The 223577-nt window shown below is 66.7% G+C and carries 203 protein-coding genes, 4 tRNA genes and 1 pseudogene (2 of these 208 running past the window's edge); 95 read left to right on the top strand and 113 right to left on the bottom strand.

Annotation, left to right across the window (positions count from 1 at the left end; all coding sequences use genetic code 11):
• From ACQY46_RS03695 to ACQY46_RS03650, 10 genes are all read right to left on the bottom strand, one after another.
• A protein-coding gene (locus ACQY46_RS03695; protein ID WP_428698956.1) for a bifunctional folylpolyglutamate synthase/dihydrofolate synthase crosses the window boundary here: on the bottom strand, window positions 1–1207 show its 5' portion. 104 nt of this gene lie to the left of the window's left edge; only the first 1207 of its 1311 coding nucleotides appear in the window; the start codon lies at window positions 1205–1207; its stop codon lies off the left edge, out of view.
• Between the two features lie 265 nt (window positions 1208–1472).
• Complete coding sequence (gene accD, locus ACQY46_RS03690; protein ID WP_428698955.1) at window positions 1473–2456, bottom strand: acetyl-CoA carboxylase, carboxyltransferase subunit beta; 984 nt, start codon at window positions 2454–2456, stop codon at window positions 1473–1475.
• Window positions 2457–2553: 97 nt separating this feature from the next.
• Window positions 2554–3384 carry a tryptophan synthase subunit alpha gene (gene trpA, locus ACQY46_RS03685; protein ID WP_428698954.1) on the bottom strand — a complete coding sequence of 277 codons (831 nt, stop codon included), beginning with the start codon at window positions 3382–3384 and terminating at the stop codon, window positions 2554–2556.
• 204 nt (window positions 3385–3588) lie between these two features.
• Complete coding sequence (locus tag ACQY46_RS03680) at window positions 3589–4752, bottom strand: iron-containing alcohol dehydrogenase (protein WP_428698953.1); 1164 nt, start codon at window positions 4750–4752, stop codon at window positions 3589–3591.
• 50 nt (window positions 4753–4802) lie between these two features.
• Window positions 4803–6191: an aldehyde dehydrogenase family protein gene (locus tag ACQY46_RS03675; protein ID WP_428698952.1), complete on the bottom strand. Its 1389-nt coding sequence runs from the start codon at window positions 6189–6191 to the stop codon at window positions 4803–4805.
• 121 nt (window positions 6192–6312) lie between these two features.
• The gene (locus tag ACQY46_RS03670; RefSeq protein WP_428700404.1) at window positions 6313–7680 is read right to left on the bottom strand and encodes a glutamine synthetase family protein; all 1368 of its coding nucleotides are present in this window, start codon (window positions 7678–7680) and stop codon (window positions 6313–6315) included.
• A gap of 111 nt (window positions 7681–7791) precedes the next feature.
• A complete protein-coding gene (locus ACQY46_RS03665) occupies window positions 7792–8841 on the bottom strand; it encodes a TRAP transporter substrate-binding protein (RefSeq protein ID WP_428698951.1) in 1050 nt (349 codons plus the stop codon).
• A 130-nt stretch (window positions 8842–8971) separates the two neighbouring features.
• A complete protein-coding gene (locus tag ACQY46_RS03660) occupies window positions 8972–10294 on the bottom strand; it encodes a TRAP transporter large permease (protein ID WP_428698950.1) in 1323 nt (440 codons plus the stop codon).
• Window positions 10294–10890, bottom strand: a complete 597-nt coding sequence (locus tag ACQY46_RS03655) for a TRAP transporter small permease subunit (RefSeq protein ID WP_428698949.1) — start codon at window positions 10888–10890, stop codon at window positions 10294–10296. The genes ACQY46_RS03660 and ACQY46_RS03655 overlap by 1 nt, the downstream gene beginning before the upstream one ends.
• Window positions 10891–10892: 2 nt before the next feature.
• Entirely contained in the window at window positions 10893–11699 is an 807-nt protein-coding gene (locus ACQY46_RS03650) for an N-formylglutamate amidohydrolase (RefSeq protein WP_428698948.1), read from the bottom strand.
• 203 nt (window positions 11700–11902) lie between these two features.
• Between ACQY46_RS03650 and ACQY46_RS03645 the strand changes: the two genes are divergently transcribed.
• Window positions 11903–12787 (top strand): MurR/RpiR family transcriptional regulator, encoded by an 885-nt coding sequence (locus ACQY46_RS03645; RefSeq protein ID WP_428698947.1) that lies wholly within the window; start codon window positions 11903–11905, stop codon window positions 12785–12787.
• A 5-nt stretch (window positions 12788–12792) separates the two neighbouring features.
• Here ACQY46_RS03645 and pcaQ read toward each other — a convergent pair whose 3' ends face one another.
• Window positions 12793–13713, bottom strand: coding sequence for a pca operon transcription factor PcaQ (pcaQ, locus tag ACQY46_RS03640; RefSeq protein WP_428698946.1), 921 nt, complete (start codon window positions 13711–13713; stop codon window positions 12793–12795).
• 103 nt (window positions 13714–13816) lie between these two features.
• Here pcaQ and pcaD point away from each other — a divergent pair, with 103 nt between their 5' ends.
• Genes pcaD through ACQY46_RS03615 form a run of 5 tightly spaced genes read left to right on the top strand, consistent with a single transcriptional unit; the run spans window position 13817 to window position 17669 of the window.
• Window positions 13817–14611, top strand: coding sequence for a 3-oxoadipate enol-lactonase (pcaD, locus tag ACQY46_RS03635; protein WP_428698945.1), 795 nt, complete (start codon window positions 13817–13819; stop codon window positions 14609–14611).
• Window positions 14608–15054, top strand: a complete 447-nt coding sequence (gene pcaC, locus ACQY46_RS03630; protein WP_428698944.1) for a 4-carboxymuconolactone decarboxylase — start codon at window positions 14608–14610, stop codon at window positions 15052–15054. The genes pcaD and pcaC overlap by 4 nt, the downstream gene beginning before the upstream one ends.
• Entirely contained in the window at window positions 15044–15763 is a 720-nt protein-coding gene (gene pcaH, locus ACQY46_RS03625) for a protocatechuate 3,4-dioxygenase subunit beta (protein WP_428698943.1), read from the top strand. Before pcaC ends, pcaH begins: the two co-directional genes overlap by 11 nt.
• Window positions 15763–16329, top strand: a complete 567-nt coding sequence (gene pcaG / locus ACQY46_RS03620; RefSeq protein ID WP_428698942.1) for a protocatechuate 3,4-dioxygenase subunit alpha — start codon at window positions 15763–15765, stop codon at window positions 16327–16329. Before pcaH ends, pcaG begins: the two co-directional genes overlap by 1 nt.
• Window positions 16329–17669: a lyase family protein gene (locus ACQY46_RS03615; protein ID WP_428698941.1), complete on the top strand. Its 1341-nt coding sequence runs from the start codon at window positions 16329–16331 to the stop codon at window positions 17667–17669. Before pcaG ends, ACQY46_RS03615 begins: the two co-directional genes overlap by 1 nt.
• A 19-nt stretch (window positions 17670–17688) precedes the next feature.
• Here ACQY46_RS03615 and ACQY46_RS03610 read toward each other — a convergent pair whose 3' ends face one another.
• The 10 genes from ACQY46_RS03610 to ACQY46_RS03565 all read right to left on the bottom strand — a co-directional run bounded on the left by ACQY46_RS03610 (window position 17689) and on the right by ACQY46_RS03565 (window position 30280).
• On the bottom strand, window positions 17689–18633 hold the full coding sequence (locus tag ACQY46_RS03610) for an ABC transporter permease (protein ID WP_428698940.1): 945 nt from the start codon (window positions 18631–18633) through the stop codon (window positions 17689–17691).
• Window positions 18630–19709, bottom strand: a complete 1080-nt coding sequence (locus tag ACQY46_RS03605; protein WP_428698939.1) for an ABC transporter permease — start codon at window positions 19707–19709, stop codon at window positions 18630–18632. The genes ACQY46_RS03610 and ACQY46_RS03605 overlap by 4 nt, the downstream gene beginning before the upstream one ends.
• Window positions 19706–21295 carry an ABC transporter ATP-binding protein gene (locus ACQY46_RS03600; RefSeq protein WP_428698938.1) on the bottom strand — a complete coding sequence of 530 codons (1590 nt, stop codon included), beginning with the start codon at window positions 21293–21295 and terminating at the stop codon, window positions 19706–19708. Before ACQY46_RS03600 ends, ACQY46_RS03605 begins: the two co-directional genes overlap by 4 nt.
• Before the next feature lie 91 nt (window positions 21296–21386).
• Window positions 21387–22391 carry a BMP family protein gene (locus ACQY46_RS03595; protein WP_428698937.1) on the bottom strand — a complete coding sequence of 335 codons (1005 nt, stop codon included), beginning with the start codon at window positions 22389–22391 and terminating at the stop codon, window positions 21387–21389.
• 343 nt (window positions 22392–22734) lie between these two features.
• Complete coding sequence (gene murJ / locus ACQY46_RS03590; RefSeq protein WP_428698936.1) at window positions 22735–24327, bottom strand: murein biosynthesis integral membrane protein MurJ; 1593 nt, start codon at window positions 24325–24327, stop codon at window positions 22735–22737.
• A 52-nt stretch (window positions 24328–24379) separates the two neighbouring features.
• Window positions 24380–27211 (bottom strand): [protein-PII] uridylyltransferase, encoded by a 2832-nt coding sequence (locus ACQY46_RS03585; RefSeq protein ID WP_428698935.1) that lies wholly within the window; start codon window positions 27209–27211, stop codon window positions 24380–24382.
• Between the two features lie 211 nt (window positions 27212–27422).
• Window positions 27423–27794 carry a helix-turn-helix domain-containing protein gene (locus tag ACQY46_RS03580; RefSeq protein ID WP_306030411.1) on the bottom strand — a complete coding sequence of 124 codons (372 nt, stop codon included), beginning with the start codon at window positions 27792–27794 and terminating at the stop codon, window positions 27423–27425.
• Window positions 27791–28381 carry a Smr/MutS family protein gene (locus ACQY46_RS03575; protein ID WP_428698934.1) on the bottom strand — a complete coding sequence of 197 codons (591 nt, stop codon included), beginning with the start codon at window positions 28379–28381 and terminating at the stop codon, window positions 27791–27793. The genes ACQY46_RS03580 and ACQY46_RS03575 overlap by 4 nt, the downstream gene beginning before the upstream one ends.
• Window positions 28378–29478 carry a murein transglycosylase A gene (gene mltA / locus ACQY46_RS03570; RefSeq protein WP_428698933.1) on the bottom strand — a complete coding sequence of 367 codons (1101 nt, stop codon included), beginning with the start codon at window positions 29476–29478 and terminating at the stop codon, window positions 28378–28380. The genes ACQY46_RS03575 and mltA overlap by 4 nt, the downstream gene beginning before the upstream one ends.
• 85 nt (window positions 29479–29563) lie before the next feature.
• Window positions 29564–30280 carry a Tim44/TimA family putative adaptor protein gene (locus ACQY46_RS03565; protein ID WP_428698932.1) on the bottom strand — a complete coding sequence of 239 codons (717 nt, stop codon included), beginning with the start codon at window positions 30278–30280 and terminating at the stop codon, window positions 29564–29566.
• A gap of 324 nt (window positions 30281–30604) precedes the next feature.
• Here ACQY46_RS03565 and ACQY46_RS03560 point away from each other — a divergent pair, with 324 nt between their 5' ends.
• The 4 genes from ACQY46_RS03560 (at window position 30605) to polA (ending at window position 36801) form a co-directional block, all read left to right on the top strand.
• Window positions 30605–31150, top strand: coding sequence for an FxsA family protein (locus ACQY46_RS03560; RefSeq protein WP_428698931.1), 546 nt, complete (start codon window positions 30605–30607; stop codon window positions 31148–31150).
• A 172-nt stretch (window positions 31151–31322) separates the two neighbouring features.
• On the top strand, window positions 31323–32381 hold the full coding sequence (locus ACQY46_RS03555; protein ID WP_428700403.1) for an acyltransferase family protein: 1059 nt from the start codon (window positions 31323–31325) through the stop codon (window positions 32379–32381).
• Window positions 32382–32528: 147 nt separating this feature from the next.
• On the top strand, window positions 32529–33680 hold the full coding sequence (locus tag ACQY46_RS03550; RefSeq protein WP_428698930.1) for a Fic family protein: 1152 nt from the start codon (window positions 32529–32531) through the stop codon (window positions 33678–33680).
• Window positions 33681–33786: 106 nt separating this feature from the next.
• Entirely contained in the window at window positions 33787–36801 is a 3015-nt protein-coding gene (polA, locus tag ACQY46_RS03545) for a DNA polymerase I (protein WP_428698929.1), read from the top strand.
• Between the two features lie 51 nt (window positions 36802–36852).
• Here the strand turns inward: polA and ACQY46_RS03540 are convergent, their stop codons facing one another.
• Entirely contained in the window at window positions 36853–37311 is a 459-nt protein-coding gene (locus tag ACQY46_RS03540) for a MarR family winged helix-turn-helix transcriptional regulator (protein WP_428698928.1), read from the bottom strand.
• 136 nt (window positions 37312–37447) lie between these two features.
• Here ACQY46_RS03540 and hmgA point away from each other — a divergent pair, with 136 nt between their 5' ends.
• From hmgA to ACQY46_RS03505, 7 genes are all read left to right on the top strand, one after another.
• Window positions 37448–38746 (top strand): homogentisate 1,2-dioxygenase, encoded by a 1299-nt coding sequence (gene hmgA / locus ACQY46_RS03535; RefSeq protein WP_428700402.1) that lies wholly within the window; start codon window positions 37448–37450, stop codon window positions 38744–38746.
• Window positions 38747–38751: 5 nt separating this feature from the next.
• Window positions 38752–39762, top strand: coding sequence for a fumarylacetoacetate hydrolase family protein (locus ACQY46_RS03530; RefSeq protein ID WP_428698927.1), 1011 nt, complete (start codon window positions 38752–38754; stop codon window positions 39760–39762).
• Window positions 39755–40297: a hypothetical protein gene (locus ACQY46_RS03525; RefSeq protein ID WP_428698926.1), complete on the top strand. Its 543-nt coding sequence runs from the start codon at window positions 39755–39757 to the stop codon at window positions 40295–40297. Before ACQY46_RS03530 ends, ACQY46_RS03525 begins: the two co-directional genes overlap by 8 nt.
• Window positions 40298–40371: 74 nt before the next feature.
• On the top strand, window positions 40372–41331 hold the full coding sequence (locus tag ACQY46_RS03520) for an MBL fold metallo-hydrolase (protein WP_428698925.1): 960 nt from the start codon (window positions 40372–40374) through the stop codon (window positions 41329–41331).
• A 63-nt stretch (window positions 41332–41394) separates the two neighbouring features.
• A complete protein-coding gene (locus tag ACQY46_RS03515) occupies window positions 41395–43023 on the top strand; it encodes an FAD-dependent oxidoreductase (RefSeq protein WP_428698924.1) in 1629 nt (542 codons plus the stop codon).
• Between the two features lie 10 nt (window positions 43024–43033).
• Window positions 43034–43255, top strand: a complete 222-nt coding sequence (locus ACQY46_RS03510; protein WP_428698923.1) for a DUF2783 domain-containing protein — start codon at window positions 43034–43036, stop codon at window positions 43253–43255.
• A gap of 121 nt (window positions 43256–43376) precedes the next feature.
• A complete protein-coding gene (locus tag ACQY46_RS03505; RefSeq protein ID WP_428700401.1) occupies window positions 43377–43919 on the top strand; it encodes a VOC family protein in 543 nt (180 codons plus the stop codon).
• An 83-nt stretch (window positions 43920–44002) separates the two neighbouring features.
• Here ACQY46_RS03505 and ACQY46_RS03500 read toward each other — a convergent pair whose 3' ends face one another.
• Both ACQY46_RS03500 and ACQY46_RS03495 read right to left on the bottom strand, forming a co-directional pair.
• Entirely contained in the window at window positions 44003–46750 is a 2748-nt protein-coding gene (locus ACQY46_RS03500) for a M10 family metallopeptidase C-terminal domain-containing protein (protein ID WP_428698922.1), read from the bottom strand.
• Between the two features lie 55 nt (window positions 46751–46805).
• A complete protein-coding gene (locus ACQY46_RS03495; RefSeq protein ID WP_428698921.1) occupies window positions 46806–47306 on the bottom strand; it encodes a hypothetical protein in 501 nt (166 codons plus the stop codon).
• 332 nt (window positions 47307–47638) lie between these two features.
• Here ACQY46_RS03495 and ACQY46_RS03490 point away from each other — a divergent pair, with 332 nt between their 5' ends.
• Window positions 47639–48013 (top strand): DUF6152 family protein, encoded by a 375-nt coding sequence (locus ACQY46_RS03490; protein ID WP_428698920.1) that lies wholly within the window; start codon window positions 47639–47641, stop codon window positions 48011–48013.
• A 27-nt stretch (window positions 48014–48040) separates the two neighbouring features.
• A complete protein-coding gene (locus ACQY46_RS03485) occupies window positions 48041–48544 on the top strand; it encodes a DUF2214 domain-containing protein (protein WP_428698919.1) in 504 nt (167 codons plus the stop codon).
• Between the two features lie 34 nt (window positions 48545–48578).
• Here ACQY46_RS03485 and ACQY46_RS03480 read toward each other — a convergent pair whose 3' ends face one another.
• Both ACQY46_RS03480 and ACQY46_RS03475 read right to left on the bottom strand, forming a co-directional pair.
• Window positions 48579–49604 carry an amino acid ABC transporter substrate-binding protein gene (locus ACQY46_RS03480; protein ID WP_428698918.1) on the bottom strand — a complete coding sequence of 342 codons (1026 nt, stop codon included), beginning with the start codon at window positions 49602–49604 and terminating at the stop codon, window positions 48579–48581.
• Between the two features lie 72 nt (window positions 49605–49676).
• Entirely contained in the window at window positions 49677–50657 is a 981-nt protein-coding gene (locus tag ACQY46_RS03475; protein WP_428698917.1) for a N(4)-(beta-N-acetylglucosaminyl)-L-asparaginase, read from the bottom strand.
• A gap of 251 nt (window positions 50658–50908) precedes the next feature.
• Here ACQY46_RS03475 and ACQY46_RS03470 point away from each other — a divergent pair, with 251 nt between their 5' ends.
• Window positions 50909–51610, top strand: a complete 702-nt coding sequence (locus ACQY46_RS03470; protein WP_428698916.1) for a GntR family transcriptional regulator — start codon at window positions 50909–50911, stop codon at window positions 51608–51610.
• A gap of 25 nt (window positions 51611–51635) precedes the next feature.
• Here ACQY46_RS03470 and ACQY46_RS03465 read toward each other — a convergent pair whose 3' ends face one another.
• Window positions 51636–52040, bottom strand: coding sequence for a DoxX family protein (locus ACQY46_RS03465; RefSeq protein WP_428698915.1), 405 nt, complete (start codon window positions 52038–52040; stop codon window positions 51636–51638).
• A gap of 233 nt (window positions 52041–52273) precedes the next feature.
• Between ACQY46_RS03465 and ACQY46_RS03460 the strand changes: the two genes are divergently transcribed.
• Window positions 52274–52816 (top strand): MarR family winged helix-turn-helix transcriptional regulator, encoded by a 543-nt coding sequence (locus tag ACQY46_RS03460; protein ID WP_428698914.1) that lies wholly within the window; start codon window positions 52274–52276, stop codon window positions 52814–52816.
• A gap of 388 nt (window positions 52817–53204) precedes the next feature.
• Window positions 53205–56390: an autotransporter outer membrane beta-barrel domain-containing protein gene (locus ACQY46_RS03455; protein ID WP_428698913.1), complete on the top strand. Its 3186-nt coding sequence runs from the start codon at window positions 53205–53207 to the stop codon at window positions 56388–56390.
• A gap of 196 nt (window positions 56391–56586) precedes the next feature.
• On the opposite strand, the gene ACQY46_RS03450 is transcribed toward ACQY46_RS03455, so the two are convergent.
• The 3 genes from ACQY46_RS03450 to ACQY46_RS03440 form a co-directional block, all read right to left on the bottom strand.
• The gene (locus tag ACQY46_RS03450; RefSeq protein ID WP_428698912.1) at window positions 56587–57579 is read right to left on the bottom strand and encodes an SRPBCC family protein; all 993 of its coding nucleotides are present in this window, start codon (window positions 57577–57579) and stop codon (window positions 56587–56589) included.
• A gap of 199 nt (window positions 57580–57778) precedes the next feature.
• A complete protein-coding gene (locus ACQY46_RS03445) occupies window positions 57779–58108 on the bottom strand; it encodes a DMT family transporter (protein ID WP_428700400.1) in 330 nt (109 codons plus the stop codon).
• A 10-nt stretch (window positions 58109–58118) separates the two neighbouring features.
• A complete protein-coding gene (locus ACQY46_RS03440; RefSeq protein ID WP_428698911.1) occupies window positions 58119–58901 on the bottom strand; it encodes a glutathione S-transferase family protein in 783 nt (260 codons plus the stop codon).
• Window positions 58902–59031: 130 nt separating this feature from the next.
• On the opposite strand from ACQY46_RS03440, the gene ACQY46_RS03435 reads away from it, so the two are divergent.
• Window positions 59032–59946: a LysR family transcriptional regulator gene (locus ACQY46_RS03435; RefSeq protein ID WP_428698910.1), complete on the top strand. Its 915-nt coding sequence runs from the start codon at window positions 59032–59034 to the stop codon at window positions 59944–59946.
• Window positions 59947–60161: 215 nt separating this feature from the next.
• On the opposite strand, the gene ACQY46_RS03430 is transcribed toward ACQY46_RS03435, so the two are convergent.
• Window positions 60162–60518 (bottom strand): winged helix-turn-helix transcriptional regulator, encoded by a 357-nt coding sequence (locus ACQY46_RS03430; protein WP_428698909.1) that lies wholly within the window; start codon window positions 60516–60518, stop codon window positions 60162–60164.
• A 122-nt stretch (window positions 60519–60640) separates the two neighbouring features.
• Between ACQY46_RS03430 and ACQY46_RS03425 the strand changes: the two genes are divergently transcribed.
• Window positions 60641–61528: an NAD(P)-dependent oxidoreductase gene (locus ACQY46_RS03425; protein ID WP_428698908.1), complete on the top strand. Its 888-nt coding sequence runs from the start codon at window positions 60641–60643 to the stop codon at window positions 61526–61528.
• A 77-nt stretch (window positions 61529–61605) separates the two neighbouring features.
• Complete coding sequence (locus tag ACQY46_RS03420) at window positions 61606–61989, top strand: hypothetical protein (RefSeq protein ID WP_428698907.1); 384 nt, start codon at window positions 61606–61608, stop codon at window positions 61987–61989.
• A 517-nt stretch (window positions 61990–62506) separates the two neighbouring features.
• On the opposite strand, the gene ACQY46_RS03415 is transcribed toward ACQY46_RS03420, so the two are convergent.
• Entirely contained in the window at window positions 62507–63241 is a 735-nt protein-coding gene (locus ACQY46_RS03415; RefSeq protein ID WP_428698906.1) for an SDR family oxidoreductase, read from the bottom strand.
• A gap of 105 nt (window positions 63242–63346) precedes the next feature.
• Between ACQY46_RS03415 and ACQY46_RS03410 the strand changes: the two genes are divergently transcribed.
• Window positions 63347–64249, top strand: coding sequence for a LysR family transcriptional regulator (locus tag ACQY46_RS03410; protein WP_428698905.1), 903 nt, complete (start codon window positions 63347–63349; stop codon window positions 64247–64249).
• 156 nt (window positions 64250–64405) lie between these two features.
• Here the strand turns inward: ACQY46_RS03410 and ACQY46_RS03405 are convergent.
• The 4 genes from ACQY46_RS03405 to ACQY46_RS03390 form a co-directional block, all read right to left on the bottom strand.
• Window positions 64406–64482: transfer RNA gene (locus ACQY46_RS03405), tRNA-Arg, on the bottom strand.
• A 187-nt stretch (window positions 64483–64669) separates the two neighbouring features.
• Window positions 64670–65884 (bottom strand): tryptophan synthase subunit beta, encoded by a 1215-nt coding sequence (gene trpB, locus ACQY46_RS03400; protein ID WP_428698904.1) that lies wholly within the window; start codon window positions 65882–65884, stop codon window positions 64670–64672.
• A 54-nt stretch (window positions 65885–65938) separates the two neighbouring features.
• Window positions 65939–66613 (bottom strand): phosphoribosylanthranilate isomerase, encoded by a 675-nt coding sequence (locus ACQY46_RS03395; RefSeq protein ID WP_428698903.1) that lies wholly within the window; start codon window positions 66611–66613, stop codon window positions 65939–65941.
• 14 nt (window positions 66614–66627) lie between these two features.
• Window positions 66628–68910: an NADP-dependent malic enzyme gene (locus ACQY46_RS03390; RefSeq protein WP_428698902.1), complete on the bottom strand. Its 2283-nt coding sequence runs from the start codon at window positions 68908–68910 to the stop codon at window positions 66628–66630.
• 206 nt (window positions 68911–69116) lie between these two features.
• Here ACQY46_RS03390 and mutS point away from each other — a divergent pair, with 206 nt between their 5' ends.
• Window positions 69117–71849, top strand: a complete 2733-nt coding sequence (gene mutS / locus ACQY46_RS03385) for a DNA mismatch repair protein MutS (protein ID WP_428698901.1) — start codon at window positions 69117–69119, stop codon at window positions 71847–71849.
• 41 nt (window positions 71850–71890) lie between these two features.
• On the opposite strand, the gene ACQY46_RS03380 is transcribed toward mutS, so the two are convergent.
• On the bottom strand, window positions 71891–72775 hold the full coding sequence (locus ACQY46_RS03380; RefSeq protein WP_428700399.1) for a methylated-DNA--[protein]-cysteine S-methyltransferase: 885 nt from the start codon (window positions 72773–72775) through the stop codon (window positions 71891–71893).
• A 74-nt stretch (window positions 72776–72849) separates the two neighbouring features.
• Here ACQY46_RS03380 and ACQY46_RS03375 point away from each other — a divergent pair, with 74 nt between their 5' ends.
• A complete protein-coding gene (locus ACQY46_RS03375; protein ID WP_428698900.1) occupies window positions 72850–75144 on the top strand; it encodes a hypothetical protein in 2295 nt (764 codons plus the stop codon).
• A gap of 31 nt (window positions 75145–75175) precedes the next feature.
• Here the strand turns inward: ACQY46_RS03375 and ACQY46_RS03370 are convergent, their stop codons facing one another.
• The gene (locus ACQY46_RS03370) at window positions 75176–75730 is read right to left on the bottom strand and encodes a DUF2244 domain-containing protein (protein ID WP_428698899.1); all 555 of its coding nucleotides are present in this window, start codon (window positions 75728–75730) and stop codon (window positions 75176–75178) included.
• 22 nt (window positions 75731–75752) lie between these two features.
• On the opposite strand from ACQY46_RS03370, the gene nth reads away from it, so the two are divergent.
• Window positions 75753–76505, top strand: coding sequence for an endonuclease III (nth, locus tag ACQY46_RS03365; RefSeq protein WP_428698898.1), 753 nt, complete (start codon window positions 75753–75755; stop codon window positions 76503–76505).
• A 79-nt stretch (window positions 76506–76584) separates the two neighbouring features.
• Here the strand turns inward: nth and irrA are convergent, their stop codons facing one another.
• Window positions 76585–76995 carry an iron response transcriptional regulator IrrA gene (gene irrA / locus ACQY46_RS03360; protein WP_336623176.1) on the bottom strand — a complete coding sequence of 137 codons (411 nt, stop codon included), beginning with the start codon at window positions 76993–76995 and terminating at the stop codon, window positions 76585–76587.
• A 433-nt stretch (window positions 76996–77428) separates the two neighbouring features.
• Here irrA and fabA point away from each other — a divergent pair, with 433 nt between their 5' ends.
• The 3 genes from fabA to fabI all read left to right on the top strand — a co-directional run bounded on the left by fabA (window position 77429) and on the right by fabI (window position 80179).
• On the top strand, window positions 77429–77929 hold the full coding sequence (gene fabA / locus ACQY46_RS03355; RefSeq protein WP_428698897.1) for a 3-hydroxyacyl-[acyl-carrier-protein] dehydratase FabA: 501 nt from the start codon (window positions 77429–77431) through the stop codon (window positions 77927–77929).
• A 185-nt stretch (window positions 77930–78114) separates the two neighbouring features.
• The gene (gene fabB, locus ACQY46_RS03350; RefSeq protein WP_428698896.1) at window positions 78115–79338 is read left to right on the top strand and encodes a beta-ketoacyl-ACP synthase I; all 1224 of its coding nucleotides are present in this window, start codon (window positions 78115–78117) and stop codon (window positions 79336–79338) included.
• Window positions 79339–79348: 10 nt separating this feature from the next.
• Window positions 79349–80179 (top strand): enoyl-ACP reductase FabI, encoded by an 831-nt coding sequence (gene fabI, locus ACQY46_RS03345; protein ID WP_428698895.1) that lies wholly within the window; start codon window positions 79349–79351, stop codon window positions 80177–80179.
• Window positions 80180–80239: 60 nt separating this feature from the next.
• On the opposite strand, the gene ACQY46_RS03340 is transcribed toward fabI, so the two are convergent.
• Complete coding sequence (locus tag ACQY46_RS03340; RefSeq protein WP_428698894.1) at window positions 80240–80806, bottom strand: SH3 domain-containing protein; 567 nt, start codon at window positions 80804–80806, stop codon at window positions 80240–80242.
• 347 nt (window positions 80807–81153) lie between these two features.
• Here ACQY46_RS03340 and ACQY46_RS03335 point away from each other — a divergent pair, with 347 nt between their 5' ends.
• The gene (locus ACQY46_RS03335; RefSeq protein ID WP_428698893.1) at window positions 81154–82140 is read left to right on the top strand and encodes a 2-hydroxyacid dehydrogenase; all 987 of its coding nucleotides are present in this window, start codon (window positions 81154–81156) and stop codon (window positions 82138–82140) included.
• Between the two features lie 23 nt (window positions 82141–82163).
• Here the strand turns inward: ACQY46_RS03335 and dnaQ are convergent, their stop codons facing one another.
• The 5 genes from dnaQ to ACQY46_RS03310 all read right to left on the bottom strand — a co-directional run bounded on the left by dnaQ (window position 82164) and on the right by ACQY46_RS03310 (window position 85977).
• Complete coding sequence (dnaQ, locus tag ACQY46_RS03330; RefSeq protein WP_428700398.1) at window positions 82164–82886, bottom strand: DNA polymerase III subunit epsilon; 723 nt, start codon at window positions 82884–82886, stop codon at window positions 82164–82166.
• Between the two features lie 168 nt (window positions 82887–83054).
• Window positions 83055–83642 carry a dephospho-CoA kinase gene (gene coaE / locus ACQY46_RS03325; RefSeq protein ID WP_428698892.1) on the bottom strand — a complete coding sequence of 196 codons (588 nt, stop codon included), beginning with the start codon at window positions 83640–83642 and terminating at the stop codon, window positions 83055–83057.
• Entirely contained in the window at window positions 83639–84478 is an 840-nt protein-coding gene (locus tag ACQY46_RS03320; RefSeq protein WP_428698891.1) for a shikimate dehydrogenase, read from the bottom strand. Before ACQY46_RS03320 ends, coaE begins: the two co-directional genes overlap by 4 nt.
• On the bottom strand, window positions 84475–85071 hold the full coding sequence (locus ACQY46_RS03315) for a Maf-like protein (RefSeq protein WP_428698890.1): 597 nt from the start codon (window positions 85069–85071) through the stop codon (window positions 84475–84477). Before ACQY46_RS03315 ends, ACQY46_RS03320 begins: the two co-directional genes overlap by 4 nt.
• Window positions 85072–85161: 90 nt before the next feature.
• Complete coding sequence (locus tag ACQY46_RS03310; RefSeq protein WP_428700397.1) at window positions 85162–85977, bottom strand: pyruvate, water dikinase regulatory protein; 816 nt, start codon at window positions 85975–85977, stop codon at window positions 85162–85164.
• Between the two features lie 488 nt (window positions 85978–86465).
• Between ACQY46_RS03310 and hemE the strand changes: the two genes are divergently transcribed.
• The 4 genes from hemE (at window position 86466) to ACQY46_RS03290 (ending at window position 90269) form a co-directional block, all read left to right on the top strand.
• A complete protein-coding gene (gene hemE / locus ACQY46_RS03305; protein ID WP_428698889.1) occupies window positions 86466–87485 on the top strand; it encodes a uroporphyrinogen decarboxylase in 1020 nt (339 codons plus the stop codon).
• Window positions 87486–87492: 7 nt separating this feature from the next.
• Window positions 87493–87918, top strand: a complete 426-nt coding sequence (gene hemJ, locus ACQY46_RS03300; RefSeq protein ID WP_428698888.1) for a protoporphyrinogen oxidase HemJ — start codon at window positions 87493–87495, stop codon at window positions 87916–87918.
• 336 nt (window positions 87919–88254) lie between these two features.
• Entirely contained in the window at window positions 88255–89520 is a 1266-nt protein-coding gene (gene rho, locus ACQY46_RS03295; protein ID WP_428698887.1) for a transcription termination factor Rho, read from the top strand.
• Window positions 89521–89699: 179 nt separating this feature from the next.
• A complete protein-coding gene (locus tag ACQY46_RS03290) occupies window positions 89700–90269 on the top strand; it encodes a GNAT family N-acetyltransferase (protein ID WP_428698886.1) in 570 nt (189 codons plus the stop codon).
• Window positions 90270–90340: 71 nt separating this feature from the next.
• On the opposite strand, the gene ACQY46_RS03285 is transcribed toward ACQY46_RS03290, so the two are convergent.
• On the bottom strand, window positions 90341–92404 hold the full coding sequence (locus ACQY46_RS03285) for a thioredoxin domain-containing protein (protein ID WP_428698885.1): 2064 nt from the start codon (window positions 92402–92404) through the stop codon (window positions 90341–90343).
• A 146-nt stretch (window positions 92405–92550) separates the two neighbouring features.
• On the opposite strand from ACQY46_RS03285, the gene mnmE reads away from it, so the two are divergent.
• From mnmE to ACQY46_RS03260, 5 genes are all read left to right on the top strand, one after another.
• Window positions 92551–93912: a tRNA uridine-5-carboxymethylaminomethyl(34) synthesis GTPase MnmE gene (gene mnmE, locus ACQY46_RS03280; protein WP_428698884.1), complete on the top strand. Its 1362-nt coding sequence runs from the start codon at window positions 92551–92553 to the stop codon at window positions 93910–93912.
• Window positions 93913–94332: 420 nt separating this feature from the next.
• Complete coding sequence (gene mnmG / locus ACQY46_RS03275; protein ID WP_428698883.1) at window positions 94333–96282, top strand: tRNA uridine-5-carboxymethylaminomethyl(34) synthesis enzyme MnmG; 1950 nt, start codon at window positions 94333–94335, stop codon at window positions 96280–96282.
• A complete protein-coding gene (rsmG, locus tag ACQY46_RS03270; RefSeq protein WP_428698882.1) occupies window positions 96279–96956 on the top strand; it encodes a 16S rRNA (guanine(527)-N(7))-methyltransferase RsmG in 678 nt (225 codons plus the stop codon). The genes mnmG and rsmG overlap by 4 nt, the downstream gene beginning before the upstream one ends.
• A gap of 6 nt (window positions 96957–96962) precedes the next feature.
• The gene (locus ACQY46_RS03265; protein WP_428698881.1) at window positions 96963–97790 is read left to right on the top strand and encodes a ParA family protein; all 828 of its coding nucleotides are present in this window, start codon (window positions 96963–96965) and stop codon (window positions 97788–97790) included.
• 120 nt (window positions 97791–97910) lie between these two features.
• Window positions 97911–98807 carry a ParB/RepB/Spo0J family partition protein gene (locus tag ACQY46_RS03260; protein WP_428698880.1) on the top strand — a complete coding sequence of 299 codons (897 nt, stop codon included), beginning with the start codon at window positions 97911–97913 and terminating at the stop codon, window positions 98805–98807.
• 158 nt (window positions 98808–98965) lie between these two features.
• Here the strand turns inward: ACQY46_RS03260 and ACQY46_RS03255 are convergent, their stop codons facing one another.
• Window positions 98966–99538: a sigma-70 family RNA polymerase sigma factor gene (locus ACQY46_RS03255; protein WP_428698879.1), complete on the bottom strand. Its 573-nt coding sequence runs from the start codon at window positions 99536–99538 to the stop codon at window positions 98966–98968.
• Between the two features lie 422 nt (window positions 99539–99960).
• Here ACQY46_RS03255 and ACQY46_RS03250 point away from each other — a divergent pair, with 422 nt between their 5' ends.
• The 3 genes from ACQY46_RS03250 to ACQY46_RS03240 all read left to right on the top strand — a co-directional run bounded on the left by ACQY46_RS03250 (window position 99961) and on the right by ACQY46_RS03240 (window position 102421).
• The gene (locus ACQY46_RS03250) at window positions 99961–100467 is read left to right on the top strand and encodes an invasion associated locus B family protein (protein ID WP_428698878.1); all 507 of its coding nucleotides are present in this window, start codon (window positions 99961–99963) and stop codon (window positions 100465–100467) included.
• Window positions 100468–100719: 252 nt separating this feature from the next.
• Window positions 100720–101943 carry a 23S rRNA (adenine(2503)-C(2))-methyltransferase RlmN gene (gene rlmN / locus ACQY46_RS03245; RefSeq protein ID WP_428698877.1) on the top strand — a complete coding sequence of 408 codons (1224 nt, stop codon included), beginning with the start codon at window positions 100720–100722 and terminating at the stop codon, window positions 101941–101943.
• Window positions 101936–102421, top strand: coding sequence for a translation initiation factor IF-3 (locus ACQY46_RS03240; protein WP_428698876.1), 486 nt, complete (start codon window positions 101936–101938; stop codon window positions 102419–102421). Before rlmN ends, ACQY46_RS03240 begins: the two co-directional genes overlap by 8 nt.
• A gap of 26 nt (window positions 102422–102447) precedes the next feature.
• Here ACQY46_RS03240 and ACQY46_RS03235 read toward each other — a convergent pair whose 3' ends face one another.
• From ACQY46_RS03235 to ACQY46_RS03225, 3 genes are all read right to left on the bottom strand, one after another.
• Window positions 102448–103170 carry a lysophospholipid acyltransferase family protein gene (locus ACQY46_RS03235; protein ID WP_428698875.1) on the bottom strand — a complete coding sequence of 241 codons (723 nt, stop codon included), beginning with the start codon at window positions 103168–103170 and terminating at the stop codon, window positions 102448–102450.
• A 163-nt stretch (window positions 103171–103333) separates the two neighbouring features.
• A complete protein-coding gene (locus tag ACQY46_RS03230) occupies window positions 103334–104035 on the bottom strand; it encodes a YdcF family protein (protein ID WP_428698874.1) in 702 nt (233 codons plus the stop codon).
• 225 nt (window positions 104036–104260) lie between these two features.
• The gene (locus ACQY46_RS03225) at window positions 104261–105118 is read right to left on the bottom strand and encodes a phosphatase PAP2 family protein (RefSeq protein ID WP_428698873.1); all 858 of its coding nucleotides are present in this window, start codon (window positions 105116–105118) and stop codon (window positions 104261–104263) included.
• Between the two features lie 185 nt (window positions 105119–105303).
• Here ACQY46_RS03225 and ACQY46_RS03220 point away from each other — a divergent pair.
• From ACQY46_RS03220 to ACQY46_RS03195, 6 genes and pseudogenes are all read left to right on the top strand, one after another.
• Window positions 105304–105854, top strand: a pseudogene (locus ACQY46_RS03220) (2-hydroxychromene-2-carboxylate isomerase).
• A gap of 52 nt (window positions 105855–105906) precedes the next feature.
• Window positions 105907–106551: a LysE family translocator gene (locus ACQY46_RS03215; protein ID WP_428698872.1), complete on the top strand. Its 645-nt coding sequence runs from the start codon at window positions 105907–105909 to the stop codon at window positions 106549–106551.
• Window positions 106552–106591: 40 nt separating this feature from the next.
• Window positions 106592–107917, top strand: coding sequence for an aspartate aminotransferase family protein (locus ACQY46_RS03210; RefSeq protein WP_428698871.1), 1326 nt, complete (start codon window positions 106592–106594; stop codon window positions 107915–107917).
• A gap of 45 nt (window positions 107918–107962) precedes the next feature.
• Window positions 107963–108835: a hypothetical protein gene (locus ACQY46_RS03205; RefSeq protein ID WP_428698870.1), complete on the top strand. Its 873-nt coding sequence runs from the start codon at window positions 107963–107965 to the stop codon at window positions 108833–108835.
• 56 nt (window positions 108836–108891) lie between these two features.
• On the top strand, window positions 108892–110328 hold the full coding sequence (locus ACQY46_RS03200; protein ID WP_306030347.1) for a M48 family metalloprotease: 1437 nt from the start codon (window positions 108892–108894) through the stop codon (window positions 110326–110328).
• Between the two features lie 90 nt (window positions 110329–110418).
• Window positions 110419–110811, top strand: coding sequence for a GFA family protein (locus ACQY46_RS03195; protein WP_428698869.1), 393 nt, complete (start codon window positions 110419–110421; stop codon window positions 110809–110811).
• A 57-nt stretch (window positions 110812–110868) separates the two neighbouring features.
• On the opposite strand, the gene ACQY46_RS03190 is transcribed toward ACQY46_RS03195, so the two are convergent.
• Together ACQY46_RS03190 and ACQY46_RS03185 are read right to left on the bottom strand one after the other, a co-directional pair.
• The gene (locus ACQY46_RS03190) at window positions 110869–111819 is read right to left on the bottom strand and encodes a glycosyltransferase family 2 protein (RefSeq protein WP_428698868.1); all 951 of its coding nucleotides are present in this window, start codon (window positions 111817–111819) and stop codon (window positions 110869–110871) included.
• A 49-nt stretch (window positions 111820–111868) separates the two neighbouring features.
• A complete protein-coding gene (locus tag ACQY46_RS03185) occupies window positions 111869–112852 on the bottom strand; it encodes an alpha-1,2-fucosyltransferase (RefSeq protein WP_428698867.1) in 984 nt (327 codons plus the stop codon).
• Between the two features lie 123 nt (window positions 112853–112975).
• Between ACQY46_RS03185 and ACQY46_RS03180 the strand changes: the two genes are divergently transcribed.
• Entirely contained in the window at window positions 112976–114070 is a 1095-nt protein-coding gene (locus ACQY46_RS03180; RefSeq protein ID WP_428698866.1) for a YeeE/YedE family protein, read from the top strand.
• A gap of 27 nt (window positions 114071–114097) precedes the next feature.
• Here the strand turns inward: ACQY46_RS03180 and ACQY46_RS03175 are convergent, their stop codons facing one another.
• Window positions 114098–114793: an SDR family oxidoreductase gene (locus ACQY46_RS03175; protein ID WP_428698865.1), complete on the bottom strand. Its 696-nt coding sequence runs from the start codon at window positions 114791–114793 to the stop codon at window positions 114098–114100.
• A gap of 185 nt (window positions 114794–114978) precedes the next feature.
• Between ACQY46_RS03175 and ACQY46_RS03170 the strand changes: the two genes are divergently transcribed.
• Window positions 114979–115398 (top strand): hypothetical protein, encoded by a 420-nt coding sequence (locus tag ACQY46_RS03170; RefSeq protein ID WP_428698864.1) that lies wholly within the window; start codon window positions 114979–114981, stop codon window positions 115396–115398.
• Between the two features lie 38 nt (window positions 115399–115436).
• Here ACQY46_RS03170 and ACQY46_RS03165 read toward each other — a convergent pair whose 3' ends face one another.
• Window positions 115437–115925, bottom strand: coding sequence for a hypothetical protein (locus ACQY46_RS03165; RefSeq protein ID WP_428698863.1), 489 nt, complete (start codon window positions 115923–115925; stop codon window positions 115437–115439).
• Window positions 115926–116125: 200 nt separating this feature from the next.
• Between ACQY46_RS03165 and ACQY46_RS03160 the strand changes: the two genes are divergently transcribed.
• Window positions 116126–116722 (top strand): GNAT family N-acetyltransferase, encoded by a 597-nt coding sequence (locus ACQY46_RS03160; protein WP_428698862.1) that lies wholly within the window; start codon window positions 116126–116128, stop codon window positions 116720–116722.
• Between the two features lie 59 nt (window positions 116723–116781).
• Entirely contained in the window at window positions 116782–117978 is a 1197-nt protein-coding gene (locus ACQY46_RS03155; RefSeq protein ID WP_428698861.1) for an MFS transporter, read from the top strand.
• Between the two features lie 43 nt (window positions 117979–118021).
• Here ACQY46_RS03155 and ggt (ACQY46_RS03150) read toward each other — a convergent pair whose 3' ends face one another.
• Window positions 118022–119785: a gamma-glutamyltransferase gene (gene ggt / locus ACQY46_RS03150; protein ID WP_428698860.1), complete on the bottom strand. Its 1764-nt coding sequence runs from the start codon at window positions 119783–119785 to the stop codon at window positions 118022–118024.
• Window positions 119786–119897: 112 nt separating this feature from the next.
• Here ggt (ACQY46_RS03150) and ACQY46_RS03145 point away from each other — a divergent pair, with 112 nt between their 5' ends.
• On the top strand, window positions 119898–120257 hold the full coding sequence (locus ACQY46_RS03145; protein WP_428698859.1) for a c-type cytochrome: 360 nt from the start codon (window positions 119898–119900) through the stop codon (window positions 120255–120257).
• An 84-nt stretch (window positions 120258–120341) separates the two neighbouring features.
• Here the strand turns inward: ACQY46_RS03145 and ACQY46_RS03140 are convergent, their stop codons facing one another.
• From ACQY46_RS03140 to ACQY46_RS03120, 5 genes are all read right to left on the bottom strand, one after another.
• Window positions 120342–121376: an aspartate-semialdehyde dehydrogenase gene (locus ACQY46_RS03140; protein WP_428698858.1), complete on the bottom strand. Its 1035-nt coding sequence runs from the start codon at window positions 121374–121376 to the stop codon at window positions 120342–120344.
• Between the two features lie 334 nt (window positions 121377–121710).
• Entirely contained in the window at window positions 121711–122805 is a 1095-nt protein-coding gene (locus tag ACQY46_RS03135; RefSeq protein ID WP_428698857.1) for an esterase-like activity of phytase family protein, read from the bottom strand.
• Window positions 122806–122809: 4 nt separating this feature from the next.
• Window positions 122810–124699, bottom strand: coding sequence for a cobaltochelatase subunit CobT (gene cobT, locus ACQY46_RS03130; RefSeq protein ID WP_428698856.1), 1890 nt, complete (start codon window positions 124697–124699; stop codon window positions 122810–122812).
• Between the two features lie 10 nt (window positions 124700–124709).
• Complete coding sequence (cobS, locus tag ACQY46_RS03125; RefSeq protein ID WP_428698855.1) at window positions 124710–125696, bottom strand: cobaltochelatase subunit CobS; 987 nt, start codon at window positions 125694–125696, stop codon at window positions 124710–124712.
• 296 nt (window positions 125697–125992) lie between these two features.
• A complete protein-coding gene (locus ACQY46_RS03120) occupies window positions 125993–126607 on the bottom strand; it encodes a J domain-containing protein (RefSeq protein ID WP_428698854.1) in 615 nt (204 codons plus the stop codon).
• Window positions 126608–126741: 134 nt separating this feature from the next.
• Between ACQY46_RS03120 and ACQY46_RS03115 the strand changes: the two genes are divergently transcribed.
• Entirely contained in the window at window positions 126742–127044 is a 303-nt protein-coding gene (locus tag ACQY46_RS03115) for a BolA family protein (RefSeq protein WP_428698853.1), read from the top strand.
• A gap of 30 nt (window positions 127045–127074) precedes the next feature.
• On the opposite strand, the gene ACQY46_RS03110 is transcribed toward ACQY46_RS03115, so the two are convergent.
• The 3 genes from ACQY46_RS03110 to ACQY46_RS03100 all read right to left on the bottom strand — a co-directional run bounded on the left by ACQY46_RS03110 (window position 127075) and on the right by ACQY46_RS03100 (window position 130370).
• Window positions 127075–128430 (bottom strand): HlyC/CorC family transporter, encoded by a 1356-nt coding sequence (locus tag ACQY46_RS03110; protein ID WP_428698852.1) that lies wholly within the window; start codon window positions 128428–128430, stop codon window positions 127075–127077.
• A gap of 153 nt (window positions 128431–128583) precedes the next feature.
• Window positions 128584–129735, bottom strand: coding sequence for a 3-dehydroquinate synthase (gene aroB, locus ACQY46_RS03105; protein WP_428698851.1), 1152 nt, complete (start codon window positions 129733–129735; stop codon window positions 128584–128586).
• Window positions 129736–129749: 14 nt separating this feature from the next.
• The gene (locus tag ACQY46_RS03100) at window positions 129750–130370 is read right to left on the bottom strand and encodes a shikimate kinase (RefSeq protein WP_428698850.1); all 621 of its coding nucleotides are present in this window, start codon (window positions 130368–130370) and stop codon (window positions 129750–129752) included.
• A gap of 184 nt (window positions 130371–130554) precedes the next feature.
• Between ACQY46_RS03100 and ACQY46_RS03095 the strand changes: the two genes are divergently transcribed.
• Both ACQY46_RS03095 and xerD read left to right on the top strand, forming a co-directional pair.
• Entirely contained in the window at window positions 130555–130698 is a 144-nt protein-coding gene (locus ACQY46_RS03095; RefSeq protein ID WP_428698849.1) for a hypothetical protein, read from the top strand.
• 49 nt (window positions 130699–130747) lie between these two features.
• Window positions 130748–131692 (top strand): site-specific tyrosine recombinase XerD, encoded by a 945-nt coding sequence (gene xerD / locus ACQY46_RS03090; RefSeq protein WP_428698848.1) that lies wholly within the window; start codon window positions 130748–130750, stop codon window positions 131690–131692.
• Window positions 131693–131762: 70 nt separating this feature from the next.
• Here xerD and iaaH read toward each other — a convergent pair whose 3' ends face one another.
• The 3 genes from iaaH to ACQY46_RS03075 form a co-directional block, all read right to left on the bottom strand.
• On the bottom strand, window positions 131763–133244 hold the full coding sequence (gene iaaH / locus ACQY46_RS03085) for an indoleacetamide hydrolase (protein WP_428698847.1): 1482 nt from the start codon (window positions 133242–133244) through the stop codon (window positions 131763–131765).
• 111 nt (window positions 133245–133355) lie between these two features.
• Window positions 133356–134162 carry a response regulator transcription factor gene (locus ACQY46_RS03080; RefSeq protein ID WP_428698846.1) on the bottom strand — a complete coding sequence of 269 codons (807 nt, stop codon included), beginning with the start codon at window positions 134160–134162 and terminating at the stop codon, window positions 133356–133358.
• 73 nt (window positions 134163–134235) lie between these two features.
• Entirely contained in the window at window positions 134236–135288 is a 1053-nt protein-coding gene (locus tag ACQY46_RS03075; RefSeq protein WP_428698845.1) for a MaoC family dehydratase, read from the bottom strand.
• A gap of 267 nt (window positions 135289–135555) precedes the next feature.
• Between ACQY46_RS03075 and ACQY46_RS03070 the strand changes: the two genes are divergently transcribed.
• The 3 genes from ACQY46_RS03070 to ACQY46_RS03060 all read left to right on the top strand — a co-directional run bounded on the left by ACQY46_RS03070 (window position 135556) and on the right by ACQY46_RS03060 (window position 137693).
• Window positions 135556–136245, top strand: coding sequence for a carbonic anhydrase (locus ACQY46_RS03070; protein WP_428698844.1), 690 nt, complete (start codon window positions 135556–135558; stop codon window positions 136243–136245).
• Between the two features lie 136 nt (window positions 136246–136381).
• Window positions 136382–137368, top strand: a complete 987-nt coding sequence (locus ACQY46_RS03065; RefSeq protein WP_428698843.1) for a sodium-dependent bicarbonate transport family permease — start codon at window positions 136382–136384, stop codon at window positions 137366–137368.
• Window positions 137369–137381: 13 nt separating this feature from the next.
• Window positions 137382–137693, top strand: a complete 312-nt coding sequence (locus tag ACQY46_RS03060) for a DUF190 domain-containing protein (RefSeq protein ID WP_306030321.1) — start codon at window positions 137382–137384, stop codon at window positions 137691–137693.
• A gap of 30 nt (window positions 137694–137723) precedes the next feature.
• On the opposite strand, the gene ACQY46_RS03055 is transcribed toward ACQY46_RS03060, so the two are convergent.
• The 8 genes from ACQY46_RS03055 to ACQY46_RS03020 all read right to left on the bottom strand — a co-directional run bounded on the left by ACQY46_RS03055 (window position 137724) and on the right by ACQY46_RS03020 (window position 147255).
• Window positions 137724–138272, bottom strand: a complete 549-nt coding sequence (locus ACQY46_RS03055) for a class I SAM-dependent methyltransferase (protein WP_428698842.1) — start codon at window positions 138270–138272, stop codon at window positions 137724–137726.
• On the bottom strand, window positions 138269–139261 hold the full coding sequence (locus ACQY46_RS03050; RefSeq protein ID WP_428698841.1) for a GDP-L-fucose synthase family protein: 993 nt from the start codon (window positions 139259–139261) through the stop codon (window positions 138269–138271). Before ACQY46_RS03050 ends, ACQY46_RS03055 begins: the two co-directional genes overlap by 4 nt.
• Complete coding sequence (gene gmd, locus ACQY46_RS03045; protein WP_428698840.1) at window positions 139258–140340, bottom strand: GDP-mannose 4,6-dehydratase; 1083 nt, start codon at window positions 140338–140340, stop codon at window positions 139258–139260. Before gmd ends, ACQY46_RS03050 begins: the two co-directional genes overlap by 4 nt.
• 163 nt (window positions 140341–140503) lie before the next feature.
• Window positions 140504–141328, bottom strand: coding sequence for an RNA polymerase factor sigma-32 (locus ACQY46_RS03040; RefSeq protein WP_428700396.1), 825 nt, complete (start codon window positions 141326–141328; stop codon window positions 140504–140506).
• Between the two features lie 427 nt (window positions 141329–141755).
• Window positions 141756–142352 carry a CarD family transcriptional regulator gene (locus tag ACQY46_RS03035; protein ID WP_428698839.1) on the bottom strand — a complete coding sequence of 199 codons (597 nt, stop codon included), beginning with the start codon at window positions 142350–142352 and terminating at the stop codon, window positions 141756–141758.
• A gap of 400 nt (window positions 142353–142752) precedes the next feature.
• Entirely contained in the window at window positions 142753–143091 is a 339-nt protein-coding gene (fdxA, locus tag ACQY46_RS03030; RefSeq protein ID WP_428698838.1) for a ferredoxin FdxA, read from the bottom strand.
• Between the two features lie 281 nt (window positions 143092–143372).
• Window positions 143373–143855 carry an RNA-binding S4 domain-containing protein gene (locus tag ACQY46_RS03025; protein ID WP_428698837.1) on the bottom strand — a complete coding sequence of 161 codons (483 nt, stop codon included), beginning with the start codon at window positions 143853–143855 and terminating at the stop codon, window positions 143373–143375.
• A 58-nt stretch (window positions 143856–143913) separates the two neighbouring features.
• Complete coding sequence (locus tag ACQY46_RS03020) at window positions 143914–147255, bottom strand: helicase-related protein (protein WP_428698836.1); 3342 nt, start codon at window positions 147253–147255, stop codon at window positions 143914–143916.
• Between ACQY46_RS03020 and ACQY46_RS03015 the strand changes: the two genes are divergently transcribed.
• From ACQY46_RS03015 to ACQY46_RS03005, 3 genes are all read left to right on the top strand, one after another.
• Window positions 147255–147383 (top strand): hypothetical protein, encoded by a 129-nt coding sequence (locus tag ACQY46_RS03015; protein WP_428698835.1) that lies wholly within the window; start codon window positions 147255–147257, stop codon window positions 147381–147383. The two genes, ACQY46_RS03020 and ACQY46_RS03015, sit on opposite strands and share 1 nt — an antisense overlap.
• A 671-nt stretch (window positions 147384–148054) precedes the next feature.
• Window positions 148055–151531 carry a pyruvate carboxylase gene (gene pyc / locus ACQY46_RS03010; RefSeq protein WP_428698834.1) on the top strand — a complete coding sequence of 1159 codons (3477 nt, stop codon included), beginning with the start codon at window positions 148055–148057 and terminating at the stop codon, window positions 151529–151531.
• An 8-nt stretch (window positions 151532–151539) separates the two neighbouring features.
• Window positions 151540–152748 carry a winged helix-turn-helix domain-containing protein gene (locus ACQY46_RS03005; protein WP_428698833.1) on the top strand — a complete coding sequence of 403 codons (1209 nt, stop codon included), beginning with the start codon at window positions 151540–151542 and terminating at the stop codon, window positions 152746–152748.
• Between the two features lie 41 nt (window positions 152749–152789).
• Here ACQY46_RS03005 and ACQY46_RS03000 read toward each other — a convergent pair whose 3' ends face one another.
• Window positions 152790–153242: a host attachment protein gene (locus ACQY46_RS03000; RefSeq protein WP_428698832.1), complete on the bottom strand. Its 453-nt coding sequence runs from the start codon at window positions 153240–153242 to the stop codon at window positions 152790–152792.
• Between the two features lie 147 nt (window positions 153243–153389).
• Entirely contained in the window at window positions 153390–153830 is a 441-nt protein-coding gene (locus ACQY46_RS02995; protein WP_428698831.1) for a low molecular weight protein-tyrosine-phosphatase, read from the bottom strand.
• A 141-nt stretch (window positions 153831–153971) separates the two neighbouring features.
• On the opposite strand from ACQY46_RS02995, the gene ACQY46_RS02990 reads away from it, so the two are divergent.
• Window positions 153972–154265: a 4a-hydroxytetrahydrobiopterin dehydratase gene (locus tag ACQY46_RS02990; protein ID WP_428698830.1), complete on the top strand. Its 294-nt coding sequence runs from the start codon at window positions 153972–153974 to the stop codon at window positions 154263–154265.
• A gap of 29 nt (window positions 154266–154294) precedes the next feature.
• On the opposite strand, the gene ACQY46_RS02985 is transcribed toward ACQY46_RS02990, so the two are convergent.
• On the bottom strand, window positions 154295–154531 hold the full coding sequence (locus ACQY46_RS02985) for a sulfurtransferase TusA family protein (protein WP_428698829.1): 237 nt from the start codon (window positions 154529–154531) through the stop codon (window positions 154295–154297).
• A 140-nt stretch (window positions 154532–154671) separates the two neighbouring features.
• Between ACQY46_RS02985 and ACQY46_RS02980 the strand changes: the two genes are divergently transcribed.
• The 6 genes from ACQY46_RS02980 (at window position 154672) to ACQY46_RS02955 (ending at window position 159022) form a co-directional block, all read left to right on the top strand.
• Window positions 154672–155223, top strand: a complete 552-nt coding sequence (locus ACQY46_RS02980) for a DUF924 family protein (RefSeq protein ID WP_428698828.1) — start codon at window positions 154672–154674, stop codon at window positions 155221–155223.
• Window positions 155224–155592: 369 nt separating this feature from the next.
• The gene (locus ACQY46_RS02975; RefSeq protein WP_428698827.1) at window positions 155593–155931 is read left to right on the top strand and encodes a P-II family nitrogen regulator; all 339 of its coding nucleotides are present in this window, start codon (window positions 155593–155595) and stop codon (window positions 155929–155931) included.
• Window positions 155932–155956: 25 nt separating this feature from the next.
• Window positions 155957–157297 (top strand): ammonium transporter, encoded by a 1341-nt coding sequence (locus ACQY46_RS02970; RefSeq protein WP_428698826.1) that lies wholly within the window; start codon window positions 155957–155959, stop codon window positions 157295–157297.
• Window positions 157298–157518: 221 nt separating this feature from the next.
• On the top strand, window positions 157519–157947 hold the full coding sequence (locus ACQY46_RS02965) for a hypothetical protein (protein ID WP_306028736.1): 429 nt from the start codon (window positions 157519–157521) through the stop codon (window positions 157945–157947).
• Window positions 157948–157967: 20 nt separating this feature from the next.
• Complete coding sequence (locus tag ACQY46_RS02960; protein ID WP_428698825.1) at window positions 157968–158495, top strand: GNAT family N-acetyltransferase; 528 nt, start codon at window positions 157968–157970, stop codon at window positions 158493–158495.
• Between the two features lie 191 nt (window positions 158496–158686).
• The gene (locus ACQY46_RS02955) at window positions 158687–159022 is read left to right on the top strand and encodes a hypothetical protein (RefSeq protein ID WP_428698824.1); all 336 of its coding nucleotides are present in this window, start codon (window positions 158687–158689) and stop codon (window positions 159020–159022) included.
• Between the two features lie 95 nt (window positions 159023–159117).
• Here ACQY46_RS02955 and ggt (ACQY46_RS02950) read toward each other — a convergent pair whose 3' ends face one another.
• Window positions 159118–160710: a gamma-glutamyltransferase gene (gene ggt / locus ACQY46_RS02950; protein WP_428698823.1), complete on the bottom strand. Its 1593-nt coding sequence runs from the start codon at window positions 160708–160710 to the stop codon at window positions 159118–159120.
• A 230-nt stretch (window positions 160711–160940) separates the two neighbouring features.
• On the opposite strand from ggt (ACQY46_RS02950), the gene ACQY46_RS02945 reads away from it, so the two are divergent.
• Complete coding sequence (locus ACQY46_RS02945; RefSeq protein ID WP_306028732.1) at window positions 160941–161375, top strand: GlcG/HbpS family heme-binding protein; 435 nt, start codon at window positions 160941–160943, stop codon at window positions 161373–161375.
• 81 nt (window positions 161376–161456) lie between these two features.
• On the opposite strand, the gene phaR is transcribed toward ACQY46_RS02945, so the two are convergent.
• Entirely contained in the window at window positions 161457–162077 is a 621-nt protein-coding gene (phaR, locus tag ACQY46_RS02940; RefSeq protein WP_428698822.1) for a polyhydroxyalkanoate synthesis repressor PhaR, read from the bottom strand.
• A gap of 340 nt (window positions 162078–162417) precedes the next feature.
• Here phaR and ACQY46_RS02935 point away from each other — a divergent pair, with 340 nt between their 5' ends.
• Window positions 162418–163599 (top strand): acetyl-CoA C-acetyltransferase, encoded by a 1182-nt coding sequence (locus tag ACQY46_RS02935; protein ID WP_428698821.1) that lies wholly within the window; start codon window positions 162418–162420, stop codon window positions 163597–163599.
• Window positions 163600–163749: 150 nt separating this feature from the next.
• A complete protein-coding gene (phbB, locus tag ACQY46_RS02930; RefSeq protein ID WP_428698820.1) occupies window positions 163750–164478 on the top strand; it encodes an acetoacetyl-CoA reductase in 729 nt (242 codons plus the stop codon).
• A 274-nt stretch (window positions 164479–164752) separates the two neighbouring features.
• Here the strand turns inward: phbB and rpmF are convergent, their stop codons facing one another.
• Window positions 164753–164938: a 50S ribosomal protein L32 gene (rpmF, locus tag ACQY46_RS02925; RefSeq protein WP_306028727.1), complete on the bottom strand. Its 186-nt coding sequence runs from the start codon at window positions 164936–164938 to the stop codon at window positions 164753–164755.
• 166 nt (window positions 164939–165104) lie between these two features.
• A complete protein-coding gene (mtgA, locus tag ACQY46_RS02920) occupies window positions 165105–165935 on the bottom strand; it encodes a monofunctional biosynthetic peptidoglycan transglycosylase (RefSeq protein ID WP_428698819.1) in 831 nt (276 codons plus the stop codon).
• A gap of 271 nt (window positions 165936–166206) precedes the next feature.
• Here mtgA and ACQY46_RS02915 point away from each other — a divergent pair, with 271 nt between their 5' ends.
• A complete protein-coding gene (locus ACQY46_RS02915) occupies window positions 166207–167058 on the top strand; it encodes a polyprenyl synthetase family protein (protein ID WP_428700395.1) in 852 nt (283 codons plus the stop codon).
• A gap of 6 nt (window positions 167059–167064) precedes the next feature.
• Here ACQY46_RS02915 and ACQY46_RS02910 read toward each other — a convergent pair whose 3' ends face one another.
• The 10 genes from ACQY46_RS02910 to ACQY46_RS02865 form a co-directional block, all read right to left on the bottom strand.
• The gene (locus ACQY46_RS02910; RefSeq protein ID WP_428698818.1) at window positions 167065–167778 is read right to left on the bottom strand and encodes a hypothetical protein; all 714 of its coding nucleotides are present in this window, start codon (window positions 167776–167778) and stop codon (window positions 167065–167067) included.
• Window positions 167779–167794: 16 nt separating this feature from the next.
• Window positions 167795–169015 (bottom strand): argininosuccinate synthase, encoded by a 1221-nt coding sequence (locus ACQY46_RS02905; RefSeq protein WP_428698817.1) that lies wholly within the window; start codon window positions 169013–169015, stop codon window positions 167795–167797.
• Window positions 169016–169183: 168 nt separating this feature from the next.
• Window positions 169184–169630, bottom strand: a complete 447-nt coding sequence (locus ACQY46_RS02900; protein ID WP_428698816.1) for a cupin domain-containing protein — start codon at window positions 169628–169630, stop codon at window positions 169184–169186.
• A 22-nt stretch (window positions 169631–169652) separates the two neighbouring features.
• Complete coding sequence (gene gloB / locus ACQY46_RS02895; RefSeq protein ID WP_428698815.1) at window positions 169653–170444, bottom strand: hydroxyacylglutathione hydrolase; 792 nt, start codon at window positions 170442–170444, stop codon at window positions 169653–169655.
• A 94-nt stretch (window positions 170445–170538) separates the two neighbouring features.
• On the bottom strand, window positions 170539–171582 hold the full coding sequence (locus ACQY46_RS02890) for a LacI family DNA-binding transcriptional regulator (protein WP_428698814.1): 1044 nt from the start codon (window positions 171580–171582) through the stop codon (window positions 170539–170541).
• Complete coding sequence (locus ACQY46_RS02885) at window positions 171579–172352, bottom strand: ABC transporter permease (RefSeq protein WP_428700393.1); 774 nt, start codon at window positions 172350–172352, stop codon at window positions 171579–171581. Before ACQY46_RS02885 ends, ACQY46_RS02890 begins: the two co-directional genes overlap by 4 nt.
• Before the next feature lie 101 nt (window positions 172353–172453).
• On the bottom strand, window positions 172454–173275 hold the full coding sequence (locus ACQY46_RS02880) for an ABC transporter permease (protein ID WP_428698813.1): 822 nt from the start codon (window positions 173273–173275) through the stop codon (window positions 172454–172456).
• A gap of 78 nt (window positions 173276–173353) precedes the next feature.
• A complete protein-coding gene (locus ACQY46_RS02875) occupies window positions 173354–174490 on the bottom strand; it encodes an extracellular solute-binding protein (RefSeq protein ID WP_428698812.1) in 1137 nt (378 codons plus the stop codon).
• 33 nt (window positions 174491–174523) lie between these two features.
• Complete coding sequence (locus tag ACQY46_RS02870) at window positions 174524–175687, bottom strand: ABC transporter ATP-binding protein (protein ID WP_428698811.1); 1164 nt, start codon at window positions 175685–175687, stop codon at window positions 174524–174526.
• Between the two features lie 435 nt (window positions 175688–176122).
• Complete coding sequence (locus tag ACQY46_RS02865) at window positions 176123–176737, bottom strand: TetR/AcrR family transcriptional regulator (protein ID WP_428698810.1); 615 nt, start codon at window positions 176735–176737, stop codon at window positions 176123–176125.
• Window positions 176738–176865: 128 nt separating this feature from the next.
• On the opposite strand from ACQY46_RS02865, the gene ACQY46_RS02860 reads away from it, so the two are divergent.
• Entirely contained in the window at window positions 176866–178332 is a 1467-nt protein-coding gene (locus ACQY46_RS02860; RefSeq protein WP_428698809.1) for an MFS transporter, read from the top strand.
• A 57-nt stretch (window positions 178333–178389) separates the two neighbouring features.
• Here ACQY46_RS02860 and ACQY46_RS02855 read toward each other — a convergent pair.
• Window positions 178390–178466: transfer RNA gene (locus tag ACQY46_RS02855), tRNA-Arg, on the bottom strand.
• A 488-nt stretch (window positions 178467–178954) separates the two neighbouring features.
• On the opposite strand from ACQY46_RS02855, the gene ACQY46_RS02850 reads away from it, so the two are divergent.
• Entirely contained in the window at window positions 178955–182170 is a 3216-nt protein-coding gene (locus tag ACQY46_RS02850) for an EAL domain-containing protein (protein ID WP_428698808.1), read from the top strand.
• 145 nt (window positions 182171–182315) lie between these two features.
• Here the strand turns inward: ACQY46_RS02850 and ACQY46_RS02845 are convergent.
• A tRNA-Gly gene (locus ACQY46_RS02845) sits at window positions 182316–182390 on the bottom strand.
• A 264-nt stretch (window positions 182391–182654) separates the two neighbouring features.
• Here ACQY46_RS02845 and ACQY46_RS02840 point away from each other — a divergent pair.
• The 4 genes from ACQY46_RS02840 (at window position 182655) to ACQY46_RS02825 (ending at window position 185648) form a co-directional block, all read left to right on the top strand.
• A complete protein-coding gene (locus tag ACQY46_RS02840; RefSeq protein ID WP_428698807.1) occupies window positions 182655–183158 on the top strand; it encodes a prolyl-tRNA synthetase associated domain-containing protein in 504 nt (167 codons plus the stop codon).
• A 197-nt stretch (window positions 183159–183355) separates the two neighbouring features.
• Window positions 183356–184417, top strand: coding sequence for a thioredoxin (trxA, locus tag ACQY46_RS02835; protein WP_428698806.1), 1062 nt, complete (start codon window positions 183356–183358; stop codon window positions 184415–184417).
• 170 nt (window positions 184418–184587) lie between these two features.
• Complete coding sequence (locus ACQY46_RS02830) at window positions 184588–185268, top strand: LON peptidase substrate-binding domain-containing protein (RefSeq protein ID WP_428698805.1); 681 nt, start codon at window positions 184588–184590, stop codon at window positions 185266–185268.
• 197 nt (window positions 185269–185465) lie between these two features.
• A complete protein-coding gene (locus tag ACQY46_RS02825) occupies window positions 185466–185648 on the top strand; it encodes a Trm112 family protein (RefSeq protein ID WP_428700392.1) in 183 nt (60 codons plus the stop codon).
• Between the two features lie 97 nt (window positions 185649–185745).
• Here ACQY46_RS02825 and leuB read toward each other — a convergent pair whose 3' ends face one another.
• The 11 genes from leuB to tsaD all read right to left on the bottom strand — a co-directional run bounded on the left by leuB (window position 185746) and on the right by tsaD (window position 195271).
• Window positions 185746–186858, bottom strand: coding sequence for a 3-isopropylmalate dehydrogenase (leuB, locus tag ACQY46_RS02820; protein WP_428698804.1), 1113 nt, complete (start codon window positions 186856–186858; stop codon window positions 185746–185748).
• A 123-nt stretch (window positions 186859–186981) separates the two neighbouring features.
• Complete coding sequence (locus ACQY46_RS02815; RefSeq protein ID WP_428698803.1) at window positions 186982–187944, bottom strand: threonine/serine dehydratase; 963 nt, start codon at window positions 187942–187944, stop codon at window positions 186982–186984.
• Window positions 187945–187986: 42 nt separating this feature from the next.
• Window positions 187987–188769 carry a sulfite exporter TauE/SafE family protein gene (locus ACQY46_RS02810; RefSeq protein ID WP_428698802.1) on the bottom strand — a complete coding sequence of 261 codons (783 nt, stop codon included), beginning with the start codon at window positions 188767–188769 and terminating at the stop codon, window positions 187987–187989.
• Between the two features lie 12 nt (window positions 188770–188781).
• On the bottom strand, window positions 188782–189576 hold the full coding sequence (locus tag ACQY46_RS02805) for an AlbA family DNA-binding domain-containing protein (RefSeq protein ID WP_428698801.1): 795 nt from the start codon (window positions 189574–189576) through the stop codon (window positions 188782–188784).
• Between the two features lie 208 nt (window positions 189577–189784).
• Window positions 189785–190954 (bottom strand): M20 aminoacylase family protein, encoded by a 1170-nt coding sequence (locus tag ACQY46_RS02800; RefSeq protein WP_428698800.1) that lies wholly within the window; start codon window positions 190952–190954, stop codon window positions 189785–189787.
• 154 nt (window positions 190955–191108) lie between these two features.
• Complete coding sequence (locus ACQY46_RS02795) at window positions 191109–191777, bottom strand: class I SAM-dependent methyltransferase (protein ID WP_428698799.1); 669 nt, start codon at window positions 191775–191777, stop codon at window positions 191109–191111.
• Entirely contained in the window at window positions 191774–192196 is a 423-nt protein-coding gene (locus tag ACQY46_RS02790; RefSeq protein ID WP_306028619.1) for an EVE domain-containing protein, read from the bottom strand. Before ACQY46_RS02790 ends, ACQY46_RS02795 begins: the two co-directional genes overlap by 4 nt.
• A gap of 3 nt (window positions 192197–192199) precedes the next feature.
• The gene (locus tag ACQY46_RS02785; protein ID WP_428698798.1) at window positions 192200–192487 is read right to left on the bottom strand and encodes a YciI-like protein; all 288 of its coding nucleotides are present in this window, start codon (window positions 192485–192487) and stop codon (window positions 192200–192202) included.
• A gap of 98 nt (window positions 192488–192585) precedes the next feature.
• Window positions 192586–193602, bottom strand: a complete 1017-nt coding sequence (locus tag ACQY46_RS02780; protein ID WP_428698797.1) for an NAD(P)H-dependent glycerol-3-phosphate dehydrogenase — start codon at window positions 193600–193602, stop codon at window positions 192586–192588.
• The gene (locus ACQY46_RS02775; protein ID WP_428698796.1) at window positions 193599–194120 is read right to left on the bottom strand and encodes an NUDIX hydrolase; all 522 of its coding nucleotides are present in this window, start codon (window positions 194118–194120) and stop codon (window positions 193599–193601) included. Before ACQY46_RS02775 ends, ACQY46_RS02780 begins: the two co-directional genes overlap by 4 nt.
• Entirely contained in the window at window positions 194117–195271 is a 1155-nt protein-coding gene (tsaD, locus tag ACQY46_RS02770) for a tRNA (adenosine(37)-N6)-threonylcarbamoyltransferase complex transferase subunit TsaD (protein WP_428698795.1), read from the bottom strand. Before tsaD ends, ACQY46_RS02775 begins: the two co-directional genes overlap by 4 nt.
• Window positions 195272–195321: 50 nt before the next feature.
• Here tsaD and hemC point away from each other — a divergent pair, with 50 nt between their 5' ends.
• The 5 genes from hemC to ACQY46_RS02745 all read left to right on the top strand — a co-directional run bounded on the left by hemC (window position 195322) and on the right by ACQY46_RS02745 (window position 201527).
• Complete coding sequence (gene hemC, locus ACQY46_RS02765) at window positions 195322–196257, top strand: hydroxymethylbilane synthase (RefSeq protein WP_428698794.1); 936 nt, start codon at window positions 195322–195324, stop codon at window positions 196255–196257.
• A gap of 5 nt (window positions 196258–196262) precedes the next feature.
• A complete protein-coding gene (locus tag ACQY46_RS02760; protein ID WP_428698793.1) occupies window positions 196263–196985 on the top strand; it encodes a uroporphyrinogen-III synthase in 723 nt (240 codons plus the stop codon).
• A gap of 170 nt (window positions 196986–197155) precedes the next feature.
• Window positions 197156–199147 carry a mitofilin family membrane protein gene (locus ACQY46_RS02755; protein ID WP_428698792.1) on the top strand — a complete coding sequence of 664 codons (1992 nt, stop codon included), beginning with the start codon at window positions 197156–197158 and terminating at the stop codon, window positions 199145–199147.
• 95 nt (window positions 199148–199242) lie between these two features.
• Window positions 199243–201174 (top strand): heme biosynthesis HemY N-terminal domain-containing protein, encoded by a 1932-nt coding sequence (locus ACQY46_RS02750; protein ID WP_428698791.1) that lies wholly within the window; start codon window positions 199243–199245, stop codon window positions 201172–201174.
• A 277-nt stretch (window positions 201175–201451) separates the two neighbouring features.
• A tRNA-Thr gene (locus ACQY46_RS02745) sits at window positions 201452–201527 on the top strand.
• A 118-nt stretch (window positions 201528–201645) separates the two neighbouring features.
• On the opposite strand, the gene ACQY46_RS02740 is transcribed toward ACQY46_RS02745, so the two are convergent.
• The gene (locus ACQY46_RS02740) at window positions 201646–203043 is read right to left on the bottom strand and encodes a PLP-dependent aminotransferase family protein (protein ID WP_428698790.1); all 1398 of its coding nucleotides are present in this window, start codon (window positions 203041–203043) and stop codon (window positions 201646–201648) included.
• Window positions 203044–203176: 133 nt separating this feature from the next.
• On the opposite strand from ACQY46_RS02740, the gene ACQY46_RS02735 reads away from it, so the two are divergent.
• The gene (locus ACQY46_RS02735) at window positions 203177–204076 is read left to right on the top strand and encodes a DMT family transporter (RefSeq protein WP_428698789.1); all 900 of its coding nucleotides are present in this window, start codon (window positions 203177–203179) and stop codon (window positions 204074–204076) included.
• A gap of 88 nt (window positions 204077–204164) precedes the next feature.
• On the opposite strand, the gene ACQY46_RS02730 is transcribed toward ACQY46_RS02735, so the two are convergent.
• From ACQY46_RS02730 to ACQY46_RS02705, 6 genes are all read right to left on the bottom strand, one after another.
• A complete protein-coding gene (locus ACQY46_RS02730) occupies window positions 204165–205277 on the bottom strand; it encodes an ABC transporter ATP-binding protein (RefSeq protein ID WP_428698788.1) in 1113 nt (370 codons plus the stop codon).
• Window positions 205277–207004 (bottom strand): ABC transporter permease, encoded by a 1728-nt coding sequence (locus ACQY46_RS02725; protein ID WP_428700391.1) that lies wholly within the window; start codon window positions 207002–207004, stop codon window positions 205277–205279. The genes ACQY46_RS02730 and ACQY46_RS02725 overlap by 1 nt, the downstream gene beginning before the upstream one ends.
• A 141-nt stretch (window positions 207005–207145) precedes the next feature.
• Complete coding sequence (locus tag ACQY46_RS02720; RefSeq protein WP_428698787.1) at window positions 207146–208501, bottom strand: ABC transporter substrate-binding protein; 1356 nt, start codon at window positions 208499–208501, stop codon at window positions 207146–207148.
• Window positions 208502–208676: 175 nt separating this feature from the next.
• Complete coding sequence (locus ACQY46_RS02715; RefSeq protein WP_428698786.1) at window positions 208677–210062, bottom strand: sigma-54-dependent transcriptional regulator; 1386 nt, start codon at window positions 210060–210062, stop codon at window positions 208677–208679.
• Complete coding sequence (locus ACQY46_RS02710; protein ID WP_428698785.1) at window positions 210059–212065, bottom strand: ATP-binding protein; 2007 nt, start codon at window positions 212063–212065, stop codon at window positions 210059–210061. Before ACQY46_RS02710 ends, ACQY46_RS02715 begins: the two co-directional genes overlap by 4 nt.
• Window positions 212062–213441, bottom strand: coding sequence for an ABC transporter substrate-binding protein (locus ACQY46_RS02705; protein ID WP_428698784.1), 1380 nt, complete (start codon window positions 213439–213441; stop codon window positions 212062–212064). Before ACQY46_RS02705 ends, ACQY46_RS02710 begins: the two co-directional genes overlap by 4 nt.
• Window positions 213442–213701: 260 nt before the next feature.
• Between ACQY46_RS02705 and ACQY46_RS02700 the strand changes: the two genes are divergently transcribed.
• On the top strand, window positions 213702–215081 hold the full coding sequence (locus ACQY46_RS02700) for a lipopolysaccharide biosynthesis protein (RefSeq protein WP_428698783.1): 1380 nt from the start codon (window positions 213702–213704) through the stop codon (window positions 215079–215081).
• 278 nt (window positions 215082–215359) lie between these two features.
• The gene (locus ACQY46_RS02695; RefSeq protein ID WP_428698782.1) at window positions 215360–216508 is read left to right on the top strand and encodes a GNAT family N-acetyltransferase; all 1149 of its coding nucleotides are present in this window, start codon (window positions 215360–215362) and stop codon (window positions 216506–216508) included.
• Window positions 216509–216532: 24 nt separating this feature from the next.
• Here the strand turns inward: ACQY46_RS02695 and ACQY46_RS02690 are convergent, their stop codons facing one another.
• The gene (locus tag ACQY46_RS02690; RefSeq protein ID WP_428698781.1) at window positions 216533–217453 is read right to left on the bottom strand and encodes a LysR substrate-binding domain-containing protein; all 921 of its coding nucleotides are present in this window, start codon (window positions 217451–217453) and stop codon (window positions 216533–216535) included.
• 191 nt (window positions 217454–217644) lie between these two features.
• Here ACQY46_RS02690 and ACQY46_RS02685 point away from each other — a divergent pair, with 191 nt between their 5' ends.
• The 5 genes from ACQY46_RS02685 to ACQY46_RS02665 all read left to right on the top strand — a co-directional run bounded on the left by ACQY46_RS02685 (window position 217645) and on the right by ACQY46_RS02665 (window position 223508).
• Window positions 217645–218871, top strand: coding sequence for a urate hydroxylase PuuD (locus tag ACQY46_RS02685; protein ID WP_428698780.1), 1227 nt, complete (start codon window positions 217645–217647; stop codon window positions 218869–218871).
• Window positions 218872–219105: 234 nt separating this feature from the next.
• Window positions 219106–220116: a methyltransferase gene (locus tag ACQY46_RS02680; protein WP_428698779.1), complete on the top strand. Its 1011-nt coding sequence runs from the start codon at window positions 219106–219108 to the stop codon at window positions 220114–220116.
• 138 nt (window positions 220117–220254) lie between these two features.
• The gene (locus tag ACQY46_RS02675) at window positions 220255–221085 is read left to right on the top strand and encodes a MipA/OmpV family protein (RefSeq protein ID WP_428698778.1); all 831 of its coding nucleotides are present in this window, start codon (window positions 220255–220257) and stop codon (window positions 221083–221085) included.
• A gap of 31 nt (window positions 221086–221116) precedes the next feature.
• Window positions 221117–221776 carry a DNA-3-methyladenine glycosylase family protein gene (locus tag ACQY46_RS02670; RefSeq protein ID WP_428698777.1) on the top strand — a complete coding sequence of 220 codons (660 nt, stop codon included), beginning with the start codon at window positions 221117–221119 and terminating at the stop codon, window positions 221774–221776.
• A 157-nt stretch (window positions 221777–221933) separates the two neighbouring features.
• Window positions 221934–223508, top strand: a complete 1575-nt coding sequence (locus ACQY46_RS02665) for an ankyrin repeat domain-containing protein (protein WP_428698776.1) — start codon at window positions 221934–221936, stop codon at window positions 223506–223508.
• A gap of 39 nt (window positions 223509–223547) precedes the next feature.
• Here ACQY46_RS02665 and ACQY46_RS02660 read toward each other — a convergent pair whose 3' ends face one another.
• On the bottom strand, window positions 223548–223577 hold the end of the coding sequence (locus ACQY46_RS02660; protein ID WP_428698775.1) for a YkvA family protein. The gene runs 357 nt beyond the window's last position; only the last 30 of its 387 coding nucleotides appear in the window; the start codon falls outside the window, past its right edge; the stop codon is at window positions 223548–223550.

Raw genomic sequence — 223577 nt, 5'->3', positions numbered from 1 at the left:
GGACATGCTCAAGCGCCGCCACCAGCGAGGCGAAGGCACCGGCCGCAAGCCCCGCCTCGCGCGCCGAGCCGGCCAGGCTCTCCGGATCGCGGCCGGCGTCGGTCGTGGTCAGCGGCACGCAGGCCACCTCGCGGGCAAGGTCCGCGAAGGGGCGGAAGAAGCCGACCGGATCCTTGGTCTTCAGCATCCCCGCAACAAGGTAGAACGGACGCGGGTGCTGCTCCTCGCGCTCGCCCATCACCTCGGCGATGGCGATGGCCGCGCCCGGATTGTGACCGCCGTCCAGCCAGAGCTCGGTGCCCGGCGCGCAGAGCTCAAGCAGCGGGCCCTGGCGGAGCGGCTGCATGCGCCCGGGCCAGTCGACGCCGACAAGGCCGCGCCCGATGGCCTCGGCATCCGGCAGGCGGCCGGCGGCGCGCAGCGAGGCGATCGCCATCGCCGCGTTGACGATCTGGTGACGGCCGAAAAGGCGCGGGTGCGGCAGGTCGAGCAGCCCGCTCTCGTCCTGGTAGACGAGGCGGCCGTTTTCCTCCCACGCGGTGAAATCCTCGCCAAAGACCACGGGGCGGGCGCCGCGCTCGCGGGCGACACGCCCGATCGCCGCCATCGCCTCGTCGGGTTGCGGCGCGATCACCGCCGGGCAGCCGGGCTTGAGGATCCCGGCCTTTTCGACCGCGATCGCTTCAAGGGTTTCGCCGAGATAGCGCTCGTGGTCCATCGACAGGGGGGTGATCGTCGCGGCAAGCGGAGCGTCGACGACATTGGTTGCGTCAAGCCGCCCGCCAAGCCCGACCTCCAGCAGCAGCACGTCGGCCGGCTCCTCGGCAAAGAGCAAGAGCGCCGCTGCCGTGGTGACCTCGAAGAAGGTGATCTCGGCCCCGGCATTGGCCTGTTCGCAGATATCGAGCGCCTCAATCAGCCGCGCATCGGTGACGAGGCGGCCGGCAAGGCGGATGCGCTCGTTGAAGGCGACGAGATGGGGCGAGGTATAGACATGCACCCTGAGGCCGGAAGCCTCCAGGATCGAGCGCATGAAGGCGGTGGTCGAGCCCTTGCCGTTGGTGCCGGCAATATGGATGACCGGCGGCAAGCGGTCCTGCGGCCGGCCGAGCGCCGCAAGCAGGCGCTCCATGCGGCCGAGCGACAGGTCGATCTCGCGCGGATGCAGCGCCAGAAGTCGGTCGAGGATCGCGGTTACCTGGTCCATTCAAATGCCTGTCGCCGTAAACCAACGGACCCATCAGCCCGTGCCGAGCAAGGATCCAGATGCTGATCGACTTCCTGTGCCCGCCAAGGCCCCTCCGTGCAGGGCAGTCGCGCCGGCCACCGCAAGGTGGCTCTCCGCGCCCCGGACGGTTCACATCGTTATGGAGCGTGCCGCATCTTCGCAAGCGCCCCGGGGCCGGCACGGCGCGCGGCGTCGCCCCTGCGACAGGCGGCTGCCGCTTTTGCGGCGCGGCGCGCGGGCCCGCTCAGCTGCCGCGGGACGCAGTCTCCTCGCCGGCGCCGTCGCCCGAGGGCTTTGCCACCGCCTCGGACGCGGGCTTTTCCGCCGCGTCCCCGTCCTGCGGCAGGTCGAGTTCAGCATCGCCCGGCAGCTGCACTTCCGCCTTGGTCAGGATCGAGCAGATCCTGGCAATGGTTTCGGGCAGCTGGTGGCGATGCACGACCATGTCGATCATGCCGTGGTCGAGGAGATACTCGGAGCGCTGGAAGCCTTCGGGCAGCTTCTCGCGGATCGTCTGCTCGATCACCCGGGGACCGGCGAAGCCGATCAGGGCGCCCGGCTCGGCGATATGCACATCGCCCAGCATCGCATAGGACGCCGTGACGCCGCCGGTCGTGGGATTGGTGAAGACGACGATGAAGGGCAGGCCCGCCTCGCGCATCATCTGCACGCCGATGGTGGTGCGCGGCATCTGCATCAGGGACAGGATGCCTTCCTGCATGCGCGCGCCGCCGGAGGCGACAAAGAGAACGAAGGGCGTGCCGCGCTCGACGGCGGTCTCAAGGCCCTTCAGCACCGCCTCGCCGGCGGCCATGCCGAGCGAACCGCCCATGAAGGCGAAGTCCTGCACCGCGGCGGTGACATCCATGCCCCGGAGCTTGCCCGTGGCGACCGTCACGGCGTCGTCGAGACCGGTCTTGGCGCGGGCATCGCGCATCCGGTCCGTGTAGCGCTTCTCGTCGCGGAATTTGAGCGGATCGGCCGTCACTTCCGGCGTCTTCACCTTGTCGAAGGTGCCGCCGTCGAAAAACAGCTCCAGCCGCTTCTTGCCGGAGATGCGCATGTGGTGACCGGAATTGGGCACCACCCACTGGTTGGCTTCAAGGTCGCGGTGGAAGACCATCTCGCCGGTCTCGGGACACTTGATCCAGAGGTTTTCCGGCACGTCCCGCTTCTGCTGAAGCAGGCCGCGGATCTTCGGGCGGACAACGTTGTTGATCCAGTTCAAGGCGAATACCGTCCGTTGTTAGCGTTCATTCAACATCGGGCCGCGTCCGGGCCGCCGCAAGGCCTGATGGCCCGGGCGTCGCGCCGGAACGGTCCCGTCAGGCGCGGGCGCGGGCAACGCCTTCTGCGAGCGCGCGCACCACGGTGGCCACGGCGTCCACAGTGGCGCCGGTGGCGCGGCCCTCGGCATCAAGGCTGCCGCGCACCGCCTCGACAAGCACCGAACCGACAACCACGCCATCGGCGTCGCGGCCGATCACCTCGGCGTCCTCGGCGGTCTTGACGCCGAACCCGACGGCAACCGGCAAGCGCGTATGGCGCTTGATGCGGCGCACGGCATCCGTCACCCGGTCGCGGCTGCCAATGGTGGCGCCGGTCACACCGGTCACCGATACGTAATAGACGAAACCCGAGGTATTGGCGAGCACGGCCGGCAGGCGCTTGTCGTCGGTCGTCGGCGTCGTCAGGCGGATGAAGTTGAGGCCGGCGGCGAGCGCCGGCAGGCAAAGCTCGTCATCGGCTTCCGGCGGCATGTCGACAATGATCAGCCCGTCGACGCCGGCCTCGACCGCGGTCTTCACGAAAACGGCCGGGTCGCGCACGTAGATCGGGTTGTAGTAGCCCATCAGCACGATGGGCGTCTCCGTGTCATGCCGGCGGAAGGCGCGCACCATGTCGAGCGTCTTGTCCATGGTCTGGCCGGCGGCCAGCGCCCGCTGGTTGGCGAGCTGAACCGGAATGCCCTCGGCCATCGGATCGGAAAACGGCATGCCGAGCTCGATCACGTCGGCACCGGCGGCGGGAAGCGCATCGAGGATCGCCTGGGACGTGGCAAGGTCCGGATCGCCGGCGGTCACGAAAGTCACCAGCGCCGGCCGGTTCGCTGCCCTGCATGCCGCAAAGCGGCGGTCGATCCGCATCTCACTCATATTGCCCGGTCCCACCCTGTCGTTCCTGCTAAGTCACCGGCCGCCGCATGGCACGCGCGATCTTCTTCGCGGAAGCCATGTTTCCTGCCTTCCGCGAAAACCAGTGGGGATGTAGGGGGCATACATGCCCCCTGTCAATCGGGCCCCCCTGTCAATCGGGCCCCCCTGTCAATCGGGCCCCCTGTCAATCGGCGAGGCTTCCGCTCAGAGCCTGCCGGACAGCGCGTCGGCGAAGATCGCGCTCGCGCCCTCCAGGGTCAGCTCCAGCGGATTGCCGCCGGCGGTCGGGTCGACGATCGCCATTTCGGCGATCAGCTTCGACTTGGCGCCGTCGACCTTCAGCCCCTCCAGCGTGTGCGGCACGTCAAGCGCCGCGCGCAGGTCGAGCACCACCTTCATGAACCCGTCGAAGCCGCCGGAGATGCCGAGATAGCCGGCGAGCCGGTCGATCTTGCCCTCGATGGCGGAACGGTTGAAGGCCAGCACATAGGGCATGAAGACGGCGTTGGTCATGCCGTGATGGGTGTCGTAGAGGGCGCCGACGGGATGCGACAGCGCATGGATCGCGCCCAGTCCCTTCTGGAAGGCGACCGCGCCCATGGCGGCGGCCGACATCATGTGGCCGCGCGCCACGAGATCGTCCGGCACATCAGCAACGCGCTGCAGGTTCTCCAGCACGAGACGGATGCCTTCCACGGCGATGCCGTCGCCCATCGGGTGATAGAAGGTGGAGGAATAGGCCTCCAGGCAGTGGGCGAGCGCGTCCATGCCGGTGCCGACGGTGAAGTAGCGCGGCATGCCGACGGTCAGTTCCGGGTCGCAGATGACGATGCCGGGCAGCATCTTGGGGTGGAAGATCACCTTCTTGGTGTGGGTCGTCTCGTTGGTGATGACGCCGGCGCGGCCGACCTCCGAACCTGTGCCGGCGGTGGTCGGCACGGCGAGGATCGGGGCGATGCCGTCCGGATCGGCGCGGGTCCACCAGTCGCCGACATCCTCGAAGTCCCACATCGGCCGCGTCTGGCCGGACATGAAGGCAATGACCTTGCCGGCATCGAGACCCGAACCGCCGCCGAAGGCGATGACGCCGTCATGGCCGCCGGAGCGATAGGCGGCAACGCCCGCCTCGACATTGGCGCCGGTCGGGTTCGCCTTGATGTCGCTGAAGATGTCCGGCTCGAGGCCGGCCTGGCGCAGGATCTCCAGCGCGCTGGCGGTCATCGGCAGGCGGGCAAGGCCCGGATCGGTGACGAGCAGCGGGCGCTTCATGCCCAGAAGCGCGGCGGACTTGCCGAGTTCCGCGATGCGGCCGGCGCCGAAGCGGATGGTGGTCGGGTAGTTCCAGTTGGCGGACGGTGTGGTGGTCATGTCCAGAAAGCCTTGAAAGGAGAGGGAGGAAACGACAAGGGCCGCGCGCCTCAGGAATGGGCGCGCAGGTGGTAGGACTTCGGCCGGGTCAGCGACAGGTAGCCGATCTCGGAAAGGGCCGCGCCCTTGCCGGTATCCTTGACGCCGGTCCAGACAAGCGCCGGATCGAGATAGTCGCAGCGGTTCATGAAGACGGTTCCCGTCTCCAGCCGCTCGCCGAGCGCGATGGCGGCATCCTCGTCCGCCGTCCAGATCGAGGCGGTGAGGCCGTAGGGGCTGTCGTTCATCAGGGCCAGCGCCTCCTCGTCGTCGCGCACCTTCATGATGCCGACGACCGGGCCGAAGCTTTCCTCGCGCATCACCGACATCTGGTGATCGACGTCGACAAGCACCTGCGGCATCAGGTAGGGCGTGCCCGGCTTGTCCTCGGGGAACAGTTTCGGATCGACCAGCGCCCTTGCGCCCTTGCGCTGCGCCTCCCCGGTCTGCTCGCGCACCCAGGCGGCAAAGCGGGCCTGGGCCATCGGCCCGAGCGTCGTCGCCTCCTCGAGCGGATTGCCGAGCCTGTAGGCGGAGGCCGCCGCCGCCAGCCCCTCGACCACCGCGTCAAAGTGGTTCTCGTGCACATAGACGCGCTCGACGCCGCAGCAGCACTGGCCCGCGTTGTAGAAGGCACCGTCGGCAAGGTTCTCGACCGCGAAGGCGACATCCGCGTCGGCCCGCACATAGGCCGGGTCCTTGCCGCCGAGCTCCAGGCCGAGCGTTGCAAAGGTGCCGGCCGCCGCCTTCTCGATGGCGCGGCCGCCGGCGACCGAGCCGGTGAAGTTGATGTGGTCGATCCGGCCCGAGGCAAGCAGCGCCTCGGTCTGCCCGTGATTGAGCACGATGTTGCGGAAGACGCCCTTCGGCAGGCCGGCGGCCCTGAAGGCCTTCTCCAGCCGCTCGCCGACCAGCAGCGTCTGCGCGGCGTGCTTGAGGATCACCACATTGCCGGCGATCAGTGCCGGGACGATGGTGTTGATCGCCGTCATGAACGGGTAGTTCCACGGCGCGATGACCATGACGATGCCGACCGGCTCCGGCCTGACGAAGCGGGTGAAGCCGGGACGGTCGGTGTGATGGCGAGGCGCCAGCGCCTCCTCCGCGATCTTGACCATGTAGTCGGTGCGCTCGCGCGTGCCGCCCTTCTCGCCGCCATAGCGCACCGGGCGGCCCATCTGCCAGGCGAGCTCGGGCACGATCTCGTCGTTCATCGCCTCAAGCGCGGCGACGGCGGCAAGCACGGCATCGCAACGCTCGGAGACCGGCGTCGCCGCCCACGCGCCTTGCGCGCTGCGCGCCTCGGCCACGGCCTGGTCGATCGCGGCGGCGGCGGCGACGGGACGCTCGGCATAGAGCGAACCGTCGACCGGGGAAATCAGCTTGATCACATCCGACATGTCACACCTTCCGGGCGGGCCCGCGGATTGCGGCCTGCCTCTCAACGTTTGGGAACCATCTCATAGTCTCCCGGCCGGCGAACCGGCCGGGCTTCAGCGACCCTCTCTGGGGCCGCGGCGATCAGCAGCGCTCGAAGCCGCGGGCGAGCTCGTAATCCGTCACCACGCGGTCGAAATCCTCCTGCTCCCACTCCGCCGCCCGGACATAGTGGTCGACAACCGCGTCGCCAAAGGCCTCGCGCAGCATCTTCGACTTGCGCAGGGTCTCGGTCGCCGCGCGCAGCGAGCGGGGGATCTCCTTCAGCCGGCGCGACTGGTAGAGGTCGCCGGTGACCGGCGCGTCGAGTTCGAGGTTTTCCTCGATGCCGCGCATGCCGGCAGCAAGCTGCACCGCAAGCGCCAGATAGGGATTGAGGTCGGAGCCGCCGATACGGCACTCGACGCGCACGCCCCTGGTGCCCTCGCCGCAGAGCCGGAAGCCGGCGGTGCGGTTGTCGACCGACCAGGCGGTCTTGGTCGGCGCGAACGTGCCCTTCTGGAAGCGCTTGTAGCTGTTGATATAGGGCGCCAGGAACCAGGTGTAGTCCGGCGCATAGCGGATCAGCCCGGCCATGTAGTGATGCATCGTCTGCGACATGCCGTGCGGTGCGTCCTTGTCGAAGAAGGCGCTGGTCCCGTCCTTCAACCACAATGACTGGTGCACATGCGAGGAAGAGCCGACGCGAGCGTGGTGCCATTTGGGCAGGAAGGTCACCGCGTGCCCCTGCTGCCAGGCAATCTCCTTGGTCGCGTGCTTGGCGATGGTGTGATGATCGGCGCAGGCGAGCGGATCGGCATAACGGATGTTGAGCTCCTCCTGACCCGCCTCGGCCTCGCCCTTGGTGTTCTCGACCGGGATGCCGGCGTCGTAGAGATGGTTGCGCAAGGGGCGCATGACCTTCTCTTCCTTGGTGGTCTGGAGGATATGGTAATCCTCGTTGTAGCCGGAAATCGGCTCAAGCTCCCGGAAGCCGGACTTGCGGATCTCGTCGAAGCTGTTCTCGAACATGAAGAATTCGAGCTCGGTCGCCATCATCGCGGTCAGGCCCATGGCCTCGAGCCGGGCGATCTGGCCCTTGAGCAGCGCGCGCGGCGAATGCGGCACGGGATCGTTGTGGTGATGGTCGAGCACGTCGCACAGCACCATCGCGGTGCCTTCCAGCCAGGGCACCCGGCGCAGGGTGGAAAGGTCCGGCTTCATGACGTAGTCGCCATAGCCGCCTGCCCAGCTCGTCGAGGCGTAGCCCTCGACCGTGTACATCTCCAGGTCGGTCGCCAGCAGGTAGTTGCAGCAATGCGTCTCCTCGAAGGAGTGATCGACGAAATTGCGCGCATGAAAGCGCTTGCCCATCAGGCGGCCCTGCATGTCGACGATGCAGGCGAGCACGGTGTCGATCTCGCCATCGGCGACAGCGGCGGAGAGGGCTTCGAAAGTCAGGTTGCCTGCCATTTTGGTCATCGTTCTCATTGCGGCGCGCGGCGCCGGACAGCGGTTTCGGGCATGGGCGCCCCGGGCGTTGCCGTCCGGGGCGCGACTGGACGGTCCCCAAGGGACCGACACTCAGCCGTAGCGGTAGGGCCGGCCGGCTTTCTTCATGTCGGAATTGTACTTCTTGAAGATGTCGACGACCTTCTTCTTGGTCTCGGATTCGGCCGCGATCTCGTCCCAGAAGGTGACCGCCGCATCCTCGACCTGCTGCCACTCGGCATCGGGAATGCTGGTCAGCTCCATCTTCGTTCCGTCGACGCGAAGGCTCGCCTCACCGCCCCAGTACCACCACTGGCGGTAATAATGGGACGCGTCCATGGCCAGCTGCAGCATGGTCTTCAGATGATCGGGCAGCTCGTTCCACTTGTCCATGTTGGCGAAGAACGAACCGGCCCAGGCGCCGGAGATGTTGTTGGTGAGGAAGTAGTTGGTCACGTCGGCCCAGCCGACGGTGTAGTCCTCGGTGATCCCCGACCAGGCAACACCGTCGAGCTCGCCGGTCTGCACAGCGACCTCGATGTCCTCCCAGGGCAGGGTGACCGGCACGACGCCGAACTGGGCGAGGAAGCGGCCGGCGGTCGGGAAGGTGAAGACGCGCTTGCCCTTCAGGTCGGCAAGGCTGCGGATCGGATCCTTGGTGGCGAAATGGCACGGATCCCAGGCGCCGGCCGAGATGTGCTTGACGCCGACCTTGGCGTATTCCTCTTCCCAGATCTCCTTCAGGCCGTACTGGTTGAACAGCACCGGCACATCCAGCGAATAGCGGCTGGCGAAGGGGAAGTAGCCGCCGAAGACGGTCACTTCCGTCGGCGAGGCCATGGAATCGTCATCCGACTGCACCGCGTCGATGGTGCCGCGCTGCATGGCGCGGAACAGTTCGCCCGTCGGCACCAGCTGGTCGGCAAAGAAGAGCTCGATCTCCATCTGGCCGTTGGCGGCCTTGTTGAAGGCATCGATATGCGGCTTGATGACATGCTCGGCCAGCGCCGCGCCGGCATAGGTCTGGAGGCGCCACTTGATCGGCGCCTGGCCGAGAACGGCGGGAGCGGCAAGCGTGGAAGCGCCGGCGGCGGCGACGGTGCCAAGGCCGGCCTTCTTCAGAAAATCGCGTCTGTTGGTCATCTGTCATTCCCCTTGGTTTCAGTCCAGAGATGCGGCCCGCGCCCGTGCTTCTTGGTTTTTGCGGCGCGATCGTTCAAAGCGGTTGCGGTCCTCCTTGTCTCTCGTGTTTCACCAGTACCGGGCGCGCTGCTCAGCGGCCGTAGACATATTCCGGCAGCCACAGCGCGATCTGCGGAAAGACCATGATAAGCGCGAGCGCCAGCACCATCACCATGACGAAGGGCGTGATCGAGCCGTAAATGTCGCGCAGGGTGATCTCGGGCGGCGCCATGGCGCGCATCAGGAACAGGTTGTAGCCGAAGGGCGGCGTCATGTAGGCGATCTGGGTGGTGATCGTGTAGAGCACGCCGTACCAGACGAGATCGAAGCCGAGCGCGGCGACCAGCGGCACATAGAGCGGCGCGACAATCACCAGCATCGCCGTGTCGTCGAGAAAGGTGCCCATCAGCAGGAACGAGATCTGCATCAGGATCAGGATCATCCAGGGGTCGAGGCCGAGCTTCTCGGTGAACAGGCTCTCGATCGCCTTGACCGCGCCGAGCCCGTCGAAGATGGCGCCGAAGCCGAGCGCGGCGAGAATGATCCACATGAACATGCAGGAAATCGCCAGCGTCTGGCGCAGGCAGGTCTCGAACACGGCCCGGTTCATGCGCCGCTTGACGACGGCCGCCAGGAACGCCGTCATGGCGCCGATGGCCGAGCTTTCGACGAGGCTCGTCCAGCCGTTGACGAAGGGCACCATCATCGCCGCGAAAATCACCAGCGGCAGCAGGCCGGCACCGAGCAGGCGGATCTTCTCCGCCATCGGCACGTCGCGCTCCTCGGCGCTGAGCGCCGGGCCGAGCGAGGGGTTCAGCCGGCAACGGATGTAGATGTAGACGACGAACATGGTCGCCATCATCAGCCCTGGCACGACGCCGGCGAGCCAGAGCTGGCCGACAGGGGCGCGGGCGATCATGGCGTAGAGCACCAGAACGACGGAGGGCGGCACCAGGATGCCGAGCGAGGAGCCGGCCTGGATGACACCGGTGACCATCTTCTTGTCGTAGCCGCGGCGCAAGAGCTCGGGCAGGGCGATGGTGGCGCCGATCGCCATGCCGGCGACCGACAGGCCGTTCATCGCCGAGACCAGTACCATCAGGCCGATCGTGCCGATGGCGAGGCCACCGGAGACCGGGCCCATCCAGACGTGGAACATCTTGTAGAGGTCGTCGGCGATCTTCGATTCCGACAGGACATAGCCCATGAAGATGAACATCGGCAGCGTCAGAAGCGGATACCACTTCATCAGCTTCATGGCGGCCGTGAAGGGAACCTCCGACCCGCCCGTGCCCCACAGCGCCAGGGCCGCGACCGCCGCAACGCCGCCGATGGCGCCAAAGACGCGCTGGCCCGTCAGCAGCATCAGCATCATCGAGGCGAACATCAGCAGCGCGATCATCTCGTAGGACATCAGATTTCCTCTCCGCGGATACGCGCGATGTCCTTGATCAGCTCGGAAAGCGCCTGCAGAAGCATCAGGAAGAAGCCGAGGCACATGATCGCCTTGATCGGCCAGAGATAGGGGCGCCACGCCGTCGGGCTGCGTTCGATATAGCCGAGCACCTCGCCCGCCGCGTCCGGCCCGCCGGTGACGAAGGCGACGGCCAGGTCCTTCAGGAAGACGAAGGGCTCGGTGCCGAAATGGCCGAGCGAGTAGGCGGTCGAGCCGATGCCGCCATAAAACAGGACGCCGAGATAGAAGATCAGCACCAGCACGGTGAAAGCATCGAACCAGGCCTTCTTCTTCACGCTCCAGCCGGCATAGAAGAGATCCATGCGCACGTTCGAGCCGAGCTGGATCGAGTAGGGACCGCCGAGAATGTAGTAGGCGACCATCGCGAACTGGGCGACTTCCAGCGTCCAAAGCGAAGGGACGAAGAAGGTCTTGGAGATCGACGACCAGAGAAGGATCGCGACCATGACGAAGACGCCATACATCATCACCCGGCCGAGACGATGGTTGACGGCGTCAACGACGGCAACGTAGTGGCGCAGCACCGCCGGCATCCTCACCCTCCCTCGCCAAGCGCGACCAGCGCCGCCTTGAGCGCGGCGTCGAGCCGCGCGGCCCAAAGGCTCTCGCCGGCGGCGTCCGCGATCTCGTCATTGCGCACCTCGACCATGACACAGGCAAGACCGCGCGCCTCGCCGTGGCGGCCGACCGTGTAATAGACCCCGTCGCCGGGCGCGTAGGGCTGGTTGTCGCCGATATCGGCAATACCCTGGCGCGCCAGATCCGCGATCATCGCATCGGCGACGCGCCGGTCCCGGTTGGACAGGATACCGACCGGCCAGGGCCGGGAGACGCCCTTGTAGACCGGGGTGTAGCTGTGGATCGAGACGACGACGCTCGGCAGCCCCGCGGCGGCGCGCGCGTCGAGCACGGCCCCGATGCGGTCGTGGAACGGCGCATGGGCGAGGGCGACGCGCCTTGCGCGCTCGGTCCCGGGCAGGTCCCGGTTGCCGGGCACCTCGGTCAGCTCGCTGAGCGCGGGGATCAGGTCGGGCGCGGCCGTGTCGCGATTGCAGTCGATGACAAGGCGCGACAGGTCCGGCCAGACGAGCGGCGCATCAAGAAGCCTCGACAGGTGCCGCGACACGCCCAGCGCGCCGGGATCCCAGGCGATATGGGCGCGGCGCGACGCGGCGTCGAGACCGAGATCGCCGAATTCGGCGGGCAGCCGGCTGGAGGCGTGATCGCACAGCAGAACGACGGGGCCGCGACCCTGTGCATTGTCGACGCGCACGACATCCTCGCCCGCCTCGTCGCCGGCGCGTCCCGCAAGCCCGTTCTCGCGTGCCGTGTTCGGCCCCATGTCCCGTCCCCCGAGCCGCGTGCCTTCCGGAGAAATCGCAAGCGCTGTTCGATTTGTTACAAAATTGCGTTGAATTCCTCGTCCTGTATGATTTGATACATAGCGAACTCCAATGTCAATCGGCTTTCAAAACGGCCGCATCGGGTTCGCCGGCGACGGGGCGACCCGGCGGCGGGCTCTTTCGGGGAGGCGGATTGCACGACATGACACGATCCCTTGCGGAGGAGATTCGCGACCGGCTGGCGGAGTGCACGGTCACGGAACGGCGCGCGGCCCTTGCCCTTCTCGCCAATTATCCGGTGCTGGGGCTCGGTACGGTGGCCCAGTTCGCCCGGGCGGCCGGGGTCAGCTCGCCGACGATCCTGCGGTTTGCCACGCGGATGGGCTTTTCCACCTATGCGGCGCTGCAGACCCGCCTGCGAACCGAGCTGGAGGACCAGCTCAAGTCGCCGCTGGCCAAGGTCAAGGACGGGACCCGCGCAGGCGAGCCGGGCATAGGCGCCCTGGCGGAGGCGGCGCGCGCCAATATCGGCGACACGTTCCACCACCTGCCGGCAACCGAACTGGAGGCGGTCGTCTCGCTGCTGTCCGACGAGCGCCGCGACCTCTATCTGCTTGGCGGCCGCTTCACCGATGCCCTCGCCCGCTACATGGCCGCCCATCTGCGCATCCTGCGTCCCGGCGTCGTGCACATGGCCGGCCAGGAAGGCAACTGGCGCGACGCCCTGCTGGACATCGGCCGGCGCGACGTGCTCGTCGTCTTCGACATCCGCCGCTACCAGGCCGATCTCGGCCGCGTGGCCGCCGCCGCATCGCGGCGCGGGGCGACGATCGTGCTGGTCACCGACAGCTGGCTGTCGCCCATCGCCAGCGTCGCCGCGCATGTGCTGCCGGCGCGCATCTCGGTGCCCTCGCCCTGGGATTCCTCCGCCGCGCTGATGGTCATCGCCGAAACGCTGGTCGCCGGCGTCACCGCCCGCGATCCCGAACGCAGCGAACGGCGGATGTCGGCACTCGAGGGCTACCGGGACGATGACGACCCCAAACGCGGCCGGGCCGCCGACAGGGACGACACCCGCGAGACGTGAACCGCTCAGCTGAGGCCGCGCTGCGCGACAGCCTCGCGCATGGCCGACATGAACAGAAGCAGGTCGGGCGTGTGGGTCTCGGCGGCGCGCGTCGAGATGCCGACGGGACCGAGCGTCAGCCTCGTGTCGACGGCAAGGGCGGCAAGCTGCCCCTCGGCGAGATCATTGGCGACGACACCGTTGGAGATGATCCACACCGCGTCGGTGGCGCGGGTGAAGGAACGGCCGAAGGCGTTGGAGACGGTCTCGATACGCTTCGGCAGACGGCCGATGCCATTGGCCACCATCAGCCGCTCGACCAGCGGCCGGATCGCGGCGGCGCGGTTGGGATAAAGGACCGGAAAGGCCGGGAGACGGGCGAGATCGGGATCGCCGAGCAGCGGATGGCCGGGGCGCACGGCAAGCACCACCTGCTCGCTGTAGAGCTGCTGGAAGCTGAGGCCGGTCATCGCATCGGGCTGTCCGAGCCGGCCGATCACCACATGCAGGGCGCCGGTCCTGAGCTGGTCGAGCAGGAGCCCGTTGGGCCCGGTGACGATGTCGAGCGTGGCGCCGCGGCCGCGTTCCAGATAGTGGCCGGCCGCAATCGGAACGATGCTGGCGGCGACACTGGGCAGCGCACCGACCCGCAACAGCCGGTCGGACCCCATCCGCACCTGCTCGATGCCGTCGATCCCCTCGCCAAGAGCTGCGACGGAAAGGCCCGCATAGTGGCGAAAGATCTCCCCTTCCGCGGTCAGCGCCACGCCGGCGCGGCCGCGCTCCATCAGGCCGACGCCAAGCAGGGTCTCCAGCTCCTTCAGCGTCTTGGAAATCGCCGGCTGGGTGACATTGAGCGAATTGGCCGCCTCGGTCAGGCTGCGCAGCCGGGCGATCTCCAGAAACGCCTGCAGATGCCGCAGCTTGATCCCGGACCCGACGCGCATCAAACTCCCTTTCCGGTTATACAAAACCGTCGATTTCTCATTTTACATTACCAATTATCGCGGTCATCCTGAAGCGGCATCAAGGGATCGGGAGACGAAAAGCGTGCAGGCGGTCACACGAAACGGACGCATTCTCAACACGGCGTTCCGGAGGGCCGGGGACGAGGCCGCGCCGGTTCTTGCCTTTTCCAACTCGCTCGGCACCGACTTCCGCATCTGGGACGAGGTGGTGGCACTTTTGCCGGCCGACTGGGGCGTGCTGCGCTACGACACCGCCGGCCACGGCCTGTCGCCGTCGGGCGGCGCGATGAGCATCGACGACCATGCCGGCGACCTGGCCGCGCTGCTCGGCGCGTTCGATATCGGCAAGGCGGTTGTTGTCGGGCTTTCGGTCGGCGGGCTGATCGCCCAGTCGCTCGCCCTCAACTGGCCGGAACGGGTCGCCGGGCTGGTTCTTTCCAACACCGGCATGAAGATCGGCACGGCCGAGATCTGGAACACACGCGCCGACGCGATCCGGGCCGGCGGCATGGAAGCGATCTGCGACGCGACGATGGAGCGCTGGTTCTCGAGCGGCTTCCGAACCACACGGCCGGCGGAGTTGCTGCGCTGGCGCACCATGCTGGCGCACACGCCGGCCGACAGCTACATCGCGCTGGGCGCGGCCATTCGCGACGCCGATTACTCGAACCGGGCGGGCACGATTTCCGCGCCCACCCTTTGCATCGCCGGCAGCGAGGACAGCGCCACCCCTCCGGCAACGCTGCAGGCCCTTGCAAGCGCCATCCCCGGCGCGCACTACGAGGAAATCGCCGGCGTCGGGCACCTGCCTTGCATTGAAGTGCCGGAGCGCACCGCCGGACTGATAGCCGGGTTCATCAGGGAGCATGTGACATGAGCCGTCCCGACGTCCCGGCAGCCGATCCCTTCGGGGCCGATCCCCTGCATGCGGGCATGGCCACGCGCCGCGCGGTGCTCGGCGATGCCCATGTCGACCGGGCCCGCGCGGCGACCGATCCGCTTGACGCGCCGTTCCAGGAGCTGATCACCCGCGGCGCATGGGGCACGGTCTGGTCGCGCGACACGATCAGCCGGCGCGAGCGCTCGATGATCACCGTCGCGCTGCTGGCCGCCCTCGGTCATGACGAGGAACTGGCGATGCATTGCCGCGCGACGGCGCGCACCGGGGCGTCCCGCGACGACATTTGCGAGGCGCTCCTGCATGTGGCCGTCTATGCCGGGGTGCCGGCGGCAAACCGGGCGATCAAGATCGCCAGATCCGTGTTCGCGGAACTGGAAGAGAGCCGCAACGGCTCGGAAGGAGCCTCGCGTGACGACTGACTTCTACCGGCGCGACCGCGCCCAGCACCCGGCGCCCTATGCGCCCGGATACAAGAGCACCGTCCTGCGGGCACCGTTCCGGCCGCTGCACGCGCTGGAGCAGACCGCGCTCGACAAGACGGGCCCCGCGCTCGGCCACGCGCCGCTCGGCCCGCTGGATCATGACCTGATCCGCAACGCGGCGACCACGGGCGACGCGCTCGGCGAGCGCATCTATGTGTTCGGCCGGGTGCTCGACGAAAACGCGCGGCCGGTGCCGAACGCGCTGATCGAGGTGTGGCAGGCCAACGCCGCCGGCCGCTATGCCCATGTGCGCGACGGCTATCTGGCCCCGCTCGATCCGAATTTTTCCGGCTGCGGGCGCTGCGTCAGCGACGCGGACGGGCGCTACCTGTTCCGCACGATCAAGCCCGGCCCCTATCCCTGGCCGAACAACGGCTCCGACTGGCGTCCGGCCCATATTCACCTTTCCATCTTCGGCGAGGCCTTCGCCCAGCGGCTGATCACCCAGCTCTATTTCGAGGGCGACCCGCTGATCCCGCTCTGTCCGATCGTCAATACCATCGCCGACAAGAGCGCTGTCGACCGGCTGGTGGCGCGGCTCGACCTGAGGAACCAGGCACCGTTCGACTGCCTTGCCTACCGGTTCGACATCGTGCTGCGCGGCCGCAGGCAGACCCATTTCGAGAACCATCCGGAGGGGCTTTGATGCGCGACCGCCTGCTTGAAACGCCGTCGCAGACGGCCGGCCCTTACGTTCACATCGGCACCGCGCCGCAATCCATCGGCCGGCCGCCGCTTCTCAACCAACCCGGTCCGGTGATCGAGAGCAATACCGGCGAGGCGATCGTCATCGAGGGAACCGTGCTCGACGGCGCCGGCGCACCGGTGCGCGACGCGATGCTGGAGATCTGGCAGGCGGACGGGCTGGGACGGATCGGCGAGTTCGGTCTTTTCGGCCGGACCGTCGCGGATTTCTCCAGCGGTCTTTTCCGCTTCCAGAGCGTCCGGCCCGGCGCCCATGCGCAAGGACACGCCCCGCATGTGGCGCTGCTGATCTTCGCCCGCGGCATCAACATCCACCTGCATACGCGGATCTATTTCCCGCAGGACCTGGAAGCGATGGAACAGGACAGCGACATGAAGCGGCTGGAGCCGGAAGCGCGCGCGACGCTGATCGCCCGGGAGGCGGGCCGCAACGAGGCCGGCCTGCCGGTCTATCGCTTCGACATCCGCCTGCAGGGTGCCGGCGAAACCGTGTTTTTCGATATCTGATGAGCGACCTGCCACCGAATTCGCCGCTTTACCTGTCGCTGTTCGGCGATACGGAAGTCGCGGGCCTGCTGTCCTCGGCAGCGGAGATCGCCACCATGATCGAGGTCGAGCGGGCCATCGCCCGGGCGCAGGGCGCGGCCGGCGTGATCCCGGCCGAGGCAGCCGCCGCGATCGACAGGGGACTTGCCGGCATGGCGCCGGATCCGGCCGGGCTTGCCGCCGGGACGGCGGCGGCGGGCGTGCCGGTGCCGGCGCTCGTTGCAGAGCTGCGCAAGGGCCTGGAACGGCCGGCGGCGGACTATCTCCACTTCGGCGCGACCTCGCAGGACATTGTCGACACGGCCCTGATGCTGCGCATCGCGCAAGTTCTCGACCTCCTCGACGGACGACTGGCGGTGCTGGTCGCGACGCTTGCCGGACTGGCCAGGGCCCATCGCGCGACGCCGATGGCCGGGCGGACACGCGGCCAGGTGGCGACGCCGATAAGCTTCGGCCTGCGCGCCGCCAACTGGGCCCTGCCGCTGGCACGCTCCCGGGCAAGGCTGCGCCTCCTGCGCCGGGAGGGGCTCCTCGTGCAGCTTGGCGGGGCCTCCGGCGATCTTGCGGCAATGGGAGCGGGCGCCGGCAAGGCGCGGGCGATGGCCGACGCGGTCGCAGCCGAACTCGGGCTCTGCGGCGCGCTGCCCTGGATGGCCGACCGGCAGCCGCTGCGCCGCGTGGCGGGCGAACTTGGCGAGCTGGCGCTGGCACTTGGCAAGGTGGGCGAGGACGTGATCCTTCTGACCCGCTCGGAAGTCGGGGAGTTGCGGCTCGGCGAGGCGGGCGGCTCCTCGACCATGCCGCAAAAGCAGAACCCGGTGCGAGCCGAGGCGATGGTGGCGCTGGCACGTTTCGCCGGCGGTCTTGCCGGCCAGCTGGATGCCGCCGGGCTGCACCGCGAGGAGCGCGACGGGGCGGCCTGGATGGGCGAATGGCTGGTGCTGCCGCAGATGATGGTGGCCGCCGCCGCGGCCACGGCCCATGGCGCGGCGCTTTGCGGCGGGCTTCAGGTGATGGCGGAGGCGATGCTTGCGCGGCTTGCCGGCGACGGCGGGCTGTCGCTGGCCGAGCAGGCGTCCTTCGCGCTGCTACCGCATGTGGGACGCGCCGCGGCGCAGGACCTCGTCAAGCGGGCGGCGGCGCAGACCCGGGAGACCGGCACGCCGATTGCCCTGGCGCTTCAGGGCCTGACCGATGCGCCGCTCGACTTCGCCGCACTGGCCGACCCGGCCGCGGCAACTGCTGCTGCGGCGGCGATGACCGACGAGATGCTGGCCGAGATCGCCGGGCTGCTGACCTGAACGGCCACCAGCTCTCCCCCTATCGCTGGCCCTTGAAATAGGGTTTCAGCATGGCGCGCGGATAATCCGCCTTGCGCGCGACCACGACAAGCGCCGCGATCGACAGGAGGTAGGGCAGCATCAGGAAGACCTGCCCCGGCACGAAGGCGCCGACCTCCGTCTGCAAACGCACCTGGAAGGCGTCGAAGGCGCCGAAAAGCAGCGCGCCGATGAGCGCCTTGCCCGGTCGCCAGGAGGCGAAGACCGTAAGCGCGATGCAGATCCAGCCGCGCCCGTTGACCATGCCGAAGAAGAAGGCGTCGAAGGCCGACATGGTCAGGAACGCCCCGCCCAGCGCCATCAGGGCCGAACCGGCGACGATCGTGCCCATCCGCAGGACGGTGACCGACAGGCCCTGCGCCTCGACGGCCGAGGGGTTGTCGCCGACGGCGCGAATGGCAAGGCCGAGCGGTGTGCGATAGAGCACGAAACCGACGACCACGACCATGGCGAGCGCCAGGTAGGTCAGCGCCGTTTGCTGCGACAGCACCGTGCCGATGAAGGGCAGGTCCGACAGGACCGGAATGTCGAGCGGCTGGAAGGCGGTGATGCGCGGCGGCGAGGTGACGTCGGGAAGCGCGGTGCGATAGGCGTAGTAGCTGAGGCTTGTGGCAAACAGCGTGACACCGATGCCCGAGACATGCTGCGACAGGCCGAGCGGCACGGTAAGAACCGCATGCAGGAGCCCGAAACCCGCTCCCGCAAGGGCCGCGACGACAACCCCGCCCCACAGGCCTGCGCCGAGCCAGGCGGCCATCCAGCCGGCCATGGCGCCGGCGGTGAAGATGCCCTCGATGCCGAGATTGAGCACGCCGGCACGCTCGCATAGCAGCGCGCCGAGAACGCCGAAGATCAATGGCGTGGCGATGCGCAGGGCGGCGGCCCAGAAATTCGGCGAGGCAAGAATGTCGAGGATCTCGATCATGCGCCGGAGCCTCCCTGGGCGCGTGCAACGAACCGGACCCGGTAGCGCACGAAGAGGCCGGAGACGAGCACGGCGATCAGCGACGTTGCCACCACGAGATCGGCCAGATAGTTGGAAACGCCGATGGCGCGGCTCATGGAGTCCGCACCGACGAAGACGCCGGCGATGAACAGCGCCGCCACGACGACGCCGAGCGGCGACAGGCCGGCGAGCATGGCCACGACAATGCCGGCATAGCCGAAGCCGGGCGAGAGATCTGCGGTGAGATAGCCCTTGAGGCCGGCAACCTCGCCGACACCGGCAAGGCCGGCGAGGGCACCGCTCATCATCGCGACGCGCAGGAAGGTGGCCGTGACCGGAATGCCGGCATGGCGCGCGGCGTCCTGGTTCTCGCCGACGGCGCGAATCTCGAAGCCCCAGACGGTGCGCTTCAACAGGACATGGACGACGAGCGCGGCGACAAACGCGATGAGCAGCCCGGCATGGACGCGCATGCGAGCCATCAGCTTGGGCAGGGTCGCCTCCTCCAGCATCGGCTCGGATTGCGGCCAGCCCATGCCCATCGGGTCCTTCATCGGTCCTTCCAGCATCATCTGCACGAAGAGCAGGACAATGAAGTTCAGCAGCAGGGTGGTAACCACCTCGTCGGCGCCGAGCCGCACCTTGAGCAGGGCGGGAACGAGCATCAGGAGCCCGCCGGCCAGCGCCCCGGCAACCACCACCGCCGGCACCATCAGAAGGGGCGGCAGGGCGAGCGCACCGGAGCCGACGGCGACGGCGGCCAGCGCCCCGGCATAGAGCTGGCCCTCGCCGCCGATGTTCCACAGCCGGGCGCGGAAGGCGAGCGCGGCGGCAAGACCGGTCAGCACCAGCGGGGTGGCGCGGGCCAGCAATTCCGAGAAGGCGAAGAGCGAACCGAACGCGCCTTTCGCCATCAGAGCATAGGCATCGAGCACCGGCGCGCCGGCGGCCATGATCGGCAGGGCGGCAAGCGCCAGCGCGGCAATGGCGGCGGCAACCGGGGCACCGAGGCGCAGCAGCGGCGGAACGTTTTCCCGCGGTTCGAAACGGATCATGCGGCCTCGTCCTCACTGACATGGCCGGCCATCATCAGGCCGACACGGGCACGGTCGAGTTCGCCAGCCGGGCGCGGCGCGCTCAGCCGGCCGCGATGGATCACCGCCACCCGGTCCGACAGGGCGAAGAGCTCGTCGAGATCCTCGGAGATGAGAATGACGCCAGCCCCGCGGCCGCGCGCTTCCAGAAGGCGGCGGTGCACGTCGCCAGTGGCGCCGATGTCGAGGCCGCGCGAGGGCTGGGCGGCGAGCACCACGAGCGGTTCGGCATCAAGCGTGCGGGCCAGCACGATCTTCTGGATGTTGCCGCCCGACAGGAGCCGCGCCACCGCATCACCGCCGGGGCAGCGGATGTCATAGGCGGCGATCGCCTTTTTCGCCCGATCGGCGATGGCGGCGAAGTCGAGCAGTCCGAAGCGCTGGTAGCGCGGCGAGCGGATCTCCTCGATGACGAGATTCTCGGCAACGCTCATGGCGCCGACGACGCCGTCGCGGTGGCGGTCCTCGGGGATGCGGGCCAGACCGGCGGCGATCATCGCGCGCGGGTCGCCGGCGGGAATGTCCTTCCCTGCAAGACGCAGGCTGCCGCGCTCGGGCCGCTCGAGGCCGGAGACGAGACGGGCGAGCATCGACTGGCCGTTGCCGGAAACGCCGGCCAGCCCGAGGATCTCGCCGGCATGCAGCGTCAGGGATATGTCATGGACGGCATCGCGTCCGGTGCCGCACGAGACGGCGTCGAGCGTCAGAAGGGCAGGGCCCGGTTCGCGCGGCTCGCGCCGGCTCTGGGTGAGGGCGTGGCCAACCATCAGTTCGGCAAGCTTCTGGCGGTCGCATTCGGCGGTCGGCAGGTCGGCGACCTTGCGGCCAAGGCGGAGCACGGCGACCCTGTCGGAGGCGGCCAGCACCTCGGCAAGCTTGTGGGAGATGAAGACGATGGCGAGGCCGCGCTGCGCGAGTTGGCGAAGCGTCGCGAACAGCGTGTCGGATTCCTGCGGCGTGAGCACTGCGGTCGGCTCGTCGAGGACGAGCACGCGGGCATCGCGGTAGAGCGCCTTGAGGATCTCCACCCGCTGCTTCTCGCCGACGGAGAGCCTCGACACGCGCGTGTCGAGATCGACGAGAAGGCCGGAGCCTTGCATCAGGTCGGCAAGGCGTGCCCGCGCGGCCCGCGCGGCAATCCCGGGCGCCAGCAGCGGGCCGGTGCCAAGCACGATGTTCTCGAAGGCGGTCAGGTTCTCGGCCAGGGTGAAATGCTGGTGCACCATGCCGATGCCGGCGGTGAGCGCTGCATGCGGCGACCCGGGCTCGAGCGGCACGAGCCCCCCACCGGGCTCGAGCGGCACGAGCCCCCCACCCGGAGCGGCGACACGCACGTCCCCCTCGTCGGCGACATAGTGGCCGAAGAGAATGTTCATCAAGGTGGTCTTGCCGGCGCCGTTCTCGCCGAGCAGGGCGACAATCTCGCCCGCATGCAGGTCGAGATCGACCGCCTCGTTGGCGGTCAGGGCGCCGAAACGCTTGGTGATGCCGGTGAGCGAGAGAACGATATCGCCGTCGCTGTCAGGTGCGGGCCGGGCCCTGGACATGGCCACTCCGGTGCGGAAGAAGTCGCGTTGCTGGAAGCTGCGCATCCCGCGCGCCGATGCAGGACCGGCGCGCGGGGACGTCAACCGGAAATCACATGGTCGACTTGGGCTCCGCGTCGTTGACGTTGACGCGGAACAGGCCGTCGAGGATCTCCTTCTCGGTCTCGCGCGCCGCCTTGAGCGCCTCCGGATCGGCGAGCGTCTCGTCGACGACGAAGCTGCCGCCGCCATAGGACATGAAGGAGAACTGACCGTAGTCGGACGGCTCGAACTCATCGCCCGCAACCGCCTCGATCACCCGGTCGATGGTCGGCTCCATGTGCCACAGGGCGCTGGCCAGGATGGTGCCGGGATAGTCGCCGGACGTGTCGATGACGTTGCCGATCGCCAGGATGCCCTTCTCCTTGGCCGCGTCGGAGACGCCGAAACGCTCGGCGTAGAGAATGTCGGCGCCCTTGTCGATCATCGCGAAGGCGGATTCCTTGGCCTTGGGCGGGTCGTACCAGGAGTTGATGAAGGTCACGAGGAACTTGACGTCCGGGTTGACCGACAGCGCGCCCTCCATGAAGGCGTTCATCAGACGGTTGACCTCGGGAATGGCGTAGCCGCCGACCATGCCGATGACATTGGACTTGGTTGCCTTGCCGGCGATCATGCCGGTGAGGTAGCTCGGCTCGTGGATCCAGTTGTCGAAGACGGCGAAGTTCGGCTTGGCCGGACCGAAGGAGGAACCCATCAGAAAGGCGGTGTCGGGATACTCGGCCGCCACGTTGCGCGCCGCCCGCTCGACCGCGAAAGCCTCGCCGACGACGAGGTCCATGCCGGCTTCCGCATATTCGCGCATGACGCGCTCATAGTCGGTATTGGCGACGTTCTCCGAATAGGTGTAGGTGACGTCGCCGCGCGCCTCGGCGGTCTTGAGCGCCTGATGAAGGCGGCCGACCCACTGCTGCTCGACCGGAACCGTGTAGATCGCCGCCACCTTCAGAGGCTTGTCCTTGGCCGCAGCCGGCAGACCGCCGGCAACGAGCGCGAGCGACGCGGCAAGGCCGAGAACGGCGCGGCGCGTCCAGGCAAAATGCTCATTGAATGTCATGTGACTCCCCCTGGCAGGTACGAAGCCGCGCGGTGTTCTCAGCAAGCCGGGCCGAAACCGCCTGGCGGCCAGCCCCGCCCGTGCGCGGGCCTTTGTCCGGAGCACCGGGCCATGAGGGGGGCGAATGCCCACCGCACCCGGTGCAGACCAAATTGGACCATATTCCGGGCACGCCCACAATGCAGGCAGGTGCCGGTTCGGGCGGATTTTTGAACAAATGGACAAAGTTTGATCGTCTGGTCAAAAAATGAGCCGACAAACAGCCGAAGAGCAACGCCCAGGGATTGCAACCGTCAGGCACCGCAGCCTGAAGGCTGTCTCACGACATCCGTCCGCGCGCCTCTCAGTCCTGCCCGCTGGCGGGTGGCGGGCCGGAACGGCCGCGCGCCCGGGCGCGGGCGAGATAGCCCCGCAAGTCGACAGCGCCGGTGACTTGCACAAAGAAGGCGAACAGCGCCATGCCGGTGGCGACCAGCAATCCGAGGGCAGCGAACCGCAGCAGGATGGAGGCGCCAAGGAGCAGGGGCTCGAGCAGGAGCGCGCCGCCGTAAAGGCCCGCGCCCATCAGCGCGCTGGCAAGCGCCAGCAGCGGCAGGCGGCGGCGGGCACCGGCATCGATGCGGAAATGGCCGCGCCGCCAGAGGACGGTACCGAGCAGGCCGGTGTTGACCCAGCCCGCCAGCGAGGTCGCAAGCGCGATGCCGACATGACCGAAGAAGGGCGAGAGCGCCAGCGCGCCGACAACATTGACCAGCATGCCCACCCCTGCGAACCACATCGGCGTCGCCGTGTCCTCGCGGGCGAAGAAGCCGGGAGAAAACACCTTGTTGAGCACGAAGGCCGGCAGGCCGACGGCGAAGGCGACAAGCGCGGCCGTGGTGGCCGCCGTCGCTTCCGCGCCGAACTCGCCGCGCTGGAACAGCACCGAGACGATCGGCTGCGGCACCACCATCAGCGCCACCGTCGCCGGCAAGGTGAGGGCGAGTGCGAATTCCATCGCCCGGTTGAGCGTCCGGTTGGCCTCCCCGTCCGCACCGCTACGCAACGAACGGGCGAGATCCGGCAGCAACACCACGCCGATGGCGATGCCGACGACACCAAGCGGCAACTGGTAGACGCGGTCGGCATAGTAGAGATAGGCGACCGCACCGGCCTGGGCGGAAGCGATCACCGTGCCGACGACGATGTTGATCTGGGTGATGCCGCCGGCAAGGATGCCGGGCACGCCGAGCCGCCACAGGCGGCGCACGCCGGGGGTCAGGCGCGGACGAGGCAGCGACAGCGAAAAGCCCATGTGGCGTACCGCGGCAACCAGCAGACCAAGCTGGGCCAGGCCGGCAACCGCCACACCGCCGGCAAGCACAACGCCAAGGGTGGTCCCCGGCTCCAGGCCCGAGATCCAGATGCCGGCAAGCGCCGCGATCATCACCAGGTTGAGCACCACCGGCGCAAAGGCGGCGGCGGCAAAGCGGCGATAGGTATTGAGAATGCCTGACAGGAAGGCGACCAGCGACATGCACAGGAGATAAGGAAAGGTGATCCGCGAAAGCAGCACGGCGAGGTCGAATTTCTCCGGATCGGCGGAAAAGCCCGGCGCCAGCACATAGACAAGCCCGGCCATGCCGACCATGGCAAGGGCGGTCAACAGCAAAAGCGCCCACAGGAGGGCCGCCAGGATTTCGCCGGCAAAGCGCCGCGCGCCTTCGTCACCGTCCTCTTCCAGCGCCTTGGCGAAAAGCGGCACGAAGGCGGAGTTGAAGGCGCCTTCCGCAAAGAGCCGGCGGAACAGATTGGGCAGGCGAAAGGCAACCACGAAGGCTTCCGCCACCGGTCCGGCGCCGACAAAGGCGGCGATCATCACGTCGCGGCAAAAACCGAGAACGCGACTGGTCATGGTGGCGCCGCCGACGGTGGCGAAATTGCGCAGAAGGCTCATCGAACCATCCAGGATAGCGGGAGACGAGACCGGCCGTGACCGGCGGGCCGGTTCATGCGGCGCCGGAGCGGCGCGGGCGCCGGCGCGCCGGCTCGTCGGTCAGGTCGCCCTCGACCGCCTCGCGCAGGCGGTCGCGGATCGCGCCCTGGCGTCCGATATTGCCGATCTTCTGCCCGGTCAGATCGGTGACGTAGAAGACATCGACCGCCCGCTCTCCGAAGGTGGCAACATGGGCGGAATTGATGTTCAGGTTGAGCGCCGAAATCGCCCGGGTCAGGTCGTAGAGGAGGCCGGGCCGGTCGAGGCCGGAAATCTCGAGAACCGTATAGCGGTTCGACCAGGAATTGTTGACCAGAACCTCCGCCTCCACACGAAATGCCTTCACCCGTCCGCGTGAGGCGGCCTTGCGGGCGACGCTGTCGGGCAGTTGCTCCTGACCGCGCAGCGCCTTCTCGATCAGCCGGCAGACGCGTTCGCCGCGACGGATCTCGTCCTCGTCGCCGGGCAATTCACGCGAGATGAAGATCGTGTCGAGGGCGAACCCGTCCGTCGTGGTGTCGATCTGCGCATCGACGATATTGGCGCCGGCGACGAAACAGGAACCGGCAATGGTGGAGAGCAGGCGCGGATGGTCGGCCGCCAGCACGGTGATCTCCGTCACCTCCTCGAAGGCATGGGTGACGACGCGCGAGGAAAAGCCGGTACCTGAGGCATCCGCGGCACGGATCATTTCGGCATCGGCAATCTTCCGGTCGAGCGGCACACGCAACCAGTAGGCCGGATAGTGACGCTCCAGATAGGCCGCCCGCGTGGCCTCGTCCCAGGAGGGGAGCGCCTCGCCGAGCTCGGTCTTGGCGGCTTCGACACGCAGATTGTGCGGCAGCAGCGAATGGCCGCCGGTCAGCACCGGTTCGCATTCGTAGTAGAGCGTGCGCAGCAGCTGCCCCTTCCAGCCGTTGAAAACGCTGGGCCCGACAGCGCGAATGTCCGCGACGGTGAGGATCAGGAGCAGCTTCAGCCGCTCAAGGCTCTGCACCTTGCGGGCGAAATCCTCGATCGTCTTGCGGTCGGCAAGGTCGCGCGACTGGGCGATGGTGCTCATCTCGAGATGATGTTCGACCAGCCAGGCGACCGTGTCGGTCTCCGACGCGGTCAGGCCGAAGCGCGGACACAGGCGCCGGGCGATCCGCGCACCGGCAATGGAATGGTCCTCAGGCCGACCCTTGGCGATATCGTGCAGGAACATGGCGACGAAGAGGACCCGGCGGTTCTGGATCGTCTTGACGATGTCGGTCGACAGCGGATGGTCCTCTCCCGCCTCGCCGCGCTCGATCTCGCCGAGCACGCCGACGGAGCGGATCAGGTGCTCGTCGACCGTGTAGTGGTGGTACATGGAGAACTGCATCATCGCCACGACCTTGCCGAAATCCGGCACGAAGCGGCCGAGAACCCCGGTCTCGTTCATCTTGCGAAGCACCGTTTCCGGATCGTTGCGCGATGTCAGGACCTGCAGGAACAGCCGGTTCGCCTCGGCGTCCTCGCGCAGCGAGGCGGTGATCAGCTTGAGAGACCGGCGCACCAGTTTCAGCATTTCGGGATGCAGCATGACCGCGTCGCGGTCGGCAATGACGAAGAGGCGGATCAGGTTGACCGGATCCTTTTCGAAAACCGTGTCCGAAGCCGTGTTGAGGCGGCCGCGATCAATGACGAAGTCGGCCGTCCCGGTCGAGACCTTGCGCTTTCGGGCGCGCGCCGCGATGCGGTCGATCAGCTTGGAAAGCGGCTGTGGCGCCTTGGCGTGCTGTTCCTCGAGCGCCGCGCAGAAGATGCGCGTCAGGTCGCCGACATCCTTGGCGACAAGGAAGTAGTGCTTCATGAAGCGCTCGACATCCTTCATGCCGGGATGCTGGGTGTAGCCGAGGCGGATGGCGATCTCCCGCTGCACGTCGAAAGACAGGCGCTCCTCGGCGCGTCCCGTGAGGAAATGCAGGTGACAACGCACCGCCCAGAGGAAATCCTCTCCCTTGCGAAACCGCTGGATGTCGGCACGGCTGAAGACGCCCGCCTTGACGAGGCCGCTGGTCGAACGCACGCGATAGAAGTACTTCGAGATCCAGAACAGCGTGTTGAGGTCGCGCAGCCCCCCCTTGCCTTCCTTGACGTTCGGCTCGACCAGATAGCGCGAGGTGCCCTGCCTGGTGTGACGGGCGTCGCGCTCGGCAAGCTTGGCGGCGATGAATTCCGGCCCGCTGCCGGCCGCCACGCCCTTGTCGAAGCGCTCGATCAGTTCCTCGGTGAGCGCGGCCTCGCCCCAGACGTGGCGCGCCTCGAGAATGGCGGTGCGAATGGTCATGTCGGACCGCGACAGACGCAGGCACTCGTCGATGTTGCGGGTGGCGTGGCCGACCTTGAGACCCAGATCCCAGAGCATGTAGAGCATGTATTCGACGATCTGCTCGCCCCAGGGCGTCTGCTTGTAGGGCAGCAGGAACAGAAGATCGACATCCGAGCCCGGCGCCAGCGTGCCGCGGCCGTAGCCGCCCACGGCGACGATCGACATGCGCTCGCCGGCGGACGGGTTCTTCACCCTGTAGACATGATGGATGGCGAAATCGAAGATGACGCGCAGGATCTCGTCCTGCACGTGGCTGAGACGCTGGGCGCAGAGCGTACCGCCGCCATCGGCGAAGAGCTGCTCCTCGACACGCGTGCGCGCCTCCTGCATGACGGACTTCAGCTCGGCAAGCACCTTTCCGCGGGTCGCCAGGTCGGAGCCGTCGCCGTCGCTGCCCGCAGTCAGCGCGGTCAGCCGGTGTCGCAGCGCGTCCGCATCGATCAGGCCGGCGAAAGGGTCCGATGGCCGGGATGCGTTCCTCAGGGTCATGATACGCGCGCTGTCCTTCTCGCTTCCCGGCCCATCGCCGGTACGCCGCCAGTCCGTCGCCAGTCCGTCGGCAGTCGGGCGCCAATCGCGGCGGCGCGGATCGCAGCGGGTCCGCAACCGCTTCTTCAAGCCGCCGCCCGCGGACCCTACGCCCGCCACCCGCTCCGCTCAAGAGGCAGATCGAGCGCAATACCGTAGCGGCGCCGGCCGGCTAGACGCCGTCGCGGGCCGCGGCCGCGCGGACCTGAAGCAAGAGGTGCGCCAGGCTCTCGCGAGACAGTCCGGAAATCTTGACCGCCAGCACATTGGCAAGCTCCGTCGCCTCCGGATCAAGGCCGCCCGTGTCGATGGAGACCTTCGGATCGGAATATTCGGCAAGCCGCTGCAACTCCTCCGCCTCGTCCCAGATGACGTTGAAAAAGGCGATGATGCGCTGAACCATGAACCATGTCGGCCGGCCACGGCGACCGTGTTCGAGCGCCGAAAGATAGGCTGCCGACACCGACAGGGCCTCCGCCATCTGCGACAGGGTCACGCCGCGTTTCTTGCGCAGCTCCCGGATCTTCGCGCCAAAGGGCGTCATGGCGTCCCCCATCTCCCCGCCCTGCGGATCCTTACGTAGAGCGCGCCGTCGCCACCATGCGTCGCATGGGCCTGCTCATAGCCGACAACAAGCGCGCGAAACTCGGGAAAGGACAGCCATTGCGGCACGACACGCCGCAGGATGCCGCGCCCCTCGGCCGCGGGACTGCCGCCTGCCCCGCCCTTGCCGGTGATGACAAGCACCAGCGTCGCGCCCTGCGACTGCGCGCGCGTCAGAAATCCGCGCAGGCGCACATGTGCCTCCGCCTGGGTCAGTCCATGCAGGTCGATCCGCGCGTCGATGGCGCGGATGCCGCGCGCCACCTTGCGGCGCTGGCGCGGCTCCAGGGGGGAAAGCGGCGGCGCAGAGGGCTTTCGCAAAGCGGTGACGGTGGGGGGAGGCACGGCCAGAGCCGCGGCGGGGCGCTCCTTGCCGGCATCCGGTGCCCCGCCCGGTTCGGAAACAGCCTCACCTTCAGCAGGCGCCCGGCGCGGCCGGACGAGCGGTTCGACATCCGCCGTCACCTGCGCCCAAAGGCGGCGTTCGTCGGGAGAGGGCTGGCGCCCCTTGCGCCGGCCGCTGCTCATCGCGGCGCCCCCGTGCCGGCATCGCGCGGCACCAGGACCACCATGTCGGCCCGGTGCTGGACGCCGCCGGCCAGCGCCCCGGCCTGCGGGCCCGAGCCGAAGAAGATGTCGCCGCGCGCCGCGCCGACGATCGCCGAGCCGGTGTCCTCGGCAACCATCAGCCGGTGAAACGGTGTCGAGGGCCCATCTGCCCCGGCCGGCAGTTCGGCACTGACGAAGACGGGCGTTCCGTAGGCATGAAAGGCCGCGTCGACGGCAAGGCTGCGGCCGGCGACGAGCGGCAGGCCGGCGGCGCCGACAGGCCCGTCACCGGGACCTGTCTCGCTGACCTCGCGAAAAAAGATGTAGGAGCGGTTTCGCCGCAGGACGGCGTCGATCTCTTCCGGATTGCCGGCAAGCCAGCCGCGCAACACATCCATGGTGACGGTGCCGGATTCGGCGAGACCGCGTTCGATCATCACCCGGCCGATGGCCGAATAAGGATGGCCGGTCTTGCCCGCATAGCCGACCCGCATGACGCCGCCCTCCTTCAGGCGGATGCTGGCCGAGCCCTGTACGTGAACGTAGAACGCATCGACCGGATCGGCGAGCCAGACGAGCTCGAGCCCGCGGCCGGACAGCGCACCGTCCATGATCTCGCCCCTGTCCGGCGGCAGGACGAGAGCTCCGTCCGGGCTTCGCATGGCAAAGGGCGCGTCGGAGGGCAGGTGCGCGGGGCGGTTGGTCTCGTCGAGCGCGACCAGGTTTTCCGGCCGGCGCAGCAACGGCGTGGCGTAGAGCGCATCGCGGCGCAGGGCACCGGGATATTCCGGCTCGAAATAGCCGGTGACGAAGCCGTCGGCGAGGACGCGGCGCGGCTCGAACATCGTCTCGAAGAAACGGCGCGCGGCTTCGCCCGACCCGTCCGCCATGGCACGCACACCCGCCTGGCACGTGCGCCGGAGCGCAGCCAAGGAGATGCCGAGCCGGCCAGCCGGCCTGCCCCCCCGTGAGGCTGCCTCATCCCCGCAATGGCGCAGGAACGCGGCGAGCGCGGCGCGATGATCGTCCTGCGCCCAGCCGGGAAGATCGGAAAAGCTCAGCGGTGGCGACAGCATGGCGTTCCCCGCCGAAGCGAAAGCCCAGCCGGGAAGGCTTGCCGCGAGCACCGCGACAAGGACCGCTCGGCGCAGGCCACCCAAGTCACTCGACCGATTCGGTCGCGACCAGTCGCCAGTTGGGATCGCGCGAGGTGGTGTCGCGCGCGAAGGTCCAGATGTCGGTGACGTCGCTGACCGCATTGGGATCGCCATCGACAATGGCGCCGTCACGGTCGCGGGTCGCGGAGATCAGCTCGGACCGGAACCTGACGGTCACCTGGGCCGTCGAGCCTTTCAGCGCCGCCTCGACGATGTCCGCCTTGTCGATGCCGACGAAGGTGGACTCGATGGTCTCGCCGCGCGACTCCCGGTCGGAAATGGCCGCGACGAAGCCTTCGTAGACATCCTTGGACAACAGGTTCTTGAGCGTCTTGCGATCGCCGGCGGCAAACGCGCTGACAATCATCTCATAGGCACCGCGCGCACCCTGCAGGAAGCCCTGCGGGTCGAAGGAGCGGTCCACGGAGAGGATCTGGCGCAAGGCGTCGTTGAGGGCGCTTCCCTCCGGGGCGACCTTGTCGAGCGTCGCGGAACTGGTCGCCGGCGCGGGCCCTGGCTGCGGCGTCCCCTGTCCGGGCAGCGGGATCACATTGTCATCGCCGGGCGTCGCCGGACCGGCGCCATTCTCGCGTTCCTGCGAGGAGTACGGATCGAACGGCGGCCGCTCGTGCCCGGTGCGCCGCCCGAGGACGCTGCGCAGGCGCAGGAAGATCACGACCGCCAGGACCAGGAAGATGATTGTGATGACGTCGTCGAACATATGACTCGTTTCGCATCCGGCCGGTTAAGTAGAGGGCAGCCCGCTCGGACCGCAGGCGACACCGTGCCACGGCGCGGCTGGCCGATCCCGCTCCACAGCGCTGCCACGGAACTGCCCATGGTAGCTTTATGTAAGCCCTCTTGAACCAACATCCAGCCTTGAGCACAAGTGTCCGGCGCGGTTTTCGACCTCCGATCACACATATTGCTCGCATTCGGGTCAATTGTTTCCTACCTGAAGGGTCGCAACCGCACGGTTTCCGGCTCCGCGATGGCCGGGCCGGCGCGACATGTCAATCGCCAGACCCGGTTCCGAACACACGCCATGCCCCTAGGACTGATCCTCCTCCTCGCCCTGATCGGCCTGCCGCTGATCGAGATCGCCGTCTTCGTCGAGGTCGGCTCCGAAATCGGCGCCGTGCCGACGATCCTGCTGACGGTGCTGACGGCGCTCGCCGGCACCGTGATGCTGCGGATGCAGGGCCTGTCGCTGCTGACCCGCATGCGCGCCGAGATGGACCGCGGCGAGGTGCCCGGCGAGGACATCGTCCAGGGCGCGCTGATCGTCGTCGCGAGCTTCCTGCTGCTGGTTCCCGGTTTCGTCACCGACGCTGTCGGCATCGCGCTTTTCATCCCGCCGCTGCGCGCCGTGATCGCCCGGGCCGTGGTGCGCAACGCGCGTGTTACCGTTGTCCGTCCCGGCGGGCCTGGACCGCGGCGCGGCGATGGCGTCGTCGACCTGGACCCGGATGCCTGGTCCGACGTCGCACCTGGCGAGCGCGGCGGCAATGGCGAGACGCCATGGAGGGGTGGCCGCCGCCTGACGGACGGACGAGACCCGCGCGACCCCTCCGACGAGCCGCCTCGCTAGGACGCGGCCCGGCGGCCGGCCAGGCGGGGTCTCCTTCTACACATTCGCGTGTTCGGACAGCCGGTTAACGCCGACTACACCCTCTGGCTGCATACTGCCGCCTTCCGGATGCAGGAAGGGAGCGCGGAAGATGAGCATGGCTGGTGCCACGGACACGGATGACCGGCGGAGCATGACGGCCGACGGCACGGCAATACCGCGGCCGGGGCGGGTCGACTGGGTCGACGCGGCCAAGGGCCTTTGCATCATCTTCGTCGTCATGATGCATTCCACGCTCGGCGTGCAGAACGCAGCCGGTGAAGAGGGATGGCTCGGCCTTGTGGTCGAATTCGCCCGGCCGTTCCGCATGCCCGACTTCTTCATGATCTCCGGCCTCTTCCTGGCGCTGGTGATCGACCGGCCATGGCGGACCTATCTCGACCGCAAGCTGGTGCATTTTGCCTACTTTTATGTGCTCTGGCTGACCATCCAGTTCGCCGTCAAGGCACCGTCGATGGCCGGTGAAGTCGGCTGGACCGGCGTTGCCGGCCAGTATCTGCTTGCCTATGTGCAGCCGTTCGGCACGCTCTGGTTCATCTACATGCTGCCGGTGATGTTCGTGATCACCAAGCTCCTGCATGATCGCGGCGTGCCGTGGCAGGTCGTGCTTGCCGGTGCTGCGCTGCTGCAGATCGCGCCGATCTCGACCGGGTCGGTGCTGATCGACGAATTCTGCTCGCGCTACGTCTATTTCCACGCCGGCTATGTGTTCGCAACGCGCGCTTTCGCCATCGCCGCCTGGACACGGGCCCATGCGACGACCGGCATTCTCGGCCTCATCACTTGGGGCGTCGTCAACGGCGTCCTGGTGTTTTCCGGATTTGCCGACCTGCCGGTTGTCAGTCTCTTGCTCGGCACGGCCGGCGCGCTCGCCGTCATCATCGTGTCCGCGCTGCTGACCCGCGCCGGACTTGCCGGGTGGCTTGCCTATTGCGGGGTCAACTCCATCGTCATCTACCTGGCCTTTTTCTTCCCGATGGCGGCAACCCGCATCATCCTGTTGAAGACCGGGGTGATCGGCGACATCGGCACGATCTCGGCAATCGTCACCGCGGCCGGCGTCCTTGCCCCGCTGGTGCTGCTCTGGCTGATCGCGCGCTTCGATATCGGCTGGTTCCTGTTCCGCCGGCCCGCCTGGGCACGGCTGGAAGCAGGGCCACCGCGCCGACCGCTGCCGCAGGCGGCGGAGTAGGCGGGAAACCAAGTCTCGTACCCCGGCATCGCCAAACATCTACAGATAGAGAGGTGGATGAAATTCTGCTTTAAAGTGACCGGCATGGTTTAAAGCGAACAGGGGCTTCGCTATAATCTCTGGAAACGATTTAAAGTGGGCTTTAACATGGATTTGAGCACGTTCAGCGATCAGGCACCCGGCCATTTCGTCGCCACGTTTGATGGTGCCAAAGCCTATGTCCCTGCTCCCTTGCCACCCGAGCTCGACCTCTCAGACATAACGGCGCCGCTTACAAACGCGGCGGCGGCCCTAGGCGAGCTCAAGGGGGCATGCAGGCGTCTACAGAATCCCGATGTCGTCGTTCGTCCGCTCCAACGCCGCGAAGCGGTGACCTCCTCGGCCATGGAAGGCACCTTCACCTCGGACGACGAGCTTCTTCTGGCCGAAGCAGGACAGGAGGCGCACGGCAACGACTCCACCCGCGAAGTATATAACTATATTCGTGCCCTCAACGCCTCCCTTGACCTGATGCGAGAGCTTCCGCTCAGCCAAAGGGTCCTCAAGACGGCGCATGCAACACTGTTGAGCGGACTGTCGCCGCACCGGGGGTCAAAAAAGCGCCCCGGCGAGTACAAGGCCGATCAAAACTGGATCGGCAATGGCGGGCTATTGATCTCCCAAGCACGCTTCGTGCCGCCTCCACCGCAAGAAACACAAGTCTGCATGAATGCCCTGGAAGCCTATATCAACCGACCCACCGTTGACTTGCCGATCCTGGACCTGGCCCTGACGCACTACCAAATCGAGACAATCCATCCGTTCTCTGACGGAAACGGCCGTGTCGGCCGGATGCTGATCTGCCTTCAGTCTGTCTACTATAACATCCTCGAAATGCCCGTTCTTTACATGAGTTCGGCGCTCGAAGGTGAGAAGGACGATTACATCCGCCTGATGTACAACGTCTCCGCCAATGCAGAATGGAATCCTTGGATCGCGTTCTTCATGGACAAGCTGTCCCAGTCATGCCGCTCAACGATCGAGACCATCGACGGCATCATAGCTTTGCAGGAGGACTATCGCACCCGGGCAGCCGCTTCCATGCGCAGCTCGAACATTGTCACGCTGGTCGACAAGATCTTCGGGAATTACGTCACGACGGTACCCGAAACCGCAACTGCCTTGGGCGTGTCCTATCCCGCGGCCCGGAACATGATCGACAAGCTTGTCGAGATCGGGCTCTTGCGAGAGCTGCCAGGTCAGTATCCAAAGGTGTTTTACGCGCCCGAGATCCTCAGGATCTCGTCCAGCAACGCCTGAGACGCCGCGTGTCGCTAGCAGCCAAATAAGCCAGGCCGGGCAGGCGGCGGAAAATAAGCGGGGCAGGGTGCGACAAGCAGGCTTTTCTCGCGCGCGCATCGCGGGCATGATCCGCGCCATGTCGACGAACAGCCCTTCCAGCCGCCTCACCGCCGACGACCATCTCATCCTGGTCGACGGTTCCACCTTCATCTTCCGCGCCTATCACGCGCTGCCGCCGCTCACCCGCAAGTCGGACGGGCTGCCGGTCGGCGCCGTGTCGGGCTTCTGCAACATGCTGTGGAAGCTGCTGCAGGAAGGGTTGACGCCGGAAAAGGGCGACGAACCGACCCACATGGCGGTGATCTTCGACCATTCGGCGAAGACATTCCGAAACGAGATCTACCCCGAATACAAGGCCCAGCGCCCGGCGCCGCCGGAAGACCTGATCCCGCAGTTCGGCCTGATCCGCGAGGCAACGCGGGCCTTTTGCGTGCATTGCATCGAGCAGGAAGGCTTCGAGGCCGACGACCTGATCGCCACCTATGCCCGATCGGCCGCGGCGAGCGGCGCGCGGGTGACCATCGTGTCCGGCGACAAGGACCTGATGCAGCTCATCGGGCCGCGCGTGGGCATGATCGACACGATGAAGAACAAGGTCTTCGGCGTGGACGAGGTCCACGAGAAGTTCGGCGTCGGTCCCGACAAGGTGATCGAGGTGCAGTCGCTGGCCGGCGACAGTGTCGACAACGTGCCGGGCATTCCGGGCATCGGGCTGAAGACCGCGGCTCTCCTGATCAACGAATTCGGCGACCTGGAGGCGCTGCTCGCCAAGGCCGACACAATCAAGCAGACCAAGCGCCGGGAAAACCTCATCGCCTTCGCCGACCAGGCGCGCATCTCCAGGAAGCTGGTGACGCTGAAGGACGACGTGCCGGTCGAACTGCCGGCCGAGGCGCTCGCCGTCACCGAACTGGACGGATCGCGGACGCTTGCCTTCCTCAAGGCGATGGAATTCACAACGCTGACCCGGCGCATCGCGGAGACGACCGGAACCGATGCCGACACCGTCGAGCCGGCGGCACTCACCATACGCGGATGGCACGAGCCCGACGGCAAGGGCCGGATGATGGCGGGCGCGCCGACGGCAGGTGGTGCGGCAACCGTTGCAGGCGGCGCCACAACGACCCCGACCGCGTCTCCCGCGACGACGGCGACGCCGGCGGGCAGCGGCGGGTGGACGGCGGAGACCGTTGCAGCGGCGGCGGCGGCGGCCGCAACCGCCGTGCCGATCGATGCCTCGACCTACGAGACCGTGCGCGACATCGACCGGCTGAAGGCATGGGTGGCCGAGGCGCGGGAAGCCGGCCACGTGGCAGTCGACACGGAAACGACCTCGCTCGACGCGATGCAGGCCGAACTGGTCGGCGTGTCGCTGGCGACGCGGCCGGGCCATGCCTGCTACATCCCGCTTGCCCATGTGGACGGCGAGGGCGACCTGCTCGGCGGCGGCGGGCTGATCGAGGGGCAGATCCCGCGCAGCGAGGCGATGGCCATCCTGAAGCCGCTGCTGGAAGACCCCGGCGTCCTGAAGATCGCACAGAACCTCAAATACGACTGGCTGGTGCTGAAGCGGCACGACATCGAGGTCGCCCCGTTCGACGACACGATGCTGCTGTCCTACACGCTCGATGCCGGCAAGGGCGGCAACGGCATGGACGCGCTTGCCGAGCGCTGGCTCGGCCACACGCCGATCCCCTTCAAGGAGGTGGCCGGTTCCGGCAAGTCGATGATCACCTTCGACAAGGTGCCGATCGACAAGGCCAGTGCCTACGCGGCGGAGGACGCCGATGTCACTCTGCGCCTGTGGCAGGTGCTGAAGCCACGGCTCGCGGCAGAGCGCAAGGCCACCGTCTACGAGCGGCTGGAACGGCCGATGGTGCCGGTGCTGGCGCGCATGGAAATGCGCGGCATCTCCATCGACCGGCAGATGCTGTCGCGGCTTTCGGGCGACTTCGCGCAGGGCATGGCGGCGCTGGAAAGCGAGATCCACGAACTGGCCGGCGAGAGCTTCAACATCGGTTCCCCGAAGCAGCTCGGCGACATCCTGTTCGGCAAGATGGGCCTGCCCGGCGGCAAGAAGACCAAGACCGGCGCCTGGTCGACCTCGGTCTCGGTGCTCGACGACCTCGCCGCCGAGGGCCACGACCTGCCGGCGCGGATCGTCGACTGGCGCCAGCTCGCCAAGCTGAAGTCCACCTATTCCGATGCGCTGCCCGGCTACGTGAACCCGGAAACGGGCCGCGTCCACACATCCTACGCGCTGGCGGCGACGACGACCGGACGGCTCTCCTCGTCCGAGCCGAACCTGCAGAACATTCCGGTGCGCACCGAAGCGGGGCGCAAGATCCGCAAGGCCTTCATCGCCGACAAGGGCCACAAGCTGGTTTCGGCCGACTACAGCCAGATCGAACTCAGGGTGCTTGCCCACATGGCCGATATCGGCCAGTTGAAACAGGCCTTCGCCGAGGGGCTCGACATTCACGCGATGACGGCGTCGGAGATGTTCGGCGTGCCGATCGAGGGCATGGACCCGATGGTGCGGCGGCGCGCCAAGGCGATCAACTTCGGCATCATCTACGGCATCTCGGCTTTTGGCCTGGCGGCCCAGCTGAGCATCCCGCGCGGCGAGGCGGCGGAGTATATCTCCACCTATTTCAAGCGCTTCCCGGGCATTCGCGACTACATGGAAGAGACCAAGAAATTCGTCCATGCCAACGGCTACGTGACGACGATCTTCGGCCGGCACGCCCACTATCCGGAGGTCAATACCTCCAACCCGAACCACCGCGCCTTCTATGAGCGGGCCGCGATCAATGCGCCGATCCAGGGATCTGCCGCCGACATCCTGCGCCGGGCGATGATCCGCATGGAGGACCGGCTCTCCGCCTCGAAGCTTGCCGCGCGCATGCTGCTGCAGGTGCATGACGAGCTGATCTTCGAGGTGCCGGAGGGCGAGATCGACGCGACGATCGCCCTTGTGCGCGAGGTGATGGAGGGCGCGGCGGAACCGGCGGTGAAACTCACCGTGCCGCTGCATGTGGACGCGCGCGCCGCCGACAACTGGGACGAGGCGCATTGAGGCATTGAAACGGAAGGCTGAGACCCGAGACTGCCTCGGCCTGTCGCGGTCTCAGTCGTCGTCCGCCGCCTCGAGCGAGACGAAGCGGGCTTCCACGGCGGCAAGGCCCGCCTCAAGCGCGGCGGCGGCCTCCCTGCCGATCTCCTCGCGCAGCGCCGCCTGGAAATCGCGCGCCATGGCGGCAAGTTCCGCATAGACCGCCGCGCCCGACGCCGTCAGCTCCAGATGCTCGATCCGCCTGTCGGCGCCATCCGCCCGGCGCGACAGCCAGCCGCGCTTTTCCAGCGCCGCCACCGCCCGGCTCACCTTGGTCTTGTGCATGGTCGAGCGCCGGCCGATCTCCGTCGCGGTCGTATGCCCGAGCTGGCCGAGAATGGCGAAGGTGCGCCATTCCGGCCTGCTGATGCCATAGGCCGCATGATAGCGCGCCGCGAAGCGGCGGCTGACGAGCTCCGAGGCACGCACCAGCCGGTAGGGCAGGAACTCCTCCAGCGGCAACGAAGCTTTCATCCTGGACCCCGGTCAGTGTCGGACTATCGCGAAGAATGACACGTTGATAGCTTCGGATAAAACAGTTACACATGCAACTATCAACTGTCTGGATCAGGAGGGATCGGACGTGACGCTTTCAAACACCCCGGCCTACATGCCGGGCTTCGGCAATGACTTCGAGACGGAGGCGCTGCCCGGCGCCCTGCCGCAAGGGCAGAATTCGCCGCAGCGCGCGCCCTACGGGCTCTATGCCGAGCAGCTGTCCGGCTCGCCCTTCACCGCGCCGCGCGGCACCAACGAGCGCTCCTGGCTCTACCGCATCCGCCCTTCGGTCAAGCATTCCGGCCGCTTCGCCGATCTTTCCCTGCCGCAGTGGAAGAGCGCGCCGAATATCGGCGACCACACGCTGCCGCTCGGGCAGCTGCGCTGGGACCCGGTGCCGGTACCGGCCGAGCCCACCAGCTTCCTTGCCGGCATGCGGACGATGACGACCGCCGGCGACGTGCACACCCAGACCGGCATGGCGACACATGTCTATGTCGCCAATGCCGACATGGCCGACGAGTATTTCTTCAACGCCGATGGCGAGTTGCTGATCGTGCCGCAGGACGGCGGCATCCGGGTCGCGACCGAACTCGGCGTGATGGATGTCGTGCCGAAGGAGATCTGCGTGATCCCGCGCGGCATGATCTTTCGCGTCGAGCTGCTGGACGGCACGGCGCGCGGATATGTCTGCGAGAATTACGGCGCCAAGTTCACGTTGCCGGATCGCGGCCCGATCGGCGCCAATTGCCTGGCCAATCCGCGCGACTTCAAGACGCCGGTCGCCGCCTTCGAGGACAGGGAAGGTCCGTGCCGCCTGATGGTCAAGTGGTGCGGCGGTTTCCATGAGACACAGCTCGAAGCCTCGCCGCTTGACGTGGTTGCCTGGCACGGCAATTACGCGCCCTACAAATACGACCTGATCACCTACTCGCCGGTTGGCGCGATCCTGTTCGATCATCCCGACCCGTCGATCTTCACGGTCCTGACGGCGCCCTCGGGCGAGGAGGGGACGGCCAATATCGACTTCGTCATCTTCCCCGAGCGCTGGATGGTGGCCGAGCATTCCTTCCGCCCGCCCTGGTATCACCGCAACATCATGTCGGAGTTCATGGGCCTGATCTATGGCCGCTACGACGCCAAGGAGGAGGGCTTCGTCCCCGGCGGCATGAGCCTGCACAACATGATGCTCCCGCACGGGCCCGACGCCACCGGTTTCGAGAAGGCCTCGACCAGCGAGCTGAAGCCGGAGAAACTGACCGGCACGATGGCCTTCATGTTCGAGACGCGCTTCCCGCAGCACCTGACCCGCTACGCTGCCGACCTCGATACCCTTCAGGACACTTACCTCGACTGCTGGTCGGAGCTGAAGAAGCGCTTCGATGGCACGATCGACGGCAACTGGGATTAGGTGCAATGAAACTCGCGACACTTCATGACGGCAGCCGCGACGGCAAGCTCGTCCTCGTCAACCGCGCGCTCACCCGCTGCACCGAGGCCGGTCACATCGCGCCGACCCTGCAGGCGGCGCTCGACGACTGGAACAACCTCCTGCCGAAGCTCGCCACGCTCGCCGAAAGCCTCGAACACGACGCGGTGCCGAGCCTTCGCTTCCATGAGCATGACGCGCTCTCGCCGCTGCCGCGCGCCTACCAGTGGGCGGACGGTTCGGCCTATGTCAATCACGTGGAACTGGTGCGAAAGGCGCGCGGCGCGGAGATGCCGGCAAGCTTCTGGACCGATCCGCTGATGTATCAGGGCGGCTCCGACAGCTTTCTCGCCCCGCGTGCGCCGATCCGCATGGCGGACGAAGCCTATGGCATCGACATGGAGGGCGAGATCGCGGTTGTCACCGGCGACGTGCCGATGGGCGCGACCCGCGAGGAAGCGGCGGCCGCGATCCGCCTCGTCATGCTGGTCAATGACGTCTCGCTGCGCGGCCTGATCCCGGCGGAGCTCGGCAAGGGCTTCGGCTTCTTCCAGTCCAAGCCCTCCTCGGCCTTCTCGCCGGTAACTGTGACGCCGGACGAGCTCGGAACCGCCTGGGACGGCGGCAAGCTCCACCTGCCGCTTCATGTCGACCTCAACGGCGCACCCTTCGGCCGCGCCAATGCCGGCATCGACATGACCTTCGACTTCCCGACGCTCATCGCCCATGCGGCGAAGACGCGGCCGCTTGGCGCCGGCACGATCGTCGGGTCGGGCACGGTCTCCAACAAACTCGACGGCGGGCCGGGCAAGCCGGTCACGGAGGGCGGCGTCGGCTATTCCTGCATCGCCGAGATCCGCATGATCGAGACGATCGAGACCGGTGCGGCGAAGACGCCGTTCATGCGCTTTGGCGACACGGTGCGCATCGAGATGCTCGACGCGGCCGGACACTCGATCTTCGGTGCCATCGAGCAGGCGGTCAAAAAGCATGATTAGGCGTCGCCTCGTCCCGATGCGCACCGCGTCACTTCTCGCCGCTGCCGTTCTGTCGGGAGCAACGCCCCTTGCCGCCGCTCCGGCCGACCCGGTGACGGAGGTGATGCAGGTGACCGAGGGCAACTGGGCCGATGACGGCACGCCCTATGAGGAGATCTTCACCGAAGAGCGGCTGCAACGCCTGTTCAGCGCCGACTTCATCGCCCGCTACCGCGCGGCGGCCGCCCTTCCCGGCCATGACGAGAACGCATCGCTGTTTGGCTATGACGTGATCGTCAATGCCCAGGACGGTTGCCCTCTGCAGGGACTGGCGATCAAGGCGGGACGCAGCGCCGCCGGACGCACGCTGGTGACGGCCCGCTTCGTCTCCACCGCCTGTTTCGGCGATGCGCCCGAATTCCGGCAGGTTTCGGAAGTCCGCTTCGAGGTGGTGGAAGAGAGCGGTCGCGATGTCATCGACGACATCCTCACCGGATCGGACGCGGATGGCTACGCGTCACTGAAGGCCGAGCTCGACACCATCGCCAACCAGTAGACGAGAGACCGCCGTACTCACAGGGCGAACGGGTGAACCGTTGCACACGAGCACGGCAAGACAGGAGTGACACCATGGCCAAGGCCTTCGCCTCGCAGGGCGACATGAGCGAAAAGAAGATCTCCTTCACCGAGGTCGGCAAGGACCTGTGGGCGTTCACCGCCGAGGGCGATCCGAACACCGGCGTCATCATCGGCGACGACAGCGTGATGATCGTCGAGGCACAGGCCACCCCGCGACTGGCCGGCAAGGTGATCGAGAAGGTGCGCGAGGTCACCGACAAGCCGATCAGCCATCTGGTGCTGACCCATTACCACGCGGTGCGCGTGCTGGGCGCCGCCGCCTACCGGGCGCCGACGATCATCATGAGCGACAAGGCGCGCTCGATGGTGGCGGAGCGCGGCGCGGAGGACCGGGAATCCGAATTCATGCGCTTCCCGCGCCTGTTTCAGGGCTTCGACAATGTCGCCGACATCCCCCCGCTGACCTGGCCGACCACCACCTTCACCGACAGGATGAGCGTCTTTCTCGGCAAGCGCCGGGTGGACCTGATGTTCCTCGGCCGGGCGCATACCGCCGGTGACATCGTCATCCACGTGCCGGACGAGAACGTCATGTTCACCGGCGACATCGTCGAATACCACTCCGCCTGCTATTGCGGCGACGGTCATTTCCGCGACTGGCCGGCAACGCTGGAGCGCATCCGCGGCTTCGACGTCGACGCCATCGCGCCGGGCCGGGGCGATGCGCTCATTGGCAAGGAAATGGTCAACGCGGCGCTCGATGCCACCGCCGATTTCGTTACCTCGACCTTCCGCCCGGTGGCGCAGGTGGCAACGCGCGGCGGCTCGCTGAAGGAAGCATGGGACGCGGCACGCGCTGCCTGCGATCCGAAGTTCTCCGAATACGCGATCTACGAGCACTGCCTGCCCTTCAACGTGGCGCGCGCCTATGACGAGGCGCAGGGCATCGACACGCCGCGCATCTGGACGGCACAGCGCGACAAGGACATGTGGGACGCGTTGCAGGGGTGAATTCCAGGCCGCCCGGGCGGGCGACAACTCCACGCCCGGCGGCCCCGCATTTCGGGAGGCCGCATGACAAAGATCTTCGAGACCCCGCTCTACCCTTACGTCCGCTCGGCCGACCAGGATGCCGACAGGCCGGCGCGCCATGGCGTCGTCGTGCTCGGCGCCGGACCGGTGGGGCTTGCCACGGCAATCGACCTGGCACAGCAGGGCGTTGCCGTCCTCGTGCTCGACGAGAATGACAAGGTGAGCTGGGGGTCCCGGGCGATCTGCTTTGCCAAGCGGCCGCTGGAGATCCTCGACCGGCTCGGTTGCGGCCAGAAGATGGTCGACAAGGGCGTCGTGTGGAACCTCGGCAAGGTCTTCTTCGACGAGCGCAAGGTCTACGACTTCAACCTGCTGCCCGAGGGCGGGCACAAGCGGCCGGCCTTCATCAACCTGCAGCAATATTATCTGGAGCAGTATCTGGTCGAGCGGGCGCTGGAGATCGGCCACGACACCGGGCTGCTGGAGCTGCGCGGCGGCAACAGGGTCAGCGCGGTGACGCCGCACGAAGGCGGCGTCGAGCTCACCGTGGAAACGCCCGACGGCCCCTACCGGATCGCAGCCGACTGGCTGATCGCCTGCGACGGCGCCGGCTCGCCGACCCGCAGCATGATGGGGCTCGACTTCCAGGGCCGGGTGTTCGAGGACAATTTCCTCATCGCCGACGTCGTCATGAAGGCGGACTTCCCGACCGAACGCTGGTTCTGGTTCGATCCCCCCTTCAACAAAGGTCAGTCGGCGCTGCTGCACCGGCAGCCGGATGACGTCTGGCGCATCGACCTGCAACTCGGCTGGGACATCGACCGGGAAGCGGAGAAGGACCCGGCGCGGGTGCGCGAGAAACTGAAGGCGATGCTGGGCGAGAAAGTCGAGTTCGAGCTCGAATGGGTGTCGATCTATACGTTCCAGTGCCGCCGCATGGAGAAGTTCCGCCACGGCCGGGTGATCTTCGCCGGCGATGCGGCACACCAGGTCTCCCCCTTCGGGGCGCGCGGTGCCAATTCCGGCTTCCAGGACACGGACAATCTTGCCTGGAAGCTGAAGCTTGTGGTCGACGGCAAGGCACCGGAAAGCCTGCTCGACAGCTATGACGAGGAGCGGGTCTTCGCCGCCGACGAGAACATCCTGAACTCGTCGCGCTCGACCGATTTCATCACGCCGAAGAGCCATGCCAGCCGGGTCTTTCGCGACGCGGTGCTGGAACTCGCCGAGCACCACGCCTTCGCCCGGCCGCTGGTCAATTCCGGTCGCCTGTCGCTGCCGGCGATCTATGACGGCTCGCCGCTCAATGGCCCGGACTGCGCGGCGATGCCGGCGCGCACCAGGCCCGGCGCCCCGGCAAGCGACGCGCCGGTCGCGAGCGGCTGGCTGATCGACCGGCTGGGCAATCGCTTCCAGCTTGTCACCATCGACGCGGAGGCCCCGGACGGACTGGTGATCGACGGCATTGAGGTCGAGCGCGTCGCGCTCTCCGCCGCCGACGATCCGAGCGGCGCGCTTCGCGAACGCTATCTGGGCGAGGCGACGAGCGCGGTCTACCTGATGCGTCCCGACCAGCATGTGGCGGCGCGCTGGCCGGCTTACGATGCAGGCGCAGTGGCACAGGCGCTGCACCTCGCCACCGGTCGGTCGCGGGGCGAAGCAGAAGCATGAGGAGCAAACGATGACAGGACCCGCCGGCAACGGCTTGCGGCTTTCCCCCAATATCGCCGATCCGGACGGCTTCTATGCCGAGCTGATCGCGCTGCACGAGGGCCTCACGCGCGAGGACAGCGAGGCGCTGAACGCCCGGCTGGTGCTGGTGCTTGCCAACCATGTCGGTGATCGCGACGTCCTGCACGCCGCTTTTGCCGCCGCCCGCACAAGGGAGACCGCCGGCGGCTGACCTTCCGGTCCGCGCCGTGGCTGAGGGGCCTCGCGCGCGCGGACCGGCGCAGTTCGAACGCGGACGGGGCGTTCCGTTTCAACCACAAACGGGAGTGCCCGGAATGACTGCCCAACCGACGCTGAAGATCGACCGGATCCACCATGTCGCCTATCGCTGCAAGGACGCGAAAGAGACGGTGAACTGGTATGTCGACAACCTGAACATGGGATTCGTGCTGGCGATCGCCGAGGACAGCGTGCCCTCGACCCACGAGCCGGACCCCTATATGCACGTCTTCCTCGACGCGGGGGCAGGCAACGTGCTTGCCTTTTTCGAGCTGCCGACCAAGCCGGAGATGGGCAGGGACCCCAACACGCCGGTCTGGGTGCAGCACATTGCCTTCAAGGTGAAGGACCGCGACACGCTGGTCGCCTACAAGGAAAAGCTGGAGAAAAACGGCATCGAGGTGCTGGGCGTCACCGACCACTCGATCTTCCACTCCATTTATTTCTTCGATCCGAACGGCCATCGCGTCGAACTGGCCTGCCCTGACCCGGCCGAGGAGGAGATGCTGGAAAAGCTCGACGCGGTGAAATGGGACATGCTGGAGGAGTGGTCGAAGACCAAGCGCGCGCCCCGGCACGCGGCCTGGCTGCACGCGAAGGAACTCGGCAAGGCCTGAGGACCAGCCCGCAAAAAAAGAGAACGGCGCGGGATGCCCGCGCCGTTTTTTGTGTAGCAGCCCCTATCGACCAGGATTTCCGATCAGATATGGGCGAAGTCGCCCGGCCCGAGTTCCAGCACGTTCGGGATTGCGGCGAAGTCGAAGTCGGTGTCCAGCTGGCCGTCGAACGGGTCCGCGGGCTTGTCGCCAGCATCGGCATCGAAGAAGAACGGGTCATCGGGCTGATCCGCGCCATCCATGCCGGAATCCGCCATGTCGATGCCGTCGAAGACGAAAGCGTCATCCTCATCGAGTTCCGCCATCTTGACGACGGGCTCCTCGGCCGAGGTCGCCCGGCCTTCATTGAAGCCGTACTGGATGTAATGGATGGTGGCGCCGACCAGATTGTTGCTGAACGCAGGCAGCAAATCCGAGTTTGAAGCCGCGTTGATATAGGCCAGCGGATCGAACGTCGTTGTTCGGCCTTCACCAAATCCATGCATGACGTAATGCCCGGCACCAGCAGACGCGTTCGTGCCCAGGGCCGAAATCAGGTCACCATAGGAAGCGATGTAAGCGAGACCGTCAAAACTGATCGTGCGGCCTTCATTGAAGCCGTATTCAAGAAAGTGCGCGATACCGCCTTCTGCACTAGCTCCGATTCCTGAAATCAGATCAGTATAAGAAGCAATATACTCCAACGCGTTGAACGCATTGCCTGACCGGCCTTCTGCGGCGCCAATTTGGATAAAGTGAGTGGTCGCGCCGTCCAGATTTTGTCCAAATATCGCTCGCAGATCGTCATAGGCACCCAGATACAGGCGTGCGTCAAAACTGCTGGTACGCCCCTCCCCGAAACCGTGATTTATATAGTGACGAACTCCCTCCAATGCGTTTGCACCAAGTATAGATGCAAGATCACTGTTTGAAGCTATATATTCGAGTGCATTGAAAGTAATATGCCGGCCCTCGGCATAGCCACTTTCCACATAGTGCTGAGCACCTCCGCTGGAATTTGCGCCAAAGACACCAATAAGGTCACCATAAGACGCAATATACTCGAGTGCGTTAAAGGTGATCTGCCGGCCCTCGCCATAACCGGTGGTCACATAATGGGACGCAGCCGCGTTGGCGCTGGCGCCGACACTGCCGATGAGGTCCAGGTTCGAGGCAAGGTATCCCCACGCATCGAAGGTGATCTGCCGGCCTTCCGCGATGCCGTAGTTGGCGAAATGCAGGAACAGCTCATGCTGGTTCGTGCCAAGCCCGGTCAGCAGATCCACATGCGAGGCGGCATACATGAGGATCGACCAGTCCGAGGCCGAGACCGCCCCGGAGACCGTGCCGTCGTTGAACTGGACGTTCTCGATGTCGAACAAGACGTCGTTGCCCTGTGAGGTCGCAAAGACGACGGCCTCGGCAAAGCGGTAGGTCCCAGTGATCGACGATTGGGCGGCGTGAATGACGGCCCAATCCGAGCCACCATTGCCGTAGATCAGGTTGTGAGTGCTGTTGCCGTGGATCGTGTCATTGCCCGATCCGCCGATGGCGTTCTCGATGATCGTGCCGCGGGCGATCGACAGGTTGCCGATGAGGCCCCCGACATTGGAGATCGATTCCGGCCGCAAGTCGATCAGCTGGGCGGCCGTCTGGGTGCCGAAATCCAGCGTGTCGAAACCGCCATTGTCGTGGACCGTCAGCGCTATCGGATTGGTCGACGCCGACAGCAGCGTGTCGAGATAACCGCCGGCAGTGGAGTTCTCGCCATAGGTCGTGTTGCCGGTGCGTATCGTCGTGGGCGTGCCGTAGAGGTTCTGGATCGCGACGATGTCGGCGATCATCGGCGTCACGATATAGGCGCGGCTCGCGGTGATCGAGGTGTTCTCGGTCTGGTCAAAATAGGACATGACCGTGGCCTGCCACGAGTCGTTGGCGTAATGGGTGTCCAGGCCATAGGTCGCGGAACTGTTGTAGTTGCCGCCATGACCGAGGCCGAGCGCATGGCCGATTTCGTGGATGTAGGTCTGGAAGGAATAGCTGTCGATCGTCGTGCCGCTGTTGGCTAGCCACGACGTCGAGATATTGACGCGGGATTCGAGGATCGCATTGCCGCTGGTGGTCGAGCTGTTCGAGGCCCCCGATCCATTGTCGTCGAAGAGGATCTCGCCGCCGCTCGTGACGAAATTGAAGGTGATGCCGGTGACGTTGGCCCAGGCAAGCAGCGCATTGGTCGCCAGGAACTGGCCGTCGGCCGTCAACGCGGTGATATTGACATCGATCGCATTGTCGCCGCCCACATTGAAGGAGCGCTGCGAACGGCCGGTATCCGTCCAATAGCCATTCGTCAGGTATTGGGCAATCTGGTCGTTGTTGAAGGTCGAGAGAGGCGTGCGCGCCGTTGCCGTCAGCTGATAGGTGCCGGAACCGGTGTCGTTATACGAGCCCGCCGCGACATAGAACGTCGTCGTCTCGGCCACCTGCAGCCAGAGCGAGGAATTGTAGTTGCCGCCGGACGTATCGATGTCGTCATTGTAGGAAATATAGCTTCCGGAAGAATCATACAGCCGAAGATAGGGGTCGCCGAGAGACACACCGTTCATCGAAATCTGAACGGCGGTACCCCCGGTCACGGTGATCTGCACCCAGTCGCGATCCCCGGCAAAGCCCAGACTACCGGAAAACGTGTCGCCTGCGGACATCGAGTAGGATGTCGACGTGTTGGCCGGCGCATCGCCAGTCTCGGTGATTGCCGCCAGATCCCCCTCCGGCCCGCCCCCCGGTGCGGCACACTCGAAACCGTTGACTTCCTTGGCCACGTCCGGCCCGACCATCGCGCAAAGCTCGCACATAATCCCGCTCTCCCGTCAAATTCGCCAAGTCATCGCCAAGTCCGGCCGCATCCGTTCAAAGCGGCAATGGTGTCACCTTCACAAGCGTTTCAGCCAGATGCTCGGCATCGCTTTCCGTCACATCCCGGTCATTGACCGAGACCTCGATCTCCGGTCCCGCCTGCGGCGCGCCGCCATCCACTCGCCAGACAAGGCGCGCAACCAGGAAGGTCGGCTCGACCCGCAGCCATTCGATATCGACCGCAAGATACGCATCCGCTTCCGCTTCGTCACCCTTTGCAAGGGCGACGGCCCACCTGCGCTCCAGACCGGCCTTGAGCGCGCGGCATGCGGCGCCTCTCCAGTCTTCATTCCCGGCATTGCAGGAAACGACAATCGGTCGAGCCGAGCGTCCCGCCTGGGTCGTCCGCGATCCTGAAACTTCTGCCATTGTCCCCGATCCCGATCTCGATCCCGCGGCTACCAGTTTTCCGGCCGGCAAAGCCACTGCCAGCGAAGGCATCGCCAGTATTGCTGCAAAAGACAACAGGATCACTACCAGACTGCTCAGGATCACCGTCGGACTCGCTGCAATTTCCAATCGTCCCGCAACCGGGACTGCCGAAGCCAAATCTTCTTATATCAACAATCTCACCCTGCCGGACGGCCACAACAACCTCGTGACACTCCCGCTGCGAACCGCCTCCCGGATCCAGGCAAGCTAAGACAAACTGTCACTGGCAAGATCAACGTAACTGCCGGCACAGTCAAGGTTCGGCCTGAAAATCGCGCACCGGATGCCCCCCGGTCACCGCTTGACCGGCACGCCTACCCGCCTAGCTTTCAGGTGGAAGACGTCAACCGCCGGCGACCGATCGCCCCGGCAGGTCGAACAAGAGGATTACCGCCATGGGCCGTTCGCGCGTTCTTACCGGGCTTCTCGCCCTCTTCCTCCTTGCCGCCATCGGCCTTGAAGCCGGCGCCCATCACGGCTGGCGCTGGACGAGCGGCAAGAACATCGAACTGACCGGGATCATACGCGAGGCGCGGCTCGGCAATCCGCACGGGGTGCTGAAGGTCGATGCCGAGGGCGAGACGTGGACGGTGGAGGTCGGCCAGCCCTGGCGCAATACCCGCGCCGGGCTGAACGACGGCGACCTGGCGCCCGGCGTCGAGGCGGTCTTCATTGGCGAGCCGTCGGCCGATATCGGCGACCGGCTGATGAAAGCGGAGCGGATCGTCATCGGCGGGACGACCCACGACCTCTATCCCGGCCGCGACTGACGGCGCCGGACGGGCAGGGCGGGTGCGATGGAAACGCTGACGACATTCCTCGAGACCCTGCCCGTGGCGGAGTGGATGCGCGTCTCGCGCTGGGGCTACGCGCTGGCCAGCACGGCGCATGTCGCCGGCCTGGCGCTGCTGGTCGGCTCGATCCTGCCGCTCGACCTGCGTCTTCTGGGCATCTGGCGACAGGGCGTACCGCTGGCGCCGCTCATTCGGGTGCTGGTGCCCTGCGCGGCATCCGGCCTGGCGCTGGCACTGCCATCGGGCATTCTGCTGTTTCTTGCCGGACCGGCGGACTACGCGGCGACGCCGCTGTTTCTTGCCAAGATGGCGCTCGTCGCGCTCGGCATCGCATCGGCGCTGCTGACGCACGCATTGGCGGCAAGAGGCCGGCAACCCGATGCGGACATGGCAACGACGCTTGCAGGGCTTTCTCCCGGGCGGCTCAGGCTCGCCGGGGCGGTTTCGCTGGTTGCCTGGAGCAGCGCGCTCCTCTGCGGTCGCCTGCTGGCATTCACGGGAGAATGAGGGGCGAGCGGACTGCTCCGCCCGCCCCGGCACATCAGCGGATCGGCGGGGCGAACTGGATGCCGCCCTTCGACCAGAGCGCGTTAACGCCGCGCGGCAGTTGCATCGGGCTTCCGCTGCCCAGATTGCGTTCGAAGGATTCGCCGTAGTTGCCGACATGGCGGACAATGCGGGCGACCCAGTCATTGGTCAGGCCGAGGTTGTTGCCGAACTCGCCCTCGAGCCCGAGAAGCCGGCGGATCTCCGGATTGTCGGTGGAACCGGCGATCTCGTCGACATTGGCGCGCGTGAGGCCAAGCTCCTCCGCATTGACCATCGCGAAAACGGTCCAGCGGACGATGTCGAACCACACGTCATCGCCCTGGCGGACATAGGGGCCAAGCGGCTCCTTCGAGATGACGCCGGGCAGCAGCATGTGCGTGTCCGGCTCGGCCATCTTGAGACGATAGGAGACGAGCTGCGACATGTCCGTCGTCAGCGCGTCGCAACGCCCGCTTTCATAGGCCTTCACCGTGTCGTCGATGCTCTGGAAGGTGACGAGCTGGTAATCCATCCCGTTGACGCGGAAATAGTCGGCAAGGTTCAGCTCGTTGGTGGTGCCCTGCACGGTGCAGATCGAGGCGCCGTTCAGCTCCGCGATCGCCTCGACGCCGAGCGAACGGCGCACCTGGAAGCCCTGGCCGTCATAGTAGTTGACGGCGGTGAAATCGAGACCGATCCCGGCGTCCCGGCCGAGCGTCCAGGTGGTGGTGCGCGGCAGAACGTCAATCTCGCCGGTCTGCAGCGCCACGAGACGGTCCTTGCTCGACAGCGGCACGAAATCCGCCTTTTCCGGATCGTCGAAGATCGCCGCCGCGAGCGCCCGGCAGACGTCCACGTCGAGGCCGGTCCATTTGCCCTTGTCGTCGGCCATGCTGAAACCGGCGATGCCGGTGCTGGTGCCGCAGACCAGCCGTCCGCGTTCCTTGACGATGTCGAGTGTGCCCTTTGCCAGCGCCGCATTTCCAAGCAGCAGCGTTCCCGCCACCGCGACCGCCAGCCTGATGCCAGTCGATGCCATTCCATGTCCTCCGGTTGAGTGTTGTTTTCAGTTTCGCGAAAATGCGGCGCCATCGCCCGTGGAGAGGGAGCGCTAGAGGTTCATCACTTCGTAGCGGCCGTGGGCCGTCGGCTTCGGCGCCGGATCCTCGCTGATGATGACGATCTCCGCCGGCTCGGCACGGGGGGCGGGGTCGCCTTCACGCCAGATCCAGTAGTGGTTCTCCGGCAGCCCGTTGACGGCGACGACCTTGTGATTTCCCCGGGCATCGATGGCGTGAATGGTGACCCGGCCGACAAGACCGCCGACCAGCCGGCGCATGTCCTCGACCGCCTCGTAGACGGCCTCCCCGACGGAAAGTCCCATCTTCATGTAGAGCACGACGGCGCGCGAGGTGCCGGCACGAATGCTCATCTCGCCGACGCCGGTGCAGGCACAGGCACCATGGCGGCTGTCCGCATAGGACCCGGCTCCGATGATCGGGCTGTCGCCCAGCCGGCCGGGATATTTCCAGCCCCAGCCGGAGGTGCTCGTCGCCGCCGCGATGTCGCGGTTGCGGTCCTGACCGAGAAACACGGTGGTGTCGCGGCCAAGCTCAGGGTCGATCGCCTGGCGGCAGAGCTCGCGCATCGGAACATCCGGCCAGTCACGGCGGTCGGCCTCGCTCACCTCGGTCGCGAACCAGCGACGCCAGGCGTTTTCAGCGTGCGGCATCAGGAGTTCGCCGGCCTCGGCCCCGATCTCGGCGGCGAACCGGCGGGCGCCCTCGCCGACCAGCAACTCGTGCGGCAACTGCTCCATGACCTGGCGGGCAACGCTCACCGGGTGGAGAAAGCCGGTGAGGGCCCCAACGGCACCGGTCCGGAAGGTCGTGCCATCCATCACCGAGGCATCGAGCTCCACCGTTCCGAGAAGGTTCGGCCAGCCGCCGCGTCCGACCGTGCGCACGCTCTCGTCCGCCTCGACCAGGCGCAGGCCTGCCTCGAGCGCATCGAGCGCGGACCGGCCGTCGGCCAGCATCCCGGCAGACGCGGGAATGCCGCAGCCGCCCTCATTGTTGGACAGGACGATCATGCTTCAGGCGCTCTCACGTGTTTTTCTATTCTTTGCATATTGTATCCAATTATTCTGTTGGCAATCCAACCCGAGTTTCAACGGCTAGTCAACAGGATTTCCTTCCCGCGAGATGACGCCACGTCGTGCTTCGCCATTTTCAAACGATTATTGGATACAATATTTTCAGGCTGGAAAGGCTGCTATGATCGGCTTGAGACGAGCGGGCATCCCTTGCCCGACGAACACCGGACACGAGACACGATCTGCCGATGACATCCATCACCGCTTCCGAGACCGGCGCGGCCTTGCGCCGCAAGACAACAAGTGCCCAGATCGTCGACCTGCTGCGCGAACGCATTCTGGGCGGCGCCTTGCCCGAGGGGGTGCAGTTACGGCAGGAAAAGTTTGCGGCGGAACTGGGGGTCAGCCGCGTACCCGTGCGCGAGGCGCTGCACCAGTTGGAGGCCGAAGGGCTGGTGACCCTGGTGTCTCACAAGGGGGCCGTGGTCTCCGGCCTCTCCATCGACGACCTGGAGGAGACCTACGAGATCCGCGCACAGCTGGAGGCCTGGCTGCTCGAGCAATCGATGCCGCTTCTGGGCGAGCAGGACTATGCGCGGGCCGAAGCCCTCGTGGCCCGGATGGAGGGCGATCCCCGCGACGAAAGCTGGTCGGAGCTGAACTGGCGCTTCCACGCCGCGCTCTACGCGCCGGCGAACCGGCCGCGCACGCTGGAGCTTGTGCACAAGCTCTACCGCAATGCCTATCGGCACTTTCCCTTGCCGATCCGACTGACCGGCGGCCGCGAGCGGATGAACCGGGAACACCGGATGCTGGTCGACCTGTGCCGGAAGGGCGATGTCGACGGCGCCCGCGAGCACCTGACGACGCATATCCTGCTTGGCGCCCGCACGCTGATTTCCCGACTGAAGGCACTGCGCCAGAAAGAGGCGGCAAAAGACGGAAACTGATCGTCGGGATCGGCCGGGACGGCCCTCAGTTCGCGGCGCTCCGCCGGAAAGGAAACAGGGCCCGCAGGCGCGCGTCCCGCAGCCACAGCCCGCCCCACATGAACAGCCCGAGATAGAGGCTGAACAGAATGTGACTGAAGAGCGGGTTGTCGACGCGGATCTGGGTTGCCATGGCGCCACCCAGAAGCCCGGTCATCAGCACCGCGCCGAACAGGGCTGTCGCCGGCACAAGATAGAGAACCAGGCAGACGAGTTCGATCACGCCGATCATCAGGGCGTGGCGAACCGGCCAGCCCAGATCGCGCAGGGTGTCGCCGGCGACATCCATGCCGGCCAGCTTCGGCGTGATCGACGCGCCGGCCAGAAAGAGCGCGAAAAGCGCGGTCAGCACCCGGCCGCTCCAGAGCATCTGCGAGCCTGTCGTTTTCATCGGGACTTCGCCCCCTTCGTGTCTTCGGCAAGCTTGTCGGCGATGATCGACGTAGAATGTGATGCAGGGCCTTCGACGTCGGCATCCTGCGCCGGTTGCGGCCGTCCAAGTTGCCGGCCTTTCCATGCATCCGCCCCAACCGCCCCGAGAGGCTTGCGGGCAGGCAGGCGATAATTTATCTTTTCATCAAGATAAAGCAACCTGTCTTTTTGCCAGGATAAATGAGGGGCCCGATGCGCAACGATGACGAACCGGACAGGGTCGAGTTCCGTCGGCAGCAATGGACGAGGGAAATGCCAAACCTCGACACGCGCGGCATGGCCGTGCTCGGGCGGGCACGCACCATCACGCTCCGGGTTCGGCCGCAGATCGAGGCGGTCTTCGCCCGCCACGGCCTCGACACCGGCGAATTCGACGTTCTCTCCACCCTGTTGCGCTCCGGGCCGCCCTACCAGTTGCGCCCGACGGAGCTTTTCAATTCCCTGATGATCTCCTCGGGCGGACTGACCGCCCGCCTTGCCCGTCTGCAGAAAGCCGGATTGATCGAGCGTCCGGAAAGCACGTCCGACGGCCGCAGCCTGCCGGTGCGGCTCACCGCCGCGGGTCTCGCGCGGACACGGACGGCGGTGGAGGAGGACATGCGGCTGGAAGCGGAGCTCATCGCCGGCCTTTCGGACGCCGAGTTCACGACACTCGCGGCGCTCCTGCGCAAGCTGGCGAGAGCACTGGAGGAGGGGGAGGAAGACGGCAAGGAAGCACCCGGATCCGGGTCCTAGCGCCTCGCCGGCACGGCCCGCTCGGAGCGGTCGCGGATCACCTGCAGGACGGCGCCATGGACGTCCTTCAGGAAAACCCATCCCCGGAAACCGCCAGAGGCATTCTTCGATCTGGTCGACGAAGGCCTCGTGGCGGAATGCGACAGGTTCAAAGGGCGGGCCGACAGGGGCTGATGAAGATGCCGGGGCGGCCACCCGCCCGGCGTGGCGGACGATATCGCAGACGGAGGTGTCGCACGTCATCGGCGGCTCGCGGTGGTTGTGTTCTATCTCGTTGCAGATTATAGAGAATCTCCCACCTTCGCGCTTGTACTCCCGCCTTGCAATCTGGCATTGGCCCAGACGCCCCCGCCTGAACCTGCCCTCCCCCGAACCTGCCGGAGTCCCCGTGTCCACTTCCCCCCGTCCGCTTTTTCTCGCCCTTTCCACCCTGGCGCTCCTCTCCGCCACGGCTCTTTCGCCAGTTGGCCACCGGGCGCAGGCAGCGGGAACGAACGGCGCGGACGGGACCTCCATCGGCCTCAATGACACGCCATCGATCGCGTCCACGACCACCGGCCTGGACGGCACTGCCACCCTTGCCGGGCAGGCCGGCATCGCGGCGGGCGACAGTTTCGATGTGAATATCGGCGCTACCAACGTGACGATTACCATTCACGCGGGCGATACCCTCACCGACATCGCGAACAAGATCTCCGCCGTTGCCGGCGTGACGGCCAGCGCGACGACCACGGGCACGAACGACGTCCTGACGATCCGCACCGAGACCGTGAACGACGCCTTTCGCCTCCACAACAACAACAATGTTCCCCTCACCGCCATTGGCCTCGGCACCCTGGTTGCCGGCGGGCGCGGCATCGACCCGGTCACCACGCCGGGCGGCAATGGCGGAGACGGCGGGGAAAGCCGCCTTCTCAACCACCCTTTGGTTCCCGTCTATTTCAGCGGCAACGAGATCGGCGGCGATGGTGGCGATGGCGGCACCACCGCCTACAACCTCACGCCCACCGCTGGCGGAAACGGCGGCAATGGCGGCCATGCCGTCCATCTTCGCAACAACAGTTTAGCCCGGCTTTTCGTGGAAAGCGGTGCGACGCTGCAGGGCGGTGACGGCGGCGCGGGTGGCGCTGGCAGCGGCGGCGGGGCGAACGGCGCAAACGGGGCCGGCGGCACCGGCATCCGGCAGGACGCCATTGGCACAGGTGGTGCGTGGATCGTCGTCGAGGGCACCGTCGCCGGCGGGCTTTCCGGCGACGGCACGACCCGGGCGGAGGCGATCCATCTCGTCAATTCCGGGAACAGGCTGACCCTGACGAGCACCTCGTCGCTGATCGGCGACGTCACGCTCGGCACAAGCGACAACACGCTGGAGCTCAGCGGGACCGGGTCGGAAGACGCGAACTTCCGGGGCGTGCAGTTCCTTGAGGCCAATCCCGGCGCGACCTGGACGCTCTCCGGCAATATCGACCCGCTTGGCAGCGCCGTCACGGTCGGCACCAACACCAATTCGACGATCAACGTCACCGGCGTCCTCGACACGACGACCCTTGTCAAGAACGGCGAGGGCACGCTCTATCTCGGCAGCGCCCATTCCTTCACCGGCGGGATCACCGTCACCGGGGGCGTGCTTGCGGGGACGGGAGCAAGCCTTGACGGCGACATCGCCAACTCCGCAAGTGTCATCTTCCGCCAGACGACGGACGGCACCTATTCCGGCAACCTTTCCGGGACGGGGACCATGACCAAGGAAGGCGCCGGCACGCTCGAGCTCACCGGAGCCAACACCTATGGCGGCACCACCACCGTGTCCGGGGGCATCCTGCGCGCGGGCACCGCGAGCGCCTTCGCGCAGAACAGCGCCTATTCCCTCATCGGCGGAACGCTGGACCTCAACGATCACGACCTGACAGCCGCCTCGCTGACAGGGTCGGGCAACGTGGACCTGGGCTCAGCTACGCTGACCCTCGACACGCCGGGAACCGGCACGTTCGCAGGCGTCATCTCCGGAGGAGGGGCGCTGACCAAGACCGGCACGGGCACCGCCATCCTGACGGGAACCAACACCTATGCCGGCGGGACGACGGTCAGTGCCGGCGGGCTTCTCGTGAACGGCGCGATCGGGGATGTCACCGTCGCCGGCGGCGCGGTTCTGGGTGGCTCGGGCACGGTGGGCAACATCACGGCGAGCGGCACCGTCGCAACCGGCAACTCCATCGGCACGCTCAACGTTGCCGGCGACGCGTCCTTCCTTGCAGGCTCGACCTATCAGGTGGAAATCAACGCCGCCGGCCAGTCCGATCTTCTCGCGGTCTCGGGCGCGGTCACCATCGCGGCAAGCGGAACCACGCTCGATATTCTGGGCGCACCGGGAAGTTACCCCTTCCTGCAAAGCTACACCGCCCTGACGGCCGCCGGGGGGATCAACGGCACCTTCGAGACCGTCCGGGACGACCTTCCCGATCTCGACCTGCGCGCCAGCTACACCGGCAACGAACTCGTCCTCTCCTACAACCGCGCCGACCGGGACTTCTCCGCCAAGGAGATCTTCCCGTCCGGCACGGCCGCCGGCCTCAATGCCGCGCTCGGCTTCTCCGGCGCGCTGCGCCAGCGGGGCATGGCCGGCGCGCTCGGCGGCAGCGGCCAGGGGGCCGGGGCGCTCGGCGATCTCGCGCTCGGCTATGTTCCGCGTCGGCAGGCCGCTTCACCCGCCAGCCGTGTCATCCGCCCCGACCACGAGGCCACCTGGGCCATGTGGGGCATGGCGACCGGCAGCCTGACGCGGGTCGGTTCCTCCGGAACATCCGCTGGATGGAACACGAAACTCGCGGGCTTTACCGCCGGCTTCGAACGGGCCGTCGAGACGGACAATCTCAGCGGAACGCTGGGCTTCGCCGGCGGCTTCAGCGGTGGCAACCTGGAAAGCGGCACGGCCAGGGGCGACATGGCAGGCTGGTTCGCCGGCCTCTATGGCGGCCTGAGCGCAGGCGCGCTGTCGCTCTCCGCCTCCGCGGCCGGCGCCTGGCAGACCTATGACTACAGCCGCGCGACCGGCGCCGCCATCGCCACCAGCTCCACCGACGGCTACTCGCTCGCAGGATCGGCGGAAGCCTTCTACGACATGATGGCGGGCACCGCGCACCAGTCCTCGCTCCGCTTCGGCCCGTTCGCCTCGCTCGACGCCGCCCACACCTCGCAGGACGGCTTCATGGAAACCGGCGCCGGCGTGCTGAACCTGACGGTTCAGGGCACGGAAGCGAGCCAGGCTGTTTCCGGACTGGGCTTGCGGCTCGGCCTGAACCGGCCGGTCGGAACGGCGACCTTCTCGCTCGAGGGCAATCTCGGCTGGCAGCATCTCTTCGGCGACACACGCGTGGCGTCCGTATCGAGCATTGCCTTCGCCGGTGTCGATTTCGGTGCCGCCTCCGCCGAACAGGAGCGGGACCGGCTGTCGCTCGGGCTCGGCGCGGCGATGCGGCTGGACACCGGCCTGACGACCCACATCCGCTACCAGGGGCACGTCTCCGGGTCGGGGTCGGAACATTCGGCAAGCGCCGGTCTCACCTACCGCTTCTAGGATCAGGACTGAAGCCTTTCAGGAGCTTGCGACGCTTAACGCCCGTGCAAATTCGCCCGATCCGAAGGACGTTCGATCTGACGGCGATCTGCGGCGTCAAGACTCTCGACCGGGGCGCCAGCCCCGCTCCTCGAGCCTTTCCTGGCATCTCTTGTCATATCAAACGCCATTTTCGTCAATTTAACGGATCCGGGTCCTAGCGCCTCGCCAGCACGGCCCGCTCGGAGCGGTCGCGGATCACCTGCAGGACGGCGCCATGGAAATCCTTCAGGAAAACCCATCCCCAGAAATCGCAATAGGCATTCATCGGAGTGACGATGCGATACTGCGTGGCCAGCGTCAGCCGCGTGCGACCGCCGGGAAGCGGCTCCAGCAGATAGTTGCCGGTCGCCAGTTTCAGGTAGGAGCTGTCGACATCGATATGGGCATCGATTGCGGCCGGAATCGATTCAGGCCCGAAACGGAAATCCCAGGCCAGATAGCTGTTCTCCTCCCAGGCTGTCACGACTTCCTGAAATCGTACACCCTGCGTCCAGCGCAAGTGCCGCACGGCGCCTATGCCGCGCCCCTCCAGGCGGGCGTTCTCCGGGTGCGGGACGCCGACGATCCCGTGACTGAACGTGAAGGGGAGTTCGGACGCCTCCACATTCCTGATCTCGATCGTATTGCGCCACACCGTGTTCACCGGCGCGTCAATCTCGATCACAGTCCTGACCTCGCTCTGCTTTTCCGGGAAAACGAGAGCATGCTCGACGGGCAGGCCCAGCAGAGGCAGCACCATCACGAGACCCGTGGCCGACGGGCGCCGCAGCCGGCGCAGGACCCACAGGGTCGTGGCCGACCCGACGGCGGAACCGGCACCAAGCATCGGCGTGGCGACCACGATGCAGACCGCCCCCTCGCCCATGACCACGGCCGAGAGCACGAGCAGGATAGCGATCACAAACCAGCCATTGCGGATATGACGCCACTCGGTGGCCGTCGCGCGTGGATCGGCGAAAGCGGAAACCACGGCCGCGATACCCATCGGCAGCAGGAAAAGCCCGGTGACGAACGCTACCCCGCCCTCGACGGGTGCGCCCCATATGAGGAGATACAACAAGAGGCCGTAGACAATGGCCGGCAGCATCGAAATGCCAAAGCGGGTGCGAACCGCAACGGGCCCCAGGCCCTTGATGTCATCCGGCATCAGGAATGCCTCTCCCGCAAGGATTTCCAACGGCCCGGTTCCGCGGAGACGGGCTCGGTGCCGCTGGCGAAAGCCAGCCCGAAGAATCGCTTTTACAGAGCTGCGACCCGCGATTGCAAGGCGGGACACCGCCAGGCGGTTCCGGCCGCACGGGCAAGCGGAGCCGGATCATGCGGGAAACAGGGACGCCCCCTTTGCCTTACGCCGGCGCCAGCCGGAGCGCCACAATTCCGGCAAGGACAAGAATCACGCCGACGACACGGAAGGGATTGAGGGTCTCGCCAAACAGCAGGACGCCGAAGAATACGGTTCCGGCCGCACCTATCCCGGTCCAGACGGCATAGGCCGTTCCCACCGGCAACGCCTCCAACGCGCGGCCGAGGAGATAAACGAAGAGACCCAGGAAGACGAGCGAGGCAAGGCTCCAGCCCGGCCGGGTGTAACCCTCGGCATATTTCATGGAAACCGCCCAGGCGACGTCAAGGAAACCGGCAACGACAAGCGCTGTCCAGGCTGTTGTCTGGTTCATCATGCGCACCTCATGCTGCAAGCGTGAGCATGTGGGCATCGTGCCGCGCCAGGAACGCCCGCAGGCGTGCCGGGTAATCCGCATCGACCGCATCGCGCACGCTTTGCCGCGCCGACAGCGCGACACGCCAGGCACGAACAGCCGGCGTCCGGTCGAACACCCCGGTATCCGTGATCCCGTCGAAAACGTCGAAGTAGCGGAAGATCGGCGCAAAGACGGCATCGACCAGGCCAAACGCTTCGCCGGCGAAATAGGGCCCCTGGCCAAGCGTTTCCTCAACCCGCGCGAACCGGCCGACGAGGGCTTTCCTCTTCGTCTCATACGCGGCCGCATCCGATGTGGTCTCAAGCGTCCACAGATCGGCAAGAATGGCGGAGCCGAAATCCATCCAGGCCCGGTGCCGGGCACGTTCCAGCGGGTCGGCCGGATGCAGTTTCACGCCGGCTCCGGTCTCCTCGATATACTCGCAGATGACGTTGCTCTCGAAGAGCACGGCCTCCGGTCCGTCCGGCCGGGGCACCCGCAGGAGCGGCACCTTGCCGAGCGGCGAAAGCGGAGCGAACCAGTCAGGCCTGTCATCGAGGTCGATCATCACCCTCTGGAACGGGATGCCCTTCTCAAGCAGGGCGATCGCGGCGCGCTGCACATAGGGGCAAAGAGGGTGGCTGACGAGCGTCAGCCCGGAAGAGGGCTGTTTCCCCCTCGCAAGACGGCCTGTCGCGACGCCGGCGGACAGGTCGGCAACGGGGCGGGGAGTGTCCGGGTGCGGCCCGGTCGAGTGACGAATTCTCATGTCGAGTGCCTTTCGGAAGCGGAAGGACGTGCATCCCGGCACGATACTTCCGGCTTCCGGGCAATAGAATTTGAGTTTTCGCCAATCGTGTTTGCATGACTGCAAACGCACATGCCGCTATCAATGCCAGATGGACAATTGGAACGACCTCCGTCTGGTGCTTGCAATCGCCCGGGCAAGAGGACTTGCCGGCGCGGCGCTCAGTCTGGGCATCGATCACTCCACGGTCTTTCGGCGCCTGAACGCACTGGAGGGCAGGTTCTGCGTGCGGCTGTTCGAGCGCCTCGCCGGCGGTTGCTACGAGCCGACACCGGCAGGCGCGCTGATGGTGACAACGGCAGAACGGATGGAAGACGAGGCGCTCGCCCTCGACCGGGCACTCACGGGCCGCGACCACCGGCTCACCGGACGCCTCCGCGTCACGTCCTCGGAGACGCTCGCCTACCGGACGCTGACACGGCATCTCGCCAAATTTCGCGATGAGCATCCGGGCATTACCGTCGAACTTGTCATCGAGAACCGCATATTATCGCTGTCGCGACGTGAAGCCGACATCGCCCTGAGGCCGGTGCGGCCGAAGGAAAGCGACCTGTGGGGCCGCAAGCTCTCGGATGTTGCCTGGACACTCTATGGCTCGCCAGCCTATCTCGCCTCCCAGGGAGGGCGTCTTTGCGGCCCTGCCGAGCTTGCCCGTCATTCCGTGATTGGCTGGGAGGAAACCGCAAGGGGCATTCTCGCCGCCGACTGGATCGGTGCGGGCGTGCCCGATGCGGCCGTCGTTTTCCGCACGAACAGCCTCATCAGCCAGCTTGTCGCGACGCGAGCGGGCATCGGCCTCGCCCTGCTGCCATGCTATCTCGGCGATGGCGATCCCGATCTTGTCCGCGCCCTGGAAACACCCTTGCCCGAAATGTCCGGGGAATTGTGGATTGTCACCCATGAGGACCTGAAGGGCACTGCCAGGGTGCGGGCGTTCTTCGATCTCGTCGGCAGCGGCCTCGCAGCGGAACGCGACAGGTTCGAAGGGCGGACCGGCGGGAACTGACGCGGGCGCCAGTGCCAGCCACTCGCGGCTGTAGTCGTCAACCACGGCCAGAACCCGGAAGCGAGGGCCGTCCGTGAACGCGTCCGACACAAAGTCCAAGCTCCATCGCTCGTTTGGTGAGCGGATGCGCCGCGCTTTCCACAGGCGCAAGGGCGATTCGGTGGCGAACATTTCCGTTCCGGGATCGGGGAACCGGACGCAGAGCGCGGCGGGCGTCAGACCGGAGCGCGCGCATCCGACTGAATCGCATGGTCCACCTCACGCCCTGGGAAACGCTCGTGCCAATCGCAGAATGCAGCCGCCGCGCGATTCAGTGCGGCCCCGCGCTCGGTGAGCGAATACACAACTTTGGCCGGAACGTCGTCATGAACCGTACGGTCGACAAGGCCGTGAGCCTCCAGTTCGCGCAGCGTCTGTGCGAGCATCTTTTCGCTGACCGCCGGTATCGACTGCCTTAACCGGCCGAACCGGCGCGGGGCCTTGCCGAGCTCGCACAGAACATCCGGCTTCCACTTGCCTGTCACCGCCTTAAGGGCGGCTGCGAGGCCGCATTCTTCGCTGCTGTCAGTCATCTTTCTCCCTTACCGGTCGGTAACCACTAACCTCTTGGTGCGTATTGTGGACGCCGCGGACTTCACCAAATCTCCACCGACCAATCGGGCGGCGCTCTGCGCCAACAACATGGAGTTTGGCAATGAAACCTTCAATCAGCATCATTGGCACGGGACGAATGGGATCGGCCCTGGCACGGACGTTGCTCCGCGCCGGGTATCCGACCACCGTCTTCAACCGGAGCCGCAGCAAAGCCGAAGCCCTTGCCGGCGACGGCGCGGTGGTGGCCCAGTCGATGGTGGAAGCGGTGTCCGTCTCGGACATCGTCATTGTCAATGTGAGCGTCTATGAAGCCACCGGCGAGCTTTTCAAAGCTGACGAAGCCGACCGGGCTCTTGCCGGCAAGACGGTGATCGAACTGACATCGGGAACGCCCGATGGCGCACGCACAAGCGCGACATGGTTTGGCGAGCAAGGCGCGCGTTTTCTCGACGGAGCGATCCTGGCCAGTCCGGACCTCATCGGAACGCCAACCGGAGCGATCCTCGTATCGGGGCCGCGCCAGACCTTCGAGACGGTGAAAGGCGTGCTGGATGTCCTCAGTGAGAACACGCAGCATGTGGGAGAAGATCCCGGGCTGGCCAACGCGCTCGACAGCGCCGTCCTGGCGTTGATGTGGGGTGCGCTGTTTGGAGCCTTGAACGCCGTTTCCGTCTGCCGGGCCGAAAATATCGCGCTTGCCGAACTTGGCCGTCAGTGGACTGTCACGACGCCGGTCGTTGGCGGCCTCGTCGCCGATCTTATCGCCAGGGCCGATGTCGGCCGATACAAGGCAGACGACGATACGCTCGCATCCGTGTCGCCACACTACGGGGCCTTCCGGCATCTGCTCGAGCTCATGGAAACCCGCAACATCGATAGAAGCATCGTCCTCGGCTACGATGCTATCTTCCAAAGAGCCATCTCGGCGGGTCACCTTCACGATGACTTCTCGTCGCTCTCGCAGTTCATGGAGGCGCCCGCCGGCTGAAATTTGTGGGAGGCAGCTCGAGGTTCTGCCGCCGTCTCAGGAGCATCCGCGGCGACTTTTACCAACCAGTTCCGGACGTGTCGCACGGTTTCAGGATCAACATTCGCCGCGAGTTCGCGTTCGAGCGCATGAATTTGCTTTCGCGCCAGATTGAGACGCCGGCGTCCTTCCTCGGTAATTTCAAGTTGCAGGATACGACCGTGTACCGCATGGGGGCGGCGGGTAATCGCGCCGGCCGTTTGCAGCTTGGCGACGATCGCATTCACCGTCTGCGGCGTCAGCAAGGCCACGCGCGGTTTCAGACAATGGCACCGGACGCTTATGAACGCTTGGCCGGCCTCGGGAAAGCCGTCGATGCCTCCGGTCTGGACAAGGAGTTGACCAAACCGGTGAAGGTGCGGGTCTCGCTGAGGAACGCATGTACGTTCTGCACTGCGCTCCATCAGGGGATGCCCGCTTGATCTGAACCTGGCTGCAGTTTCAGGAGCGTTCCCGCCATTGCTCAAAGTCCTGCATCTCAAAGACAGCGCGAAGCCGAGGCAAACGCCGAAGTAGGTCGCCGTTTCCCGCCAACCCCGATCACGGAAATTGCCGTGACAACGTGGCTGGTCTCATGCTGATACGCCCATAGGTGACGGCACCAGTCTTTGAATTTCATGAAAAATGATTGGCGCACCCGACAGGATTCGAACCTGTGACCTCTGCCTTCGGAGGGCGTCTAGACGGTTTTCGCCGCTGTTTCTATAATCCACTGAAGGATACTTTGGCGTTTGTTTCTTTCTCTTGAATTTAGAACCGCTAGGGCGCGTCCGAAGTAGAACTCAGCCGCTGAGCTGTCCGGAAAATCGGGGCCGGAGGGCTTCGCGCTAAACCGGAAGAAACTCGGGTTGCAGGTCACAGAGCCTGTCGCATCAGTTAATCTACTACACCAAGAGGGGCGTCGATTTATCCCGGATGTTCATTGCCGCAAACGGTTCCTCAGACGAACCTTCCGCCACCGTCTATGTGCAGAACCTCACAATTCATATAACCGTTCGTCAAAAGAAATACGATTGCATGGCCGACCTCTTCTGGTCGTCCGACTCGCCCGACCGGTATTGCGCTAGCTGCCTTACTTAGTACTTCTGCGCGACCTTCGGCCCCAAATGCGTCATACAGAGGCGTATCAACAAACCCTGGAGCAATCACGTTCACACGAAGCGGCTTTAGCTCAAGCGCCAAGGAGCGCGCCAGGGCCTCAATCCCGCGGCAAGCCATTGCCATAAGCGAGGTGCCATTTCCCATCGGACGGTCGGAGAACTGACCTCCCATCAACACAATCGAGCCTGTGTCCTGAATATGCTCCACAGCCGCCTTCACAGCATAAAGCGAACCTGCAACATGTTCGGTCAATTCGATTAGCAACTGTTCCGGATCGGTTTCGGCTAGCAAACCGGCATGAATCCCTCCAGCCGTCAGGACAAGATGGTCGAATTTGCCAATAGCGTGGATTGCTGATTCAATACTCGAGCGATCCGCAACGTCTGCGGCAAATGTTTGCGCTCCTCCCAGCTGCGCGGCGGCCGTCCGGAGCCTTTCTTCGGAGCGGCCGATAATTGTGACCTCAGCTCCTTCACATTTTGCGGCCTTTGCTGCGGCCAAACCAATCCCGGAACTGCCTCCTACAATCACCACACGCTTGCCTCTCAAAGGATAACTGGGTTGCGTAATCATTTGCCGTCCTATTCGCATGTGACAGAAGATGCGAACATCTGATCTATTCCAGCTCGTTATTGAAGCATCTAAAGAAACATATGCCTTATTCAAAAAGGGAATGAGATGGATGCGTTCAGGTCTATGCGGGTATTCACTCGCGTTATCGAATTGAGGAGTTTCTCCGCCGCCGCGCGAGATCTGAACATCGGTCAGCCCACGGTTAGCAAAATGATTGCATCGCTCGAAACCGATTTGGGCGTGAAGCTGCTAAACCGAACAACAAGTCGATTGACGCCGACTGACGAGGGGATGCGATTTTATACACGCAGCAAAGTCATACTTGAGGAGTATGGTGAAGCCGTAGAGGAGGCGCGAGAGCATACCTGTTCGGTTGCAGGGCTGCTGCGGGTTAATGTTCCTGTAGGTCTGGGCGAGCTTAGGCTTAATGCCCTTTTTATGGATTTTCTGGAAACCTACCCGGAGGTTCAAATCGAAGTCCTCTTCAACGATCGGATTGTCGATTTGGTTGAAGAGGGCGTGGATGTTGCCCTGCGTCTTGGTGACAGTTTGCCGCCGGATGCCGTGGCACGGAAGATTGCTGTTTCTCCTCGCGTACTCGTGGCTTCCCCTTCCTACCTAGGCCGCACCTCTTGTATTCGCGAGCCAGGTGACCTAGCAGAAAAAAGCTACATCAAGTTCCTTGGAGCTGGTTACGGAGATACTATCGAACTGACTAACGAAGACCGTCATGTTGCCGTGCGAACGAACGGCCGTTACAAAGTTGGTAATTCACTTGCGCTTCGCGAGAGTTTGCTTCGTGGGCTGGGTTTCGGTTCAGCCCCAGCCTGGCTCGTCCAGGACCTGGTAGATGACGGGTCGCTCAATCGGCTGCTTGCCGGATGGGACATGCATCATCAGGCAATTCACGTGATTTACTCTTCCCGCCGCTATCTTCCCGCGAGAACGAGAGCTCTGGTGCAGTTTCTGACGGAGCGCATCCGGAAACTCCCGGGATGTTCCGCATAAAAGTCATCGCCTATGCAATATTCAATCTTTTAGCGCAGCCGAAAATTCACTTAAGAACCCGCGTTCGACTGCTTCCGTGGTGCTTCCGCGAATTAGATTCAGGGTCACCGAGATCGGATTAACCATTGTTATGTAGTTGAATTTTCGGTAGAAATTTGGCGCACCCGACAGGATTCGAACCTGTGACCTCTGCCTTCGGAGGGCAGCGCTCTATCCAGCTGAGCTACGGGTGCCTGGGGCGAAAAACGCCGTGAGCGGCCGCGCGTTGCGGCACTTGGCGAACGGATAGCCGATCCGCTGCCGCGAGGCAATTGTTTTGTCCCGCCCGCGCCAGGCAGCGGTCCCGACAAGGCGCAGTGCACGCATCTTGTGGAACGGTGATGCCCGGCCTGCCGCCGCCACCGGCCGGGCCGGTCTTTCTCAGAGATCGAAGCCGAGGATCTTGCCGACGGTGAAGACATCCTTGTCGCCGCGCCCGCACAGGTTCATGACGATGACCTGGTCCTTGCCCATGGTCGGAGCAAGCTTCATCACATGGGCCAGCGCATGGGCCGGCTCAAGCGCCGGGATGATGCCCTCGACCCGGGTCAGCAGCTTGAAGGCCTCGAGCGCCTCGTCGTCGGTCGCCGGCACATAGGTGACGCGGCCTGTCTCCTTCAGCCAGGAATGCTCCGGACCGATGCCCGGATAGTCGAGGCCGGCCGAAATCGAGTGCCCCTCGAGGATCTGGCCGTCATCGTCCTGCAGCAGATAGGTGCGGTTGCCGTGCAGCACGCCCGGCTTGCCGGCGCTGAGCGACGCGCAATGCTCCTCGCCGTCCAGCCCGCGACCGCCCGCCTCGACGCCATAAATGGCGACCTGCGGATCGTCGAGGAAGGGATGGAACAGGCCGATGGCATTGGAGCCGCCGCCGACAGCGGCGACGAGCGCGTCCGGCAGGCGGCCTTCCGCCGCCATCACCTGCTCGCGGGTCTCCTTGCCGATCACCGCCTGGAAATCGCGCACCATCTCCGGATAGGGATGGGGGCCGGCAGCCGTGCCGATGAGATAGTAGGTGTCGTCGACATTGGTGACCCAGTCGCGCAGCGCCTCGTTCATCGCGTCCTTGAGCGTGCCGGCACCGGCCGTCACCGGCACGATCTCGGCGCCCAGAAGCTTCATGCGGAACACGTTGGGCTTCTGCCGCTCGACATCGGTCGCGCCCATGTAGACGACGCAGGGCAGGCCGAAGCGGGCGCAGACGGTGGCGGTCGCGACGCCGTGCTGGCCGGCGCCTGTTTCGGCGATGATGCGGGTCTTGCCCATGCGCTTGGCCAGCAGGATCTGGCCAAGGCAGTTGTTGATCTTGTGGCTGCCGGTGTGGTTGAGCTCGTCGCGCTTGAAATAGATCTTCGCGCCGCCCAGTTCCTCCGTCAGCCGCTCGGCGAAATAAAGCGGCGAGGGGCGGCCGGTATAGTGGGCGTTGAGATCGTCGATCTCGGCCTGGTAGGCGGGATCCGCCTTGGCGTCCTTGTAGGCCTGCTCCAGGTCGAGGATCAGCGGCATCAAGGTCTCGGCGACATAGCGGCCGCCGAAAATGCCGAAATGGCCGCGCTCGTCCGGACCGGAGCGGAAAGTGTTGTGCTGGATCGTCATGCGTTCCGTCCCTGTTGCGCGGCCGGGCCGCCCGTGGGCGCGCCGGCCTTGTTCCTATTGCGGCCTGCCGGCCTGATCCGCGATGCCGGCGCGCGCCGCCGCGACAAAGGCCCTGACAAGTTCCGCGTCCTTGACGCCCCGGGCGCTCTCGACGCCAGACGACACGTCGACGTCGCGGACACCGCCGATGCGGATCGCCTCGCCGACCGTCGCCGTGTCGAGCCCACCGGAAAGCATGAGCGGAACGCCAAGGTCAAGGCCCTTGAGGATCCGCCAGTCGAAGCTGACGCCGTTGCCGCCGGGAAGCTCGGCCCCTTTCGGCGGCCTTGCATCGAAGAGCAGCCGGTCGACATGGGGCACATAGGGCGTTGCCGCCGCAAGGTCACCGGCGGATGTCACGCCCAGCGCCTTCATGATGCGGAGGCCGTGGCGCGCCTTCAACTCGGCGCAGCGCTCCGGGCTCTCGTGTCCGTGCAGCTGCAGCCAGTCCGGTCGCACGCCGGCGACAATGGCATCCACAAGTGCATCGTCCGCATCGACGGTGAGCACGACGATTTCCGCCTTGCCCCTTGCCCGCTCTGCAAGGCCGGCCGCCGTCTCCAGCGAAACGTTGCGCGGGCTCTTTGGAAAGAAGACGAGGCCGATCATGTCGGCCCCCGCTTCCAGCGCGGCGCGAAGCGTCTCTTCGGTCGACAGACCGCAGATCTTGACGAGGCCCCGCGCTTCCATGCCTTCCGCCCTTCTCACGTCACGTTGTAGGCGGCGATGGCCGCCATGTTGACGATGTCGCTGTCCTTGGCGCCGATGGGCAGGATCTGCACCGGCTTGTCGAGGCCGACGAGAAGGGGGCCGATCACCGTCGAGCCGCCGAGCTCCTGCAGCATCTTTGTCGAGATCGAGGCCGAGTGGAACGCCGGCATGACCAGCACGTTGGCCGGTCCCGTCAGGCGGCAGAAGGGATAGGCCGCCATCTTGTCCATGTTGAGCGCAACATCGGCGCCCATCTCGCCATCATACTCGAAATCGACGCGCCGCCGGTCGAGGATCTTCACCGCCTCGATGACCTTCTCCGAACGCTCGCCGCGCGGATGGCCAAAGGTGGAATAGGCGAGCATGGCGATCCGCGGCTCGTAGCCGAGGCGGCGGGCGACATGTGCCGCCTCCTCGGCTATGTCGGCGAGTTCCTCGGAGGTCGGCATGTCGATGACGGCCGTGTCGGCGACCAGCACGGTGCGGCCTCGGCACAGGGCCAGCGACACGCCGATGACCCGGTGGCCGGGCTTGGCGTCGACGACGCTGCGCACCGTATCGAGGGCGACCGAATAGTTGCGGGTGAGGCCGGTGACCATGGCGTCGGCATCGCCGCGCGCCACCATGATGGCGCCCCAGTAATTGCGGTCGTTGTTGACGAGCCGCTGGCAGTCGCGCAGCAGGTAGCCGCGCCGCTGCAGCCTTGCATAGAGATACTCGGCGTAGTCGGCATTGCGGGTGGAGAGCCTGGCATTGAGCACCGAGATGCCGCCGCGCTCCAGATCGACGCCGGCAGCAGCCGCGACCTCGCGCACCTCGTCCTCGCGGCCGATCAGGATCGCCTCGCCGAGCCCCTGCGCGACAAAGCTCGCCGCCGCGCGGATCACCGGCTCCTCCTCGCCTTCGGCGAAGACGACGCGCTTGGGCTGCTGGCGCACCTTGGAGAAGATCCGCTGCAATGTGCCGGCAACCGGATCGCGGCGGGCGGAGAGCTGGTGGCGATAGGCCTCCATGTCGACGATCGGCCGGCGGGCGACGCCTGTGTCCATCGCGGCCTGGGCAACCGCCGGGGGGATCGCCGAGATCAGGCGCGGATCGAAGGGCACCGGAATGATATACTCGGGGCCGAATTTCGGCCGGTTGCCGCGATAGGCGGCAGCGACCTCGTCGGGCACCTCCTCGCGGGCAAGCTCGGCAAGCGCCCAGGCGCAGGCGACCTTCATCTCGTCATTGATGGTGGTGGCCTGCACGTCGAGCGCACCGCGGAAGATGTAGGGGAAGCCGAGGACGTTGTTGACCTGGTTGGGATAGTCGGAGCGTCCCGTGGCGACGATGGCGTCGTCGCGCACCGCATGCGCCTCCTCGGGCGTGACCTCCGGATCCGGGTTGGCCATGGCGAAGATGATCGGGTTCGGCGCCATCACCCGCAGCATGTCCTCGGTCAGCGCGCCCTTGACGGACACGCCGAGGAAGACGTCGGCGCCCTTCATCGCTTCGTAGAGGCTGCGCGCGTCCGTCTCCACCGCATGGGCGGATTTCCACTGGTTCATGCCCTCGGTGCGGCCCTTGTAGATGACACCCTTGGTGTCGCACAGGAGCACGTTCTCGTGCGGCACGCCCATCGCCTTGATCAGCTCGATGCAGGCAATGCCGGCCGCGCCCGCACCATTGCAGACGATGCGTGTCGTCGCCAGCTCGCGCCCGGTCAGGTGCAGCGCGTTGATCAGGCCGGCGGCGGCGATGATCGCAGTGCCGTGCTGGTCGTCGTGGAAGACGGGAATGTCCATCAGTTCGCGCAGGCGCTGCTCGATGATGAAACAGTCCGGCGCCTTGATGTCCTCAAGGTTGATACCGCCAAAGGAAGGGCCGAGATAACGGACGGAATTGACGAAGGCGTCGACGTCCTCGGTATCGATCTCCAGGTCGATGGAATCGACGTCGGCGAAGCGCTTGAACAGCACCGCCTTGCCCTCCATCACCGGCTTGGCGGCAAGCGCGCCGAGATTGCCAAGGCCAAGGATCGCCGTGCCGTTGGTGATCACCGCGACGAGATTGCCGCGCGTCGTGTAGTCGAAGGCGCGAGAGGGGTCCTCGGCGATCGCCCGAACGGGAACCGCAACGCCCGGCGAATAGGCAAGCGACAGGTCGCGCTGGGTCGCCATCGGCTTGGTCGGCGTTATCTCCAGCTTGCCGGGCCGGCCCTGCTGGTGGAACTGCAGAGCCTCCTGATCGGTAAAGCTGACATTGCTCTTGCCCGATTTGTCCGTCGTCGGCATTCCACCCCTCCACATCGACCTTGCCGCCGGATCGGCGGACGCAGACCTTATCCCCGGAAAATACCCCGCTCAACCCGCACGAGGGGGCACATCCGGTGAAAGCTCCTATTCCTTCTGCTAAACCACCGGTGCTGCCTGCCAGGGGGAAGCGGTCCCGTCATTTTCGGGTTTTCCGCAAGGGCCGGCCGAACTAGGGTCCAGATTGCATGGCCGACGATATCCAGACCCAAGACACCAGCAGCGCGCCGAAGACGCCCGCGCCGGATCTCGCCGGCATGACGCCGATGATGGCGCAGTATATCGAGATCAAGACGGCCAATCCCGACTGCCTGCTGTTCTACCGCATGGGCGACTTCTACGAGCTGTTCTTCCAGGACGCGGAGGAGGCCTCGCGGGCGCTGGGCATCACGCTGACCAAGCGCGGCAAGCATCTGGGCGAGGACATTCCCATGTGCGGCGTGCCGGTGCATGCCGCCGACGACTACCTGCAGAAGCTCATCTCGCTCGGCTTCCGCGTCGCGGTCTGCGAACAGACCGAGGACCCGGCCGAGGCCAAGAAGCGCGGCTCGAAGTCGGTGGTGCGGCGCGAGGTGGTGCGCCTCGTCACGCCGGGCACGCTGACCGAGGACCGGCTGCTCGAGGCGAGCCGCAACAACTATCTCCTGACGCTGGCGCGCGCCCGCACCGGCTCGCTCGACGGGGACACCGCCTACGGGCTTGCCTGGGTGGATATTTCCACCGGCGCCTTCCGGATCGCGACAAGCGACGCGCGCGGACTGTCCGGCGATCTCGCCCGCATCGACCCGCGCGAGGTGGTCGTCGCCGACACCCTGCTCGAGGACGCGGAGTTGCGCCGGATGATCGAGGAATCCGGCGCGGCGCTGTCGCCCGTGCCTCGCAGCCTCTTCGACAGCGCCACGGCCCCGGAGCGGCTTGCCCGCTACTACGGCGTCGCGACGCCGGAGGCATTCGGCAGCTTCTCCCGGCTCGAGCTGACGGCGGCGGCGGCGGCGGTTGCCTATGTCGAGCGCACGCAATATGGCGAGCGGCCGCCGCTCGACCCGCCCGCGGCGGAAGGCGCCAGCGCGCGCATGCTGATCGATCCGGCGACGCGCGCAAATCTCGAGCTGATGCGCACCCTGTCCGGCGAGCGCGCCGGTTCGCTGCTGTCCGTCATCGACCGCACGGTTTCGGGACCCGGCTCGCGCCTGCTTGCGGCACGGCTCGGCGGGCCGCTGACCGATATCGAGGCAATTCGCCAACGCCAGGACGCCGTCGAGCGGCTTGCCGGGGATACCTATCTGCGCGAGCGGCTGCGCGAGAAGCTGAAATCGGTGCCGGACATGGCCCGCGCCCTGTCGCGCATCGCCATGCAGCGCGGGGGACCGCGCGACCTCGTCGCGCTCGCCAGCGGACTTGCCGCGGCCGGCGAGATTGCGGCGCTGTTTTCCGGAGCGGAGGTGGAAGGCGCGGAACTCGGCGGGGCGCTGTCGGGAATCGCCGCCGCGCCGGCTGAGTTTGCCCGCGAGCTTGCCCTTGCCCTTGTCGACGAGCCGCCGCTGCTGGCCCGCGACGGCGGGTTTGTCGCCGAAGGCTATCTTGCCGATCTCGACGAGTTGCGCCGGCTGCGTGACGACAGCCGCAAGGTGATCGCGCAACTGCAGGGCGGGCTCATCGAGGAGCTCGCGATCCGGGCCCTGAAGATCAAGCACAACAACGTGCTCGGCTGGTTCATCGAAGTGCCGGCCACCCATGCCGACAAGCTGACCGCCGATCCGGCACGCTTCATCCACCGCCAGACCATGGCCGGCGCGATGCGCTTCACCACCACCGAACTGGCCGACCTTGAAAGCCGCATCGCCAATGCCGCCGGACGCTCGCTGGCGCTGGAGAGCGAGGTTTTCCAGCGCCTGTGCGCGGACGCTGTGACGGCCGGCGCGGCCATCAAGGGGGTCGCCGACGGACTTGCGGTGCTCGATGTCGCCGCCGGTCTTGCCCATCTGGCGGAGGAGGAGAACCATTGCCGGCCTCTCGTCGACGACAGCCTTTCATTCGCCATTGACGGCGGCCGCCATCCGGTGGTCGAGGCCGCCTTGAAACGGGAAGGCGGGGGTTTCGTCGCCAACGATGCCGATCTGGGTCCGGGCGAGGGGGACGAAGGCGGCCGGATCTGGCTGATCACCGGCCCCAATATGGCCGGCAAGTCGACCTTCCTGCGCCAGAACGCGCTGATCGCCATCCTTGCCCAGACCGGCGCCTTCGTGCCCGCTGTCTCCGCCCATATCGGCGTGGTCGACCGGCTGTTCTCGCGCGTGGGGGCGGCGGACGATCTTGCCCGGGGGCGGTCGACCTTCATGGTGGAGATGGTCGAGACGGCGGCGATCCTCAATCAGGCGGGACCGCGCTCGCTGGTGATCCTCGACGAGATCGGTCGAGGCACCTCGACCTTCGACGGGCTCTCCATCGCCTGGGCGGCCATCGAGCACCTGCACGAGGTCAACCGCTCGCGCGCGCTCTTCGCCACGCACTATCACGAGCTCACGGCGCTGTCGGCACGGCTCGACCGGCTCGCCAATGCCACTGTCAAGGTGAAGGAATGGCAAGGCGACGTCGTCTTCCTGCACGAGATCGTGGCCGGCGCCGCCGACCGCTCCTACGGCATCCAGGTGGCAAAGCTCGCCGGCCTGCCGGGCGCGGTGATCGAGCGGGCACGCGCGGTGCTGGCGCAACTGGAAGAACAGGACCGCAGGGCGCCGGGCGAACAGCTCATCGACGACCTGCCCCTGTTCGCGGCGCTGGCAGCACCGGCGCGCGTCGCAGCGGCGAAGACGCCCGATCCGGTTCTCGATGCGCTCGACGCACTCGACCCGGACGACCTGACGCCGCGCGCGGCGCTGGAGGCGCTCTATGCGCTCAAGCGGCAGCGCACGGGACACTGAACCGGCAGGAAACCGTCACAGGGGCGGTCACGGAACCGGCCTCAGAGATTTTCCAGAACGGGACCGGCCAGGCCCGCTTCCCAGCCGAGGATGGCACGCTTGCGGGTCAGGCCCCAATGGTAGCCGCAGAGCTTGCCGTTGCTGCCGAGCACCCGGTGGCAGGGCACCACGAAGGACACCGGATTGCGACCGACGGCGCGGCCGACGGCACGCGCTGCGCTCGGCTTGCCGAGGCGTTCGGCAATGGCCTTGTAGGTGGTGGCGCGGCCAAGCGGAATGCGCAGCAGCGTCTCCCAGACGCGGATCTCGAAATCGGTGCCGATCAGCACGACCCGCAGCGGCGTATCCTCTGTCCAGGCATCGGGACTGAAGATCCGCTCGGCCAGCGGCGCGGTGCGCGCAATGTCTTCCGCATAGGCTGCCCGCGGCCAGCGCTCCATCATGTCGTCAAGCGCGGCGCGCTCCTCGCCCGGATCGGCGAAAGCCAGACCGGCAAGGCCATGCTCGGTCGCCATTACCAGCGCCATGCCGAAAGGCGAGGGGTGGAACCCCCAGGAAATCACCGCTCCCTCGCCCTTGGCGCGGTAGATGCCCGGGGTCATCGCCTCGTGGGTGACGAAGAGATCATGCAACCGGGCCGGGCCGGACAGGCCCACCTCGTAGCTGGCATCCAGCACGGTCGCCGACTGGCGCAGCAATGCACGGGCGTGATCGAGCGTGATCGCCTGCAGGAACTGCTTGGGCGTGATCCCCGCCCAGCGCGAAAAGACCCGTTGCAGCTGGATCGGCTCCAGTCCGAGATCCCCGGCCAGCGCCTCCAGGCTTGGCTGGTCGCGCCAACCCTCGGTGATCGTCTGCAACGTGCGCCGCACGGTCTCGTAGTCACGGGCGGCCTCGCGCGGCGAAAGTTCGGCGCGTACGGCCATCGTCGGCGCGGCGATATCCTGCATCACGGTCATCGCGACGGTCTCCTCTTGCAAGCTGTGCGAACGCACCGAACGTGTCGGCCGAACCTGCCTTGAAACCTAGAGCCGGGTGGGGCGGCGTACCACCCGATTTGCGACATGGATCGCAGGCGCGCGACGGCAACCGTTGGTGCGCGCGCCGTCTTGCTTCGGCCAAAAACCCGGGCCACTCTGCCACACACAAGCACATCATCAGGCTGCACGCACGCGAGATGGATACCGACCACATGCAAGACCGCTCCCTGCCGGCCCGCCCGACACGAATTGCGGCCATCCGCGGGGCCGCCGCTTTTGCGAGCACCCTGACACTGGTCGCAACCGTCGCTGTACTGGCATTTTCCACGGGAAGAGCCAGCGCCGACGTCCGTATTGTTTCGCTGAAGAGCGACAATCCGGCGATCGCCATCACCTCGGCGACCAGCGGGGGCGTCGCGCTCAAATCCGTCGGCAAGTCGGACACGAGCCTTTTCGTGGAGGCCGGCGCGGCGGACAAGGACTTTGCCTGCCAGCAGACGCTGGCAATCACGCTGTCCAACGGCCGCTCGCTGTCGCGCGCCTACGACCTTTGCGCGGCGAATTACACGCTGACGGTGGAGACGGCGGCCGCAACCCGCCCGGCACCGCCGAAGGCCGCACCCGCGGAGACGGTCTCCTCTTCGTCCCCCGCCTCTCCCGCACAGGCGAAAAAGACGACCTCCGGCCGCATTGAGCGCAAACTGGTGATGATCCAGACCGATGACGACACCGCGATCCGCGAGGTTTTCATCGATGACAGGCCGGCACAGGTGCGCCGCCGCTCCCAGGCACGCGTCTTCGTCGAGGTCGAGGGCAACGCGAAGAATGACGGGCAGATCGACTGCCGCCGGCCGATGCGGCTCGTGCTCGCCGACGGGCGCATCCTGCAGGACACCGTCGATATTTGCGGGGACTGGAAGGTGACGATGAGCACCAAGGCCGCGGCCAAGCAACAGGCAAGCGGCGGCGGCGTGCGCCGGGCGGTGCCCTCCACCGCCGGCCCCGCAGCCCCGCCGCTTGCCGGCGGCGTCCGCCGGCCGACCACATCGGGCGGCGCGGAAGGATCGGACACATCCGGCAACCTGCGCGGCAGCCGCGACGAGACCGCCCGCACCGACCCGGCGATCCGGACAGGGGAAAGAACCGGCGAAGCGACGGAAGAGCAAACGGAGACGGCCGAAGAAGCCCGCAACCAGGCATCGGCGAACGGCAGTTCCTCCGCTCCGCATGACAGCCTCGCCCTGCCGCTTTTCGACAATCGCGAATGGTATGTTTCTTCGGACCAAGGCGGCAGTTTGAGCCTGATCTACGGCATTCGCGAAACCGACGATCGCGGCTTCCTGGCGACCTGCAGCAGAGGCTCCAACCAGATTGACACGACCCTCCTGCCAGGCGATCTGCGCCTTGCCGAAAATGCCCCCGTGGACGTCGCGCTTTCCGCCCGCGACATCACCCGCCGCTACACAGGGAGCGGATCATCGGCCAACAATGAAAGCGGCCAATCGATGCCGGTGGTGCGGCTCGCCGCCGACGATCCGATCTGGTCGGGCCTGGCGCGCGGCGAAGCGCTGACGGTGGCGCTTCAGGGAAGCTGGCGCTATCGGGTGTCGTTGTCCGGCAGCGCCGGCCCGGTGCGCGCCTTCCAGCAGGCCTGTGCCGCCCCCGCGCCCGCTGTCGCCGACAATCCCGACCTGACACGCGGGCTGCCGGTCGCCGGCGCGGATCCGCAGGGACCGACCTGCGCCGATGAAGGCTTCATCACCTCGGTTCCAAGCGACCTGCCGGCCACCATGATCTTCGAGAACCGCCGGCAGCGCCCGGTCGTCGTGCACTGGATCAATTTCGACGGAATGCGCGAAACCTACGCGAGGGTCCCGCCGGGAAGCCGGATGGTGCAGCAGACCCTGGCCGGCCACCCCTGGCTGGTTTCGACCCCTTCGGGACGCTGCCTTGGCATGTATCTGCCGCGCGGGCGCAGCCGCACGGTCACCATGGCGCCGGGACGGGGCGGTGACGCGCCGGTCGCCGGCGGGCCGATCGCGCCCCCGCCCCCCGCACCTTTCGTCCCGGGCGGCGACCTGGTCGAGCTGTCATACGACTGCGACAGCGGTGCCTACCTGTCCGTCACCATCGACAACGACCGGCAGGTGGCAATCGTGCGCGAGCAAGGCCTCTCGCCGGTAACGCTCGCGGACCGGTCCCGCGGCGGGGTCGATCTTTACTATGCCGATCGCGGATATGTGCTCAGCGGTTCGGGAAATCGCGTCAACTGGCAGCGCCCGGGCTCCGCGCCGCAATATTGCCGGGTCTTCTAGGGCAACGACGCAGGCGGGTCCGACCGTCAGTTCATTCGGCAGGGGCGCCGAGAGGCGGCCCGCCCGACTGCGCGAGCGCAAGCGCCGAACGCAGGGCCCCGGCAAAGCTGGTGCGGTCTTCCGGGTTCAGGAAGCTGCCGATCTCGATGGCCCGGTCGCGCGCCGTCAGCATGATGCGAGTGACCCCCTCGTCCTCTTCCTCGCGCAGATGCAGCCGGGCCCAGAACGGGTTGCAGGTGAAGGACTGCTCGCGGCCGGAGGCGAGCACCTTGCGGATGCGCACTTCGGTGCGCGATACCCGCACCTCCTCGAAGGCGCGCGCCGCCTTGTAGTTCCAGCGAAACGCCAGGAAGACCAGCAGCACATCAAGCCCGAGAAAGCCGAAGACCGGCCACGCGCCAAGCGACAGGAACAAAAGGCCCGTCGACAGGCAGATGCCGCAGACAAACAGCATCAGAACCCGAAAGCCGGCAGGCCCGAGCGAGCGGTAGGGGGTCAGAAGCGCGGCGAAGAACGGCGCGTTCCCGTCGTCGCGGCGGGCGTCGCCGGTCTCGAACGGCTCGGATTTCGGATTGCCGGGCATCATGAGCGAGGATTATAGAGGGGGAATGAGCGAGAACCAGCCGAAATCAGCCACCAGACGCAAGCCCGCCGCCGGCAGGACGACAACCGCCAAGGCCGCGAGCGTGCCGCGCCGGACAGCCCGGCCGCGCTACACCAGGGCCGAGTTCCACGCGATCTTCGCCCGCTTCCACGCCGCCAATCCCGAGCCGAAGGGCGAGCTCCACTATGTGAACCCGTACACGTTGCTGGTCGCGGTGGCGCTGTCGGCGCAAGCCACGGATGTGGGTGTCAACAAGGCGACGCGACCGCTGTTCGAGATTGCCGACACGCCGGAGAAGATGGTGGCGCTCGGCGAGGACAGGCTGCGCGACGCGATCAAGACGATCGGCCTCTACCGGAACAAGGCGAAAAACGTCATCGCCCTGTCGGAGATCCTGATCGACCGGTTCGGCAGCGAAGTGCCGCAGGAGCGCGAGGCGCTGGAAACCCTGCCCGGCGTCGGCCGCAAGACGGCCAATGTGGTGCTCAACATCGCCTTCGGCATGCCGACCATCGCCGTCGATACCCATCTCTTCCGCCTTGGCAACCGCATCGGCGTCGCGCCCGGCAAGACGCCACTGGAGGTGGAGAAGGCGCTGGAGAAGGTGGTCCCGCCGGAATTCCTGCTCCACGCCCATCACTGGCTGATCCTGCATGGCCGCTACATCTGCAAGGCACGCCGGCCCGAATGCGAGAAATGCCTGATCGCGGACCTGTGCAAGAGCCCGGAGAACACGCGGCGCGCGGACGCTGCCTGATTTTCAGGGGAACGGACAGGCCCCGGGAGGGAGGACGCTCGGGCGCAGATCGGCCGGGTGCATGGCCGGGACGGAGGTATCAGTCCTTGCGGCGGAGCCGGATCACCACGTCCACACGCACGATTTCCATGCCTTCAGGCGCTTCCGGCAGACGCGTCATCGAAACGCCCGAGCCGGGAACATCGATGACGCGGTTGTCGCCCTCGATAAAGAAATGGTGATGGTCGTCGGTGTTGGTGTCGAAATAGGTCTTCGTGCCCTCGACGGCGACCTCGCGCAGCAGACCCGCCTCGGTAAACTGGTGCAGCGTGTTGTACACGGTCGCCAGAGACACCGGCACATCCGCGGCCTCGGCCTCCTCGTGCAGAAGCTCGGCCGAGATATGGCGGTTCCCGCGCGAGTACAGCAGTTCGGCAAGCGCAACGCGCTGACGGGTCGGGCGCAAACCGGCCGTTCTCAGCATGTCCTGAACTTCGCGCTGTCGCTGCATCTCTCTCACGTTCGCCTGCTCACCTTGGCTTTTTGAAACTGTACCGCCAACTCAGAGATGGCGGCTCCCGTGCCACCGGTCAATCCCGGTCGCAAACTTCGGCGGCAACACGGCTGCCGGATCGCCTTCTTCGCAGTTTTCTGCCATGAACCGCGCCCTTCATGCAAGTCCTGCGGACCCATCGGGCAAATGTCGAAATACGACCCACTGCAGCGCACCACGAGTATTATGGCAGGAAAGCCTGCGACAAAACACGGTGGAGCGCGCGAATGCAGCGCGAAATCGCATGATTGCAACGACTTCTCGGGCTTTCGGAGCGGAAGGTGCTATGTTAGTAAGCGCGGCAGAACCAGACTCTGAACCGGACCACGGCCGCATGAAGCCATGGCCGGTAGACGGGGCATCTTGAAAAACCTGCGGGAATGGGAAGAACGTGCGGCAATCCAGCTACTCCTACGAAGAATTGCTCACCTGCGGACGCGGCGAGCTGTTTGGCCCCGGAAACGCGCAATTGCCGCTTCCTCCCATGCTCATGTTCGACCGGATCACCGAGATCTCGGATGATGGTGGCGAGCATGGCCTGGGCTGTGTCCGCGCCGAGTTCGACATTCGTTCGGACCTCTGGTTTTTTGCCTGTCATTTCCAGGGCGATCCGGTAATGCCCGGCTGCCTCGGCCTCGACGCCCTGTGGCAGATGACCGGCTTTTTCCTCGGCTGGCTCGGCGAGCCGGGACGTGGCCGCGCCATTTCCACCGGCGAAATCAAGTTCTCGAAGATGGTCACGCCCGACGTGAAGCTGGTCGAGTACGGTGTCGACATCCGCAAACTGCGGCGCGGACGCCTCGTCCTCGGCGTTGCCGACGGATGGTTGAAGGCGGATGGCGAAAAGATCTATCAGGCGAAGGACCTGAAGGTCGGCTTGTTCCAGGCCTGACCGCGGGTGCAACAGTGCTGAACGGGCCGGCGCGTGATCGTCACGATTGATCGCCGGAAGGTTGGCGCCTATGTGGTTGGGACACGGTCCTGCGGATTGCAGGGCAACGCGGCCCCCGGGACGCGAGAGATCTTGAGACCGGAACGACGCCTTCAGCGTCGAGCGAACCTATACGGGAGACCGCGATGAGGCGGGTGGTAATCACCGGACTGGGCATCATTTCGTCGATCGGAAATTCGGCGCAGGAAGTCCTTGAGAGCCTGCGCGAGGGGAAGTCCGGCATTTCCGCGGCCCCCGACTACGTGGAACACGGTTTCCGCAGTCAGGTGCACGGCATGCCGGATATCGACCTGGCTGCCGAGATCGACAAGCGCCAGCTTCGCTTCATGGGCGACGGCGCGGCCTACAACTACCTCGCCATGCAGCAGGCGATCGCCGACAGCGGGCTTGAGGACGGCGACGTCTCAAACCCGCGCACGGGCATCGTCATGGGCTCTGGCGGGCCCTCGACCAAGAACATCTTCCTGGCGCACAAGACGGTGATCGAGAAGGGATCCCCGAAGCGGATGGGCCCGTTCATGGTCACCCGCGGCATGAGCTCTACGAACTCGGCCTGCCTGGCGACGCCCTTCAAGATCAAGGGCATCAACTACTCCATCACCTCGGCCTGCTCGACGTCTGCCCACTGCATCGGCGCCGGCACCGAGCAGATCCAGTGGGGCAAGCAGGACGTGGTCTTCGCCGGCGGCGGCGAGGAGCTCGACTGGACGCTTTCCTGCCTGTTCGACGCGATGGGCGCGATGTCGTCCAAATACAACGACACGCCGACCACGGCCTCGCGCGCCTATGACGTGTCCCGCGACGGTTTCGTGATCGCCGGAGGCGGCGGCGTGGTGGTGCTCGAGGAGCTCGAGCACGCAAAGGCGCGCGGCGCCAAGATCTACGCCGAAGTGACCGGCTATGCGGCCAATTCCGATGGCTACGACATGGTCGCGCCGTCGGGAGAGGGCGGCGAACGCTGCATGCGCCTTGCGATCGAGACGCTGGGCGACCGCAAGGTCAACTATGTCAACACCCACGGCACCTCGACGCCGGTCGGCGATGTCGGCGAGATCCAGGCGATCCGCAGGGTTTTCGGCGACGACCAGCCCGTCGCGTCCTCGACCAAGTCGCTCACCGGCCACAGCCTCGGGGCAACCGGCGTGCACGAGGCGATCTACTGCCTCTTGATGCTGCAAAACGATTTCATCACCGCATCCGCGAACATCACCGAACTCGATCCGGCGCTCAACCCGGACGAGATCGCAATGCAGCGGATCGACAATGCCGGTCTCGACACGGTGCTATCCAACAGTTTCGGTTTCGGGGGCACCAACGCCTCCCTCGCGCTGTCGCGCTATCACGGCTGAGGGGGCCAGAATGTCGGGATTGATGAAAGGCAAGCGCGGCCTTGTCATGGGTGTCGCGAACAACCATTCGATTGCCTGGGGCATCGCCAAGGCACTGGCGGACCAGGGCGCGGACATGGCGTTCACCTACCAGGGCGACGCCTTCGGCCGCCGGGTCAAGCCGCTGGCCGACAGTGTTGGGGCAAAGCTGCTGATCCCGTGCGACGTCGAGGATGTGGCAAGCGTGGACGCGGTTTTCGAGACGCTGAAATCCGAGTGGGGTTCGATCGATTTTCTCGTGCATGCCATCGCCTTTTCCGACAAGTCGGAGCTGCGCGGCCGCTATGCCGACACGACACGCGAGAACTTCACCCGCACCATGCTGATCTCGTGCTTCTCCTTCACGGAGATCGCCAAGCGGGCCGCGGACCTGATGACGGATGGCGGCGCCATGGTGACGCTGACCTATGGCGGCTCCAACCGGGTCATGCCGAACTACAACGTCATGGGCGTGGCCAAGGCGGCGCTTGAATCCTCCGTGCGCTACCTGGCGATGGATTTCGGCTCGCAGAACATCCGCGTCAATGCCATCTCGGCCGGCCCGGTGCGCACGCTCGCCGGCTCAGGCATCTCCGACGCACGGGTGATGTTCAATTACCAGAAGCAGCATTCGCCGCTCGGACGCACCGTGACGATCGACGAGGTGGGCGGCTCCGCCCTTTATCTTCTTTCCGGCCTGTCTTCCGGCGTCACCGGCGAGGTGCATTTCGTCGACAGCGGCTACAGCACGGTGTCGATGCCGCGCCTCGATGCACTCAAGGCACAGGAAGCGCAGACCCGGCAGGTTCACGAAGAAGTCTGACAAGACGGTTCTGTGAAGCGCCAGTCCCTGGGAAAAGGCCGGCCACCTGGGCCGGCTTTTTCATTCGACCGTTTCGTCGGGATAGACGCCGAACAACCGCGTCTGGTCGATCCAGCCGGAAAACCCGCTGCCGCTCACCCGGCACCAGCCCTCGCGGCAGGATCCGACATTGACGAGCACATTGGGTGCGAGTTCCGCGGCCAGCCTTGCATCGGAGCGCGGATCGGCGCGCAGCGGCGTCGTGCCGGCTTTCTCCCAGGGCGTGACGAGCGCCGTGCGGCGCCCGCTCAAGAGCGAATGGAAGACCCAGCCCTCCTCGCCCTGCCAGTCGCGAATGCGTCGCCAGTTCTCGAATTCCTGAACAATTTCAACGGGAAGTCCCGATCGCAGATAGGTCCAGCCGATCCGGTGCTCGAGGGTCGGTCCGACGCGCACGTTGACGCGATCCGACTTGAGGCTGACGAAACGGGGGACGGGGAAACCGCTCGGCCCCATCGTGACGCTCTGGGCAATGACAGGGGAGCCGGTTGCAAACCATGCACCGCCAAGCACAACGGCAATCAGGCACAGGCTGCGGACAAGCCTGCCGCCAGGGCCTGTGTTTCGCGGTGCCGTGCGCATGGTCATTCCAGTCATTTCCCCTTCTCAAGGATCTCGTCGCCTGCGTGCATCGCTGCCGGCACTGCACACCGAAGCCACTTCGGCGACGGCAGACGGCCCGCGGGCGCGCCGCAGCGGCGCCGCTCTTGCCGCCCGTCCGGAAACGCTGCCAGCGAAACCCTGCGAATCGCTCTTTTTCAAGGCAATTCGCGGGCCGGCACCGGATTGCGGGAAATCAATCGGCTCCGATCCCTTGTTTTGAACCGACCATCTGGTAAGGAGAACGGGAGCGTCGAACCGGCTTTTCGGAGACGATGCAGTTTGGGACAAGCAGGGTTAATGAGCCCTCAACAGAGCGCGAAAAGGCGAGGAGCATGCCCAGGAAAAAGCCGCTGGTCGTCGTGACACGCAAGCTGCCGGATGTTGTCGAAACCCGGATGCGCGAGCTGTTCGAAACCCGTCTCAACGAAGCCGACCGGCCATTAAGCCAGGCGGAGCTGGTGGAAGCTGTGAGGACGGCGGATGTTGTCGTCCCGACCGTGACCGACCGGATCGATTCCGCGGTGCTCTCCCAGGCTGGCCCCAATCTCAAGCTGATCGCCAATTTCGGCAATGGCGTCGACAATATCGACGTCATAACGGCCAACAATCGCGGCATCACCGTCACCAACACGCCAGGCGTCCTGACCGAGGACACGGCGGACATGACGATGGCGCTGATCCTCGGCGTGCCGCGACGCATGGCCGAGGGCATCAAGGTGCTGGAGCATGGCGAGTGGGGCGGCTGGTCGCCCACCTGGATGCTCGGCCACCGGATCTGGGGCAAGCGTCTCGGCATCATCGGCATGGGCCGGATCGGCCAGGCGGTGGCGCGCCGGGCCAAGGCTTTCGGCATGTCGATCCACTATCACAACCGGAGACGGGTGGCGGAAACGCTGGAGGAAGCGCTTGAGGCGACCTATTGGGACAGTCTCGACCAGATGCTCGCCCGCATGGACGTGGTCTCGGTTCACTGCCCGCACACACCTGCGACCTATCATCTTCTTTCGGCACGCCGGCTCAAGCTGATGAAGCCGAACGCCTATATCGTCAACACCGCGCGCGGCGAGGTGATCGACGAGGCGGCGCTGATCCGGCAACTCGATGCCGGACATCTGGCCGGCGCCGGTCTCGATGTGTTCGAGCACGAGCCGGCGGTCAATCCCAAGCTCGTCGCCTCCGACAAGGTCGTGCTGCTGCCGCATATGGGTTCGGCAACGGTCGAGGGCCGCATCGACATGGGCGAGAAGGTCATCATCAACATCAAGACCTTCATGGATGGGCACCGTCCGCCGGACCGGGTTCTGCCGTCAATGCTGTGACGGGCGGCGCGTCCCTCGCGCTGTCATTTTCCTTCTGGCGAGGCAAAACGCGCCCACACCGCGTCCTCGCCCATCCCGGCGACGAATTCGTCATGGGCGACGCGTTCCGTCTCCGTCAGCCTTGACGGCAGGGGAGCGGGCCGCGGCCGGGCCGGCTCGCGTCGCATGGTCTCGCGGTCGTCCGCCTGTCGGGATTGCCCCTCCTCGGGCTCCACCGACAGCGCAAGCCCTGCCTGCTTGCCCCCGATCAGCTCGATATAAACCTCGGCGAGGATCTCGGAATCGAGCAGCGCGCCGTGCTTGGTGCGGCGCGAATTGTCGATGCCGTATCGGTTGCACAAGGCATCCAGCGAGGCCGGCGAGCCGGGATGCTTGCGCCTGGCGATCGCCAGCGTATCGAGCACCTGGGCCGGGGAAACCGGCTCCCGGCCGATCCGCCCCAGCTCCATGTTGATGAACCCCATGTCGAACGAGGCGTTGTGGATGACCAGCACCGCATCCCCGACAAAGTCCAGGAACTCCTGTGCGACCTCGGCGAACTTGGGCTTGTCGGCAAGGAACTCCGCCGAAAGCCCGTGCACGTTATAGGCCTCGATCGGCACGTCCCGTTCCGGGTTGAGATAGACGTGATAGGTGCGGCCCGTGGGCACGTGATTGATGAGCTCGACCCCGCCGATCTCCACAAGCCGGTCGCCGTTCCTGGGGTCGAGCCCCGTGGTTTCGGTGTCGAAGGCAATCTCGCGCAGCATCAGGGCTTCATCCCGTTTGGCAACCGAAACGGTCGCGGGCGGCCAAGTGTCCGGGAAGGACACATATAGCCACAAGACGCTCGGTGGATATGCAGAGGAAATGCACTTCTTTTCCCCAGCAAAGGCATGCTGTTGTTCACATGGTGCGGCATCGGCGGAAGCATCTCAGGCGAGAGCGGAAACCGCGCGCAGCACCGATCCCACCATGCGCCGGGCAGGCTCCAGTCCATGCCCGGTGTCGATCAGGAAATGGGCCCGCCGGCGCTTTTCCGCATCCGGCATCTGCTTTGCGAGCAGGGCATCGAGGCGTTCCGCGTCCATGCCCGGGCGGGCGAGCACGCGCTGGCGCTGGATCGCGGGATCCGCAGTCACGACGACCGTTGCCCTGACCCGCTCTTCGCCGCCCGTCTCGAAGAGAAGGGGAATGTCGAGCACGGCGATCCGGGCAGCGCTCTGGCGAGCTGACTTGAGGAAGGCGGCCTCGCTCTTTCGAACCAGCGGATGGACGATCTCCTCCAGGCGGCGCATGGCCTCCGGCCGGCCGATCACCTGCGCGCCGAGTTTCCTGCGGTCGACAACGCCATCGTCCGTACTTCCCGGAAAAGCCGCTTCGATCAGCGGTGCGGCCTCGCCCCGGTACAGGGCGTGAACGGCGGCGTCCGCGTCATATACGGCCGCGCCTGCGTTTGCGAACATCTTCGCGGTGGTCGACTTACCCATGCCGATCGAACCGGTGAGGCCAAGGAGAATCACGGTGCCTTTCCCAGATCGGCAAGGACAAGAGCCCGCAACTCCTCGGTGACCCCGGGCCGCACCCCGAACCAGCGCTCGAAGGCTGGCACGGCCTGATGCATCAGCATGCCGAGGCCGTCGGCCACCGGATTGCCACGGGCGCGGGCACGGGCAAGAAGCGGCGTTTCCAGCGGCACATAGACCAGATCGGTGACAATGGCGCTTTCCGGCAGGTTCCGCAGATCGATCTCGAGCGGCGGCTGACCGCTCATGCCAAGGGACGTGGTGTTGACCAGCATGCCGGTTTTCCCCATGAGTTCCTCAAGATCCTCCCAATGATGGGCAACCGAGTCGGCACCGAAACGGGCTTGCAGGCCTGCGGCCTTTTGATAGGTCCGGTTGACGATTGCCACGGTTTTCACACCACGGGAGAGCAGCGCCCAGACAACGGCGCGCGCCGCGCCTCCGGCACCCAGGACCACGGCATGCGAAACACCATTGTCCCAGCCTGGCAGCGACTGGTCGAGGTTTCCCAGGAAGCCGAGGCCGTCCGTGTTCGCGCCGATCAGCCGGCCAGCCTCGTCAAGCCAAAGCGTATTGGCCGCGCCCATGGCGCGCGCGGCCTCGTCCAGTTCGTCACAGGCCGCCGCCGCCGCTTCCTTGTTGGGAACCGTCACGTTGCAGCCGACAAGACCGCTCCCTCGAAAATCGCGATAGAAGGCCGCGGCCGTATCGGGGGGAACCGCGATTTTCTCGTAGCTTCCGTCAATGCCGTATTCGGCAAGCCAATGGCCGTGAACCAGTGGCGAGCGGGAATGAGCGACCGGAAAACCTGTAATCGCGGCACGGCGCGTCATGTTTCCAGAACTCCCTGGCGGCGAAGTTCGTCCAGAAGCGGCAGGAGCGGCAGCCCCAGAACGGTGAAATAGTCGCCGTCAATGGCATCGAACAGCTGCACGCCGCGGCCCTCGAGTTGATAGGCCCCGACGCTTGCAAGGGCATCGTCTCCGACCGCGGCAAGGTAGCGGCCGACAAATTCCGGACCGAAAGCGCGCATCTTCATCCGTACGGTGCGAACGGCCCGCCAGATCGTCTCGCCATCGCGGGCGATCGCCGCGGCCGAATGCAGCGCATGGCTCTTGCCGGACATCGCAAGCAACTGCCGACGCGCCGCTTCCATGTCATCGGGCTTTGTCAGGCGGGCACCGCCGAACTCCAGCACCTGGTCGGCACCGACGACGAGCACACCCGGGTTGCGCGAACTGGTTTCCTGCGCCTTCGCCTCGGCCAGCACCTTGGCGATGTCTTCCGGCGAGACGCCGCTTTCCAGAAGCGGTGCCTCGATGGCCCGTTCATCGACGCGGGCGGGGTCGATGCGAAACGTCAGTCCCGCGTTTTGCAGGAGCTCGGCCCGGATGCGGCTTCCGCTGGCGAGAACAAGATCGGTCATGGAATGTCCGGCAGGTCTGTTGAAGGATGAGATCGCGATAGCAGGGGTTCGTGCCAATGGCCAGTGGCGACAGGTGAAGTCCGCCCCTCGTCAGGCGCCGCTGACGGCCAGCTCGCTCTTGTGGGTACGGTAGAGCGTCATGATCTCGGCGGCCGTTTCCTCGATGGAACGACGAGTGACGTCAATCAGTGGCCAGCCGTTTTCCGCGCAGATCTTGCGCGTAACGGAGATTTCACGCGCAATCACACGGCGATCGACATAGGTCTCGTTGGCAAAATTTGCCGCACTCAGCGACAGGATGCGGTTCTGGCGAACCTGCTGGATGCGCTCCACAGACGCGATGACCGCGACGATCAGTGCCTTTCGCGATTCCTGAAGCTGCCGGGGCAGCGGGATATCCGGCACGATCGGGATGTTGGCCGCCTTGATGCCCCGGTTGGCGAGATAGATGCAGGTCGGCGTCTTCGAGGTCCGGCTGACGCCAAGCAGCACGACATCTGCCTCGTCGAGGTCGTCCGGGATCTGCCCGTCGTCATGCAGCATGGTGAAATTCAGCGCGTCGATGCGTCGGAAATAGTCCGCATCGAGTGCATGCTGGCCGCCAACGCGGCCGGTCAGCCGCACATTCAGGTAGGACTGGAAGACGGAAAAGACCGGCGAGAGGATATTGACGCAAGGGACACCGGCGGCGCGGCCCGCCTGTTCCAGGCGACTGGCCAGTTCGGCGTCCACAAGCGTGTAGAGGACGATGCCCGGCGCGTGCTCGATCTCGTCGATGACGTGGTCGAGCTGGCGGGTCGAGCGCACCAAAGGATAGACGTGCTCGATCGCCTGAACGTCCTCGTACTGGGCGGTGGCGGCACGCGCCACGGTCATCAGGGTTTCGCCCGTGGAGTCCGAAACCATATGCAGGTGAAAGAAGTTACGGGTTTTTCCCAAGCTGTTATCCCCGCCGCGCGCTCGCCATGTTGATATCAAGGGCAAACCGGGGCCTTTTGCCCTGATCGCTCCGACACCATGCCCGAAGCGCGAAAACAATCAACATTGCTGGCCATCGTGCGAAACGGATCTGGAAGCATCCGGCATTGCGGGGACAATGTGGTTGTTCGGTGACCATCCCCAGATCGTCCCACTCTGCCTTAAAGGTTAACAGATGGTTAACAAAACTGTAACCGACTGTGGCAGCTTCAAAAATCGGGTTATCACCGTAGCCGGGAAATCTCTTGTACCCGATACCCCCTCGACACGGTGGAAGGGAACAGGTCATGTGGAGCAGTGTCGACAACCGATAATCCCGGTTGTCCAACGACAAACAAAAATAACAGAATCCTCATTTCAGGATTCTTTTCTTTTTAAAGGGGGTCTTTGTGACTCAAACGGCTTCGAGACGGGTCATGCGCGTTCTGGCAGGAGAACGGCTGTGGCCGCCCCCTGTCTGGATGATGAGACAGGCCGGCCGCTATCTCCCGGAGTACCGCGCCACCCGTTCAAAAAAGGTTAATTTCCTGGAGTTCTGTTACGATACGGATCTTGCAACGGAAGTGACCCTTCAGCCCATCCGCCGCTATGGCTTCGATGCGGCGATCCTGTTCTCCGACATTTTCGTGGTTCCCGACGCTCTCGGATACCCGGTTCGCTTCGAGGAAGGCCGTGGCCCGGTGCTCGACCCCCTGTCCCGCGAACTCGTGGCGCGGCTCGACCATGAGCGTGCGGTTTCCCATCTCGACCCCGTTATCGCTACCGTATCCCGCTTGCGGGCGGAGCTTCCGGAGGAAACGACGCTGCTGGGCTTCTGCGGAGCTCCGTGGACGGTAGCGTGCTATTCGGTGGCGGGGCATACCACGCAGGATCAGACGGCCGCCCGTATCGGCGCCTATCGCGATCCCGAGCTGATGCAGTCGTTCATCGACCAGCTCGTTCCCGCATCGATCGACTATCTCGTGCGGCAGCTTCAGGCTGGTGCGGACGCCGTCCAGATCTTCGACACCTGGGCCGGCGTGCTCGACGATGCCGGGTTCGCGCGCTGGTCGATCGCTCCGACCAGGGCGATTGTGGAAGGGGTACGGGCCGCGGTTCCCGGAGCGCGGATCATCGGCTTTCCAAAGGCCTCGGCCGCCCGTCTGGAGGACTTCATCGCCGGAACGGGAGTGGATGCGGTCGGTCTCGACTGGACGGTTCCCGCTGCGCTGGCGCGCCGGGTACAGGCACGGGTGCCCGTTCAGGGTAATCTCGATCCGATGCGGCTTGTAGCCGGCGGTCAGGCTCTCCTGGATGGCGTCGACCAGGTCCTTGAGACGCTGGGCGACGGGCCCCTGGTCTTCAATCTTGGACATGGCGTCACGCCGGAGGCGGATCCGGACAATGTCGCGCGCATGATCGAGCGGGTGCGACAGGCGAAAGACCCGAGAGGCTGAGGACGCGATGCTCTATCTTTGGCTGAAGGCGTTTCATATCATCTCGGTCATCGCCTGGATGGCCGGGATGTTCTACCTGCCACGTCTTTTCGTCTATCACGCGGAGACGGAGGCCGGCACGCCGCAGAGCGAAACGTTCAAGGTGATGGAACGGCGCCTGCTCAAGGCGATCATAACACCGGCGATGATTGCGACATGGGTGTTCGGCCTCTGGGTGGCCCATGAGGGCGGCTTCTTCAGCAGTGGTTGGCTTCATGCAAAACTGGCGGTGGTTCTTGCAATGAGCGGGCTGCATGGCTACCTGGCGAAATGCGTGCGTGTTTTTGCCGCGGATGCCAACACGCGGACTTCTCGGCACTACCGGATCGTCAACGAAATACCGACCGCATTCATGGTGATTATTGTCATTCTGGTGGTCTTGAAGCCGTTCTAGGCACGTCATTCATGACTGACCCTGCGTCCGGGCCTTGAATATGTACAAGCCCGGATGCGGGTATTGTTGCAACGGCATGAAGAATGACGCTTGCTCTTGCGAACTTAAAAATGTAAATTCGCTCAACCTCACATCCTGCGGGCATGGTGTCATCACCCGTATCGGTCAGGAAGCCCGGCAGGCGCGACCGCGACGGATACCCAAGGCACCAGGCCGGATTGCAAGATCCGGCTGCCGATCCGCAGAAAATCCCTTTTCTTTCCTTTGATCCGGTTGCCTCAAGCAAACTGCGGGATCGTCTACATCCACCCTCTAGCAGAAGATTACCCCTTGCCCATGCGGGAAATGAAACTCTCAGATCTCAAGATCAAGTCGCCGACCGAACTGCTCGCTTTCGCCGAGGAACATGAGGTCGAGAATGCCAGCACCATGCGCAAGCAGGAGCTGATGTTCGCCATACTCAAACAGCTTGCCGCGCAGGATGTCGACATCATCGGCGAGGGTGTCGTCGAAACGCTGCAGGACGGTTTCGGCTTCCTGCGTTCGCCCGACGCCAACTATCTTCCGGGGCCGGACGACATCTACATCTCACCCTCCCAGATCCGCCGCTTCTCCCTGCGCACCGGCGACACAGTCGAAGGCGAGATCCGCAGTCCCAAGGAAGGTGAGCGGTATTTCGCGCTCCTCAAAGTCAACAAGATCAATTTCGAGGATCCCGATAAGGCGCGCCACAAGGTTCATTTCGACAACCTGACACCGCTCTATCCTGATGAGCGACTGAAAATGGAAGTCGAGAACCCGACGGTCAAGGATCTGTCGTCGCGGGTCATCGACCTGGTTGCGCCGTTGGGCAAAGGCCAGCGCGGACTGATCACGGCGCCGCCGCGCACCGGCAAGACGGTGTTCCTGCAGAACATCGCCAAGGCGATCACCACCAATCACCCCGAGTGCTATCTTATCGTTCTGCTGATCGACGAGCGCCCGGAAGAGGTGACCGACATGCAGCGTACGGTGAACGGCGAGGTCGTTTCCTCGACCTTCGACGAACCGGCGGTGCGCCACGTACAGGTCGCGGAGATGGTCATCGAGAAGGCCAAGCGCCTTGTCGAGCACGGGCGTGATGTCGTCATCCTGCTGGATTCGATCACGCGCCTGGGTCGTGCCTACAACACGGTCGTGCCGTCGTCCGGCAAGGTCCTGACCGGTGGTGTCGACGCCAACGCCCTGCAGCGGCCCAAGCGCTTCTTCGGCGCGGCCCGAAACATCGAGGAAGGCGGTTCGCTGACCATCATCGCGACGGCCCTGATCGATACCGGCAGCCGCATGGACGAGGTCATTTTCGAGGAGTTCAAGGGTACCGGCAACTCCGAGATCATTCTCGACCGCAAGATTTCCGACAAGCGTGTGTTCCCGGCGATCGATATCCAGCGGTCCGGCACCCGCAAGGAAGAGCTGCTGGTCGAGCCGGTGCAGCTCAAGAAGATGTTCGTTCTGCGCCGGATCCTCAATCCGATGGGTACGGTCGATGCCATCGAGTTCCTGCTCGACAAGCTGCGGCAGACCAAATCCAACGACGAGTTCTTCGACAGCATGAACACCTGATAGCCCCGGGAGTGGGTTCCGGCAGTCTGCCGGAACATGTTCCGGACTTCATAGATTCACGTGAAACACCCGCGCCAGAAGATGGTGTGGGTGTTTTGCGTTCGACCTGTCCGACCTGTTTCACGTGAATCAGGTCGATTCGGATCTGCAACGACCAGCGCAGCAGGAGAGGGGTTGAGATGGACATAGAGCTGGAGACGGAGCGGCTGCTGCTGCGGCCATGGCGGGTGAGCGATCTTGCGCCGTTCGCAGCGCTTTGTGCCGACGCGGAGGTGATGCGCTATTTCCCCGCGCCGTTGACCCGCGAAGAGAGCAAGGCCCTGATCGCGCGGGCGATCCGGAAGACCGAGGAAGACGGCTTCTGCTTTCAGCCGGTGGAGGAGAAGGCGAGCGGACGGTTTCTCGGCTTTGTCGGATTGAGCAGGCCTGCCGCGCCTTTGCCCTTCGCACCATGCGTTGAAGTCGGCTGGCGGCTGGCACGCGCGGCCTGGGGGCAGGGGTTCGCGAGCGAGGCCGCAAGGGCATGGCTTCGATTCGGTTACGAAACCCTCGACCTGCAGGAAATCGTGTCCTTCACGGCCTCGCAGAACCAGCCGTCTCAGGCGGTGATGCGGCGAATCGGGATGAACCGCGACATCGCTGCGGACTTCGAGCATCCGCTGCTGGAGGACGGCCATCGGCTTCGCCCGCATGTGCTCTACCGGCTTTCGCGGTGTGCCTGGAGAGATATGCCGGGCTCTCGGATATAGTGCCTGTGTCGCTCCATGATGCGATCGGCCAGGATGACAGATGCGTTTTGACCCCCCCCTTGGAAACAACGCTAGACCCGGCCTGAGGGGCGCAGTGCGTCGAGCGCAGGATCAATGTCCGCAGGATCGGTGATCGGGCTGGAGCATGTGCCTTCCCGGCAGAGATAGAGCGTCGGCTTGCCGTCTTTCACGGCCTTGCCGTGCAAGGGATGGCTTGCGGCCGTCTCCTGCCCGGGCGCGCCCAGGAGACGCAACAGGGCAGGGTCGCCCCGACCCGACAACGCCTTGTCGAACTCTGCCGCTGCTGTGCCATCGGGGCTGACGAGAACAGCAAGAACCGCGTTCTCGCGGGTGTCGATTGCCGAAAGAAGACCGGCGGTACCGAAGGCATTGACGGGAATCTCGCCGGCGAAGGCACTCAGGATCGCGTCGCACCGAACGCGATAGCGGTCATCGCCCGTCAGGTGCCAGAGCCGTGCAAGGGCTTCTGCCGCGATGGCATTAGCGTTCGGCACGGCTTCGTCCAGTGGCGAGTAGGGGCGAAGGATCAGGTCATCGGCGGCAACGGAACTGAGATAGTAGCCACCTCCCTCATGGAGGAAATCCCGCTCAAGGGCATCCGCGAGGTGTTCTGCATCGCGCAGGTAGGCGAGGCTTTCCGACGCTTCGGAAGCCGTTTCCGCCAGGCTGAGGGCCGCTCGCATCATGCAGGCATGATCGCTGGCGAAGCCGGGTCTCGTCAGACGTCCGTCCCGCCAGGCATGGGCGAGCGCGCCGCGGCCGTCGTGCATCGTCTGCATGACGAAGGTGTATGCGGCCACTGCCTGACCTCGCCAGGATTCACGTGAAACACCCTGCAGCTTGCTGAGATGGGCAGCCTGGGCAAGAGCGGCAATGGCATGGCCGTTCCAGTCGGCCAGGATCTTGTCATCCCGGCCCGGCCGCACGCGTGTCTCGCGCGCGGCAAGAAGCCTTGCGCGCAAGGGGGCAAGTTTCTCCTCGTCGGCCGGATCGCGCCCGTCGGCAAGGCGATTGGGGATGCTGGCGCCCTCGAAGTTTCCGTTCGATGTGATGTCGTAGGCGTTGATGAACGCGGCGCCGTCGTCGTGCCCCAGAACAGCGGCCACCTCGTCAGGCGTCCAGACATAGAACTTCCCTTCGACTCCTTCGCTGTCGGCATCGAGGCTGGCGGCGAACGCCTCGCCGTTCAGCATCTCCCTGATCATCCAGTCCACCGTATCGTCGAGTCGCCTCCGAAACATACCGCCAAGGGCAACATCGAGATGATTGAGGGAGATTGCCCGGGAAAGATGGGCGATGTACTGGGCGTTGTCGTAGAGCATTTTTTCGAAATGCGGGACCAGCCAGCGTTCGTCGACGGAGTAGCGGGCAAGGCCGCCGCCGACGTGATCGTAGATCCCGCCATTGCTCATCCGCTCCAGCGTGTGGATGCAGCGGGCGAGCATGTCGGCCTGGCCGGATCGCAGTGCGGCCCGCCAGACAAGGTCCATCACCGGGGCCTGCGGGAATTTCGGCGCACCGCGAATGCCACCATTCTCGGAATCCAGCAGGCCGGCCAGTCGCTCGCCCGCCAGGACTGCCAGGCCCGGATGAAGGATTTCGCCGCTACGAGGCCCCTGGGCAAGGTGATGCATCAGGTTCTTCCGGTTGGTATCGATTCGTCCGCGGTCCGAATGATAAGTGGCGGAGATGGCTTCCAGTACGTCGACGAAACCGGGCCGTCCCCAGCGGGCGGTCTTGGGAAAGTAGGTTCCGCCCCAGAAGGGCTCCGCATCGCTGGTCAGGAACATGGTCAGTGGCCAGCCGCCCTGTTCGCCGAGAGCATGAAGTGCGCTCATGTAGATCTGGTCGATATCCGGCCGCTCCTCGCGATCGACCTTGATGTTGACGAAGAGCCGGTTCATGACCTCGGCGACCTCGTCGTCCTCAAAGCTCTCATGCGCCATGACGTGGCACCAGTGGCAGGCTGCATAGCCGACGGACAGAAGGATCGGCTTGCCTGTTTCCCGCGCCTCGGCGAGGGCTTCGCTTCCCCAGACGCGCCAGGCGACAGGGTTGTCCTTGTGCTGGAGGAGGTAGGGACTGGTGGCGTCGCCAAGGCGGTTGTCGGTCATGGGCCCGTCCGGGTATGAGGGGTCGGTGGCGGTCGCGCCTGTGGCCAGGGAATGGGACTGCTGGTCAATGCTGCGGTGCGCGGGTGCCTGTCTTCGAAGGTAAGGCAGGTGCGGGGCTGCGCCAAGGGCGTGCGGCCCGGTCCCCAATGCGGAACGAGGTGTGCGTGGATACGATCTTTGCGGTTTCCAGTGGTGCTCCTCCGGCGGGGGTGGCGGTTGTTCGCCTGTCCGGGCCGGCCAGCCGATTCGTGCTCGAAACGATCACCGGAGGTCTCCCTGCACCGAGGCAGGCTGTGCTTCGCAATCTGCGCAGGCCCGAAGACGGAAACCTTCTCGATCGTGCGCTGGTGCTCTGGTTTCCGGGGCCGGCCAGCTTCACCGGCGAAGACGTGGCGGAGTTCCACTGTCATGGCGGCCGTGCTGTCGTTGGCGCCGTCCTTGCCGTTCTGGCCGGCATGGCGGGGTGCCGGCCGGCCCTTGCCGGTGAGTTTACGCGGCGGGCCTTCGACAACCAGCGGCTCGACCTTCTCGAGGTGGAAGGCCTGGCGGACCTGGTCGCGGCAGAGACGGAGGCGCAACGTCGTCTTGCCGTCTCGCAGGTCGGCGGCGCGCTGACAGCGCTCTACGATGGCTGGCGCAGCCGGCTGCTGCATATCCGCGCGATGATCGAGGCGGAGCTGGATTTCGCGGATGAGGAGGATGTCCCCGACGACAACTCCTCCGTCGTCTGGGAGGATGCGGCGCGACTGCGTCTCGACATCAGGGCGCATCTTGAGCGCTCTCATGCGGCGGAGCGCCTCCGCGCCGGCCTGCAGGTGGTCCTTCTGGGTCGGCCCAATGCCGGCAAGTCGAGCCTGCTGAATGCCATCGCCCGTCGCGATGTGGCGATCGTCACGGAGGAGGCAGGAACCACGCGCGACGTGATCGAGGTGCACCTGGACCTGCAAGGCTTGCCTCTGACCCTTGTCGATACGGCGGGACTGCGCGAGACATCCGGCATCGTCGAGCGCGAAGGTATCCGGAGGGCGTTGGAGCGGGCAGGCTCCGCCGACCTCGTCCTCTGGCTTTCTGATCCGGAAGACCCTGACGGCGGGCTCTTCGATTCGCTTCCGCAACCATCCGCGCCCATCTGGAGGGTGCTGACAAAGTCGGATCTGGCGGGGGCGAAGCGCGCAAGCCTGCCGGTGTCGCGGACGGAGATGCCTGTCTTCGGCGTCTCGGCCAAAACCGGCGATGGCATGGACACCCTGCTCGCGCAGCTGACCGAGTTCGCGCGGGCGCTGGTCGGAGGCTTCGACGACCCGGTTGCCACGCGTGAACGCCATCGCTGGCATCTGGCCCGCGCCCTGGAAGCGGTGGAGGCATCGCTTGCAGCATCGTCCCTGCCGCTTGAACTGAGGGCCGAGGAGCTGCGACGTGCAGCGGATGAACTGGGCCACATCGCCGGACGTATCGGGGTCGAAGATCTCCTGGACGTCATTTTCGGCGAATTTTGTATCGGAAAGTAAACGAGCGTTTCACGTGAAACACCGGAATCCCGAGGTCGATTCAAAACCGAAATGAAGACTCATCCGTAACAATCGCCGGGCCATGCCTCGTCACCCTGGCATTGCCCCTGCATGAGGATCCCCGCGCGGACGAGTTTGCCGCGGCGGTTGCGGGAGGGGGCGGGGCCGTCGACGCGAACGACGCCTCGTCACGTACGAAGCGCTTTGACCGGGCGGCACCATTTCGCTATCACCGGGTCTGGATTTATCCACAAGAGCCGAGTTGCCCGCCCAATCCCTTTTGGTCGAGGCGGGCCAAGCCTCCTGCGGGGGCGGGGGCAGGGGCTGGCGAGGGATGACCACCGGTTCGGGTTTCCGGTGCGGCCCTGGCGGGTACTTTGACCGTTTGAAGATGCGGGCCGGATGGCAAGAGAAGTGACGATGGCAATGTCTGACGGGATCTCGGGCGTGAGCGGGTTCGGCGCCGGGTTCGATGTGGTGGTGATCGGTGGTGGTCATGCCGGGTGCGAGGCTGCGGCCGCATCCGCGCGCCTGGGTGCCCGGACAGCGCTGGTCACGCATCGCTTCGAGACAATCGGCATCATGTCCTGCAACCCTGCCATCGGGGGGCTGGGCAAGGGACATCTCGTCCGCGAGGTCGATGCGCTCGACGGGTTGATGGGCCGCGTCGCGGACCGTGCGGGCATCCAGTTTCGCCTCCTGAACCGACGCAAGGGGCCGGCCGTTCGCGGACCGCGTGCCCAGGCTGACCGGCGCCTCTACAGGGAGGCGATGCAGGAGGCGATCCGCGAGACCGCGAACCTGACGGTGGTCGAGGGCGAGGCAGCCCGAATTCTCGTCGCGGGCGAACGTATCGCCGGCGTCGCCTTGGCTGACGGCCGTGAGATTGTCTGCGGGGCGGTCGTGCTGACCACCGGCACCTTCCTGCGCGGCGTCATTCATATCGGCGACCGGAAGATACCCGCCGGCCGTGCCGATGAAGCTCCGGCGGAGCAGCTGTCCACCTCGCTTCTGGGCCATGGTTTTGCCCTTGGCCGCCTGAAGACGGGTACGCCGGCACGTCTGGACGGCCGGACCATTCACTGGGCAAGGTTGGAGGAGCAGGTCGGCGATTCGGATCCGGAACCATTTTCGACCCTGACCCGCGCGATCACCACGCCGCAGGTGTCCTGCCATATCACCCGCACGACGGCCCGGACGCATGCGATCATTCGGGAGAACCTGCATCGCTCGGCCATGTATTCCGGCGGGATCGTCGGCCGGGGACCGCGCTACTGCCCGTCCATCGAGGACAAGGTCGTCCGCTTTGGCGATCGCGACAGCCATCAGGTGTTCCTGGAGCCGGAAGGGCTGGACGATCCGACGGTCTATCCCAACGGCATCTCCACATCCCTGCCGGAAGACGTGCAGCTCGCCTTCCTCAGGAGCATCCCGGGACTGGAGGATGTTCAGGTCCTGCGGTCGGGATATGCCATCGAATACGACCATATCGATCCGCGCGAGCTCGACAGGACGCTGGAGACGCGTCGCGTTCGCGGGCTGTATCTCGCGGGCCAGATCAACGGAACCACCGGGTATGAGGAAGCGGCGGCACAGGGGCTCGTTGCCGGGCTGAACGCGGCCCTGCGGGTGGGGGGGAAAGAACCGGTCGTCTTCGGCCGCGACTCCGGCTATCTCGGAGTGATGATCGACGATCTCGTGACCTGCGGCATCAGTGAGCCGTACCGGATGTTCACCTCGCGTGCCGAATACCGCCTGTCCCTGCGTGCCGACAATGCCGATCAGCGGTTGACGCCGCGCGGCATCGCGCTTGGCTGCGTGTCGGCGGAGCGGCAGGCCGCGTTTACCCGCAAATGCGCGGATATCGAGACGACGACTTCCGTCCTGAGAGCGCTTTCGGTGACGCCGGAGGAGGGCCGCCGGGCCGGGCTTCCGATCAATCAGGACGGGGTCCGCCGTTCCGCTTACGAACTTCTTTCCTATCCCGATATCGACCTCGCCAGGCTGGAAGCCGTCTGGCCGGCGGAGATCGGCCGGCTTGATCCGAAGGTGGCGGGGCAGGTGGCGATCGATGCGCTCTATGCCGTCTACCTGAAGCGGCAGGCTTCGGATATCGAGGCACTTCGCCGGGACGAGGCGCTGGCGCTGCCATCCGGTCTCGACTATGCGCAGGTCAAGGGCCTGTCCAACGAAGCGCGGCAGAAGCTAAAGGAAGCCCGGCCGGAGACGCTCGGCCAGGCGGCCCGCATCGAGGGTGTGACACCGGCGGCGCTGACGCTGCTTCTCTCGCACGTCCGCAAGGGTGCCGCCCGCGATGCCGATGGCGGGACGCGCCGCGACAGCGGATCGCCGCGCGAGGCGGTTGCGTGAGCCGTCCCGCGGGAACCGCGGCCGTTGACGGGCCGGAGCTGCTTCACGAAATCTGCCCGGTTTCACGTGAAACAGTCGAGCGCCTGAGCATCTATGTGAATTTGCTGCTGCGCTGGCAGAAGGCACAGAACCTCGTCGCCCCGTCGACCCTGGCCGAGGTCTGGCGCCGGCATGTTGCCGACAGCCTGCAGATCCTGCGGTTGGCGCCGGATGCCCGCGTCTGGGCGGATCTGGGCAGCGGCGCCGGCTTTCCCGGTCTCGTCACCGCGATCGTCCTGTCGGGGCGAGGTGAGGCCGATGCCCGTGTCCATCTGGTGGAGAGCAATCAGCGAAAGGTCGCGTTCCTGCGTGCCGTCATCCGCGAGACAGGCTGTCCGGCAGAGGTGCATGCGGAGCGCATCGAGGATGTCTCGGCTGGTCTGTGCGACCAGGTGCAAGCCGTTTCGGCCCGGGCGCTTGCCGATCTTTCGCAGCTTTGCGCTTATGTCGAACCGTTCTCCGCTGCCGGGGCGCCGGCGATTTTCCACAAAGGAAAAAATTTCCGCGACGAGGTGACGCAAGCGTCTCACGCTTGGGACTTCGATCTGGTACAAACAGTAAGCCTCATCGATCCCGACAGCCGGCTCCTGACGCTCAGGCGTATCCGGCCCCGCGGCGCGACAGGGAAAGGTTAGATCCGGATGAGCATGCTGCCTCAAACTCCCCGCGTCCTGGCGCTGGCAAACCAGAAGGGTGGCGTCGGCAAGACGACGACCGCCATCAACCTTGGAACGGCACTGGCCGCCATTGGCGAGCGGGTCCTGGTCGTCGATCTCGACCCGCAGGGCAACGCCTCGACGGGCCTCGGCATCGATCGGCGGAACCGTGACATTTCCACCTATGACGTCCTGACCGGCGATTGTTCGCTTTCCGAAACGATCCAGGACACCGCGGTGCCGCGGTTGTGGGTCGCGCCGTCGACGATGGACCTGCTGGGTGTCGAGCTCGAGATCGCCGGACGACAGGACCGGGCGCACCGGTTGCGCAAGGCGATCTCCGAACTGGCGGAAGAGGGCCGGCATTCCGGAATGCCGGACTTCAGTTATGTGCTCATCGACTGCCCGCCATCTCTCAACCTTTTGACCATCAACGCACTTTCGGCGTCCCACTCGATTCTCGTACCGCTGCAATGCGAGTTCTTCGCACTTGAAGGTCTCAGCCAGTTGCTCAGCACGGTGGAGCAGGTGAAGGCGGCGCTCAATCCCGAACTGACGATCCATGGCATCGTTCTGACCATGTATGACAGCCGAAACAATCTCTCGGCACAGGTTGTTGCGGATGTGCGAGAAACCATGGGCGATGCGGTCTACGATACGATCATCCCGCGCAACGTGCGGGTGTCGGAAGCGCCGTCCTACGGAAAGCCGGCGCTGCTCTACGACCTGAAGTGTTCCGGCAGCCAGGCCTATCTCAGGCTGGCCTCGGAGATCATCCAGCGGGAACGCTCGCTGCGCGGGGTTGCCGCGTAGGTTTTCTCTCTGGCGGGGGATTCGGCTGCGCAACGATTTGCGGGTACGGGTTGAACGCGCGGTTCAAGAGGCGGTGCGACCGTCCGATCCGGCGGGACGCGACAACGGGTAGAGTGAGACATGGCGGAAGACGACGGCGGAAAGAAGAAGCGGCTCGGACGCGGCCTTGCGGCGCTGATCGGCGAGGTCGGCACCGAGCCGCCCGCGGATCCGCGTCCGCCGCGCGACACGCGGCGAGTGCCGATCGAGTTCCTGACGGCGAACCCGCGTAACCCGCGCAAGAGCTTCACCGAGGCCGATCTCGACGATCTCACCAATTCCGTTCGCGAGAAGGGAATCGTGCAGCCGCTGCTGGTGCGGCCGGTTGCCGACCGTGACAATGCCTATGAGATCATCGCCGGCGAGCGCCGCTGGCGCGCCGCGCAGCGTGCGGGCCTTCACATGGTTCCCGTGGTGGTGCGCGATGTCACCGATCAGGAGGCGCTGGAACTCGCGATCATCGAGAATGTCCAGCGTGCCGATCTCAATCCGATAGAGGAGGGGCTCGGCTACGACCAGCTCGTCCAGGAATTCTCCTACAGCCAGAGCGAACTGGCCAAGGTGATCGGCAAGAGCCGCAGCCATGTCGCCAACACGCTGCGCCTCCTGAAGCTGCCGAACTCGGTGAAGGATTATCTCGCGGAAGGGCTGCTGACCGCCGGCCACGCCCGCGCCCTGATCACGGCCGGGGATCCGGCCGCGCTTGCCGAACTGATCGTCGAGAAGGGCCTCAACGTTCGCGAGGCGGAACGTCTTGCCCAGGACCCGGAAGCGTTGACGCGAAAGCTTCCGAGCAAGGCCGAGAAGCAGGCAAAGGACGCCGATACCAAGGCGCTCGAGAAGCGACTGACCGACACGCTCGGCCTGAAGATCGCCATCGCCCACAAGCAGGAAAAGGGCGCGGGCGAGCTGAAGATCAAGTATGCCTCGCTGGAGCAGCTCGACGAGATCTGCCGTCTGCTGGGCGTTCCCGGCTGATCCGAAATAAAGCGTGTTTTGCCTGCGAGATCGATTCGGGTCCGGTTTGTTCCGGCCGGCCGGCCGCTGCAGCCCGACTGCGGCAATTCGCCCCGGTGTGGCGGGTCCGAAGTCCGCTCAAGGCCCGCCGGGGGCGAGACGACTTCAGACCAGGGCGATCAGTCGATATCGATCGACTCGTCCGCTTCCAGGATGCGTCTCAGCCTGGCAAAGGCAAGACGGATCCGCGACTTGACGGTGCCGAGCGGCAGACCTGTTTCCTCCGCGATCTGGCTGTGCGACAAGCCGGCGAAGAAGGCGCGGCGGATCAGATCCGCTTGTTCCCCGGGCAGGCTCGCCATTGCCTTGCGGACGCGATCCTCGCGCAAGCGCGCGTCAAGTTCGTCATCCGGGTCGTCGGGAGCGGCGGGGCGAAGGCTCGGGTCCTCCTGGTCGACCAGCCCGGAGCGGTCGCGTCGCAAGGCGTCGATGCGGCGGTTGCGGGCGATGCGAAAGAGCCAGGTCGAGGCGGTGGCGCGTTGCGGATCGAAGAGATGCGCCTTGCGCCACAGGGTGATCATCACTTCCTGCGTCAATTCCTCCGCCAGGGCGGGTTCCGATCCGAGCCGGACGAGATAGGCCTTCAGGCGCGGGGCGAAATGATCGAACAGCTCGGCGAACGCCATTCGGTCGCCGGTTTCGGCGACCCTGGCGATCAACGGGGAGAAACGATCCTGCGACGACACGCTCAATTGGCCTCGATCATTGTCCTGCGGCTGGGTACAGATCGCACCCTGTCCTGAATGTCGCCCGAAACTGCAAACCAGACCAGCATGTTGTTCGGTCGATCCACCGCGTGTCCCGTCGGAATACCGGATGCAGGGCGCGCCGTCGACAGGGGAAGTCCGACCTTGCGACCGTCCGGGCGGGGTGCTTTCGTCAAGCCGTGCCCGGCCTGTCGCACGGCATGGCCGGCGCCCGTCACACTCTTGCCCGATTTGTACCGCCAGCGTGCCGGATCAGGTGATCACAAGGGTTTCCACCGTGCAGGCGCGTGCTTTTGCGGAAATCAACCCTTTCGTAACTTGCTAGGCGATAACCTTAAGGCAAGGTGACCAACGCCCGGCAAATTCGACCCAAATCCGAATGGTTAGCAGTAGCGGTTTAGGAGATGATGCAAGCAAGAACGCTTATCCCGGCTCTTCTGGCACTCGTCCTCACGGGCGTGTCGGCTCACGCCCAGACACCGACCCTTGTCGGTCAGCACAATGATTGGGCGACCTATTCCTATGGAGGTTCCAAGGGAAAGGTCTGTTATGCCCTGTCGAAACCCACGAAACTCGCGCCGAGCGATCGCAATCACGGAGATGTCTACTTCTTCATCTCCAACCGGCCCGGCGAGAATGTGAACAATGAGCCCAGCGTCATCGTTGGCTATGCGTTCAAGGAACAGTCTTCCGTTTCCGTCGACGTCGACGGCCAGAAGTTCACCATGTTCACCAAGAACGACGGTGCCTGGATGGCCAACCCGACCGAGGAACGCCAGCTCGTGGCGGCCATGAGGGCCGGCCGGGGGATGGTGGTGACAGGCGTCTCCGCCAGGGGCACGCAAACCACCTATGACTATTCCCTGTCCGGTGTGACGGCAGCGATTTCCGCTGCCGACAAGGCCTGCCAGTAATCCGGGCCGGTGTGTGAGCACCGGCACGGTCTGGCCCCGTCTCCACCTGGAAGCGGAGCTCCCCTTCCCGGGATGCATGGGCTTTGGGGGTCACAAGACCGCCGGCTTGATGTATAAGTTCGACAAACCCAGAAGGCGGCGGCCGATCGGCCCCGCCTTTTGGCATTGGTGCAGGGACATGTCCTGCAGACGGTCCTGCCGGATCCCGACAAGCGGGCCGACGGGGCAGCGACCCGTTTCCTGGATTGAGACATGAGCGAGATCGAGACCATCGCAACCGGGACCACCGCGTCCGCGCCCCCTCTCGCCGCCGCGCCGGCGGACAAGCCGACCCTGGTCGGCATGGACCGCGCCGAGCTCGCCGAGGCACTTGCGGGCATCGGTGTTCCCGAGCGCCAGCAACGCATGCGCGTTGCCCAGCTCTGGCATTGGCTGTATGTGCGCGGGGCTTCTGATTTCTCCGAAATGACGAATATCGCCAAGGACTTGCGAACAGTCCTGGCAGACGCGTTCACGATCCGCCGCCCGGAAATGGTCTCCGAGCAGATTTCCAGCGACGGCACGCGCAAATGGCTGTTCCGCTTCCCGCCGCGCGGCGCCGGACGGCCGGTGGAGATCGAGACCGTCTACATTCCCGAGGAAGGACGCGGCACGCTTTGCGTCTCCTCGCAGGTCGGCTGCACGCTGACTTGCACCTTCTGTCATACGGGCACGCAGCGCCTTGTGCGCAACCTGACGGCGGAGGAGATCCTCTCCCAGATCCTGGTCGCCCGCGACCGGCTTGGCGACTTCCCAAGGGGCGAGACGCCCGAGGGTGCCGCCGTCCCGAGCGAAGGGCGCCTGGTCACCAACATCGTGATGATGGGCATGGGCGAGCCGCTCTATAATTTCGACAATGTGAAAAAGGCGCTCCTGATCGCCTCGGATGGCGATGGCCTGTCGCTGTCGAAGCGGCGCATCACCCTGTCGACCTCCGGCGTGGTGCCGATGATCGAGCGCACCGGCGCCGAGATTTCCTGCATGCTGGCGATTTCCCTGCATGCGGTGCGCGACGAGTTGCGCGATGAACTCGTGCCGATCAACAAGAAGTGGAACATCGCGGCCCTGCTGGATGCCTGCCGCGCCTATCCCGGTCTCAACAATGCCCGGCGCATCACCTTCGAATACGTGATGCTCAAGGGCATCAACGACAGTCTGGCCGATGCGAGGGAACTTGTGCGGCTGCTGAGGGGCATCCCGGCGAAGATCAACCTGATCCCGTTCAACCCCTGGCCCGGCTCTCCTTACGAGTGCTCCGACTGGGAACAGATCGAGGCTTTTGCCGAGGTGGTCAACCGCGCCGGCTATGCGTCGCCGATCCGCACGCCGCGCGGCCGCGATATCTTTGCGGCCTGCGGCCAGCTCAAGTCGGAATCCGAGAAGATGCGCGCCCGGGAACGGGTCGCGCTGGAGACGGCCGCGCCCGCCCATGGATGAGCGGCCGCGCATGGTGGTCGACGGCGGACGCCTGCTAGGCCAGGCGATCCGGGTTGTTCTGGCGCTTGTTGTCGCTTTCCTGTCGGCTGCCTTTTTTCTGGCTTTCGGTTTTCTTCGCGCGATCGAGCCGGGCGCCGATCCCGTCGCTTTCGGCATGACCGTCGGCTGGTCGCTGGTCGGTGCCAGCATCATCGGCGGCTTCGCTTTCACCCCCGCGCTGGTGGCGATCGCGATTTCGGAGGGCTTCGGGTTGCGCGGGATGGTGTTTCACATCCTCGCCGGCGGCCTTATCGGGGCCGGCACGTGGTTCCTCACGGAAGCTGCCGGCTCGGCGGGCGTCGCGCAAGGACTTCCCGCCGGAACGCTTGTCGTGCTGGCCGCGGGATTTGTCGCAGGCTTCGTCTACTGGCTGCTTGCCGGTCGGCAGGCAGGCTGCTGGCGCGTGCCGCGCCAGGACGGTCCGGGATCCGCCGCCTGATTTTCCTGAAAGACTGCCGGGATGGCCTAGAGGGTCATGCCTCGAGCGCTCCAACGCTGCCGGGCGCGTTGCACCGCCGGGGCATCGGGATGCGCCACGGCAGCCTCGCGCAGCAGCCCGTCGGATGCCGTTTCGATCTCGCCAACCAGCTTGTTGTGAAACTCGTCGATCTCGAGGCCGGGAAGAATCGCGGGCAGGAACTCGACGACCACGGTGCCGGGTTGCAGCATCCACCCGCGGCGCGGCCAGTAGACGCCGGCGTTGAGCGCCACGGGCAGGACGGGAGCCGCGAGCGAGCGGTAGAGATGCGAGACGCCGTATTTGTAGTTCGGCGCCTCACCGGCACCTTTCCGTGTGCCTTCCGGAAATATCAGGATCTGCCGCCCTTCGGCGACGGCTTGGCGGGCCTTTTCCGTCATTGCGGCAAGCGCGAGCGACCGTTTGCCGCGGTCAACCGGAATCTGCCGGAACTTGGCAGTGTACCAGCCGAAGATCGGGATGTAGCGCAATTCGCGCTTGAGCACGTAGGTTGGCGAGGTGAACAGCGGCAGAAGGGCGAACGTCTCCCAGGCCGACTGGTGCTTGGCCGCGACGATGCAACCGCCCTGCGGGATGTTGTCGAGGCCGCGATACTCGACGCGCACGCCGACGATCCAGCGCAGCAGAAACAGATTGACCCGGGCCCAGAAGGGCACCAGCGGCCAGCCGAGACGACGAGGCAGTATGAACACCGGCAGCCCGCCGATCATGAGGACCAGCGTCGACAGGTAGAAGAGGCCTTGGAAAAGCAGCGAGCGGACTAGGAGCATCGGTCTCGAGCCGGATGGATGTTGGCACTGTGGCCCGGAGCTTCCGGGTCGGGTGAGAAGGCTTGCATCGGACGAAACCCGATGCGTCGGGCCGCGCGACGGCTCAGGGCTGCGGTTCGCCCATCATCGCGATGCGAAGCCAGGCAAGCATGTACTTGATATGCTCCCGGGCCAGAAGCAGGGTCGTTCGGGGGTCGGTATACCACCTGTCGAACTCCAGGTCCGCCGTCTGCACCGGCACCGGCACGAGGGCGATCCCGTCCATCACGGAGTGCAGCTCGAGCAGCGCGCGGGGCATGTGATAGGCGCTGGTGACGACGAGCAGCCGGTCGAAACCGTTGCGGCGGGCCCATTTCGCCGTTTCCGAGGCATTCTGCAATGTGTTGCTGGCATTGCGGTCGAGATCGACGCAGCAGTCGAAGAGCGTCAGGTCGCTTGCCGTGCTGCTGACGATCTGCTGGGGGGTCGTTTCCGGATGGACACCGGAAATAAGCAGGCGCTCTCCGCGGCCCGAGCCGAGGAGTTCGAGCGCGTGCTTCACACGCTCGCTGCCGCCGGTGAGAACGACGATCGCGTCGGCGCTTGCCGTGTCATCGGTTTCCAGTCCGGTCACGGATGTGGCGAAGCGCAGGAAGCTTCCGGCGTAGAAGCCGATCCCGGCAACCGCGGCAAGCAGCCCGATGACCAGCAGGACGCTGCCCATCGGGGCGCGCGCCGGCCTGGCTGGCTTGTCCTTGGCACGTTCCCGCGACCCGTCGGTGGTCATGACCGGTTCCGTTGCATGCTGGTCGTCTTGCGCGCTCATCGCTCCCGTCGGTCTCGTCGCGCCCGCCAGCGGCGCAGGTCGAAAGGCGGGATCGCCCGGGTGATTCGGTTCCGGTATCCCGCCAACAGCATCTAACGCCCAAGCGGCAGTGGTTTTCCACCCCGGACATGGCCTTGCGGCCGAGAAAGCCGTCCGCGTGCCCTTTGTTGGCAGGACTTCGCGGCGGGATCATGGTTCGCTCGCGCCGGACCTGGCGCATCTTCCTCAGCGCATGGTTTCGAGGAAGCGATGCAGGACCCTGCTGCCGGCCGCGCACGAGGCGGCAACGGCATGGCGCAGGCCGGCGCCTTTTCGCAGGAAGGCGGCACGCCAGGCGGGTGCCTGGCGCTCCACCAGGTCCGTGCTGTAGAGGAGACGATGAACGGCGAGGATGACAAGCAGCGTCAATCCCCAGGCCATCAGCGTGTCCGACAGGAAATGGCCGCCGAAGGCGACCCGGTTGGCGGAAAGAGCGAAGACCAGAGGCAGCACTGCGACGAGCACCGCCTTGCGCCAGGCCACGGGTGCGATGAAGGCAAGCGACACCAGCCAGAAGCTCGACGACGCCTCGCCGGAAACGAAGGAACAATTCGTGTCGCAGTGATCGGTGATGCGCCAGACCGACACATAGGGCGCATCGCCGCCGAAAACGTCGACGGCGTTCGGTCGCGGCCGTCCCCAATTGTTCTTGAACAGCGCGTTGACCACCAGGCCGGGGCCGATCGCCAGTGTCGACAGGAGGAAGAGCGGCGTGCGCAGCCGTAAACCGTCCGGGATGCGGCCGGTCAGGAAGGCGAACAGCAGCACCGCCATGCAGCTGCCCGCGATCAGCTTCACCAGAAAGGGACCCAGTTCGCGCAGCCGCATGAAAAACGGCTGAGATGCCAGCGGAAAGCCTTCGCCCGCGCGGTGAAACAGGCTCGTCGCGGCGAGGTCGATACCTGGAAAAACGGTAAAAAAGACGGATATCACCGCGAGATAGGCAAGGCATGCGATCGCCAGCGGGCCGGGCTCGGCACGGCGCAGTCGCCGTATGAACCGCGAACCTGCCTCGCCGCTTGCGAAATCCTTGTGGTGGGTCACGTCTTGCTGCCGGCTCCTGGTTTCTGCAGATTTCGGGTTATAACCGTGTCCCCCGCTCCTTCCAAGGGCACGGCCTGCGTCACCTCCTGCCGGCCGGGTGATGCGACATCCAGGAGACAGCCGTGAGCCGCCCGGTTCTGCAGTTCTGGTACGAATTCGCCTCGACCTACAGCTATCTCTCCGCGATGCGTGTCGAGATGCTGGCGGATGCGCGCGATGTGGACGTCGTCTGGCGTCCGTTCCTGCTCGGGCCGATATTCGCGAAAGCCGGCTGGCACACGTCGCCGTTCAGCCTGTACCCGGCAAGGACGCATACATGTGGCGCGACATGGAGCGGCTTGCACGGACGCAGGGCCTGCCTTTCGCTCGGCCGGACCCCTTTCCCCAGAACGGCCTGCTCGCCGCGCGCGTGGCGGGTGTGCTTGCCGGCTCGGGCGGTGCGGTCGCGACATTCTCGCGCGGGGTGTACCTGGCGCAGTTCGGCCATGGCCGGCGCATCGACGACGAGGCCGTCCTTGCCCGGATCCTGCGCGAATGCGGTGCCGAGCCTGAAGAGGTCCTGGCAGGGGCAAGGACGGAGAAGGCTAAGAACCGGATGAGAAGCTCTGTCGACGAGGCGCAAGCGCTTGGAATCTTTGGCGCGCCGAGTTTCACCTGTGCAGATGGCGAGCTTTTCTGGGGCAATGATCGCCTGGAAAGCGCCGTCGACCACGCATTGGCAACCGTGATATCATGAGCCTCTGCGTACCGGATGCGATCTGCCCGACATTGCCGAGAGCCTTCCCGCCATGACCTTTCTTCCCGACATTGCGACGCTTGCCGCCTTCACGCTTGCCTGCCTTGTGCTGGTCCTGACGCCCGGGCCGGACATGACCCTGTTTGTCGGCCGTTCCCTGTCACAGGGGCGGGCCGCCGGCATGGCCTCGATGGCGGGGGCCGCCGCCGGCAACGTGATCCACACGATGCTGGCCGCCTTCGGTCTTTCGGCGCTCATTGCGGCCTCGGCGGAAGCCTTCTTCGTGGTGAAGATCGTCGGCGCGCTTTATCTGCTCTGGCTTGCCTTCCAGAGCCTGCGGCACGGCTCGGCCCTGAGTGTTTCGCCGGAACGCGGCGCGGTTCAAAAACCGCTGTCGCGGGTTTTCGCGGCCGGGCTTCTTGTCAACCTGCTCAATCCGAAGATCATCCTGTTTTTCCTGACCTTTCTGCCGCAATTCGTCACCGCGGGCGACCCCGACGCGGCTGGAAAGCTGGTCTTTCTGGGTCTCTACATGGTCGCGTTCTCGCTGCCCTTCTGTGCCGCGATGGTGCTGATGGCGGAAAGCTTTGCGCGGTCGCTGCGCCGGTCGCCGCGCATCATGCGGATGATCGACTGGCTTTTCGCCGGCATCATCGGCGGGTTTGCGGTCAAGATCCTGTTTGCCAGCCGCGCCTGACGCCCTGCCCGCTCCGCATCTCATCCTGGATGAATTCATCATGTCCCACATCTTTCCCCGCCATTCCGCCATGCGACCTCCGCGCGCCGTCGCCGGCGACGGCTGCTACATCATCGACGAGACGGGCAAACGCTACCTCGATGCCTCCGGCGGGGCGGCTGTCTCCTGCCTCGGCCATTCCGACAGGGCCGTCACCGATGCGGTGAAGGCGCAGCTCGACGAGATCGCTTTTGCCCATACCGGCTTCTTCACGAGCGGACCGGCGGAGGAGCTTGCCGACCTGTTGATCGCGCATGCGCCGAAGGGCCTGGAGCGGGTCTATCTCGTGTCGGGCGGGTCGGAGGCGACGGAAGCGGCGATCAAGCTCGCGCGCCAGTTCCATATCGAGAATGGCGAGCCTGCGCGCGCGCGTATCATCGCGCGCCGCCAGAGCTATCACGGCAACACGCTCGGCGCGCTGTCGGCCGGCGGCAACATGTGGCGGCGCGAACCCTTCGCCCCGCTGCTGGTCGACATGTCGCATATCGCCCCCTGCTACGCCTATCGCGGCATGACCGAGGACGAGAGCGAGGAAGATTACGGCCGCCGGGTTGCCGACGAACTGGAGACTGAAATCCTGGCGCAGGGGCCGGAGACGGTTGCCGCCTTCATCGCCGAACCGGTCGTCGGCGCGACGCTCGGCGCGGTTCCCGCCGTCAAAGGCTATTTCGCCCGCATTCGCGAGATCTGCGACCGGTATGGCGTGCTGCTCATTCTGGACGAGGTGATGTGCGGGATGGGTCGCACCGGCCATCTCTTCGCCTGCGAGGCGGACGGTGTCGCGCCGGACATCCTGTGCATCGCCAAGGGACTGGGTGCAGGCTACCAGCCGATCGGGGCAATGCTCGTCAGCGGCCGAATCTATTCGGCGATCGAGACCGGCTCCGGCTTCTTCCAGCATGGTCACACCTATATCGGCCACCCGGCGGCCGCCGCCGCCGGTCTCGCCGTCGTGACCGCACTGACCGGACGGGGTCTGGTCGACCGTTCGAAGGCCATGGGCGAGGTGCTGAAATCCGCGCTTGTCGAGCGTTTCGGCCAGCATCCGCATGTCGGCGACATTCGCGGGCGCGGCCTGTTCCTCGGGCTCGAACTGGTGGAGGACCGGGAAACGAAAGCGCCCTTCTCGCCGGAGCGCCGGCTTCATGCGGTGCTGAAGAAGGCGGCGTTCCAGCGCGGCCTCGTCTGCTATCCGATGGGCGGCACGATCGACGGGCGCTCCGGCGACCATGTCCTGCTGGCCCCGCCCTTCATCATCTCGGACGATCAGGTGGCGGAAATCGTCGAGAAGCTCTCGGGCGCGCTCGACGATGCGCTGGCTGCCTGAGCCGGCGCGACATCTTCCCGCCACCATTTGCGCAATGATGACGGTTTGCTGCCGTTCCCATCCTTTCGCCCGGACATGATGCCGCACCGGTTCGATGACGAGTCTCTTTCCGCCCCCGACGCGTTTGCGCGCGCGGGGGCACTGCGCGTTGTCGTCGCGATGGCGCTCCTGGCCGGCGCCGTTCCGCACGCGGCTGTCGCCGAGACGCCGGACGCCCTGCCCGCAGGCTGCGAGGTCGGTACATTGCCGGCTCGGCAACTCGAGACGCCGCTTGCGGTGGAGGCGGACGATCCGGTGACGGTGCGCGCGGGCGATGGCCGGCTTTACCGGCAGGCGGATCTGGTGGCGGGCGAGGCGACGCCGCCACCGACCCTGCCCGCGGCACTTCGGTTTACCGGTCTTGCACGCGGCCCGGATCGCTGGCGCCGTCATGAAGGGCATCTGGTTGACGCGGCGGGGCACTGGTTGGCCCGGGATCTGATCGGACGCGGCGATGCCATCGTCTCGCCGCGCCTTGCCAACACGGAGTGCCTGCGTGGCCTTTTCGTGCTGGAGGCGCGGGCGCGGGCGCGTCGGATTGGCCTGTGGGCGCGCGAGCGGGTGTGGTCGGCCCATCGGCCGCAGGCGCTGGCCGCGCGCGCCGGCCGGTTCACCCTGGTCTCTGGGCGGGTCCTGTCGATCGGGGAAACCCGTTCCACGCTCTATCTCAATTTCGGTCATCGCTGGAGCCGCGACTTCACGGTGACGGTGCCGACCGATCAAAAGGCGGCATTCTCGGCCGCCGGGCTTGACGTGGCCTCCCTGGACGGGGCAGCTATTCGCGTGCGGGGGGTCGTCGAGTTGTCGGGCGGGCCGAGCATGAAGCTCTTCCACCCCGCGCAGATCGAGCGGCTCGACAAGGATGGCACGCGCCGGTGAACAGACTTCCGTCAACGGTCCGGATTGCAGGGCAAGGCATGGTTTGGAGGCGCGGCATGCGAGCGCTTGCCGCCACGATGGCGCTCGTCTTGCTGTCCGCCTGCCAGTTTTCCGGGTCCTCGCCAATCGAGATCGGAACGCCGGCGCCCGGCAGCCTGCGGCCGGGCCTTTCGTCCGACCTTGGTGCGCGGGAGCATCCGCGTGTCGTTGCGACCTATGGCGGCGTTTACGAGGATCGAGGCGCGGAGCGCGCGGTTGCGCAGGTGGTCGGCCGGCTCGTCGAGGCCTCGGACGATCCCTCGCAGACCTATCGCATCACCATCCTGAACTCGCCGGCGGTGAATGCCTTCGCCCTTCCCGGCGGCTATCTCTACGTGACGCGCGGCCTGCTGGCGCTGGCGACAGATACATCCGAGGTTGCCGCCGTCCTGGCGCACGAGATGGCGCATGTCACCGCAAGCCACGCGATCAAGCGCCAGCAGCGGGCCGAAGCGACGGAGCTTGCCGGACGGGTGCTCGGCAATGTGGTGCGCGACCCCGACCAGGCGCGCGCGGCGATCATTTCCTCGCAGCTCTCCTTTGCCCGCTTCTCGCAGATCCAGGAGCTGGAGGCCGATGCGGTCGGCGTGCGCACACTGTCGCGCGCACGCTACGACCCGTTCGCCGCTGCCCGTTTTCTCAACACGATGGGCCAGTTCGCTGCCTATCAGAGCGCGCAAGGAGCGGCCAAGGGGGCGCCGGATTTCCTGTCGTCGCATCCCACCACGCCCGAACGGGTCCAGACGGCCGTGCGCGCCGCGCGCCAGGCCGGCGCGCCTGGCCTTGGCGAGCGCGATCGGGACGCGTATCTCACCAAGATCGACGGCATGCTCTATGGCGACGATCCGCTGGAAGGCTACATCCGTGGCCGGTCGTTCCTGCACAAGGCGCTGGGCATCAGTTTCACCGCGCCTCCGGGCTTCGTGCTCGAGAACTCGCCCGAGGCCGTGCTTGCCAGCAACCCCAACGGCACCGCGCTGCGCTTCGACGGGGCGGACCTGACCGACTTCGCGTCACTGCGCGCCTACATGACCAGCGGCTGGATCAACGGCCTGATCGCGGACAGCGTCCGCGAGGAAACCGTCAACGGCCTGGCCGCCGTCACCGCCTCGGCCTTCACCGACGGCTGGTCGTTCCGCATTGCTGTCGTGCGCATCGGTCGCACGGGCTATCGCTTCATTTTCGCCTCGCGCGCCGGCGGTGCCGAATTCACGCGCGACTACGAGGCGACGGTACAGAGTTTCCGGCAGTTGACGCCGACCGAGATCGCCCGGCTCCGACCCCTGCGCATCAAGGTGATCCGCGCCGACGAGGGCGACACACCCGAGCGGCTTGCCGTGGGTATGAGTGGCGTCGAGCCGGCCCGCCGGCTGGAGCTCTTTTCGATCCTCAACCAGACCCCGTCGGGCCAGGTCATTCCGGCCGGCACGCCGTTGAAGCTGGTGGTGGATTAGCGCCCCCCCCCCGACATTCCCGCTGCCGCGACGCGCCGTTTTGGCAGGATGCATGGCGGCGGCCCGGACCTTTCGGAAGGAGGCTGGAAAATGGACGAGACCACCGGCGGATGCCTTTGCGGCCAGTTGAGGCTCGTAGCCTCGGGCCGGCCTTACCGGGTCGGCGTGTGTCATTGTCTCGACTGCCGCAAGCATCACGGCGCCCCCTTTCACGCTTCCGCGATTTTTCCCCGGGATGCGGTGGAAATAGAAGGCGAAACAAAGGGCTATCGCGGGCGCTTCTTCTGTCCGAACTGTGGCTCGACGGTCTTCGGCGCAAGCGGCGACGAGGTCGAGGTCAATCTCGGGGCGCTGGACGCGCCCGACCAGTTCACGCCGACCTATGAATTATGGACAGCGCGCCGCGAATCCTGGCTGCCACCGTTTCCGCTTGAGCGGCGCTACGTGCATGACCGCGACACGGACGGCCGCCATGAGGACTAGGGCTTAGCGAGAGCGAGCGGCTACCGGTTTGGGCGCGGCGTGTGCCGGCGTCTGTGCCTATCCCCCGTCGACCTTGCGATAGGGTTGCTGCTGATAGCCTGTCAGATAGGCGAGCGAGCCGAGACCGGAGGCAACCTGCTTGGCGGCCTTGAACGCCTGGCGGCGGCCGCGCTCCGGTGAAACCAGGAAGACGGCGCTCATCGGCAGCTGCAGGATGAGGCCTCCCGCAATGCGGCCGATGCCTTTCAGGAAGCTGCGCAGGGCGGCCTTCGGCTTGCCGGCGCGCTTCTCGTGCAAGCGCGAGATGTTGCCGGCGACGCGGAAGGTGCGGTTGAGCTGCCAGGCAAGCCGCGTGCGGTTGACCGGCACCAGTTCCTCGACGGTTGCCTCGGCTATCCAGACGATGCGCCCGCCCGCATCATGCACGCGGGTGAAGAAATCCGTGTCGCTGCCGCCGGTAAAGCGCATCGATCCGTCGAAATGCAGGCCGAACCCGCCAGCGTCGGCATCGCGAAAGACTTTCGTGTCGACCAGTGTGTTGTGACCTTCCGCCTTGGCAAGCACGGTGCCGGTCGGGCGCTTGTTGACCTGCTTCGGCACCATCCAGGTCGGCGTTTCCGGCGGATATGTGTAGATGACGCGCCCGTAATGCACCTCGGCCGGGTACTGCCGCGTCGCCTCGATCATGGTGGCGAGCCAGCCCGGATGGGCGATCTCGTCATCGTCGATATAGAGAACCCGGTCGAAACCCTCTGCGGCGGCGAAGGTGCCGCAGCGGTCGCGGGCGAAGGGGATGCCGAGTTCCGGCTCGAGCACGTAGTGGATGGTCCAGCCGGTCTGCGCCGCGACGTCCAGGGTGATCGGGCGCGAAACGTCCCTGTCGTGGTTCTCGACGACCACGATCTCGGCCGCAATCCCGTCCGGAACCGCCTGCGCGCACACCGATGCGAGGCAGGCCCGCAACAGCTTCGGCCGTTCCCTTGTGCAGATCGCGATGCAAAGTCTCATGGGCGTGCGGGTCCGGGATGTCTTGCGCTGGCATCGCAGTAGCGGTTTCTCACAGGAGAATCCAGCCGGCGGGAAAGAGTTCGTCGACATATGTGCGGCGCATCTCGTCGCGCGCGAACCACTGGCGCGGAGCGATCACGTGCCGCTCCGGATTGCGACCGAGCCAGGCGCCCCACCAGCTGAAGCTCGAATTGGCGGTTACGTGATGGGCGCAGCGGCTCATCAGGAAGAGGTCCTGCTCGCGGCTCTGGCCATCGACCAGCGTCCGGTTGGGCCAGTCCGCGGTCAGTTCCGCCGCTGCGGCGATGTCATCGGAAAAGACCAGCCAGTTCGCATCCGGAACGAGTTGCCGCATCAGGGCGGCGGCCCGCCGGTAATGCTCCGCCCCGAGCATGCCGTGGATCGAGGTCGTGCGCGCGTTGCTGGCGTAGTCGCCGCGCCGGACATGGAGGGAGATGCTTGCGGGCGCCTCGGCCAGCGCGAGGCGCTGCGGATCGATGGTCGCGGCCACGTGGTCGAGCGAGAACAGCGCGCGGATGTCCTCCCTGCAATCGGCAAAGAATTGTTCCGACTGGAAATAGCCGGCCAGATAGGTTCCCGCTTCGAGCGTCGGAAATGCGTCGGCGTGGCAGAAATCCTTCTGGAACCAGACCGGCCCGGGCCACAGGCGATGCCGCTTCTTGCCCCGGGTCCTGCCCTTCTCACCGGCAAGGCCGAGCAGGCGCGCGCGCAGGCTGTTGGTGTCGGGGCGCCAGATTTCCGGTTCGATGCCGAAAATGTCGAGGCCAAGGGCCGCGTGATCGAAGTTCATTTCCAAAGGGTCGATCAGCAGCGTGGCGCCAAGCCGTCGCGCCAGTGCTTGGCCCGCGGCATACTGGAACATCTGGTTGCCGAGCCCGCCCCAGATGCGCATGCATACAGGCGCGGCTTCCCACGTCCTGCCGGTTTCTGCCTGCTGTGCCTCCACGCGGCGATCGCCCCCAACGGTTTTCAGACCTTCGCCCTTGTTAGTCGGCATCTGGCGCTTGAACAAGCATGCGCTGCATCCGTTGGCCCAGCTTGAGCGAGATCAAGGCGCCGTTCCGGGCAATTTGTATTCATGGTTTTGAATGTTTCGGCCTTGCCGCGCCCACCCGCGCAGCGCGTGGAGGATGCGATGGACCTGACCGGCGTGCTGGATATGCTGGGCGATGCCGAAACCTCGGCGCTTGGCGGGCTGGCCATTGGCGTCGCTTTCGGAGTTTTTGCCGAGCGCAGCCGCTTCTGCCTGCGCGCGGCGGCGGTCGAGTTCGCCCGTGGCGAGATCGGCGGCAAGGTGGCGATCTGGCTGGTCGCCTTCTCCTCGGCCGTGCTTTTCACGCAGCTTCTGGTCGGCAGCGGCCATCTCGACGTCGCCGAGGCGCGTCAGTTCGCTGCCCGCGGCTCACTGTCCGGCGCCATTGTCGGCGGGGCGCTGTTCGGCATCGGCATGGTGCTGGCGCGCGGATGCGCCAGCCGGCTGCTGGTGCTTTCGGCAACCGGCAACCTGCGCGCCCTGCTTGCCGGGCTGATCTTCGCCGTGGCGGCGGAAGCCTCCATCCACGGCATCCTGTCGCCACTGCGCGACCGGATCGCCGGATTGTGGACGATCGGCGGCCGGGAGCAGCTGGACCTTCTCCAGCTTGCGGGCCTGCCGCGGCAGGCGGGTCTCGCGATCGGTGTAGCCTTCGTCGCCGGCACGGCTTTTTTCGCCATTCGGGCCCGGCTCTCGCCACGCGGCTGGCTGGGCGCGGCCGGCGTCGGTGCGACAGTGGCTGCCGGCTGGTGGTTCACCTACCAGCTCGCCGGGCAGGCCTTCACCCCGATGACCGTGAAGAGCCTGACCTTTACCGGGCCGTCCGCCGACACACTCATGCTGGTGCTGGCCCCGCCGGGCCGGGCGTTCGATTTCGACATCGGCCTGGTGCCCGGCGTCTTCGCCGGTGCGGCACTTGCCGCGCTCGTTGCCGGCGAATGGCGGCTTCAGGGCTTTCATGACGGCCATTCGATGCGGCGCTACATTCTTGGTGCCGTCCTGATGGGGTTCGGCGGCATGCTGGCCGGCGGTTGCGCCGTGGGAGCCGGCATCACCGGAGGCTCGATCTTCGCCATCACCGCCTGGGCGACGCTCTTCGCAATGTGGGCGGCGGCGGGGATCACGGACCTTGCCGTCGATCGCCTTGCGGACCGACGCAAGGCGGGAACCGGGGGGCATGTCCCGGCCGCCCCGTGAACGAAGGCCGGCCCGCTCCTGTCAGCCCTACCAGGCGTGCTCGCGCCCGTCCCAGGTGAGGAAGCGGCCGGTATCGGCCCGCGTCAGCCCGGTGACGACGGCGAAGATCCCTTGCGCGCTTTCGATCGGCTCGATCTCGGCCTCCGGACCTCCCATGTTCGTTCGGACCCAGCCCGGATGCATCGCGACGACGCAGATGCCGTCGCCGGCAAGATCGACGGCAAGGCCCTGGGTCACCTTGTTCACCGCTGCCTTGGAGCTGCGATAGGCGTAGGCGCCGCCCTTCGGGCGGGCAAGCGAGCCCATCTGGCTGGAGATGGTGACAATGCGCGGGTTGGCGGCCTGGCGCAGGTTGGCGCGCAGCGCCAGAGCCATGCGCATCGGGGCGATCGTGTTGACCCTCAGCTCCTGCTCCCAGGCATCGAAGTCGAGATCGTCCAGCGTCTGGTGCGGATTGAGGATACCGGCATTGTTGAGGAGCAGGTCGACCGGCGCCGCGCCCGTGGCGGCGGCAAGATCCGCGACCGACCCGGCGTCGGTGACATCAAGCGCGTGGATGGCGATGCGGTCGGGGTGATCCCCGGCAAGCTGGCGCAAGGCGTCGGCGTCGTCCGGCCGGCGACAGCAGGCATGCACGAACCAGTCGTGCGAGGCGACGAAGAGGCGGGTGAGTTCCAGTCCGATGCCGCGGTTGGCACCGGTGAGAACGAGGGTCTGGAGCATGCGGGATATGTCCTTTCGGATGGGACGCCCATATCCGCCCGCGAGACCCGCGCGGTCAACCCACCTGGTTGCGGCGCGGCGCGGGAAGTCATGACTTTGCGCGCGCGGGCGGTTACAAGGCGGGCAGAACCGCGTCCCCGCCAGCTGCGGGCTGCGCCACAGACCTGCAAACCGGATTGCCTGCCATGACGACAGACCAGATCGCCCCGTTTCTCGGAAAGTGGATCCTCGATCTCGACGAGAGCGAGTTCGACCAGAGCGATCTCCCGCGCGCCGCGACCTGCACCATCGAGGAGGAATTCGGCCTCGTGACGATCCGCATGTCAATCATCTCCGCCGGGGGCGAGGAGATTGCCGGCGAGATCACGGGCGTGCCGGGCAAGGCCGGGCAGCGTCTTTCCGAAAGCGGGCTGGCCGACCGGCTGCTGCTGTTCTTCGAGGATGAGCGGACGCTGACATCGGAAGCGCGCCGCGGCGAACTGACCCTGATGAGCGCCCGGCGGCGGCTGTCGGAGGACGGGCACAGCATGGAGGTCGAGCAGACCGTTGCGGTGCCCGGACAAGGGCCTGTGGTCAACACGGGAATGTATCGCCGGGCGCAGTAGCGCGTCCCGGCACCGGCCTTCTGGCCGAAGCCGTCAAGTCAGATCAGTTCGGGCCAGCGCATCAGCGCCAGAATGCCGGCCCATGCGACGAGCGAGACGATGCCGGCGGTCCGAAAGCGGGAGATGGTACCGCGCGAATCGACCTGGTCGAGCAGCCGCCACGCCGGCACCAGGCGCAGCAGCAGCGCGTTGAGCCCGGCGAGCAGGATCAGGGCGCCCTTCACCTGGAAGACCGGATCGGCGGCGATCGCAAAGGGGCGCTGCGACATCAGGGCGATGCCGCTTGCAAGCGCCAGGACAAGGCCGAGAAGCGCGGTCTGGCCGAGCACCCGGGCGAGATCGGCGAGCAGGGTGCTGCGCCAGAAGCCGATCAGCCGGAGATTGAGCGGCAGCAGCGCTCCGACAAGGACCAGTGTGCCGGCGAGGTGGCAGGCGGCGGCAATCTCGCGTGCCTGTGCGGAGGCAGCCATCATCCGTGCCAGTTGCGAATGGCCCAGATAGTCGAGGAGCGGAGCGAAATCCGGCATGAGGCGGGTCCGGTTCTTGGGGCTGTCTCCCAGTTGCATAGCCTGATTCTTGCCCGGCGGGGGGATCGGGGCGGTTTGCCGTTTTCACGGGCGGTTTTTTCTTGCAACCTGTGGCGGCATCATTACGTCTCGAGCAAGCCCCGATCTATTGAAACGGCCGTTGCCGGGTTTTCCCGCCGGCCCCTGCCCGGATCCGTCAGATGGACATTCTTCCCTATGTGCGCCCCGGAGACGAGCTTGCCGCAACGCGGATCTACGCGGCCGCGCTGATCCAGAAGCTGCGCCCGTTTTTCGGCACCGTCGAGGCGGCGACCTCTTTTCTCGCGCCGCATATGCGGCGCGACAGGGGGGTCACGGCGATCCTTGGCGGGCGTGTCGTGGGGATTGCCGGCTATCGGCTGGACGGGACCGGGCTGTTCGAACCGAAATGGCGCCACTTCCGCCAGCGGTTCGGTTTCCTCGGCACGGCGGTCCGCATGGCGGGCCTTGCATTTCTCGACAAGACGGACGCCGATGGCGTTTTGGCGATGGACGGCATCGCGGTGTCGGAGGAGGCGCGCGGCAAGGGAGCCGGGACGGCGCTGCTCGACGAAGTCGTCGAACTTGCCCGGCGAACCGGCAAGCATGCCGTCCGGCTTGACGTGATCGATACCAACCCCCGTGCCCGCGCGCTTTACGAGCGCAACGGTTTCGTGCCGGAAAAGCGGCGCGAGCTGGGCTTTCTGGCGCCGATCTTCGGCTTTTCATCAGCCACGTCCATGTGCCGTCAGGTGGGTGCCGGATCGGGCCTCGCATGAGCGCAACGACCGGCGGGAACAGGCCGTCCGATGATGCTGTAGCCGTGGACCTCACCGGAGTGACCTCCCCGGTCCCGGAGCGCCCTTCGGCTCCGGATGTGGCGGATCATGTGGAAGGGGCGCCGCGCGAACTCGACCGCCTCGCCATGATCGTGGTCCTGATAATGGTTTCGGTCTTCGGGCTGGCCCAGGGGCTGACCTATCCGCTGCTGTCCTTCATCCTCGAGCGGCAAGGCACGCCGGCCTGGCTGATCGGGACGAACGCCGCGATGATGGCGCTGGGCCTGATTTTCTCCGCGCCGCTGGTGCCGCAACTTGCCCTGCGCTTCGGCGCGGCAAGGCTCGCCATTGCTTCGGCCCTGCTGCTGGCCGTCCTGTTCGCGCTGATCGGCACCGTCCAGTCCCTGTGGCTCTGGTTTCCGGCCCGCTTCCTGCTCGGCGTGGGCATCAACGGCCTCTACATCGCCAGCGAGACCTGGGTGAACCAGCTTGCACCCGATCGTATTCGCGGCCGCTTGCTCGGCCTCTATGCGACGGCGCTTGCCGGAGGCTTCGCGCTCGGCCCGGCAACGCTTGCCGTGACCGGCACGCAAACGCTGGCGCCCTTCTTCCTGTGTATCGGGGTGGCGCTGATATGCGCCGCGCTGATCGCCGCCATCCGTCACAGGCTCCCGACCTTCGCCGCCGGTGAAACCGGCTCGATCCGGGCGGTGGCGCCGCTCATTCCCTTTCTGCTGGCGGTGACGGCGGTCGCCGCCGCCTTCGATCAGGCGATCCTGACGCTGTTTCCCGTCTACGGGCTCGGCCACGGCTTGAGCGAGACGGCGATCGCCACCGCCCTCGCCGTCCTGATCGTCGGCAACATCCTTTTCCAGGTGCCGATCGGTACGCTCGCCGACCGCTGGGGGCCGCGCCAGGTGATGGTGGTCCTGTGCCTGCTGACGATCTGCGGCGCGGTGCTGCTGCCGATGCTCATCGGCACGCGCTGGCCGCTCTGGGCGATGCTGTTCATCTGGGGCTCGTCCGCCTATGGCGTCTACACGATCGCGCTGATGGAACTCGGCCGCCGTTTTTCGGGTGCCATGCTGATCGCCGGCAATGCCGGATTTGCCGCGATGTGGGGCGTCGGCGGGTTTCTCGGTCCGGCGCTCTCGGGCCTGGCGATCGACATGATCGGCGCCTTTGGCCTGCCGTTGCTGCTCGGTTCGGTCTATGTCGTGCTGCTCGTCCTGACGCTTGCGCGCAAATCCGCCTGACACCGCTGCGAGCGGCGCCAGGCGGCTGGATGCGGCCCTCCAGTCAGTGGCCGGCGGCGAGCGATCCCTGGCGGCGCGGATCGGAAGCACCGGCCAGTCCGCCCTCGACCGCCATGATCGACTGGGTCGAACCCATCGTCGCCTTTTCCGCGATCTGGTGGCCGTATCCGCGCAGGATCGCCAGCGTGTCGGGGGAGAACCCCTCCTCGGTGCGGATCTCGTCGGGCAGCCACTGATGGTGCATGCGCGGGGCGCTTGTCGCCTCCGCCACGTTCATTCCGTGATCGACCACGTTGAGAATGACCTGCAGCACCGTGGTGATGATGCGGCTGCCGCCGGGCGATCCGGTGGCCAGCACCAGTTTTCCGTCGCGGAACATCAGTGTCGGGCTCATCGAGGAGAGCGGCCGCTTGCGCGGGGCGACGGCATTCGCGTCGCCGCCGATCAATCCGTAGGCGTTGGGCACGCCCGGCTTGGCGGAGAAATCGTCGAGCTCGTTGTTGAGCAGCACACCTGTGTCGCCGGCCATCATGCCGACGCCGTAGGAAAAGTTCAGCGTATAGGTGTTGGAGACGGCATTGCCTTCATCGTCGACCACCGAATAGTGGGTGGTCTCCTCGCTCTCGTAGGGTGCCGGCTTGCCGGGTGCGATCTTCTCCGAGGGTGCCGCGCGGGTGGGATCGAAATCTGCCATGCGCGCGGTCGCATAGGCCTTGGATGTCAGGCCCTTGACCGGGATGTCGACGAAGTCCGGATCGCCGAGAAACTCGGAGCGATCCGCATAGGCGCGCTTCATCGCCTCGGCCATCACGTGCAGGGTCGCGGCCGAGCCCGAGCCCGAGGCTGTCAGGTCGAAAGGCTCCAGCATGTTGAGGATCTCGACGATATGCACCCCGCCGGAGGATGGCGGCGGCATCGAGGTGACCTCGTAGCCCCGGTAGGTGCCGGTCACGGGCGTGCGCCATTTCGCCTCGTAGGCGGCGAGATCCCCGGTGGTCATGCCGCCGCCGGCCGCCTGTACCCGCGCGGCGATCTTCTGTGCGACCTCGCCCTTGTAGAAGCCGTCGGGCCCCTCCTCGGCGATCCGGCGAAGCGTGGCGGCAAGTCGGGGCTGGCGCAGGGTTTCGCCCGGCTCATGGAAACCGTCATCCGCCTTGTAGAAGGTGGCGCGGGCGTCCGGATCCTTCGACAGACGCTCGAAGGACTGCTTGAGCGAACCTGCAAGATCGTCGGATACCGGGAAGCCCTCTTCCGCCAGGCGGATTGCCGGTGCGATCAGTTCGGCGAAGGAGAGCGTCTTGCTGCCGAAGCGCTGATGGGCGGCGTAAAGACCGGCGACCGTTCCCGGCACGCCGATGCCAAGGCCGGAGAAGCGCGATTTCTCCGGATCGGCATTGCCCTGCCCGTCGAGGAACATGTCGCGTTCGGCTGCGGCCGGTGCCAGTTCCCGGTAGTCGAGCGCCAGCGTCTCGCCGCTTTCCGCCAGGTGCACGAGCATGAAGCCGCCGCCGCCGAGATTGCCGGCGCGCGGCAGGGTCACGGCGAGGGCGAAGCCGACGGCGACCGCCGCATCGACCGCATTGCCGCCTGCGGCAAGGATGTCGCGGCCGACGCCGGTTGCCAGCGCTTCCTGGCTGGCCACCATGCCGCTGCGCGCGAGGACCGGATGGAAACGGTCGGATCCGGACAGGATTGGTGCCGGCGCGGCATCCTGGGCGCCGGCCGGAAGCGCGGCCTGACCGATCGCCGTGATTGCAGCCAGCGCGATGCCGACCAGCCTGCCCGTCCCACTTGTGAATACCCGCATTTTCGTGCTCCGAGAGAAGTAAGGGAAACAACAGTCTGTCGCCAAAAGCGGCGGGCCGCTACCCTTGGCAATTCGCCGATTGACAGTTCCCTTGGGGCAGCGGACGGCGGCAATGGAGGTGGAGACGATGGTGACGGACGAGCGCTTCATGCGGCGACGCAGGTTCCGGGTGAGGGCCTTCGGCGCGCTTCTGGCGGTTTGCGTATCGGGGGCGCCGGTCATGGCGGTGGATGCCGGCGCGGGCCTCGAGCTGGCCCGCACCTGGTGCGCGGCCTGTCATCTGGTGGAGGACGGGCAGGCGCGCGCCGGGACCGCGGCCGCCCCCTTCGCGGAGGTTGCCGGCGATCCGGCCTTCGATCCGGAAAGGCTTGCCGCCTTCCTTGCCGCGCCGCATCCGAAGATGCCGGACATGTCGCTGACGCGGCGGGAGATCGCCGATATCGGTGCCTATATCGCCGGCCTGCGGAGGTAGTTCCGGGCGTAAAACGCAAGACGCGGCCGTTTCCGGCCGCGTCGCAAGATTTCGGTGTCGGCTTGCGGCAGGTGCCGCAGCAGATCAGGCGGCGGCCTTCTTCGGCGTGATCAGGCCGCGATTGACCAGCACTTCGGCGATCTGGACGGTGTTCAGCGCCGCGCCCTTGCGCAGGTTGTCGGCAACGATCCACAGGTTGAGACCGTTCTCGACGGTGGCGTCCTCGCGGATGCGGCTGACATAGGTCGCGTCCTCGCCGGCGCTCTCGTAAGGCGTGACGTAGCCGCCGTCCTCGTGCTTGTCGACGACCAGCACGCCCGGTGCCTCGCGCAGGATGTCGCGGGCCTCCTCGGCCGAGATCGGGTTCTCGAACTCGATGTTGACGCTTTCCGAATGGCCGATGAAGACCGGCACGCGCACGGCGGTGCAGGTGACCCTGATCTTCGGGTCGAGCATTTTCTTGGTCTCGGCCAGGACCTTCCACTCTTCCTTCGTGTAGCCGTCTTCCATGAACGCATCGATATGCGGAATGACGTTGAAGGCGATCCGCTTGGTGAACTTTTCCGGGGTGATCGGATCGTTGACGAAAACGGCGCGGGTCTGGTTGAACAGCTCGTCCATGGCCTCCTTGCCGCCGCCGGAGACGGACTGGTAGGTCGACACCACGACGCGCTTGATCCTCGCCGCGTCGTGCAGCGGCTTCAGCGCGACGACGAGCTGGGCGGTCGAGCAGTTCGGGTTGGCGATGATGTTCTTCCTGGTGAACCCGACGATGGCGTCGGCATTCACTTCCGGAACGATCAGCGGCACGTCGGCGTCGTAGCGCCAGGCGGAGGAGTTGTCGATGACGACGCAGCCCTTGGCGGCGATCTTCGGTGCCCACTCGCGCGCCACGTCGCCGCCGGCGGACATCAGGCAGATGTCGACATCGGAAAAGTCGTAGTGATCGATGGCCTGGCAGGTCAGCGTGCGGTCGCCGAAGGACACGTCGACGCCCTGCGAGCGCCGTGAGGCGACAGCGACGACTTCACGCGCGGGAAACCCCCGCTCGTCGAGAATATCGAGCATCTCGCGGCCGACATTGCCGGTCGCGCCGACAATCGCAATCTTGTATGCCATTGTTTTCATTCCTCTCTGGCCGCTCCCCGCGAACCCGGGCCGCGATGCGCGCGGAGCCTCAGGTCCTTCCGGTCCCCCATCCAACCCGGGGGAGCGCGGGTCGAGAGGGCCGTCAGGCGGTCGTTTTGCGGGTCGTCGTCGTGGTCGTGCCGGCGCGCGTGCTGCCGTTCGCGGCTTTCGTCGCGGCAAACGGGGCGGCAAGGGCGAAACGCGGCTTCGACATGGGATCCTTCAGGGTCCAAACGGCTGTCCGCTTTAGCGGACGCAAACTAGATGCCGCCACGCGCACGCAATGTCAACATGACGATGGCGAGACGCGATCCGAAACCCGGCGTCACGGCCGGTCGGCACCGGCGGCGGGCCCGGTGAGCGGTCCGCTGTCGTCAAGCCGGAAGCGCAGCAGCAGCGTGCGCTGCAGGATCGAGCGGTTGTCATCGGAGATCAGCGTGACGATGGTTTGGCCCGCCGCGTTCACATGCACCGACACGCCTTCCATGTTGTCGATCTGCTCGGAAAAGCCGGCCTCCATCAGCACGTGGCCGGTCACCAGCGCGCCGGGAGCGATCTCCGCCGCCGGCAGCAGCCGCAGGCGCATGCCGATGCCGTGGCGCAGGGTGAAGCGCCGCTCCAGAAGCAGGAGGTCGCCATCGGGCAGGAAGCTCGCGTCGGTGGCGTCATAGGAGTCCTGGCGGACCACGGTGAAGGTGCCGGGCGTGGCGCCGCCGATGAGGAAGCCCGGCAGGTCGGAGGTGAAGCCGGGGCCACGTTCGGCGATGACGACGAGGCTTCCCCGGAGCGGGCCGGAATTGGCGAAAGCGACCGCTTCCATCGCCTTGTTGTGGCGAAGCCGCTTGATGCCGGCCGGCAGGTCGAGCGCCGTGCCCGCCGCCTTCAGGTCGAGCGGCCAGGGAAAGGCATAGATCTCGTGATCGCGCTCGGTCGCGACGAAAAGCGTCCCCGCGCCGCTGTCCCCGTCGAGGCGCAGCGCCAGTGCCTCCGCGTCGCCGCGGCCGCGGTCGAGCAGCGCCCGCCCGTCGGGACCCAGCACGGGCGCGACCGTTGCGCCCGTCACGGCGAGGGGGCGGCCGTCCGGCGCGCTCTCGATGTCCGCCGTCAGCCACAGTCCGTTGTCGGCGACGGCCACCATGCGGTTGCCGTCCGGGCTGACGACCAGGCCCGAAAGGCCTCCCATGTGCCGGTTTCCCGCAAGCAGCTCCAGCCCTCCGAGGAAGGTGAGGCCGCCGAAACGGGTCTGTTCGGGCCGGCCGATGCGGAAATGCTCGATCGGCTTGCTGCGGATCGTGACCGACTGGATCGGGATGTCGGCGCGGACCGGCGCGGGCAGCGTGGCGGCAAGCGTCGCGAGCGCGACAAGGGCGCCGGCGGCGAGATGCCGGCGCCAGGCCGTCAGGGGGAGCGGGCGGGACATCGCCTTAGCGGGTCGCCCGGCGGCGACCGCGCCGGTTCGCCGGCATCGCCGTATGGTCGTCGAACAGGTCGGCAAGCTGGTCGGTCATGGCGCCGGCCAGTTCCTCGGCGTCGACGATGGTGACCGCGCGGCTGTAGTAGCGGGTCACGTCATGGCCGATGCCGATGGCAATCAGCTCGACGGGCGAGCGGTTTTCGATTTCCTCGATGATGTAGCGCAGGTGCCGTTCCAGATAGTTGCCCGGGTTGACCGACAGGGTGCAGTCGTCGACCGGCGCGCCATCGGAGATCATCATCAGGATCTTGCGCTGTTCGGGGCGTCCAAGCAGGCGCTTGTGAGCCCAGTCCAGCGCCTCGCCGTCGATGTTCTCCTTCAGCAGTCCCTCGCGCATCATCAGGCCGAGATTGCGCCGGGCCCGGCGCCAGGGCGCGTCGGCGGACTTGTAGATGATGTGGCGCAGGTCGTTGAGGCGTCCCGGCTGGGCCGGCTTGCCGGCGGCAAGCCACGCCTCGCGCGACTGCCCGCCCTTCCAGGCCCGCGTCGTGAAGCCGAGGATCTCGACCTTGACGCCGCAGCGCTCCAGCGTGCGGGCCAGAATGTCGGCACAGGTGGCCGCGACGGTGATCGGGCGGCCGCGCATCGAGCCGGAATTGTCGAGCAGCAGCGTCACCACCGTGTCGCGGAAATTGATGTCGCTTTCCTGCTTGAAGGCGAGCGGCTGCATCGGGTCGGTGACGACGCGCGTCAGCCGGGCCGTGTCGAGCAGGCCTTCCTCCAGGTCGAAGGACCAGGAGCGGTTCTGCTGTGCCAGCAGCTTGCGCTGCAGGCGGTTGGCGAGGCGCGCGACCGCGCCCTGCAGGTTGACCAGCTGCTTGTCGAGATGGCCGCGCAGCCGGTCGAGTTCCGCCGTGTCGCAGAGCTCTTCCGCCGGCACCATCTCGTCGAAGCGGGTGGAAAACACCTTGTAGTCCGAAGTCGGCGCCTGGTTGGAGAAGGGCAGTTCGCGGCGCTGGCTTTCGCCCGGCTCTTCCGCCTGGTCGGCGCTGTCGTCGTCGGAAAGTTCCTCAAGGTCGCCTTCGAGGCCTTCGCTCTCGCCGGCGTCCATTTCCTCGCCGGAGCGCTCCATCTCCTGCGGGGCGCCCTCTTCCTCGCCGGCGTCGTCCTCGCCCTCGGCCGAGGTTTCGCCGCGCTCGTTGCGGCCCTCGCTGTCGTCGTCGCCGTCGTCCTCTTCGTCGTTCTCCTGACCGAAATCCTCGTCCATCTCGAGCGAGGAGAGAACGGTGCGGACATGGCGGGCGAAGTCCTGCTGGTCCTCGATCCGGCCGGCGAGATCGTCAAGCGCGCCGCCGGCCTTGTCCTCGATCCATTCGCGCCACTGCGAGATCATCGGCGCAGCGCTTTTCGGCGCCGGCGTGCCGGTCAGCCGTTCGCGCACCATGTAGGCGATCGCCTCCTCGAGCGGGGCGTCCTCGCGGCTGGCCACATCCGCATAGGCGGCCTTGCGGCAGCGCTCCTCCAGCATGGCGGACAGGTTGTCGGCGACACCGGGCATGCGGTTGGCACCGACGGCCTCGCAGCGCGCCTGCTCGACCGCGTCGAAGATGGCGCGCGCGGTCTCGCTCTGCGGCACCAGCTTGCGGTGCAGCGACGGATCGTGGCAGGCGAGCTTCAGCGCCATGGCGTCGGCGATGCCGCGGGTGACCGCGATCTCGCCCTCCGAGAGCCGGCGCGAGGGTTCGGGCAGCCGGGCCGTGTGCCCGGAAAGCGACGGGCGGTCTGACGAAAAGAGCACCTCGAGCTCGGGATCGGCGGCGATGGCACGCATCGTGTCGCCGATCGCCCGCTTCAGCGGCTCGCTCGTCGGCTTGCTCTTTTCTGTTGGCGGATTGCGCATTTCGACCCGGTCAGCTCATCACCACGTTGGCGGCGGATTCGGGCAGTTCCTCGCCGAAGCAGCGCTGGTAGAACTCGGCCACCAGCGTGCGCTCCATCTCGTCGCACTTGTTGAGGAAGGTGACGCGGAAGGCAAAGCCCAGGTCCTGGAAGATCTCCGCGTTCTCCGCCCAGGTGATCACCGTACGCGGGCTCATCACCGTCGACAGGTCGCCGTTGATAAAGGCGTTGCGGGTCATGTCGGCGAGGCGGACCATGCGCGACACGGTCTTGCGGCCTTCCTCGTTCTGGTACTGCTTGGCCTTGGCCAGCACGATCTCGACCTCGTTGTCATGCGGCAGGTAGTTCAGCGTGGTGACGATCGACCAGCGGTCCATCTGGCCCTGGTTGATCTGCTGGGTGCCGTGATAGAGGCCGGACGTGTCGCCGAGGCCGACCGTGTTCGTCGTCGAGAACAGGCGGAAGGCGGGATGCGGGCGGATCACCCTATTCTGGTCGAGCAGGGTCAGGCGGCCGGACACCTCGAGCACGCGCTGGATGACGAACATCACGTCCGGGCGGCCGGCGTCGTATTCGTCGAAGACCAGGGCGATGTTGTTCTGCAGCGCCCAGGGCAGGATGCCGTCACGGAACTCGGTGATCTGCTGGCCGTCGCGGATGACGATGGCATCCTTGCCGACCAGGTCGATACGGGAGATGTGGCTGTCCAGGTTGACACGCACGCAAGGCCAGTTCAGCCGGGCGGCGACCTGCTCGATATGGGTCGACTTGCCGGTGCCATGGTAGCCGGTGACCATGACGCGGCGGTTGTGCGCGAAGCCGGCGAGGATCGCCAGGGTGGTCTGCCGGTCGAACAGGTAGTCGGGATCGAGGTCCGGCGTATGGGGGCTCGGCTCCTTGTAGGCGGGAACCGTCAGGTCGCTGTCAATGCCGAAGGTCTTGCGCACGGAGACGGTGGTGTCGGGCAGGTTGTCGGCGGGCAGGGTCGTGTCAGTCATTTGTCCTCCGCTGGCCCGCCGGGCGACGGGGTCCGCGATCGCATGCAGATTACGTCCGCGCCGGCGGACGGGATTTCGAACCAGACCCTATTGCCAGAGCCCGGCCCGGCCAAGTGAAAACGCCTCGTCGCGATCGGCGTCGGCGCAAAACGCGCCGGGAAAGGGTCTCCCCGCGACAGGAGACCGCAGTCACCGGGCGAACCGGTTGCGGTCGGGAAACTCGGGAGACATCCGATGTCATAGCGCATCGGCGCCAAGCTGCAAGCCCGGTTCGGGCGCGGCCCGCGGCAGCCCGTCTAACAGAAGCCGGCTTTCTTCAGCAGCGAGTAGGCGTTGATGATCTCGCGCAGCCGATCCTCCAGCGAACGGTCGCCGCCATTGGCATCGGGATGGAGCCGCTTGACCAGTTCCTTGTAGCGGGTCTTGATCTCGGCGTTGCGGGCGTGGTGCGGCAGGCCGAGTGTCTCGAAGGCCCGCGCTTCGAGCTGCTTCAGCTTGGGGGCGCGCGCGCCGCTGCTCGACGTCCTTGCCTTGCCACGCCCGGCACGGGCCTCGGCGCGGGCGCGGGCCGCCTGCTGCGGGTCGGTGTCCGACCAGGCGGTGCCGTCGGCGGCCTTGGCGTTGACGCCCATCTTCCAGGTCGGCCGGTGACCGGTCAGTGCGTCGCGCTGGTAGGCGCGGGTCTGGTCGTCGTCCATGCCGGAGAAATAATTGTAGGACTTGTTGTACTCGCGCACGTGGTCGAGGCAGAAACGATAGTACTCGCCGTCCGCGTGGCGGCCCTTCGGCGCGCGATGGGTTCCCGCCTGCGCGCAGCCCTGCCACTCGCAGGACTGCTCGCACACGAATTCCTCCTCGGCGCGGGCACGCTTCGGCGATATGCGGATCCGGTCGAAAATGTCCGAAGTCACCGGTCTGGGTCCAATTTACGTTGGCTGCGGTCCGCGACAGCGCGGCAGGCGCCGGGACGATCCGCATAAATAGGGGGACGGTGCATGGTTCGGCAAGCTCTTGACGGGGGCAAAAAGTCTGTCACATGGAAAGCATGAGCATCAAGCAACAGATTGAGCGGCAGCTGACGGAGATGTTTTCGCCGGCGAGCCTCGAGGTGATCGACGAATCGGAGCGTCATCGTGGTCATGGCGGATGGCGCGAAGGTGGCGAGACCCACTTCCGCGTCCGCATTGTCGCGGAGGCGCTTGCCGGCCTCGGCCGGGTTGCCCGGCACCGGGCGATCAACGATTGCCTGAAGCCGGCCTTCGAGGCCGGCGTCCATGCGCTGGCGATCGAGGCACGAACCCCGGACGAGCCCGACCCGCGTGGTGGCGGGCGCGCCTCGATCGACTGAGGGCGCGGGTCGAACCGTCCGCCCGTGCGGTCAGTTGCCCTGCATCACGGTGGGGGCGGGCGGCGGCAGCGGCGTCGCCCCGGCGACGATGGCCGACTTGACGGAACCCGCCACCTCCTTTGAAAGGGGCGTGATCTTCAGCCGCGTCACCCGGTTCTTCTCCCGCTTGAGCACCGTGAAGCGGTAGCCGTGGAAGGTGAAGGCCTGGCGCTCCTCGGGGATCATCTGCGCCTCGTGAATCACCAGGCCGGCGATGGTCGTTGCCTCGTCATCCGGCAGGCGCCAGTCGACCGCGCGGTTGAGATCGCGGATCGGCACGCTGCCGTCGACGATGATCGAACCGTCGGGCTGCGGCCGCACGCCGGCGAGCTCGACATCGTGCTCGTCGGAAATCTCGCCGACGATCTCCTCGAGAATGTCCTCCAGTGTGACGAGGCCCATCACCTCGCCATACTCGTCGATGACCAGGGCAAAATGCGCCTTGCGCTTGAGGAAGGCGTTGAGCTGGTCCTGCAGGCTGGTCGTGTCGGGCACGAACCAGGGCGGCGAGACGAGCTGATCGAGATCGAGCCGGCTTGCGTCGCCGCCGGCTTTCGCCAGCGCGCGCAACAGGTCCTTGGCATGCAGCACGCCGATATAGTTGTCGGTCTGCCCACGCCACAGGGGCAGCCGGGTATGGGGGCTGTCGAGCGCCTCCTGGATCAGCTTTTCCGGGTCATCGTCGGCATTCAGCGTGTTCATCTTGGTGCGATGAACCATGACATCCGAGACTTCCAGGTCGGCAAGGTCGAGCAGTCCGCCGATGCGGTCGCGCTCCGCCTTGACCAGCCCGCCTTCCAGATGTTGCAGGTCGACCGTGCCGCGCAGTTCCTCATGCGCCGAGAGCACGTTGCGGTTCTCCGAGACGTCGACGCCGAAGACCCGCAGGATCGCGCGGACGATCACCTCGACACCCATCACCACCGGGGCGAAGAGGATGACGACGACGCGCACGACCGGCGACACGGCAATGGCGAAGCGGTCCGGATTGGAGATCGCCCAGGTCTTGGGCAGGACTTCGGAAAAGATCAGCACCAGTGCGGTCATCACCAGCGTCGCGTAGACCACGCCGGCATCGCCGAATATGTCGAGCAGGACGCTGGTCGCCAGCGCGGAGGCCAGGATGTTGACGAGATTGTTGCCCAGCAGCAGCGCGCCGATCAGCCGCTCCTTCGCTGAAATCAGCCGGCCGACGACGCCGGCGCGGCGTTCGCCGCCCTTCTCGAGCTGCAGCATGCGGGCACGGGATGCGGCCGTCAGCGCCGTCTCGGAGCCGGAGAAGAAGCCGGACATCGCCAGCAGCACGAGGATCGCGACGATGGAAAGCCACAGGCTGGCATCAGTCATGTGTCGTCTCGCTTGGTCGGCATTTTCCGGCACGGCGGGGTCGGCCCGCCTTGCGAAAACGCGGTAAGTCAGAAAACCGGGCCGCCCTCGCGGGCAACCCGGGCAAGTCCTCGCCCGGTCCGTCCGCGAGGACGACAGGCCGCTTCGGGTTCGTCAGGCGCCCCGTGCCAGTTCGTCGGTGAGGAAGCCGTGCAGCCGCGCCGGATCGACGCCGCGCTCGACATAGGCCTCGCCGATACCACGCACCAGAACGAAGGTCAGGGCGCCGCGGCTCACCTTCTTGTCCTGCGCCATGATATCCAGAAACGTGTCGGCCGGTGGCATTTGTCCGGGGATATCCCCGATATGGGTCGGCAGTCCGACGGCGGCAAGATGCGCCGCCACGCGGGCGCAGTCGTCGACGCCGCAAAGGCCCAGCGTCCGGGAGAAGTCGAAGGCGAGCCGCATGCCGATGGCAACGCCCTCGCCATGCACCAGCCGGGTGCCGTCATAGGCGACGATGGCCTCCAGCGCGTGGCCGAACGTGTGGCCGAGATTGAGCAGGGCCCGCTCGCCGGCCTCGAACTCGTCGGCCGCGACAACACGCGCCTTGGCCCGGCAGGAGGCGGCAATCGCCTCCTCGCGCTCGGGGCCGCCGGCAAAGACCGCGCGGTGGTTCGCCTCGAGCCAGGAGAAGAAGGGGGCATCGCCAAGCAGGCCGTATTTGACGACCTCCGCGTAGCCGGCGCGGAACTCGCGCGGGCTGAGCGTGTCGAGCACGGACGTGTCGGCGAGCACCAGCACGGGCTGGTGGAAGGCGCCGATCAGGTTCTTGCCGTGGCGGACGTTGATGCCGGTCTTGCCGCCGACGGAACTGTCCACCTGGGCGAGCAGGCTTGTCGGCATCTGCACGAAGGGCATGCCGCGCCGCACGCTGGCGGCGACGAAACCGGCAAGGTCGCCGACGACCCCGCCGCCAAGGGCAACGATCGCGTCGCCGCGCTCGAGCCGCGCCTCGAGCACCCGGTCGCAGACGGTCTCGAACACGTCGAAGCGCTTGCTCGCCTCGCCGGGCGGCAGCAGGATCGAGACGAAGCCGATGGCGGCCGCCTCCAGCGAATCCTGCAGGGCGGACAGGTGATGCCTGGCGACCGTTTCGTCGGTGACGACGGCGACGCGGGCACCGGGCAGCGCCTCCGCGATGCGCGCGCCGGCACCCGACAGCAGGTCGCGGCCGATCAGGATGTCGTAGGACCGGGTGCCGAGATCGACGGCGACCCTCTGCGCGGCGATGTCGTCTGTGTGCGGGTCTGCAGCCTGTGTCATCGGGTCCCTTGCGGTCATGGTGTTTCGGCTTCGGCGGATGCGACGGCGGGTTCTGCGGCGAGGCCGAGATGCCGTTCCAGCGCCTCTACAATGTCGACGACGACGGCTTCATGCGGCACGTCACGCGACCAGATAGCGACATCGGCCAGGGCATAGAAGGGCTCGCGGTCGGCCAACAGCTGGCGCAGGACCGCCTCCGGGTCCGGGGCGTTGAGCAGCGGCCGGGTCGGCTTGCGGCGCACCCGGCTCATGATCAGGCCAAGTTCGGCCCGCAGCCAGACGGCGATGCCGGCGGCCCGGATCTCGTCGCGCGTTTCCGCGCTCATGTAGGCTCCCCCGCCGGTGGCAAGCACTTGCGGCCCGCTCTTCAGCAACCGGGCGATGACACGCTGTTCCCCGGCGCGGAAATAGGGTTCGCCATGCTGTTCGAAAATCTCCGGGATCGTGAGGTTCGCGGCCGCCTCGATCTCGGTGTCGGCGTCGACGAAGGAGAGGTCGAGCGCCTGCGACAACCTGCGTCCGACGCTGGATTTTCCGCAGCCCATGATGCCGACCAGCACGATGGAACGCCCGTCCAGCCGTTCGACAAGCCTGGCGACTCTCGCCTGCTCGATGATTTTCGGAACCGCGGACATCGGATGGCGCTCTCCCCTCGCATCCCATCGCTTTGCCCTTGTCCGGGCCCGATAGTCAAGCCTTGGCGGGTCGTGGGCGCCATTTCGCCGGCACACCATGGCGCCTGCGCGCTTGCATGGGGGCGGCGGCTTGTCCGATAAGGGGAGACCATCGATCAAACCGACAGGGTCGAACGCCGGTCCCATGCCCACGCTTACCCGCCTGCTGCTCGTCCTCGTGGCCCTTGCCGGTATCGGCACCGGCACGATCTATGCGCTTGGAACCCTTGTGGAACCGGATCCGCATGAGATCACCGTGCGGCTCCGGATGGACGGCTTCGGGCGCTGAACGACGCTCAAGGGGCGTTTCGGCGGCGGGCGGCAGGAGGACTGGGCGAATGGCGGGTGACGGGCTGCTCCTGGAAGGGTTCCTGGAAATGCTGTCGGCGGAACGCGGCGCTGCCGAGAACACGCTCGAGAGCTATCGCCGCGACCTGGAGGATTTTTCGGGTTTCCTGGCCGGCCGAAAAGCCTCGCTTGCCGGCGCGGACAAGAACGCGGTCACCGCCTACCTGTCGCATCTGACCGCACGCGGCTTTGCCGCCAGTTCGCAGGCGCGCCGGCTGTCGGCCCTGCGTCAGTTCTACCGGCACCTGTTCACCGAGGGCCTTCGCGGCGACGACCCGACCCGCACGGTGGCAACGCCCAAGCGCCGCGCCGCCCTGCCCAAGGTGCTCGGTATCGAGGAGGTCGACCGGCTGCTTGACGCGGCGCGGACGGCTACGCTGGTCGAGGCGCCCTCGCCGGCAGCCGCACTCAGGGCCCTGCGCATGCATGCGTTGCTCGAGGTTCTCTACGCCACGGGCTTGCGCGTCTCGGAGCTTGTCTCGCTGCCCCTGTCGGCGGCGCTGCGCGACGAGCGGCTGATCGCGGTGACCGGCAAGGGAAACAAGGAGCGCCTGGTGCCTCTCAGCCAGGCGGCGCGCGCGGCGATGCGCGCCTATGTGGCGCGCCGGCGCGGCGAGGGCGTTTACACGCAAAGCCGCTGGCTGTTTCCCTCGCACGGGGAAAGCGGGCATTTCACCCGCCAGGCCTTTGCCCGCGACCTGAAGGAGCTTGCCGTGTCCGCCGGGCTCGAACCGGGCATGCTGTCGCCGCATGTCCTGCGCCACGCCTTCGCCTCGCATCTGCTGCAGAACGGCGCCGACCTGCGGGTCGTGCAGCAGTTGCTCGGCCATGCGGACATCTCGACGACCCAGATCTACACCCATGTGCTCGACGAGCGCCTCGCCGCGCTTGTCGAGAGCCATCATCCGCTGGCCGGTCCCGGGTCGAAGGGCTAGGACCAACCCCGGGAGCGGTGCCGGCCCTGGGTCCATCAGGGAGGGGCCGACCGGACGGTCGGCCCGGTCCTTATCGCGGCGCCGGCGTTGCCGGCAGCATCGCCTCGACCGCAAGTGCGATCGCCAGCAGGTGCCGGTCGGAAAAGGCCGGCCCATCGAGTTCCAGGCCTACGGGAAGGCCGTCGCGCGTCAGGCCGGCCGGCAGTGAAATCCCCGGTATGCCGGCATTCGAGCCCGGGTCCGTGTTGCGGATGAAGGTCGGGAAGGTCGGCGCCGGCTTGCCGTTCAGCATCACCGTTTCGTCCGACCCCTCGATGGGTTGCGCCGGCAGCGGCGTGGTGGGGAAGGCAATGGCGTCGAGGTCGTGGCGGGCGAAGGTCTCGGCATAAAGCGCCTGAAGCCTTGGCCGGCCGTTTCCGATCGCGTCCTGATAGACAGCGTCCGGGATTGCCTTGTCGCCGAGGATGAGCTCGTCGAAGACGAAACGGACGTCGGGGCTGGCGATTTCGTCCGCCACTGCCGCGAGGTCCCGGTCGGTGCCGTGTTCCGCAAGGAAGGCGGCGAGATCGCGTTTCGCCTCCCAAAGCGCGATCGGAAAACCGATCCGGTTGTTGAGTTCCGTGACAGCGGCCATGTCGAGCGGCACGAGGGTCACTCCGGCTGCCTCCATGGCATCAAGCGCTGCCTGGGCGAGGCGGCGGGTTTCCGGGTCGAGGTCCGTGTGGAACGCGGCCGGGACGCCGATCCTGATGCCGGCCGGGAGCGCCGGCTCGAGCGCGGTCGGTGTTTCCGTGATGATGCCGTCAAGCAGCACGATGTCTGCGACGGTGCGGGCCATCGGTCCTGCGGTGTCGCGGGTGTGGGAGATGGGTACGATACCGGCCTGCGGATAGCGTCCGCTGCTCGGCCGGAAGCCGGCGATGCCGTTGAGCGCTGCGGGAATGCGCGCCGATCCGCCCGTGTCGGTTCCAAGTCCGGCGGGCGCAAGACGTCCGCCGATGGCAGCAGCCGTTCCCCCGCTCGATCCGCCGGCGAAACGGGACGGGTCATAGGCATTGGCGACCGCGCCGAAACCGGCGTTGTTGGACGTGATGCCGAAGGCGAGTTCATGCAGGTTGGTCTTGCCGAGGACGAGCGCACCGGCAGCGCGCAACCGCGCGACAACGGGAGCGTCCGTCTCGGGCGTCCATCCTTTCAGCGCGGGCGTGCCTGCGGTGGTCGCCAGGCCGGACGTCGCGATATTGTCCTTGATGACGATCGGTACGCCGTGCAGCGGTCCTGCCGCTTCGCCGCGCGCCATGGCGGCATCCGCATCGCGGGCGCCTTCCCTGGCGCCCTGCGCGTCGATCGCGATGAAGGCGTTTCCGCTTTTCGCCGCCGCGATCCTTTCGAGCAGCGTCTCGACGAGCGCTGCGGATGTGGTGTCGCCGCTGGCGATGGCCCGCGCCGCCTGTCCGGCGCTCATTTCTGCAAGGTCCTGTTCGGCTGCGGCCGCCGAGGCGGCCAACGTCAGCGAGGCGGAAAACAGGATCGTGGTCAAACAGCGTTGCATGCCGGTTCCTCCCTTTAAGTCCCGGTCCGGGACCGGGTCATGAAGCAGACAAAAAAGCGGCTCCGCCTCATCGCAAATGAGGAGAAACGCAACTTTCGGCATTTCGGCAGATTAGGGGGTCGACTTCCGCGTCGTGTCGGGCCGGTTGCTGTCGGCGAGACCGGACAGGCGTCCGGCCAGCGCCGTGCGGCCGTCGAGACCGGATTTCTGGAAAATGTTGCGCAGATGGGTGCGCAGGGTGGTCACGGAGATTCCCATCGTTCGGGCGATTTCCGTGTCCCGCTGGCCCGTTCCGGCGCAGGCCAGGACTTCGGCTTCGCGGCGGGTAAGGGACCACTGCCGGGCGAGTGCGCTGAGCCGTGTCCTGGGATCCGCCGCGTTGAGCCGGCTTTCGAAGCTGCGCAACGAGCAGAGAGCATTGCGAAAGGCTTCGCCTACCGCATCGAGAATGTCGAGCTCCCGGCGTTCGAAGCTCTCGCGACCGCGCCGCCGCCAGATCCTGATGTCGCCGATATGGTCGGTGCCGTCATGGGCATGGAAGTTCATGCCGTGGTGGAGACCGTCGCGAGCGAGGAAATCATTGAAGAACTCGGTCCGCATCAGGTCCTCCTGCGCCATGATCGTGTTGACATGGGTGGCGCGGCGGCACCGCTGAAGCGGCCGCGTGATGGGATCGCGGAACTGATAGTGGCGGTCGTAGCCGGCGAGGTTGTCGATGCTCATGTTGATGGCGACGCGCTGGGCATATCCGCTGCCATCGGCCTGCCAGACATAGGAGGCGTAGAAATCGGCCTGCAGCAGTTCCAGCAACCGCTGCCCGGTGCGTTCGCGCAGCGCCGGGCTGTCCGTCAGGCGCGTCAGATCCTGCATGATCCCGAAAAGCAGGCCGGCTTCGCGGGCGGAAAGGGTGGTGAGCATGTCGTCCTCCGCGGGGACAGTCTATCCCCCTGGCCGGCGAAGAACCACAGGTCAATGGCCGGAACGCGCGGCGCTAGCGGGGCATCAGGGTCCAGCAGTCGAAGTCGAGAATGACGCTCTCGTCATAGGCGCCGTCCGCGTCGAGGAGCGGGAAGTCGTGGCAGGGCCGGTCGCGCGTCGCGATCATGCGCAGGCGGAGGGCTCCGACATCCTGGCGGCCGGAGATCGACGCGGTCTCCAGCACCTGCGACCAGGCGAAGACCGTGTCGCCGGCAAAGAGCGGCGCCACATGCCGTCCGGCGTTGATCCCGGCGACATGAAAGGCGTTGCCGAGGCCGTTGAAGGAAAGCGCGCGGGCGATCGAGATGACATGGCCGCCATAGATCAGGCGGCGGCCGAAGCGGCCCTGCCCTTCCGTGAACTGGTTGAAATGCACCTTGGCCGTGTTCTGGTAGAGGCGCGTTGCGATCTGGTGCTCGGCTTCCTCCACCGTCATGCCGTCGACATGGTCGATGCGTTCGCCGACCGCGTAGTCGCCGAAACGGTGCGGTGCGCCGGAAAGGCCGTTGTCCCAGGCTTGCGGGTCGATCAGCGGACAGGCATCGCCCAGCCCGTCCGGGTCGATCGCCTCGGGCAGGTCCGGCACCAGCGGATCCGGCGCCGGACTGGCCGGATCGCGCTTCTTCACCATGACCCAGCGGACATAATCGAGCACTTCTGTGCCGTCCTGCTTGTAACCGGTGGAGCGTACATAGACGACGCCGGTCCTGCCGTTGGAGTTCTCCTTGACGCCGATCACCTCGGACACGGCCGACAGCGTGTCGCCGGGATAGACGGGTGCCAGGAAGCGCCCGCCCGCGTAGCCGAGATTGGCGACCGCGTTGAGGGAGATGTCCGGCACTGTCTTGCCGAAGACGATGTGGAAGACGAGCAGGTCGTCGACCGGCGCCTGCGGATAGCGGATCGCGCTGGCGAAGGTATCGGAGGACTGGACGGCGAAGCGGGAGCCGTAGAGTGCGGTGTAGAGCGCCGCGTCGCCGCCCGTCACCGTGCGCGGGGTCGCATGGCGCAGCACCTGGCCGACGCTGAAATCCTCGAAAAAATGTCCTGAACTGGTCTTGCTCACTCCCACGCTCCCCTGCCGTTCTGTCGCGGTGCCTTCGCGGGTGCAATAAGACAGGTTGGCGACGCAGCACGCAAGCGCGACCTTCCGGTGACGCGACGCCGAATGTTCCCGCGCCGCTTCACGGCTGGACGTTGCGTCGGCTTGCGCATAGGTTCTGCCGCCAGTCGCATGGGGCCTGCGGATTGACGTAGGCTGGCGGGGCTGTCGGCGAACCGGCCGACAGGAGACTTGGCGAACAGGACGTGGCGAACAGGACGGATGACGACAATGGCACCTGACACGGACGGACCGGCTGCGACCGCATTTCCGCGGGAGTTGCTTACCGGGTATCGCGGTTATCTGGAAAACGCGCATCGGGCGAGCCGCCCCGACTACGAGCGGTTGGCGCTTTACGGCCAACAGCCCGAGGTGATGGTCGTCTCGTGTTGCGACAGCCGCGTCACTCCGGAGGGTATTTTCAGCGCCGGGCCGGGTGAGCTCTTCGTGGTGCGCAACGTCGCCAATCTGGTTCCGCCCTATACGCCCGACAATGATTATCACTCGACCAGCGCGGCTCTCGAGTTTGCCGTCCAGGCGCTCAAGGTGCGCCACATCGTCGTGATGGGCCACGGCCAGTGCGGCGGCGTGAAGGCATTCCTCAATCAGGACGCGGCGCCGCTGTCTCCGGGCGATTTCATCGGCAAGTGGATGACGCTGCTGGAACCGGCGGCCGAATTCCGCTGCCTGAAGATCGAGCGGGACGACGATCCGCAGCTGGCGCTGGAATATGCCGGCGTGCGCCAGTCGCTTGTCAACCTGCGCAGTTTTCCGTGCGTCCGCATCCTGGAGGAAAAGGGGCGACTGTCGCTGCACGGGGCCTGGTTCGACATCGGCTCGGGCGAGTTGCGCCTGCTCGATCCGCAAACCGACCGCTTCCACACCGCATCGACCCTGCCCGATCCTGCATCGGCCCGCTGAGGGCGAGGAAAAAAACGCGGTGCCGGCAGGCGCGCCGGATTGAATTTTTCCAGGCCCGTTCCAGATAGGCGATTTACGTGGTTTTCCGTACCCGGCGCCGTCATTCGGCAATCGGGTTCCGGTTCTGGGGGGAGTGATGGGTGATACCCTGGCGATAGCCTTGTCGAACCTTGGTTCGCCGATGGTGCTGTTCTTCGCGCTGGGCGCCGCGGCGGCGCTTGCGCGGTCCGACCTGGCGTTGCCGGAGGCGGTGGCGAAGGCCCTGGCGCTCTATCTGATGCTGGCGATCGGTTTCAAGGGAGGTGTCGGCGTCGCCGCTCACGGCCTTGATCTCGGCCTCGTCGTGACGCTCGCCGCGGGGGCGGTTCTGTCCGCCTTCGTGCCGCTCGTCGCCTTCGTCCTGCTGTCCTGGATGTCGTCCCTGCCGCGCGTCGACCGGGCGGCGGTCGCTGGTCACTACGGCTCGATTTCCATCGTCACCCTGGTGGCGGCGAGCGAGAGCGTGCAGGGTCTGGGCCTTGCTTATGAGGGCTATATCGTCGCGGTCGCGGCGGTGATGGAGACCCCGGCGATCCTTGTCGCGCTGTGGCTCGCCTCTCGCGGCGATGGCCGCCGTCCGGCGGCGGAGGATCACGGAGGCGGCCTTTTCCGCGAGATCGCCCTTAATGGCTCCGTTATCGTGCTGATCGGCGCCTTCGTCATCGGCATGATCACCGGCGAGAAGGGCCTTGCGGATATCGCGCCGTTCATCGTCGACCCGTTCAAGGGGATCCTGTGCCTGTTCCTGCTCGACATGGGAGTGATCGCCGGACGCGGTCTGCGTGCGGGTTATCGCAGCATGACGCCGGGTGTGATCGGCTTCGGCCTCCTGATGCCGCTTGTCGGCGCGGCGATCGCGACACCGTTTGCCTGGTTGTGCGGCTTGTCGGCCGGCGGCGCAGCGCTGCTGATTACCCTGACCGCGTCGGCGTCGTATATCGCGGTTCCGGCAGCGATGCGCATCGCCCTGCCCGAGGCGCGCCCGGCCATCTACCTGACGCTGTCGCTGGGCATTACCTTCCCGTTCAACCTGACGCTCGGCATCCCGCTCTATGCGGCCATCGGGCAACTGATTGCATCATGAAGGGATGGCGATCATGAGGACCTACGCGAAGAAGCGGATCGAGATCATTGTCGAGGCGCCCGTGCAGGATCGCCTGACCGCCCTTCTCGACCGGCTGCAGGTCACCGGCTACACGGTGCTGCCGGCACTCGGCGGCCGCGGGCGCGGCGGCGAGTGGAGCCGGGAGGGCATGGTCGGCGAGGCCGGACGCATGATCGTCATCGTCTGCATCCTGTCGGCCGAACGCGCCGACGAGGTCATGGATCCGGTTTTTGCCATGGTGGCGCGCCAGGCCGGGATCGTTTCCGTCTCGGACGTCCAGGTGGTGCGGCCGGAGCACTTCTGAGCGCGTCGTCATGCCGGCGCGCCGGGCTGCCTATTTCACGCCTTCCAGGTTGAGGCTGACAAGCCGGCCGGTGTCCTTGGCCATGTGCGGCAGATAGGCTTGCGAGTAATCGTCGAGGGAACTGTGCTCCGTCTCGCGCCAGTCCCAGCGGCGGGTTGCGGAAAACCCGACCTCGCGCAAGGCGGCGGAGAGCGTTTCCTCGTCGAAGGCGACCTTGTGGTAGTCGTACTGGTCGCGCTGGCCGCCGACGAGCAAGCCCATCACGTGGGGCAGGCCAAACCCGTTCGAGGCGTCCAGGTAGAGTTCGGCGGCGGCGCGGAAATCGGGCACCGCGATGCGCAGCACGCCGCCGGGCGCCAGCACCCTGCACCATTCGGCCAGCACGGCCTTGTATTCGTTGCGGCCGAAATGCTCCAGCACGTGGCAGGCATAGATCAGCCGAACCGTGCCGTCCTCGATGAAGTAGAGATCCTCGACCGGGCCGATGCGGTCGACATGGGGGTAGTCGAGGGCGTCGACATGGTAGAAGCCGGGAATATGCTTCACGCCGCAGCCGAGATGGAGCTTTTCGATTGTCATGATGGTCTGTCTGCCTTGCCGTCGGCGCCCAGTTCGGCGCGATTGTCGAGATACCAGCGCACGGCCTGGCGGATGCCGTCCTCCAGCGAGATGCGCGGACTCCAGCCAAGCGCCGCGAGGCGGCCGGAATCCATCAGCTTGCGCGGGGTTCCGTCCGGTTTCGAGGTGTTGAAGCGCAGCATGCCGGCAAAACCGGTCTCGCGGGCGACCAGCCGCGCCAGGTTGCCGATCGAGATCTCCTGGCCAGACCCCACATTGATAGGTGCGTTTCCGTCATAGGTATCGAGCAGGAAGACGATCGCGTCTGCGAGGTCGTCGACATGCATGAATTCGCGCAAGGGCGTACCGCTGCCCCAGATCTCGACTTCCGGGCTAGCCGCTTCGGTCGCCTCGACGAACTTGCGGATCAGCGCCGGCAGGACGTGGCTCGTCGCCAGGTCGAAATTGTCGTTGGGGCCGTAGAGATTGGTCGGCATCGCCGACACGTAGGACAGGCCGTGCTGCTGGCGATAGGCCTGGCACAGGTAGACGCCGGCGATCTTGGCGATGGCGTACCACTGGTTGGTCGGTTCCAGCGGCGCGGTCATCAGCGCGTCTTCGCGGATCGGCTGCTCGGCAAATTTCGGATAGATGCAGGACGAGCCGAGAAACACCAGACGCGGGACGCCCGCTGCGGCTGCCGCGCCAATGACATTGGTCTGGATCTGAAGGTTGTCCTGCAGGAAGTCGACCGGCTGTTCGGCATTGGCCAGAATGCCGCCGACGCGGGCGGCGGCCAGGATCACCGCGTCGATCCGTTCGGCCGCGAAGAATGCGGATACCGCGGCCTGGTTGGTCAGGTCGAGTTCGCCGCGCGTGCGGGTGACGATCTCCACCGGTTCCGATTCAAGCCGTCTGCAGATGGCCGAGCCGACCATGCCGCGATGTCCGGCAACGAAGACGCGCCGCCGGGTAGGGTCGCCGGTGTTCATGTCGGCCTGCCCGCTCATTCCTCGCGCCCGTAGGCGCGGCGCGCATGGCGCTCGACACTGAGAAGCTCGAGATCGGCATCGACCATCTCGTCGACCAGGTCTTCGAAGCCGGTCATGTGGCTCCAGCCCAGCCTTTCGCGCGCCTTGGTCGGATCGCCGAGCAGCAGGTCGACTTCGGTCGGGCGGAAATAGGCAGGATCGATCGCCACCAGCAGGTCGCCGGTCTTGCGGTCGTGCCCGGTCTCTTCGACCCCCTCGCCCGACCAGACGATCTCGCGGCCGAGCCGGCCGAAGGCGCGTTCGACGAATTCGCGAACGCTGCGCGTCTCGCCAGTGGCAAGGACATAGTCGTCCGGTTCCGGCTGCTGCAGCATCCGCCACATGCCTTCGGCATAGTCACGGGCATGGCCCCAGTCGCGGCGCGCATCGATATTGCCGAGATAGAGCGATTTCTGCAGGCCCAGTTCGATCGCCGCGACGGCGCGGGTGATCTTGCGGGTGACGAAGGTCTCGCCGCGCAGCGGGCTTTCATGATTGAACAGGATGCCGTTGCTGGCGTGCATCCCGTAGGCCTCGCGATAGTTCACCGTGATCCAGTAGCCGTAGAGCTTGGCGGCCGCGTAGGGCGAGCGCGGATAGAAGGGCGTCGTCTCGCTTTGCGGGGTCTCGCGGACCTTGCCGTAGAGCTCCGATGTCGAAGCCTGGTAGAAGCGGCAGGTCTTTTCCATGCCGAGGATGCGCATCGCCTCGAGCAGTCGCAGCACGCCGATGCCGTCAGCGTTGGCGGTGTATTCGGGTGTCTCGAAGCTCACCATGACATGGCTCTGGGCGGCGAGATTGTAGATCTCGTCGGGGCGGATCTCTGCCACAAGGCGGATCAGCGAGGAGCTGTCGGTGAGATCGCCATAGTGCAGGACGAAACGGCCGTTGCCCTCGTGGCGGTCATGGATGAGCGGGTCGATCCGGCCGGTGTTGAAGGAGGAGGAACGACGTTTGAGCCCGTGCACCTCGTAGCCCTTGTCGAGCAGCAGGCGGGCCAGGTAGGCGCCATCCTGTCCGGTCACGCCGGTGATGAGCGCGCGGCGGGGTGCGGTCATGTCTCGTCCCTGTAAAGAACCGGCCCGGATCGGCCGCGTGATCGTTCCTCCTACTGCACACGGCCCGGCAGGGCAACCGGCGAGGCATCACCTCGCCGCTCGTCCTGCCAAAGCCTGCTCCCGCCGGCACCCTGCCGGGAAACGGAAGGACCCCGGCCGGAGGCTAGCCGCAATAGGCGAACTTGTCCGGCTGCACCTTGAGCAGCGCGTCGCGCAGCTTCTCCAGCGCGCGGCTCTCAATCTGCCGTACGCGCTCCTTCGAAATGCCGAGCTTCTGGCCGAGCGCCTCAAGCGTTTCGCCGTCTTCGCTCAGCCGCCGCTCGCGGACGATGCGCAATTCGCGCTCGCTGAGCACGCCAAGCGCTGACTCCAGCCAGCGGGAGCGACGCTCGGTGTCGATGGCACCGCCGACCATCTCCTCGGGCAGCGGGTCGCCGGACACCAGGAAATCCTGCCTGTCTGCGCTGGCGCCGTCGGATTCCATCACCGGAGCGTTCAGCGAGGTGTCCGGGCCGGACAGGCGCGCGCTCATCATCGCGACGTCGTTGACCTTGACCCCCATCGTTGTCGCGATCTTCTCGATCAGCTCGCTTTCGGTGATGCGGGTCGTGCCGCTCGACAGTTTGGCGCGCAACCTGCGTAGGTTGAAGAACAGCGCCTTCTGGGTCGAGGACGTTCCGCCCCTGACGATCGACCAGTTGCGCAGGATGTAGTCCTGGATCGAGGCGCGGATCCACCAGGTCGCATAGGTGGAGAAACGCACCTCGCGCTCCGGCTCGAAGCGGGCCGCCGCCTCAAGCAGGCCGATATGGCCTTCCTGGATGAGATCGCTCATCGAGAGGCCGAAATTGCGGTACTTGGCGGCGACTGCGATGACGAGCCGCATATGCGCAAGGCTCAGGCGCTCGAGCGCCGCCTCGTCGCCCTTGTCGCGCCAGTCGAGGGCAAGCTGATGCTCCTCCTCGCGGCTGAGATAGGGGGCATTCATGGCCGCCCGTACGATCTGACGCCGGTTTCCGGAAAGGTAGCTCACGGTGTACACCTCCGCGCCTTGGGATCCGGGTATCGCCGCAGCGGCGCCGGAGCCGAACCTTCAAGCGTGCCCGGCAAGCTGGCGCCGGTCTCCGCTTCCATTCGTCATCTGATACGATGCCGGCGGTGCTTTGGTTCATTTCCGCCGGTCTGCCGCCTTCGGGGCGATATGGGGCTCCGGTCGCGGCAGCGTCCAGATACCCAGCATGACGCGCAAGCCCGATTAGAACCAATACAAGTTTGCGTCAGTCGCGATAAGTTTACCTGATCAGCATCCTGGCCGCCAACCGGATGCGCAAACGAAAAGGCCCGGCGCGTGTCGCGCCGGGCCCTTCTTGACTTTCAAAGGTTGCGACGCGATCGAAGCGGCCGCGAGCAGGGTATCAGGCGGCTTCGGTCTGCTCGCCATCCTCGCCCTGGGCAGCGGCGGCCGCTGCCGCCTCCGCAGCGGCCTTGCGGCTGGCGGACTTGGCCAGGTTCTGCTCGATCTGGCGGATTGCCTCGGTGTCCGAGCACTTGTTGACCGCAGCGATCTCTCGAGACATCCGGTCGAGGGCGGCCTCGTAGAGCTGACGCTCGGAGTAGGACTGCTCGGGCTGGCTGTCGGACCGGAACAGGTCGCGGACCACCTCGGCAATGGCGATCAGGTCGCCCGAATTGATCTTCGCTTCGTATTCCTGGGCGCGGCGGCTCCACATGGTGCGCTTGACGCGCGGGCGTCCGCGCACTGTCTCGAGCGCCTTCTTGACGAAGGCTGCATCCGCCAGCTTGCGCATTCCCACGGTTGCAATCTTGGCAACCGGAACTCGCAGCGTCATCTTGTCCTGTTCGAAATTGATCACCAGAAGTTCAAGCGCATATCCCGCGACGTTCTGCTCCTCGATAGCGGTGATCTGTCCGACGCCGTGTGCCGGGTAGACAATGTATTCACCGGTCTTGAAACCCTGTCTCTGCGCGGTCTTCTTCATCGTTGTTGCCATACGCCTATGCTACTCCTGCGCAGTTGCGGCCAGAAGCCGAATGGTGACGCCGTGCCGGCGTCGACCTGTCTACGGAGAAACGCACGTCCGCCAGCCCGTGCCCCACCACAAGCCGCCGGAGTCCGCTATTCGATGATCAGCCGACCGAACTCTAGCCTCGGATCAGTTCCGGGAGGGATGCCGCCCCCCTTCGCGGGAGGCGAAGGGTTCGCAACCATAAAAAAACCTCCGCTGGGAGGGGGAGACCGATGGTTCGATTACTGAGGAAAAGACCGTATCACAAAACTTGTGGATTTCCAAATATTGCAGTGCAGTTGTGCATGACGCTGCGTCACCGCGGCCGTGACGGTCGCGGTGCGCGCGGGGATTGGCGCCGGGCGCCCGGACCGGCCCGTCGGTCTCAGTCGCCGCTGCCCGGCTCGACCGAAAAATACTCTTCGTACTTGTTCTGCTTGCCGTCGAACTCTTCGGCGTCGGGCAGCTGGTCCTTCTTGACCGTGATGTTCGGCCATTTCGACGCGTATTCGGTGTTGATCTCGAGCCATTTCTCGAGACCCGGCTCCGTGTCGGGCTTGATCGCGTCGGCCGGGCATTCCGGCTCGCAGACGCCGCAATCGATGCATTCGTCGGGATGAATGACGAGCATGTTCTCGCCTTCATAGAAGCAGTCGACCGGACAGACTTCGACGCAATCCGTGTACTTGCACTTGATGCAGTTGTCCGTGACGATATAGGTCATCGCAGTCCTCTCGCGGCAGTCATTCCACCGCCGGAAGCCGGCAGGCGAACGGTGCCCAACACAGTTCTGGCCTGGAGATCGGTCCGTTGCGCGGCGTGGAAGGCGGGCGCGGCGGTCTGGCATCCGGGCGGGTCGTTGAAACTGCGTAACGGGTTTGCCGGCATGCTTCAAGTTCGGAATATGTTGTCAATCATAGTGCCCGGAGAACAATTTTCTCTTGCGCCGGGAGGGCGCGAGCACGGTCTCGTGCGATGCGCGGCGGCAAATTGCGGTGTCGTTTCCTACTCGTCGCCGCGCAACCGGTCGAGTTCGCGCCGTTCCCGCTTGGTCGGACGGCCGCTGCCGGGCTCGCGCCGGGCGGGGGCCGGCAGGTCGGCGCCAATCATCGCACCTGTGCTTCCGGCGGGCGCCGCGACGCCCTGCGGGTCCGGTTCGGCGGAGGGATCCGGGCGGGGCTGCAGGTCCTCGTAGAGCTGCTGGGCTTCCGGTGCCGGCCCGCGCCTGACGCCCGGTGCCCGTACCTTGAGCAGCCGCACGTGGTCGGCGACGACGATGGTCAACACGTCTCCGGCCCGCACCAGCTTGGCAGGCGCTGTCGTCTTGTCGCGATTGACGCGCACATGCCCGCCGCCGACCAGTTTCTGTGCCAGGCTGCGCGACTTGACGATGCGGGCGAACCACAGCCACTTGTCGAGACGTTGGGGTGGCCCGTGCGCCGCGCCGGGCAGCGCATCCGCCTTCGTGCCGGGATCGTCGTCGCTCAACGTTCTCGCACCTCCGCGCTCCGGAGTTGCCGGCTCCGACGGAGGCGGAGCGCGGCCGTCAGGTCTTGGGTTTCTTTTCGCCGGGCTTCTTCTCGAGATCTGCCTTCAGGGCAGCCAGCTTGGCAAAGGGCGAATCCGGATCGATCGCGCGTTCCGGCTTCGGTCCGCGTCCCCGGTTCCCGTCGGGCCTGTTGCCCTCCGGCCTTGGTCGCTCGCCGCGATTGCCGGGACCCTTGGCCCCGCGCGGCGCACCGCGCTGGTCGCCGCCGCGCCCCTGTTCCGGACGGGCCTGATCCGGCCGGCCATGCTGGCGGTTGCCGCCCTTGCCATGACCGCGTCCCTTGCCCGCACCCCGGGGCTGGCTTTCACCCTCCCGCTCGGCATCGCCGCCGCGCCGCGTCCGCTGGCCGGGTGCCTGGGGGCGCCGGTCGCGACGACCCGGACGCCAGATCTCGATCGTGACGGTCTCCATGACCACGTCGGGCGCGGTTTCGGGGGCGGCTTCGGTGGTCGGGGATGCGTTTTCCGTCCCGGATGCGATCTCCCCGGCGGCGTCCGTGCCATCGGTCTGCGAAACCGCTTCCGGGGTCCCGGCCTCGACGGAGGCGCCCTGTTCGTCCTGCGCGGAAACGACCTCGGGGCCGGTTTCGGGCGACACCTCGTGCGCGGTCTCGGCGACGGCGGTTTCCGCCGCGGTGGTCTCCCCGACGGGGAGTTCCGCAGTGGCGGCCTCCGATGCAACGGCCTCCGAAGCGACGGCCTCTGGGGCGACGGCCTCCGGGGCGACGACAGGGGCGACCGGCGCGTCGGCCAGAGGCTCGGCGGCAACGGGCGCGACCGTCTCGGGCTGTGCGGGGTCACTGGCAGCCGCGGCAGCGGTCTCGACCGGTGCCGGGCGCTGGATCTCGCGGGCCTCGACCCGGTATCCGAGCGATTTCAGCACGGCGGAGAAGTCCTCGCCGGCGCAACCGAGCAGCGAGGTCATCGCCACGGTGACCGTGAAGCCGCCGCCTTCGGCAATCGCCCCTTCCGGCGGCTCGACGCTGGCGTCGAGCGGCTTCCAGGAGAGCAGCGGCCGGATCAGGTCGGCGAGGCGCTCAAGAATGTCGATACGCACCGCGCGGGGCCCGCAGACGCGGAAGCCGACGACCTTGTAGAGATCCTTCGAGATCTCCGGATCGACGGTGATCGAGGTTCGCCCGGAAGCCGAGAGCTGCGGCAGCTCGGCAAGGCCCGGCATGTCCGGGGTGCCGTGTTTCAGCGCCCAGAGCTGCGCCAGCAACCGGCTCGGGGCCGGCTTCAGCAAAGCCGGCACGAAGATGTGGTAGGCGCCGAAGCGCACGCCGAGGCGGCGCAGGCCCGCCCGCATGGTCTGGTCGAGCTGGCGCACGTCCTCGCCGATCTCGGCGCGTTCGAGAATGCCGAGCGCTTCCACCAGACGGAAGGCAACGCCGCGGGCGAGCCCCTCGAGCCCCTCGCCGGCCTCCAGGTCGCGAAGCGGCTTCAGCGCCGTGTCGACATGGGTCTTCAGCCAGAGGGTCAGCCGCTGGTCGACCTTGTCCCGGTCGGCCGGTTCCAGCGTCTCTTCGCAGAGCAGGACGAGGGCGGGCGCCAACACGTTCTCGCCGGTGATGACGCGGGCGACGATCTCGCCGTGCCAGCGCAACGCGCCGTCGGAAGCGAGCGCGAAGTCCTCGTTGGGACTGCGCGACAGCCTGTCGGCGCGCTGGGTCAGCTCGCTTGCCAGTGCCTTTTGCGCAGCCGCGCGCAAGGCCTTGACGTCCAGTCCGTCCGCGGCCGGGTCCGGCGCAAAGCGGAAGCCCTGCAACTGGCCGACATGCTGTCCTTCGACAAGCACGTCTCCTGCCGATGTGATTTCCGCTTCAAGCATCGCATTCTCTCTCAGCCGTCGCATCAATACGCTGGTCCGTCGGTCGACGAAGCGCTGTGTCAGCCTCTCGTGCAAGGCATCCGACAGACGGTCTTCTACGCCGCGCGTCACGCCTTGCCAATGGGCGGGATCCGCAAGCCAGTCGCTGCGGTTGGCAACAAAGGTCCAGGTGCGGATGTGCGCCATCCGGTTGGACAGGGTGTCGATGTCTCCGTCGACGCGGTCGGCATAGGCCACCTGGCGGGCAAACCAGTCGTCGGGGACGGTGCCGTCACGGGTCAGGTGGCCATAGATTCCGGCGATCAGGTCGGCATGGTTGGCCGGCGCGATCTTGCGGTAGTCGGGCACCTGGCAAACGTCCCAGAGCAGGCGCACCCGCTCCGCCGTGGTGGTCACGCGGCGGATCGCCTCGTCCCGCACGGCATGGTCGAATGCGGTTTCGTCGGCCGAGGGCGGCGAGCGGGTGAGGCCCTGTTCGCGCGGCGGCTCGTCGAGCGAGCGGCGCAGCGTCTCGATCTGCGAAAAGTCGAGCGCCCGGTTGCGCCACTGCAAGACCCTGAGTGCGTCGAAACGGTGCGCTTCCAGCGCTTCCACAAGTTCGTCGTCGAACGGGTCGACGCGGCCCGTGACGCCAAAGGTGCCGTCACGCGTGTGCCGGCCGGCGCGGCCGCCGATCTGGCCCATCTCGGCCGGCGTCAGCATCCGGTACTGGTAGCCGTCGAACTTGCGGATGCCGGCGAAGGCGATGTGGTCGACATCGAGGTTGAGCCCCATGCCGATCGCATCCGTGGCGATCAGATGCTCGACGTCGCCGTTCTGGAACAGCTCCACCTGGGCGTTGCGGGTGCGCGGGCTGAGCGAGCCGAGCACCACCGCGGCACCGCCGTGCTGGCGGCGAATCAGCTCGGCGATCGCATAGACCTCGGATGAGGAGAAGGCGACGACGGCCGAGCGCGCCGGCAGGCGGGTGATCTTCTTCTGCCCCGAATAGGTCAGCATCGACATGCGCGGGCGCGTCACCACGTTGAGGCCCGGCAGCAGGCGTTCCAGCAGCGGGCGGGCCGTTGCCGAGCCGAGCAGCAGCGTCTCCAGCGTGCCACGCATGTTGAGGATGCGGTCGGTGAAGACGTGGCCGCGCTCCAGGTCGCCGGCAAGCTGGACCTCGTCGATGGCGACGAAGTCGGCCCGCAGGTCCAGCGGCATCGCCTCTACCGTCGACACCCAGTAGCGGGCGCCGGCGGGAATGATCTTTTCCTCGCCGGTGACCAGCGCCACCTTCTCCTCGCCGATGCGCGCGACGATGCGGCCATAGACCTCGCGCGCCAAAAGGCGCAGCGGCAGGCCGATAATGCCGCTTTCGCGGGCGATCATGCGTTCGATGGCGAGATGCGTCTTGCCGGTGTTGGTCGGCCCGAGAACGGCCGTCACCGTCCGCGCACGCACGGATGGCGGCAACTGCGCAGGGAAGGCCTGCTCCGAAAGGGGCTGCGAACGTGAGGATTGGACCATTGTCTGGCGACGACGCTGTGCGGTTCCTGGCGACGGCGATACACGGTCCGGCGCGGGAGGATGCGGCGGATCGCTGGGATGTGCCGGCGGGCCTTGGCATTGCCGGCGAACAATGCCTTGTCTGGTAGCACAGACAGCGCCGCGCTGTCGCGCCCTCTTTTGCGGCGCTCCGCAACTCTGGCGGGCACCGGCGATCCCGGGCCGCCCTTGGCGAATCGGTGCGTTGCCGAACGGGATTCCGGCTTGCGGGACGCGGTTTCGGAGAGAGAACAGAACGAGTCCTGAACAAAGCCGGACCGAATCGACGACCTGTGCGGATTCAGGTTTCGTTCCCTACGACATGTTGTGTCCTGGCCTGTCGGTGTAGCGAAATCGTGAATCGGCTCAATATCTTGGCCGTACGTCGCCGCCGATTCGCCCGATTGCGCCGATCCGGCGGATCCTTGCGATAAGATTAACCGGGTGAATTGATTTTTACAGATCGCGTTAACGTTTCGGCGAAACCGGGAACGAAGCCTGTCCGAATCGCTGACGCGACGATGTTTTTGTTTTGTTCCATCGAGATATTGTGCTTCCCTGCCGCTCAGGCGCCTTATCGTGAAGCGTTCCGCAACATGGTTTTGCAAGCTCGCATAACGGGTTTACCTGTCCGTGCCATTCTGGCACGCCGATAGGGGCGGTGGACCTGCCTATGGCCGTGACTGCCCGTTGCCGCCTTCCCATTCGGGGATCTGGCCGTTAGAAGGCGGTGACGCAAAGGCACTGGCGGGGAGGTGTTCCGCCGGCAGTTTGAGGAGGGATGCTTTTGGCCATTCGCAAGATACTCGTCGCCAACCGGTCCGAGATCGCGATCCGTATTTTCCGTGCGGCGAACGAACTGGGCATGCGTACGGTTGCAGTCTATGCCGAGCAGGACAAGCTGGCGCTGCACCGGTTCAAGGCGGACGAGGCGTACCAGATCGGACGCGGGCCGCATCTCGCCGAACCGCTCGGTCCGATCGAAGCCTATCTGTCGATCCCCGAAATCATGCGGGTGGCCAAGGCGGCAGGTGTCGACGCCATCCATCCCGGCTACGGCTTTCTCTCCGAAAGCCCCGAATTCGCCGAGGCCTGCGCCGAGGCCGGCGTCATCTTCATCGGCCCGTCACCGGACACGATGCGCCGGCTCGGCAACAAGGTGGCGGCGCGCAACCTGGCGATCGAGGCCGGCGTTCCGGTGATGCCGGCGACCGACCCGCTGCCCGACGACATGACGGAAGTTCGCCGGCAGGCCGCCGCCATCGGCTATCCGGTGATGCTCAAGGCCTCCTGGGGCGGTGGCGGTCGCGGCATGCGCGTCATCCGCGACGAGGAGACGCTCATCCGCGATGTCGACGCGGCCAAGCGCGAGGCGAAGGCCGCCTTCGGCAAGGACGAGATCTATCTGGAAAAGCTTGTCGAGCGCGCCCGCCACGTGGAAGTGCAGATCCTCGGCGACGCGCATGGCAATCTCGTCCACCTGTTCGAGCGCGACTGCTCCATCCAGCGCCGCCACCAGAAGGTGGTGGAGCGCGCACCGGCCCCGTATCTGTCGGCCGAGCAGCGCACGCGGATCAGCGAATACGGCCTGAAGATCGGCCGGGCGTCGGACTATCGCGGCGCCGGCACGGTCGAATTCCTGATGGATGCCGATACCGGCGACTTCTATTTCATCGAGGTCAATCCGCGCGTCCAGGTCGAGCACACGGTGACGGAGGAAGTCACCGGCATCGACATCGTCAAGGCGCAGATCCGCATCGCCGCCGGCGCAATGATCGGCGATGCCGGCTCGGGCGTGCCGGCGCAGGGCGACATCCGCCTCAACGGCCATGCCCTGCAGTGCCGGATCACCACCGAGGATCCGGAGCAGAATTTCATTCCCGATTATGGCCGCATCACCGCCTATCGCGGCGCCACCGGGTTCGGCATCCGGCTTGACGGGGGCACCGCCTATTCGGGCGCGGTGATCACCCGCTTCTACGATCCGCTGCTGGAGAAGGTGACGGCCTGGGCGCCGTCGGCCGAAGAGGCGGCGCAGCGGATGGACCGGGCGTTGCGCGAGTTCCGCATCCGCGGCGTTGCCACCAATCTCGTCTTCCTGGAAAACGTCATCGGCCATCCCGATTTCCGGGCGAACAGCTACACCACGCGCTTCATCGACGAGACGCCGGCCCTGTTCGAGCAGGTCACGCGCCGCGACCGGGCGACCAAGCTCCTGACCTATATCGCGGACGTCACCGTCAATGGCCATCCGGAGACCAAGACGCGGCCGCGCCCGGCGCAGGATGCGCCGGTGCCGCTCGCCCCGGTCTATGCGGGCGAGACGAAGAAGGGCACCCGGCAGCTTCTCGATGAGCTCGGGCCGTCGGGGTTTGCCGACTGGATGAAGGCGGAGCGCCGCACGCTCGTTACCGACACGACCATGCGCGATGCCCACCAGTCGCTGCTCGCCACCCGCATGCGCACCTTCGATATCGCGGCGGTGGCGGAGGCCTATTCGCGCGGGTTGCCGCAGCTCTTCTCGCTTGAATGCTGGGGCGGGGCGACGTTCGACGTCGCCATGCGTTTCCTCACCGAGGATCCCTGGGAGCGGCTGCGAATGGTGCGCGAGCGGGCACCCAATATCCTGCTGCAGATGCTCCTGCGCGGCGCCAATGGCGTCGGCTACGCCAATTATCCGGACAATGTGGTGCGCGACTTCGTCGCCCGCGCGGCGGAGAACGGCGTCGATCTCTTCCGCGTCTTCGACTGCCTCAACTGGGTGGAGAACATGCGCGTCTCGCTCGACGCGGTGATCGAGGCGGACAAGCTGTGCGAGGGGACGATCTGCTACACCGGCGATCTCAATGACAGCGCCCGGCCGAAATACGACCTTGCCTATTATGTCCGGCTGGCGAAGGAGCTTGAACGCGCCGGCTGCCACATCCTCGGCGTCAAGGACATGGCCGGGCTGATGAAGCCGGAGGCGGCGCGGCAGCTGTTCACCGCGCTGAAGCGCGAGGTCGGCCTGCCGATCCACTTTCACACGCATGACACATCGGGCATTTCCGCGGCGACAGTGCTGGCCGCCGTCGAGGCCGGGGTCGACGCGGTCGACGCCGCGATGGACGCCTTCTCGGGCCTCACCTCGCAGCCGGCGCTGGGCTCGCTTGCGGCCGCGCTTCGCGACGGGCCGCGCGACACCGGGCTCGACCCGAAGGTGATCCGCGAGATTTCCTTCTACTGGGAAGCGGTGCGGGCCCAGTATCGGGCCTTCGAGAGCGATCTCAAGGCGCCTGCCTCGGAGGTCTACCTGCACGAGATGCCCGGCGGCCAGTTCACCAACCTGAAGGAACAGGCACGTTCGCTCGGCCTGGAGACCCGCTGGCACGAGGTGGCGCAGGCCTATCACGACGTCAACATGATGTTCGGCGACATCGTCAAGGTGACGCCGTCCTCCAAGGTCGTCGGCGACATGGCGCTGATGATGGTGGCGCAGGGGCTTTCGGTCGCCGACGTGCTGGCGCCGGACAAGGACGTGGCCTTCCCCGACAGCGTCGTGCAGATGATGCGCGGCGATCTCGGCCAGTCGCCGGGCGGTTGGCCCAGGGACATTCAGGCGCGGGTGCTGAAGGGCGAGAGCCCGATCACCGTGCGTCCCGGCTCGCTGCTCGCCGATGACGATCTTGCGGCCCGCCGCGCGGAAGCCGCGGAGAAAATCGGCACGGATGTCGACGACGCGGACCTTGCCTCCTACCTCATGTATCCGAAGGTGTTCACGGACTTTGCCGCCGCCCGCGATCTCTACGGTCCGGTGAGCGTGCTGCCGACGCCGGTCTATTTCTACGGATTGCCGGCCGGCGAGGAGATCATGATCGACCTGGAGCCGGGCAAGACGCTGGTCGTGCGCACCCAGGCCGTTGGCGAAACGGACGAGAATGGCGAACGCAAGGTGTTCTTCGAGCTGAACGGCCAGCCGCGCATCATCAAGGTGCCGGACCGGGCGCATGGCGCGGCCGGAGCGGCCGTGCGGCGCAAGGCCGAGGCCGGCAACGCCGCCCATGTCGGTGCGCCGATGCCGGGTGTCATCTCCACGGTCGCGGTGAAGGGCGGGCAGAGCGTTGCCGCCGGCGACGTGCTGGTTTCCATCGAGGCGATGAAGATGGAGACGGCGCTGCATGCGGACCGCGCGGGCACCATCGCGGAAGTGCTGGTGACGCCCGGACAGCAGGTCGACGCAAAGGACCTGCTGGTCGTCTTCGAGGCGGGCGGGGACTGAGCGCGGGGATGGTGCTGAGGATCGCCGCTTCCGACCTGCGACGGGTGTTCCTGCACCTGCAGGGACTGTCCGACCCGCCGGCGCGCCGGGTCGGCGGCGACGCGCTGTGCGACCTGGTCGAGCGTCTCGGCTTCGTCCAGGTCGACAGCATCAACACCGTCACCCGCGCCCATCACCAGATCCTGTTCTCGCGCAACCAGACCTATCGCGAGAACGGGCTCACCCGGCTGCTGGAGCGCGACCGGGCGCTGTTCGAGAACTGGACCCATGACGCGGCGGTGATCCCGTCAAGCGCCTGGCCCTATTGGCGTCACCGCTTCGAGCGCCAGCGCGAACGGCTGAAGGCGCGCTGGACCAACTGGCACGGGGGCGATTTTCACCACGAGATCGACCGGGTGCGCGACCATATAGTGGAGAACGGGCCCTCGCGCGGGCGGGATTTCGACGGCGAGCGGGAGCGCAAGCAGCCGGGCTGGTGGAACTGGCAGCCGGGCAAGACGGCGCTGGAATATCTCTGGCGCACCGGCGAGATCGCCGTCACCGCACGGGAGAATTTCGCCAAGATCTACGACCTTGCCGAGCGGGTCATTCCCGGCGAGCATTTTTCCCACGAGGTCAGCCACACGGAGTTCGTCGACTGGGCCTGCCGCGAGGCGCTTGCGCGGCTCGGCGTGGCGACGCCCGGCGAGATCGCCGCCTTCTACGACCTGGTCAAGCCGGAGGAGGCGAAAGCCTGGTGCGCGGCGCAGGAGGGACGCACGATCCTGCCGGTGGAGATCGATTTCGGCAAGGACATGCCGCGGCGGGCGAGTTTCGCGCGTCCCGATATCGAGGCGCTGGTCGCCAATGCGCCGGAACCTCCGGCGCGCGTGCGGGCGCTCAGCCCCTTCGATCCGGTGCTGCGCGACCGCAAGCGGGCCGAGCGGCTGTTCGGCTTCTTCTACCGGATCGAGGTCTTCGTGCCGGCGCCGAAGCGGACCTATGGCTACTATGTCTATCCGCTCATGGAAAAGGACCGGCTGATCGGCCGCATCGACATGATCTGCCGGCGGGCGGAGGGCGAGCTTCTGGTGACCGCCTTCTGGCCGGAACGCGGCATCCGTCTTGGCGAGGGCCGGCTTGCCCGGCTGGAGGCCGAGCTTGCCCGCATGGCCCGCTTCACCGGCATGGACCGCGTGCGCCTGGCCGATGGCTGGCGACGCGATCCGGCCGGCTGAGACGGCTTTCCCGTCAGTTATTGCCTGTCGGTTCCTGCCCGTCAGTTCTTGGTGGTCAGGATCCGCTCGATTTCCTCCGGCGGATGCTTGGTCAGGGTCTTGTCGACTTCGGCGACGACGCGCGAGGCCACTTCCTTGTGGAACTCCTTGCGCAGGTCACCAAGCGTCATCGGCGGGGCGACGACGACCAGCTTGGAGAAGCGCCCCTTGTGGGCTTCCTTGTAGAGCACGGCGGCGATCCTGCCGGCGAAGCGGTGCTTCTCGATCGTGTGCCAGTCGGTCGGCTCCATCGCGCTGCGGTTCGGCCCCGGGCCGTCATTGCGCCGTCCGGGTGCGTCGGTGCCCTGCTGCGATGTCGGCGGGTTGTCCTGTTCCAGGACCCGGAGAACCTCGAGGTTGGGATAGTCGGCATCGCCCTGGTTGCGGAAGAAGAGGGCCTTTTCGCCGTCTCCCACCAGCACCCAGCTGTCGTGCTCGATACGCAATCCGCTCATGATCGGGTCTCCTTCGCGAGTATCGCCGATGCTTTCCGGCATCGGGTGCGCCTGCGACCCAAAGCGCGCCGCAAGCGTTCGCCCCCCGTCACTTCACGTAGGTATGCGTTCGCGGCTTTTGAATAGCCGGGGCCAAACGGCCGCAGCTCAGGTCGCGTTCCCGCGTTCGGCAAGCAGCGCCGCGCATCCCTGTTCGAGCATCGCGTGGACATCGGCGAAGCCGTCGTCGCCGCCATAATAGGGATCCGGAACGTCCCGCTCCAGGAACCGGCGCAGTTGCGCGCGCGCACCGACGGGAGCGATGGCCCGCAAGTCCTCCAGGTTGGCGTCATCCATCGCCAGGATCAGGTCGAAGCGGGAGAAGTCGTCGCGCGAGACCTGGCGGGCACGCAAGGAAGAGATGTCGATGCCGTGGCGCGCGGCGATGGCGACGGAGCGCGGGTCGGGCGCCTTGCCGACATGCCAGGCGGCGGTGCCGGCGCTGTCGACCTCGATCTCCGGCCGGTCGCGGGCCATCGCGCGCAGGATGCCCTCGGCCAGCGGCGAACGGCAGATATTGCCAAGACAGACGAACAGGATGCGTGTCATCTCGCAGGTTCCCTTGTTGCGGCCCGGGGCCGGGCGCCGATTGTCCTGCCGCTTCCGGCGGCGGTGGTTGTCTTGCCGCCTCGCCCGTGTTCCCATCGTGGCTCCCGGATGTCCCCGGGGGCGGAGGCAAGGAGACAGATCATGACGGAGAAACTCGCCCTTGATGCCCGCGCCGATGCCCTTGCCGCGCTTGCCGGATGGCGGGAGGTCGAGGGGCGTGACGCGATCGCCCGCACCTTCACCTTCAAGGATTTCAACGAGGCCTTCGGCTTCATGACGCGGGCAGCGCTGGTCGCGGAGAAGATGAACCACCATCCGGAATGGTTCAATGTCTACAAGACCGTCGAGGTGGTGCTGACGACCCATGATGCCGGCGGTCTCAGCGATCTCGACCTGCGCCTTGCGCGGGCCATGGACCGGATCGCCGGGGCCTGACGCGGGCGGGCGTGATGGCGGCGAGGCTCTCAGCCGCGCTCCACCGTGAAGACATGGACCTCGTCTTCCGCCGTCTCGCGGGACAGCAGCCGGTGACCGGCCTCCTGGCAGAAATGGGGAATGTCGATCACCGACATGGGATCCGTCGACAGGATGCGAACGCGCGCACCCGGCCGCATCGCCGTCATCGCCTTGCGGGTCTTGAGCACCGGCAGCGGGCATTTCAGCCCCTTCAGGTCCAGTTCGTGATCGACATCGTCCGTCATGCGGGGGTCTCCGGCCCGGTCTTCGCGTCCGCTTCTCCCGCCCCGATCCGCTCCGAACGCCGGCGGGAATTGTGCGGGGGCCGCGAGGGATGCAATGATCCGCCTCCCGAACCACGTCCCGACAGGAGCATATGTCCCCGATGACCAGCGGCAAGCCCGATGCGACCGATATTCTCGATTTCTGGTGGATGGCAGGCCCGCCCAGATGGTTCGCCCGCAGCGATGCGTTCGACGAGGAGATCCGTGACCGCTTCGGCGCGCTGGTCGCGGCGGCGCGCGAGGGCGAACTGGATGACTGGGCCGAGGCGCCGCACGGGGCGCTGGCGCTCCTTCTCCTGCTCGACCAGTTCCCCCGGAATATCTACCGGGGCGATCCGCTGGCCTTCGCCTCCGACGCGCGCGCCCGCACGATCGCCGGCAAGGCCGTGGAGGCCGGGTTCGACCGGGTGTTTCCCAAACAGGCGCGCCCGTTCTTCTACCTGCCGTTCGAGCATGCGGAGGAGATGGCGGCGCAGGAACGCAGCGTCGACCTGTTCCGCCGCCATGGCGAGCAGGAAGCCTATCTCTACGCGCTCATCCATCTCGACGTGATCCGGCGCTTCGGCCGGTTCCCGCACCGCAACGCGGTGCTGGGGCGGGTGTCGAGCGACGCCGAGAAGGCGTTCCTGGCGGATGGCGGCTTCAGCGCCTGAGCGGAACTGCACAAAATATGTGCACATAATTTAGCCACATTCGGTCACCGGATGTGGCTATTTTTTGTGCAGTCGGAGGAGTGCCCATGCCGGCTGCGGACCCTGCTCCGCCGGGTCCCGGGCACCTCGATCAAGCCTTTGTTCTTGTTATTTTAATTCCTGATTTCCGGATGCTTTTGGCGGCGTTTTTCGCGGCGCAGCATGAGTTGGCACGCTCCTTGATACCAGTAACGCGGCGTTAACCGGACCGGTCGTTTGCGCGGCATCACTGCCGTCGGGGTCCGCCGGCACAAGCCAGCAGCGGCTGACCGATGCGCGAAGGTGCGTCGGGCCGGTGAAAGCGAAACAGGGAAAGGAACGGAAGCGAGCATGAAAATCGTGATGGCAATCATCAAGCCGTTCAAGCTCGACGAGGTGCGCGACGCCCTCACGAGCCTCGGCGTCCAGGGGCTGACCGTGACCGAGGTCAAGGGCTACGGCCGGCAGAAGGGACACACGGAAATCTATCGCGGCACCGAATATGCCGTCAGCTTCCTGCCGAAACTGAAGATCGAGGTCGCCGTGGCCTCCGACCTTGCCGACAAGGTGGTCGAGGCCATCGCCGGCGCTGCCAAGACCGGCCAGATCGGCGACGGCAAGATCTTCGTCTACGCGCTCGACCAGGTTCAGCGCATCCGCACCGGCGAAACCGACGCCGCCGCGCTTTGATCCATTCCGAGCAGAGGAAACCACGATGAATACTCGTTTCAAGATCGCCGGAACGGCTTCGCTTGCGCTTCTCGCGGCGACCGGTGCGGCTCTCGCCCAGGACACGACGGCCGCTGCAGAGGCGCCGCAATATGCGCTCGCTTCCGAGACGGCCTATATCTTCAACACGCTGCTGTTCCTTATCGGCGGCTTCCTGGTCATGTGGATGGCGGCGGGCTTTGCCATGCTCGAGGCCGGCATGGTGCGTTCCAAGAACGTGTCGATGCAGTGCCTGAAGAACATCACGCTCTATTCGATCGCCGGCCTGATGTTCTGGATCACCGGCTACAACCTCATGTACACGGGCGTCGACGGCGGCTACATGGGCTCCTTCGGCCCCTACGCGATGGATGCGGTCGGCGGCAATGCCCTCGACACCGGCTACTCGACGGCGTCCGACTGGTTCTTCCAGATGGTGTTCTGCGCCACCACGGCGTCGATCGTCTCCGGCACCCTGGCCGAGCGCATCAAGCTGTGGCCCTTCCTCATCTTCACGGTCATCCTGACCGGCATCATCTATCCGATCGCCGGTTCCTGGGAATGGGGCGCGGGCTGGCTCGACGGCATGGGCTTCTCGGACTTCGCCGGCTCCACCCTGGTGCATTCGGTCGGCGGCTGGGCAGCGCTTGCAGGCGCCCTGGTGCTCGGCGCCCGTACCGGCAAGTACACGGCCAACGGCGTGCATCCGATGCCCGGTTCTTCCATGCCGCTCGCCACGCTCGGCACGTTCATCCTGTGGCTCGGCTGGTTCGGTTTCAACGGCGCCTCGCAGCTTGCCATGGGCACCATCGGTGACGTCACCGACGTGTCGCGGATCTTCGTCAACACCAACATGGCGGCGGCAGCCGGCGTCGTGGTCGCGGTGATCCTCACCCAGATCATGTACAAGAAGGTCGACGTGACCATGGCGCTCAACGGCGCGCTGGCCGGCCTGGTGTCGATCACCGCCGAGCCGCTGGCGCCGTCCGTGTGGCAGGCGGTGTTCATCGGCGCCGTCGGCGGCGTGATCGTCGTCTTCGCCGTGCCGCTGCTCGACAAGCTGAAGATCGACGATGTCGTCGGCGCGATCCCGGTCCACCTGGTGGCCGGCATCTGGGGCACGCTGATCGTGCCGCTGTCGAACTCCGACGCGACCTATGGCGTGCAGATCATCGGCATCGCCGCCTATGGCGTCTTCACCTTCGGCTTCAGCCTGGTTGTCTGGCTGGCGCTGAAGTCGACCATCGGCATTCGCGTGACGCCCGAGGAAGAGGCGCTTGGCCTCGACAAGGTCGAGGTCGGCGTCGAGGCCTATCCGGAATTCGGCCAGGGCAGCCAGCGCGTCTGAGCCCGGCCGGCAAAGTCTCCCGAAGCAGTCGCCGTGACCGGCGGCTGCACCTTGAAGCCCGGGGTTCGTCCCCGGGCTTTTTTTGCGTGCCGACGGCCATTGCCGTTTGCCCCGCGAGGCGGCATCCTGCACTCCGCTTCGGGGGGCATGCGCTGCCCGGGCGTCCGGACATTTCCGATCCCGCCCGTCAGGTTCCCGGGGCAGAACGCAAGGACCATGGCATGCCGCTGATCGTCTCAATCCCGCTCACCGTGGCGCCGCTTCTCGTCTACAACATCCTGGCCTTCTCGCTGCTCGGCGATGCCGGCGGGGATCCGTGGCAGGCGCCGGTGCTGACGCTGGAGCTTGTTTCCGGAGCCCGCTTCACGCTGGTGATCGGCGACCTGATGATCATCGCCGGACTTGCTCTGCTCTTCGTCGAATTGCTCAAGGCGACCCGCACCGGCGTCGTCGCGCTCACCGACCACATCCTGTCGACGCTGGTCTTCATCGCTTATCTGGTCGAATTCCTGACCGTGCGCGAGGCGGCGACCTCGGTGTTCTTCATCCTGATGTGCGTGACGCTGGTCGATGTCATCGCCGGGTTCTCGATCACCATCACCGGCGCACGACGCGACTTCGGCGTTTCCAACGGCGATCACCTGCGCTGAACCACCGGACGGCTTTCGCCATGTTGCCGGACTTCTCGACCGAGCGACTTTTCCTGCGGCCGCGGACAATCGCCGATCTCGATGCCTGCCTCGCCATGGACCGCGACCGGGAGGTGACGCGGTTCATTGCCGGTCCCTGGGCCGATCCGAAGGCGCATGAGGCCTTCGTGCGGGCCCGCATGCTGCGCGACTGGGGAGCGGGGCTCGGCTACTGGTCGATCGCCGCGCGCTCCGCGCCGGATCGCTTCCTCGGCTGGATCCTGCTGCTTCCGCTTGATGACGAGGGGCCGGATGTCGAGATCGGCTGGCGGCTGGTGCGCGCCGCCTGGGGCCTTGGCCATGCGTCGGAGGCCGCCCGCCCGGTCGTTGCCCACGCCTTCGACACGCTCCGGCTTTCGCGGATCGTTGCCGGGATCGATCCCGGCAACGCCGGCTCGATCCGGGTTGCGGAAAAGATCGGCATGCGGCGGGACGCCGCTGCCCCTGCCGGGACCGGCTACACCGCTTTTGTCATGACCCGGGACGATTTTCGCGGCATCGGGGCGTGAAAGACGAGCGGGGCCTGCCCGTGCCGGCCCGCTATCCCCATGCACTGCAGCTCCGGAATCCGTGGAAAACCGGGCTTTTCGGCCGCTTCTCACCTAAAAGTTAACAAAACCTTACCTTCTGGCACGGCATTTGCGCTAAATTCTACGGCAACAAAGCCAATGTCCCGAATTGGCACGCCGGGGAGGCGAGAATGCGGATCGAACAGGGATACCGTCCCGCGAGGGGACCTGGAGAGACAAGGCGCAACGCGCGCACCGAGACCGGCGCGGCAGCGCAGGCCGACGCGTCCCTCACCCGCGAAATCGTCGCCGTCGATCCGGTCGCGGCGGTCAGGACCGACCGCTTCTACGGGTTTCACCGGCCGAACGCGGGTTTCATCGCCCAGCTGATCGCCACGCGCGAGCAGCTGCCGCAGACGCGCGCGCGCCGCCGCGCGGCGCCGGCCGAGGCGATCGACGCCTACCGGACCGCCGAGCGCCAGCCGCGCATCCTGCCCGCCGGTCGCATCCTCGCCGTCAGCCGGTGAGGCCAGGCAGCTGCGCAGATCACTGGTTTTGCAAATGAAAACCCCGCCCGGCAGGCTGCCGTGCGGGGTTTGTCGTTTCTGCGGGGCGCGGCGGCTCAGTAGCCGATGGCGCAGCCGTCCTTGCGCGGGTCGGATCCGCCGATGAGCATGCCGCTTGCCCGGTCGATGAGGATCGCCTGGGCGCCGCCGATCGGTTCGTTCGACGGCGTCACCTTGTGGCCGAGCGCGCGCAGGCCCGCCACGGTACCCTCCGGCACCCAGCGCTCGGCCTGCAGCACATGGGTCATCTCGTCGAAGAACATGCGCGGCGCGTCGATCGCCTGCTGCGGGTCCATGCCGAAGTCGACCATGTTGGTCAGCACATGCGCATGGCCGCAGGGCTGGTAACCGCCACCCATCACGCCGAAGGACAGGAACGGACGCCCGTCCTTCATGACCATCGCGGGAATGATCGTGTGCAAGGGGCGCTTGCCGCCGTCGATGCAGTTGGGATGGCCCGGTTGCAGACGGAAACAGGCGCCGCGATTCTGCAGCAGCACGCCGCTTTTCGGTGCGCAGATGCCCGACCCGAAATCCTTGTAGACCGAGTTGATCAGCGACACGGCCATGCCGTCGGCATCGACGACGGACAGGTAGACGGTGTCGGATGACGGGCCGAGCAGGGCCGGCGGGATGTCGGTCATCCGTGCCGTCGGTGACATGCGGGCGGCGAGCCTGTCGAGATAGCTGCCCGCCAGGAACGCGTCGGGGCCATGGTCCATATGCGCCGGATCGGCGAGGAACAGGTCGCGCACGGAATAGGCAATCCGTCCGGCCTCGAGTTGCAGGTGGAAGCGCTCGGCGCCGATCGGGTTGAGCGGGGCGAGATCGAAGCGCTCGAGCAGGCCGAGCATGACCAGCGCGATGAAACCCTGGCCGTTGGGCGGCAGCTCGACCACGTCAACGCCGCGATAGTTGCGGCTCACCGGGGTCATCGGCAGGGTGGTCATGCCGGCAAGGTCGTCGAGCGTCATCAACCCGCCCCTGGCGGCCAGCGTGTCGACGATGTCGTGCGCCACCTCGCCCTCGTAGAAGGCGGATGCGCCTTCGGCGGCGATCTTCTCCAGGGTGCGGGCAAGGGCCTGATGGCGCATCACGGTTCCCGCCTTCGGCACCTTGCCATCGACGAGATACTCGGCCGCCGCGCCGGCATCGGCCGACAGCTTTTCCCGGTTGCGGGTCCAGTCATGGGCGACGCGCGGGGCGACCGCGTAACCGTCGCGGGCATAGGAGATCGCGCGCTTGAGGACGTCGGAGAGGCTTCGCCGGCCGTGGGCTGCGAGCAGGTCCTGCCAGGCGCGCACCGCGCCGGGGACGGTGACGGCATGCGGGCCGTGCGGGTCGATCGCGGTGACGCCGAGTTCAGCAAGCCGCGCCGGGGTGGCGGCCTTGGGCGCGGGGCCGGAGCCGTTGATGCCGGAAATCGTGCCGTCGGGCCTGGCGACAATGGCGAAGCAGTCGCCGCCGATGCCGGTCATCTGCGGCTCGACCACGGCAAGAACGGCGGCAGCGGCCACCGCCGCGTCGACCGCATTGCCACCGCCTTGCAGCACTTCAAGCGCGGCGGCGCTGGCGAGCGGATGGGACGTTGCGGCCATCGCGTTGGGCGCATAGGCGGTCGAGCGTCCGGGAGCGTGGAAATCGCGCATGCTGGGCCTTCCTTCTTGTTGGCGGCTGGCCGGCGAGGGTGCAAACGGGCCGCAAGGGCGGGAGGGGACGGGTTGTCCGGGCGATGAGGGAGGCAGGATAGAAGGTGGCGGGGTCTATTGTTTCCGCATCAGAATGAGTGATTATCGTTTTTGTCCGTTTGTTGGCAACCGGGACGCTGATAGCCAGTTCACGGAACAGTACCGCAAGCCGACCGGGAGACCATATCGCAATGAGCAAACTCACTCTTGCCCAGGCGGAAAAGATCATCGCCTCCGCCTTCGCCAGGGGGGCGGAACTGTCCCTCAAGCCGCTCACCGTCGCCGTGCTCGACGCGGGCGGCCATCTGGTGGCGCTGTCGCGCCAGGACGGTTCCTCGATCCTGCGTCCGCAGGTGGCCAGCGGAAAGGCCTTCGGCGCCGTTGCCGTGGGCGCCGGCTCGCGCTGGCTCGACGACAACGCCAAGACACGGCCGCATTTCGTGCAGGCGCTGAACGGGGCGGCCGGAGGGGCCATCGTGCCGGTGCCCGGCGGCGTGCTGATCCGCGAGGCCAAGGGCGGCGAGATCCTCGGTGCGGTGGGTATCAGCGGCGACACGTCCGACAATGACGAGGCCTGCGCGATTGCCGGTATCGAGGCGATCGGCCTGACGCCGGACCAGGGCTGAGCCTCGCGGCCCGGCTCGTTGCCGGGCATCTCGACCGATCAACCTTGCAGCGGGCGCCGGTGACGGCGCCCGCCCGCCTGCTCAGCCCTTGCCGCCGCCGTCGGCGATGGAATCGATCTTCTTCTGCATGTCGGCGAGCTGCCGCTTCAGCGCATCGAGGTCGTCGGCGCTCGCCGCGGCCGATCCCTTTGCCGGATCGGCGGACCGTGACTGCTGTTCGGCCTGCCCTCCCTCGCCTTCACCCTCCTTGCCCGTGCCGAAGGGCAGGAACATGCGCATCGCCCGGTCGAATATCTCGGCGTTGCGCTTGACCTGGTCCTCGATCACGTCGAAGGCGGTGGAGCCCAGGGCATTGGACATCTGCTCGCGCATCCGGTCCTGCTCCCTGGTGAGCGAGGAGATGGAGAAGTCGAGATAGCTCGGCACCACGTTCTGCATGCTGTCGCCGTAAAAGCGGATGAGCTGGCGCAGGAACGTGATCGGCAGCAGGTTCTGCCCCTTGTTCTCCTGCTCGAAGATGATCTGGGTGAGCACCGAGCGGGTGATTTCGTCGCCGCTCTTGGCGTCGAAGACCACGAAATCCTCTTCGGCCTTGACCATCAGGGCGAGGTCTTCCAGCGTCACATAGGTGCTGGTGCCGGTGTTGTAGAGGCGGCGGTTGGCGTATTTCTTGATCATCGTCGGCTCGGTCGTCTTTGCCATGTCGATTTTCGGATCCCGGCTTTGCGCACCGTTCTCGGCCCGGTGCGTCTTTCCTCCCAGCGACGCGCGCGCATTGCAAGCGCGCCCGCGACGTCTCCTGCACTGCACGATAAGCCAATCGTGGCCGGGCGCACCACCGTTTTATCGACGGCATTCGCGCGCGCCGCTCCGACGAAAGAATGACCCGCCTCGCGCCGGTTTTGCCCGGTGCGGCCGGGGGTTCCGGTTGACTACGGTCGCGCGGGCGTCTCTAGTTCGGGGGAAAGCGCGCGCGTGAAGCCAAACGCAAAAGAGGGGACGCGCGCCACGGGAGGTCCGGAAAGTCTCGGGAGATCATGAAATGAGCGCAGCCACCGACGTCGTTATTGTCAGCGCCACTCGCAGCGCGGTCGGGTCCTTCAACGGAGCCTTCGCCAACACCCCCGCCCACGAACTCGGCGCGGCCATCATCCGCTCCGCCCTGGAGCGCGCCTCGGTCGCCGCCGCCGACGTGGACGAGGTCGTCTTCGGCCAGGTCCTCACCGCCGGCCAGGGCCAGAACCCGGCCCGCCAGGCCGCCATCCTAGCCGGCATTCCCGACAGTGCCACCGCCTGGGTGCTGAACCAGGTCTGCGGTTCCGGGCTGCGCACCGTCGCCATCGCCATGCAGCAGATCGCGGCGGGGGATGCCTCGGTGGTCGTTGCCGGCGGCCAGGAGAACATGTCGCTGTCGCCGCACTGCGCCCATATGCGCGCCGGCTACAAGATGGGCGACTACAAGATGATCGACACGATGATCAAGGACGGGTTGTGGGACGCCTTCAACGGCTACCACATGGGCCAGACGGCGGAAAACGTCGCCGAGAAGTGGCAGATCTCGCGCGACCAGCAGGACCAGTTCGCCGTCGCCTCGCAGAACAAGGCGGAAGCCGCCCAGAAGGCCGGCCGCTTCAAGGACGAGATCACGCCCTTCACAATCAAGGAGCGCAAGGGCGACCGCGTTGTCGAGGAGGACGAGTATATCCGCCACGGCGCCAGCCTCGACGGCATGGCGAAGCTGCGTCCGGCCTTTGCCAAGGAGGGCACCGTGACCGCCGGCAATGCCTCGGGCATCAATGACGGCGCCGCCGCGCTGGTGGTGATGAGTGCCGCGGAAGCCGCCAGGCGCGGCCTGACGCCGCTGGCCCGGGTCGCCTCCTGGGCAACCGCCGGTGTCGATCCGACGATCATGGGCTCGGGTCCGATCCCGGCCTCGCGCAAGGCGCTTGCCAAGGCCGGCTGGAAGGTCGAGGACCTCGGCCTAGTGGAAGCCAACGAGGCCTTCGCTGCCCAGGCCTGTGCGGTCAACAAGGACATGGGCTGGAACCCGGACATCGTCAATGTCAATGGCGGGGCCATTGCCATCGGCCATCCGATCGGCGCCTCGGGCGCCCGCGTTCTGGTCACGCTTCTGCACGAGATGGCGCGCCGCGACGTGAAGAAGGGCCTTGCGACGCTTTGCATCGGCGGCGGCATGGGCGTGGCACTCTGCGTCGAGCGCTGATCCGCCAGGCGCCGGTCCGGCTCGGAGGGGCCGGACCTTGTTGACAGGGATCATGGCGGGAGACGAGCGGACTGCCATGATCCATCGCATACCGGAAGAACGGGCTGCCGCCAGAGGCATCGGCGGCCTGCAACACGCGGGAGGAAATGCATGAGCAATGTGGCAATCGTGACGGGCGGCACCCGGGGCATCGGGGCGGCGATCTCGAAGGGCCTGAAGGACGCCGGCTATACGGTCGCGGCGACCTATGCGGGCAACACCGAGAAGGCCGAGGCGTTCAGGGCCGAGACGGGCATCCATGTCTACCAATGGGATGTCGCCGATGCCGCCGCCTGCCAGGATGGTGTCGCCCAGGTCGTGTCGGATCTCGGCGCGGTCGAGGTGCTCGTCAACAATGCAGGGATCACCCGCGACGGCTGGTTTCACAAGATGGACTACGAGCAGTGGTCGGCGGTGATCCGCACCAATCTCGACAGCATGTTCACAATGACGCGCCCGGTGATCGACGGGATGCGCGAGCGTGGCCATGGCCGGATCGTCAACATCTCCTCGATCAACGGCCAGAAGGGCCAGCTCGGCCAGACCAACTATTCGGCGGCCAAGGCCGGCGTCATCGGCTTCACCAAGGCGCTTGCCTCGGAAAACGCCCGCAAGGGCATCACGGTCAACGCCATCTGCCCCGGCTATATCGATACGGACATGGTCGCGGCCGTGCCGGAGAAGGTGCTGGAGGGGATTATCGCCGGCATTCCGGTCGGGCGACTGGGCCAGGCGGAGGAGATCGCGGCGGCGGTTGCCTATCTCGCCTCGAACCAGGCGGCCTTCATGACCGGCGCGGTGCTGACCATCAATGGCGGCCAGTATTACGCCAACGGCTGAGTGGGGCCTTCCGGCCGGAGACAGACATCAGGTCAGGGACAGGCATCGGGCCCGTCCTGACCATCGAGGCTCCCGGGCATGCCGGGAGCCTCTTTTTTTGGGGCAATGCGTGTGGTGCGCGGCGGGCGGCATTCTGCCGCGGGGCGCGCGTTGGAGGCCCGATTTGTGAGGCGGGGAAACGCGAAAAAGGCCGGTGCTCGCGCGCCGGCCTCTTCAACGTGTCGTGCTTGTCGCCGTGCGCGACGTCAGGCCCGCAAGGGCCGCGACATCACGCTCAGACGTCGTCCTTCGGCGCCAGGATCTGACGGCCCCGGTACATGCCGGTCTTCAGATCGACGTGATGCGGGCGGCGAAGCTCGCCCGAATCCTTGTCCTCGACATAAGTCGGCTGCCTCAGGGCGTCCGTGGAGCGACGCGCGCCGCGCTTCATGCGCGAGGTTTTTCTCTTCGGAACGGCCATTGTTCTTCTCTCCGTCGTGCAATAACCATCGGAACCCGGACCGGGTCAGCCCGGGGCGTGGGTCCGCACGGTGTGCAGGAATGGCGGGCTTATACCGAACCTTGCGCCGCTTTGCCAGCCCGAATGGCAAAAAATTTGGTGCGCGCGGGGCGAATCTTTTCCGTCCTCACGAGCCGAAACCCGGCAGGCAGCCGAGATGGGCGTCGATGGCGGAGGCCCGGCCCCGGTTGATGCGCGCCAGGCGGTCGTGCCCGGGGCGCGGCCGGGCCGGATTGCGGGCCAGCGGATTGGGCAGCGCGGTGGCGAGCCGGGCGGCTTCCGTGCGGCTGAGATCGGCGGCCGGCTTGCCGAACCAGGACTGTGCGGCGGCCTCGGCGCCGAACACCCCCTCGCCCCATTCGGCGATGTTGAGATAGATCTCCAGGAGCCGGCGCTTGGTCAGCATGGCGTCGAGCATCAGGGCCAGCGGCAGCTCCATCGCCTTGCGGATGTAGTCCCGGTCGTTCCACAGGAACAGGTTCTTGGCGACCTGCATGGTCAGCGTCGAGGCGCCGCGCGGATTCTCGCCCTCGTTCAGCGCCTCGATCTGCTTGTCGAGCGCCTCCCAGTCGATGCCGTTGTGCTCGCAGAAGCGCGCATCCTCCGAGGCGATCACCGAGCGAACGAGATGCGGGGAGATCGCGTCGAGGCGCACATAGGTCCGCTCGACCCAAAGCCCGCTCACATAGCGGCCGAGCATCAGGGTGCTGACCGGCGGCACGACCGCGTAGAGAAGGGTGAGCACGGGCGGCAGCAGTAGCAGCGCCAGCAGTGCCCGCAGCACCCAGCGGCGCACTTGCCGTGTCAGGGACGAACGTCCGCCCTTGCCCTCGCTCCCGGGCTCGTCCCGCTTGCCGCCCCTCATCGGCAGTGCGCCTGCAGCGGGCGCCGCGTCATGATCCTCGAATGTTTCGCCATCGCGGCTCGCACGCTCCCCGGCCACATCTGCGCCCTGCAATCCCGGTTTCCGTCAACGAGACCTGCGCAACACGTCCTTGTGGTGAATACAGGCAGTCGCGGGAGCGCACAACTCGCCGGGCCCGATTGCGGCGGGGGGCGCCCCCGGTCGATCCGCCCGGTTGACCTGCGGCTTGATTTTCTACACTGAAACCGGGAGGGACGTTGTCCCCGCCCTGTCGTTCCCAGCCAGCCGGAGCCCGAGCGTGACCGCCGATCTTGCCACACAGCTTGCCAGACAGCTGGCCACGGATGCCGCCCGGGTGGAGGCGATGCTCGGAACCGTTCTCGTCGCGGAACCGGGAGACGGGGAAAGCCCGCGCCCGGCACGGATCATCGAGGCGATGCGCCATGCCTGTCTTGGCGGCGGCAAGCGATTGCGACCGGCGCTGGTGCTGGCAGCGGCGCGACTGTTCGGCCGCGACGACGAGGGCGTGGTGCTGGCGGGTGCGGCGCTGGAATGCATCCATTGCTACTCCCTCGTCCATGACGACCTGCCGGCCATGGACGACGACGACATGCGCCGGGGCCGGCCGACCGTTCACAAGGCCTTCGACGAGGCAACCGCCATTCTTGCGGGCGATGCCCTGCTGACGCTTGCCTTCGACCTGATCGCCGATCCGCGCGTCCATGCGGATGCGGCGGTGCGGCTTGCCGCCTCGCGGGACCTTGCCCGCGCCTCCGGCTTCGGCGGCATGGCAGGGGGGCAGATGCTCGATCTTGCCTCGGAGCACCATGACCGCAGCGAGGCGGAGATCCGCCTGCTGCAGGCGATGAAGACCGGGGCGCTGATCCGCTACGCGGCGCGCACCGGCGCCCGGCTTGCCGGCGCGCCGGGGGGCGACATCGAAACGCTGACCCGGTTCGGCGAGATCATCGGCCTTGCCTTCCAGCTTGCCGACGACCTTCTCGATGTGGAAGGCGACGCGGCGCGGCTCGGCAAGGCGGCCGGCAAGGATGCGGCGGCCGGCAAGGCGACGCTTGTCGCCCTGAAGGGCAGTGACTGGACGCGGGCGGAACTGCAGCGTCTCGTCGGCGAGGCGGAGGCGCTGCTGGCGTCTTTCGGCGCGCGGGCGGCGCCGCTTGTGGCGCTGGCCCGCTATGTGGCGGTGCGCGACCGCTAGGCGCGTTCAGCCGAGAAAGGCCTTCATGTGGAGGGCCGCCGCATCCCGCGACTGGGCATGTTCATGCCCGTAGGGACAGGCGCGGCGGGCAAGGCATCCCGTGTGGCAGGTCGCCTGCGGCTCGGCCCTCAGGTGGGCGAGGCAGCGCGGCACGTCATAGCTTGCGGGCGGTGCCGCATCGCGCAGCGCACCTGCCGGACAGGCGGAAATGCAGGGTTTTTCCAGGCAGGTTCCGCAAGGGCCGGGCTCTTCCGCCGCATCGGGGCCCTCGACCGGCTCGGGCGACAGAAGCGCTGCGCGCAGGCCGATCCATGGGCCGAACGTGTGATGCGCCAGGACGCCCATCGGCGAGGGCGAGAAGCCGCCGGTCCTCAGCGCCCAGCGCTGGAATGGAAAATAGGGCGGACCGTCGAAGGGAAAGACGATGCCGAGCCCGAGGCCCCCGGCAATCCCGCCCAGAGCCCGCCGCGTGTAGCGGTCGAGCGGGTCGGGCCTGTCGTCCGCCGCTTCCGGGCTTTCGCGAAACGGCGCGAAGAGCTCGTCGGAAAGCGAGCCGACGAGGATGAGCGCACGGGCCGGCCGGCCTTGTGCGATGTCGGGCACATGATCGGCCGGGATCGCGGCGAAATGGCCGACGAGCCGGAACCCGGCGCGGGCGAGGGCCGCGCCGGGTTGTTCCCTGCCGTCCCCATCCCCGGCCCTACCCCGCGCCCCGCTCATCTTTCAGTGCATCGGTTCAGCGCAGGCGGTCGCGCTTGGCCAGCGTCCTGAGGCGCAGGGCGTTCAGGCGGATGAAGCCGGCCGCGTCCTTCTGGTCGTAGGCGCCGCGGTCGTCCTCGAAGGTGACCAGCTCCTCCGAATAGAGCGAATAGGGCGACTGCCGGCCGACGACGATGACATTGCCCTTGTAGAGCTTGAGGCGGACCTCGCCGGCGACCATTTCCTGGCTCTTGTCGATCAGGGCCTGCAGCATCTCGCGCTCGGGCGAGAACCAGAAGCCGTTGTAGATCAGCTCGGCATAGCGCGGCATCAGCTCGTCCTTGAGATGCGAGGCACCCCGGTCGAGCGTGATCGATTCGATCGCCCTGTGGGCGGTGAGCAGGATGGTGCCGCCGGGCGTCTCGTAGACGCCGCGCGACTTCATGCCGACGAAGCGGTTCTCGACCAGGTCAAGCCGGCCGATGCCGTTGTCGCGGCCATAGTCGTTGAGCTTCGCAAAGAGCGTCGCCGGCGACATCGCCTCGCCGTTCAGCGAGACGGCGTCGCCCTTGTCGAAGCCGATGGTGATCTCGGTGGCGACATCAGGGGCGTCCATCGGCGAGACGGTCCGCTGGTGTACGTATTCCGGCGGCTCGACCCAGGGGTCCTCGAGTACTTTTCCTTCCGAGGACGAGTGCAGCATGTTGGCGTCGACCGAGAAGGGCGATTCGCCGCGCTTGTCCTTGGGCACCGGGATCTGGTGCTTTTCGGCGAAGTCGATCAGGTCGGTGCGCGACTTGAACGTCCAGTCGCGCCAGGGCGCGATCACCTTGATGTCGGGGTCGAGCGCATAGGCGGACAGCTCGAAGCGGACCTGGTCGTTGCCCTTGCCGGTGGCGCCATGGGCGATGGCATCGGCGCCGGTCTCGTGGGCGATCTCGATCAGGCGCTTGGAAATCAGCGGCCGGGCGATCGAGGTGCCGAGCAGGTAGACGCCTTCATAGACGGCGTTGGCACGGAACATCGGAAAGACGAAATCGCGCATGAATTCTTCGCGCAGATCGTCGATGTGGATTTCCTTGATGCCGAGCAGTTCGGCCTTCTTGCGCGCCGGCTCCAGCTCCTCGCCCTGGCCGAGATCGGCGGTGAAGGTCACCACCTCGCAGCCGTATTCGGTCTGCAGCCATTTCAGGATGATCGAGGTGTCGAGGCCGCCGGAATAGGCGAGCACCACCTTCTTGATGTCTTTGTGTGCCATGGGCTCCGTGGTCCAGTCCTGGGCAGGTTGAGGCGGGTCGCGGCGATCCCGCGCGCCATGAGGCGCCGGCAGGCTGCCAAGAGGCTGCCGGCGGGTTGAAATCCGCGCGCACTGTAGCCCTTGCGCGGCGGAGCGCAAGCCGGGAAAACCCGCCTTTCCGGGCAGGTGTCAGCCGCGCGGAAGGGGACGCCAGCCGGGCGGCGCCATCTCGAAGCCGGCGAACTCGAAGCCGGGCGCCACGGTGCAGCCGACCAGTGTCCAGCGGCCGAGGCTTTCCGCCGTCTGCCAGGCGCCGGCCGGCACGATGCCCTGCGGGCGCTGATGGGCGGCAAGTTCGGGCCCCAGATGCAGGGCGCGGGCGTCGTGGCCGTTTTCGGAGATCGTCAGCGCAAGCGGACCGCCGGCATGCCAGTGCCAGATCTCGACGGCGTCGACCCGGTGCCAGGCGGAAATTTCGCCGGCCTCGAGCAGGTAGTAGATCGCCGTCGAGCGGGCGCGGCCGTTGGCGTCGACCTCCGGGTCGCGAAACGTCTCGCGGTAGTGGCCGCCTTCGGGATGGGGCTTGAGGTCGAGCAGGGCGACGATATCGGCGGCGGAAAGCGAGGCGTCGATCATCCGTCTCTCTCCTTCGGGCTTGTCAGAAACTGTCCTTTCGGCGGCGGATCTCGGTGAAGACCTCCGCATCGCCGGCGTCCTTCATGCCGAGGCTGGCACGAACGGCCGGGTCGGCGGCCCGCAGGAACGGGTTGGTGGCACGCTCCGCCGCCATTGTCGTGGGCAGGGTCGGGAGACCCTTTTCGCGCAGTCCCTCGACCTCGCTGGCGCGCGCGGCGAGCGCGTTGTTGTCGGGGTCGATGGTGAGCGCGAAACGGGCGTTGGAGAGCGTATATTCGTGGCCGCAATAGATCCGCGTGTCGTCCGGCAGCAGCCGGGCGAGCTTGTCGAGCGAGGCCCACATCATGGCCGGGTCGCCCTCGAAGATGCGGCCGCAGCCGAGCGAGAACAGCGTGTCGCCGGTATGGGCGAAGCCGATCGCGGGGGCCCACCATGAGATCTGGTCGAGCGTGTGGCCCGGCGTTGCGACCGCGTGAAACTCCAGCCCGCCGATGATGAGCTTGTCGCCGTCGGCAACACCCTCGTCGACACCGGCGACCTGGTCGCGCGACAGGTCGGGGCCGATCACCCTCGCACCGGTCTGCGCCTTGAGCTTCGCCAGTCCCTGGACGTGGTCCCAATGGTGGTGGGTGATCAGGATATGGGTCAGCTGCCAGCCGGTTTCCTTCAGGACGGCGAGGTATGGATCGGCGTCCGGCACGTCGATGGCGATGGTTGCGCCGCCGTCCTCGCCGGGCAGATGCAGGATCACGCCGAAATTGTCATCGAGACAGGAAAACTGCCGGATATCGACGGTCGGGTCGGTGTCGCTCATCGTCTGTCCTCGTCCGCTGTGCCGGTCTTGCCGGGGCATGGTTAGCACCTTTCGCCGGACGATGGCAGGTGTCGGGGCCCGTCTGGCGGCCCGGTCAGCGGGTCCGCGTCGTGCCGCGTTCGACAAAGGCGGCCTCGAGGCGCAGCAGTTCGGGCGGCGCGTCCGGGTCGGCGAGGCGGCGTTCCAGATGGGCGACGGCGGCCTCGGCCATTTTCTCCGGGTCCTGGCGGAAAGTGGTCAGCCGATAGGCGTCCCAGGCCGCTTCGGGAATGTCGTCGAAGCCGATCACGGCGACGTCTTGCGGGATGCGCAGGCCGAAATGGCCACGCGCCCGGTCGATCAGGCCGATGGCCATCAGGTCGTTGACGCAGAAGACCGCGTCCGGCCGTTCCCGCCGGCTCCCGTCCCCGGCAAAGAGCGCATCGGCGGCCGCCTGGCCGCCGGCATAGGTGGCATCGCGCCCATGCCCGGCCGTGACCGTCATGCCGCGCGCTTGCGCTTCCCGGGTGAAGGCGTCCTCGCGCTCGGCCAGGCTCGGGGTGGCGTCGGCGACGCCGGCAAGGGCCAGGTGCCGATGGCCGCGTTCGACAAGGATGCGCGCGGCCATGCGCGCCGCGCCGGAATTGTCGATGCGCACGTGGTCGCAATCGGTTTCGGCGCGGCCGATCATGATCAGCGGCTGGCCGTTGCGCCGGGCCAGGTCGACGAAGGAGGCGGGCGGCGATCCGGACAGGATGATCGTCGCCTCGGCACGGTAGCCGAACAGCGCCGCCTGGGCGGCGTGCAGCTCCTGTTCCATGCTGCCGGTGTTGATGACGAGCGGCACGCTGCCGCGCAGGACCAGCGCCCGCGTCAGGGCCGAGACGAGATGGGCGCGAAAGCCGACCTCCGGCTTGGTGACGACGAGACCGACCAGGCGGCTGCGATTGGCGAGCAACCCGCGCGCCAGGTCGTTGACGTGATAGCCCAGCTCAAGGGCCGCCCGCATCACCTTCTCGCGCGTCTCCGGCGCGATGCTGGCGCCGGGCGTGAAGGCGCGCGACACGGCCGAGCGTGACACGCCGGCTTTTTTGGCCACCTGCTGCGCGCTGACGAAGCGGCGCGCCGCGATGCTGTTCTCGCTTTTCTCGCGTTTCAATGGCCGACCTTCGACAGCACGTCGGATTTGAGGAATCGTTCGACGACGAGCATGAAAGCAATGGACGGTACAAGGAGCAACAGCGCGGTGATCGATGCAACCTGATAATTGCCGCCGGCCCCGGCGGTGTAGAGCAGCAGCGGCAACAGGTTGACGTCCGGCGCGCCGACGAAATAGCTGCCGGTGAACTCGTCGAGCGATTCCAGGAAGACGAAGACGGCGCTGGCAAGCAGCCCGGGCGCGGCAAGCGGCAGTGTCACGTCGCGAAAGGCGCGCAGGGCGCCGGCGCCGAGCGAACGGGCCGCCTCCTCCAGCTCCCGGTCGACGGCGGAAAAGGCGGCTGTCGCGATCCACACGGCATAGACAAGCCCGTGCGTGACATGCACCAGCACGACGCCGGCGACCGTGCCGTTGAGGCCGATCTGGTAGAAGAGCCGGGCGATGTTGACGTAGACTGGCAGGTTGGGAAAGGCCTGCGGGATCAGGAAGGCAAGCAGGATGAGCGCCCGGAACGGCAGTTTCAGCCGGGCGAGCGCATAGCCGGCGGGAACCGCCAGCGCCAGCGCCAGTCCCACGGTGAGGCTTGCCACCAGCACGCTGTTGGTCAGCGATTCCATGGCGTTGCCGCGCGGCGAGAAGACCTTTGCCCAGTAACTGAAGCCGTATTCGAGCGGCAAGGCATGGGGGAAATACCAGCGCTCGGCGACGGTCCACAGAACGAGATTGGCGAGCGGGCCGAAGATGACGAAGGCCAGCAGCCCCAGCGCCATGGCGCGCGGGATCCACCACAGGCCGGCAAGCGAAACGGAAAGGGGCCGGGCCGGATCGGGACCCGGGGCCGGAGCCCCGGCGGGACGGGCGTCGATGGCGGTCATCCGCGTTCCCTTATGCTCTGGCGCAGGTAGAACCAGGCGACGCAGGCGGTCGCGGCGAGCGAGATCAGGCCGAGCGCGTTGGCGACGCCGTAGTCGCCATAGGCGTTGATGCGGAAGGCGATGTCGGCCGTCAGCATGGTCGGCGACTGGGCATTGATCATCAGCGGCACGGAGAGCACCGACATCATCGTGACGAAGGAGAGCACCAGGGCGACCATCAGCGTGCGGGCCACCTGGGGCACCAGGATCTCGACCAGGATGCGCAGTCGCGAGGCGCCCAGATTGCGGGCCGCCTCGATCGTGCCGCGGTCGACGGAGGCCATGGCGCCGGCAAGCAGCAGGGTGACGAAAGGGGTCTGCTTCCAGACGAAGGCGATGACGATGCCGCGCCAGTCGAGGAAGCTGATCGCCTGCAGCGGGGTGATCAGCCCGGCGCCGACGAGAATGTTGTTCATCAATCCGTTCTTGGCGAGGAAGGTCCGCAGGACCTGGCCGACGACGATGAAGGGAATGAACAGCGGCCAGCGGTAGAGCCAGCGCAGGATGGCAACGGCGCGCGGGTTCTCGCCAAGCGTCAGGTAGCCGCCGATGGCAATCGAGACAACGCCGATCAGGCAGGTCGACAGGCTGACGATCACCAGGGTGAAGAGAATGTCGGAGCTGTAGAGGGCGAAGGACTTGACGAAATTGTCGAGCCCGAAACCTGCGTCCGTCTCGAAGGCGCCGACGACCGACAGGGCGAGCGGCAGCACGAACAGGAACAGGATCACCGTCAGCGCCGGCAGGACGAGAAGCAGTGCAAGCAGGCGTCTTTGCATGGGGTTGTCGTTCCGGTTAGGGCCGCCCGGGACTGCCGGGCGGCCCTTGTCTGTCGGATACGGCGGGTCAGGCGCGGATCAGTTCGCCGCCTTGGCCTCGTAGGCTTCCAGGATCGCGGTGTTGTAGGGGGCGATCGGGAAAGGCTTGCCGTAGCTGGCGAGATCTTCCGGGGTCACGTCGGTGAACAGCTTGTTCCAGGTGTCCGCGTCGAGCTCGGCCTGGACATGCTGGGCGTCGATGCCGGGATACCAGTTGAAGCGCTTGACGATGCCTTCCGCCTGCACCTTCGGGCTGGTGGCGAGCTCGACGAACTTCTCGGCCAGTTCCTTGTGGGCGGCCTTTTCCGGGATCACGTAGTGCATCGGCTGGCCGGGCATGCCGGGCGCCGGCAGCACCAGCTTGAATTCCGGCGGCAGCTGGCCGTTGGCCTGCCAGGAGTAGAACATGTCCACCCAGACCGGACCGACGGCGATCTCGCCGCGCGACAGGAGGTCGAGCGTGCCGGCATTGCCCGGGGTGAGGGTGGCGTTCTGTGTGAACTCCTTGAGGCTGTCGAAGGCCGCATCCCACTTCTGCGTCTCGGCTTCCTCGAACGGGCCGTTCATCAGCTTGGTGGCGTCGCCCTCGCCGAAGGCGTAGATCCAGCCCATGACGAAGCTGACGCCGGAGGCGCCGCCCTTGATGCCGTTGTAGCCGAACTGCTTCGGGTTTTCCTTCACCCAGGCGGCGAGCTCCGCGTAGCTCTTCGGCGGGTTGGGCACCAGCGCCGGGTTGTAGGCAAGCGCCGTCTGGCTGTTGAACATCGGCATGACATAGCCGCTGACCCTGGCGCCGAGCGCCATGTCGGCATTGCCGCGGGTGACCAGCTTGCCGGTGGCGATGTTGTCGCGATAGGCGGCGAGATAGCCGCCCTCGATCATCGGGCCGATGAACTTCTCGTGGGCGACGGCGACATCGGTGTCCCAGGTCTCGCTGCCGGCCTGCTTCTGCGCCTCGAAGCGCTCGACGATCTTCTGCGAGCCGGCATCGCCCGGACCGGTGCCGACCGCGCGGACCGTGTGACCCGGGTTCTGCTCCTCGAAGAGCGGGCCGAGATATTCGTTGATGTAGTCGACCATGTTCTGGTCGCCCGCCGTGATGACGGTGAGTTCGGTCGCCGCGACGGGCGTGGACGCGAGGCCCAGCGCCAGGGTCGCCGAAAGAAGGTTCCGCATGTCGGTTCTCCGCTTTGTAGTCACCAGGGTCAGTCAGCTCTGCGATGCTTCCAGGACGCGGCCGTTCGGGCCGTCGCTCGTGGAACCTTCGGGCCTGCCGGGCGTGTTGCCCGGCCGGTCGAAGAGGAACAGCGCGGAGGCCGGGATGCGGATGCGCACCGCCGCGCCTTGCGCGAAGGGTTCGGGGCCGTCGACCAGCAGCGTCTCGCCGCCGACCCGGACCGAGTGGCGCCAGGCGCCGCCGGGATAGCTGGCCGTCTCGACGCGGCCGGAAAGCTCCAGCGCGCCGTCGGTTGTCGCGGGGTTGCCGCCGCCCTCGTCGGCGACCAGCTCGGCCGCCTCGGCGCGGAAGCGCGCTTCCAGCGGGCCGCTGGACAGGGGTCGGCCTTCGCGCGGCAGGTCGGCCTTTGCGTTGTCGGGACCGGCGGCGATCCCCACCCTGTCGCCGGCAACCTGCCCGGTGAGGTCGATCCGGTTCTCCGCGCCCATGAAGGCGGCGACGAAGGAGGTGGCCGGGCGGTTGTAGAGCGCCTGCGGGGTGCCCTGCTGGGCGATGCGTCCGCGATCGAGGATGACGATGCGGTCGGCCATCACCATCGCCTCCTCCCGGTCATGGGTGACATGGACGGCGGTGATGCCGAGGCGCTTCTGCAGGGCGGAAATGTCGTGGCGCACCTTCAGGCGGATGCGCGCGTCGAGATTGGAGAGCGGCTCGTCGAGCAGCAGGATGCGGGGGTCGACGGCGAGCGCCCGGCCGAGCGCGACGCGCTGGCGCTGTCCGCCCGAGAGTGCAGCCGGCTTGCGGTGGCCCAGCCCGGCCAGGCCGAGCAGCTCTTCCAGTTCGCCGACGCGGCGGGCGATCTCGGCCTTGGACCGGCCGCGCAACTTCAGCCCGTAGCCGATGTTCTGCGCGACGCTCATATGCGGCCACAGGGCATAGGACTGGAACACCAGCGCCATGTCGCGCTTGTCCGGCGGCTGGCGGGTTACGTCCCGGCCGGCGACTTTGATGCGGCCGGCCGAGGGCGTCGCGAAACCGGCGATGGCGCGCAGCAGGGTCGTCTTGCCGCAACCCGAGGCGCCGAGCAGGGCGACGAACTCACCCTCCCCGATCGCCAGATCCAGTCCGTCGAGCACCCGCGTCGCACCGTATCCGGCGAACAGTCCAGCAATGTCGAGGAAGCCCTGGTTCGTCATGTTCCGTCCTTTGCACAGCTGTGCAAGCCGAGGCGCAAACGCCCCTGTTCACGCGAAGCGGCGCAAGCCGGATGCCCCGTGCAAAGGGGGATACCCCGACGGGAGACCGACCGTGGCGCCGACTGCGGGACGAGTGATAGGGGGTGTGTGTAACGACGGCATGACGGCGTAAACCGGGATGCAATTTCGAAAAAGAATCGCGCAATTTCTCGAAGATTTTTGCAAAAACTTGTCGCAACTTGCCGGAATCCGTCCGGCTTTTGGCGATTTCCGCAGGGCCCGAGCCGGGCCGGGCGGGGACCCGCGTATGGCGTGCCGCCGCAGCTTTCTTGCGGATCGCCCTGCCGGCTTTGGCCGGGTGCGCCGGCCGTCGGCCCTTGGCCGCTCAACGTGACGACGACGAGTTCGCCGGCGGAGCCCGGGTCCGCGCAGGAGCTAACGTTCGCTTCTGGCAGCCATCGCCATGATGATCTCGTTGAGTTCCGCCTTTGCCGCCTCGATCGAGATTTCCCTGCGCGCGGCGGCATGCGACAAGGCATCGGCGGCACCGAGCATCGCCCAGAAACCGGGTGGCAGGATCCCCTTCTCGCCGGTGAATGGTGCAAGTGCCCGTCTGCACTTCTCGATGAATGCCCGCTGATAGTCCCGCTTGACCGCTTCCAGTTCCGGGGACCCGGCCAGCCCCGCGAGGACGCCCGGAATTTCGCGCCCCTGGGCAAGCACGCAATCGACATAGGACGACGCGATGACCCCGGCCGTCGCTTCCAGGGTCGGTGCGGCGGCCTCGATCGCGGCATCTATCACCAGTGTCTGGCGCGCGTCGAAGTCCTGGTAGAGCGCGGTCAGCAGGCCGTTTCGCGTTCCGAAATGATCGTAAATCACCGGTTTGGTGACGCCGGCTTCGTCGGCCAGGCGCGGCAGCGTCAGGGCATCCGTGCCCTCCTCCCGCGCAAGCTGCCAGGCAACGCCGAGAAGCTGGCGGTACCGCTGCTCACGGCTCAGGCGAACACGCTTCGAGGCGTTCCGACGGTCATTCTGCACGCTTGACATCACTATATACCATTAGTAAGTTACCTTCAGTATATAGAGCCACTTCTTCAAAAGCAACCATCCGCCGGCGTCCGTTCGGCGGCCGATGCCGCGTGCTCGCGCGCCGCACACAGAGGATTTGTATCCCGATGACAGACATGACGCTTCCAGGCACCGAAAGCCGAAACGCCTGGCTGGGCTTCCTGGCCGTGCTTCCGCTCGTCCTTCTCGTCGCAATGGACGGCTCCATTCTCTATCTCGCCATGCCGCACGTGACTTCGGCGCTCACCCCGACAGCGGACCAGGCGCTCTGGATCCTCGACATCTATGGTTTCGTCGTCGGTTCGCTGCTGATCGCATTCGGCAATATCGGCGACCGCTACGGGCGGCTCAGGCTCATGATGACAGGTGCGGTGATCTTCGGCGCAGGGTCGCTTGCCGCCGCATGGTCGCAGTCGCCATTGATGCTGATTGCCGCCCGGGCCCTCATGGGATTGGGCGGCGCGACATTGCTGCCGGCCGGGCTTGCCATCGTCAGCGCGCTGTTCCCGGACCCGCGCCGGCGCGCGCGGGCCATCGGCATATTCGCCGCGACTTTCGCGGCCGGCTTCGCCATCGGACCGCTCATCGGCGGGCTCCTGCTCAGGCAGTTCGAGTGGGGCGCGGTCTTCCTCATCAATGTCCCTGTCGTGCTCGCCTTCCTGCTTGCCGCGCCGATCCTGCTGCGCGAGGTGCGCTCGACGACCCACGGCCGGATCGACCTGCCGAGCCTTCTGTCGTCATTCCTCGGCATCCTGTTGTTCACCTGGTCGCTCAAGACGGCGGCTGCCGAGGGTTTCTCGACGGCGCAATCGGCGGGCGGACTTGTCGGTATCCTCGCCCTCTCGATCTTTCTGCGCCGACAGACCCGCATCGACCACCCCTTGGTGGACCTCGGCCTGTTCCGCGACCGCGTCTTCTCGATCGCGATCCTGACCGGGTTCCTGTCGCTGGTCGTCTGGTCCGCTGCCAGCTTCCTGTCCGGGATGTACCTGCAGTCCGTGCTCGGTTTCGACGTGTTCACGACGGCGCTTCTGACGTTGCCGGGAGCCGTCGTGCTGACGATGACATGCATGGGCACGGCGCGCATCGTCGAGCGGATCGGGCGCAAGGCGGCTCTCGTCGCGACATATCTGCTCATCAGCGCGGGTGTGTCGATGTTGTTGTTCACGAGCACCGAGGCAGGTGTCGCGGCCTTTGTTGCTTCCACGATTGTTGCCGGCATCGGCTACGGCCTGTCGTTCAGCCTGGTTGCCGAGGTTGCGGTATCCGCGGTTCCACCCGAGCGGGCCGGCGCTGCCGGGTCCCTTGCCGAAACCAGCAACGAGCTGGGAAACGCCTTGGGCATAACCCTGCTCGGATCGCTGGCCGCCCTGAGTTTCCGGCTGCTCGGCCCGGGGGTGGCCGGAACGCTCGACGAAACGCTCGATCATGCGGGCATCACCCCGCAGGCCGCCGAGCAGGCCAGGGAGGCGTTTGTCGCAGGAATGCACATCGTCGTCGGCGTGAGCGGGCTGCTCACCCTCGTTGCCGGTATCGTTGCCTGGCTCTGGTTGCCGCGAATCCTGCCCGAATGACGGTCCTCGAGCCGGACCGTTCCGGACACAGTTTGGCGGTCGTTAGCTTGGAGGAAGTGGTGATCCCGACAGGATTCGAACCTGTGACCCTCAGATTAGGAATCTGATGCTCTATCCTGCTGAGCTACGGGACCATCGACGGTGCCGGGCGCGACCGGCCTGCATGTCGTCCGCGCTTGATAGCAAACTGGCGCGAAAAATCAATTTCATTAGGAGGGATGCGCGGAGGGCTGTCCGCGGCGGTGCGACGTTGACGACATCGCACCGCCACAAGCCTTCCGCAACGGCCGTATGCGGGAAATTCAGTCTGACGATACCGTTTCACGGGCGTTTCTGCCGTATTGAAGCTTTCCGAATCCGTGCAAGCCTGTAACCTTTCGGACACTCAAGTATGTCTTCCTGTCTTCACTGACTGCAGCGGCGCATCCGGTTGTTGTAGCCTGTGAGAACCGGAAGCAGGATATGGTTGCAAGTCCGCGCGATGGGTGGACAAGGGTGGCGGGCAACGTGCGAACCAGGCGGCTTCGGAAGCCGTACCAATGACAGGATCAAGCCGGAGACGGCTCTGCGCTTTGCCGGATCGTGGCCGGCGGCCGAGACCGAATCCCGACGGGACGAGATGATGGATCGGCTGGGCGCCACTCCCGCGAAAGGGACCGGCATTCTGGAAAGCAACCGCAGCCTCGTCGCGGCGCTCGACTGCCTTCCCCAGCCTGCGTGGATTTTCGACAGGTCCGGCCGCTACGTCTTCCAGAACCGGATCGACCGGGAGACCCATGGCGACGTGACGGGCCTGCTGCCGAGCGAGGCCGGCCTGGGGCCGGAGGAGGGCCGCGACTGGACGGCGATGCATTTGCGGGTCATCGCCGGCGAACGGGTCCATTACAGCCGCGAGATGGTGACGTCGCGTGGCCGCGTGGTGTCCGAGACATCGATCGAGCCGATTGTTCTGGACGGGGTGATCGTCGGGGGCGTCGGCGTTTCCGTCGACCAGACCGAACGCAGCGACGCGGTCCGCCGGCTCAACGATGCCCATCAGCGCCTCCAGGATTTCGTCGCGGTGTCCTCCGACTGGGTGTGGGAGACCGACGCCGCGCACCGGTTCACCAGCGTGATGGGCGACGGCGGGCGGCTCGGGGTCGACTTCAGCGACTGGCTCGGCCGGACACGCTGGGAGGTTACCGGGGTGGATCCGGCCGCCGATCCGCTGTGGCGCAGCTATGCGGATACCGTGGAACGGCGGCAGCCGATCGTCAATTTCGTGTTTCCCACGACCCGCGCCGATGGCGATCCGATGTGGGCGGAGGTCAACGGCCGCCCGCGCTACGGCCCCGGCGGTTCGTTCCTCGGCTACCGGGGGGTTACCCGCGACATCACCAGGCGGGAGCGCCTGGCTCAGCAGCTCCGGCGCTCGGACATTGTCATCCAGGCGACCAACAACGCGGTCGTGGTCTGCGACCGGGACGGTCTGGTGCAGTGGGTCAACCCGGCTTTCGTGCGTCTGACGGGCTACAGCCCGCAGGAAGTGGCCGGCCGCAGGCCGGGCGATCTCCTGGAATGTCCGGAGACCGACCCGCGCACGTCCGAAGAGGTGCGCGAGGCGGTTGGCGCCGGGCGCGCGATCCGTACCCAGATCCTCAACCAGTCCCGGGACGGCCGGCGCTACTGGCTGGACGTGGACATCCGGCCCTTCCACCGAGCCGATGGCACGCTCGAAGGCTTTGTCAGCGTGCAGAGCGATGTCACCGAGCTGATCGAGACGCAGACGCGCACCCGGGTGCTGGTGGAAAACGTCGCGGCCGGCATCATTCGTCACGACGCGAGCGGGGCCATCGTCAGCGCCAATCCGGAAGCCTGCCGGCTGCTCGGCCTGAGCGAGGAACAGATGACCGGGCGGGCGATGGCCGATCCGCGCTGGGGCACGATCTTTCCCGACGGCCGTCCGCGGCTCGGGGAGGAGATGCCCTCCTCGATCGTCTTGCGCACCGGCAAGGCGATCCGCAACGAGATCGTCGGCATCCGCCTGCCGGACGGAAACACGCGCTGGCTGCGGGTCAACGCGCAGTTCGTGTCCTCGCCGTTTTCCGAGGACCACGAGGTGATCGCAAGTTTCGTCGATGTGACGCAGGACGAGGAGCAGCGCCGGGCACTGGAGGATGCAAGGGCCCTGCTGCATGATATCATCGAGACGATCCCCGACGCGATCGCCGCCTATGATCGCGACGACCGGCTGATCCTGTTCAACCGTGCCTACAAGGATTTCTATACCCGCTCCACCGGCGTCATCCGCGCGGGTGCGCGGTTCGAGGACATCCTGCGCCATGGTGTGTCCGTCGGTCAGTACGCAGGTGTCGGACAAACGCCGCAAGAGCAGGAAGCCTGGGTGCAGGAGCGGCTCGCCATCCACCGGGATCCGCCATCCAGTCCCAGTATCCAGTTCCTGTCGGACGGGCGCTGGTTGCAGGTCAGCGAGCGGCGGTCGCAGAGCGGTGTCATCGTCGGTGCGCGAACCGACATTACGGCCTTGAAGCAGGCCGAACTGGCAATCCGCCGCACGGCCGAGACGGACGGGCTGACGCAGCTGGCCAATCGCTCGGTGATGATGCGCGAGCTCGATGCCGCGCTTCTTGGCGAGCGTGTGCCTGATCGCTTCGGCGCTTTCATCATCATCGATCTCGACCATTTCAAGACGGTCAATGATACGCTCGGCCACGATGTGGGGGACAAGTTGCTGACGACGGTCTCGCGCCGTCTGCTGCGACAGGTGCGACGCAGCGATGTCGTTGCCAGGCTTGGAGGCGACGAGTTCGCCGTTTTGCTGACCGGCCTTGGCGACGAACTGTCGGTGGAACGGATGGTGCAGAAGCTGCACAAGGCCCTGACCGCGCGCATCCATCTCGGCGGCCGGATGATCCGTCCCGGCATCTCGATGGGCATCACGATGTTTCCCACGGATGGCGAGACGGCGACCGATCTGGTCAAGAACGCCGATATCGCGCTCTACCAGTCCAAGGCGCGCGGGCGCAACTGCTGGACGATGTTCAATCCGCAGCTGCGCCGGCGGCTTGAGCGGCGCCACGAGATCGGCGATGCGTTGCGCGCCGCGATTGCCGCGGATGAAATCGCGGTTGCCTTCCAGCCCCTCTTGGAAATCACCGGCAAGCACGTGGTCGGTTTCGAGGTCCTGGCCCGCTGGCGGCATCGGGGCGAAGCGGTCAGTCCGGCCGAATTCGTCGGCATTGCCGAGGATATAGGGCTTGGGGGCCTGCTTGGCCGGGCCATCATGGAACGCGCCTTCTCCGCGCTGGCGCGTGCGCTTGCCGAGGGCCGCGATCCCGGCCATATCGCCATCAACCTGGCGACGTCACAACTGAAGGACGCGCAGTTTCCGCAGCAGGTTGCCGAAGCACTGGACAGGTACGGGCTGTCGAGCGACCGGCTCGAGTTCGAGGTGACCGAGAACGTGCTCCTCGACCGGGCGGCCGAACGGGTCTCCGAGACGCTGACCCAGCTCCGGCGGATGGGCATCAGCCTGTCGCTCGATGATTTCGGCACGGGCTACGCGTCGCTCACCCACCTGAAGCGCTTCCCGGTGTCACGGCTGAAGATCGACCAGTCGTTCGTTCGAAACATCGGTATCGCCGATGACGATGCAGCGATCGTGCGGACGATTGTCAGCCTGGCGCACAGCCTGGGCATGACGGCTGTCGCCGAAGGGGTCGAGACCGAGGAGCAGATGCGGGTTCTGGAATCTTTCGGCTGCGACATCGCACAGGGCTACCTGATCGGGCGGCCCTCGCCGCAACTTGCGTGGGCGCCGCAGACGTCCCTGTCGTGATGGAGACAGGCTGCTGGATCCGAGCTGCCGGACATGAGAACGTCCGTGCGACGGACCCCGAATGCGGGTCCGGGCCATGCGCATCGCATGCGCCAGCGGCAGGCCCGCCGGGTCCGGCAATATCTTGTTCTGCAAGGAGATGATCTGGAGCGGGCGATGGGATTCGAACCCACGACCCCAACCTTGGCAAGGTTGTGCTCTACCCCTGAGCTACGCCCGCGTCCACTGGTGGCAGCCGGTTGAGACCGGCGCCTGAGGTGGGCTGTATATGGACCAAGGCGATGCGGATTGCAACAGTGTTTTTCGCCTTTGCGGGAAAGCTCGCCGGCTGTGGATCAGCAGTGGATTTCTCCCCTTGCAACGCGGCTTTCGGGGGCCTGGCTTGTGCCCCCGCCATTGCCTCGGCTAGGGTCCGCGTCCGATGCGTTTTCATCGCCTTGACGGCCGTGGGCCGGCAAGGCGGCAGACAGACCAGGACCGCCCGATGCCCGCCAGCCGCGAAGATCTTTTCACCCTCCTCTCCGCGTCCGGGATCGCCGTTTCCACGCGCGACCATCCGGCCGTCTTCACCGTTGCCGAATCGACGCATATTCATGACGAGATCCCGGGCGGTCACACCAAGAATCTCTTCCTGAAGGACAAGAAGGGAGCGATCTTTCTCGTCGTGGCGCTGCACGATGCGCAGATCGACCTGAAGACCATTCACCAGAAGATCGGCGCGCAAGGAAGGGTCTCCTTCGGCAAGCCGGACCTCCTGATGGAGGTGCTTGGCGTGGAGCCCGGTTCGGTGACGCCCTTCGCGCTGATCAACGACCGGCAAGGACAGCGGGTGACTGCCGTTTTCGACGCGGCGATGATGGAGGTCGACCCGCTCAACTTCCATCCGCTGGAGAACACGGCAACGACAACCATCGCAAGCGAGGGGCTGATCGCCTTCGCCCGGGCCTGCGGCCACGAGCCGCGGATCGTCGCCGTTTCGGGGAGCTGATAGCGCGCGCTCTCGCGAAGTTTGAATTTTGCCGTCCTTGCGCCCATGTTAGGCGCGAATTGACGCGGCATGAATGTGTGACGGGTGGAGCCGCGGACCGGCCTCGCGCGTCTGGCGCGCGGACCGGCCAAACGGCTTGAGGAACAGGCGCGGCACGCCCGGCAGGATGGCGACGCGCGCAATCGGGGACGATGACGATGAGTAATGACGGTTTCTCGGTCGGAGGCAGCTTTGGCGGGTCCTTCGGCGGCGCAGGTTACGGTTCGGGCCAGACACCCGGCCAGACACCTGGCCAGGCTTCCGCCCGTCCGGAGGCGGCCGCCGCCCCGGCCGGCCAGCCCGCATCCGGAATTCTCGATCCGCAGGGCCATGCGGTGCCCGGCTCCGGGGCCGAACTGATCCGGGACGTGACCACCCAGAGCTTCATGAGCGACGTCATCGAGGCGTCGCGCCAGCAGCCGGTTCTGGTCGACTTCTGGGCGCCGTGGTGCGGGCCTTGCAAGCAGCTGACGCCGATCCTGGAAAAGGTCGTGCGCGATGCGCGCGGCGCGGTGGTGCTGGCCAAGATGAATATCGACGAGCATCCGGAAGTCGCCGGCCAGCTCGGCATCCAGTCGATCCCCGCCGTTATCGCCTTCAAGAACGGCCAGCCGCTGGACGGGTTCATGGGCGCCCAGCAGGAGAGCCAGATCAAGGCCTTCATCGAACGCGTCGCCGGGCCGATCGGACCGAGCGACGCGGAGCAGGTGCTGGGGGAGGCGGAAGCCGCGCGCGAGGCCGGCGATCTGGCGCGTGCCGCCCAGCTCTATGGTGCGGTCCTGTCGATGGAAGCGGAGAACGGCGCGGCGATCGGCGGTCTTGCCCAGTGCTATGTGGCGGCCGATGCGCTCGACAAGGCGCGCGAGGTCCTCGATGCCGCGCCCGAGGCGGCGGCCAAGGATCCCGCGATCAGTGCGGCCAGGGCAGCGATCGACCTTGCCGAACAGGCCGGGGCGCTGGGCGACCTGGCCGAGCTGGAGGCGCGCATCGCCGCCGATCCGGCCGATCATCAGGCGCGGTTCGACCTTGCCGTGGCGCTCGGCTCGGGTGCGGATCGCCAGCAGGCGGTCGATCACCTGATCGAGATCGTGCGCCGTGACCGGAGCTGGAACGAGGACGGGGCACGCAAGCAGCTGCTGCAGTTCTTCGAGGCCTGGGGGGCGAAGGAGCCGGCGACCGGTTACGGCCGCCGCAAGCTCTCTTCCGTGCTGTTCAGCTGAAGGGCAACCGGGCGGCTTGCGATTGCGGCAAGCCGCCGGTTTTATGCTCCTTTTCGCTGGCCGGGTGGTCGCAGGCCGTCTTCTTTCCCATATAGGTGGGACAAGGAGACGGGCAGGCCGCCCCTATAGCTGCCGCTCGCCGCACAGACCGCTTGGAGAGCCATTCCGCGATGCTTGCCGGAAACGCCACCTATTCCGCCCCGGGCGACCTGCCGGCCACCGTGCCGCTGTTCCCGCTGACGGGCGCCGTGCTGCTGCCCAAGGCGCAGATGCCGCTCAACATTTTCGAACCGCGCTACGTGGCGATGATCGACGCGGCGTTGAAGGGCGACCGGGTGGTGGGGATGATCCAGCCGGACTTCAACGTGGGTGGGACGGCCGGCGACGACACGCCGCCGCTGGTCACGGTCGGCTGCCTGGGCCGCATCGTCGCTTATCAGGAGACGGGCGACGGCCGCTATCTGGTGACGCTTACCGGCATCGCCCGCTTCACCCTGGAAGAAGAGCTCGAAACCGTGACCCCGTACCGGATCGGCCGGATATCGGTTGCGGATTTCACCATGGATTTCGACACGGGATGTGGCGAGAGCGCCGTCGACCGGGAGGGCCTGGTCAAGGCGCTTCGGATCTACCTGGACGCCAACGACCTGGAGGCCGACTGGGAGAGCATCGACCGGGCCTCGACGGAGGTCCTGGTCAACGCCCTGTCGATGATGAGTCCCTACGGTCCGGCGGAAAAACAGGCGCTGCTGGAAGCGCCGGACCTGCGCACGCGGGCGGAAACGCTGGTGGCGCTGACGGAAGTGGATCTTGCCCGGCGCGAGGGCGACGACGGCATGATCTTGCAATAGGCGCGACCGCGTGGCAGCAATCGGAACAGTGGCATCCGGGGCGTGTGCGAAGACCCGGGAGCCGCCGCGCCCCAATGCCGGAGACCTGTGCCATGGCAACCGATACCGCTTCCGGAACCGGGAGTGACAGCAAGTCCGAGAAAAAGCCGGGGTCCAGGCCTGAGTCCAAGCCTGAAACCGGGCCTGAGAGCGGGCATGTGCTCGACCGCAAGCTTCTCGAGCTGCTCGTCTGCCCGCTGACCAAGACGACACTGGAATATGATGCCGAGCGTCAGGAACTGATCTCGCGGGCGGCCAAGCTCGCCTACCCGATTCGCGACGGCATTCCGATCATGCTCCCCGACGAGGCGCGCACCCTGGACGACGCCGCGACAGCGTGAGGTCCCGCCGCGCTTCGCGGCCGACAGGCAGAGAAAACTAAAAAACCGGCGCCGCAGAAGCGGCGCCGGTTTTTCGTTGCAGTTGCGTCGTGCGCGATCAGGCGCTCAGCGCGTCCAGTTCGGCGACGATGGCATCGCCCATCTGGGACGTGCTGATCGTGGCCTCGCCCTTCTGCGCGATGTCGCGGGTGCGCAGCCCCTTGTCGAGCGTGGCGGAGATCGCCTTTTCGAGCAGGTCGGCTTCCGCAACCAGTTCGAAGGAATAGCGCAGGCACATGGCGAAGCTGGCGATCATGGCGATCGGATTGGCCGCGCCCTGGCCGGCGATGTCGGGAGCGGAGCCGTGCACCGGCTCGTACAGCGCCTTGCGCTTGCCGGTGGCGGGATCGGGCGCGCCGAGCGAGGCCGAGGGCAGCATGCCGAGCGAGCCGGTGAGCATCGCCGCGACGTCCGAGAGCATGTCGCCGAACAGGTTGTCGGTGACGATGACGTCGAACTGCTTGGGCCAGCGCACCAGCTGCATGCCGCCGGCATCGGCGAGCATGTGCTCCAGCGTGACGTCCTCATAGCCGTCGGCATGGGCCTGGGTGACGACCTCGTTCCAGAGCACGCCGGACTTCATCACGTTGCGCTTTTCCATCGAGGTGACCTTGCCGCCGCGGGTGCGGGCAAGCTCGAAGGCGGCGCGGGCGATGCGGTCGATCTCGTAGCTCTCGTAGACCTGGGTGTCGACGGCGCGCTTCTGGCCGTTGCCGAGTTCGGTGATTTCCTTCGGCTCGCCGAAATAGACGCCGCCGGTCAGCTCGCGCAGGATCAGGATGTCGAGGCCCTCGACCACGTCGCGCTTCAGCGAGGAGGCATCGGCAAGCGCCGGGTAGCAGATGGCCGGGCGCAGGTTGGCGAAGAGCTGCATGTCCTTGCGCAGGCGCAGCAGGCCGGCCTCGGGCCGCACATCATAGGGAACGCCGTCCCACTTCGGTCCGCCGACCGCACCGAACAGCACCGCGTCGGCGGCCATCGCCTTGTCCATGGCCGCGTCGGAGATCGCCTTGCCGTGGGCGTCATAGGCTGCGCCGCCGACGAGATCCTCTTCCGTTTCGAAGCCGGCCGTGCCGCGGGCGTTGAACCAGGCAAGGACCTTCTTCACCTCGACCATGATTTCCGGGCCGATGCCGTCGCCGGGCAGGAGAAGAAGCGTGTGGGTCGTCATGGGGCGTATCCTCGTTCGTTGGGAGCGTCAAACCTGTTTTCCGCTTCTGCTAGAGCCTCGCGCGGCGGATGGCAAGCGGTAGCCGTGGCGTCTCATGACCGCGGGCGCATGGTCCGGTCGGCCTTACGTCGCGGCGACGGTCTCGAGCGCGACATTGCCGCCGCAGACGAGCACGCCGACCCGCTCGCCGGGCGCGGGCGCATAGGCTCCGGAGGTCAGCGCGGCCAGCGCCGTCGCGCCGCCCGGTTCGGCGACCGTCTGCAGGTCGCGCCAGAGCCGTGTCTGCGCATCGCGGATGGCCTCGTCGCTGACCAGTACGCTTTCGGCGACGCGCGTGGCGCAGATGGCGTGGACGAGGTCGCCGCAGCGCTTGGCGCCAAGGCTGTCGGCGGCGAGGCTGTCGACGGTCACGTCGACCGGTGCGCCGGCGGCAAGGGCCGCATGCAGGGCGCAGGAGCCTTCAGGCTCCACAGCGACGACCTTGACCCGGCCCTCGAGCCACAGCGCGCAGCCGGAGATCAGCCCGCCGCCGCCGACGGCGATCAGCACCGTGTCGAGATCGGGCACCTGTTCCAGCCATTCCAGCGCGGTGGTGCCCTGCCCGGCGATTGTGGCGGCCGCATCGTAGGCGTGAATGTCCATGGCGCCGGTTGCGGCGCGGTGACGGGCGCAGGCCTCGGCCGCGTCGGCGTAGCGTGCGCCGCCCACATGCAGCCGCGCACCTGCGGCCCGGATACGGGCGATCTTGGCGGGCGAGGAGGTCTCCGGCACGAAGATGTCGGCCGGCAGTCCGAGCGTGCGTGCCGCATAGGCAACGGCCGCGCCGTGGTTGCCGCCGGAGGCCGCGGCGACGCCTGTCTCGGGCACGTTCGCCGACAGCAGCGTGTTGAAGGCGCCGCGCGCCTTGAACGAGCCGGAATGCTGCAACTGCTCCAGTTTCAACGACACGGAGATGTCGAGCCCGAGGGAACCCGCGCCGCTGTCGATCACCGGCGTGCGGCGGACATGACCGGCAATCCGGCCGGCGGCGGCCTCGATGTCGGCGCGCGTCACCGGAAGAGCGGGGGGCGGGGTTGATGCGGTCATCGAAAGGATCCTTGCGTTCAGGCGGGTCCGGACGGCGGGCCGTCAGGCGATGAAAAGGTCGGCGAACCCGCGCAGGAGAAGGCTGCCGGCAAGCAGCGTCATGACAAGGCGGAAGCCGGTTCGGAACATCGGTTCCGGCATGCGGGCCAGCACTCTGGTGCCGGCAAGCGTGCCGATGAAACCGCTGGCGATCATCGCCAGGATGAGACCCAGCCAGGGAGCGAAGACGAAACCGAGCAGGCCGAAGACGACGATCTTGAAGACATGCATGACCAGCGCGGTCACCGCCTGGGTGGCGACGAAGGCCTGCCGAGCGAGGCCGATGGCGGAGAGCACGGCGCCGCCGATCGGACCGGTGGCGCCGAAGATCATGCTGAGACCGGTGGCCACCAGCCCGGCGCCGGCCATCGCCCGTTTGGGCGCGCGGTCGAAACGCGGCGTCCGGCCCCAGACCATCCACAGGATGAAGAGTCCCAGGCCAAGGCGCACGGCGGCTGCCGGCAGGGAGATGGCGACGGCGCCGCCGAAGACCGCCCCGGCGGCCGCGCCGAGCATGAACCACAGGGCGGCCGGCCAGTTGACATGTTTCAGCAGCACCAGCGCGCGACCGGCATTGGAGCCCATCTGGACGACGCCGTGCACGGGAACCAGAGCCGGGATCGGCATTGCCTGCGCCATGATGGCAATCAGCATCATGCCGCCGCCGAGGCCGAAGGCGGCGGAAACCGCCGAGGTGGCGAAGCTGACGAGTATCAGCAGGATCTGCGCGGCGGCGGACATGCCGGGCGCGGAGAGAAGCCCGGGAAGCTCGGAGATTTCAGGCATCGACGGATCGCCTCAGGGCCAGCGGGTGCGGGCATATTCCATTGCCTCGCGCAGCTCGAGCTGCCGGGTGGAATTGCCGCTGCGGACATAGAAATGGGTCTTGCCGGCATCGTTCAGATAGACGGCACGCGGTGCCGGCTGGACGAGCACCATGCAGATGTCACGGCCATCGACACTGGCGAAGGTGGTCTGCAGCGCCGGGCAGAGATCGCCGCCAAGAAGCCGCGTGACGATGTCGGCGATGGCGCGCTCGAAGCCGTCCCGGTTGCCGTGGCGCAGCGTCGCGTAGTCCGCGTCGAGGCCGAGCACGGTGCCGTCATCGGCCACGCCGATCAGCAAGCGGCCGCCGCGGGCGTTGAAGAAGCCGGCGACGGTCTTGGCGATCACGTTTTCGAGGCCCTTGTTGACCCGTTCTTCCTGGATGTCCCAGCGCATTGTCGACTTGAACTCGACACTGGCCGTCTCGCCGCCCCGGATCAGGGTCGGGATCTCGTCGCCATGGATCTCGCGAAAGAAGCGGATGCCGCGTGAAAGATCCAGATAAGCGCGGGTGAAGAAGCCGAAACCGAGGCCGACCAGCGCCCCCACCAGGGCGAAGGCGATCGCCATGTGCAGATGGCGCGGCACAATGAGGAGCAGCAGGCGGTCGGCCAGGAATCCGGTGAGCGTCGGCGCGTCGGGCACCAGCGCGCTGTACTCGATCCAGGTTATGGCGAGCACGGCGGGATGTATCACGACCAGTCCGATCAACGCGCCGGCGAGTGCGTAGGCGGTCAGCAGCGACAGTCGGGAGACGACAGGGGTCATGGACGCGAGGTCATTGGCGCGAGGTTTTGGGCATGGAGGAGCGCGGGGGCACGGGACCTCCGGATGCCGATTCGCACCCGGGTCGAGAGGGAACCGGGCACGGGCGACTGCAGAATGCACGGGCAACCTGCGCCCGGGCAGGCGCAGGTTGCCCGAAAGCGCGGCGCGGGGAAAGGGCTCGTTCCGCGCGCCGTTCAGCTGGCGGCCGTCAGCCTGCCGGCATGGCCGTCTCGACGAGCTTCACCCAGTAGGAGCAGCCGACCGGGATCAGCTCGTCGTTGAAGTCGTAGGCGGGATGATGAAGCATCGCGGTGTCGCCGTTGCCGGCGAAGATGAACGCGCCGGGGCGCTCCTGCAGCATGAAGGAGAAATCCTCGCCGCCCATCGTCGGCGCGACGTCGGTTACCACATTGTCCGCACCGGCGATGTCGCGGGCGATGCCGACGGCGAAGTCGGTCTGGGCCTCGTGATTGACCGTGATCGGGTAGTCGCGGATGTAGTTGACGCTCGCCTTGGCGCCGAAGGCGGCGGCGATGGTCGGCACGATTTCCTTCAGCCGGCGCTCGGCGAGATCGCGCACGTCTGCATCGAGCGTGCGCACCGTGCCGCGCAGCACGGCGGTCTGCGGGATGACATTGTCGGTGAAACCGGCATTGAAGGTGGTGATCGAGACGACCACGGATTTCAGCGGGTCGACATTGCGGCTGGCGATCGACTGGACCGCCTGAACGATGTGGCTGCCGACGAGAATGGTGTCGACAACGTCGTTCGGCTTGGCCGCGTGGCCGCCGACGCCCTCGATGTCGATCTGGATGCGGTCGGCGGCCGCCATGATCGAGCCCGGGCGGATGTGGAACGTGCCGACCGGTGCGCCGGGCATGTTGTGCATGCCGTAGACTTCCTGGATGCCGAAGCGGTCCATCAGGCCGTCGTCGATCATCGCCTTGGCGCCGGCGCCGCCCTCTTCCGCCGGCTGGAAGATGACCACCACGGTGCCGTCGAAATTGCGGGTCTCGGAGAGATACTTGGCCGCGCCCAGCAGCATGGCGGTGTGGCCGTCATGGCCGCAGGCATGCATCTTGCCCGGAACGGTCGAGGCGTAGGGCTTGCCGGTGATCTCGTCGAGCGGCAGCGCGTCCATGTCGGCACGCAGGCCGATCACCTTGCCGGAGCCCGTGTTTCTGCCCTTGATCACGCCGACGACGCCGGTGCGACCGATGCCCGTGGCGATCTCGTCGAGGCCGAAGGCCTTCAGCTTGTCGGCAACCACTTCCGAGGTGCGATGCGTGTCATAGAGCAGTTCCGGGTGGGCGTGGATGTCGCGGCGCCACTCGGTGATTTCCTCGGAGAGGTCGGCGAAACGATTGATGATCGGCATGACGGTCCTCGAAAGCTGTCGGATGGGCGGAGTGCGGCGAAATTGCCGGCATGGCCGCGAAGAGGAGCATATCTGACGCCGAAAACAGGCCGCCGCGCAAGTCCCGGCGATGATTTCGGCCGCATGAGCCGCCGGTTTCGAGCACGCCGCTGCGTCAGGCGAGGGACGGTGTGTGCAGCTCGAAGACGCTGGAGCGCTTGATCTCGAAATCCTCGAGCGACCGGTTCACCGGCACGTCATAGGTGGCGAGGCATTCGAGCCTTCCCCTGGGCAGATAGGCACGGCCCGGATCGCCGACCAGAACGCGCGATCCGGCGGCGAGCGCCCGGTCGGCCCAGGCAAGCACCCGGGTCGCCATCGGCTTTTCGTAGAAGACGTCGCCGGTCAGGATCACCTCGGCGCGCGGTGGCGGCAGGTCGAGCGGGTCCTCGCCGGAAAGCGCGAAGTCGACGCCGTTCAGCTCCATGTTGAGGCTGGCGGCCGCGAGCGCGAAACGGTCGATGTCGCAGGCGGTGACCGACGTGGCGCCGGCCAGCATGGCGGCGATCGCGGCAAGCCCCGAGCCGGTGGCGAAGTCGTGGACGCTGCGCCCCGCGACCGTGCCCGGATTGTCGAGCAGGTAGCGGGCAAGCGCCTGTCCGCCGGCCCAGGCAAAGGCCCAGAAGGGCGGCGGCAGGCCGATGGCGCCGAGATCGTCCTCGGTCTTCTGCCACAGCGCCACCGCCTCGTCGGCGAGGTGCAGGCGGATCTCCGGCGCATGCGGCACCCGGTGGACCCGCGTGTTCGCCAGCACGAAGGCGCGCGGATCGACCGGCGGCGTCATGCGTCGGTCACGCCGCCCATCTCGCAGACGATCTTCCATTCCTCCTCCGTCACCGGTTGCACCGACAGGCGCATCGAGGTGACGAGTGCCATTTGCGCAAGCCTCGGCTCGGCCTTGACGTCGGCAAGCGTCACCGGCTTCGGCACGTCGCGAACCGCCTTGATGTCCACGCATTCCCAGCGCGGATCGTCGGTGGTCGTGTCGGGATGGGCCAGGGCGCAGACCTCGACGATGCCGACGACCTCCTTGCCGTCATTGGAATGGTAGAAGAAGCCGCGGTCGCCGAGCTTCATCTCGCGCATGTTGTTGCGCGCCTGGTAGTTGCGCACGCCGTCCCATTGTTCGCCGGCCTCGCCCTTCGCCTTCTGCTTGTCCCAGGACCACTTGTCCGGCTCGGACTTGAACAGCCAGTAGCGCATGCGTCAGGCCTCCGGGTTCTTGATGACCCAGTTCCAGGGCCGGATCTCGACGCTTTCGAAAAGGCCGGCGCGGGCGTAAGGGTCCTCCGAGGAGACGGCCAGCGCCTCGTCGCGGTTCGCCGCCTCGATCACGACCAGCGAGCCGGTCATGCCGCCGTCGTCGTCAAGGAAGGGGCCGGCGGCCTTCAGCTTGTCGCCCATCGCCTTGAGAAAGGCGAGGTGGTCGGCACGGTTGTCGAGACGGGTCTGCAGGGCACCGGGCTTGTCGGTGCAGATCAGGGCATAGAGCATGGCGGTCCTTCCTGATTTCTTGTGAAGCGCAAAACACTGTGCGGCCATAGATAACCGGTTCGCCGGCGGCCGCAAGCCGGCGCCCGCGTGCGGCGCGGTCACGCCTCGCGGCGCAGGGGACGCGTCATCAGGCCGGTGAGCGCCGCGTCGAGGCCGATGCGTCCTTCAAGGACGGCGGACACGGCCGTGCCGATCGGCATTTCGATGCCGTGGCGGGCGGCGAGGTCGACGGCAATGGCGGCCGAATGCACGCCCTCGGCAAGCTTGCCGCCAGCGGCAAGCTCCGCCACCGTGCGGCCCTCTCCAAGGGCCATGCCGAAGGCGAAATTCCGCGATTGCGGCGAGGAACAGGTGAGCACGAGATCGCCGAGCCCGGACAGGCCGGTCAGGGTTTCGGGCCTTGCGCCGAGCGCCAGGCCAAGCCTCGTCAGCTCGGCGAAACCGCGCGCGGTGAGCGCTGCCAGCGCGCTTGCCCCCCAGCCCTTGCCGGCAACGGCGCCGCAGGCAATCGCCAGCACGTTTTTCAGCGCGCCGCCGACCTGAACGCCGACAAGGTCGGTCGAGGCATAGGGGCGGAACTGGGCGCTTGCCAGCGCGAGCGAGAGCAGGTCGGCAAGGTCGCCGTCATCGGCGGCCAGCGTCACCGCAGTCGGCAGGCCGCGTGCCACGTCGGAGGCGAAGCTCGGGCCGGAGAGAACGGCGGGCCGGCAGGCGGGCGCCGCCTGGCTCAGCACCTCGCCGAGCAGCAGACCGGTGTCGCGCTCGATGCCCTTGGCGCACAGAACGACCGGCGTTTCCGGCGCGAGGTGCGGGGCGAGCGCTTCCGCCATCGCCCGCGTTGTCTGTGCGGGCGTTACCAGCAGGACGGCATGGGCGCCGTCGAGCGCCATGCCGAGATCCCCGGTTGCCGTGATTGCCCGGTCGAAGGGAATGCCCGGCAGATAGCCCGGGTTGCCCTCTCCCGCGCTGATCGCCTGCACCGTTCGCGGATCGCGGGCCCAGAGCATCACCTCACGCCCGGCGCGCGCGGCGGTGAGTGCCAGCGCGCTGGCCCAGGCGCCGCCGCCGATGACGGCAATCCGCTCGATGGCGCCCGGCTGGTGCTGACCACTCATGATCCTTGCTCCAGCCTGCGGCCAAGCTCGGCGAGCGGTGCATGAAATCCGGTGAAGAAGCGCGCCGCGCCAAGGGCAAGCGCCTGGGAAATATCGATCCAGAACAGCTCGAAGCGGATCGGGTCGCCGCCGGCCGACGGCGTCATCTCGAAATGCTGCCAGCGGGCGCGCCGCGCGGCACCTTCGCGCAACCGGGCGTGATAGAGGCGGCGGGCATGGATGTCGCGACCCTGCGCGTTGTCGAAGAGCACCGTCTGCTCGCCGATCATGTCCAGGGCCTGCTCGATGACAAGGCCGGTCTCCTCGCGAAACTCGCGGCAGGCGGCGATCAGGTGGCTTTCGCCGGGATCGACGGTGCCGCCGGGCACCTGCAGGCCGACTTCCGGCTGGTCCGGCTGGCGGAAGACCAGCAGTTCCCGGCCGCAGGTCAGGTAGATATAGGCCTTGTGCTTGAGCCGGTCGAAGCGCTCGGGCAGGCGGTCGCAGACGGTGCCCTCGAAGAAACGCGGATCGTTCACGCCTTGGCTCCCTTTCGCCCCGAGCCGAAGAGGCTGGCTGTTTCCGTGTCGAGCGGCCAGCGCGGACGCGGGCTGGCATCGCGGTCGTCCACCGCCAGGCCGGCCGCGCGCGCGGCCACCAGCCGTTCGATCCCTGCCCAGGCGATCATCGCCGCGTTGTCGGTGCAAAGCCGGACCGGCGGGGCGATCAGGCGGGCGCCGGCCCGGCGCGCCTCGTCGTCGAGCCGGGCGCGGATGGCGGTGTTGGCGGCAACGCCACCGGCGACGACCAGCACCGGATCGACCTGCGGGTATTCGGCGGCGAACAGTGCCAACGCGCGCCGGCTCTTTTCGCCGATGACATCGGTGACGGCGGTCTGGAAGGCGGCGCATAGATCGGCGACATCGGCGGGCGACAGCGGTGCCGCCGCGTGCGCGGCGGTGCGCACCGCCGTCTTGAGGCCGGCGAAGGAGAGGTCTACCCCGGGACGGTCGAGCATCGGGCGGGGCAGGGAAAACCGGTGCGGGTCGCCGTCGCGGGCGGCGCGTTCCACCGCCGGCCCTCCGGGAAAGCCGAGCTGGAGCAGCTTCGCCGTCTTGTCGAAGGCCTCGCCAACGGCATCGTCGATGGTCGAGCCGAGGCGGCGATAGCGGCCGACGCCTTCCACCAGCAAAAACTGGGTATGGCCGCCGGAGACGAGCAGCAGCAGGTAGGGAAAGGCGATGCCGTCGGTGAGCCGCGCCGTCAGGGCATGACCTTCCAGGTGATTGACGGCAACAAGCGGCCGGTCGCTTGCCAGCGCGATTGCCTTGGCCGTCGTCAGTCCGACGATAACGCCGCCGATCAGGCCGGGGCCGGCGGTCGCGGCGACCGCATCGAGATCGGCGAAGCCGAGGCCGGCCTCGGCAAGGGCGGCGGCGACCAGCTTGTCGAGGATGCGAATATGGGCACGGGCGGCGATTTCGGGAACGACGCCGCCGAAGGCCGCGTGATCCGCGGTCTGCGAGCGGATGATGTCGGACAGAATGTCGCGGCCGCCATCGGCGCGAAGCCGCACGAGCGCCGCCGCGGTTTCGTCGCAGCTCGTCTCTATGCCGAGGACCGTAATGGCGTCGCCGGACCGGAAATTGGTTTCGGCTGCATTGGCCGATGCGGTATCAGGGCTTATCATTCATGTTCCGCCTGTCGGACGCCACCCGCGTAACACCAGGACCGATATCCTTGCAAACAAAACATTCCGCCTCTCCCTTGCGCATCGGCACGCGCGGCAGCGCCCTGGCGCTCGCCCAGGCCCACGAGACGCGCGACCGGCTGATGCGTGCCCATGGCCTGCCGGAAGAGGCCTTCGAGATCGTCGTCATCAAGACGTCGGGCGACCGCATCCAGGACCGGCCGCTGTCGGAGGTCGGCGGCAAGGGGCTGTTCACCAAGGAGATCGAGGCGGCGATGCTCGAGGGCGGCATCGATATCGCCGTGCATTCGTCCAAGGACATGCCGACGGTGCTGCCCGAGGGGCTGGAGCTCGTTGCCTTCCTGCCGCGCGAGGATGTGCGCGACGCCTTCATCTCCCACAAGGCGGCGCGCCTCCAGGATCTGCCGCAGGGCGCGGTGGTCGGCTCCTCCAGCCTGCGCCGGCAGGCGATGATCAAGCGGCTGCGGCCGGATATCGACGTGGTCATGTATCGCGGCAACGTGCAGACGCGGCTGCAGAAGCTGGCCGACGGGGTCGTCGATGCGACGCTGCTGGCCCATGCCGGGCTGAAGCGGCTCGGCCTTGGCGAGGTGGTGACCTCGGTGATCGGGACGGACGAATTCCTTCCCGCCGTCGGCCAGGGGGCCATCTGTATCGAGGCGCGTGCCGACGACACCAGGACGCGGGACCTGCTTGCCGCCATCCACGATCGCGACACGGAGACCTGCCTTGTCGCCGAGCGGGCGTTTCTGAAGGTGCTGGACGGTTCCTGCCGGACGCCGATCGGCGGGCTGGCGCGGCTGGTCGAGGGGGAGTTGCGCTTCGCCGGGCTGATCCTGACGCCGGACGGGCGCACCCGGCACGAGACCACGCGCGACGGCGCGCCGGGCGATGCCGAGGCGCTCGGAACGGATGCTGGCGCCGAGCTGAAGCGGCGCGGCGGTCCCGGCTTCTTTTCCGGGTGAGGCGGATGGCGCGGGTTCTGGTGACACGGCCGATGCCGGCCGCCGCGCGCAGCGCCGCACGGATCGAGGCGCTCGGCCACCGGGTGCATGTGGCGCCGCTGCTGTTCTTCAGGCCGCTGCGGCTGGCGCAGGGCGCGCTGCCGGCTCCCGGCGATGTCGGCGCCGTTGCCGTGACCAGCGCGCGCAGTCTCGAGGCCATGGCCGGTGCGGGTCGCCTCGCGCCCTATCTGCACCTGCCGCTCTTCGCTGTCGGCGCGGCAACGGCACTGGCAGCGCGCGCGGCGGGCTTCGAGACGGTCGCGGAAGCGGGCGGCACGCTTTCCGACCTTGTCCGGCTGATCGACGGGGCCTGCCCTCGCGCGCCAATCCTGTATCCGGCCGGGCGGGAGCGGTCCGGAGACCTTGCCGGCGAGCTTGGCCGCAAGGGTTTCGAATGCCGGCTGGTGGAGACCTATACGATGGAGCGGCTCGATGCGATCCCGGACGCGGAGCGATCCGCCCTTGCCGCGGATGACGACGGGCATCCGGTCCTTGCTCCGGTCTATTCGCGGCGGTCCGCGCGTGCCCTTGCCAGCGCCCTGCGTTGCTGGCGGGACCGCCCGGACTTCCGTTTCCTGGCAATTTCGGGCCAGGCGGGAGAGCCGCTGGAGGACCTGGGGACCGTCGTCGTGGCCGAGCGCTGCGACGAGGACGCGCTTCTCGACCTGTTGCCGGTGGGGGAGTTGTGAGACACCAGATTTGTTTTGCACCGCGAAAGCGGCGAACATAGACAAAGGCATAGGACGAAGGATCTGAAGTCCGCACCGGCTCGCGCTATAGTGGGGCGGGCACCGCGAGGCCGCCACGGCGGCAGGACGCGCGGACGGACGGGCGCATGACCGCAAGGGAGAGACCATCCATGGCTGCCGACAGCAAGAAGCCGGATCCGAAGACCGCCTCGCCCAAGGGCGCGACCAAACCCGCCGGCGGCTCGCAACGCAAACCGGTGACGATCGACCTGGAAGCCAGGGAAGTGAATGCCGGCAAGTCCGGCGAGGCTCCGGTTTCGGCAGCTGCCGCGTCGTCAAAGCCGGCGACGCCGGGGTCCGGTCCCGCTTCCGGTACAGGCAGTGCCGGCGGCATGGCACAGGCAAAGGCCGGCGAACAGAAGCCGGATCCGGCTCCCACGGGCGCGCCCGCCGCGAAGGCCGACGGGCCGAAGCCGGCTGCAACATCCGGTGCGCCCGCGTCCGAGGCAAAACCGGCGGAGGCCAAGGCGTCCGGTGCGACGACCGCGCAGACTTCTTCGGCCGCGCCAAGACCCGGCGAAACCGCCAAGCCAGGTGCGGGCGGTGCGCCGGCAGGCGGCGCATCGACAGCGGCGGCGGGCGCGTCCGCCGCCTCGCCGAGGCCGGCCGCATCCACCTCGGGCGCGTCCGCCGCGAGCGACCCGGCCAGGCCTTCATCCGGGACGGCGACCGACGCGAAAGCGGACGCTGGGTCCTCGGCAAGCGCATCCTCTGCCGCAGCGTCCGAAAAGCCGGCATCCCCGCCGCCGCGCCCGGCTTCGTCGCCGGCCTCGGCAAAGCCCGGATCTGCGACAGGCGAGAAGGAGGAGCGCGGGTCCTCGACCGGTCTCGGCAGTCTGATCGCTGCCTCGCTGGTCGGCGGTGTCGTCGCGCTTGCCGGTGCCTGGGGCGCGGGCAAGGCCGGGCTGCTGCCGGCCCCGGCGCCTTCCGCCGAACTGCGGACCGTGATCGCGGAAGCGCAGAACCGCGTTTCCGGGCTCGAGACCCGAATCGCCGAGCTCAGCCAGGGCCAGGAAGCGGCATCCGGCGCCGCGAACGACATGGCGGCGGTGCGCACGCGCATTTCCGAGCTCGAAGCCACGCTCGAGGGCCTTGCCGGCGGGGCCTCCTCGTCGATTTCGCAGGAAGCCTCGTCCCGCATCGCCGAGATCGAGAACGGGTTGTCGGAATTGCGCCGTTTCGTCTCCTCCGGCGGGGCCGGCGAGAGCGCCGGGCTTGCCAGTCTCCAGGACGCGCAGGCAAAGCTCGTGCAATCGGTCGAAGGGCTGGCAAAAACGCAAGGCGAGCAGGCGGCGGCGCTTGAGGGGCTGAGCGGCGATGCGGCGGGTCTCGAGGCCGCAAAAGGCGAGATCGCGAGCCTGAACGAGGGAACCTCCGCGCTCCGGCAGGCGTTCGACAGCATGAAGGGTCAGGTTGCCGCGCTCGGCGGCGATCTCGACACGCTCGGCAAGGGCCAGTCGGCACTGGAAGCGCGGCTGGACACCGGATTGAAGGATGTGAGTACGCGCCTTGCGGCGCTGGAAGAGCGCATCGCTCCGATCGAGGCGCAGATGGGCGATGCCAGCGCGCGCGAGACGGCGGCCCGGGCGGTGGCCGTCTCGGCGTTGAAGTCGGCGATGGATCGCGGGGCTCCCTTTGCCACCGAGCTTGCTGCCGTCGCCTCGGCGCTGCCGCAGGGCACCGACCTTTCGGATCTCACGGCGCGCGCGGAGGCGGGCGTGCCGACGCGCACCGCGCTGCATGAGGGCTTCGCGGCCGTCGCGCGGCGGATGTCGGCGGTCATGGATGCGCCGGCCGAAGGCGATCTCGTCGACAGCCTGCTCTCCAACGCCCGCTCGCTGGTGTCGATCCGCCAGCCGGGCGAGAGCGACGCGGCAACCCCGCAGGCAGCGCTCGGTCGCATGGAGGCGCGCGTCGGGCGCGGCGACTTCGCCGGCGCGCTTCAGGCCTATGACGAGTTGCCGGAGAACGTGCGCGCGGCCGGCGCCGACTGGGTCGCCGATGCGCGGGCCCGGCTGGCGGCCGATGCACTGGTCGACCGGGTGACCGGCGATGTGCTCAAATCCATGGGGCAGGCGGGTGCGCCGGCTGCCTCGAACTGACAGGTGACGACCGGCGCGGGTCCGCCCGCGCCGCCCTCAGCCGATCCGGACAGTATCCGGACCGACCGGACATTCGCCGGGGAGAGTAGACGACCATGATCCGCTTGCTGATTTTCATTGCCCTGCTGTTTGTCGTCGCGCTGGGAGCCGCGTGGCTCGCCGACCGGCCCGGCGTGATCACCCTCGACTGGCAGGGATACCGGATCGAGGCCGGGCTGATGACCGCCGCGGTGGCGCTTTTCGCGCTGCTGGCCGTCGGCATCATCGTGTGGAACCTGGCGCTCCTCATCCTCCGCTCGCCCGGGCTCGTCGGCCGCTTTTTCCGCCGCCGTCGCAAGGACCGCGGCTATGACGCGCTGTCGCGCGGCATGCTGGCGCTGGGCGTCGGCGATGCCGCGACGGCCTCGCGCCATGGCAACGAGGCGCAGAAGCTCCTGAAGCAGGAGCCGGCGGCCGAACTGCTGCTGGCCCAGAGCGCGCAGCTTGCCGGCCGGCACGAAGAGGCGCGGGACCGCTTCGAGGCGATGCTCGAGAACCCGGATCTCAAGGCCGTCGGCCTGCACGGGCTTTATGTCGAGGCGGAGCGGCTCGGCGAACCGGTCGCGGCGCTTCACTATGCCGAGGAAGCGGCGAAGCTGGTGCCGGGCCTGCCCTGGGCCGGGCGCGCCGTGCTCGGCTACCAGGCCGTGTCCGGCGACTGGGCCGAGGCGATCAAGTCGCTGGAGCGCAACTACGCGGCCAAGCTCGTCGACAAGAAGACCTTCCGCCGCCACAAGGCGGTGCTGCTCACCGCACAGGCGCTGGAGGTCGAGGACCGTGACCCGGACGCGGCGCGTGGCCTTGCCGGCGAGGCGCACGGCCTGGTGCCGGCGCTGGTGCCGGCAGCGGTCGTCGCCGCGCGGCTGGCGACCCGGCGCGGCGACATCCGCAAGGCGATGAAGGTTGTGGAGACCAGCTGGAAGCTCAATCCGCATCCCGAGCTCGCCGATGCCTATGCCCATGCGCGCAACGGTGATTCGGCGCTCGACCGGCTGAAGCGGGTCAAGGCGCTGGCGGCGCTGCGGGCCCACAATGTCGAGGGCGCGCTGGCGCTGGCGCGCGCCGCGCTTGAGGCATCGGATTATGCGCTGGCCCGCGCCCAGCTGAAGGCGGCGCTGACGCTGGAGCCGACGCGCCGGGTCTTCCTGCTGATGGCCGAGCTGGAAGAGACCCAGCATGGCGATCGCGGCCGGGTGCGCGAATGGCTTGCCCGCGCGGTACGCGCACCGGCCGATCCCGCCTGGGTGGCCGATGGCGTGGTCAGCGAGACATGGGCGCCGGTGTCGCCGGTGGACGGGCGGCTCGATGCCTTCGCATGGGCCTTGCCGCCGGCAAATCTCGACCATGAGGACACCTCGCTGGAGGCCCTGGACGAGGCCCTGTTCGAGGCGCTTCCGGCTCTGGCGGCCTCCATACCGGCGGATATCCCGCCCGCTCCGCCTGCGGCCGGGGATCGTTCGAACGAGGGGGCGTCCGGTGCCCGCGCGGACACTGCCGTGTCGCCGGTGGAGGAGGCGCAGGTGATCGAGGACGCAGCCGAACCCGCCACGCCGGCTCGCGCCGCTGCATCTGTGACGGACACCCCTGAAAAGGCGGGTCCGTCGAGGGATGCCGGGGAGGCAGCGGCGAGGACGCCGACCGCGGAGACCTCGCCTGCCGTGACACCTGCGGATGGTCCGAAGCCGGCCGATGCGCAGTCGCCGGGCAAGCCGCCGGCGGACGGATCGACCCGGGCTGGCGATGCCGCTCCGGGTTCGGCCGGACCCGCCAATGGCACGGCCGGCGAGGCCGGGAAACCGTCTGCCGAAGCGGTCGACAAGAAGCCGGCCGGGCAGGCCCCCGCTCCTGCCGGCGGCTCGCCCGCGAAGGCGGCCACGGACCTTTCGCGGCCGATCGAGTTTCCGTTGAAGCACATGCCCGACGATCCGGGTCCCGACGGGGATGACGAGGAGCCGCCGAAGAAGCCCGGCTACCGCTTCTTCAACTGACGCGGGGCGGGCTGGCCGGTCCGCCACCTGCCGGGAACCCCGGCCGAGGTCCTCCCTGCCCATGCCCGAGCGCCGCGAACGGCCGTTCGGCGGGGCGTCCTGAAAAGCTTGCGCGGGGCGCGCAAAGCCTCTTGCGCGGCGCGGGCTTGTCCGCTATCACACGGCCACCCTGGCGGTACGGCGTCGCACGGCCCACGCGGCTGTTGCCACGTCACGCAAGCGACAGGGATACATACGGGGACTCGATCCGCTCGGAACCAAGTCCCCGGTCTGGTGCGCCGGTGTAGCTCAGTTGGTAGAGCACGTCATTCGTAATGATGGGGTCGGCGGTTCGAGTCCGTTCACCGGCACCACTTTCTTCTTAGCCTGAGATCATCGCGAGAAGCTGCTTCCCGCATTCCGGCCCGGAAGCGATCGGCGTCTCATGCCGCGCGGATCCGTCACTCAGGTCGCGCTGTCGCATCCCTCCCCCTATCCCCCTGCCTGCCGGATCGCGTCGCGCAGCACGTCGAAGACCTTTGGCGGGCATTGCGAGACGTTGAAGCGCATGTGGCTGGTGGCGGAGCGGGAGACGCTGAAGACATCGCCCGGTGCCAGCACCACGCCTTGCGCCAGCGCCGCGCGCGCCACATCGGCAGCATTGATCCCGCCCGGCAGTTCGCACCACAGGAACATGCCGGCCTGCGGCTCGATCCAGGGGATGATGCCGAGTGCCCGCAACCGGGGCGCGACACCGGCCATGGCGCGGGCGAGGCGCTCGCGCAGCGTCTCCAGATGCCGTCGGTAGCCGCCGTCACGCAGCACGCCCAGCACAAGCTCCGCATTGAGCCGGCCGCCGCCGAAGCTGGTGGCGATCTTCAGGTCGGCCAGTCCCTCGATCCAGTCGGGCCGCGCGGCGATATAGCCGCAGCGCATCGAGGCCGACAGCGTCTTTGAAAAACTGCCAATCTGGATGACCCGATCGAAGCCGTCGAAGGCGGCGAGCCGGGGCGCTGCCACGTGCTCCATGTCGGTGAAAATGTCGTCCTCGATGATGGTCAGGCCGTGCTGTTCGGCAAGCTTCAGCACCCGGTGGGCGGTCACCGGCGAGAGTGTCGCGCCGGTCGGGTTGTGGATCGCTGAATTGGTGATGTAGAGCCGCGGCCGGTGCTCGTTCAGCACCGCCGCGAACCGCTCGATATCGGGGCCTGTCGGCGTGTAGGGGACGCCGACGATCTTCACGCGGTGGGCGCGCAGCAGCGCCTGGAAGTTGAAATAGCAGGGGTCGTCGACAAGCACCGTATCGCCCGGCTCGACCAGCAGGCGGCACAGGAGGTCGATGCCCTGCGTGCCGGATTCCGTCAGCAGGATCTGTTCGGGGAATGCCTCGACGCCCTTTTCCGCCAGCCGCCGGGCGATGAGTTGCCGCATGGGGAAAAGACCGAGCGGCGAGCCGTAGTCCGCAAGCGCGCTGCCATCGGCGCGGGCGAGGGACCTGAGCGCCTTGCGCAGGCTTTCCTCCGGCAGCCATGACGGGGGCAGCCAGCCGCAGCCGGGCTTGAGGTCCGCCTCGCCGGCCTCCAGCGACTGGCGGGAGACCCAGAGCGGGTCGATGGCGCGGTCGCGCCTCGGGCCGACCTGGGACAGGGCAAGCGGGGCCGCATGACTGGTGACGTAGAAGCCGGAGCCCGGCCGCGCCGCGATCTGCCCCTCGGCCACCAGGCGCTCATAGGCCTCGACGACAGTCGAGGGCGAAACCTGCATGTGGCCGGCCATCCGCCGGATCGAAGGGAGCTTTGCCCCCGGAGGCAGGCTGCGTCCGGCGATGCGCTGCCGGACCACACGCATCACGCGCTCCGTCAGAGTGCCGTTCCCGCTCATCTCCGTCATTCGTCCGCCCGGCCTTTGCAACGATCCGTATTGCAGTTGTCACCCTAACAGTTTTTCGAAACTGTATTCCACTGTCTCTGGCTGCGTCAGCCCCGCCGCGCGATAGCGACAGGGCAATCGAACGGAGGCTGACGTGGACAAGACGACAAGCGGCTGGATCAACGGTTTCATCGGCGTGGTGATCTTCAGCGGATCCCTGCCGGCAACCCGGACGGCGGTGCTGCAATTCGACCCGGTGTTCCTGACCGTCGCCCGGGCCGCCATCGCCGGGTTGCTGGCGCTTCTGCTGGTGCTGGCCTTTCGCGAGAAGCGCCCGGCGCGGGCCGATCTCGTACCGCTGGCGATCGTGGCGCTCGGGGTTGTCGTCGGCTTTCCGCTGCTGACCGCGCTGGCGCTGCAGCACGTCACCTCGGCGCATTCCATGGTCTTCATCGGGTTGCTGCCGCTTGCCACCGCGATCTTCGGCGTGATCCGGGGCGGCGAACGGCCGCGGCCGGCCTTCTGGCTGTTCTCGCTCGCCGGCAGCGCCGCCGTGGCAGGCTTTGCGCTGATGCAGGGACTGGCAGCCGGGGCGGGCGAAGGACCGGGGGAGGATGTGGCAACCTCCTCCACCGGCGACCTGTTGATGCTGGCGGCAATCGTCGTTTGCGGCCTGGGCTATGCGGAAGGGGCGCACCTGTCGCGCAGGCTGGGCGGCTGGCAGGTGATCTCCTGGGCGCTCATCCTGTCGCTGCCGGCGATGATCGTGCTCGCCATCGTCCTGATGCCGGCCAGCTTTTCCGGCATCGCGCCGCCCGCATGGACCGGGCTTGCCTATGTGTCGTCCTTCTCGATGCTGATCGGATTCGTCTTCTGGTACCGGGGACTGTCGCAGGGCGGCATTGCGGCGGTGAGCCAGCTGCAGCTGCTGCAGCCGTTCCTCGGCCTGGCGCTTGCCGCCTGGCTGCTGCACGAACCGGTGACCTGGACGATGCTGGCCGTCACCCTTGCCGTGATCGCCTGCGTGGCTGGCGCCCGGCGCTTCGCCCGCTGAAGGCCTGCATGACGGGGGCGCCGGCGGCCCTTGCGGACCGCCGGCGCCCGTGCATCCGGCTGTCTTTGCAGCCCGGGAGGAGCTTCGATCAGGCGCGGATCAATACCGCCTGGTCGTGGTTCAACCGGATGCGGACCTTCTCGCCCGGATCTCTGCGGGCGACCCCGCGCGTGTGGCGCTCGTCGACCAGAAGATCCTGGTCGCCGACACGGACCTGGTAGCGGATGACGCTGCCGAGGAACTCGGCCGCGACCACGCCCGCCTCGATGCTGTCCGGGCCGGTCCCGTCCGTGAAGTCGATGCTCTGCGGACGCAGGACCATCTTCGCCGGCCCGTCCTGCTCGCCGGGACGGAGCGGAACGACGAGCCCGGAGCCGGCGCGAAAGAGCGATGCGCCGTCCGCATCGCGGCCGACGGTTCCCTCGACCACGTTGGCGGTGCCGAGGAACTTCGCCACGAAGCTGTTGGCCGGCGTGTCGTAGACATCGTCCGGCTTGCCGACCTGCTGCACCACGCCGTCGGCCATCACCGCGATGCGGTCGCAGATCGTGTTCGCCTCCTCCTGGTCATGGGTGACGAAGATCGTGGTGATGCCGAGCCGGCGCTGCAGCTTGAGCAGGTCCTGGCGCATCTGCACCCGCAGGTTGGCGTCGAGATTGGAGAGCGGCTCGTCGAGGAGCAGCACGCGCGGCTCGACGACGATGGTGCGGGCGAGCGCCACACGCTGCTGCTGGCCGCCGGAGAGCTGGGAAGGATAGCGCTCCGCATAGGCTTCCATGCCGACCAGTTCCAGCGCGGCGCGCACCCGGCGGTCGGCATCGGCGCCCCGGATCTTCCGCTCGTTGAGGCCGTAGGCGACGTTCTTCGCCACCGACATGTGCGGCCACAGGGCATAGTTCTGGAACACCATGCCGACATTGCGCCGCCAGGGCGCCTCGCCGACGATGTCGGCGCCGTCGAGCAGGATGGCGCCGCGCGGCGTCGGGCCGAAACCGGCGATCGCGCGAAGCAGCGTCGACTTGCCGGATCCCGAGGGACCGAGAAAGGCGAAGAACTCGCCCGGCTCGATGGTCAGGTCGATGCCCTTCAGCACCTCGGTCGAGCCGAAGGAGAGGCCGAGGTCGCGGATCTCGATGCCGATCGCGGAAATGGCGGCGCCGACGGCGGTATTGCCGGGTGTCCTGCCGGTTGAAGCGTTCATCAGCGATGTCCTCCGCTGTTTTCGGGTGTGCTGCGGTCGCGGCGCGCCTTTTCCACGAGGCGGTGCGAGAGGTAGGTCGCAAGACCCACGATGACGACGGCCATGACGCCGAGGGCGGCGCCAGGTCCGCGGCCGGCGGCCGATTGCATGAAGAGATAGAGGCCGTAGGAAAGCGGCGCGTCGTTCTCGCTGGAGACCAGCATGATGGTGGCCGAAAGTTCCACGGCGGCGGTGGCGAAGCTGGTGACGAAGCCGGCGACGAGGCCGCCGGCCATCAGCGGCACGACGATGCGCCGTACGGTGCGCAGTTTCGACGCGCCGAGGTTTTCCGAGGCCTCTTCCAGCGCCGGGGCGATCTGCTGCAGGGCGGCGGTGCAGGAGCGCAGCGCATAGGGCAGGCGCCTGATGGCGAGGGCGATGACGATGATCCCCCACCAGGTGGCCAGCGGCTGGCCGGTTCCCGGCATCTCGATGCCGTAGAACATGCGCAGGTAGCCGATGCCGAGCACCACGCCGGGAACGGCGAGGGCGGCGACGGCGATATGGTCGAGCCACTTGCGGCCGACCACCCCGGTGCGCATCACCACATAGGCGATCGCGGTGCCGAGCACGATGTCGATCAGGCCGGCGAGCCCCGCATAGATCAAGGTGTTCTTGATGAAGGTGCCCGCCGAGGTCAGCGCCGTGCCGTAGTGGTCAACGGTGAAGCCGTCGGGCATGACGCTGAACGACCAGACCGTGCCGAAGGACAGCAGCAGCAGGCCGAGATGCGGCGCGAGGACGATGCCGAGGATCAGGAACACGACCAGGTAGCAGGCGGCCGCCTCGTGAGGGCGCAGGTCGCGCCTGGCGATGCCGCCGCCGCCCTTCTGGGTGGTCGAGTAATCCTTGCCGTGCATGCCGAGGAACGACACCCACATGGCGAAGACCGAGAAGACGATGAGGATCGTCGAGATGACATAGCCCATCGGGTCGGAGATGCCGACCGAGGAGATGCGCAGATAGGCCTGCGGCGCCAGCATCGTGTTGACGTTGAGCAGCAGCGGCGTGCCGAGATCATCGAAGACCTTGACGAAGACCAGCGATGCGCCGGCGATGTAGCCGGGCATGGCCAGCGGGAAGACGATCTTGCGGAACAGCCGGAGGCCGCTCGAACCGAGCATCTGCGCGGCTTCCTCCATCGAGCGGTCGATATTGTGCAGGCTGGCCGAGAGGTTGATCAGGATGAACGGGAAATAGTGGATGCTCTGGACGAAGATGACGCCGTTGAGGCCGTCCATGAAGGGCACGGTGATGCCGAAATGGTCGCGCAGCAGCAGGTTGACGCTGCCATTGGAGCCGAACAGCAACTGCATCGCCACCGCGCCGATGAAGGGCGGCATGATCAGCGGCACGAAGGACAGGGTCTGGATGATGACCGAGCCGGAAAAGTTGAAGCGCGAGGTGAAGTAGGCGAGTGGCAGCGCGATCACGGTCGCGATCACCACCGAGACGCCGGCGACATAGAGCGAGTTGAAGAAGGACTGGCGGAACAGGGCGCTGTTGAAGAAGTCCTGGAAGTTGACCAGCGTGAAGCCGCCCGTTCCCGGGTCCTGGAAGGCGACCTGGATCACCTTGAGGACGGGAACGACGAGAAACGCGCCGAGAAACAGCAGGATCAGGCCGGCGACCACATACGGGCCGAGCGACACCCCTCGCACAGACCGCCGCAGGGCAACGGACGTCATGACGATGTACTCCGGATTTTCGGGAAAGGTGAGCGGTGGCGCCGGGGACGGCCCGTCCCCGGCGCGGGTCGATGGCGGCCGCAGCGCCTTCGCACCGCGGTTGGGTTCCGCCATCCCGCTCCGGCTTGCGGCTTTGCGCCGTCAGAGCATGCCGGCGGCCTTGTTGGCGAGTTCGACGGCCAGGCTGTAGTTGTGGATCACCTTGGTGTCCCACTCCTGCTCGATCTCGGCCTGCCGCCCCTCGACCTTGACGTCCTTGGACTTGCGCTTGGTCTTGAAGATGGCGTTGAAGTCCGGGTCCAGAGCCTCCGCCTCGGACACAGGCAGCGCCGCGATCAGGGCCCTGGCCTCGTCGATGAGCGCTGCCGCCTCGGCATTCGCCGCACCGGACTGCTCGAGCTTGGCCTCAGCCTGTTGCACGGCCTGCGTTGCCGCGCGCAGGTCGTCGAGACGGTAGGTGATCATCACGTCGAACAGCGAATTGACGACGTTGTAGCGCTTCTCCGACAGGTCGCTGTCGAAGTTGACTTCAGTTTTGATCGATCCGTCAAACGGGTTCGGCAGGCCTTCCGGTGCGTTGCCATAGGCATTCTGGTTGACCGGCAGGCGCATGATCTTCGCATCGAAGAGCAGCTGCTGGCCGTCCGGCGACAGCAGGAAGTCGACGAATTTCTGCGCCGGCGCCTCGTTCGGCGCATTGGCCACGACGCCGATATTGGCGGGCACCAGCGCGGTCACGCCCGGATAGCGGAAGTCGACCGGGAAACCGGAAGCCTTGGAGGAGAAGCCGAAGAAGTCGATGACCACGCCGATGCCGAAGGAACCGCTGTTGACGCCGTCCGGCACGCCGAAGCTGCGCTCGGTGATCGTCTTGGCGTTGCCGCCCATGGCGAGAATGGTCTGCCAGCCGTCCTGCCAGCCTTCGCCCTGCAGGATGGTCTCGATGGTCAGATGGGTGGTGCCGGAGCGCGACGGCGCGGAAATGCCGACATGGCCGTGATAGACGGGCTTTTCCAGATCGCTCCACTCCTGCGGCACCGGCAGGCTGTAGGCGTCCATGTAGCGGGTGTTCCACATCATCCCGTAGCCCGACAGGGCGAAGCCGAGATAGCGGCCGTCCGGATCGTTGATCGGATAGCCGTTGAGGTCGGAGGGGATGCCGTCGACCTCGCGCGAGTACTTGGCAAGAAGGCTTTCGCCCTTGAGCACCTCGAAGGCATCCGGGGCGGATGCCCAGAAGATGTCCGACTGGTTGTTCTGCGCGGTCTCGATCAGGTATTTCACGCCGCTGGAGGTGCTCTTGTTCAGAACCTCCACCGCGATCGAGGGGTGCTTGGCCATGAAGGCGGTCTTGAAGACATCCGTCAGGTCGGTGGGAAAGGACGTGACGATGACGAGCTTGTCGTCGGCCGCGTGGGCCGCCGCCGAGGCCAGGATCGCCGCGGTCGCGACGCCAAGCCCGAGACGGCGCATGGTTGCCTGAAATCTGTTCTGCATGAGTTCCTCCCTGAGATGGCCGTTCGTCGAACCGCGAACCGCCTGGGAGGTGAATTGCAACCGGTGTGCCACTCCGTCCGGATCACAGGCCTTTCATCAATGAATTGATATTACTGAACTAAATGTCATCGTGACTGGTCGGCGCGATCTCCAGAAGGGTCATTAGTGACCCGCTCTAGTTTTCATTTGGGTCACTATCGACACCTTCGTCGTCCGCATAGTCCTGCCGGTCGAGGCCGTGGCGCTGCATGCGCAGGTAGAGCTTCTTCCGGGGGATGCCGAGATGGCGGGCGGTCATCTGGATCCGTCCGCCGGTCTCGCGCAGCGCCGCCGCCAGCACGCCGCGCTCGAAGGCATCGATGCGCTCGGGCAGCGTCTGGCTCGTCTCCGCATCCTCGAACGGGCGTTCGGGAGCCGGGTCGATGCCCAGCGCGAAGCGTTCGGTGAAGTTGACGAGCTCGCGGACATTGCCCCGCCATGGCATGCGCATCAGCGTCTCGAACAGCGACGGCCCGGGCTCGGCCAACGGCAGTCCGTGACGTTCGGCGGCGCGCGCCGCGTATTGCATGAAGATCAGCGGGATGTCCTCGCTCCGCCGCCTGAGCGGGGGGATCGACACTTCCGCGACGGCGATCCGGTAGAAAAGATCCGCCCGGAACGCGCCCCGGGTCGAGGCCTCCTCAAGGTCCACCTTGGCGGCGGCGACGACGCGCACGTCGATGCGGATTTCCTCCTTGCCGCCGAGCCGCTCGATGGTTTGCGCCTGCAGCGCGCGCAGTAACTGGGTCTGGTGCGACAACGGCATGCTCTCGATCTCGTCGAGAAACAGGGTGCCGCCGCTTGCCTGTTCGAGCCGGCCGATCCGTCGCCGGTCGGCGCCGGTGAAGGCGCCGGCCTCGTGCCCGAACAGTTCGCTGGCGATCAGTGTGTCGGGAAGCGCGCCGCAATTGAGGGCGACAAAGGGTCCCCGGCGGCGCGGCCCGCATTCGTGCAGGGCGCGGGCCACCAGTTCCTTGCCGGTTCCGGTTTCCCCGTAGACGACCGTGTTGACATCCGCCGGGGCGATCGCCCGGATGCGGTCGCGCAGGCGGCCCATGGCCGGGCTGTTGCCGATCAGTTCCTTCTCGATGTGGTAGGCGCGCCCCGTGCCTTCCGCCAGGCGGCGGTTCTCCAGCACCAGTGCGCGCATCTGGGCGGCGCGGCCGACCACGGAGAGCAGCATTTCCGGGTCGGTCGGCTTCTCGACAAAGTCATAGGCTCCCGCCCGCACGGCGCGCACCGCCATGGGAATGTCGCCATGGCCGGTGATGATGATCACCGGGAGCTGCGGGTCGATCGCCCGCACCGCCTTGAGGATGCCGAAGCCGTCGAGCCCGGGCATGCGCAGGTCCGTGACCACCACGCCCGGCCAGGCGGGAGAGAGGATTTCCAGCGCCTTTGCTCCGTCGGCAAAGGCCTGCGGGCGATAGACCTCGAGCGCCAGCGTCTCGGACCATGCCTTGCGGATTTCCGCTTCGTCGTCGATCAGCAGGACGGGGGTGCCGGAGATGTTCTGGCTCATGTCTTGAAGAGTTCCACTGTGGCGATGACGCCGCCTTCTTCGGCGCGTCCGATGTCGAGCCGGCCGCCGAGGTCGCGAACGATATTGTAGGAGATCGAGAGGCCGAGACCCAGGCCCTCGCCCGGCGGCTTGGTGGTGAAGAAGGGATCGAAGGCCCGGTCGCGCGCCTCCTCGCTCAGGCCCGCGCCGGTGTCGCTGAGGCTGACACGGGCGAGACGCCCGGTTTCCTCGATGCCGATGGTGAGCCGGGGTGTGTCGCTGTTCTTCATGGCATCGAGCGCGTTGCTGATCAGGTTGACGAAGACCTGCTCGAGCTGCGCCGGCTCGGTCATCACGTCAACCGGTTCGCCGGGCTGGCGCCAGACCACCTCGACAGTTTCGCTCGCGATCCGCTGCTCGAACAGCGACAGGGCGTTGGCCATCACTTCGCGGACGTCGTGGCGCGTTGCCGCTTCCTGGGGACGCCTGGCGAAGGTCTTCAGGTGGTTGGAGGATTTCGACAGGCGCTTGATCAGGCGGTCGATGTCGCCGAGCTTCTCCCGGCACATCGCCGTCTCGCCCTTCTCCAGATAGCGCACCGCATTGTGGGTATAGGACCCCATCGCCATGAGCGGCTGGTTGAACTCGTGCGCGATGCCGGCCGAGAGCTGTCCGAGGGCGGCGAGCTTGGCGGCCTGGACCAGCTCGGCCTGGGTTTCGCGCAGGTCGTTCTCGACGCCGCGGCGCCGGGCGATCTCACCGGTCAGGGCGATGTTGGACTGGTTCAGTTCCCGGGCGCGCTGGTCGAGGGCCTGCGACTTGTGACGAAACAGGCGGACCGCGTCGGCAAGCTGGCCGATCTCGTCCTTGCCCTCGACCGGGACCCTGACGTCCTTGTCGCCATCGGAGATCGCCTGCATCGAGGTGAGCACCGCCATCAGCCGGCCGAACAGCTGACCGCGCACATAAAAGACCGTGAAGGCGAGCAGCAGGCCCAGCATGACGAGCATGCTGACGACGCTGAACACCCGGCCGCGGGCGACGGTGCCGTCGATCTCGGCCGCCACGGTTTCCGAACGCAGTCCGCTTTCGCGCACGGCCCCGGCGACAATGCTGCCGAGCCGCTCCAGCAGCACGCCGTTTTCTTCCTGCAGGCGCAGGCTTTCCGCGCTCAGCGCGTTCTCGCGCAGCTTCAGCGCCAGCAGGTCGCGGCCCGGCTGGCCGTAATCCGCAATTTCCTCCCAGAGCTGGCGCAGGGTGATGGCGCTCGGATTGACCGACAGGCCGGCGGCGTTGACATTCGCCTCGGCGATGGTGTCGGCCAGGCGTCCCTTCAGGTGCTCGATGCGCCGGAAGTCGGTCTCGGCCGCGCCCCGCAGCATCAGGCCGACGGCGAGATTGGCATTGGCGTGCAGCCGGCCGAGGGCCTCGGCGTTGCGGATCTCCACGGCGACGCCGTCCCGCCGCTCCTGCCAGGGGCGGCCGGCGCTGCCGTCTACGTCCCGCAACGCGGCGGCGACATTGAACTTGGCATCGGTCAGGAGCGGGTCGACCTCGAGCAGGAAGTCGCCGTGCAGCCGGTTGATCCGGGCGATCTGCGCGCTGAGCACCGCGCGCTGGCCGAAGCGGCGCGCGACGCTGCGGTCGAGGTCCTGCACGGTGGCGTCGAGCCTGCCCAGAACGTCCTCGACGGAGGCGGCGAAGCCGGCCGTCGCCCGTGTTCGTGGAAGCAGGGCGCGGAGCGTCTGGAAGTGCTGGCGCAACCGTTCGGCGGCGGCCTCCCGGTCGAACTGCGTCTCGGCATTGCCCAGCAGCGGAACGTCGACGCGGACGGCCTGGCCGATCTCGGCGAAACGGGCGTTCGCGGCCGCCAGCGACAAGGTGTCGGAGGCAAGCCGGCTGACCGACTGGCCGACACGGGTCAGCGTCAGGCTGGTGACGATCGTCGCGATGATCGCGACCCCGGCGATCAGCGCGATCGAGGCGATCAGCTTGAGCTTGAGGCTGGCCAGGTCCGATTTCACGGCCGGTCCGCCGTCGCCGTGTCGGCAATGAATGCATCGAGCTGGGCGACCAGCTCGCGAGCCCGGTCGAAGCGGTTGCTGAAGTCGTGTGCCCAGCTGTCCTGGATCCGGAGGCGACCGTCGAGCGAGCGGAACTCGACATCGGCGGGCAGGGGTTCGAGAAGGTTGAGATCGGCCATGAAGGGGGCGACCGGTACGCTCTCAAGGAGGGTGCGGACCCGGTCCAGATGGCCGCTCATCACGGAGGAGGCGGAGATGAGCGGCTCCCCCTCCAGCCGGTGCACCGCGTCCCAAAGCTGGGCGAGCTCGACCTGCCGATAGGTGATCATTTCGTCGAAAAGCGCCGTCACCACCGCAAGGCGCCTTGCGGCGAGCCGCGCGTCGAACGCCGGGGCGGCCGGAGAGCGGTCAGGGGTGAACCCGGCCTCACGCCAGAGCCCGGGCAGGACGGGGATGCGGGCGATGGCCGGATCGAGCAGCAGAGCCTGCGCCCCGGCCGAGCGCAGGCCGTCGACGAAGTCTCCCGCAAGAGGGTTGCCGGCACCCTTGCGCGTTATGGCGACGCTTGCCGGGAAGACCTGCGCCGACAAGGGCTTGAAGGCAAGGCGACCCGGCGGCTTGCGGCCGACGCTGGCGAGGAAGTCGATGCCGATGCCAAAGGCGAAGCGACCCTTGCGCACGCCTTCGGGCACGCCGAAGCTGCGGGCGGTGATGGTGGCGATGTTGCCGCCGAGCCGGGAGATGACGGCCCAGCCCTCCTGCCAGCCATACTGCTGGAGGATGACCTCGACGAAGAGATGCGTGGTGCCGCTGCGCGCCGGCGAGGTCATGCCGATCCGCCCGGCAAGCGCTCGGTCCGTGAGGCCCTTCAGGTCGGACGGCACGGGCAGCCTCGTCGTCTTCGCCCACATCAGGCCGACCCGCGACAGGGCGAAACCGAACCGCGACCCATCCGGCGCATCGACTGCCAGCCCGCCGAAATCCGCCGGCGGGCGGACCTTTTCCGGAACCTGCGCCAGCAACTCGGCGTCCTGGAGCATGCGAAAGGCGATCGGCGAGCTCGACCAGATGAGGTCCGGCTCCGGTTGCCGTTTCTCGCGCATGTGGTCGAGGATCGAGATCGTGTTCTTGTTGATAACGCAGGTGGCGACGTTCGTCGAGGCCGAGAAGCGGTCGACGAACGGGGCGTAGAAGCTTTCGGGGTAGGATGTGAGGATGGTCAGGTCGCAGTCGGGATCGACGGCGAGGCCGGTCTCGGGAGATTGCGTGTTGGCGGGCATCACGGTGGCAAGCAGAACGGCGCCGGCCAGCAGCAGCGCGGCTTGCGTGTTCCTGCGATTGTTCCGCTTGCCTGAATGCGCTGCGCGTCGGCGCAAGCGGGCGCGGCCGATTTGCCTTTTTCCTCCCATGGGGCGATTAGCGACCACCGTCCGGCTTTCGTCAACGGCCAGTTCGCGGTCCGTCTGTTCCCTCAAGCGATCTGGACAATTCCGGTCGGGTCGGGTGACAAGGTCTGCGCCGGTCCGCCTGCGGCGCGCACGGAAAATTAAACCTCGACACGCTAGGCTGGCGCCGGTCGACCGAAAAGGAGCTGCCGACTTTGCGCCTGTCCCTGTTGACATGGGCCGAACGGGTCTTGCCCGCAATCGTCCTGACGCGCGTGCGTCCGGCGCTTGTGCGCCTGGAGGCGGTGCTGACCGGCGAGCCGGACACGTCGCGGGCGCAGCGCATGGCGCTGATCGTTTTCGGCGTCCGTGTCCTCGGTGCGGTGATGGCCTATGTGCTGCAGGTCATCCTGGCGCGCATGATGGGCGGCCACGAATACGGGATCTATGTCGTCGTGTGGACGATGGTCATCGTGCTCGGCATCTTCGCACCCCTGGGCTTTTCCTCATCGGTGTTGCGGCTGATCCCGGAATACCGGGCACAGGGCGCGACCGGGCGACTGAACGCGCTCCTCATCGGCAGCAGGCTTGCCGGAGGCCTGTCCGCGACGGCGATCGCGCTTGTCGGGGTTTGCGTGGTCTTGCTCGCCGGCGACCTGATCGCCTCCTACTACGTGCTGCCGCTGCTACTGGGCGCGATCTGCCTGCCGCTGTTCACCATCGGCAGCATCCAGGACGGCATTGCGCGCGCACATGACTGGCCGTTGCTGGCGATGCTGCCGCCGTTCATCTGGCGGCCGCTGGCGATCCTGTGCGGCATGACCACCGCCGTCTGGCTCGGCGCGCCGGCAACTGCCACCGCAGCCTGCATCGTCACGATCGTCGCCACCTGGCTGGTTACGCTGGCGCAGATGTTCGTGCTCGGCCGCTCGCTGAAGAGCGAACCGCCACGCCTGCCGTCCCGCGACAACTGGGCGATTTCGACCTGGCTGAAGATCTCGCTGCCGATCCTGCTGGTCGAGGGGTTCTTCCAGCTGATCACCAGCGCCGACGTGATCCTCGTCAGCCTGTGGCGGCCGCCCGACGAGGTGGCGGTGTATTTCGCCGCCTCGAAGACCCCGGCCCTTGCGCATTTCGTTTATTTCGCGGTCCGCTCGGCGACCGCGCACCGCTATTCCCAGCTCTACCAGAGTGGCGCCCATGCAGAGCTCGCCACACTGGTCAGCGACACCGCGCGCTGGACCTTCTGGCCGACGCTCGGCCTGTGCGCCCTGCTGGTGCTGATCGGCCCGTTCCTGCTGGCCTTGTTCGGGCCGAACTTCACCAGCGGCTATCCGGTGATGCTGATCCTGCTTGCCGGCGTGCTGGCCCGCGCCTCGGTCGGCCCGGTGGACGCTTTGCTGACGATGGCGGACCAGCAGAACCGCTGCGCATTGATCTACGCGCTCGCCTTCACGCTCAACATCGTGCTCAACGTCTCGCTGATCCCGGTTCTGGGCATTGTCGGTGCCGCCCTGGCCACGGCAATGGCGATGATCTTCGAGGCGGCGGCGCTGTGTCACCAGGCGCGCGCGCGCCTCGGGCTGAACCCGTTCATCCTCGCGGGGGCAGGCCGCAGTCCGGCGTCCTGAGCGCGGTGCGGGTCACGGCCTTGTGTCTGCAAGGTTAACCAAAGACTAATGAAACCCCGACAATCGCGGGATAGTTGTGGCATGGTCCGGCTTCATGTCGGCGCGTATCGGTTCGCGCCGCGCCTGCTTGACGGGGCATCTCGATGGCGATTGCCGAGAGACAGGGAAGGCCGCATCCTGCAACACCCGGCAGGGCGGTGCCGGCCGGAACGGGCACGACGCGGTCGCGCGGACAAGGCCGGACGAACGTATCGCGGCAGGGGGCGGATGGGCGCGAGGTGACGACCGGCAACCACATGACCGCCACGGTCTTCACGGCCGGCGAGGCGGGACCGCATCTGGGCGCTTGGCACGCATTGGCGGACCAGGCGCTGGAACCGAACCCTTTTTTCGGCCCGGAATTCCTGCTCCCCTATCTCCGGCACATGGAGCGGGAGGACGTCGTGATCGCCGCCATCCGCGATGCGGCCGACGACACTTTCCTTGCCCTTGCACCCTTCGCGCGGAGGCGCGAGGGCCTTTTGGCGCGGCGGGTGACCATGCTTGCAGGCGAGTACGGCCCGCTCGGCGCGCCGCTGCTGGCGCCGGATGCCGATCCGCAGGTGCTCGACGCCCTGCTCGAGGCGGCGGTCGGGCATTTTGGCGGCCGGCTGGTCGCGCTTCCCTATCTGCGGACGGACGGTCCGGTTTTCGACCTGTTGCAGGATGTCTGCGCGCAGACCGGCTGGCGCCTTGCCCGCGACAATGACAGCCTGCGCGCCGGCCATGCGACCGGGGCGACCGGGCACGAGCAGTACCGCCTGCTCGGAACGCGCCGGCGCAAGGAGCTCGACCGCCAGTTCCGGCGGCTGGGCGATGCCGGTGCGACCGCGCTGGCCAGCGTGACGGACAGCGCCGGAATTGCCGAGGCCTTCGATCGGTTCCTGGAACTCGAGGCGGCCGGCTGGAAGGGGCGCCGCGGAACGGCGCTCGCGAGCGAGCCGTCGCGCGCCGCCTTTGCCCGGGCCTTCGTCCAGGGCATGGCGCAGGCCGGCAAGGCGCGCATCGACATGCTGACGCAAGACGGGGTCGCGGTTGCCATGCTGGTGATGCTGCGCGACCGCGACCGGGTGTTTTCCTGGAAGATCGCCTTCGACGAGGCGCGGGCCCGCCTTTCTCCCGGAGCGCAGGTCACCCGCTACGCGATGCGGCGCAATCTGGAGGAGGCCGGTCTGGCCGAGGCGGATTCGCTCGCCATTCCCGACCATCCGATGATCACGCCCCTTTGGCGCGGCAAGGTGCCCTACGCGCGACTGGTCGTCGCGCGCGGTCCGCTCGCCGGCCCGGCGCTCGCATTCGCACGGGCGGACCTGGCCGCCAGGCGCGGCCTGCACCGGATCGCCAAGGCGGTTCTTCGCCGGCTGCGGCCAGCGGCGGAGGCGACCTGACCGGAACCCGGTCCCTGCACGGCGTCAGCCGCCGCGCAGCAGGCGGTCGACCGCCGCCTTGCAGCGGGTCGTGACGAAATCGATGAAGAGGCGGATCTTGGGGTCCTGATAGCGCTTGTGCGGATAGAGGCAGGCAAGCTGCACCGGCGGGGGCGGGGTTGACCGGCAGACCTCTTCCAGGCGCCCGGCGCGCAGGTGGTGGGCGACCTCGAAAAGCGGCTTGTTGACGATGCCGCAGCCGGCAAGCGCCCAATCCGTAAGCACATCGCCATCGTCGGACTCGTAAGGGCCTGTCACCTCGTGGCGGACCGGACCGTCGGGGCCGACCAGCGTCCAGTTGAATTCGCTGGTTCCGGGAAAGCGCAGCAGCAGGCAGTGGTGACGCTCGCGCACCAGCGCCGCGCCGTCGGCGGGATGCCCGTGGCGGTCGAGATAGGCGGGCGCGGCGCACAGCACACGGGCGCAGTCGAGAACCGGGCGCATGCGCAGTGCTGAATCGGCCGGCTGGCCGAGCACGAACGCGACATCGAGCCCCTCGCCATGCACGTCGACCTTGCGGTCCGACAGGCGCAGGCGGACTTCGATGTCCGGATAGGCAGCCTTGAAACCGGGAATGAGGGGAGCGATCAGCCGCCGGCCGATGCCAAGCGGCGCGGCGACGAAGATGGAACCGCGCGGGTTGCGGGCGACGTCGGCGACAGCGGCCTCCGCCTCCTCGATCGTGTCGAGGATCTTGACCGCGCCCTTGTAGAAGATGCTTCCGTGCTCGGTCGGGGTCAGCTTGCGGGTGGTGCGGTTGAACAGCCGCACCCCTAGATGCTTCTCCAATTCGCCGATGCGGCTGGAGACGACGGCGGGCGACACCCGCTGGTCGCGCGCCGCAGCCGACATCGAACCGAGGTCGACGACGCGGACAAACACCTTGAGATTGTTCACGTAGGACATGAGACGCTCGTACCATTTTCAAGAAAATCTTGATAGTGATCGAAGCGTTGCCCGACTTTTTTGCAAATGACGGATCTGCGAAGATTTCGACTGCTGCCGAGAGACGCCGCGATTGGCATGTTTTGTGATTGATGTTGACGGGAGGGGAGCCGGAGCCCGGCTCCGGCACCGATCCTGAAGGGGGACGCAAGATGGAACTGCTGATCGCGTGGGACTGGCTGTCCTTTGCCTTGCGCTGGCTGCATGTGGTCACCGCGATCGCCTGGATCGGGTCGTCCTTCTACTTCATCGCCCTTGATCTCGGCCTGCGCAAGGCGCCGGACCTGCCGACTGGCGCGCATGGCGAGGAATGGCAGGTGCATGGCGGCGGCTTCTACCATATCCGCAAGTACCTGGTCGCGCCGGCGAGCCTTCCCGAGCACCTGACCTGGTTCAAGTGGGAGAGCTATGCGACATGGCTCTCCGGCTTCGCGCTGATGGCGGTCGTCTACTATGTCGGTGCCGACCTCTACCTCATCGACGCCAATGTCCTGGAGATGACGCAGCCGGTGGCGGTCGGCGTGTCGATCGCCTCGATCGCCCTTGGCTGGATTGTCTACGACCTGCTCTGCCGCTCGCCGCTGGGCAAGAGCACGACCGGGTTGATGCTGCTTCTCTACGTCGTGCTCGTTGCCATGGCCTGGGGCTACACGCAGCTCTTCACCGGGCGTGCCGCCTTCCTGCACCTGGGCGCCTTCACGGCGACGATCATGTCGGCCAACGTGTTCATGGTCATCATCCCGAACCAGAAGAAGGTCGTCGCCGCGCTGCTGGCCGGCGAGACGCCCGATCCGGCGCTGGGCGCGCAGGCCAAGCAGCGGTCCCTGCACAACAACTACCTGACGCTGCCGGTCGTCTTCCTGATGCTGTCGAACCACTATCCGCTGGCCTTCGCCACGCCCTACAACTGGGTGATTGCCTCGCTGGTGTTCCTGATGGGCGTCACCATCCGCCATTTCTTCAATACCACCCACGCCCGCAAGGGCACGCCGTGGTGGACCTGGGCGGTCACGGCCGCGATCTTCCTCGCCGTCGTCTGGCTCTCGGCGCAGACACCGGCCGGCGAGGCCGATACCGCCGAGGCCGGCCCGGTTCCGCCGCGCCTTGCCCGGTTCGTCGAGGACCCGCATTTCGAGACGGTGCGCGACACGGTGCTGGGCCGTTGCTCCATGTGCCACGCGGCCGAACCTCTGTGGGAGGGACTGGCCGTCGCGCCGAAGGGCGTGCGCCTGGAAACCGACACGGAGATCGCCGCGCATGCGCGCGAGATCTACCTGCAGGCGGGCCGTTCGCAGGCGATGCCGCCGGCCAACCTGACCTATATGGAGCCTTCCGAGCGCGCGCTTCTGGCCGCCTGGTACGAAAGCGCCACCCGCTGACGCAGGGTCGCGCGGGCGGCAGGCCGGCCTGACTGCCCAAATCGGTGGCATCCGCTCCCGCTGCACTGGATTGCGGCGCGCTTTCGTATTATCAAGTCCCCATCGCCACCAACAAGCCTGCGCAAGCGAAGCGTCATCGACGTTCTTCGTTCCGGGATCGTATTGCCACGCGATGGAAAACCTCCATCCGTGCATCGAAATCGGGCAGGATTTGCAAGAGGAGACGGGACACACATGACGGTTCTGACAGAGGCCGAGGAAATCTCGGATATTGCTTTCGGCTACATGGGATCGAAGGCATTGTTCGCCGGACTTCACTTCGGAATCTTCACGAAACTGGATGAGGGTCCCGCGTCGGTCGACGAGATCGCCCCGAAGATCGGACTGCCGCGCGAGCGCTGCCGCACCTTGCTGACCGCCCTGACGGCGCTGGGCCTGACAGAGACGCGCGAGGGGACCTATGCCAATTCGCCGGCGGCGGAGCGGTTTCTGGTCAAGGGCGCGAAATACGATTTCGGCGACTATCTGCGCCTGCAGGTCGGCCAGCAGATGTATCCGCTGATGGACCAGATCGAGCCGGCGCTGGCCGGCGAGCTGCCCGAGGAGGCGACAGCCTCCTATGCCGACTGGTTCTCCGACGCGGAAGAGGCGCGCCTTTATTCGGAAAGCCAGCATGCCGGTTCGCTCGGCCCGGCGCGGGGCCTGGCGAAACGCGTCGACCTGTCGGGTGCGAAGACCCTGCTCGACGTCGGCGGCGGCACTGGCGCCTTCGCCATCACCCTGTGCAAGGCGTTTCCGCAACTTGCCGCCACGGTCGTCGAGTTTCCCAATGTGGCGGATCTGGGCGAGGCGTTCGTCGCGCGCGCCGGCCTTTCGGATCGCATCCGCTACCTGAAGGGCAACGCGCTGGAAGCGGAGTGGCCGGAAGGGCAGGACGCGATCCTGATGTCCTACCTGCTGTCCGGCGTGCCGGATCACGCGCATGAGGCGCTTTTTGCCCGTGCCTTCGCGCATCTGGCGCCCGGCGGGGTCGTGATGATCCATGATTTCGTCGTTGACGCGGACCGGAGCGGGCCGAAAAACACCGCGCTGTGGCAGTTGCAGCATACGGCGTTCACGCCGGAGGCGCGCTCGATCGCCGACGACTGGCTGGAGAGGCGCCTCGTCGCGGCCGGTTTCAAGGATGTCTTGGTGGAGGTCCTGATCCCCGGCATGACCAAGATCGCCACGGGGCGGCGCCCCTGAGGGCGATGCATGCTTGCAACAGGGTGACGCAACGCGGTCACATTGCTGCGAAATCGCTTCGCCGTAAGGGAAGTGTCAGGTAAACCGGGCTATAGATTTCGGCATCAGATGCCGACAGCCGGAACAGGTTCGACCGCCATGCGCAAAAGCACGTTTGTCTCCGCCCTCACCGCCGCCGCCCTTCTGGCCGGCGTGAGCCTGGCCTCCGCACCGGCCCGGGCGCAGGACGGCATGTCGCCGCCGGAGAATCTTCCGCTTCCGAGCAAGCAATACGTGATCGACATTGGCGTCGGCGCGCTGGTGCAGCCGAAATACGAAGGCGCGGACAAGATGCTCGTCTCTCCGCTGCCGATCATCTCGGTCGGCCGCTTCTACCTGCCGGGCTTCGGCCAGGTGGCGGAAGGGGGAACCACCAAGCGCGGCTTCTTCATGTTCCCGTCGATCAACTTCATCGGCGAGCGCAAGGCCTCCGACAGCGTTTCGCTGACCGGCACGCGCACGGTCGACTGGGCGCTGGAGCTCGGGCTCGGCGCCGGGTTCCGCTATGACTGGTTCCGCGCCTTCGTCGAGGTGCGCCAGGGCATCAACGGCCACAATGGCCAGGTCGGCCAGATCGGCGCGGACATCATCGTCAATCCGCTGGAGCGACTCGAGCTGAGCTTCGGCCCGCGCGCCGATTTCGCCAGCGGCCGCTACATGGACACCTATTTCGGCGTGACGGCGGCCGAGGCCGCCGCTTCGCTCGGCAACCTGACCGCCTACAATGCCGGCGGCGGCTTCAAGTCGGTCGGTCTTGTCGGCCGCGCCAGCTACGCGGTCACCGACACGACTGCGCTGCACCTTCAGGCTGGCTGGGACCGCTATATCGGCGACGCCAGGAACAGCCCGATTGTGCGCGGCGGCAACGAGAACCAGTTCAGCATCGGCGCCGGCGTCACCTATCGCTTCGCCTTCGACCTGTTCGACTGAGCCACCGGGCGGACCTGCCGCGGAGGCCCGCATGGGCGCAGCACCCGGTCTTCACCGCATCGACGACGAGACCGATCTCGCGGCAGGGCTTGAGGCCCTGCTTGCCCTCGACCCCTCGCTTGCCGGGATCGCGGCCGGGGCGGGGGCGTTGCCGCTGCGGCGGCATCCCGCGACCTTTTCCGAACTTGCCCGCATCATCACCGCACAGCAGGTGTCGCTAGCGAGCGCGGCCGCGATCCAGTCGCGGCTCGAGGCGCTGGTGGTGCCTTTCGAGGCCGCGACGCTGGACCGCCTCTCCGACGAGGCGCTTGGCACGGCCGGATTGTCGCGGGCCAAGGTCGCGAGCTTTCGGGCCGTTGCCGCGGCCATTGCCGAGGGGCTCGACCTCGCGGCGCTGGCGGGGTTGCCGGGGGAGGAGGCCGCGCGGGAACTGGTCGCAATCCGCGGCGTCGGCCCGTGGACGGCCGAGGTTTTCCTGCTGTTCTGCGCCGGTCATGTCGACATCTTTCCCGTCGGCGACGTTGCCTTGCGCGCCGCCCTGCATGATGCGCTCGATCTGCCGGAGCGGCCGGATGTGCGCGGGGCGGCGGCGATCGCCCGGCGCTGGGCGCCATTGCGGGGCGTGGCGGCGCGGTTGATGTGGGCGCATTACCGGGTGGTGACCGGGCGCGGGACGGGCCTTCCCGTCTGAGGCCTTGACCTCGATGCGCCTGGCGTGGAAAGTGCGCGTGGCGGATGGAGACCGCCGCCCGGCCCACGGAAAGCGACCGCATCTCCCTTGACGCCTTGCGCATGATATCGACCGGATCCGTCCCGCCGGTGGGCCCTGGGGACTACGGAGATGGTCCATGCCCGATACCAATCCCAGCCCGAATAACGCCCTCGAAATCGCCCGCCGTGCCGCCAAGGCGTTGAAACGCGCCGCGCGCGCCGGTGAGCCCGAGGCATTGTCGCGTCTCGACGAGGTCTTCGACACGCGCCCCGATCCCGTTCGCCATTCCCACTGCCTGCATGCGATCGCCCGCGAGGCGGGCAGCCGAAGCTGGCCGGCACACAAGACCGCGCTCGAACTTGCAGCGCTTGACCGCGACGCGGCCGCCGGCCGGCTCGGACTGGCGCTTCATGACGGCCGCGACCGGGTGAGCGAGCAACTGCTTTCGCGCGAAAGGGAACTCGCCGCCGGTAATTTCCATCTCGCCCTGGCGCTGGCCGATGAGGAGACGGTTGGCGCCTGGCTCGACCGGCATCCGGAAGCGGCCAGGACCCCGGGCCGGACAGGTTCGGCAAGCGGTCTCGAACTCGATCCGCTGGCACGGGCGGCGGGCTCGACCATCCTGCGGCACCGGCCGGAGCGGGCGGCGGTGCAGCGGCGCATCGTCGAGCGGCTGCTTTCGCTCGGCGCCGACCTCAATGCCCGGCATGCCGGGCCGGAATATCCGGATGCGTCGCTCTCCGTGCTCTATGCGACGCTCTGCGTCGCCGGCAATCTCGATCTCGCCCGGCTGCTGCTGGAGGCGGGCGCCGACCCCGACGACGATGAATGCGCCTATCACTCGGCCGAGGCGCCGAGCCTGGAGCCGCTGGCGCTGCTGATCGCGCATGGTGTTCGCTTCGAGCGCACCAATGCGCTGCCGCGCATGCTCGACTTCGACAAGATCGACGGCGCCCGGATGATGCTCGATGCCGGTGCCGATCCCAATGAAACGCTGGCGCATGGCGGCGACGGGCCGTCGTCCTATGGCAACGCCCTGCATCACGCCATCCTGCGTGGCCGCGACGGACGTTTCGCCGACCTGCTGCTCGATGCTGGCGCCGACGGCACGGCGCTGCATTTCGGCCGAAGCTCCTATGCGCTCGCCGCGGTCAATGGCAATCTGTCGATGATGGAGGCGCTGGAGCGGCACGGGCTGGCGGACGACCTGTCGGCGAGGGACCGGTTCCTGGCCGCGCTTGCCGCCGGCGATGCGGCCGGTGCGCGGGACGTTGCCGCCGCGCATCCGGCCGTCGAGGGCGAGCTGACCGACGGCGACAGGAGCCGGATCGTCGATTTCGCCCGGATGCCCGGACGGCTCGGCGCGCTGGAGGCGATGCTCGACGCGGGCATCGGCCCGCAAACCACGGACCGCGAAGGGCTGACGCCGCTGCATGCCGCCTGCTGGTTCGGCCGGGCCGACTACCTGCCGCTGCTTCTGGAGCGCGGCGGCGACCTTGAGCACCGCAACATGTATGGCGGCACGGCGCTCGGCACCGCGGTGCACGGTTCGGGGAACTGCCCGGTGCGGGAGGAGGGCGACCACGTCGCCTGCGTTTCGCTGCTGCTTGCCGCCGGCGCCCGCATTCGCCCGGAACACGGGGATCTCATTTCCGGATCGGCGGAGGTTACCGAACTGCTTGAGGACTGGCTCGAGGAGCGTGCGGACTGAGGTCCGGTCCCGGCGGCAGTGCCTTTCGGGGGCGGCGGGTCAGCCTTTCGGGCGTCCGCCGCTCCTGCG

The sequence above is a fragment of the Stappia sp. genome (assembly GCF_965276915.1).
In the GTDB taxonomy this organism is placed as follows: Bacteria; Pseudomonadota; Alphaproteobacteria; order Rhizobiales; family Stappiaceae; genus Stappia.
Note: the sequence above shows the minus strand (reverse complement) of the source record. Positions and strands in the feature narration are given on the sequence as shown.

What these genes read in the sequence shown, in the direction of transcription:
- cobT (WP_428698856.1), bottom strand. Translation starts at nt 124,699, where the DNA reads ATGCGCAATCCGCCAACAGAAAAGAGCAAGCCGACGAGCGAGCCGCTG.
- gloB (WP_428698815.1), bottom strand. Translation starts at nt 170,444, where the DNA reads ATGAGCGACACCGACCCGACCGTCGATATCCGGCAGTTTTCCTGTCTC.
- ACQY46_RS02970 (WP_428698826.1), top strand. Translation starts at nt 155,957, where the DNA reads ATGAATACTCGTTTCAAGATCGCCGGAACGGCTTCGCTTGCGCTTCTC.
- ACQY46_RS03055 (WP_428698842.1), bottom strand. Translation starts at nt 138,272, where the DNA reads ATGACAATCGAAAAGCTCCATCTCGGCTGCGGCGTGAAGCATATTCCC.
- ACQY46_RS02675 (WP_428698778.1), top strand. Translation starts at nt 220,255, where the DNA reads ATGCGCAAAAGCACGTTTGTCTCCGCCCTCACCGCCGCCGCCCTTCTG.
- ACQY46_RS02880 (WP_428698813.1), bottom strand. Translation starts at nt 173,275, where the DNA reads ATGCAAAGACGCCTGCTTGCACTGCTTCTCGTCCTGCCGGCGCTGACG.
- ACQY46_RS02665 (WP_428698776.1), top strand. Translation starts at nt 221,934, where the DNA reads ATGCCCGATACCAATCCCAGCCCGAATAACGCCCTCGAAATCGCCCGC.
- ACQY46_RS02790 (WP_306028619.1), bottom strand. Translation starts at nt 192,196, where the DNA reads ATGCGCTACTGGCTGTTCAAGTCCGAGCCGGACAAGTGGTCCTGGGAC.
- hemJ (WP_428698888.1), top strand. Translation starts at nt 87,493, where the DNA reads ATGCTCTATCTTTGGCTGAAGGCGTTTCATATCATCTCGGTCATCGCC.
- ACQY46_RS03595 (WP_428698937.1), bottom strand. Translation starts at nt 22,391, where the DNA reads ATGACATTCAATGAGCATTTTGCCTGGACGCGCCGCGCCGTTCTCGGC.
- ggt (WP_428698823.1), bottom strand. Translation starts at nt 160,710, where the DNA reads ATGCGCGATTTCCACGCTCCCGGACGCTCGACCGCCTATGCGCCCAAC.
- ACQY46_RS02955 (WP_428698824.1), top strand. Translation starts at nt 158,687, where the DNA reads ATGCGGATCGAACAGGGATACCGTCCCGCGAGGGGACCTGGAGAGACA.
- ACQY46_RS02980 (WP_428698828.1), top strand. Translation starts at nt 154,672, where the DNA reads ATGACCAGCGGCAAGCCCGATGCGACCGATATTCTCGATTTCTGGTGG.
- ACQY46_RS02780 (WP_428698797.1), bottom strand. Translation starts at nt 193,602, where the DNA reads ATGAGTGGTCAGCACCAGCCGGGCGCCATCGAGCGGATTGCCGTCATC.
- ACQY46_RS03235 (WP_428698875.1), bottom strand. Translation starts at nt 103,170, where the DNA reads ATGATCGGCGGGCTGCCGGTGTTCATACTGCCTCGTCGTCTCGGCTGG.
- ACQY46_RS03240 (WP_428698876.1), top strand. Translation starts at nt 101,936, where the DNA reads ATGGATGAGCGGCCGCGCATGGTGGTCGACGGCGGACGCCTGCTAGGC.
- trxA (WP_428698806.1), top strand. Translation starts at nt 183,356, where the DNA reads ATGAGTAATGACGGTTTCTCGGTCGGAGGCAGCTTTGGCGGGTCCTTC.
- pcaG (WP_428698942.1), top strand. Translation starts at nt 15,763, where the DNA reads ATGCGCGACCGCCTGCTTGAAACGCCGTCGCAGACGGCCGGCCCTTAC.
- mutS (WP_428698901.1), top strand. Translation starts at nt 69,117, where the DNA reads ATGGCCGACGATATCCAGACCCAAGACACCAGCAGCGCGCCGAAGACG.
- ACQY46_RS02720 (WP_428698787.1), bottom strand. Translation starts at nt 208,501, where the DNA reads ATGCAGAACAGATTTCAGGCAACCATGCGCCGTCTCGGGCTTGGCGTC.
- ACQY46_RS03525 (WP_428698926.1), top strand. Translation starts at nt 39,755, where the DNA reads ATGATTAGGCGTCGCCTCGTCCCGATGCGCACCGCGTCACTTCTCGCC.
- ACQY46_RS02875 (WP_428698812.1), bottom strand. Translation starts at nt 174,490, where the DNA reads ATGCGGAACCTTCTTTCGGCGACCCTGGCGCTGGGCCTCGCGTCCACG.
- ACQY46_RS02860 (WP_428698809.1), top strand. Translation starts at nt 176,866, where the DNA reads ATGACAGACATGACGCTTCCAGGCACCGAAAGCCGAAACGCCTGGCTG.
- polA (WP_428698929.1), top strand. Translation starts at nt 33,787, where the DNA reads ATGATCCGCGCCATGTCGACGAACAGCCCTTCCAGCCGCCTCACCGCC.
- ACQY46_RS03230 (WP_428698874.1), bottom strand. Translation starts at nt 104,035, where the DNA reads ATGAGCGCGCAAGACGACCAGCATGCAACGGAACCGGTCATGACCACC.
- ACQY46_RS03410 (WP_428698905.1), top strand. Translation starts at nt 63,347, where the DNA reads ATGGATGCGTTCAGGTCTATGCGGGTATTCACTCGCGTTATCGAATTG.
- ACQY46_RS03335 (WP_428698893.1), top strand. Translation starts at nt 81,154, where the DNA reads ATGCCCAGGAAAAAGCCGCTGGTCGTCGTGACACGCAAGCTGCCGGAT.
- ACQY46_RS03290 (WP_428698886.1), top strand. Translation starts at nt 89,700, where the DNA reads ATGGACATAGAGCTGGAGACGGAGCGGCTGCTGCTGCGGCCATGGCGG.
- ACQY46_RS03605 (WP_428698939.1), bottom strand. Translation starts at nt 19,709, where the DNA reads ATGATCCGTTTCGAACCGCGGGAAAACGTTCCGCCGCTGCTGCGCCTC.
- ACQY46_RS03260 (WP_428698880.1), top strand. Translation starts at nt 97,911, where the DNA reads ATGGCGGAAGACGACGGCGGAAAGAAGAAGCGGCTCGGACGCGGCCTT.
- ACQY46_RS03190 (WP_428698868.1), bottom strand. Translation starts at nt 111,819, where the DNA reads ATGAGACTTTGCATCGCGATCTGCACAAGGGAACGGCCGAAGCTGTTG.
- phaR (WP_428698822.1), bottom strand. Translation starts at nt 162,077, where the DNA reads ATGGCAAAGACGACCGAGCCGACGATGATCAAGAAATACGCCAACCGC.
- ACQY46_RS03265 (WP_428698881.1), top strand. Translation starts at nt 96,963, where the DNA reads ATGAGCATGCTGCCTCAAACTCCCCGCGTCCTGGCGCTGGCAAACCAG.
- ACQY46_RS03165 (WP_428698863.1), bottom strand. Translation starts at nt 115,925, where the DNA reads ATGCCGGATTTCGCTCCGCTCCTCGACTATCTGGGCCATTCGCAACTG.
- ACQY46_RS03050 (WP_428698841.1), bottom strand. Translation starts at nt 139,261, where the DNA reads ATGAGCGGGCAGGCCGACATGAACACCGGCGACCCTACCCGGCGGCGC.
- ACQY46_RS02945 (WP_306028732.1), top strand. Translation starts at nt 160,941, where the DNA reads ATGAGCAAACTCACTCTTGCCCAGGCGGAAAAGATCATCGCCTCCGCC.
- ACQY46_RS03065 (WP_428698843.1), top strand. Translation starts at nt 136,382, where the DNA reads ATGGGTGATACCCTGGCGATAGCCTTGTCGAACCTTGGTTCGCCGATG.
- ACQY46_RS03665 (WP_428698951.1), bottom strand. Translation starts at nt 8,841, where the DNA reads ATGACCAACAGACGCGATTTTCTGAAGAAGGCCGGCCTTGGCACCGTC.
- ACQY46_RS02800 (WP_428698800.1), bottom strand. Translation starts at nt 190,954, where the DNA reads ATGCCGATCATCAATCGTTTCGCCGACCTCTCCGAGGAAATCACCGAG.
- ACQY46_RS03465 (WP_428698915.1), bottom strand. Translation starts at nt 52,040, where the DNA reads ATGAAAACGACAGGCTCGCAGATGCTCTGGAGCGGCCGGGTGCTGACC.
- ACQY46_RS02850 (WP_428698808.1), top strand. Translation starts at nt 178,955, where the DNA reads ATGGATCGGCTGGGCGCCACTCCCGCGAAAGGGACCGGCATTCTGGAA.
- ACQY46_RS03115 (WP_428698853.1), top strand. Translation starts at nt 126,742, where the DNA reads ATGAGCATCAAGCAACAGATTGAGCGGCAGCTGACGGAGATGTTTTCG.
- pyc (WP_428698834.1), top strand. Translation starts at nt 148,055, where the DNA reads ATGCTTTTGGCCATTCGCAAGATACTCGTCGCCAACCGGTCCGAGATC.
- ACQY46_RS03650 (WP_428698948.1), bottom strand. Translation starts at nt 11,699, where the DNA reads ATGGGGCCGAACACGGCACGCGAGAACGGGCTTGCGGGACGCGCCGGC.
- ACQY46_RS03475 (WP_428698917.1), bottom strand. Translation starts at nt 50,657, where the DNA reads ATGATCGTCCTGTCCAACAATGAGGGCGGCTGCGGCATTCCCGCGTCT.
- ACQY46_RS03210 (WP_428698871.1), top strand. Translation starts at nt 106,592, where the DNA reads ATGTCCCACATCTTTCCCCGCCATTCCGCCATGCGACCTCCGCGCGCC.
- ACQY46_RS02680 (WP_428698779.1), top strand. Translation starts at nt 219,106, where the DNA reads ATGACGGTTCTGACAGAGGCCGAGGAAATCTCGGATATTGCTTTCGGC.
- hemE (WP_428698889.1), top strand. Translation starts at nt 86,466, where the DNA reads ATGCGCGTTCTGGCAGGAGAACGGCTGTGGCCGCCCCCTGTCTGGATG.
- mnmE (WP_428698884.1), top strand. Translation starts at nt 92,551, where the DNA reads ATGCGGAACGAGGTGTGCGTGGATACGATCTTTGCGGTTTCCAGTGGT.
- murJ (WP_428698936.1), bottom strand. Translation starts at nt 24,327, where the DNA reads ATGAGCCTTCTGCGCAATTTCGCCACCGTCGGCGGCGCCACCATGACC.
- ACQY46_RS03070 (WP_428698844.1), top strand. Translation starts at nt 135,556, where the DNA reads ATGGCACCTGACACGGACGGACCGGCTGCGACCGCATTTCCGCGGGAG.
- ACQY46_RS03440 (WP_428698911.1), bottom strand. Translation starts at nt 58,901, where the DNA reads ATGAGAATTCGTCACTCGACCGGGCCGCACCCGGACACTCCCCGCCCC.
- ACQY46_RS03670 (WP_428700404.1), bottom strand. Translation starts at nt 7,680, where the DNA reads ATGGCAGGCAACCTGACTTTCGAAGCCCTCTCCGCCGCTGTCGCCGAT.
- ACQY46_RS03250 (WP_428698878.1), top strand. Translation starts at nt 99,961, where the DNA reads ATGCAAGCAAGAACGCTTATCCCGGCTCTTCTGGCACTCGTCCTCACG.
- ACQY46_RS02905 (WP_428698817.1), bottom strand. Translation starts at nt 169,015, where the DNA reads ATGGCACACAAAGACATCAAGAAGGTGGTGCTCGCCTATTCCGGCGGC.
- ACQY46_RS02750 (WP_428698791.1), top strand. Translation starts at nt 199,243, where the DNA reads ATGATCCGCTTGCTGATTTTCATTGCCCTGCTGTTTGTCGTCGCGCTG.
- ACQY46_RS02975 (WP_428698827.1), top strand. Translation starts at nt 155,593, where the DNA reads ATGAAAATCGTGATGGCAATCATCAAGCCGTTCAAGCTCGACGAGGTG.
- ACQY46_RS02960 (WP_428698825.1), top strand. Translation starts at nt 157,968, where the DNA reads ATGTTGCCGGACTTCTCGACCGAGCGACTTTTCCTGCGGCCGCGGACA.
- irrA (WP_336623176.1), bottom strand. Translation starts at nt 76,995, where the DNA reads ATGCAGCGACAGCGCGAAGTTCAGGACATGCTGAGAACGGCCGGTTTG.
- leuB (WP_428698804.1), bottom strand. Translation starts at nt 186,858, where the DNA reads ATGACGACCCACACGCTTCTTCTCCTGCCCGGCGACGGCATCGGCCCG.
- ACQY46_RS03060 (WP_306030321.1), top strand. Translation starts at nt 137,382, where the DNA reads ATGAGGACCTACGCGAAGAAGCGGATCGAGATCATTGTCGAGGCGCCC.
- mnmG (WP_428698883.1), top strand. Translation starts at nt 94,333, where the DNA reads ATGGCAATGTCTGACGGGATCTCGGGCGTGAGCGGGTTCGGCGCCGGG.
- fabB (WP_428698896.1), top strand. Translation starts at nt 78,115, where the DNA reads ATGAGGCGGGTGGTAATCACCGGACTGGGCATCATTTCGTCGATCGGA.
- ACQY46_RS03500 (WP_428698922.1), bottom strand. Translation starts at nt 46,750, where the DNA reads ATGTGCGAGCTTTGCGCGATGGTCGGGCCGGACGTGGCCAAGGAAGTC.
- fabI (WP_428698895.1), top strand. Translation starts at nt 79,349, where the DNA reads ATGTCGGGATTGATGAAAGGCAAGCGCGGCCTTGTCATGGGTGTCGCG.
- ACQY46_RS02900 (WP_428698816.1), bottom strand. Translation starts at nt 169,630, where the DNA reads ATGATCGACGCCTCGCTTTCCGCCGCCGATATCGTCGCCCTGCTCGAC.
- nth (WP_428698898.1), top strand. Translation starts at nt 75,753, where the DNA reads ATGAGCGAGAACCAGCCGAAATCAGCCACCAGACGCAAGCCCGCCGCC.
- ACQY46_RS03080 (WP_428698846.1), bottom strand. Translation starts at nt 134,162, where the DNA reads ATGCTCACCACCCTTTCCGCCCGCGAAGCCGGCCTGCTTTTCGGGATC.
- ACQY46_RS03005 (WP_428698833.1), top strand. Translation starts at nt 151,540, where the DNA reads ATGGTGCTGAGGATCGCCGCTTCCGACCTGCGACGGGTGTTCCTGCAC.
- ACQY46_RS03515 (WP_428698924.1), top strand. Translation starts at nt 41,395, where the DNA reads ATGACAAAGATCTTCGAGACCCCGCTCTACCCTTACGTCCGCTCGGCC.
- phbB (WP_428698820.1), top strand. Translation starts at nt 163,750, where the DNA reads ATGAGCAATGTGGCAATCGTGACGGGCGGCACCCGGGGCATCGGGGCG.
- ACQY46_RS03600 (WP_428698938.1), bottom strand. Translation starts at nt 21,295, where the DNA reads ATGTCCAGGGCCCGGCCCGCACCTGACAGCGACGGCGATATCGTTCTC.
- ACQY46_RS03585 (WP_428698935.1), bottom strand. Translation starts at nt 27,211, where the DNA reads ATGACCCTGAGGAACGCATCCCGGCCATCGGACCCTTTCGCCGGCCTG.
- ACQY46_RS03135 (WP_428698857.1), bottom strand. Translation starts at nt 122,805, where the DNA reads ATGTCCCGCCCGCTCCCCCTGACGGCCTGGCGCCGGCATCTCGCCGCC.
- iaaH (WP_428698847.1), bottom strand. Translation starts at nt 133,244, where the DNA reads ATGCAACGCTGTTTGACCACGATCCTGTTTTCCGCCTCGCTGACGTTG.
- xerD (WP_428698848.1), top strand. Translation starts at nt 130,748, where the DNA reads ATGGCGGGTGACGGGCTGCTCCTGGAAGGGTTCCTGGAAATGCTGTCG.
- ACQY46_RS03315 (WP_428698890.1), bottom strand. Translation starts at nt 85,071, where the DNA reads ATGACCGATCTTGTTCTCGCCAGCGGAAGCCGCATCCGGGCCGAGCTC.
- ACQY46_RS03575 (WP_428698934.1), bottom strand. Translation starts at nt 28,381, where the DNA reads ATGAGCAGCGGCCGGCGCAAGGGGCGCCAGCCCTCTCCCGACGAACGC.
- ACQY46_RS03215 (WP_428698872.1), top strand. Translation starts at nt 105,907, where the DNA reads ATGACCTTTCTTCCCGACATTGCGACGCTTGCCGCCTTCACGCTTGCC.
- ACQY46_RS02910 (WP_428698818.1), bottom strand. Translation starts at nt 167,778, where the DNA reads ATGAGCGGGGCGCGGGGTAGGGCCGGGGATGGGGACGGCAGGGAACAA.
- ACQY46_RS03195 (WP_428698869.1), top strand. Translation starts at nt 110,419, where the DNA reads ATGGACGAGACCACCGGCGGATGCCTTTGCGGCCAGTTGAGGCTCGTA.
- ACQY46_RS02985 (WP_428698829.1), bottom strand. Translation starts at nt 154,531, where the DNA reads ATGACGGACGATGTCGATCACGAACTGGACCTGAAGGGGCTGAAATGC.
- ACQY46_RS03565 (WP_428698932.1), bottom strand. Translation starts at nt 30,280, where the DNA reads ATGTTCGACGACGTCATCACAATCATCTTCCTGGTCCTGGCGGTCGTG.
- ACQY46_RS03555 (WP_428700403.1), top strand. Translation starts at nt 31,323, where the DNA reads ATGACGGCCGACGGCACGGCAATACCGCGGCCGGGGCGGGTCGACTGG.
- ACQY46_RS03460 (WP_428698914.1), top strand. Translation starts at nt 52,274, where the DNA reads ATGCGCAACGATGACGAACCGGACAGGGTCGAGTTCCGTCGGCAGCAA.
- ACQY46_RS02805 (WP_428698801.1), bottom strand. Translation starts at nt 189,576, where the DNA reads ATGACCCCTGTCGTCTCCCGACTGTCGCTGCTGACCGCCTACGCACTC.
- ACQY46_RS02685 (WP_428698780.1), top strand. Translation starts at nt 217,645, where the DNA reads ATGGAACTGCTGATCGCGTGGGACTGGCTGTCCTTTGCCTTGCGCTGG.
- ACQY46_RS03510 (WP_428698923.1), top strand. Translation starts at nt 43,034, where the DNA reads ATGACAGGACCCGCCGGCAACGGCTTGCGGCTTTCCCCCAATATCGCC.
- ACQY46_RS03000 (WP_428698832.1), bottom strand. Translation starts at nt 153,242, where the DNA reads ATGAGCGGATTGCGTATCGAGCACGACAGCTGGGTGCTGGTGGGAGAC.
- ACQY46_RS02990 (WP_428698830.1), top strand. Translation starts at nt 153,972, where the DNA reads ATGACGGAGAAACTCGCCCTTGATGCCCGCGCCGATGCCCTTGCCGCG.
- ACQY46_RS03175 (WP_428698865.1), bottom strand. Translation starts at nt 114,793, where the DNA reads ATGCTCCAGACCCTCGTTCTCACCGGTGCCAACCGCGGCATCGGACTG.
- ACQY46_RS03430 (WP_428698909.1), bottom strand. Translation starts at nt 60,518, where the DNA reads ATGACTGACAGCAGCGAAGAATGCGGCCTCGCAGCCGCCCTTAAGGCG.
- ACQY46_RS03340 (WP_428698894.1), bottom strand. Translation starts at nt 80,806, where the DNA reads ATGACCATGCGCACGGCACCGCGAAACACAGGCCCTGGCGGCAGGCTT.
- hmgA (WP_428700402.1), top strand. Translation starts at nt 37,448, where the DNA reads ATGCCGGGCTTCGGCAATGACTTCGAGACGGAGGCGCTGCCCGGCGCC.
- ACQY46_RS03445 (WP_428700400.1), bottom strand. Translation starts at nt 58,108, where the DNA reads ATGAACCAGACAACAGCCTGGACAGCGCTTGTCGTTGCCGGTTTCCTT.
- ACQY46_RS03145 (WP_428698859.1), top strand. Translation starts at nt 119,898, where the DNA reads ATGGAGGTGGAGACGATGGTGACGGACGAGCGCTTCATGCGGCGACGC.
- ACQY46_RS03540 (WP_428698928.1), bottom strand. Translation starts at nt 37,311, where the DNA reads ATGAAAGCTTCGTTGCCGCTGGAGGAGTTCCTGCCCTACCGGCTGGTG.
- ACQY46_RS03380 (WP_428700399.1), bottom strand. Translation starts at nt 72,775, where the DNA reads ATGGCCGTACGCGCCGAACTTTCGCCGCGCGAGGCCGCCCGTGACTAC.
- ACQY46_RS02810 (WP_428698802.1), bottom strand. Translation starts at nt 188,769, where the DNA reads ATGCCTGAAATCTCCGAGCTTCCCGGGCTTCTCTCCGCGCCCGGCATG.
- ACQY46_RS03645 (WP_428698947.1), top strand. Translation starts at nt 11,903, where the DNA reads ATGACACGATCCCTTGCGGAGGAGATTCGCGACCGGCTGGCGGAGTGC.
- ACQY46_RS02995 (WP_428698831.1), bottom strand. Translation starts at nt 153,830, where the DNA reads ATGACACGCATCCTGTTCGTCTGTCTTGGCAATATCTGCCGTTCGCCG.
- ACQY46_RS03480 (WP_428698918.1), bottom strand. Translation starts at nt 49,604, where the DNA reads ATGGCATCGACTGGCATCAGGCTGGCGGTCGCGGTGGCGGGAACGCTG.
- ACQY46_RS03550 (WP_428698930.1), top strand. Translation starts at nt 32,529, where the DNA reads ATGGATTTGAGCACGTTCAGCGATCAGGCACCCGGCCATTTCGTCGCC.
- ACQY46_RS03680 (WP_428698953.1), bottom strand. Translation starts at nt 4,752, where the DNA reads ATGACCACCACACCGTCCGCCAACTGGAACTACCCGACCACCATCCGC.
- ACQY46_RS03395 (WP_428698903.1), bottom strand. Translation starts at nt 66,613, where the DNA reads ATGGAAGCGCGGGGCCTCGTCAAGATCTGCGGTCTGTCGACCGAAGAG.
- ACQY46_RS03020 (WP_428698836.1), bottom strand. Translation starts at nt 147,255, where the DNA reads ATGGTCCAATCCTCACGTTCGCAGCCCCTTTCGGAGCAGGCCTTCCCT.
- ACQY46_RS03035 (WP_428698839.1), bottom strand. Translation starts at nt 142,352, where the DNA reads ATGGCAACAACGATGAAGAAGACCGCGCAGAGACAGGGTTTCAAGACC.
- ACQY46_RS02670 (WP_428698777.1), top strand. Translation starts at nt 221,117, where the DNA reads ATGGGCGCAGCACCCGGTCTTCACCGCATCGACGACGAGACCGATCTC.
- ACQY46_RS02840 (WP_428698807.1), top strand. Translation starts at nt 182,655, where the DNA reads ATGCCCGCCAGCCGCGAAGATCTTTTCACCCTCCTCTCCGCGTCCGGG.
- ACQY46_RS03170 (WP_428698864.1), top strand. Translation starts at nt 114,979, where the DNA reads ATGACGACAGACCAGATCGCCCCGTTTCTCGGAAAGTGGATCCTCGAT.
- ACQY46_RS02885 (WP_428700393.1), bottom strand. Translation starts at nt 172,352, where the DNA reads ATGGCGCTGGGGCTGCTGGCCTTCGTCATCTTCGGCCCGCTCGCCAAT.
- ACQY46_RS02715 (WP_428698786.1), bottom strand. Translation starts at nt 210,062, where the DNA reads ATGAGCCAGAACATCTCCGGCACCCCCGTCCTGCTGATCGACGACGAA.
- ACQY46_RS02865 (WP_428698810.1), bottom strand. Translation starts at nt 176,737, where the DNA reads ATGTCAAGCGTGCAGAATGACCGTCGGAACGCCTCGAAGCGTGTTCGC.
- aroB (WP_428698851.1), bottom strand. Translation starts at nt 129,735, where the DNA reads ATGACACAGGCTGCAGACCCGCACACAGACGACATCGCCGCGCAGAGG.
- ACQY46_RS02690 (WP_428698781.1), bottom strand. Translation starts at nt 217,453, where the DNA reads ATGTCCTACGTGAACAATCTCAAGGTGTTTGTCCGCGTCGTCGACCTC.
- ACQY46_RS02965 (WP_306028736.1), top strand. Translation starts at nt 157,519, where the DNA reads ATGCCGCTGATCGTCTCAATCCCGCTCACCGTGGCGCCGCTTCTCGTC.
- ACQY46_RS03370 (WP_428698899.1), bottom strand. Translation starts at nt 75,730, where the DNA reads ATGATGCCCGGCAATCCGAAATCCGAGCCGTTCGAGACCGGCGACGCC.
- rho (WP_428698887.1), top strand. Translation starts at nt 88,255, where the DNA reads ATGCGGGAAATGAAACTCTCAGATCTCAAGATCAAGTCGCCGACCGAA.
- ACQY46_RS03160 (WP_428698862.1), top strand. Translation starts at nt 116,126, where the DNA reads ATGGACATTCTTCCCTATGTGCGCCCCGGAGACGAGCTTGCCGCAACG.
- ACQY46_RS03425 (WP_428698908.1), top strand. Translation starts at nt 60,641, where the DNA reads ATGAAACCTTCAATCAGCATCATTGGCACGGGACGAATGGGATCGGCC.
- ACQY46_RS03180 (WP_428698866.1), top strand. Translation starts at nt 112,976, where the DNA reads ATGGACCTGACCGGCGTGCTGGATATGCTGGGCGATGCCGAAACCTCG.
- mltA (WP_428698933.1), bottom strand. Translation starts at nt 29,478, where the DNA reads ATGCTGTCGCCACCGCTGAGCTTTTCCGATCTTCCCGGCTGGGCGCAG.
- ACQY46_RS02795 (WP_428698799.1), bottom strand. Translation starts at nt 191,777, where the DNA reads ATGACGCCGCCGGTCGATCCGCGCGCCTTCGTGCTGGCGAACACGCGG.
- ACQY46_RS03200 (WP_306030347.1), top strand. Translation starts at nt 108,892, where the DNA reads ATGCGAGCGCTTGCCGCCACGATGGCGCTCGTCTTGCTGTCCGCCTGC.
- ACQY46_RS03100 (WP_428698850.1), bottom strand. Translation starts at nt 130,370, where the DNA reads ATGTCCGCGGTTCCGAAAATCATCGAGCAGGCGAGAGTCGCCAGGCTT.
- tsaD (WP_428698795.1), bottom strand. Translation starts at nt 195,271, where the DNA reads ATGATAAGCCCTGATACCGCATCGGCCAATGCAGCCGAAACCAATTTC.
- ACQY46_RS03560 (WP_428698931.1), top strand. Translation starts at nt 30,605, where the DNA reads ATGCCCCTAGGACTGATCCTCCTCCTCGCCCTGATCGGCCTGCCGCTG.
- ACQY46_RS02725 (WP_428700391.1), bottom strand. Translation starts at nt 207,004, where the DNA reads ATGACGTCCGTTGCCCTGCGGCGGTCTGTGCGAGGGGTGTCGCTCGGC.
- ACQY46_RS02815 (WP_428698803.1), bottom strand. Translation starts at nt 187,944, where the DNA reads ATGACCGCATCAACCCCGCCCCCCGCTCTTCCGGTGACGCGCGCCGAC.
- fdxA (WP_428698838.1), bottom strand. Translation starts at nt 143,091, where the DNA reads ATGACCTATATCGTCACGGACAACTGCATCAAGTGCAAGTACACGGAT.
- ggt (WP_428698860.1), bottom strand. Translation starts at nt 119,785, where the DNA reads ATGCGGGTATTCACAAGTGGGACGGGCAGGCTGGTCGGCATCGCGCTG.
- ACQY46_RS03390 (WP_428698902.1), bottom strand. Translation starts at nt 68,910, where the DNA reads ATGCCGACGACGGACAAATCGGGCAAGAGCAATGTCAGCTTTACCGAT.
- ACQY46_RS03450 (WP_428698912.1), bottom strand. Translation starts at nt 57,579, where the DNA reads ATGCCGGATGACATCAAGGGCCTGGGGCCCGTTGCGGTTCGCACCCGC.
- pcaC (WP_428698944.1), top strand. Translation starts at nt 14,608, where the DNA reads ATGAGCCGTCCCGACGTCCCGGCAGCCGATCCCTTCGGGGCCGATCCC.
- ACQY46_RS02870 (WP_428698811.1), bottom strand. Translation starts at nt 175,687, where the DNA reads ATGACGAACCAGGGCTTCCTCGACATTGCTGGACTGTTCGCCGGATAC.
- ACQY46_RS03655 (WP_428698949.1), bottom strand. Translation starts at nt 10,890, where the DNA reads ATGCCGGCGGTGCTGCGCCACTACGTTGCCGTCGTTGACGCCGTCAAC.
- ACQY46_RS03040 (WP_428700396.1), bottom strand. Translation starts at nt 141,328, where the DNA reads ATGAATGCCCCCTATCTCAGCCGCGAGGAGGAGCATCAGCTTGCCCTC.
- ACQY46_RS03140 (WP_428698858.1), bottom strand. Translation starts at nt 121,376, where the DNA reads ATGGCATACAAGATTGCGATTGTCGGCGCGACCGGCAATGTCGGCCGC.
- pcaQ (WP_428698946.1), bottom strand. Translation starts at nt 13,713, where the DNA reads ATGCGCGTCGGGTCCGGGATCAAGCTGCGGCATCTGCAGGCGTTTCTG.
- ACQY46_RS03415 (WP_428698906.1), bottom strand. Translation starts at nt 63,241, where the DNA reads ATGATTACGCAACCCAGTTATCCTTTGAGAGGCAAGCGTGTGGTGATT.
- ACQY46_RS03485 (WP_428698919.1), top strand. Translation starts at nt 48,041, where the DNA reads ATGGAAACGCTGACGACATTCCTCGAGACCCTGCCCGTGGCGGAGTGG.
- ACQY46_RS03285 (WP_428698885.1), bottom strand. Translation starts at nt 92,404, where the DNA reads ATGACCGACAACCGCCTTGGCGACGCCACCAGTCCCTACCTCCTCCAG.
- ACQY46_RS02915 (WP_428700395.1), top strand. Translation starts at nt 166,207, where the DNA reads ATGCTCGGAACCGTTCTCGTCGCGGAACCGGGAGACGGGGAAAGCCCG.
- ACQY46_RS02730 (WP_428698788.1), bottom strand. Translation starts at nt 205,277, where the DNA reads ATGAACGCTTCAACCGGCAGGACACCCGGCAATACCGCCGTCGGCGCC.
- trpB (WP_428698904.1), bottom strand. Translation starts at nt 65,884, where the DNA reads ATGACGATCCAGCACAACACTTTCCGCTCCGGTCCGGACGAGCGCGGC.
- ACQY46_RS03615 (WP_428698941.1), top strand. Translation starts at nt 16,329, where the DNA reads ATGAGCGACCTGCCACCGAATTCGCCGCTTTACCTGTCGCTGTTCGGC.
- ACQY46_RS02935 (WP_428698821.1), top strand. Translation starts at nt 162,418, where the DNA reads ATGAGCGCAGCCACCGACGTCGTTATTGTCAGCGCCACTCGCAGCGCG.
- ACQY46_RS03660 (WP_428698950.1), bottom strand. Translation starts at nt 10,294, where the DNA reads ATGTCCTACGAGATGATCGCGCTGCTGATGTTCGCCTCGATGATGCTG.
- ACQY46_RS02760 (WP_428698793.1), top strand. Translation starts at nt 196,263, where the DNA reads ATGGCGCGGGTTCTGGTGACACGGCCGATGCCGGCCGCCGCGCGCAGC.
- ACQY46_RS03490 (WP_428698920.1), top strand. Translation starts at nt 47,639, where the DNA reads ATGGGCCGTTCGCGCGTTCTTACCGGGCTTCTCGCCCTCTTCCTCCTT.
- rpmF (WP_306028727.1), bottom strand. Translation starts at nt 164,938, where the DNA reads ATGGCCGTTCCGAAGAGAAAAACCTCGCGCATGAAGCGCGGCGCGCGT.
- ACQY46_RS03580 (WP_306030411.1), bottom strand. Translation starts at nt 27,794, where the DNA reads ATGACGCCCTTTGGCGCGAAGATCCGGGAGCTGCGCAAGAAACGCGGC.
- ACQY46_RS03610 (WP_428698940.1), bottom strand. Translation starts at nt 18,633, where the DNA reads ATGATCGAGATCCTCGACATTCTTGCCTCGCCGAATTTCTGGGCCGCC.
- ACQY46_RS03675 (WP_428698952.1), bottom strand. Translation starts at nt 6,191, where the DNA reads ATGTCGGATGTGATCAAGCTGATTTCCCCGGTCGACGGTTCGCTCTAT.
- ACQY46_RS03320 (WP_428698891.1), bottom strand. Translation starts at nt 84,478, where the DNA reads ATGACGCGCCGTGCCGCGATTACAGGTTTTCCGGTCGCTCATTCCCGC.
- rlmN (WP_428698877.1), top strand. Translation starts at nt 100,720, where the DNA reads ATGAGCGAGATCGAGACCATCGCAACCGGGACCACCGCGTCCGCGCCC.
- ACQY46_RS02740 (WP_428698790.1), bottom strand. Translation starts at nt 203,043, where the DNA reads ATGACGGAGATGAGCGGGAACGGCACTCTGACGGAGCGCGTGATGCGT.
- ACQY46_RS03095 (WP_428698849.1), top strand. Translation starts at nt 130,555, where the DNA reads ATGCCCACGCTTACCCGCCTGCTGCTCGTCCTCGTGGCCCTTGCCGGT.
- cobS (WP_428698855.1), bottom strand. Translation starts at nt 125,696, where the DNA reads ATGACTGACACGACCCTGCCCGCCGACAACCTGCCCGACACCACCGTC.
- ACQY46_RS03530 (WP_428698927.1), top strand. Translation starts at nt 38,752, where the DNA reads ATGAAACTCGCGACACTTCATGACGGCAGCCGCGACGGCAAGCTCGTC.
- ACQY46_RS03110 (WP_428698852.1), bottom strand. Translation starts at nt 128,430, where the DNA reads ATGACTGATGCCAGCCTGTGGCTTTCCATCGTCGCGATCCTCGTGCTG.
- gmd (WP_428698840.1), bottom strand. Translation starts at nt 140,340, where the DNA reads ATGACCGCACCCCGCCGCGCGCTCATCACCGGCGTGACCGGACAGGAT.
- ACQY46_RS03520 (WP_428698925.1), top strand. Translation starts at nt 40,372, where the DNA reads ATGGCCAAGGCCTTCGCCTCGCAGGGCGACATGAGCGAAAAGAAGATC.
- ACQY46_RS02785 (WP_428698798.1), bottom strand. Translation starts at nt 192,487, where the DNA reads ATGCTCTATGCCCTGATCTGCACCGACAAGCCCGGTGCCCTGCAGACC.
- ACQY46_RS03310 (WP_428700397.1), bottom strand. Translation starts at nt 85,977, where the DNA reads ATGGTTTCGGACTCCACGGGCGAAACCCTGATGACCGTGGCGCGTGCC.
- ACQY46_RS03435 (WP_428698910.1), top strand. Translation starts at nt 59,032, where the DNA reads ATGGACAATTGGAACGACCTCCGTCTGGTGCTTGCAATCGCCCGGGCA.
- trpA (WP_428698954.1), bottom strand. Translation starts at nt 3,384, where the DNA reads ATGAGTGAGATGCGGATCGACCGCCGCTTTGCGGCATGCAGGGCAGCG.
- ACQY46_RS03470 (WP_428698916.1), top strand. Translation starts at nt 50,909, where the DNA reads ATGACATCCATCACCGCTTCCGAGACCGGCGCGGCCTTGCGCCGCAAG.
- ACQY46_RS02755 (WP_428698792.1), top strand. Translation starts at nt 197,156, where the DNA reads ATGGCTGCCGACAGCAAGAAGCCGGATCCGAAGACCGCCTCGCCCAAG.
- ACQY46_RS02830 (WP_428698805.1), top strand. Translation starts at nt 184,588, where the DNA reads ATGCTTGCCGGAAACGCCACCTATTCCGCCCCGGGCGACCTGCCGGCC.